Annotated in this window: 208 protein-coding genes, 2 tRNA genes and 1 pseudogene (1 of these 211 cut by a window edge); 93 read left to right on the top strand and 118 right to left on the bottom strand. The window is 42.9% G+C overall.

Going from position 1 to position 230,686, the window contains the following annotated elements:
• Positions 1-282: 282 nt before the first annotated feature.
• Together HWN40_RS06490 and HWN40_RS06485 are read left to right on the top strand one after the other, a co-directional pair.
• A complete protein-coding gene (locus tag HWN40_RS06490; RefSeq protein WP_176964976.1) occupies positions 283-663 on the top strand; it encodes a pyrimidine dimer DNA glycosylase/endonuclease V in 381 nt (126 codons plus the stop codon).
• Between the two features lie 112 nt (positions 664-775).
• A complete protein-coding gene (locus HWN40_RS06485; RefSeq protein WP_176964975.1) occupies positions 776-1,492 on the top strand; it encodes a hypothetical protein in 717 nt (238 codons plus the stop codon).
• Between the two features lie 8 nt (positions 1,493-1,500).
• Here HWN40_RS06485 and HWN40_RS06480 read toward each other — a convergent pair whose 3' ends face one another.
• Complete coding sequence (locus HWN40_RS06480; protein ID WP_176964974.1) at positions 1,501-2,286, bottom strand: helix-turn-helix transcriptional regulator; 786 nt, start codon at positions 2,284-2,286, stop codon at positions 1,501-1,503.
• Positions 2,287-2,569: 283 nt separating this feature from the next.
• On the opposite strand from HWN40_RS06480, the gene HWN40_RS06475 reads away from it, so the two are divergent.
• Both HWN40_RS06475 and HWN40_RS06470 read left to right on the top strand, forming a co-directional pair.
• Entirely contained in the window at positions 2,570-3,001 is a 432-nt protein-coding gene (locus tag HWN40_RS06475; protein WP_176964973.1) for a VOC family protein, read from the top strand.
• Positions 3,002-3,140: 139 nt separating this feature from the next.
• Positions 3,141-3,746 (top strand): hypothetical protein, encoded by a 606-nt coding sequence (locus HWN40_RS06470; RefSeq protein ID WP_176964972.1) that lies wholly within the window; start codon positions 3,141-3,143, stop codon positions 3,744-3,746.
• 47 nt (positions 3,747-3,793) lie between these two features.
• Here HWN40_RS06470 and HWN40_RS06465 read toward each other — a convergent pair whose 3' ends face one another.
• A complete protein-coding gene (locus HWN40_RS06465) occupies positions 3,794-4,582 on the bottom strand; it encodes a helix-turn-helix transcriptional regulator (protein WP_176964971.1) in 789 nt (262 codons plus the stop codon).
• Between the two features lie 397 nt (positions 4,583-4,979).
• Here HWN40_RS06465 and HWN40_RS13645 point away from each other — a divergent pair, with 397 nt between their 5' ends.
• From HWN40_RS13645 to HWN40_RS06455, 3 genes are all read left to right on the top strand, one after another.
• A complete protein-coding gene (locus HWN40_RS13645) occupies positions 4,980-5,102 on the top strand; it encodes a hypothetical protein (protein WP_281361424.1) in 123 nt (40 codons plus the stop codon).
• 185 nt (positions 5,103-5,287) lie between these two features.
• Positions 5,288-6,433 (top strand): double-cubane-cluster-containing anaerobic reductase, encoded by a 1,146-nt coding sequence (locus HWN40_RS06460; RefSeq protein WP_176964970.1) that lies wholly within the window; start codon positions 5,288-5,290, stop codon positions 6,431-6,433.
• Positions 6,430-7,200, top strand: coding sequence for an acyl-CoA dehydratase activase (locus HWN40_RS06455; RefSeq protein WP_176964969.1), 771 nt, complete (start codon positions 6,430-6,432; stop codon positions 7,198-7,200). Before HWN40_RS06460 ends, HWN40_RS06455 begins: the two co-directional genes overlap by 4 nt.
• 149 nt (positions 7,201-7,349) lie before the next feature.
• Here HWN40_RS06455 and HWN40_RS06450 read toward each other — a convergent pair whose 3' ends face one another.
• On the bottom strand, positions 7,350-8,123 hold the full coding sequence (locus HWN40_RS06450) for a glycine betaine ABC transporter substrate-binding protein (protein ID WP_246276004.1): 774 nt from the start codon (positions 8,121-8,123) through the stop codon (positions 7,350-7,352).
• A gap of 705 nt (positions 8,124-8,828) precedes the next feature.
• Here HWN40_RS06450 and HWN40_RS06445 point away from each other — a divergent pair.
• Positions 8,829-9,614, top strand: a complete 786-nt coding sequence (locus tag HWN40_RS06445) for a helix-turn-helix transcriptional regulator (protein ID WP_176964968.1) — start codon at positions 8,829-8,831, stop codon at positions 9,612-9,614.
• Positions 9,615-9,631: 17 nt separating this feature from the next.
• Here HWN40_RS06445 and HWN40_RS06440 read toward each other — a convergent pair whose 3' ends face one another.
• Positions 9,632-10,102: a phosphatidylglycerophosphatase A gene (locus HWN40_RS06440; RefSeq protein WP_176964967.1), complete on the bottom strand. Its 471-nt coding sequence runs from the start codon at positions 10,100-10,102 to the stop codon at positions 9,632-9,634.
• Between the two features lie 137 nt (positions 10,103-10,239).
• On the opposite strand from HWN40_RS06440, the gene HWN40_RS06435 reads away from it, so the two are divergent.
• Positions 10,240-10,836: a methyltransferase family protein gene (locus HWN40_RS06435; RefSeq protein ID WP_176964966.1), complete on the top strand. Its 597-nt coding sequence runs from the start codon at positions 10,240-10,242 to the stop codon at positions 10,834-10,836.
• A 58-nt stretch (positions 10,837-10,894) separates the two neighbouring features.
• Here HWN40_RS06435 and HWN40_RS06430 read toward each other — a convergent pair whose 3' ends face one another.
• Both HWN40_RS06430 and HWN40_RS06425 read right to left on the bottom strand, forming a co-directional pair.
• The gene (locus HWN40_RS06430; RefSeq protein WP_176964965.1) at positions 10,895-11,497 is read right to left on the bottom strand and encodes a GTP-binding protein; all 603 of its coding nucleotides are present in this window, start codon (positions 11,495-11,497) and stop codon (positions 10,895-10,897) included.
• Positions 11,498-11,707: 210 nt separating this feature from the next.
• Positions 11,708-11,899: a TRAM domain-containing RNA chaperone gene (locus HWN40_RS06425; RefSeq protein ID WP_176964964.1), complete on the bottom strand. Its 192-nt coding sequence runs from the start codon at positions 11,897-11,899 to the stop codon at positions 11,708-11,710.
• A 365-nt stretch (positions 11,900-12,264) separates the two neighbouring features.
• Between HWN40_RS06425 and HWN40_RS06420 the strand changes: the two genes are divergently transcribed.
• Positions 12,265-12,699: a HEPN domain-containing protein gene (locus tag HWN40_RS06420; RefSeq protein WP_218165492.1), complete on the top strand. Its 435-nt coding sequence runs from the start codon at positions 12,265-12,267 to the stop codon at positions 12,697-12,699.
• A gap of 11 nt (positions 12,700-12,710) precedes the next feature.
• On the opposite strand, the gene HWN40_RS06415 is transcribed toward HWN40_RS06420, so the two are convergent.
• The gene (locus HWN40_RS06415; protein ID WP_218165491.1) at positions 12,711-13,079 is read right to left on the bottom strand and encodes a nuclear transport factor 2 family protein; all 369 of its coding nucleotides are present in this window, start codon (positions 13,077-13,079) and stop codon (positions 12,711-12,713) included.
• Between the two features lie 218 nt (positions 13,080-13,297).
• Between HWN40_RS06415 and HWN40_RS06410 the strand changes: the two genes are divergently transcribed.
• The 5 genes from HWN40_RS06410 (at position 13,298) to HWN40_RS06390 (ending at position 19,744) form a co-directional block, all read left to right on the top strand.
• Positions 13,298-14,215, top strand: coding sequence for a hypothetical protein (locus HWN40_RS06410; RefSeq protein ID WP_176964963.1), 918 nt, complete (start codon positions 13,298-13,300; stop codon positions 14,213-14,215).
• Between the two features lie 184 nt (positions 14,216-14,399).
• Entirely contained in the window at positions 14,400-16,406 is a 2,007-nt protein-coding gene (locus HWN40_RS06405) for a CocE/NonD family hydrolase (RefSeq protein WP_176964962.1), read from the top strand.
• Positions 16,407-16,414: 8 nt separating this feature from the next.
• Positions 16,415-17,689 (top strand): ATP-grasp domain-containing protein, encoded by a 1,275-nt coding sequence (locus HWN40_RS06400; RefSeq protein WP_176964961.1) that lies wholly within the window; start codon positions 16,415-16,417, stop codon positions 17,687-17,689.
• A 145-nt stretch (positions 17,690-17,834) separates the two neighbouring features.
• Positions 17,835-18,911, top strand: a complete 1,077-nt coding sequence (locus tag HWN40_RS06395) for a KamA family radical SAM protein (protein ID WP_176964960.1) — start codon at positions 17,835-17,837, stop codon at positions 18,909-18,911.
• A gap of 179 nt (positions 18,912-19,090) precedes the next feature.
• Positions 19,091-19,744: a YggS family pyridoxal phosphate-dependent enzyme gene (locus HWN40_RS06390; RefSeq protein WP_176964959.1), complete on the top strand. Its 654-nt coding sequence runs from the start codon at positions 19,091-19,093 to the stop codon at positions 19,742-19,744.
• Between the two features lie 34 nt (positions 19,745-19,778).
• Here HWN40_RS06390 and HWN40_RS06385 read toward each other — a convergent pair.
• Both HWN40_RS06385 and HWN40_RS06380 read right to left on the bottom strand, forming a co-directional pair.
• Positions 19,779-20,432: pseudogene (locus HWN40_RS06385) on the bottom strand (MBL fold metallo-hydrolase); the annotation flags it as partial.
• Positions 20,433-20,557: 125 nt separating this feature from the next.
• Positions 20,558-23,299: a UPF0182 family membrane protein gene (locus HWN40_RS06380; RefSeq protein ID WP_176964957.1), complete on the bottom strand. Its 2,742-nt coding sequence runs from the start codon at positions 23,297-23,299 to the stop codon at positions 20,558-20,560.
• A gap of 192 nt (positions 23,300-23,491) precedes the next feature.
• Here HWN40_RS06380 and HWN40_RS06375 point away from each other — a divergent pair, with 192 nt between their 5' ends.
• On the top strand, positions 23,492-23,776 hold the full coding sequence (locus HWN40_RS06375) for a ferritin family protein (RefSeq protein WP_176964956.1): 285 nt from the start codon (positions 23,492-23,494) through the stop codon (positions 23,774-23,776).
• A gap of 178 nt (positions 23,777-23,954) precedes the next feature.
• Positions 23,955-24,740, top strand: coding sequence for a TrkA C-terminal domain-containing protein (locus HWN40_RS06370; protein ID WP_176964955.1), 786 nt, complete (start codon positions 23,955-23,957; stop codon positions 24,738-24,740).
• 63 nt (positions 24,741-24,803) lie between these two features.
• Here the strand turns inward: HWN40_RS06370 and HWN40_RS06365 are convergent, their stop codons facing one another.
• A complete protein-coding gene (locus tag HWN40_RS06365) occupies positions 24,804-25,601 on the bottom strand; it encodes a dienelactone hydrolase family protein (RefSeq protein WP_176964954.1) in 798 nt (265 codons plus the stop codon).
• Between the two features lie 141 nt (positions 25,602-25,742).
• On the opposite strand from HWN40_RS06365, the gene HWN40_RS06360 reads away from it, so the two are divergent.
• Complete coding sequence (locus tag HWN40_RS06360; RefSeq protein WP_176964953.1) at positions 25,743-26,312, top strand: GNAT family N-acetyltransferase; 570 nt, start codon at positions 25,743-25,745, stop codon at positions 26,310-26,312.
• Between the two features lie 413 nt (positions 26,313-26,725).
• On the opposite strand, the gene HWN40_RS06355 is transcribed toward HWN40_RS06360, so the two are convergent.
• The gene (locus HWN40_RS06355) at positions 26,726-27,523 is read right to left on the bottom strand and encodes a helix-turn-helix transcriptional regulator (protein WP_176964952.1); all 798 of its coding nucleotides are present in this window, start codon (positions 27,521-27,523) and stop codon (positions 26,726-26,728) included.
• Positions 27,524-27,807: 284 nt separating this feature from the next.
• On the opposite strand from HWN40_RS06355, the gene HWN40_RS06350 reads away from it, so the two are divergent.
• Positions 27,808-29,076, top strand: a complete 1,269-nt coding sequence (locus HWN40_RS06350) for a chloride channel protein (RefSeq protein WP_218165490.1) — start codon at positions 27,808-27,810, stop codon at positions 29,074-29,076.
• 72 nt (positions 29,077-29,148) lie between these two features.
• Here HWN40_RS06350 and lon read toward each other — a convergent pair whose 3' ends face one another.
• Both lon and HWN40_RS06340 read right to left on the bottom strand, forming a co-directional pair.
• On the bottom strand, positions 29,149-31,545 hold the full coding sequence (gene lon, locus HWN40_RS06345; RefSeq protein WP_176964951.1) for an endopeptidase La: 2,397 nt from the start codon (positions 31,543-31,545) through the stop codon (positions 29,149-29,151).
• A 65-nt stretch (positions 31,546-31,610) separates the two neighbouring features.
• Positions 31,611-32,030, bottom strand: coding sequence for a MarR family winged helix-turn-helix transcriptional regulator (locus HWN40_RS06340; protein WP_176964950.1), 420 nt, complete (start codon positions 32,028-32,030; stop codon positions 31,611-31,613).
• A gap of 213 nt (positions 32,031-32,243) precedes the next feature.
• Here HWN40_RS06340 and HWN40_RS06335 point away from each other — a divergent pair, with 213 nt between their 5' ends.
• Entirely contained in the window at positions 32,244-34,628 is a 2,385-nt protein-coding gene (locus tag HWN40_RS06335) for a PDC sensor domain-containing protein (protein WP_176964949.1), read from the top strand.
• Between the two features lie 100 nt (positions 34,629-34,728).
• On the opposite strand, the gene HWN40_RS06330 is transcribed toward HWN40_RS06335, so the two are convergent.
• Positions 34,729-35,247 carry a pentapeptide repeat-containing protein gene (locus tag HWN40_RS06330; RefSeq protein WP_176964948.1) on the bottom strand — a complete coding sequence of 173 codons (519 nt, stop codon included), beginning with the start codon at positions 35,245-35,247 and terminating at the stop codon, positions 34,729-34,731.
• Between the two features lie 433 nt (positions 35,248-35,680).
• Complete coding sequence (locus tag HWN40_RS06325) at positions 35,681-36,277, bottom strand: hypothetical protein (protein WP_218165489.1); 597 nt, start codon at positions 36,275-36,277, stop codon at positions 35,681-35,683.
• 296 nt (positions 36,278-36,573) lie between these two features.
• On the opposite strand from HWN40_RS06325, the gene HWN40_RS06320 reads away from it, so the two are divergent.
• Complete coding sequence (locus HWN40_RS06320) at positions 36,574-37,113, top strand: hypothetical protein (RefSeq protein ID WP_176964946.1); 540 nt, start codon at positions 36,574-36,576, stop codon at positions 37,111-37,113.
• 32 nt (positions 37,114-37,145) lie between these two features.
• Here the strand turns inward: HWN40_RS06320 and polX are convergent, their stop codons facing one another.
• Complete coding sequence (gene polX / locus HWN40_RS06315; protein WP_176964945.1) at positions 37,146-38,879, bottom strand: DNA polymerase/3'-5' exonuclease PolX; 1,734 nt, start codon at positions 38,877-38,879, stop codon at positions 37,146-37,148.
• The gene (locus HWN40_RS06310; RefSeq protein WP_176964944.1) at positions 38,876-40,597 is read right to left on the bottom strand and encodes an ATP-dependent DNA ligase; all 1,722 of its coding nucleotides are present in this window, start codon (positions 40,595-40,597) and stop codon (positions 38,876-38,878) included. Before HWN40_RS06310 ends, polX begins: the two co-directional genes overlap by 4 nt.
• Before the next feature lie 136 nt (positions 40,598-40,733).
• Between HWN40_RS06310 and HWN40_RS06305 the strand changes: the two genes are divergently transcribed.
• The 3 genes from HWN40_RS06305 to HWN40_RS06295 are packed head-to-tail and all read left to right on the top strand — an operon-like array spanning position 40,734 to position 43,340.
• Positions 40,734-41,174 carry a pyridoxamine 5'-phosphate oxidase family protein gene (locus HWN40_RS06305; RefSeq protein WP_176964943.1) on the top strand — a complete coding sequence of 147 codons (441 nt, stop codon included), beginning with the start codon at positions 40,734-40,736 and terminating at the stop codon, positions 41,172-41,174.
• A gap of 17 nt (positions 41,175-41,191) precedes the next feature.
• Entirely contained in the window at positions 41,192-42,061 is an 870-nt protein-coding gene (locus tag HWN40_RS06300; RefSeq protein WP_176964942.1) for a PEP/pyruvate-binding domain-containing protein, read from the top strand.
• Complete coding sequence (locus HWN40_RS06295) at positions 42,021-43,340, top strand: PEP-utilizing enzyme (RefSeq protein ID WP_176964941.1); 1,320 nt, start codon at positions 42,021-42,023, stop codon at positions 43,338-43,340. Before HWN40_RS06300 ends, HWN40_RS06295 begins: the two co-directional genes overlap by 41 nt.
• Positions 43,341-43,357: 17 nt before the next feature.
• On the opposite strand, the gene HWN40_RS06290 is transcribed toward HWN40_RS06295, so the two are convergent.
• Positions 43,358-44,086 carry a DUF3307 domain-containing protein gene (locus tag HWN40_RS06290; protein ID WP_176964940.1) on the bottom strand — a complete coding sequence of 243 codons (729 nt, stop codon included), beginning with the start codon at positions 44,084-44,086 and terminating at the stop codon, positions 43,358-43,360.
• A complete protein-coding gene (locus tag HWN40_RS06285) occupies positions 44,067-44,774 on the bottom strand; it encodes a SatD family protein (protein WP_176964939.1) in 708 nt (235 codons plus the stop codon). Before HWN40_RS06285 ends, HWN40_RS06290 begins: the two co-directional genes overlap by 20 nt.
• Before the next feature lie 253 nt (positions 44,775-45,027).
• On the opposite strand from HWN40_RS06285, the gene HWN40_RS06280 reads away from it, so the two are divergent.
• On the top strand, positions 45,028-45,666 hold the full coding sequence (locus tag HWN40_RS06280) for a CDGSH iron-sulfur domain-containing protein (protein ID WP_176964938.1): 639 nt from the start codon (positions 45,028-45,030) through the stop codon (positions 45,664-45,666).
• Positions 45,667-45,677: 11 nt separating this feature from the next.
• Here the strand turns inward: HWN40_RS06280 and HWN40_RS06275 are convergent, their stop codons facing one another.
• The 6 genes from HWN40_RS06275 to HWN40_RS06250 all read right to left on the bottom strand — a co-directional run bounded on the left by HWN40_RS06275 (position 45,678) and on the right by HWN40_RS06250 (position 50,312).
• Complete coding sequence (locus HWN40_RS06275) at positions 45,678-46,148, bottom strand: metal-binding protein (protein WP_176964937.1); 471 nt, start codon at positions 46,146-46,148, stop codon at positions 45,678-45,680.
• Between the two features lie 117 nt (positions 46,149-46,265).
• Positions 46,266-46,907, bottom strand: a complete 642-nt coding sequence (locus HWN40_RS06270; RefSeq protein WP_176964936.1) for a DUF998 domain-containing protein — start codon at positions 46,905-46,907, stop codon at positions 46,266-46,268.
• Positions 46,908-47,194: 287 nt separating this feature from the next.
• A complete protein-coding gene (locus tag HWN40_RS06265; RefSeq protein ID WP_176964935.1) occupies positions 47,195-47,407 on the bottom strand; it encodes a hypothetical protein in 213 nt (70 codons plus the stop codon).
• A 1-nt stretch (position 47,408) separates the two neighbouring features.
• Positions 47,409-48,281, bottom strand: a complete 873-nt coding sequence (hisG, locus tag HWN40_RS06260; protein WP_176964934.1) for an ATP phosphoribosyltransferase — start codon at positions 48,279-48,281, stop codon at positions 47,409-47,411.
• Positions 48,282-48,390: 109 nt separating this feature from the next.
• A complete protein-coding gene (locus HWN40_RS06255) occupies positions 48,391-49,836 on the bottom strand; it encodes a dicarboxylate/amino acid:cation symporter (RefSeq protein WP_176964933.1) in 1,446 nt (481 codons plus the stop codon).
• A gap of 65 nt (positions 49,837-49,901) precedes the next feature.
• Entirely contained in the window at positions 49,902-50,312 is a 411-nt protein-coding gene (locus HWN40_RS06250) for a DUF5658 family protein (protein ID WP_218165487.1), read from the bottom strand.
• Between the two features lie 348 nt (positions 50,313-50,660).
• Here HWN40_RS06250 and HWN40_RS06245 point away from each other — a divergent pair, with 348 nt between their 5' ends.
• Positions 50,661-50,909: a potassium channel family protein gene (locus tag HWN40_RS06245; RefSeq protein WP_246276003.1), complete on the top strand. Its 249-nt coding sequence runs from the start codon at positions 50,661-50,663 to the stop codon at positions 50,907-50,909.
• Between the two features lie 104 nt (positions 50,910-51,013).
• Positions 51,014-51,307 (top strand): carboxymuconolactone decarboxylase family protein, encoded by a 294-nt coding sequence (locus HWN40_RS06240; protein ID WP_176964931.1) that lies wholly within the window; start codon positions 51,014-51,016, stop codon positions 51,305-51,307.
• A gap of 21 nt (positions 51,308-51,328) precedes the next feature.
• On the opposite strand, the gene HWN40_RS06235 is transcribed toward HWN40_RS06240, so the two are convergent.
• Positions 51,329-51,850, bottom strand: coding sequence for a dihydrofolate reductase family protein (locus tag HWN40_RS06235; RefSeq protein WP_176964930.1), 522 nt, complete (start codon positions 51,848-51,850; stop codon positions 51,329-51,331).
• Positions 51,851-51,874: 24 nt separating this feature from the next.
• On the bottom strand, positions 51,875-52,912 hold the full coding sequence (gene mtaA / locus HWN40_RS06230; protein ID WP_176964929.1) for a methylcobamide:CoM methyltransferase MtaA: 1,038 nt from the start codon (positions 52,910-52,912) through the stop codon (positions 51,875-51,877).
• Positions 52,913-53,157: 245 nt separating this feature from the next.
• On the opposite strand from mtaA, the gene HWN40_RS06225 reads away from it, so the two are divergent.
• Together HWN40_RS06225 and HWN40_RS06220 are read left to right on the top strand one after the other, a co-directional pair.
• A complete protein-coding gene (locus tag HWN40_RS06225) occupies positions 53,158-53,964 on the top strand; it encodes a COG1361 family protein (RefSeq protein WP_176964928.1) in 807 nt (268 codons plus the stop codon).
• Positions 53,965-53,972: 8 nt separating this feature from the next.
• Positions 53,973-54,899, top strand: a complete 927-nt coding sequence (locus HWN40_RS06220) for a DUF7490 domain-containing protein (protein ID WP_176964927.1) — start codon at positions 53,973-53,975, stop codon at positions 54,897-54,899.
• A gap of 48 nt (positions 54,900-54,947) precedes the next feature.
• Here HWN40_RS06220 and HWN40_RS06215 read toward each other — a convergent pair whose 3' ends face one another.
• From HWN40_RS06215 to HWN40_RS06195, 5 genes are all read right to left on the bottom strand, one after another.
• Positions 54,948-55,883, bottom strand: coding sequence for a phosphate/phosphite/phosphonate ABC transporter substrate-binding protein (locus tag HWN40_RS06215; protein WP_176964926.1), 936 nt, complete (start codon positions 55,881-55,883; stop codon positions 54,948-54,950).
• A gap of 147 nt (positions 55,884-56,030) precedes the next feature.
• Positions 56,031-56,606 carry a Maf family nucleotide pyrophosphatase gene (locus HWN40_RS06210; protein WP_176964925.1) on the bottom strand — a complete coding sequence of 192 codons (576 nt, stop codon included), beginning with the start codon at positions 56,604-56,606 and terminating at the stop codon, positions 56,031-56,033.
• 167 nt (positions 56,607-56,773) lie between these two features.
• Positions 56,774-57,844: a DUF7544 domain-containing protein gene (locus tag HWN40_RS06205; RefSeq protein WP_176964924.1), complete on the bottom strand. Its 1,071-nt coding sequence runs from the start codon at positions 57,842-57,844 to the stop codon at positions 56,774-56,776.
• 96 nt (positions 57,845-57,940) lie between these two features.
• A complete protein-coding gene (locus tag HWN40_RS06200; protein ID WP_176964923.1) occupies positions 57,941-58,402 on the bottom strand; it encodes a tetratricopeptide repeat protein in 462 nt (153 codons plus the stop codon).
• A 181-nt stretch (positions 58,403-58,583) separates the two neighbouring features.
• A complete protein-coding gene (locus HWN40_RS06195) occupies positions 58,584-58,901 on the bottom strand; it encodes a cobalamin B12-binding domain-containing protein (protein ID WP_176964922.1) in 318 nt (105 codons plus the stop codon).
• 610 nt (positions 58,902-59,511) lie between these two features.
• On the opposite strand from HWN40_RS06195, the gene HWN40_RS06190 reads away from it, so the two are divergent.
• The 3 genes from HWN40_RS06190 (at position 59,512) to HWN40_RS06180 (ending at position 63,517) form a co-directional block, all read left to right on the top strand.
• On the top strand, positions 59,512-61,992 hold the full coding sequence (locus tag HWN40_RS06190) for a U32 family peptidase (RefSeq protein WP_176964921.1): 2,481 nt from the start codon (positions 59,512-59,514) through the stop codon (positions 61,990-61,992).
• A gap of 191 nt (positions 61,993-62,183) precedes the next feature.
• Positions 62,184-63,047 carry a coiled-coil domain-containing protein gene (locus tag HWN40_RS06185; RefSeq protein WP_176964920.1) on the top strand — a complete coding sequence of 288 codons (864 nt, stop codon included), beginning with the start codon at positions 62,184-62,186 and terminating at the stop codon, positions 63,045-63,047.
• 101 nt (positions 63,048-63,148) lie between these two features.
• Positions 63,149-63,517: a hypothetical protein gene (locus HWN40_RS06180; RefSeq protein WP_176964919.1), complete on the top strand. Its 369-nt coding sequence runs from the start codon at positions 63,149-63,151 to the stop codon at positions 63,515-63,517.
• On the opposite strand, the gene HWN40_RS06175 is transcribed toward HWN40_RS06180, so the two are convergent.
• Complete coding sequence (locus HWN40_RS06175) at positions 63,488-64,333, bottom strand: winged helix-turn-helix domain-containing protein (protein WP_176964918.1); 846 nt, start codon at positions 64,331-64,333, stop codon at positions 63,488-63,490. The genes HWN40_RS06180 and HWN40_RS06175 overlap by 30 nt on opposite strands.
• A gap of 132 nt (positions 64,334-64,465) precedes the next feature.
• Here HWN40_RS06175 and HWN40_RS06170 point away from each other — a divergent pair, with 132 nt between their 5' ends.
• Positions 64,466-65,299 (top strand): DUF1638 domain-containing protein, encoded by an 834-nt coding sequence (locus HWN40_RS06170; protein WP_176964917.1) that lies wholly within the window; start codon positions 64,466-64,468, stop codon positions 65,297-65,299.
• A 158-nt stretch (positions 65,300-65,457) separates the two neighbouring features.
• A complete protein-coding gene (gene pncB, locus HWN40_RS06165; protein WP_176964916.1) occupies positions 65,458-66,663 on the top strand; it encodes a nicotinate phosphoribosyltransferase in 1,206 nt (401 codons plus the stop codon).
• A 296-nt stretch (positions 66,664-66,959) separates the two neighbouring features.
• On the opposite strand, the gene HWN40_RS06160 is transcribed toward pncB, so the two are convergent.
• The 8 genes from HWN40_RS06160 to HWN40_RS06125 form a co-directional block, all read right to left on the bottom strand.
• Complete coding sequence (locus HWN40_RS06160) at positions 66,960-67,553, bottom strand: GNAT family N-acetyltransferase (protein ID WP_176964915.1); 594 nt, start codon at positions 67,551-67,553, stop codon at positions 66,960-66,962.
• Positions 67,554-67,760: 207 nt separating this feature from the next.
• A complete protein-coding gene (locus HWN40_RS13690; RefSeq protein ID WP_343044099.1) occupies positions 67,761-67,949 on the bottom strand; it encodes a hypothetical protein in 189 nt (62 codons plus the stop codon).
• 207 nt (positions 67,950-68,156) lie between these two features.
• Positions 68,157-68,804 carry an NTP transferase domain-containing protein gene (locus tag HWN40_RS06150; RefSeq protein WP_176964914.1) on the bottom strand — a complete coding sequence of 216 codons (648 nt, stop codon included), beginning with the start codon at positions 68,802-68,804 and terminating at the stop codon, positions 68,157-68,159.
• Complete coding sequence (gene cobS / locus HWN40_RS06145; protein WP_176964913.1) at positions 68,792-69,619, bottom strand: adenosylcobinamide-GDP ribazoletransferase; 828 nt, start codon at positions 69,617-69,619, stop codon at positions 68,792-68,794. The genes HWN40_RS06150 and cobS overlap by 13 nt, the downstream gene beginning before the upstream one ends.
• Positions 69,616-70,230: an alpha-ribazole phosphatase CobZ gene (cobZ, locus tag HWN40_RS06140; protein ID WP_176966310.1), complete on the bottom strand. Its 615-nt coding sequence runs from the start codon at positions 70,228-70,230 to the stop codon at positions 69,616-69,618. Before cobZ ends, cobS begins: the two co-directional genes overlap by 4 nt.
• A 34-nt stretch (positions 70,231-70,264) precedes the next feature.
• Positions 70,265-71,260, bottom strand: coding sequence for a cobalamin biosynthesis protein (locus tag HWN40_RS06135; RefSeq protein WP_176964912.1), 996 nt, complete (start codon positions 71,258-71,260; stop codon positions 70,265-70,267).
• Complete coding sequence (gene cobD / locus HWN40_RS06130; RefSeq protein WP_176964911.1) at positions 71,257-72,750, bottom strand: threonine-phosphate decarboxylase CobD; 1,494 nt, start codon at positions 72,748-72,750, stop codon at positions 71,257-71,259. Before cobD ends, HWN40_RS06135 begins: the two co-directional genes overlap by 4 nt.
• Before the next feature lie 75 nt (positions 72,751-72,825).
• A complete protein-coding gene (locus HWN40_RS06125; protein WP_176964910.1) occupies positions 72,826-74,316 on the bottom strand; it encodes an aminotransferase class I/II-fold pyridoxal phosphate-dependent enzyme in 1,491 nt (496 codons plus the stop codon).
• Between the two features lie 185 nt (positions 74,317-74,501).
• On the opposite strand from HWN40_RS06125, the gene HWN40_RS06120 reads away from it, so the two are divergent.
• From HWN40_RS06120 to HWN40_RS06095, 6 genes are all read left to right on the top strand, one after another.
• Positions 74,502-75,275: a TIGR00266 family protein gene (locus tag HWN40_RS06120; RefSeq protein ID WP_176964909.1), complete on the top strand. Its 774-nt coding sequence runs from the start codon at positions 74,502-74,504 to the stop codon at positions 75,273-75,275.
• 38 nt (positions 75,276-75,313) lie between these two features.
• Positions 75,314-75,967 carry a metallophosphoesterase family protein gene (locus HWN40_RS06115; RefSeq protein WP_176964908.1) on the top strand — a complete coding sequence of 218 codons (654 nt, stop codon included), beginning with the start codon at positions 75,314-75,316 and terminating at the stop codon, positions 75,965-75,967.
• Positions 75,968-76,014: 47 nt separating this feature from the next.
• Positions 76,015-76,554, top strand: coding sequence for a cupredoxin domain-containing protein (locus tag HWN40_RS06110; RefSeq protein WP_176964907.1), 540 nt, complete (start codon positions 76,015-76,017; stop codon positions 76,552-76,554).
• 21 nt (positions 76,555-76,575) lie between these two features.
• Positions 76,576-77,739 (top strand): tRNA (guanine(10)-N(2))-dimethyltransferase, encoded by a 1,164-nt coding sequence (locus HWN40_RS06105; RefSeq protein ID WP_176964906.1) that lies wholly within the window; start codon positions 76,576-76,578, stop codon positions 77,737-77,739.
• A gap of 112 nt (positions 77,740-77,851) precedes the next feature.
• Positions 77,852-78,433, top strand: a complete 582-nt coding sequence (locus HWN40_RS06100; RefSeq protein WP_176964905.1) for a PadR family transcriptional regulator — start codon at positions 77,852-77,854, stop codon at positions 78,431-78,433.
• A gap of 2 nt (positions 78,434-78,435) precedes the next feature.
• Positions 78,436-79,119, top strand: coding sequence for a DUF2110 family protein (locus tag HWN40_RS06095; RefSeq protein WP_176964904.1), 684 nt, complete (start codon positions 78,436-78,438; stop codon positions 79,117-79,119).
• A 1-nt stretch (position 79,120) separates the two neighbouring features.
• Here the strand turns inward: HWN40_RS06095 and msvR are convergent, their stop codons facing one another.
• The gene (gene msvR, locus HWN40_RS06090; protein WP_176964903.1) at positions 79,121-79,855 is read right to left on the bottom strand and encodes a transcriptional factor MsvR; all 735 of its coding nucleotides are present in this window, start codon (positions 79,853-79,855) and stop codon (positions 79,121-79,123) included.
• 106 nt (positions 79,856-79,961) lie between these two features.
• Between msvR and HWN40_RS06085 the strand changes: the two genes are divergently transcribed.
• The gene (locus HWN40_RS06085) at positions 79,962-80,984 is read left to right on the top strand and encodes a class I SAM-dependent methyltransferase (protein ID WP_176964902.1); all 1,023 of its coding nucleotides are present in this window, start codon (positions 79,962-79,964) and stop codon (positions 80,982-80,984) included.
• A 33-nt stretch (positions 80,985-81,017) separates the two neighbouring features.
• Here HWN40_RS06085 and HWN40_RS06080 read toward each other — a convergent pair whose 3' ends face one another.
• From HWN40_RS06080 to HWN40_RS06060, 5 genes are all read right to left on the bottom strand, one after another.
• A complete protein-coding gene (locus HWN40_RS06080) occupies positions 81,018-81,491 on the bottom strand; it encodes a DUF2124 domain-containing protein (protein WP_176964901.1) in 474 nt (157 codons plus the stop codon).
• Between the two features lie 72 nt (positions 81,492-81,563).
• Positions 81,564-82,526, bottom strand: coding sequence for a methenyltetrahydromethanopterin cyclohydrolase (mch, locus tag HWN40_RS06075; RefSeq protein ID WP_176964900.1), 963 nt, complete (start codon positions 82,524-82,526; stop codon positions 81,564-81,566).
• A 127-nt stretch (positions 82,527-82,653) separates the two neighbouring features.
• Positions 82,654-84,132, bottom strand: coding sequence for a hybrid sensor histidine kinase/response regulator (locus HWN40_RS06070; RefSeq protein ID WP_176964899.1), 1,479 nt, complete (start codon positions 84,130-84,132; stop codon positions 82,654-82,656).
• Between the two features lie 192 nt (positions 84,133-84,324).
• The gene (locus HWN40_RS06065; protein ID WP_176964898.1) at positions 84,325-85,065 is read right to left on the bottom strand and encodes an SIMPL domain-containing protein; all 741 of its coding nucleotides are present in this window, start codon (positions 85,063-85,065) and stop codon (positions 84,325-84,327) included.
• 74 nt (positions 85,066-85,139) lie between these two features.
• The gene (locus tag HWN40_RS06060; RefSeq protein WP_176964897.1) at positions 85,140-87,785 is read right to left on the bottom strand and encodes a cation-translocating P-type ATPase; all 2,646 of its coding nucleotides are present in this window, start codon (positions 87,783-87,785) and stop codon (positions 85,140-85,142) included.
• Positions 87,786-87,866: 81 nt separating this feature from the next.
• Between HWN40_RS06060 and HWN40_RS06055 the strand changes: the two genes are divergently transcribed.
• Positions 87,867-89,306 (top strand): ribulose-bisphosphate carboxylase, encoded by a 1,440-nt coding sequence (locus HWN40_RS06055; protein WP_176964896.1) that lies wholly within the window; start codon positions 87,867-87,869, stop codon positions 89,304-89,306.
• Between the two features lie 457 nt (positions 89,307-89,763).
• Here the strand turns inward: HWN40_RS06055 and thrC are convergent, their stop codons facing one another.
• The 7 genes from thrC to HWN40_RS06020 form a co-directional block, all read right to left on the bottom strand.
• On the bottom strand, positions 89,764-91,107 hold the full coding sequence (gene thrC, locus HWN40_RS06050; RefSeq protein WP_176964895.1) for a threonine synthase: 1,344 nt from the start codon (positions 91,105-91,107) through the stop codon (positions 89,764-89,766).
• A gap of 141 nt (positions 91,108-91,248) precedes the next feature.
• Complete coding sequence (locus HWN40_RS06045) at positions 91,249-91,446, bottom strand: helix-turn-helix transcriptional regulator (RefSeq protein ID WP_176964894.1); 198 nt, start codon at positions 91,444-91,446, stop codon at positions 91,249-91,251.
• Positions 91,447-91,467: 21 nt separating this feature from the next.
• Positions 91,468-91,872 (bottom strand): DUF2178 domain-containing protein, encoded by a 405-nt coding sequence (locus tag HWN40_RS06040; RefSeq protein ID WP_176964893.1) that lies wholly within the window; start codon positions 91,870-91,872, stop codon positions 91,468-91,470.
• A gap of 194 nt (positions 91,873-92,066) precedes the next feature.
• Positions 92,067-93,038, bottom strand: coding sequence for a hypothetical protein (locus tag HWN40_RS06035; RefSeq protein WP_176964892.1), 972 nt, complete (start codon positions 93,036-93,038; stop codon positions 92,067-92,069).
• Between the two features lie 209 nt (positions 93,039-93,247).
• The gene (locus tag HWN40_RS06030) at positions 93,248-94,618 is read right to left on the bottom strand and encodes an MBL fold metallo-hydrolase (protein ID WP_176964891.1); all 1,371 of its coding nucleotides are present in this window, start codon (positions 94,616-94,618) and stop codon (positions 93,248-93,250) included.
• A gap of 996 nt (positions 94,619-95,614) precedes the next feature.
• Positions 95,615-96,049: a PGF-CTERM sorting domain-containing protein gene (locus HWN40_RS06025; RefSeq protein WP_176964890.1), complete on the bottom strand. Its 435-nt coding sequence runs from the start codon at positions 96,047-96,049 to the stop codon at positions 95,615-95,617.
• A 411-nt stretch (positions 96,050-96,460) separates the two neighbouring features.
• Positions 96,461-97,240 (bottom strand): helix-turn-helix transcriptional regulator, encoded by a 780-nt coding sequence (locus HWN40_RS06020; RefSeq protein ID WP_176964889.1) that lies wholly within the window; start codon positions 97,238-97,240, stop codon positions 96,461-96,463.
• A 522-nt stretch (positions 97,241-97,762) separates the two neighbouring features.
• Here HWN40_RS06020 and HWN40_RS06015 point away from each other — a divergent pair.
• Positions 97,763-98,194 (top strand): EVE domain-containing protein, encoded by a 432-nt coding sequence (locus HWN40_RS06015; protein WP_176964888.1) that lies wholly within the window; start codon positions 97,763-97,765, stop codon positions 98,192-98,194.
• Positions 98,195-98,579: 385 nt separating this feature from the next.
• Here HWN40_RS06015 and HWN40_RS06010 read toward each other — a convergent pair whose 3' ends face one another.
• On the bottom strand, positions 98,580-99,134 hold the full coding sequence (locus HWN40_RS06010; RefSeq protein ID WP_176964887.1) for a flavodoxin family protein: 555 nt from the start codon (positions 99,132-99,134) through the stop codon (positions 98,580-98,582).
• A gap of 124 nt (positions 99,135-99,258) precedes the next feature.
• Here HWN40_RS06010 and HWN40_RS06005 point away from each other — a divergent pair, with 124 nt between their 5' ends.
• The gene (locus HWN40_RS06005; protein WP_281361419.1) at positions 99,259-99,624 is read left to right on the top strand and encodes a winged helix-turn-helix transcriptional regulator; all 366 of its coding nucleotides are present in this window, start codon (positions 99,259-99,261) and stop codon (positions 99,622-99,624) included.
• Between the two features lie 33 nt (positions 99,625-99,657).
• Here the strand turns inward: HWN40_RS06005 and HWN40_RS06000 are convergent, their stop codons facing one another.
• From HWN40_RS06000 to HWN40_RS05985, 4 genes are all read right to left on the bottom strand, one after another.
• Positions 99,658-100,968 carry an NCS2 family permease gene (locus HWN40_RS06000; protein ID WP_176964886.1) on the bottom strand — a complete coding sequence of 437 codons (1,311 nt, stop codon included), beginning with the start codon at positions 100,966-100,968 and terminating at the stop codon, positions 99,658-99,660.
• 141 nt (positions 100,969-101,109) lie between these two features.
• A complete protein-coding gene (locus HWN40_RS05995) occupies positions 101,110-104,874 on the bottom strand; it encodes a lectin like domain-containing protein (RefSeq protein ID WP_176964885.1) in 3,765 nt (1,254 codons plus the stop codon).
• Between the two features lie 306 nt (positions 104,875-105,180).
• Positions 105,181-108,930 carry a lectin like domain-containing protein gene (locus HWN40_RS05990; protein WP_176964884.1) on the bottom strand — a complete coding sequence of 1,250 codons (3,750 nt, stop codon included), beginning with the start codon at positions 108,928-108,930 and terminating at the stop codon, positions 105,181-105,183.
• A 196-nt stretch (positions 108,931-109,126) separates the two neighbouring features.
• On the bottom strand, positions 109,127-112,912 hold the full coding sequence (locus HWN40_RS05985; protein WP_176964883.1) for a lectin like domain-containing protein: 3,786 nt from the start codon (positions 112,910-112,912) through the stop codon (positions 109,127-109,129).
• Positions 112,913-113,136: 224 nt separating this feature from the next.
• On the opposite strand from HWN40_RS05985, the gene HWN40_RS05980 reads away from it, so the two are divergent.
• From HWN40_RS05980 to HWN40_RS05970, 3 genes are all read left to right on the top strand, one after another.
• On the top strand, positions 113,137-116,544 hold the full coding sequence (locus HWN40_RS05980; RefSeq protein ID WP_176964882.1) for a PAS domain S-box protein: 3,408 nt from the start codon (positions 113,137-113,139) through the stop codon (positions 116,542-116,544).
• Positions 116,541-116,900, top strand: coding sequence for a response regulator (locus tag HWN40_RS05975; protein ID WP_176964881.1), 360 nt, complete (start codon positions 116,541-116,543; stop codon positions 116,898-116,900). Before HWN40_RS05980 ends, HWN40_RS05975 begins: the two co-directional genes overlap by 4 nt.
• A 415-nt stretch (positions 116,901-117,315) precedes the next feature.
• Complete coding sequence (locus HWN40_RS05970; protein WP_176964880.1) at positions 117,316-118,101, top strand: helix-turn-helix transcriptional regulator; 786 nt, start codon at positions 117,316-117,318, stop codon at positions 118,099-118,101.
• Positions 118,102-118,143: 42 nt separating this feature from the next.
• Here the strand turns inward: HWN40_RS05970 and HWN40_RS05965 are convergent, their stop codons facing one another.
• The 3 genes from HWN40_RS05965 to HWN40_RS05955 all read right to left on the bottom strand — a co-directional run bounded on the left by HWN40_RS05965 (position 118,144) and on the right by HWN40_RS05955 (position 119,784).
• Positions 118,144-118,374: a cytochrome b5 domain-containing protein gene (locus HWN40_RS05965; protein WP_176964879.1), complete on the bottom strand. Its 231-nt coding sequence runs from the start codon at positions 118,372-118,374 to the stop codon at positions 118,144-118,146.
• Between the two features lie 235 nt (positions 118,375-118,609).
• Positions 118,610-118,801, bottom strand: coding sequence for a hypothetical protein (locus HWN40_RS05960; protein ID WP_176964878.1), 192 nt, complete (start codon positions 118,799-118,801; stop codon positions 118,610-118,612).
• A gap of 164 nt (positions 118,802-118,965) precedes the next feature.
• Positions 118,966-119,784 carry a HEAT repeat domain-containing protein gene (locus HWN40_RS05955; protein WP_176964877.1) on the bottom strand — a complete coding sequence of 273 codons (819 nt, stop codon included), beginning with the start codon at positions 119,782-119,784 and terminating at the stop codon, positions 118,966-118,968.
• Positions 119,785-120,036: 252 nt separating this feature from the next.
• Between HWN40_RS05955 and HWN40_RS05950 the strand changes: the two genes are divergently transcribed.
• Positions 120,037-120,417 (top strand): hypothetical protein, encoded by a 381-nt coding sequence (locus tag HWN40_RS05950; protein ID WP_176964876.1) that lies wholly within the window; start codon positions 120,037-120,039, stop codon positions 120,415-120,417.
• A gap of 47 nt (positions 120,418-120,464) precedes the next feature.
• Here HWN40_RS05950 and HWN40_RS05945 read toward each other — a convergent pair.
• The 3 genes from HWN40_RS05945 to HWN40_RS05935 all read right to left on the bottom strand — a co-directional run bounded on the left by HWN40_RS05945 (position 120,465) and on the right by HWN40_RS05935 (position 122,253).
• A tRNA-Ser gene (locus HWN40_RS05945) sits at positions 120,465-120,550 on the bottom strand.
• A gap of 96 nt (positions 120,551-120,646) precedes the next feature.
• The gene (locus HWN40_RS05940) at positions 120,647-121,408 is read right to left on the bottom strand and encodes a peptidylprolyl isomerase (protein WP_176964875.1); all 762 of its coding nucleotides are present in this window, start codon (positions 121,406-121,408) and stop codon (positions 120,647-120,649) included.
• Positions 121,409-121,506: 98 nt separating this feature from the next.
• Positions 121,507-122,253 (bottom strand): hypothetical protein, encoded by a 747-nt coding sequence (locus HWN40_RS05935; RefSeq protein WP_176964874.1) that lies wholly within the window; start codon positions 122,251-122,253, stop codon positions 121,507-121,509.
• Between the two features lie 180 nt (positions 122,254-122,433).
• Between HWN40_RS05935 and HWN40_RS05930 the strand changes: the two genes are divergently transcribed.
• Genes HWN40_RS05930 through HWN40_RS05920 form a run of 3 tightly spaced genes read left to right on the top strand, consistent with a single transcriptional unit; the run spans position 122,434 to position 124,615 of the window.
• Entirely contained in the window at positions 122,434-123,624 is a 1,191-nt protein-coding gene (locus HWN40_RS05930) for a geranylgeranyl reductase family protein (protein WP_176964873.1), read from the top strand.
• Complete coding sequence (locus HWN40_RS05925) at positions 123,625-123,975, top strand: gamma-glutamylcyclotransferase family protein (protein WP_176964872.1); 351 nt, start codon at positions 123,625-123,627, stop codon at positions 123,973-123,975.
• A gap of 16 nt (positions 123,976-123,991) precedes the next feature.
• Positions 123,992-124,615, top strand: coding sequence for a TatD family nuclease-associated radical SAM protein (locus tag HWN40_RS05920; RefSeq protein WP_176964871.1), 624 nt, complete (start codon positions 123,992-123,994; stop codon positions 124,613-124,615).
• A gap of 1 nt (position 124,616) precedes the next feature.
• Here the strand turns inward: HWN40_RS05920 and engB are convergent, their stop codons facing one another.
• The 6 genes from engB to HWN40_RS05890 all read right to left on the bottom strand — a co-directional run bounded on the left by engB (position 124,617) and on the right by HWN40_RS05890 (position 130,526).
• Positions 124,617-125,243 (bottom strand): GTP-binding protein EngB, encoded by a 627-nt coding sequence (engB, locus tag HWN40_RS05915; protein WP_176964870.1) that lies wholly within the window; start codon positions 125,241-125,243, stop codon positions 124,617-124,619.
• Positions 125,243-126,241: a DHHA1 domain-containing protein gene (locus HWN40_RS05910; protein ID WP_176964869.1), complete on the bottom strand. Its 999-nt coding sequence runs from the start codon at positions 126,239-126,241 to the stop codon at positions 125,243-125,245. Before HWN40_RS05910 ends, engB begins: the two co-directional genes overlap by 1 nt.
• A 97-nt stretch (positions 126,242-126,338) precedes the next feature.
• A complete protein-coding gene (locus HWN40_RS05905; protein ID WP_218165486.1) occupies positions 126,339-127,580 on the bottom strand; it encodes a DUF11 domain-containing protein in 1,242 nt (413 codons plus the stop codon).
• A 35-nt stretch (positions 127,581-127,615) separates the two neighbouring features.
• Positions 127,616-129,226, bottom strand: a complete 1,611-nt coding sequence (locus tag HWN40_RS05900) for a BatD family protein (RefSeq protein WP_176964867.1) — start codon at positions 129,224-129,226, stop codon at positions 127,616-127,618.
• A 40-nt stretch (positions 129,227-129,266) separates the two neighbouring features.
• A complete protein-coding gene (locus HWN40_RS05895; RefSeq protein WP_176964866.1) occupies positions 129,267-129,770 on the bottom strand; it encodes a hypothetical protein in 504 nt (167 codons plus the stop codon).
• A 12-nt stretch (positions 129,771-129,782) separates the two neighbouring features.
• Entirely contained in the window at positions 129,783-130,526 is a 744-nt protein-coding gene (locus HWN40_RS05890) for an RAD55 family ATPase (RefSeq protein ID WP_176964865.1), read from the bottom strand.
• A gap of 154 nt (positions 130,527-130,680) precedes the next feature.
• Here HWN40_RS05890 and HWN40_RS05885 point away from each other — a divergent pair, with 154 nt between their 5' ends.
• A complete protein-coding gene (locus HWN40_RS05885; protein WP_176964864.1) occupies positions 130,681-131,421 on the top strand; it encodes a Nif3-like dinuclear metal center hexameric protein in 741 nt (246 codons plus the stop codon).
• A 10-nt stretch (positions 131,422-131,431) separates the two neighbouring features.
• Positions 131,432-131,602, top strand: a complete 171-nt coding sequence (locus HWN40_RS05880) for a hypothetical protein (RefSeq protein WP_176964863.1) — start codon at positions 131,432-131,434, stop codon at positions 131,600-131,602.
• Positions 131,603-131,647: 45 nt separating this feature from the next.
• Here HWN40_RS05880 and HWN40_RS05875 read toward each other — a convergent pair whose 3' ends face one another.
• The 3 genes from HWN40_RS05875 to HWN40_RS05865 form a co-directional block, all read right to left on the bottom strand.
• On the bottom strand, positions 131,648-132,199 hold the full coding sequence (locus HWN40_RS05875; RefSeq protein ID WP_176964862.1) for a tRNA (cytidine(56)-2'-O)-methyltransferase: 552 nt from the start codon (positions 132,197-132,199) through the stop codon (positions 131,648-131,650).
• A gap of 25 nt (positions 132,200-132,224) precedes the next feature.
• Complete coding sequence (locus tag HWN40_RS05870; RefSeq protein WP_176964861.1) at positions 132,225-133,745, bottom strand: AMP phosphorylase; 1,521 nt, start codon at positions 133,743-133,745, stop codon at positions 132,225-132,227.
• A gap of 255 nt (positions 133,746-134,000) precedes the next feature.
• Entirely contained in the window at positions 134,001-134,177 is a 177-nt protein-coding gene (locus HWN40_RS05865; RefSeq protein WP_176964860.1) for a hypothetical protein, read from the bottom strand.
• Positions 134,178-134,299: 122 nt separating this feature from the next.
• Here HWN40_RS05865 and HWN40_RS05860 point away from each other — a divergent pair, with 122 nt between their 5' ends.
• Together HWN40_RS05860 and HWN40_RS05855 are read left to right on the top strand one after the other, a co-directional pair.
• Positions 134,300-134,950, top strand: coding sequence for a LysE family transporter (locus tag HWN40_RS05860; protein ID WP_176964859.1), 651 nt, complete (start codon positions 134,300-134,302; stop codon positions 134,948-134,950).
• Positions 134,951-135,121: 171 nt separating this feature from the next.
• Complete coding sequence (locus tag HWN40_RS05855) at positions 135,122-135,259, top strand: hypothetical protein (RefSeq protein WP_176964858.1); 138 nt, start codon at positions 135,122-135,124, stop codon at positions 135,257-135,259.
• A gap of 1,187 nt (positions 135,260-136,446) precedes the next feature.
• Here HWN40_RS05855 and HWN40_RS05850 read toward each other — a convergent pair.
• Together HWN40_RS05850 and HWN40_RS05845 are read right to left on the bottom strand one after the other, a co-directional pair.
• The gene (locus HWN40_RS05850; RefSeq protein WP_176964857.1) at positions 136,447-136,809 is read right to left on the bottom strand and encodes a SpoIIAA family protein; all 363 of its coding nucleotides are present in this window, start codon (positions 136,807-136,809) and stop codon (positions 136,447-136,449) included.
• A gap of 443 nt (positions 136,810-137,252) precedes the next feature.
• Positions 137,253-137,537, bottom strand: coding sequence for a DUF4405 domain-containing protein (locus HWN40_RS05845; RefSeq protein WP_176964856.1), 285 nt, complete (start codon positions 137,535-137,537; stop codon positions 137,253-137,255).
• A 372-nt stretch (positions 137,538-137,909) separates the two neighbouring features.
• Between HWN40_RS05845 and HWN40_RS05840 the strand changes: the two genes are divergently transcribed.
• From HWN40_RS05840 to HWN40_RS05805, 8 genes are all read left to right on the top strand, one after another.
• Positions 137,910-138,362 carry a nucleoside deaminase gene (locus HWN40_RS05840; protein ID WP_246276002.1) on the top strand — a complete coding sequence of 151 codons (453 nt, stop codon included), beginning with the start codon at positions 137,910-137,912 and terminating at the stop codon, positions 138,360-138,362.
• A gap of 106 nt (positions 138,363-138,468) precedes the next feature.
• On the top strand, positions 138,469-139,656 hold the full coding sequence (locus HWN40_RS05835; protein WP_246276001.1) for a mechanosensitive ion channel family protein: 1,188 nt from the start codon (positions 138,469-138,471) through the stop codon (positions 139,654-139,656).
• A 98-nt stretch (positions 139,657-139,754) separates the two neighbouring features.
• On the top strand, positions 139,755-140,636 hold the full coding sequence (pheA, locus tag HWN40_RS05830) for a prephenate dehydratase (protein WP_176964854.1): 882 nt from the start codon (positions 139,755-139,757) through the stop codon (positions 140,634-140,636).
• A 32-nt stretch (positions 140,637-140,668) separates the two neighbouring features.
• Positions 140,669-141,553, top strand: a complete 885-nt coding sequence (locus tag HWN40_RS05825) for a DUF7502 family protein (RefSeq protein ID WP_176964853.1) — start codon at positions 140,669-140,671, stop codon at positions 141,551-141,553.
• Between the two features lie 50 nt (positions 141,554-141,603).
• Entirely contained in the window at positions 141,604-142,575 is a 972-nt protein-coding gene (locus tag HWN40_RS05820; RefSeq protein WP_176964852.1) for an AAA family ATPase, read from the top strand.
• A gap of 39 nt (positions 142,576-142,614) precedes the next feature.
• Entirely contained in the window at positions 142,615-143,493 is an 879-nt protein-coding gene (locus HWN40_RS05815) for a DUF58 domain-containing protein (protein ID WP_176964851.1), read from the top strand.
• Between the two features lie 3 nt (positions 143,494-143,496).
• Positions 143,497-145,362 (top strand): vWA domain-containing protein, encoded by a 1,866-nt coding sequence (locus HWN40_RS05810; protein ID WP_176964850.1) that lies wholly within the window; start codon positions 143,497-143,499, stop codon positions 145,360-145,362.
• The gene (locus tag HWN40_RS05805) at positions 145,362-147,824 is read left to right on the top strand and encodes a VWA domain-containing protein (RefSeq protein ID WP_176964849.1); all 2,463 of its coding nucleotides are present in this window, start codon (positions 145,362-145,364) and stop codon (positions 147,822-147,824) included. The genes HWN40_RS05810 and HWN40_RS05805 overlap by 1 nt, the downstream gene beginning before the upstream one ends.
• A gap of 29 nt (positions 147,825-147,853) precedes the next feature.
• On the opposite strand, the gene HWN40_RS05800 is transcribed toward HWN40_RS05805, so the two are convergent.
• On the bottom strand, positions 147,854-149,128 hold the full coding sequence (locus tag HWN40_RS05800) for a hypothetical protein (protein ID WP_176964848.1): 1,275 nt from the start codon (positions 149,126-149,128) through the stop codon (positions 147,854-147,856).
• 115 nt (positions 149,129-149,243) lie between these two features.
• Between HWN40_RS05800 and HWN40_RS05795 the strand changes: the two genes are divergently transcribed.
• The 7 genes from HWN40_RS05795 to HWN40_RS05765 all read left to right on the top strand — a co-directional run bounded on the left by HWN40_RS05795 (position 149,244) and on the right by HWN40_RS05765 (position 155,915).
• Positions 149,244-149,828 carry a GTP-binding protein gene (locus HWN40_RS05795; RefSeq protein WP_176964847.1) on the top strand — a complete coding sequence of 195 codons (585 nt, stop codon included), beginning with the start codon at positions 149,244-149,246 and terminating at the stop codon, positions 149,826-149,828.
• A gap of 259 nt (positions 149,829-150,087) precedes the next feature.
• Entirely contained in the window at positions 150,088-151,386 is a 1,299-nt protein-coding gene (locus tag HWN40_RS05790) for an O-acetylhomoserine aminocarboxypropyltransferase/cysteine synthase family protein (protein ID WP_176964846.1), read from the top strand.
• Positions 151,383-152,855, top strand: coding sequence for a homoserine O-acetyltransferase MetX (gene metX, locus HWN40_RS05785; RefSeq protein ID WP_176964845.1), 1,473 nt, complete (start codon positions 151,383-151,385; stop codon positions 152,853-152,855). The genes HWN40_RS05790 and metX overlap by 4 nt, the downstream gene beginning before the upstream one ends.
• Positions 152,856-153,075: 220 nt before the next feature.
• Positions 153,076-153,483 carry a MarR family transcriptional regulator gene (locus tag HWN40_RS05780; protein ID WP_176964844.1) on the top strand — a complete coding sequence of 136 codons (408 nt, stop codon included), beginning with the start codon at positions 153,076-153,078 and terminating at the stop codon, positions 153,481-153,483.
• A gap of 4 nt (positions 153,484-153,487) precedes the next feature.
• Positions 153,488-154,102, top strand: coding sequence for a 4Fe-4S binding protein (locus tag HWN40_RS05775; protein WP_176964843.1), 615 nt, complete (start codon positions 153,488-153,490; stop codon positions 154,100-154,102).
• 157 nt (positions 154,103-154,259) lie between these two features.
• Positions 154,260-155,381: a DUF8173 domain-containing protein gene (locus HWN40_RS05770; protein WP_176964842.1), complete on the top strand. Its 1,122-nt coding sequence runs from the start codon at positions 154,260-154,262 to the stop codon at positions 155,379-155,381.
• Positions 155,382-155,465: 84 nt separating this feature from the next.
• Positions 155,466-155,915, top strand: coding sequence for an SRPBCC domain-containing protein (locus HWN40_RS05765; RefSeq protein ID WP_176964841.1), 450 nt, complete (start codon positions 155,466-155,468; stop codon positions 155,913-155,915).
• On the opposite strand, the gene HWN40_RS05760 is transcribed toward HWN40_RS05765, so the two are convergent.
• The 5 genes from HWN40_RS05760 to HWN40_RS05740 form a co-directional block, all read right to left on the bottom strand.
• Positions 155,906-157,003 (bottom strand): citrate/2-methylcitrate synthase, encoded by a 1,098-nt coding sequence (locus tag HWN40_RS05760; protein ID WP_176964840.1) that lies wholly within the window; start codon positions 157,001-157,003, stop codon positions 155,906-155,908. The two genes, HWN40_RS05765 and HWN40_RS05760, sit on opposite strands and share 10 nt — an antisense overlap.
• Positions 157,004-157,168: 165 nt before the next feature.
• Positions 157,169-159,949 (bottom strand): aconitate hydratase AcnA, encoded by a 2,781-nt coding sequence (gene acnA / locus HWN40_RS05755; RefSeq protein WP_176964839.1) that lies wholly within the window; start codon positions 159,947-159,949, stop codon positions 157,169-157,171.
• Positions 159,950-160,262: 313 nt separating this feature from the next.
• On the bottom strand, positions 160,263-160,571 hold the full coding sequence (locus HWN40_RS05750; RefSeq protein ID WP_176964838.1) for a B12-binding domain-containing protein: 309 nt from the start codon (positions 160,569-160,571) through the stop codon (positions 160,263-160,265).
• Positions 160,572-160,639: 68 nt separating this feature from the next.
• Positions 160,640-161,008 carry a hypothetical protein gene (locus HWN40_RS05745; protein ID WP_246276000.1) on the bottom strand — a complete coding sequence of 123 codons (369 nt, stop codon included), beginning with the start codon at positions 161,006-161,008 and terminating at the stop codon, positions 160,640-160,642.
• Between the two features lie 374 nt (positions 161,009-161,382).
• Entirely contained in the window at positions 161,383-161,778 is a 396-nt protein-coding gene (locus HWN40_RS05740) for a hypothetical protein (protein ID WP_176964836.1), read from the bottom strand.
• 571 nt (positions 161,779-162,349) lie between these two features.
• Here HWN40_RS05740 and HWN40_RS05735 point away from each other — a divergent pair.
• A complete protein-coding gene (locus HWN40_RS05735) occupies positions 162,350-162,739 on the top strand; it encodes a DUF5658 family protein (protein WP_176964835.1) in 390 nt (129 codons plus the stop codon).
• Here the strand turns inward: HWN40_RS05735 and HWN40_RS05730 are convergent.
• Both HWN40_RS05730 and HWN40_RS05725 read right to left on the bottom strand, forming a co-directional pair.
• On the bottom strand, positions 162,734-163,738 hold the full coding sequence (locus HWN40_RS05730) for a PhoU domain-containing protein (protein WP_281361433.1): 1,005 nt from the start codon (positions 163,736-163,738) through the stop codon (positions 162,734-162,736). The two genes, HWN40_RS05735 and HWN40_RS05730, sit on opposite strands and share 6 nt — an antisense overlap.
• A gap of 46 nt (positions 163,739-163,784) precedes the next feature.
• On the bottom strand, positions 163,785-164,918 hold the full coding sequence (locus tag HWN40_RS05725) for a hypothetical protein (RefSeq protein ID WP_176964834.1): 1,134 nt from the start codon (positions 164,916-164,918) through the stop codon (positions 163,785-163,787).
• Positions 164,919-165,042: 124 nt separating this feature from the next.
• On the opposite strand from HWN40_RS05725, the gene HWN40_RS05720 reads away from it, so the two are divergent.
• The gene (locus HWN40_RS05720) at positions 165,043-165,717 is read left to right on the top strand and encodes an RAD55 family ATPase (protein WP_176964833.1); all 675 of its coding nucleotides are present in this window, start codon (positions 165,043-165,045) and stop codon (positions 165,715-165,717) included.
• A 166-nt stretch (positions 165,718-165,883) separates the two neighbouring features.
• Here the strand turns inward: HWN40_RS05720 and HWN40_RS05715 are convergent, their stop codons facing one another.
• The 11 genes from HWN40_RS05715 to HWN40_RS05665 form a co-directional block, all read right to left on the bottom strand.
• The gene (locus HWN40_RS05715; RefSeq protein WP_246275999.1) at positions 165,884-167,251 is read right to left on the bottom strand and encodes a type II secretion system F family protein; all 1,368 of its coding nucleotides are present in this window, start codon (positions 167,249-167,251) and stop codon (positions 165,884-165,886) included.
• A complete protein-coding gene (locus HWN40_RS05710) occupies positions 167,248-168,165 on the bottom strand; it encodes a type II secretion system F family protein (RefSeq protein ID WP_176964832.1) in 918 nt (305 codons plus the stop codon). The genes HWN40_RS05715 and HWN40_RS05710 overlap by 4 nt, the downstream gene beginning before the upstream one ends.
• Position 168,166: 1 nt before the next feature.
• A complete protein-coding gene (locus HWN40_RS05705) occupies positions 168,167-170,305 on the bottom strand; it encodes a type II/IV secretion system ATPase subunit (RefSeq protein ID WP_246275998.1) in 2,139 nt (712 codons plus the stop codon).
• Positions 170,298-171,176: a phosphate ABC transporter permease PstA gene (gene pstA, locus HWN40_RS05700; RefSeq protein WP_246275997.1), complete on the bottom strand. Its 879-nt coding sequence runs from the start codon at positions 171,174-171,176 to the stop codon at positions 170,298-170,300. Before pstA ends, HWN40_RS05705 begins: the two co-directional genes overlap by 8 nt.
• A gap of 11 nt (positions 171,177-171,187) precedes the next feature.
• Positions 171,188-172,096 carry a phosphate ABC transporter permease subunit PstC gene (gene pstC, locus HWN40_RS05695; protein ID WP_176964830.1) on the bottom strand — a complete coding sequence of 303 codons (909 nt, stop codon included), beginning with the start codon at positions 172,094-172,096 and terminating at the stop codon, positions 171,188-171,190.
• Positions 172,097-172,183: 87 nt separating this feature from the next.
• Positions 172,184-173,137: a PstS family phosphate ABC transporter substrate-binding protein gene (locus HWN40_RS05690; protein WP_176964829.1), complete on the bottom strand. Its 954-nt coding sequence runs from the start codon at positions 173,135-173,137 to the stop codon at positions 172,184-172,186.
• A gap of 310 nt (positions 173,138-173,447) precedes the next feature.
• Positions 173,448-175,472 carry a COG1361 family protein gene (locus HWN40_RS05685; protein ID WP_176964828.1) on the bottom strand — a complete coding sequence of 675 codons (2,025 nt, stop codon included), beginning with the start codon at positions 175,470-175,472 and terminating at the stop codon, positions 173,448-173,450.
• A gap of 305 nt (positions 175,473-175,777) precedes the next feature.
• Positions 175,778-176,212 (bottom strand): hypothetical protein, encoded by a 435-nt coding sequence (locus HWN40_RS05680; protein ID WP_176964827.1) that lies wholly within the window; start codon positions 176,210-176,212, stop codon positions 175,778-175,780.
• Positions 176,166-177,128: a phosphate signaling complex PhoU family protein gene (locus HWN40_RS05675; RefSeq protein ID WP_176964826.1), complete on the bottom strand. Its 963-nt coding sequence runs from the start codon at positions 177,126-177,128 to the stop codon at positions 176,166-176,168. The genes HWN40_RS05680 and HWN40_RS05675 overlap by 47 nt, the downstream gene beginning before the upstream one ends.
• A gap of 159 nt (positions 177,129-177,287) precedes the next feature.
• The gene (aroC, locus tag HWN40_RS05670) at positions 177,288-178,388 is read right to left on the bottom strand and encodes a chorismate synthase (protein ID WP_176964825.1); all 1,101 of its coding nucleotides are present in this window, start codon (positions 178,386-178,388) and stop codon (positions 177,288-177,290) included.
• A gap of 21 nt (positions 178,389-178,409) precedes the next feature.
• On the bottom strand, positions 178,410-179,303 hold the full coding sequence (locus HWN40_RS05665) for a cation diffusion facilitator family transporter (RefSeq protein WP_176964824.1): 894 nt from the start codon (positions 179,301-179,303) through the stop codon (positions 178,410-178,412).
• A 130-nt stretch (positions 179,304-179,433) separates the two neighbouring features.
• Between HWN40_RS05665 and HWN40_RS05660 the strand changes: the two genes are divergently transcribed.
• The 4 genes from HWN40_RS05660 to HWN40_RS05645 all read left to right on the top strand — a co-directional run bounded on the left by HWN40_RS05660 (position 179,434) and on the right by HWN40_RS05645 (position 182,334).
• Positions 179,434-180,141, top strand: coding sequence for a DUF6517 family protein (locus tag HWN40_RS05660; protein ID WP_176964823.1), 708 nt, complete (start codon positions 179,434-179,436; stop codon positions 180,139-180,141).
• Between the two features lie 127 nt (positions 180,142-180,268).
• The gene (locus tag HWN40_RS05655) at positions 180,269-181,090 is read left to right on the top strand and encodes a formylglycine-generating enzyme family protein (protein ID WP_176964822.1); all 822 of its coding nucleotides are present in this window, start codon (positions 180,269-180,271) and stop codon (positions 181,088-181,090) included.
• 87 nt (positions 181,091-181,177) lie between these two features.
• Positions 181,178-181,948 carry an ATP-binding protein gene (locus HWN40_RS05650; protein WP_176964821.1) on the top strand — a complete coding sequence of 257 codons (771 nt, stop codon included), beginning with the start codon at positions 181,178-181,180 and terminating at the stop codon, positions 181,946-181,948.
• A 14-nt stretch (positions 181,949-181,962) separates the two neighbouring features.
• Positions 181,963-182,334 (top strand): cupin domain-containing protein, encoded by a 372-nt coding sequence (locus tag HWN40_RS05645; RefSeq protein ID WP_176964820.1) that lies wholly within the window; start codon positions 181,963-181,965, stop codon positions 182,332-182,334.
• 409 nt (positions 182,335-182,743) lie between these two features.
• Here HWN40_RS05645 and HWN40_RS05640 read toward each other — a convergent pair whose 3' ends face one another.
• Entirely contained in the window at positions 182,744-184,096 is a 1,353-nt protein-coding gene (locus HWN40_RS05640; RefSeq protein ID WP_176964819.1) for a tripartite tricarboxylate transporter permease, read from the bottom strand.
• Positions 184,097-184,227: 131 nt separating this feature from the next.
• Here HWN40_RS05640 and HWN40_RS05635 point away from each other — a divergent pair, with 131 nt between their 5' ends.
• Positions 184,228-185,139, top strand: a complete 912-nt coding sequence (locus HWN40_RS05635) for a TIGR00269 family protein (protein WP_176964818.1) — start codon at positions 184,228-184,230, stop codon at positions 185,137-185,139.
• A gap of 5 nt (positions 185,140-185,144) precedes the next feature.
• Here the strand turns inward: HWN40_RS05635 and HWN40_RS05630 are convergent, their stop codons facing one another.
• The 5 genes from HWN40_RS05630 to ftsZ all read right to left on the bottom strand — a co-directional run bounded on the left by HWN40_RS05630 (position 185,145) and on the right by ftsZ (position 192,031).
• On the bottom strand, positions 185,145-186,053 hold the full coding sequence (locus tag HWN40_RS05630) for a DUF7847 domain-containing protein (RefSeq protein ID WP_176964817.1): 909 nt from the start codon (positions 186,051-186,053) through the stop codon (positions 185,145-185,147).
• A gap of 430 nt (positions 186,054-186,483) precedes the next feature.
• Complete coding sequence (locus HWN40_RS05625) at positions 186,484-188,499, bottom strand: sodium-translocating pyrophosphatase (RefSeq protein WP_176964816.1); 2,016 nt, start codon at positions 188,497-188,499, stop codon at positions 186,484-186,486.
• Positions 188,500-188,701: 202 nt separating this feature from the next.
• The gene (locus HWN40_RS05620; protein WP_176964815.1) at positions 188,702-189,157 is read right to left on the bottom strand and encodes a hypothetical protein; all 456 of its coding nucleotides are present in this window, start codon (positions 189,155-189,157) and stop codon (positions 188,702-188,704) included.
• A gap of 91 nt (positions 189,158-189,248) precedes the next feature.
• Positions 189,249-190,751, bottom strand: a complete 1,503-nt coding sequence (locus tag HWN40_RS05615) for a dihydropteroate synthase-like protein (RefSeq protein ID WP_176964814.1) — start codon at positions 190,749-190,751, stop codon at positions 189,249-189,251.
• Between the two features lie 95 nt (positions 190,752-190,846).
• Complete coding sequence (gene ftsZ / locus HWN40_RS05610; RefSeq protein WP_176964813.1) at positions 190,847-192,031, bottom strand: cell division protein FtsZ; 1,185 nt, start codon at positions 192,029-192,031, stop codon at positions 190,847-190,849.
• Between the two features lie 401 nt (positions 192,032-192,432).
• On the opposite strand from ftsZ, the gene HWN40_RS05605 reads away from it, so the two are divergent.
• The 5 genes from HWN40_RS05605 to HWN40_RS05585 all read left to right on the top strand — a co-directional run bounded on the left by HWN40_RS05605 (position 192,433) and on the right by HWN40_RS05585 (position 196,886).
• The gene (locus HWN40_RS05605; protein WP_246275996.1) at positions 192,433-194,199 is read left to right on the top strand and encodes a site-2 protease family protein; all 1,767 of its coding nucleotides are present in this window, start codon (positions 192,433-192,435) and stop codon (positions 194,197-194,199) included.
• A 56-nt stretch (positions 194,200-194,255) separates the two neighbouring features.
• A complete protein-coding gene (locus tag HWN40_RS05600) occupies positions 194,256-195,269 on the top strand; it encodes a potassium channel family protein (protein ID WP_176964812.1) in 1,014 nt (337 codons plus the stop codon).
• 4 nt (positions 195,270-195,273) lie between these two features.
• Positions 195,274-195,969 carry a potassium channel family protein gene (locus HWN40_RS05595; RefSeq protein WP_176964811.1) on the top strand — a complete coding sequence of 232 codons (696 nt, stop codon included), beginning with the start codon at positions 195,274-195,276 and terminating at the stop codon, positions 195,967-195,969.
• Positions 195,970-195,996: 27 nt separating this feature from the next.
• Positions 195,997-196,740, top strand: coding sequence for a sulfite exporter TauE/SafE family protein (locus tag HWN40_RS05590; protein ID WP_176964810.1), 744 nt, complete (start codon positions 195,997-195,999; stop codon positions 196,738-196,740).
• A gap of 48 nt (positions 196,741-196,788) precedes the next feature.
• Positions 196,789-196,886 (top strand) — tRNA-Arg (locus HWN40_RS05585).
• Positions 196,887-196,907: 21 nt separating this feature from the next.
• On the opposite strand, the gene pheT is transcribed toward HWN40_RS05585, so the two are convergent.
• The gene (pheT, locus tag HWN40_RS05580) at positions 196,908-198,530 is read right to left on the bottom strand and encodes a phenylalanine--tRNA ligase subunit beta (protein ID WP_176964809.1); all 1,623 of its coding nucleotides are present in this window, start codon (positions 198,528-198,530) and stop codon (positions 196,908-196,910) included.
• A gap of 423 nt (positions 198,531-198,953) precedes the next feature.
• Between pheT and HWN40_RS05575 the strand changes: the two genes are divergently transcribed.
• The 3 genes from HWN40_RS05575 to rnhB are packed head-to-tail and all read left to right on the top strand — an operon-like array spanning position 198,954 to position 204,084.
• Positions 198,954-201,191 (top strand): type II/IV secretion system ATPase subunit, encoded by a 2,238-nt coding sequence (locus tag HWN40_RS05575; protein ID WP_176964808.1) that lies wholly within the window; start codon positions 198,954-198,956, stop codon positions 201,189-201,191.
• A gap of 16 nt (positions 201,192-201,207) precedes the next feature.
• Complete coding sequence (locus HWN40_RS05570; RefSeq protein ID WP_246275995.1) at positions 201,208-203,388, top strand: type II secretion system F family protein; 2,181 nt, start codon at positions 201,208-201,210, stop codon at positions 203,386-203,388.
• A 39-nt stretch (positions 203,389-203,427) separates the two neighbouring features.
• On the top strand, positions 203,428-204,084 hold the full coding sequence (gene rnhB, locus HWN40_RS05565) for a ribonuclease HII (RefSeq protein ID WP_176966302.1): 657 nt from the start codon (positions 203,428-203,430) through the stop codon (positions 204,082-204,084).
• A 57-nt stretch (positions 204,085-204,141) separates the two neighbouring features.
• On the opposite strand, the gene HWN40_RS05560 is transcribed toward rnhB, so the two are convergent.
• Positions 204,142-205,452, bottom strand: a complete 1,311-nt coding sequence (locus HWN40_RS05560) for a PGF-pre-PGF domain-containing protein (protein ID WP_176964807.1) — start codon at positions 205,450-205,452, stop codon at positions 204,142-204,144.
• A gap of 28 nt (positions 205,453-205,480) precedes the next feature.
• Here HWN40_RS05560 and HWN40_RS05555 point away from each other — a divergent pair, with 28 nt between their 5' ends.
• A complete protein-coding gene (locus HWN40_RS05555; protein WP_176964806.1) occupies positions 205,481-206,305 on the top strand; it encodes a hypothetical protein in 825 nt (274 codons plus the stop codon).
• A 37-nt stretch (positions 206,306-206,342) separates the two neighbouring features.
• On the opposite strand, the gene HWN40_RS05550 is transcribed toward HWN40_RS05555, so the two are convergent.
• From HWN40_RS05550 to HWN40_RS05535, 4 genes are read right to left on the bottom strand one after another with little or no spacing between them, the layout of a single operon-like run.
• Entirely contained in the window at positions 206,343-209,027 is a 2,685-nt protein-coding gene (locus tag HWN40_RS05550; RefSeq protein WP_176964805.1) for a DNA polymerase domain-containing protein, read from the bottom strand.
• 3 nt (positions 209,028-209,030) lie between these two features.
• The gene (locus tag HWN40_RS05545) at positions 209,031-209,375 is read right to left on the bottom strand and encodes a hypothetical protein (RefSeq protein ID WP_176964804.1); all 345 of its coding nucleotides are present in this window, start codon (positions 209,373-209,375) and stop codon (positions 209,031-209,033) included.
• A 27-nt stretch (positions 209,376-209,402) separates the two neighbouring features.
• Complete coding sequence (locus HWN40_RS05540) at positions 209,403-210,047, bottom strand: hypothetical protein (protein WP_176964803.1); 645 nt, start codon at positions 210,045-210,047, stop codon at positions 209,403-209,405.
• On the bottom strand, positions 210,044-210,184 hold the full coding sequence (locus HWN40_RS05535) for a hypothetical protein (RefSeq protein ID WP_176964802.1): 141 nt from the start codon (positions 210,182-210,184) through the stop codon (positions 210,044-210,046). Before HWN40_RS05535 ends, HWN40_RS05540 begins: the two co-directional genes overlap by 4 nt.
• 94 nt (positions 210,185-210,278) lie before the next feature.
• Between HWN40_RS05535 and HWN40_RS05530 the strand changes: the two genes are divergently transcribed.
• Entirely contained in the window at positions 210,279-211,208 is a 930-nt protein-coding gene (locus HWN40_RS05530; RefSeq protein WP_176964801.1) for a hypothetical protein, read from the top strand.
• A complete protein-coding gene (cas1, locus tag HWN40_RS05525; protein WP_176964800.1) occupies positions 211,205-212,419 on the top strand; it encodes a CRISPR-associated endonuclease Cas1 in 1,215 nt (404 codons plus the stop codon). Before HWN40_RS05530 ends, cas1 begins: the two co-directional genes overlap by 4 nt.
• 368 nt (positions 212,420-212,787) lie before the next feature.
• Here the strand turns inward: cas1 and HWN40_RS05520 are convergent, their stop codons facing one another.
• The 4 genes from HWN40_RS05520 to HWN40_RS05505 all read right to left on the bottom strand — a co-directional run bounded on the left by HWN40_RS05520 (position 212,788) and on the right by HWN40_RS05505 (position 219,063).
• Positions 212,788-215,310, bottom strand: a complete 2,523-nt coding sequence (locus HWN40_RS05520; RefSeq protein WP_176964799.1) for a PAS domain S-box protein — start codon at positions 215,308-215,310, stop codon at positions 212,788-212,790.
• Between the two features lie 237 nt (positions 215,311-215,547).
• Positions 215,548-216,588, bottom strand: a complete 1,041-nt coding sequence (locus HWN40_RS05515; RefSeq protein ID WP_246275994.1) for a Coenzyme F420 hydrogenase/dehydrogenase, beta subunit C-terminal domain — start codon at positions 216,586-216,588, stop codon at positions 215,548-215,550.
• A gap of 203 nt (positions 216,589-216,791) precedes the next feature.
• Positions 216,792-217,520, bottom strand: a complete 729-nt coding sequence (locus tag HWN40_RS05510; RefSeq protein ID WP_176964797.1) for an MIP/aquaporin family protein — start codon at positions 217,518-217,520, stop codon at positions 216,792-216,794.
• A 64-nt stretch (positions 217,521-217,584) separates the two neighbouring features.
• The gene (locus HWN40_RS05505) at positions 217,585-219,063 is read right to left on the bottom strand and encodes a DUF2193 domain-containing protein (protein WP_176964796.1); all 1,479 of its coding nucleotides are present in this window, start codon (positions 219,061-219,063) and stop codon (positions 217,585-217,587) included.
• A gap of 234 nt (positions 219,064-219,297) precedes the next feature.
• Between HWN40_RS05505 and HWN40_RS05500 the strand changes: the two genes are divergently transcribed.
• Positions 219,298-219,960, top strand: coding sequence for a helix-turn-helix domain-containing protein (locus tag HWN40_RS05500; protein WP_176964795.1), 663 nt, complete (start codon positions 219,298-219,300; stop codon positions 219,958-219,960).
• 316 nt (positions 219,961-220,276) lie between these two features.
• On the opposite strand, the gene HWN40_RS05495 is transcribed toward HWN40_RS05500, so the two are convergent.
• On the bottom strand, positions 220,277-220,792 hold the full coding sequence (locus HWN40_RS05495) for a hypothetical protein (RefSeq protein ID WP_176964794.1): 516 nt from the start codon (positions 220,790-220,792) through the stop codon (positions 220,277-220,279).
• Positions 220,793-220,883: 91 nt separating this feature from the next.
• Positions 220,884-221,387 (bottom strand): formaldehyde-activating enzyme, encoded by a 504-nt coding sequence (fae, locus tag HWN40_RS05490; RefSeq protein ID WP_176964793.1) that lies wholly within the window; start codon positions 221,385-221,387, stop codon positions 220,884-220,886.
• Positions 221,388-221,571: 184 nt separating this feature from the next.
• On the opposite strand from fae, the gene HWN40_RS05485 reads away from it, so the two are divergent.
• Positions 221,572-221,949 carry a winged helix-turn-helix transcriptional regulator gene (locus HWN40_RS05485; protein WP_176964792.1) on the top strand — a complete coding sequence of 126 codons (378 nt, stop codon included), beginning with the start codon at positions 221,572-221,574 and terminating at the stop codon, positions 221,947-221,949.
• Positions 221,950-222,361: 412 nt separating this feature from the next.
• Here the strand turns inward: HWN40_RS05485 and HWN40_RS05480 are convergent, their stop codons facing one another.
• From HWN40_RS05480 to HWN40_RS05465, 4 genes are all read right to left on the bottom strand, one after another.
• Positions 222,362-223,639 (bottom strand): PKD domain-containing protein, encoded by a 1,278-nt coding sequence (locus HWN40_RS05480; RefSeq protein WP_176964791.1) that lies wholly within the window; start codon positions 223,637-223,639, stop codon positions 222,362-222,364.
• A 266-nt stretch (positions 223,640-223,905) separates the two neighbouring features.
• Positions 223,906-224,601 (bottom strand): phosphoribosylformylglycinamidine synthase subunit PurQ, encoded by a 696-nt coding sequence (gene purQ / locus HWN40_RS05475; RefSeq protein WP_176964790.1) that lies wholly within the window; start codon positions 224,599-224,601, stop codon positions 223,906-223,908.
• Entirely contained in the window at positions 224,598-224,849 is a 252-nt protein-coding gene (gene purS / locus HWN40_RS05470; RefSeq protein WP_176964789.1) for a phosphoribosylformylglycinamidine synthase subunit PurS, read from the bottom strand. Before purS ends, purQ begins: the two co-directional genes overlap by 4 nt.
• A gap of 93 nt (positions 224,850-224,942) precedes the next feature.
• Positions 224,943-225,530, bottom strand: coding sequence for a CDP-alcohol phosphatidyltransferase family protein (locus HWN40_RS05465; protein ID WP_176964788.1), 588 nt, complete (start codon positions 225,528-225,530; stop codon positions 224,943-224,945).
• A 254-nt stretch (positions 225,531-225,784) separates the two neighbouring features.
• Between HWN40_RS05465 and HWN40_RS05460 the strand changes: the two genes are divergently transcribed.
• The 3 genes from HWN40_RS05460 (at position 225,785) to HWN40_RS05450 (ending at position 229,841) form a co-directional block, all read left to right on the top strand.
• Entirely contained in the window at positions 225,785-226,168 is a 384-nt protein-coding gene (locus HWN40_RS05460; RefSeq protein WP_176964787.1) for a hypothetical protein, read from the top strand.
• Positions 226,169-226,362: 194 nt separating this feature from the next.
• The gene (locus tag HWN40_RS05455) at positions 226,363-228,546 is read left to right on the top strand and encodes a diphthine--ammonia ligase (protein WP_176964786.1); all 2,184 of its coding nucleotides are present in this window, start codon (positions 226,363-226,365) and stop codon (positions 228,544-228,546) included.
• Positions 228,547-228,617: 71 nt separating this feature from the next.
• On the top strand, positions 228,618-229,841 hold the full coding sequence (locus HWN40_RS05450; RefSeq protein WP_176964785.1) for a hypothetical protein: 1,224 nt from the start codon (positions 228,618-228,620) through the stop codon (positions 229,839-229,841).
• A 48-nt stretch (positions 229,842-229,889) separates the two neighbouring features.
• Here the strand turns inward: HWN40_RS05450 and HWN40_RS05445 are convergent, their stop codons facing one another.
• Positions 229,890-230,686 carry the 3' portion of an NRAMP family divalent metal transporter gene (locus HWN40_RS05445; protein ID WP_246275992.1) on the bottom strand. The gene runs 562 nt beyond the window's last position, so only the last 797 of its 1,359 coding nucleotides appear in the window; the start codon falls outside the window, past its right edge; the stop codon is at positions 229,890-229,892.

Here is a 230,686-nt window from a genome sequence, read left to right as displayed (position 1 = left end):
AACCTTCCTATGTAACTTTGCTTACACATATATCATATACCTCTGAGATAGAAGTGTGAATTGATTTTAGATCTTCAAGAGGCGCTTATGCGTGGGAAGAATGTTTACAAATCTGATAGGTCAGACTGATACGCTGGTAAAGCAGTTATTTAGCCGGTTTAGAGATCGATTACTTGTTGTAATAAGGAAGTATGTGGAAAAAGAACTGGCAAAGCAAACTTGATTAAGTCAGAACAACGTCAGTAGCAGTATTTTTATAGTAATATCTGCCAGGTGTAAATAATGAGAATGTGGGACGTCGATCCAGAGTTATTGTGCCGTAATCACCTGCTTGGAGAGCATCTTGAGATGCATATGTTCGTTGGTGCAATACGCAATAATAAACCGATAGCCGGTTATCTGGACGGTGGTCTGGTAGATCTTGACAGGATAGTCGAGCGCCACAATGAACTTGCACAGGAAATGCAAAAGCGCGGATACAAGCATAAATCCGAAATCTCTGAGGAAGATTCGGAAATGCTAAAGCAATATTCAGATAAAACTGAATATTCCGGTGAGGTAGATGTTGATCGCAGTGTTCGGGATCTTCTGGAGAGATGCGATGAGTGTGCCCTAAGGATTAGAGCCACAATTAATGAATCAAAAACCTCAAAAGGCAGATAGTTCAGATGGAGAGTCAACACTTCGTTAGAGAACTGTACTAGTTAGATAAAAACTCCTCTCTTTTCCACAGAATCCTTTAAGTAGAATTCAATATATTTACTTTTGTAATATTATGAAAACAAGTATCATAATCGCATTAATCACACTGCTTTTACTGGCAGTACCTATTTCTGCTGCTGATCAGGACAACAATACCATTGACTATGATTCATACAGAAACAACTGGGATTCATTGCCTGAAAACCAGGACGACTGGATATGTGTCGACCATGCCTTAAACTATTCTCGAAATTACCCGGAATGGGGAATGGTCATTGTTTCACCTTCACCTCGTTTTAGTGTGCAGCCTCACATGACCAACTATAAAATTGAAGGTAATACGCTTCTGATTCATGAAGCACAGATTAATAAAACATATGAGCTGAAAATTACCAATAACACTATGACAATACCCTATCATGAGGATTTCCCGGATGTATTTTTAGAAGAATGGGAAAAAGGTACTTATTTCCATTTCATTCCAGACAAAACAAACGTGATCAGAGTATATACCATATTAAAAGACAATCGTGATGACTTTTTTGATTATGAGAATATGACCGGTAACGATACCACAGATGTTTCTATAGAACTTGATGATAGTGATGAAGTTGAAACTATCAGGAATGATTTCAGCAATTCAAGCGATAATACACCTGTGTTGAATACCACAAATAAATTAAACGACTCAAATATCACAGATCATAGTGAAAAAACATTAGAGGAAAAAGAGAGCTTTACCGCAAGATTCGTCGAATTTATAAGATCACTTACAGGCTTATTTGCATGATGGATCTTCTAGATTTCAGTAACCGGAGTGGACTGCTCTTGGTAGTATTCAAACAATTCCTGTCCCCAATGAATTGCGGACTTACTTTTACACGCGATAAATTTGTGGTCGAATTCTCCGGTATTTTTGAGCATGGCCATTAAGAGGTGAACTTCATCGAATACCAGAAAAAGTAAGTCCATTTTCTCGTTGTATACGTACATATTGAAGTTATCATTCTCAATAAGCTCAGAAAACTCTTCCCAGTGCTCTTTTCTTATTTTAGCAAGCAATTCCCTTGTGACAATAAAGTCCAAAGTCATATTATGCTCGAACATATCTGTAAAGAGCTCATATGCTTTAGGATAAAGGAATGCTGTTATTGTACAGGCCCTGGAAGACACTTCAAAATTCGGATTGAAGGATTTATGGAAAGAATATAATTCTGTGATCGGAGGACTTATTATTTCACAAATGTTAAGTTGATCAAGTTTATCCAGAAGATGGGACGGAATAAAATCAAGTTTACGCGTACCCCAATAATCAATATTGGAATCGAAAACATCAATCGTCTCCAGCAAAGGAACCATTTCATCAACAAGCATGCTGCCGATCATGCTTAGTTCGTAACTATCATCATAATGCCTGACAAGATAGTTCTCTTCAAGAATCTTGACCTGGGGTAGCAGATTTTGCCTGGTGGTGTCGAGAGACTCGAGAATATCTTCCATCTCCTGAGGACCGTCTTTTAGCAGCAGGAGAAAGTTCTTTCTCTTCTCAGACGCAAATACCACATCAAGCAATTCTCTTTTCATTTAACTGCCATCCTGTCTTATAATTAATGATATGTTCTTTTAAATAAATTAACTTACGCAACTAAGTTACCTTACTATATAAACTAAACTACTGAGTAGCAAATGAAATTGATTACATATCAAGTGTTCTTGTCATCGTTTTCCGAAATTGTCCGTCAATAATATCTATTCGGATTTTTTACAGGTAAGTGATACCGAGCTTTAATTTGTATCCCAGTTTCGCAAAGGATATCCTTACCCTGGCAGCATAGTAAAAAGTACACAGAAATCTGGAGAAAATAATATGAATGAAAGTGATTTCCCGGCACCAGTTGAAGGTTTTGTGCTTGCTCACACACTGATAGTAAGTGATGTAAAAGCCTCATGTGAATGGTACACGAAAATGCTTGATGGTAAAATGGTTCTTGAAACAGACGCCAGAGGAACGCCCTGTATTATCAAAGTTGCGAACAGCTGGATAATTCTCAACATCGGTGGCGGTGAACCGACAGATGATAAGCCTGAGACTACAGTTTCTGTTAAACATGACCAGGATGTTCTGAGTATCTTTCTGAACATTCGGGTGGCTGATATTCAGGACTTTTACAGAACGCGGAAGGAACGTGGTGCTAAGTTTATAACAGAGCCAAAAGAACACAAGTCAGAATTTCGCTGCTATATGACGGACCCTGATGGTTATCTAATTGAAGTAGGTGAATCCAAAGCTCGTGATTAATGATTTGGTATCGACAGGCATAACTATTTTTTAGTCTAAGACGTAAGCATCACAAAAATACCAATTACAAAAATTATAAATACAATAAGATAAGTAATGGCTTTCCGTTCATTCAATAACAATTGAGGAAGCCTCTGTTATGAAATTACCAGCACCCATAAAGCATGCTCTGATCGAAGCCATGATCTCCCAGTACAGTGAGAACCATCCTGCATCCAGGGTACGTGAAGAACCTCTTACTTTCTCAGTACCGGTGACAGATATACTGGAAGATACCAGTGACTTCAACATCATTGAATCCGATATCCAGGATGCAGTTGACAAAAATCCGGCTTCTCTGTCATTTAACGATGGATCTGATACCCTGCAGTTCATCCCACCTTTTACCCGCAGCTGTGAGCTTTATGATGATGCACTCAATTACTTTAAGGAAAACACAGCTTCCAATCCCAAATTCACCCTTGAGTATGACCCTGCTATTAAAGAGTCCCTGATCTACAATTTCTTCACAGGCTCCATAGTCATGATAGTACCTGACAGGATGACAAGCCTTTCCCAGCTTCATTTTGCCCTGATGGCCGGGGGCAGCAAACTCCGTGCTATTATGGATAGTAAAGACGGCGGCTGGGTCTATGTTTTTCCTAAATTCATCATGGAATACATGGAATGTGGCAAAACACAGGCAAAGGATACTAATGTCCAGCAGGTTCTGGCAAGTTATCTTGAGGATATCTTTCCTGAATAGATGCCTGATTAAGTTTTAGATTTTTACGTTTTTTCACTCTTCAAAGGTCATATTTCAGTTACAGGTTCGGATTGTTCTAAATAATAATTGAACAGTTCTTTCGCCCACCCAAGTGCCTCTGGACTTGCACTGAAATAAACAAGTTTACCATCAACATCTCCATCCAATTTGAGCAGGCGCATCAGAATATAATAATCATCAAATGTAACAAAAAGAAAGTTCATTTTTTTATTGTAAACATGACTGTTAAGCAGTCCTGTTTCCGCATAGTCTTCAAAATTTTCCTGATATTGAGTGCGGATTTTGCAGAGAAGATCATTTGAAAGAACCAGATTTATTTTTACTTTATTTTCAATCAGATCGGAGAATACATCATAGTAATTAGGGTAAAGAAGAGTAGTTATTGCATAAAGAGAAGAGGAATCTTTACTTTTTGCCTGGTAGATAGTTTTTATATCATACTGATCCGCAGCAGGAATATCTACTATAGTTGATTTCCCAAGTTCATTTATTCTTTCAAAAAGATGAGGTGGAATGAAACTCAGATCACGAGTTCCCCAATAATCTATATCCGTATCAAAAACACAAAAAGTGTCCACTGAAGGAGCCATCTTTTCAACAATAACTTTTCCGATACCTGTTAATTCGTAAGCATCCTTTTGATGTTCAACCAGATAATTTTCTTCAAGTATCTTTAACTGTGGAAGTAAAGCCTGTCTTCTGGTATCAAGTGATGCGAGAAGTTCCTCAATCATTTTAGGTCCTTCACGCAACTGTAAGAGTGTATTCTTTCTTTTCTCAGATGCAAAAATAACATCAAGCAGATTTCTGTTCATATTAGTATCACTTACCAATATACACCATATAAACTTTCTAAAATATACATAAATATTGAGAATAGGAAATAAATAGTTTATCCAAAAACTGTTAATTCAAAAACAAATTACAATAATTTATTTTTAGGGAAAGAATAATAAGAAAATAATCAAACTTTATCTGGAGTGGTGTGTTGAAATTGTGGTCATAACTGTTGACCATGATGAAAACGTCTGAAGAGACAACGCTTTTTTGCACATGCTATGTAATCTGATTATGAGGAACTAAAATGGGAAACTCAATTTCACAGAGCTTTTAGTCACATACCCCCAAATCATAACATCACGTATGCTTCCCGAAAACTGAAATTAGTTCGGCAGGCATACTCTGACAGATCTGAAACGGGGGTGAGATCTAATGGTTAAATGCGGAATATGCGGAGGAGACGTGCCACGCCAGCCACAAGTTACAGATGATGGAAAATGTGACCAGTGTGGTAAAAAACTAGAGATGGCTGAGTCTGAAAAAAGCAAGAAATAAAAATAAGTACGATTTCAACTTCTATATCAAGAAGTGTCTTGATAGTGGAACTGTCTGTAGAAGGACAAGTTCCACTTTTTTACTTCCTATTTCTGTTTTGTTAAAGCAAAATTCCACAACCGATATTTAGAAAAGCAAAATCAGTAAACGATTTAATATATCGGATAAGATTACCTGTAGAGAAAATGCATTCCTTTAAAACTCCTGACAAAATAAAGAATTCTTACAGTTCCCGTATCTGCCAGATAGCAGATGAAAGAAAAAAAGGAAAAAAAGTAGTAGGTACTTTTTGTCTTTTTGTTCCTGATGAAATAATATTCGCGGCAGGAGCCGATCGTGTGATACTCTGTGGCGGGAAGAATGAGACAATACCCATAGCCGAGCAGTATTTACCCAGGAACATCTGCCCGCTGGTGAAGTCTTCCTTCGGTTCACTGGTAAATGACGGTTCTTCAGATGTCAAATCCTGTTCACACTTCAGTATGGTGGATATGGTAATTGCCGAGAATACCTGTGACAGCAAGAAGAAGATGTATGAACTGCTGGGCAATTATATTCCGACCTATGTTATCGATCTTCCGCAAAGGCCGGACAGTCCTGAAGCTCTGAAATACTTCCTGTCGGAACTTGAAAAATTTAAAAGTGCCATGGAAGAGCTGACCGGAAACAGGGTCACGAAAGATAGGTTAAGAGAAGAGATCAAATCCTCAAACGAGACAAGAAAATTACTCCACAGTCTTTATGACATGAGAAAAAAAGATCCAGCACCAATAAATGGGACTGAAATACTAAAACTTCTTCAAAGACAATATTTCCTGTCTCCTGGGGAGTTCAAAGAGCATATCCGAAACCTGATAAAAGAAGTCGAAGAATCCGAGCCTGAAGAAAATCACAGACCCAGAATTTTAATCTCCGGCTGCCCCATGTCAGGTGGAAACTCAAAAGTACCTGAAATAATTGAGGACAGAGGCGGAATGATCGTAGCCGAGGAAAGCTGCACCGGTACAAGATCGTTCTGGGATCCGGTGGACGAAGATAAAGAACCCATGCTTGCACTGGCCGAACGTTATATCAAAATACCCTGTTCATGCATGAGCCCCAATGACAGGCGTGTAGACAATAATCTGGAACTTGCAGAGGAGTTTGACGTTGACGGTGTTGTATACTATACCCTGCAGTTCTGTCACGGATACAACATTGAAAAGCATAAAGTCCAGCAGGCATTGAAGAAAGCCGGAATTCCCATGCTTTTTATAGAAACTGATTACAGCGGGTCGGATGTGGAGCAGATCAAACTTCGCGTTGATGCATTCATGGAGATGCTGTCGTGATCACGATTGGCATAGATGCGGGTTCAGCCACAACCAAGGCAGTACTGGTGAATGGAGAATCAAATATAATTAAATCCATACGGCCAACAGCTTTCGATTTTGTTTCGGCGGCAGATGATGCCTGTGAGGATGTGCTCGAAATGTCAGGGATTGACAGAAAGGATGTCAAACACATCTATTCAACCGGATATGGCAGGAACAGCATCAAATTTGCAGACAAATCCATAAGCGAGATCACAGCCCATACAAAAGGAGTTCACCATCTGTATCCTGAAGTAAGAGGAATAATAGATATCGGTGGTCAGGACTGCAAGGTCATATCGGTGACTGATGGCAGGGTTATGGATTTTATAATGAACGATAAATGTGCAGCAGGAACAGGTAAATTTCTGGAGTACACTGCAAGGGCACTTGAAGTACCCATCGACAGGCTTGGAGATGTGGCACTGTCATCAGAAAATCCCGCAGAGATAACAAGCATGTGTACGGTTTTTGCTGAATCTGAAGTAATATCGCTTCGCGCAAAGGGATTCTCAAAGGAAGATATAGCAGCCGGACTCGTAAGAAGCATAGCCAGAAGAGTTGCTGTTATGGCACGCCAGATGGGATTGCAGGAAAATGTGGCTTTTGTGGGAGGTGTGGCAAAGAACACAGGGATAAAAGCGGCACTGGAAAAGGAGCTGGGTATATCTCTGTATGTTTTGCCGGAACCTCAGATCACTGGAGCTCTTGGGGCGGCTTTGTATGCTCAGGAAAAGCATCAGTGAAATTGAACTCAGGGATTAAAGAAGTTATAAAGCATAATCAAAAAAAAACAATGGGCAGGATTATCCCTCAGTCCACTCTGCAACTTTTTCCGGATTATTCTCGATCCAATTAGCTGCTGCTTCCTCAGGAGGCATGCCCTGTTCAAGGTCTACCATGATTGATTCGATATCGGATATTTCCATCTCATAGTTGGAAAGTATCTCGTAAACCCCTGGCCTTCCTCTTCAAGACCTGTCCTTGCAACCACAACCAGATTATCACCGGAACCGTATACGTTCTGTGGATCTTCAAGGAACTTCAGGTCCATACGCGCAAAGGTCCAGTGAGGTTCCCAGAGAGTCACAACCATCCATTCCTCGTTGCTAATGGCATCCTGCAACTGTGCGGCCATTGCGGTAGTACTGCTTCCCACTAAATTATAGTTAAGATCATACGCATCGACAGCTTCTTCGGTCGTTTCCATTATTCCGGCACCAGGTTCGATACCGATAATATCCCCACCAAACTGCTCCCGGTTCTCGTTTAGCTCATCAATGGAATCAATAGGCACATAGGAAGGCACGACCAGACCGATTCTGGCGCCACTACTGACATTGGTAACATAATCCAAGTCTTCACTGTATCTTTCCCAGTAGTTTCCCTGGGTAGTAGGTAACCAGGCACTGGCATAGACATCAAGTTCTCCCTGGGCAATTCCCTGAAAGACTGCTCCAAGATCGGCATTCACGACTTCAACTTCGTATCCCTCGGATTCCAATACCTGCTTAAGCACATAAGTACTGGCCCTAGAATCGTCCCATGGAGGATTACCAAATCTTATTGCTTCTGCTCTTAGTGGCTCACTATCTACTGGTGCTTCCTCTGCCGGTGTTTCTTCATCTTCCTGAACACATCCTGCTCCTACCAGGCTCAAAACGATCAATAAAGCTACCAGTAAATTCTTAATTTTAGGTTTTAACTAATCCATCACTCCATTAAAGTTAATGAGACTATATTATTAAAAGTATAAGCTTTAGAAGGAAAAAGAGGTAAGGTACCGGGGAATTAAATAAATTCCATATATCTGGCAAGAACGAACAATGCTATCAAAAACAACACAATTACAATAACATCCCTGAACATTTCTCTTGAAAGCGCGTACTCACTCTTCCTTTTGACCATGATGTTACCCCTAAATTGAAGAATACTGCTTATCTTATTCCACTGACATAGCAGATTCCGGCTCTTTGTCAGTTATCTCGACATTTATAGCACCCTCAGGCATCTCAATTATTTTGGTCACTGTTTTTGTCGTTGGTTCAACGTGATATTCTGTGCCATCTCCTTTCTGATCTCTTCGTTGATCTTTGTGATATCCTTTAAGTTTTCAACTTCCCGATATATCGGATCTGACATAAAACACCCCAATCCAATTTTGGAGTATACTTCTATTTATGATTTTTTCTTTTCAATATTTATCAATCACAGTTCTGTACACTTTGGATATTTACAAAGCCGGTGTCATATTGAATATTGAAACGGTTGCAAAATAAATCATTACAGTTGCAATAAATCGGGATCACCTTAAAGTAGTACAATTTGTATAAATCCTACTGTAAATACAGTTTGTTTAAAGGGGAGTGGAATAATGCTCAAGCCGCTACAGGATGTCATATTCGCATCTGAAAAAAGGAAGAATGTACTTCTATTATTAAATGACGGACCCCAGAAAATGGAAGTGATTTTGAACCATCTCGATACCACACGACAGGGAATGCTTCCCCAGATAAGGACTCTGGAAAAACATAAACTTGTTACGGGATCGAACGACACTTACAGGCTAACCACTATTGGAAAACTAGTAGTCGATGAGATGCTTCATTTATTAAATACACTTGAGGTTCTTGATAGTGATCTGAATTACTGGGGAAACCATAATCTCGATTTTGTTCCTGCTTATCTCCTAAAGAGATTACATGAACTGGGAACCTGCAGCAGAATAGAGGTCCCGTTTCCCGAAATGTTCGATGAGGACGAGCATTTCATTGAAGAAGCAAAAAGAACCAAATACATTAAAAATATCACCACTTTCCTGTTTCCTAATTTCAAGAAAACATTTTCAGAGCTGTTAGAAAATTGTGTTGAAATTTCGGTAATAATCACCGAAGAACTCTATGAAAAACTTATGCAGGAAAACGCCGATGACTTTGATTACTTACTGCACAAACCCAACATAAGTTTTTATATTTACCCCGAAAAATACAATTTCCTGTCTATTTCACTCACTGACCATGCTGTCATGTTAAGGTTGCTGACAGATGAAGGTAAATATGACAATAAGAGATTCATTTGTTCCAGTGAGGATGCCCGTAAGTGGGGATGGGATCTTTTTGAATACTACCGGGAAAATTCCAGACGCATAGAGAGAACTTAAATATATCTTTTTTAAATTTAGTCCATTCGACTATCTTTAATCCTCTTCCAGTATCTGAAAGTCCTGTTGATCAGAATAACAAACAGGATACTTAGCAAAACTGCGGCCATATCGTCCAGGACAATTCCAAATCCCCCGTGAAGGTTTTCAACCCGGTGGATACCAAAGATCTCATAGTAGTCAAGTAAGCTGAAAAGTATGAAGCCTGTGACTACATCCACCAGGCTGACCGCGGGTATTATCAGAAAAGCCGCCGCCACGAATTCATCAATGACGATGTACGGAGGATCTCCTCCACTTATTGCAACTGCGTTTTCAGATATTGCTATTGCCAGAAAGACCTGCAGGATGAGAACATAATGCCAGTATTTGCTATGTGATCTCAACCACCAGCCCCAGCCAGCACCAAGAACCGAAGCTATTCCGGCTGCAAAAGGCAGCCATCCAATACCTGCCAGTGATGCTATGAAGATTGACATATCGCTCATGATATACCGATTTATATTTTAGGAACCATCACTTTACTTTTATCAATTTATTCTATGTTCTGTTATTATATTGTACTTTGTGGCTCACAACCGCTAAATACAAGCATCTCAATATAAAATATTGGAGAGTATCGAAATTGTTTTCATCCACAGTAATCCTGGTATTCAGTCTGGTGATATTCGCAGCCATCCACAGTTTCCTGGCAAGCCTGCCATTTAAGCGCTTCCTGATGCGAATTTTAGGGTCAAGGGCAGACCAGTTGTATATGCCGGCATTCAGTCTCATTGCAGTGATAACAATAATACCTGTGATTTATGTCCTTTACAAAAACCCGGGACCAATACTCTACATCGTACCTGCTCCCTGGCGCTGGCTCATGGTAGGAGGACAACTTATTGCGGCACTGGTTGCTCCCAGGGCTTTGCTGGATGCACCACACCGATTCAGGATACGCGGACAACTGGCAGGGCCACATACCCGGGAAGCAGGTAAGCTGGATATCAAAGGTATATATCGCTGGGTTAGGGATCCCTTCCTGCTTTCAGGTCTGGTTATCATCTGGCTCACACCATTTATGACCGTCAATCTGCTTATAATCTACATTCTGACAACCATATACCTCTACCTTGGATCCCTGCACTGGGAGAGCAGACTTGTGGCGCAGTTCGGTGATGAGTACCGTGAGTACCAGGAACATGTACATCGATTCATCCCGCGTTTGAATCCCATTTAAGATCATACGGATGGAACAATATTATAGAGGATAATACCTGAAAACAGGATATCCGCATTCAGGCAGATGGTGTTGTGATCATATCGACAAAGTCAATTAATCCATGATATTTCGAATCATAGGAAGATTCAAAGATCTCCACATCGGGATTTATCTGGCCAAGCACCTCTCTGAGAGACGTTACCTTATCAGGGGTTGCATGGTCAGTATTTACAAAAACTATATCTGATTCTTTAATCTGGTTGCTGACCACTCTCGGAATTAGCGTAGCATCGATTTCCAGACTGTTCATATCGAAAATATGGATTACAGGCGATAAGGATACATCCGGAAACCTGTAATTTTCAAGACCTTCTTTTACTTCAAAAGGCATTGAATTAAATGGAAGCTCAATGACCATATAATCAAAAGGCCCCTGTTCATTCATATTCTCAATTTCAGCGATAAGATCAAAAAGGAAACTGCAGGAGACACAGCTGCTTATCTTTTCCCTTATAATAAGCCCGGGTTTACCAACATCAGTTTTCCCATCCTTGTTTTCAAGATGTTCAGTGATCAGTAAAGCAACCTTATTTCCCCGTGAAACAAATTCTTTAGCAATTGAGATCACAGTATTTTCCTTTTCCAGACCCTTAAAGCCACCTGCCAGGATTATATTCACAAAAAACCTCTGAGTTTATGTTGAATCGTTCGCATATAAACTTATTGAAACTCTCACAACCAGTTTAAATTAGAATAAAAACACAGTTAGACAGGATTTAAAATGATTTGGGAATAATAAGAATAATTAAACGTGAAAAGTAAAAAAGAAGGAAGATCAAAAAGATCTTCCTGACATATAATTTAATTTAATTTAAACCCGTTAAAAGAATTAAGCAAGTTCGCCAAATGCGAATTTGCGCATAACCTTGTTAACTTTGATTGTGACTTCATCGCCGACCTGTGTGTTTGGTACGAAGATGACAAAGCCGCTTACTCTTGCGATTCCGTCGCCTTCTCTTGCGATATCTTCAATTGTCACGTCATAGGTTTCTCCAGCTTCTACTGGTGCATCTGATTGCATGTTATCAAACAAATATTTCATCTCCATTTAATATACGCTTAAAAGCAATTAACACGATCCAAAACATAAGAAAAAACAGTAATAACAAATTCAGTAATACTATCTACCCTATAATTTATCAAACGTAATTTTGCTTCTTAAAGCAGTTCTATATTTGAAGTGATAACGTATAAATCTAACCCCTGCAATCACTCTTTTTTTAAGTCTGGGAATACAGATAGCCATATCAGAGATAAAACATCACTTTTTAACCAACTTATTTAAATAAGATAATACCGGTAATTGACATCCGTATAACAGCGAGAACCATGCCAGGTAATATACTGATACAAAATATCTTACATCTTAGCGGAGGGAGCCATCATATGAAACTTGAGATCATGGACAGAAGATCAAGATTTGAGGATTTTGAAAACGAATACCGGGATTCAAAAGCATATCTTCGCAGGGCAAGGCAGTTCCTCAAAGACGGGCAGGACCACAGTATCGTATTCAACGTGGCTTCACTTGCACTGGAAAGGTATCTTGTAGCTTTGTGCTATCTCCACGACATGGAACCATACAACCACAACTATAGCTGTCTCATGGATACAGTGGAAATGTTTATGAAGGTACCAGCAGAGCTGAATAAGGAGATACGATCCCTTGATCAGATATTCGATATCTGCTCACTCGACCATTATTACCATGCTGAGCCAGATATAACGGACATGGAACGGGTCCTGTCCATGTGTGATGCAGTGGAAGAATTATTCGACCAGACAAAGATCGAATCAATTAGAAGCTCCCTTGCACCATAAAAGGAATCTAATCAGATCTTTTCGGACTTATTCTTTACAGTATAATGTATGGTCTGGGCAACAACCCTGCCATGTTCTATCACAAAGGAATCCGTCCCGTCATCCACATAACGGTTTCCACCTTCTCCCTTCCACTCTAAAAAAGCAACATTCCCTTCAACCAGCTTATTAGTATATTCGAACTTTGCGTCCGGCAATTCCTCGTTCAGAAGTTCAGCTAGATATGTTATCCCGTCATAGCCTGAGAATTTGCCTTTGGTCGTCAGGATTATGCAATCCTCTGAATAATTCTTTTTCATATCATCTTTATAGTTCAGTTCTTTTGCAAGACGCAGGTGGTCTTCAAAAACCTCTTCTGTTGAACGATTTGATCGGTTCAAGTTAATCCCCCATATAGTATCGGAAGCAGTGTATAAAAGGGGTTGTGAACCTGAGAGAAATATAATTGAATCTTCCTATTTAAAAAAAGATCATGTATATTAATTCATGTTTTTTTTCAGTACTAATTGAAAGTAAAGCCTCTTGCTATCCTGTTATCATTTTTTTCGACAACAGGCTTATTGCATATCATTTCTTAAACTTATATGGGGGTTTGATAATGAAAAGACAATGGACAGTCTTTTTAGTGCTTGCAAGTGCCCTTTTGGGAATGGGACTTGCTGCAGCCCAGGTATCTGATTTACAATTGGACATAATCAATGAAACTAATGAAACAGACAATGTAACTATAGAGAACATCACAGAACAGGAGATACTGATCAGTCAGGAGGACGGCGGAGACGTACGCTGGCTATTACCAGGTCCCAGAGAACTTGATCCTGAACTATTCGGAACTCCGGATTCACCGCTTGGCTTTGAAGAGGGCATAGGTGTTCCTGTTGAAGCCAGAAACGTGAATGAGAACGGAACTGCCTTTACCAACACATCGGTCAACACTCCTTTCTCGGACGAGTACGAACAGGTTAACGGTACTTACGAAGCCCGTATGGTAGATATAACCAAAGTAGATAATCCCGACTCAAATGATACAGCTGAGGCGGAATTCATATTCACCGATCCTACCGGAGAGAATGAATATAGAGTAGTTCTGATCGATATAATTCCTGTAGGAGTGGACCATTCATTTGGTGGCGGAGTCATTATTGACGGTTACCTACATGGTAAATCATCGATTGGATCCCGCATGATACCAACGGCTTATACATATGGTGCATTGTGGGGTGTCGGAGAACTGTACATAAACGGTGAGCTGGTAAGTGATAATCGCGTTGTCCATATCATGGCAACCGAGCAGCTAAGAACAACAGATGAAGAATTCAGACTGCTCTTTGACAACGAACTGCCTCATGAAGGAATACACACACATATCGTATTACCTGACCTTGTAGTCACTGAAGAAGGACCTGTGCAGGAACCTGTACCAACAGGTTACATGCTGCCTGACGGAACTGAGCAGCCATTCATGCATGTACTGTTCGAGGACACGGAGATCCAGGGACTGGATGTTCTGGAATAATCAGATATCTGCTAATTTAACTCAATGCTGAGGTGTTTCACACCTCATTTGGTTTTTTATTAATTCTTCTTTTGAGAAATTATCCTAGAAAAAAGCTACAGGCTATCTCCAAATATTTGAATTGTATTGTAGACAAGTTATTTATGCTCTCTAGCTGACCATATAATGGGAGATGGGAGCATAAGTGTCCAAGCCAGATAGTTCTTCATTCAGGGAACTTGAAAACGTCTGGATTACAATGCCTGATGGCTGTAACCTTACGGCAAAGATATGGTTACCGGAAAATGCTGAAAAGGATCCGGTTCCGGCTATCCTGGAGTATATCCCTTATAGAAAAAGGGATTTCAAGGCAATTCGTGATTCCCGGATGCACAGATATTTTGCACAGCAGGGTTACGCATGCCTCCGTGTGGATCTCAGAGGTAGCGGGGATTCTGAAGGTATTCTGAAGGACGAGTATCTTCCTACTGAATTAAAAGATGGTGTGGATGTCCTGAAATGGATAGCTGCACAGCCCTGGTGTGATGGAAACATTGGAATGATGGGGATCTCATGGGGTGGTTTTAACGCACTCCAGATAGCAGCAATGGATCCACCTGAATTAAAAGCTGTGATTACTGTAAGCTCCTCGGACGAGAGATATACCGATGACGTTCATTACATGGGCGGGTGTATGCTCACAGACAACCTTTCCTGGGCTTCGAATATGTTTTCTTATAATTCTATCCCGCCGGACCCTGCCATAGTTGGGGAACGCTGGAAGGATATGTGGCTGGAAAGACTTGAAGGAAGCGATCTGTGGTTGAAAAAATGGCTTGAACACCAGCACCGGGATGATTACTGGAAACATGCTTCAATAGCCGAGGATTACGGAGCGATCAAATGCCCTGTTTTTGCTGTCAGTGGCTGGGCAGACGGTTATTCAAATACGGTATTTCGCCTTCTGGAACATCTGGACGTACCAGTAAAGGGTCTGATAGGAGGCTGGGGACATAAGTATCCACATTTAGGAGATCCATGTCATTCAATAGATTTTCTGAACGAGTCTGTAAAATGGTGGGATCACTGGCTCAAAGGTGTGGATACCGGACAGGACAATGAGCCGGCAATCCGTGTGTGGATGCAGGATAGTGTCTCACCCCTGATAGCAAAACGCCCCGGGCGCTGGGTGGCAGAAGAGAAATGGCCGTCCCGGCGTATTGAAATGAAAGAATTCATCCTTTCACCAGGCAGGATCAACTTCGAACCCGTAAATACCGTGAAAGAGGAAATGCGTATAATAAGCCCTTTGAGTGTCGGTCTTTTTGCCGGGAAATGGTATTCCTATTCGGAATCAACGGACAGGCCACACGATCAGACAGAAGAGGACGGAGGTGCGCTTGTTTTTGATAGTCCGGAGCTTGAGGAGGATATCGAGATATTTGGTGCTCCGGAGATTGAACTTGAACTCAGTTCAGACAAAGCTATTGCTATGATAGCTGTTCGTCTCAATGACATGTGCAAAGAAGGCACATCCACCAGAGTTAGCTACGGGCTTCTGAACCTTACACACAGGAATGGTCACGAGAATCCTCAAAAACTGGATGAGGGATATTTTTACAGAATAAGATTACAGATGAATTACGTGGCCCAGTGTTTTCCTGCCGGTAACAGGATACGTGTTTCGATTTCTACCTCTTACTGGCCTTTTGCCTGGCCAAGTCCCGAACCATTTACTCTGAGCATAAAGTCGGGAGGAAAACTGTTCCTCCCCATCAGGCCTCGTGACGACAGGGACGAAAAGCTTCCGGAGATGGGATCACCAATGATGGCTGAACCGGTTCCAACCACACTTCTTGCACCTGCAAAAAGGGAATGGACTGTGACACACAATCTTTCAAGCAATGAAGTGAAACAGAAGATCATCAATAACGATTCCAGGATACATCTTGATGACATAGATCTGGAACTAAAGAAGGATACGACTGAAGTATACTCCTATTTCAATAACAATTACGACACTGTAAGGGGGGAGGTCAATACTATCCGCAGTCTGAAGCGTGGAGATTGGCATGCAATAAGTATCACCAGAACCGTCCTGACGTCCACCCGGACACACTTTCGCATCCGGGCCATACTGGATGCATATGAAGGGGACACACGTTTTTTCAGCAAGAGCTGGGATGAGACCATTCCCCGTGATATGATATAGGTGAAACTATGAAACAGAATGTGTTTGTTGTGGGAATGGACCGGTTCAACCTCGAAAAACTACGGAGACTTCCTGAAGCAGAAGAATGTGATTTTCATGCTGCTCTTTATATCGATGAGATCAGGAACGTGTCACGATACGATATGGATGCATTGATCGCTACTGCAGAACAACGGATAAAGGAAACTCCCGGAGGTATCCATGCTGTTGTCAGCTACTTTGATTTTCCTGCCACCGATCTTGTACCCATAATTGCCAAAACCTTCGGGATTCCGGGGCCGGATCTGGAAAGTATGCTCAAATGCCAGCATAAGTACTGGAGCCGGCTTGCACAGCAACAGGTTATTCCCGATCACATCCCGGCATTTCATGCATTTGACCCTGCAGACGATGATCCCTTTGCCTCCATCGGGATGAAGTTCCCTTTCTGGATCAAGCCCTTCAGGTCATTCCGGTCTTTCCTGGCATTCAGAATAACCAACAAGGAACAGTTTAGCAAGCATATCCGCAAAATACGTGAAAATATCCGTTTCATCCACGAACCCTTTATTTACCTGTTGAAAAAATATGACATGCCGCCTGAGATCGCATATATGAAAGAAAGCTGCCTTGCCGAGAAACCACTCTATGGCCATCAGTGTACGCTTGAAGGTTATGTATTCGACGGTGATGTGGTCATCTATGGTATTGTCGATTCGATCCGCGACCGTCACTTCTCCTCGTTTTCACGTTACGAATATCCCTCTTCCCTCCCGGATGATGTACAGAACCGGATGGCCGGGGTTTGCCGGCGGGTTATCAGGCATATAGAACTTGATTATTCGGTGTTCAATGTGGAATTCTTCTACGATCAATCCCGTGACGAGGTAAATCTGCTGGAGATCAATCCCAGGATATCCCAGTCCCATGCGGATCTTTTCGAGAAAGTACACGGAGTTTCCCACCACCGTGTCATGCTACAGATAGCCATGGGCCGAAAACCTGATCCGCTCGGAAAGCACGGTGAGTTCGATTATGCCGCAAAGTTCATGCACCGAACTTTCGAGCCCGGTAAAGTAACAAAGGTTCCCTCCGGTGAGGAAATCGCATCAATCGCAGATGAAATGCCGGGAACCATAATCAAGCCACGTGTCAGTGAAGGACAGCAACTCTCGGAGCTACAGATACAGGACAGCTACAGCTACGAACTTGAGGATATCTTCATCGGTGCAGACAGCCGCAACGAGCTTGTTGATAAATATCATCGTGTACTTGAAAAGATCTCCTTTTCCATTGAAAGGTGAACACTGATTTGACTCAAACCAAAACATTTATGCATAAACTCTTTTAAATTATATACCCTGCACTGCAAACTTATTATTTTGTTCGTTCTGAACCGAACAGAATATATTTAATGACTCCAAGTAACTATAAGGAGTATTCACTATAATGAGTGAAGAATGGAAGAATCAGATCAAAAATCAAATTAATACTTTAGAACAGCTCGAAGAAATAATCAACGTAACAGACAGTGAAAGAGAAGCTATTGAAACCCTCAATACACGCTGGGGTACCACACCTTATTTTGCTTCTCTTATGGATAAGGATGATCCGAACTGTCCTGTCAGAAAACAGGTCGTTCCTTCCCTCAATGAAAAACATAATGAGTACGGAATGAAGGACTATCTGGTCTGGAAAGAGAACCGTGCCACCGAAGAGGTGCGCCCTGACAGTATCGCCAGACAGTATAAGGACAGGGTTGCTTTTACCGTACTGCAACAGTGTGGGATCTATTGTAGGCATTGTTTCAGGAAGGAACTTGTAGTGGACGACGACCTGAAACTCGATTTCAATGTTGATGCAGGAATCGAATGGATACGTGAGCATCCTGAGGTAAGGGATGTGCTCGTTACAGGAGGAGATCCGCTTCTGCTATCTGACGAGCAGCTTGAGTATCTCATTGACAGTCTCAGATCCATCCCGCATGTGGAAATGATCCGTATCGGTTCACGTCTGCCTATTGTGCTTCCACACAGGATCACCGACAAACTGAAAGAAATACTCGGTGGTTATCATGAAGTACCCATATGGCTGAACACACAGTGTAATCATCCGAAGGAGATCACGGACAAAACCAGACGTGCTGTTTACGACCTTGTTACTTCAGGAGTGAACGTAGGGAATCAGGCAGTGCTTCTGAAAGGTATCAATGACGATGCACTTGTCATGCGTGAGCTGCACCAGAAACTGTTAAGTGCAAGGATAAGACCCTACTACATCTTCTACTGTGAACCCGCGCCTGGCATCGATCACTTCCGGACTCCCGTTGAAAAGGGAGCAGAACTGATCCGTGACGGGCTGAGAGGTCACACGACAGGACTTGCACAGCCCATGTACGTGATAGCAACAAATGTGGGCAAGATACCTCTGATGCCCGATTACTATATTATGGGTAAGGACGAGGAAAAATACACCCTGAGAAACCATCGGGGAGAGCTGACAGAAATACCCAACATCCCGGAATGATTTCCGGGATTTCATCATAATACCTGTTATTCAGGAATCAATTTTCATTTCTTGCACACAGAAAAAAACGAATCCCATGACCGGAATGAAATGAATTTTTTATATGATGCACATTTAATAAATTAGCATAGCAGTTAGAATATTCAGAACAAAGAAATTACAATAAATAGTGGGATATAATGTCAGTAAAAGAAAATGTAACTCAGATCCTTAAGGAAATCGGAGATGTAACACTTGTCTGCGTTAGTAAGACAGTTGAACCCGAAAGGATAAACGAATCCATAAAAGCCGGAGCTACGATCATAGGCGAGAACAGGATTCAGGAGTTCGAGGAAAAGGCTGAGGACATACTCCCATGTGAAAAACACTTCATAGGACATCTCCAGACCAATAAGGTGAAAAATGCAGTCCAGTATTTTGATCTCATCCAGTCGGCGGACTCCCTGAAAGTGATACGGGAAATTGACAAGAGGGCTGAAGAGACAGGAAAGATACAGGATATACTGCTGCAGGTCAATATCGGCGATGAACCGCAGAAGTACGGCCTTGGGCTTGATGAGATCGAATCTGTTATGCAGGAGATACCTTCGTTTGATAAAGTGCGAGTCAGGGGACTTATGTGTATCCCTCCTTTTGTGCCGCCGGAGCAGGCACGACATTATTTCAGAAAAATGAAAGTCCTTTTTGATGAAATTAAGGAAGAATATACAAACGGCGATAACATTGACATGAAGGAACTGTCCATGGGAATGTCAAATGACTACATGGTAGCCATTGAAGAAGGAGCTACGATGGTACGTGTGGGTTCTGCTATATTCGGCGAAAGAGATTAACAGACGTGAATTCCGTGTATATTTGACAGGGATTTCATTCCAGTCTCTTTTTTTCAAATGATCTCTCCAGTTTTCCGCGTGAAAATGCTGTTCCATGGCCCGGATAAAATATCCGGCAACCGGTTTTTAGAAGTCTTTCCCAGCTTTCCATCAATGTCTTTCTGTCATTGGCAAAGGGCGGATATACACTGCTTCCCGGAATTGCATTGAAAAGCGTATCCCCGACAAATGCAGATTCATTATTGATAATCACGCAAACAGAACCTGCAGTATGACCCGGTGTGGGGATTATCTTTACGGAATATCCGGGTGCTACAAGTTCACACTCTCCGTCAATCAGTATATCGGCATTTACGGGAGTATATTGTGCCTTCTCAGAAAGAAACAGACCTCCGATGCGGTTGATCACCTTTGAACATATCATTGTGCCTTCAGGAAAAGGTGTACAACCCCTGGCCAAGAAATCTCCTTCATACCTGTGAGCAAGGACAGTTGCCCTGCTCTTTTCCCTGATTTCGGCAAGTGCTCCCACATGCTTATAATGGGAGTGGGTGATAATGATCATATCAATATCGGGAAAATCAAGTTCCGCTTTTTTCAAGACTTCTTCCAGGTGAGGGATCTTTCCTTTATTTCCGGCATCGATCAGCAATGTATACTCTCTGCCTGACACCAGATACGCATTAGATGACCCATTCTTACAGGTATCACACGATACAGTTCAATCTCACCCATACATTTATTCCTGCCAGAAAATAAAATAAAATAAAATAAAATAAAATAAAAAAAGAGAAATGAGAAGTTAACCAGAAATCAGGTCGCACTGGTGTTCGTTTCCTGTACGCCCTCTGCTAACTGGTTAAGTACTTCTTCCATCTGATCTATCTCTTCTCCGTAAGCTGCCCAGTCACCTTCTCTGAGATTCTCCTGAGCCCTGTTATAGTGGTCAAGTGCCTCCTGAGCAAGATTGCGTGTGGCAGTGGATACCTCGATCACTTCACCATCTTCCTGGACGATAGTGCCGCCTGCAAGCATCTGGAGGGACTCTTCAAGGGTCTCGCCCATGATGACCCTCTGGCCTGAGGATGCCACGACCCGCCTGAGTTCCGGGATCTCGGACTCTTCAGCACTTATGAAGATAGGTTCTGTGTACAATATGGAATTGCCTATGGGTACCACCAGCAGGTTACCCCTGATCACCCTTGAGCCGGTCTGACCCCAGAGGGTAAGCTGCTCGGAAATGTCAGGATCCTGGTCTATTCTGGATTCTATCTGGGTAGGACCATAGATCAGTTCACCCTTTGGCAGCTCATAATGCTTGATCTCACCATAATATGGTTCATCACATCTTGCAGCGATCCAGGCGATCATATTTTCCCTGTTGCGGGGTGTGAAAGGTTGCAGCAGGACATATTCAAGTTCTCCTCCGTTGGGGAGTTCCGTTATCATATAATACGGTTCCATATCAATGCTGCCTCCCCTGTAGACCTCTCTCGGAATCTCCCATGCATCTTCCTTGTTGTAGAATGTCTCGGGACTTGTCATATGATAGTTCTGGTACAGATCCATCTGAACCCTGAAGAAATCCTTCGGATAACGTATATGCTCCTGAAGTCCCGGAGGCATTTCACTGAAGGGTTTGAACAGTTCAGGGAAGATATTCGAATAGGTATCAACCACAGGTTCGTCTTCCATGACATAGAAATCCACGCTACCTTCATAGGAATCAATAACAACCTTCACGGAATTCCTGATATAGTTAATGTCATTGAAATTTGTTCCAGAGTAGGTTTCTGAGTAAGGATAATTCTCAGCGGTCGTATAGGCATCAATTATCCAGTAGACCTTACCTTCATAGACCACAGGATACGGGTCACTGTCGTATTCAAGGAATGGAGCTATGGTCTGCGTCCTTTCCATGATCTGCTGGCGATACATCAGACGTGCGTTATCGTTCATGTACTCACTCAGGACGAACTTGGGTTCGCTGAAAGTATATGCAAATAGCAGTCTCTTTATGAACGAATCCAGAACTATTCCACTTGTACCTTCATACTGAGTAAAGACATTCTGTCCTCCGCTCGGGTAATCGAATTCAGCTTTTCCTGAATCCGCTATCTTGTAATCGTTTGTGATCTCTCCGTAGTAGATACGCGGATTGGAGACATTGAATTCTCCCACAGGAGGAATGTCACGCAGAACAAATACCGGCCGGCCGTCGTCTGTCTTGGTACTTACAGGATTCATCACAACACCGAATCCATGGGTATACACAAGACGTTCGTTTACCCAGGTCCTGGCCTCAGGTGCGAGCTGAGTGGTATCCAGTTCCCTTGCCGATATCATATACTGCCTGTATCCATCCTCGGTGTGATAGCGGTCGGTGTCCACATTATCAAACGTGTAATAGGTCCTGATCTGCTGAAGCTGCCGATAGGTCTGCTCAAGGGCGCGCCGGTCCCATATTCTAATGTTTTCCGTCACCTCGCTGTTATTCTCCAGTTCAGATAGTGTCAGGTCCGAATTCACATCAAAGGAGCGTTCCTCTATGTCTGATAAGCCAAAGGCCATCCTAGTGTAGTTGATATTGTACTCAAGGTAAGGTTCCTCAAGCTGGAACTCCGTGGGTTCCACCCTGAATTGCTGGTATACATTCGGTACGAATGAACTTGCCAGGAAGAACACCACGATCAGCACAACACCGATAACCGGGATCTTGATATTCTTGAGTTTCACATTTGCCAGCAGGGCTACTGCTGTGAGTAGTGAGAGTATCGTCAGTATGTTTAATATCGGTAGCCTTATATGCACATCTGTATAACCCGCTCCGGCTACCACTCCCTGCTGGGAGAACAATATATCATACCTGTCAAGGAAAAATCCAAAGGCAATCAATGCAAGCAGCAAAGCAAGCAGTGCGGATAGGTGAATGAGAACCTTTGCAGGCAGCTTTTCAAGGACTTCGCCTGCACTCGGACCACTTTTCAGGCTATAAAAGTCTTCATCGTCTGCTGCACTAGAGCTCTCGTCCTGAAATACAGGTTCAAGCCTGTATATGTAAAGAACAAGGACCAGTACAAGAGATATAATGGTCAGTCCGAACAGCACACCCCTGATCATATGAAGGAACGGAAGCTCGAATACGTAGAACCCTATATCATTCATAAGGATGGGGTCCTCTATTCCGAAAGAAGTGCCGTTCAGGTATAGCAGAATGGTTCTCCAGTTGCCACTGAAGATCAGACCAAAGAAGGCCGAAAAAGCTGCGATACCGATTAAAACGGAGAGATTATCTATTTTTTCATAAGGAATGTTTTTCTCAGCAAGTATCTTGCTTATAGAATCCCTTGCGATCTTTGCATTCAGATAAAGAAATACGAACGCAATTATAAAACCGGGTATTATTGTGAGCAGTCTCCACTGTAATATTGTGGTGAAAACGGATGTATATCCGATCATCTCAAACCACAGATAGTCCGTGTATATTCCAATGAGACTTCCCATACCTAAAAATAATACCAGTATTAAGAGGAAAAGTATTTTTGTAGCTTTCATAATAACAACTAACCCTGAAGAACCTGGAAATATTTCTAAATCCAATATAGGATATAAGTTACGGTTCAATAAATCCTTTTGCCATAAGCGGGGTTTCCGTATAAGGATCTCCTTTAGATTGGATCTATGTACATATTAGTATTTTCCAAAAGACTTATACTATCAAAAGTCCATATGAGGGTGGTGGTAAAAATGATACATGAAGAAAGAAGTAAATTATCAGAAAAGACACTGGACCTCAAGAGAGCAATCGACTCACTCAAAGAGGAACTTGAAGCAGTAGACTGGTATAACCAGAGAGCTGATGCATGTACCGATGAGAATCTGAAAAAGATACTGATCCACAACGCGAATGAAGAAAAAGAACATGCTGCCATGCTTATCGAGTGGATAAGACAGCATGATGAGAATTTTGCAGACGAACTTAAAGACTATCTTTTCAGCGAAGAAGAAGACATAGCAAGTCTTGAAGACTGAAACTGACACTTCTTCTTTTTTTTAATAAACGATAGTTTCAGCTCAGCAACACTTTTTTTAATACAAGCAGACAATAATTGGCCGGATATACCAACCGGAAGAGTTTAACGTATGTATTGTGAATTTCACACATAAATGTTTTAATACTGGAACGAAAATGTCCAGGGAGTAAAACTGGATGGCAGCAGCTTTAGTAACACTTTTTGCGATTGTGATCCTGTCACTAATCGTAACCCGAATAGCTACAATAGCACTGACACTTACAGGAATGTCCAGCGAAGTGGCACGTTTTCAGGCACGATCGGCATTGACTGGTGCCGGTTTTACCACCAGTGAATCCGAAACCATGATGAGCCATCCTATCCGTCGCAGGATAATCATGACACTCATGCTGGTAGGTAATGCAGGGATAGTCACAGTGATAGCTTCTATTATCCTTGTTTCCGTTAATATCGGAAGTACAAGCTGGCTTGGTCAGATAACTATTATCGCTGCCGGGTTGATGATACTTCTTGCACTGACACAAAGCAGGTGGGTGGACAAAAACCTGACCCGGCTCATTAACTTTGCACTTATGAAATGGACCAGTATCGAAACAACGGATACTGCAAGTCTTATCTATCTTGGAGGGGAATACCAGGTTTCCGAACTTGAAATCGAACCCGAGGACTGGCTGGCAGATAAAACACTTGCAGAAATGAACCTGCCCGATGAAGGAGTACTTATACTCGGTATCCAGAAACCCAACGGAGAATACAACGGCACTCCGCATGCCTCTACAAAGATCAGGATCGGTGACATCCTGCTTCTTTATGGAAGCGGAAAATCCATACACTCACTCGATGTAAGGCGCAAAGGAATTATCGGTGAAGTTGAGCATGAAAGGGCTATAATAAAACAAAAGAAGATGATGGAAGAACAGATCGAAGACAAGGACGAATCAAATGAAGAGGATGAAGGATAGTCCTCTGTATCAAAATCTCATCTCTGCCTGTTCTTACCATTCTTTATTGCTGCTTAAATTTTCTCATTGTTTCAGTGTACGGTCAAAGAATGTGACCATCTGCCAGTATGCATCCTGTGCTTCAAAACTATCAGACAGTTCTCCGTCCTCGATCATGAAACCATGTGGTTGTCCCTGATATATTTTCATTTCAAAGTACTTATCCTCGGCATCCAGCTCAGTTGCATATGCATATATGTCAGATATGCTGCTTGCCTCATCACTTGTCCCGTGAATTATCAGTATCGGTGCTTCAAGCTGGTCAATGAGTTCAGCGGGTTGCTCGGGCTGAGCCTCAGTACCTCCTGAGTACGGGAAACCATACCAGGCAACCCCGGATGCAAACTCCTGCATCTGAGGTAGGAAGAGCATTGTATAGCGTCCTCCTGCACAAAAACCTGTGAGACCGAGTCGCTCAGTGTCCACATCAGACCTTGTTCCAAGATAGTCAACCGAGTCAAGTATCAACTGCTGGACAGTTGCATCAGCCGGTGACTGTTCAAAGGTCTGCCATTCGGGAGATATCACCACATACCCTTCCGAAGCAAGATCTTCAGTGAGATCTACGTAACCGGGTTCCATCCCGTTGAATGAGTGTATCAGGACCACTGCAGGTTTCTCACCTTCCGTTGTGGGTGCGGCCACATAAGCCGGATAGGTCTGACCGTCACTAACTATTTCCACCTGGCTCAGGTTTACCTCAGATTCCGCTGTACTTGTGTTGACATCCGTTTCTTCGCCGGTGGTCTCATCTGTGTCACTTACACAGCCGGATAAGCCGACGATTAATATCATCAAAAGACAAAGAAATAATGCTTTCATTTAAACCCCCAATTTTCCTTTTATTTGTGTGGATATATAGTTTTTCTTACTTTTTCCGGACCATAGCATTATACTGCTTCTATACATACATGGTTGCAATAATAATCCATATTCCACACTAGCGATTAAAACAGGAAGAAGATGAATAATTTCTTTGAATCAGAACGGCTTGTGTTCAGATCCTGGACACAGGAAGATAAGGATGAATTCAGAAAACTGAATGCAGATCAGGAAGTTATGAAGTACTTTCCCGATGTCCTGTCCCATGAAGAAAGTGATCTGCTGTTTGACAGGATCAGAAAGAATATGGCAGAAAAAGGCTATGGGTTGTGGGCTGTAGAAATAAAGAAAAGTGGCGATTTCATTGGTTTTATCGGCTTTAATAATGCAGATTTCAGGGCTTTTTTCACACCATGTATAGAGATTGTCTGGAGACTGAAAAGTGAAGCATGGGGCAAAGGATTTGCTACTGAGGGTGCAAAGCGGTGTTTGAGGTTTGGCTTTGAAGATCTCGGTTTCAGTGATATCTACTCCTTTACAGCAGTTGAGAACACAAGATCTGAAATGGTGATGAAAAGGATCGGAATGATCAGAATCGCAGAATTCGATCATCCTGAAGTGCCAATGGATAGTAGTTTAAGTAGGCACGTTTTATACATGATAAACAAAAAGAATTTTTTTTCAGACCTGACCCGGAGTCCTACAGATTAAAAATAATAATTCCTCTAAATGTGCTTTTACTGATTATGGACCGGACTGAAATTATAATGTCATGATAATTCATGTTGCAAGCAAAAGATAGTATAGTTCGTGTTGTTAAGAACGGTTTGGGTTATATACAAAAATAGCCTATTATACATTGCGAGCATGGGTCGCTCGCACGTTTTAGACCGAAATTTACGGGATATGGGGATATCTCGGATTCGTAAGGAAAGAGGCGCCAAAGCGTGGTGGTTTTATCGGCGCCTCCCTGACACTCATTATTTTGTTTCTGTGAAACTTATTACTGGCAAAACGTGACTTATAATATAAAAGTCGTTCTAAATTGTGATTCTTCTATCCTGATAAGGACATTTTAAGTTTGTTTTTCTTTCCCTGTTGCCTCTCTGGCATTTAAAGAAAGATTAGATTTCAGTTACAGGAGTGGAGTTCTCCCGACAGTATTCAAAGAATTCACTTCCCCATTCCAGAGAATCCATACTATCGCACAGAACATGTTTATTATCGAAAGTGCCGTCTTTTTTGAGCAGGTTGATCAGGATATGGAAATCATCATAGGTGAAAAACAGAAAATCCATGTCTTTGTTGTATACATACATTCTAAAGGACTCGTTTTCAAGAAGCCTTTGAAAATTTTCCCTGTGATTGGCCCGGATTTTCTCAAACAGCTCCTTTGAGACAATAAAATTCACCTCTACACCGCTGGCAAGTAATTCTGTGAATATCTGGTTGTAATTAGGATACAGGAATGCAGTTACCGCATATGTGGCTCCGGGGTTCTTGCTTTCATTGTGGAAGTCCTTATGTACCTCATACAGGTCCGTAAGAGGAGGTGTTATAACCCTGCATACACTGATCCCGTTCAATCCTTCAAGCAAGGCAGGTGGAAGAAACTCAAGATTGCGTGTTCCCCAGTAATCAATATCCACGTCAAGAAGGTCAACAGTTTTGAGTAGCGGACTAGCTTTATCAACTACAAGTTCACCGAGGACTGTGAGGCTATATGTATCATCCGAATCAGTAATCAGGTGATGGTCTTCAAGTATACGCATCTGTGGGAGTAGGGCCTGTCTGGTGGTTTCCAGATGACGGAGTATTTCCTCCATTCCCCGTGAACCATCTTTTAGAAAAAGAAGTACGTTCTTTCTTTTCTCCGAAGAGAACATCACATCAAGTAACTTTTTTCTTAATATATTGACCACTCCTCTACATCAATTCGAATTCAGATGACATAAAAAACTGACTATTATAGTATATATAACTATACTGGTTTTCGATTTCGTATAAATTATCTATTGACAGTATACTTCTAAACAGAATTATCGAGCCTTTGTTCACAATTTTGAAATGCATGCAATGTATATCAAATAAATAAGACTGGGAGACGGTATGATTGCTGCTTCGGCAGAACATATGCTAATTGATATGCTACGGGTCATACTGGCAAAATAGCAATTGATATCAATAGTCAGGGTGGGAATTTCATATGTCAGAGGATTTTGATCTTAGATCCAGGGAATACTGGCTGCGCATGTTCTGGGGTCTGTTCTTAGGATTGATCAGTGCCATGGGAGCATTTATTTTCATCGGCCTAATGAACGCTGGACAGAGCCTGATCCTGCCTGATCTTACGGACTGGACCCCGTTTTCAGGATCCTGGCTAATGGTAGTCATCATGACATCTATAGGGTTTCTGGTAGGTCTGGTCCATCATTACAGTTCGGCGACAGAACTCGACGTATTTGAGGCCGTGGATGAAGGTCGTATGGATCCAAAACCTGTACCCTCTTCACTACTGGCATCACTGTTATCACTTATAAGCGGTTTCAGTCTCGGACCTGAAGTCCCCACAGGTATGCTCTCAGCTGGTCTTGGAACCTGGATATCTGACCGACGCAAGATGGACACCGGAACAACACGGACCAATGTCCTCAGTTCAGTCTCATCTGCCTACAGCGGCCTGTTTTCGTCACCATTCGCGGTACTATTGATGCTTTTTGAATCCAGACATCAGCAGAATCTGGTCTACTATGGAACCCTGCTGATCGCTGCAATCTCCGGAGTTGTTGGTTTCAGTCTCTTTTACTGGCTGGGCGGGGATTCATTTTCACTACTACTGGATCTTCTGGCACCACCCTCATATGATCTGAGGATCTGGCATCTGGCAGCAGCGGTTCTGTTAGGCATCCTGGCAGTTCCCTTTGGCCTGCTCTTCCCGATAATGAACAAGATCCTGAGTCGGCTTGTGATGCCACTTAACGGGCAGCCCATATTACGCAGTACAGTAGGCGGACTGCTGCTTGGACTGCTGTCCGTGGCATTGCCTACAACTGTCGGCCTGGGTACAAATGAAATGGTCACCGTCACTCAACAGGCAGCAGAGATCGGAGTATTTCTTCTAATTATATTCGCCCTGGCAAAATTGCTGGCCCTGAGCGGGGCACTATCATTCGGTTTTATAGGAGGGCCAATTTTCCCACTCCTGTTTGTCGGATCATCTGTTGGATCGGCCATACATTTGATATTTCCACAGCTTCCGCTGGGCCTGGCCCTGGGTTGTATGATAGTCGCAGTGCCTGCATCCATTGTACCAATACCGGTGTCACTGGCAGTTATAGGAATTGTGATAATAGGAATATCTCTGACAAATGCACTTCCGGTCCTGGTCGCAGCACTTGTGGCCTTCAGTGTCACACACGGACTGCTGATCAAAAAAGAAGAAAAAACAGAATCATCATTTCCCACACAAGAATGATATCAAAGAAAAAACGAAAAATACACGATTAAAGAAATGTGGCCCGATCATGGGCCAGAATATATTATTTTTTCAGAGATGGTGTGCAGAAGCACAGTTACTTCCGGCAAATGATACCATCGGCCTTGGCAGATCAATATCAAGAGCCTCTTTCAGAACCTCTTCAATGGTTTCCACAGGTATGAATTCAAGCTCATTCCTGACTTCCTCCGGTACATCTTCCAGATCCTTCTTGTTCTCCTCTGGCAGAAGCACCTTTCTGATACCCGCTCTGTGTGCTGCAAGCACTTTTTCCTTGATACCTCCAACAGGCAGTACGGCACCACTCAGCGTTACCTCGCCTGTCATGGCAAGTTTTGGATCAACAGGCCTGTCTATGATCAGGGACGCCAGCGCCGTAAAGAGAGTTATGCCCGCAGAAGGACCGTCCTTCGGAGTAGCACCTGACGGTACGTGTATATGGATATCGTTGGCAGCGAAATCAAAGCTGCTTGCGATAGTTGCAAGCCTTGACCTGACCAGACTCCGGGAGATCTGCGCCGACTCCTTCATCACATCACCAAGCTGGCCCGTCAGTGTCAGGTTACCCTTTCCGGGCATGAAGGTACCTTCTATAAAGAGGATATCTCCGCCCACAGGTGTCCAGGCAAGTCCTGTGACAACACCCGGTACGTTATCCTTTCTGGCCTCATCCTGTCTGATCAGCTCCTTACCGAGTACCTCCTTGAGCATATCCGTCTTTACCACGAAAGGTGTTTGAGCTTTTCCTGATACGATCTTTTCGGACACGAACCTTGCAGTTCTTGCAAGTTGCTTCTTGAGTCCCCTGACACCTGCTTCACGGGTGTACTTTTCAATGATCATGTTAAGAGCGTCGTCTTCTACCCTGAGCTTATCCTCATCAAGCCCGTGATCCTCCAGTATCGCCGGGAGTATGTGGTCCTTTGCGATATCAAGCTTCTCATTTCTGGTGTAGCCTGATATCTCGATAATTTCCATTCTGTCAAGAAGTGGTCCCGGTATGGTTGACAGGGAGTTTGCTGTTGCTATGAACAATACCTCTGACAGGTCGTAGGGAACTTCCAGATAGTGGTCCGAGAATGAACTGTTCTGTTCAGGATCAAGGACTTCCAGAAGGGCACTTGCAGGGTCACCTGAATAGGAAGCTGAAAGCTTGTCTATCTCATCGAGAATGAAGACCGGATTCTTGGTACCTGCCTTCCTTATACCCTGTATGATCCTTCCGGGCATGGATCCTACATAGGTTCTCCTGTGACCCCTGATCTCAGCTTCATCCCTGACACCTCCAAGGCTTGCACGGACATACTCTCTTCCAAGGGAATCGGCAATGCTTTTTCCAAGGCTTGTTTTTCCGGTGCCCGGTGGTCCCGTGAACAGGATGATCGAGCCCTGTTTCTCACTCTTGAGTTTCATTACGGCAAGATGCTGGATTATCCTTTCCTTGACCTTTTCAAGTCCGTTATGGTTGCTTTCAAGTACATCACGGGCTTCTTCAATGTCAATGCTCTTTTTCTCCTCTACAACCCACGGAAGGTCGATCAGAAGATCCAGATAGTTCCGGATGACATGGCTTTCCGGGTTATGATCTCCCCCGGTCTCGAGTTTCTTTAGCTCTCCAAGTGCCTTTTTCTTAACATCCTCAGGCATTGCCGAGTTCTCGATCCTTTCCCTGTAACCTCCCTCACCTGAAATCGGGTCATCGTTCTCGTTAAGTTCTTCCTGGATCAGCTTTAGCTGTTCACGCAGCATTGCCTCACGGTGTGATTTGTTCACCTTTTCAGCAACCTTTTTTGCAAGCTCGATCTGGATATTGATATTCTCCTTCTGCTTTGTAAGCACAAAGAGGAATGTAAGGTAACGTTCACGGACGGAGACAGTTTCCATAAGGTCCTGTTTGTCTTTGAGCTCGATTGGGATAAAAGGCATCACGTAGCCTATGATCTGGTCAACGGAGTCCATCTTTTCAATCGGTCTGACAAACTGCTCAGAGCTCTGGAAGCGATCACTTATCTCATGAATGGTCTTTTTAATATCCTTCCTGATACTTTCCTGCAGCTCTTCATCAATATCGCGGATATCAGGAACCGTTTCATATTCTGCGTAGAACACTCCTTCTTTATTCTGCACAGAGACAGCTTTCACCCTCTGTATTGACTTTGCAGATACCATGTATCCTTTATCGGCAGGCTGTACCATCATGACCTTCAAAAGACTGCCTGTTGTGTACATCGTTTCCTCTGAAAGTTCAGCAGGCTTTGTACCGCTTTTTACAGTCAGTCCGACCGCATATGCAGGTCCGCTGTCCTTTACTTCTTCCAGAAGGAGTTCTCCGGTGGCCTTATCAGTGATAAATTTTGTCTGGCTTCCGGGATATGCCACTGTTTCAAAGAGAGGGGTTATAATATTCTCTTTGTTCTCTCTGGTATCGGTGGTTCTTTGTGTATACATTATTTGTCACTCGTGATTATCGTAAATATTTAGTTCAGTTTTGCCTAACTATAGACAGAAAAAAATTATCTCACTTTTCTCAGGATGCTTATCAGAACATCCATTTCTCTTTCGTCAAGTGAATCTGTCATTTTCTCAATTAACTGCATCAGGGCTTTCTCTTCGGCGCGGGCTATCGTCTGTCCTTTCTCTGTCAGACGTATATAGAACATCCTGCCATCATCGGGAGACCTTTCCCGATACACGCAATCCATTTTTACGAACTTGTTGACCATCTCCGTAATCGTGGGTTTGGAATTGCTGGTTATTCTGGCAAGACCGCTGAATGTCACTTTTCCGTGTTCATCTATAATCTTCAGGTATTCTATCTGCTTCACACTAATGTCCGACAACTGACATCCGGAGAAGACCTCAGTAGAGCATTCACTTTTAATCCGCAACAGATTATCAAAAATTACGTACAAATGCTCTCTTTTTTCTTTCATGCTCCCTGTCCGGATAGTTAGTTAGGCTTTTCCTAATTATAAAGCTTTTGCAACTACCTCCTGAAGAAAATTAATTCAAAAATAATATATACAAATACTTATATACAATATATAGGAAGGCTACTTCTGGTATTTTACATATGAAAAATACTTGTCTTTGATTTAAAAAACAGGCTAAAATCTGGAACCAAAGAATAAAAGGGGTGAATGTCCATGGTAATTGAGATTGGTGAGAAAAAAAGTTTTAGTGTCTTTGATCCTTCAATACGTTTTGAACATCGAGAGTTCTATGAAGAAATCGTCAGTGAATTGAATGTTATTATTCCGGTATGTTTTTATGGAGAGGCCATAGCTGTTGCGGTTAGTGAGAATTCAACTGAAAGGGATCAGATCACAGAACTAATGAAAAGTGTGGAAAATTTTTCAAGACAATTATTGCAGATCACAAAGAAGCTATTTGATCAATACTATATCGCTAAAGAAGAACAACATGAATCGATTCTTCATACTACTGCCTATAATAAGATCAACACCATTGACAGGAATCTTCTGGAGCGGACTTGCGATGTGAGATGGTGGGCACTGGAAACAGCTTTTAGCGAATGTATTTCATTTTACGAAAATACCAAACAAAACGCGGTATCTATTTTGCAAATTCTGGAGGAATACCCAAGTCGGTCTGAACCTCATGAACCGACAACTACTGAGGGAAAGAATGCCTCTCTTTCAATCGCCGATAATCTCAGAAATTTTTCAGGCTTATTAAGAGATGGAGCATTAAAAGACTTTATCGAAAGATTCAAACACCATTGCCTTGAATTTCAGGGTGGTGAAAAAGATCGAAAGGATCTGGAGGATTTTTTGCAGAATCTGGTGGACCTGGATTCCAGGATCTCTTTTGCATGTTATCGGCTGGAAGATATCAAGAATTCCTATACACTTTATCGGGACCTGGTCATTGCCGATTCCGAAGGATATATCATCGCCAACTCGAACAGCCTTAGAAGATCAGAATTTTTAGGTATAAGAGTAAACGATGAAGATTGGTTTACCAGAGCTTTGAAAACCCATAACGGAACAGAATATATTGCCCAGGATATTTGTCCATCCAGCGTGGAGGAGCAGCTTTCCCTGGTATATTCGACTGCTGTTCGTGAAGACAGCGATGAGAATGGTAACGTGCTTGGAGCCATGGGCATCTTTTTTGATTTTCAGGGAGAAGCAAAGATCATCCTGGATGAGTATATGCCTTTGACTCAGGCGGGAATCATACAGGATGGCTGTTATTCGATGTTTACCAGCAGTGACGGAAAAATTATCGCCTCAACAGATGAAGACATACTCGAGGTTGGGAAAAGAGCGCATATCCCCAGAAATAACCGTGCCTTAGCTGATGGCGAACAGGTTAATACCTATATGGCTTTTGAAGGAGTCGACTCCGCTATCTTTTCATCCAGAACAGATGGATATCTGGAATATCGCGGGCTTGGCTGGAGTTCGCATGTCATTCTTCCCAAATCTCATATTTTTGCGGACACGGTTCAGGCTGATGAATATTATATCGAATCAAAGGAGTTAATGAATTCCAATATCAATCCGGAAATAAACAAGCAGACCTATGCAAAAATACAGAATGATAAAAATGAAATTCAATTGATATCGCTTAACGGGACCATATATGCCTCAAAAATGGGAAAACGTGGTGAACAGCTGGGACCAATCTTCAAACAGATAACTCAATCCAGCAATTTCATTACGTCGAAAATGGAAGAACTGCTGCAGGAAATGGCAGCCGTCGAACTGCAATTGAATTTAAGGACACTGGAAAACTTTGCCAAGCAGGCAATCGATCTGATTGACAGAAACCTCTTTGAAAGGTCGGCTGATATTCGCTGGTGGTCAACTGATGAATATTTCTGGAAAGCGCTTCTAAATCCATCTGAAAAGGAATTTATGAAAGCAAGTAATCGGCTAAAAGTTATCAATGGCAGTTATACCATGTACAGGAATCTGGTTCTGGCAGATTCGAATGGTATTATCAAAGCCTGTTCTGATACAGAATTAATGAGTGAACTTGGTGGACTTGATGTGTCTGATCATATCTGGTTCCAGGAAGGAGCCCTTACTTCACAGTCAAATCAATATGTTGTTCAGGACGTCATGAACTCCCCTCTGGAAAAGGATAAGCACCGGTCTCTGACCTATGCCGGCGGCATTCGCGAAAATGGAAACCGGGAAGGTGAAGCTATTGGAGTATTGGGCATCCTGTTCGATTGGGACACTGAAGCAAAAACGATATTGTCAACATGTCTTCCCAAGGACAGGAACGGAAATGTAATCTCCGGCAGTGTTGCTGTTTACGTTAACAGGGATTTTGAAGTAATCGAGACAACAGACGAGGTGGATTTTTCTGTTGGTTCTGTCCTTACTCTTCCGACTGAAGTTTTAGCTCTGCAGTCAGGAGAGAAGGTTTCCGGCATTTTTGAATTCAATGACCAGAAATACATCTATGGCGCATGCCGGACCAAGGGATATAGGGAATATCCGGGACTGAACTGGATTGCCTGCGTCCTCCGGCCTATTTCTACAAACTCCTGAAAAAATAAAAGATTATCAAATGCCAAAACTATTGGCCTTCGCATCACAGTTAAGTAAATGAGATTAAAATCCATCCCAAGGCAACCTTTTGTTAAATAATTCAAACAATCTCAATATCAAAAGAATTCAGAAGAGAGATGACCTCAGGAACCGAGAATTTGGTCTTTTTAAGGAAATTCTCGTTGGGGTCAATATCATAATTCCTTGCATTTCTGAAAGATGCAAAACTTAGGTTGCTGTTCCTGAAAATGCTGTCCTCAAGATCCGAATTTTCAAAACTGGCACCTTTAAGACCTGTGTTCACAAAATCACAGCCATTTATCCGGCAGTTGATAAAATCAGTGTTTTCAAATTTCATGTCGGAGAACACGGAATAGGAGATGAAGGAATCTTCTAATCCGATCGTGAGTATGAAATCGTTACATGTTGAAAAATCCAGTCCCATGACCTTGCAGTTTATGAATTTCACATTCTGGAATTTGGTATTGTTCAGATTCACATTAGATAGATTGCAGTTCTTAAAAATACAGTCCACAAACTTTGAATTTTTAAAGGATACGCCTGTAAGATCGAGACCTTCAAAAGTTTCCTCTTCAAATCCTTCGTCCTCAAATTCCATAAACAAAAAAGTGTCTGAATTTCATTAATAACTTTGCCATTTAAGATATCTGATTAGCTTATTCTTCAATAAATAAGATTCAACATCAAACCTGTCAGAAATGATGCAAGGTTACATACAAATGATAAAAAAAGAGCTTTTCTGGAACCAATTCTCAATACAAAATAATAGAATACGCATTCAATCAGAACAACCAGGAATTCTCCGACTGCAGCATACAGATAGTAAGGTTTGATGAACACAGGCAATATGAACCATAGATAAGGTAGGGTCGAAAAAGATGCAAAAATGCCTGCAAATAAGAGAAGGCCATTACTTAGATGGGACGTATCTCTAATGAGAAAACATCTGGCAACAATGAACAAAACCGAGGTTTCGACAATAACTGTAAGAAACAAAGACAGCAAGAAACTATATTCATAATTCATCACCGTCATCCCCGAACTGCACCAAACAAGTCCTTGAAATAGCATACCACTTCATCAAGGATCGAACTTTGAGCAGTCTCCGTTTCACGTGGAGAGGAGAGGTCTAAATCTTCAGTGAAGTTCTCCGATTTTCGCAGATCCGGTGAATTCTCTTGTGAATCCGGCAAAGATGAATTAATAGTCAATCTCAGATCATTCACTTCGGGTTCTTCGAAGATTTCAGTTCTGTCAGGTAACCCAACATATCTTGATATCTTTTTTGATTCATAAAGTATTAACTCAGTATCATTGAAACCTGCTATTGAATAATATATCTCTTCTTTGACCAGTGGATTTGCTATTATCGTATACTCCCAATCAGGATTTATCTCCAGTGTATAACCCAAAATATTGGGATCTGTTTCAAAATCGATATTCTCCAGTCCTGTTTTATCAAGATAATCCCTATCAACAGCATAAATTGTCAGGTCATTGGCTTTGTAGAACTGTGTCAAACATTCATCGGACGAAATGATATATGGATTCTCACACCGGATCACAGGGCCTGTAATGTAACCTATGAAAACCACATCGGGAAACTCTTCAATATTCGATATTTTCACACACCTGTCGAAAGATTTCATTCCAGGTGGCATTATGTCAGCATGCGCAGGTATTATAACGATAATCACTAGCATGATACACATCAAGATACGATTTATCAGTCTCATGACCAAGTTTCCTTCAAATAATACACTTTTAATAAATCACACATAATACAAATATTTTATTAACTCAAAATAATTATGACATAGTTAATATCGTCCCGTTACGGAACACGCCAGGCAATTTTCCTGCACGGACAAAAACACTTAAATACATAACGAATAAGTATCCTTACTGGAAGTGTGGTGGATCTATGAGAAACAAAATAATTGTCGTTTCCTTATTAGTGACAATACTATTACTGGGCTCATTGATCGTATCAGCAAGACCTGCATATCTTGCGAATTTCAACGATCAATACGGTACCGAAGACACAAAACTTGATACATGCAATACCTGTCATGTCAATCCTAATGGAGGAGGTACCAGGAATCCTTACGGAATAGCCTATCAGGAAAGTGGCATGGATTTCGCTTCCATTGAAAGCCTGGATTCCGATGAGGACGGCTTTACAAACCTTGAGGAAATCAATTCTCTGACATTCCCGGGAGATCCGGAAGATAATCCCGGAACACAGGATATTGATCCATCCGATGTGACTGTGGTGAATGAAAGCGATCCTGCAGGTGAGCAGGTTGCTGAAAACACAAGCGAATCCGCAAATAACAGTCCGGAACAGGAAACCACTGACGAACCTGTAGAAAGCCCGATATCCGAGGAACAGGCTCCGGGATTCGGTGCCATTCTGACAGGACTCGGAGTACTATCAGCCATTTACTGGTACAGGAAGTAAAAACAAAAATTTAATTTTCATTTCCTGCATCTTCATTTTCTTTTTCTTATATCTTCAAGCAATTGCCTGAGCCTGTCATAGGAATATGTATTAATATCATCATCCTTTGTGAGCCAGCCCCTGCGTGCCTGTCCCACTCCGAACTTCATGAAAGAAAGATTGGATGTCGAGTGGCTGTCTGTATTGATGCTGAACTTTACGCCATACTCCTTTGCTTTTAGTATTAACCTGTCGTTTAAATCAAGTCTTTCAGGATGGGCGTTTATCTCCAGAATTTTACCGTTATTGACTGCGGTCTCAAATACAGTATCAAAATCAGCCTCATATGATTCCCTTTTACCTATCAGCCTGCCGGATGGGTGACCCAGGATATCCATATACCTGTGTTCAAGTGCTGCCACTATCCTTTCAGTCATCTCCTCCTTCGGGGACTTGAATCCAGAATGGACAGAACCCACAACAATATCCAGCTCAGCCAGGATATCATCCGGATAGTCCAGGCTTCCGTCTTTTAGAATGTCAACCTCGGCACCTTTGAGAATCCGGATATCATATTCTCCTGCGACCCTGTCTATTTCCTCCCATTGCTGCCTCAGTTCATCGATCTGCATACCACTGGCAATTCTCTGGGATCTTGAATGATCTGTTATCGCAATATACTCATACCCCATATTTTCCGCAGCTTTTACCATCTCCTCAAGACTGTCGCTTCCTTCACTGAAAGTCGTGTGGATATGCAGATCACCCCTGATATCACCGAGCTCTAACAGTTCCGGCAGCTCATTCTTCCCGGCAGCAGCGATCTCTCCCCTGTTCTCCCTGAGTTCCGGCGGGATATACTGCAGACCAAGTCTAGAGTAGATACTTTTTTCATCCGCACCCTCTACCATTTTACCGGAATCCTTCCTGAACAGACCGTATTCTGACAGCTTATAGCCCTTTGATATGGCAAGATCCCTCATTGCAATGTTATGATCCTTCGAACCTGTAAAATACTGCATTGCTGCCCCGTAACTTTCTGCCGGGACCACCCTCAGGTCAACATGTATCCCTCCCCTGAGAATCACAGTACTTCTTGTAAGACCTCTGGATTCCACCCTGTCGGCATCTTCCATGTTGACAAAAGTCTTCATGACATTTTCAGGATCACTGGAAATTACCAGCATATCGATATCACCAATGGTTTCCTTCATCCTGCGCAGGGAACCCGCGTAATCGATCTTCTCAAGTTCACTGTTCTCCTGCATATAGAACAGGACATCCTCTGCCAGGCCCATGGCCTTTCCAAGAAGCATGCGTTCATGACTTTTCTCAAACAGGATTATGGATTTGAGGATATTCTCTTCTGTCTTTTCCCCGAAACCCTCCAGTTCCCTGATCTCATGTTCCTCCACCGCTTCCCGAAGATCTGAGACTGTTTTGATATTCAGCTCCTCAACCAGCTTTTTCACCTTCTTCGGACCAAGCCCTCTGATCTCCACCAGCTCGCCGGTACCACCTGGTGATTCTTCTTTGAGTCTTTCAAATTTTTCAACTCTACCGGTTTCGAGATATTCGATAATGTGATTCGCAATACCGCTTCCTACACCTGGTATATCCTCGAGTCCCTTTTTTCCACTTTTCCGGTAGATATTCCTTATATCCTCACTCAGGTCCTCGATCTTTCTTGCAGCTCTTCTGTAGGCACGGGGCTTCCATTCAACCCCGTTGAACTCGAGAATATCCGCTGCTTCGTTCAGAATATCTGCGATCTCACGATTGATCATGTAAACTCCTCTTCCATATCCTTTATTTCCTCAACTGTCGTGGCTTCTGAAGGTCCCTTATCATACCTGATCCTCAAAAACCTCGGGAACCTGAGCGCAAAACCTTTTTCAGTGTTATCATTTCCGGCTGTATGCGCCGGACTTTTTGTTATCTGCGAACCCAGTACCTCTATGACTACAGACGGGTCCACATACAGATCAGGTTCCATATCCTTACTGATAACTACATTTGCAGGAGCTTTGTCGATAAGATGGTTTTCGAGCAAGGAGTTCATCTCATCAAAATCCTCGTCGGTAAATCCTGTCCCAACCTTTGTGAAGGTCTCAAAGCGGTTCTCTTCTTCATTTAATACCGCACACAGGAGTGCACCGAATGATCCATGCCTTCGTCCTCTTCCGTAATAACTTCCCACAACCACCAGATCAAAGGTTTCCCTGATACCTTTTGCATATTCTTTTTTCCACTTTACCCAGAGCCAGCCCCTTTTGCCGGGCTGGTATATGGATTTTTCAGAAACTGATTTGATGATTATACCTTCAAGTCCTTTATCAACGGTTCTGTCAAAAAACTCCTGTATCTCACCCAGATTGGAACTTATTATCCTGCGTGAGAGTTTTATCCTCTCTGTTTCCTGCAGGTTCTTCTCAAGTAATCTTCTTCTTTCAGAGTACGGAACATTTAACATGGATCTGCCGTCAAGATAGATCAGGTCAAAGCAAAAAACAGCTACCGGTATTTTTTCCATGTATTTTTCTACATTGTGTTTCCTTCTTCTTTGCATAAGTTCCTGAAAGGGCTGTATATTCGAATCCCGGTATGCAACGATCTCCCCGTCGATGACCATCTTCCGGGATTGGACACTTTCATGAAAGGCTTCTATCACATCGGGAAACTGTTCTGAGATATTTTCCAGTCTTCTGGAAAATGCCATGATCTCTTTCCCGTCAACATGTATCTGCACCCGCTCGCCGTCATACTTCTCCTCGGCTGCCATCTCACCCCGGAACTTCCTGTTCAGCTCTTCAATGCTATCCACTCTTTTTGCAAGCATCATTTTCACAGGCCTACCGGGTTTTATTGAGAAACTTCCAAGGGAATTGATCCCATGTTCTGCAAGTGATCCGGCAAGTTCACCGATATCCGTGCATATGTTGTAGCTATCATCTATCTTTTTTGCATTCTTCCTGTCGCCTGTAAAGGCCAGTGCCAGAGCTTCAATGAGGAACTGCTCCCCGAATCCGAGTCTTAGCTGCCCAAGGGCTATCCGTACAACATATTTAGCCTCAAGGGATGTGGACTTCTCAAGAAGCTGTGACAGGACAGATACCTTTTCACCCTGACTGCCAGGACCGGAGCTATCCCTTATCCTGACCATCTGCTCAAAAACATCCTGCATGCTCACCGAGCTTCTCTTTCTTTCATCCAGTTTGAAAGCCACATCTCCAAGATCACCAAGCCGGGAAAAAATACCGGATACATCCTCTTCTGGAATATCATATGCAAGGGAGATTGCCCTGATACAGAGCTTTTCCCCGAGTCCGAGATCGATATCCTCGAACTTAGGACCAATATCTCCAAGGGCAAGATAAGCGGCAACCCTGACATCCTCAGGCTCGAGCCCGGTCAAAAAGGATGCCAGAGTTTCAACTATTTGCTTGTGAGAACTTATCTTTTCAATCTTAGAATACAGGTCTGCAAGTTTCCCAAAAGACCCCATGATTCCCCAATCCTGATAGTAATATGAAAGTTCAGACTGAAATAATTTTAGATTGGAATTCAAGAAAAGATAAATACACTAAAATGAATCTGAAAATAGGGGAAATTGGGGGATAAGAAATTACAGGTGGTATGGAATGTCAGCCGGTGATCTGAAAAAAAGTCTTGAAACTTTGTTTACAGAACAGAATCTTGCAGTTCTTGCAAGTTGTCATAAAAATGAACCATATACCAATCTGGTGGCATTCGTAGCCAGTGCTGACCTCAGATATATCTTCTTTGTGACCCCTGTTTCCACAAGAAAATATTCCTATCTCAGTTCCTCCGGGACAGCATCCATGATGATAGATAACAGATCCAATAAGGAAGATGATTTCAAGGATGCAATAGCTGCAAATGCAAACGGTAACGTCATTGAGATTGAGAAAACACATGATGTCGTGTCACTTTACCTTGAAAAACACCCACATCTCAGAGATTTCATAAAATCTCCCTCTTCAGCCCTTATGAGAATGGAAGTCAGAAGCTATATTATTGCAAGCAGCTTCCAGAATGTAGTGGAGTTGAAAATGAGATGAGAGGTTTTGTCATTTCCATGGAAGAAATACGGGAAAATGACGGGAAACTAATCGGCTCAAAGGCATTTTCATTACACACGATCACCGGAGAAGAATTGAAGGTTCCTCCTTTTATCTGCATCACCACGGAAGCCTATGAAAGATATCTTGAATCCACCTCCATCAAAGGCAGGATAATACTGGAACTCTCAAGAAAGGATATCAAGGACATGCGCTGGGAGGAGATGTGGGACACATCTCTGAGAATAAGGAATATGTTCCTGAACACACCAATCCCTGAAGAACTTGACCGGGGTATCCGTGAGCAGTTGATCAAATACTTTTCAGATACAGCTGTTGTTGTCAGGTCCTCTGCACCCGGAGAGGATTCAGAAAAAACATCCTTTGCAGGACTTCACGAATCCTATGTCAATGTTCGGGGAATTGATTCCATTATGGAACACATAAGGCTCGTGTGGGCGTCTCTCTGGTCGGATGCTGCTCTGCTGTACAGGGAAGAGCTGGGACTGGATATCAATCACAGCAGTATGGCCGTACTTGTCCAGGAACTTGTGGCAGGGGAAGTATCGGGTATTGTTTTTAGCAAGGGTCCTGAGAACAACAACCAGATGGTGATAGAAGCTGTTCATGGTTTGAACAAGGGACTGGTGGATGGTGATGTGGAACCAGACAGATGGCTGGTTGACAGAGAAAAAAAATCCATAATCAGACATTCTGGCCCGTCCGTCCGGGGTAAGATCGTACGATTAAAGGAGACCGGTACGGCGCTGGAAAAACTACCTGAGAACTTATCAGATACCATTCCACTGAAAGAAAAGGATGTTCTGGAAATACATTATATTGCCCTTGAACTGGAAAAAAAAATTCGGGCTGGCTCAGGATATTGAGTGGACTAAAAGGGATGATGATATTTATGTGCTGCAGTCAAGACCCGTGACAATCTCTCAGAACAGTGAAAAGCTCTGGTATCTCTCACTCAGGAGAAATATTGATAATTTACACACCCTTCGCAAAAAAATAGAGGATAAATTAATCCCGGAGATGATAAGTGATGCAAAATTACTGCAATCCATCAATCCTGCATTAATGGACGACAATAAGCTCGCCGAAGAGATAATCCGAAGGAAAAAACTTTATGAAGAATGGAATAAGCGTTACACCGACGAGTTCATCCCATTTGCACATGGCATGAGACTCTTCGGTCAGGTCTACAATGATAGGGTTAAACCGTCAAACCCCTACGAATTCATGGATCTGCTTTCGGGTTCTGAGATGCTGAGTATAAAAAGGAATGAAGGTATCAACAGACTTGCAGGTATACTCAGAAATGATGCATCTCTCATGGACAAAGCAAAAAATGGGGTTGTTGAGGGAGATTTTGCAGAAGGCCTTGAAAAGCTGTTCAGGGATTTCGGTCATTCGGGAATCTTCAAAACCAGGAAAGACCTGCTTGGTCACATAATAAAGCTGGCCTCAAATCCTGAAAAGGAAAAGCAAGATCAAGAAGACAGCAGTGAACTGGAAAGGTCTTTTATTTCCGCTTTTGAGGAAGAGGAAAAAGGCTTTGCCGAGGAATTACTTGATATCGCACGTATCAGCTATCGCCTGAGGGATGACGACAACATCCATCTGGGAAGGATAGAGCATCAGTATCTCCTAAGCCTGAACGAGGCAAAGATGAGAATAGCAGCAAGATCCGACAAACTTGACCCAGAAGATAATTTTGAACTGGAAGAACTTGTAAAGGCGCTCAGGGACAGTGCATACATTCCTGAAAAGAAAATGAGGATAAGCAGAGAGGATGTGACCCTGCATGAAAAGAAAAATGTCAGGCAGATTCAGGGACAGCCGGCAGGTGAGGGGATAGTTACCGGAAGAGCACGGGTTATTGACGAAAAACAGGATCTCTTCGACATTAAGTCCGGAGAGATCATGGTCTGCGATTCCATAGATCCGAATATGACCTTTGTTGTGCCATTGGTCAGCGGTATAGTCGAGCGCAGGGGCGGAATGCTGATACACGGTGCTATTATTGCACGTGAATACGGGATTCCCTGTGTAACCGGAATACCTGATGCAACAAAAATAATTGCAAACAAAGACGAAGTTACGGTTGATGGCTATCTGGGAATTGTAACCATCAGAAAAGGTGAAGGAAAATATTAGGCTTAATTTTAGTAAATCTAGAAATCAGAGCCAATTATCCATTTTGTAACAATGCCCACAAGAACCGCGATAGTAAAACTTAGAAAGGTGCCTATGAGAATATATTCACTTACCTTTCTGTCAGTTGTGAATCTGAATATGGATTTTGCAGTGACAAGCAAACCTATTGCCTGATACTGGCTGAGCAGGACAAATGTCAGGAGAAGGAATCTCTCCAGACGACCGATCCAGAGTCCGGCGTTGGGCAGGCCTTCACCTTCTGTGCCGTCCTTTTCCTGATGCCAGGGCTCTGTAAACTTGCCTATTAGAATACCACTTGGCCAGATGGCTATTGTGTAGGCAACGACTAGTATCCATACATTCTCGATGTTAAGTGTTGCAGACCGGAGACCTGTCAGGAGTATTTCAGGACCTGTTATTGCTGACCAGAGTGCGATAATCGTGATCATATGGACCGTTTGATCCAGAACAAACCATTTCAGATCGTCATTGCGGGTTGATTTAAAGCCGTCTATCAGTATATGGACGATAGTGTAAGCAATAAACAGCCCTGTGTAAGCATAATGACCTGAGAGCAAATATGCAAGCAGGCCTGCAAGCAGGCCGTGAATGTAAAGCCAGTGTGAAAGCCACCTGTTTTCAAAACGGTCGTCCACCATGGACCTGGTCTGGAACACGAAGTCAGCGAGCAAATGAGCCAGGATTAGTCGTGCCAGCAGGGATATATCAAAAATGCTCGGGTCCATTTTTATCACTCTGCATGAATATACCGGGATACGCAAATAAGCTTTCGTAGTTGTCAAGGAAAGTCTTTATTGCATCAAATCCAGCGGCCTTGAGACTCTGTGATACGGAAGACTGGGTCTTTCCCTTCATGGCTGCTATCTCTTCCTGTGTAAGACCTGAGAGTTTTCCAAGCAATATCTCTTTCTGTATATCCGTCCACCTGCTTGCTGTTAAATCAAAGAACGCACACTGGGATTCGAACAGCAGATCCAGTGCAGGTTCAGGACTGGTTATCATCAGATACTGATTGTTTTTTTTCATGCTGTCCAGGGCTTTTCCGGATAAACGGAAAGCCATGCCGTCTGCTTCTCCGATATTCCCGGATTCAGGAAGATAGTCGATCGAGCCAATACCGATCGATATCCTTACTGACAGGTCCGCTCCTTTCCTATCAAAGATACCCAGCTTCAGATAAAGGATCACAGAAGCCAGCAACGCATGCTGTGGGTTAAGCACGGCCTGAAAACTGTCACCTCTGAATATCTCAAAAGACAGAAGAATATCATCCTTTAAATTCATCTCTTTTTCCAGGAACCTGAAGGAGTCATGCATGTATGAAAGGACCGCCTTCCTGCAAGCATAATCTATCTCGGATGAGCCGACAAGGTCTCCTGTTATAACAGCATACAAAGTATTTCTATTGACCAAAAGCTCCACCTGACCGGATGAATATATATTATATTTAAAGTATTAGTTTTAAAGATTATTATTATATGAAATAAGTTTTAAAGCTAATAATAATGTATTAGAATCTATTGAACTTATATATTTTGGTTAAAGTGATATGGGTTAAAAAACGGATTATAGTAATTATAGTAATACTAAATCGAATCTATAGACCAATAATTTTGAGCAAAACTAGAAATCCGATGCCTACAGAGTATCTCAAAGGGGAGATATTGTGGATAAGCAGGATAAACCGATTATAGAAGTCTCAAAGAACGGGCCGTATATTGTGAGAGATCTTAAGACACTTCGCAATTCAAAGGGAATCTTTATCGAGACAGGTCCGGTCATGGCACTGTGTAGATGTGGAAAATCAAAAAAAATGCCTTTTTGCGACGGTTCACACCTGAAGAACGATTTCTCAGGGGAAAAGAAAGATGATCGTGTCCCGGACAGAATTGAAACCTTCCATGGGAAGAATATTACCATTCACAGTAACAGGGGAGTATGCAGCCATGCGGCCCACTGTGTCGAGATTCTGCCTTCGGTATTCAGGAAGGGAAAAGAACCGAGAATCGATCCAAATGATGCCGAAGCTGAAGAGATAGCAAAGTTGATCAGAATGTGTCCTTCAGGGGCTCTGAGCTATACCATCGACGATGTACACTACAGGGATTATCCACATGAACCGGAGATATTTGTTTCAAAGGACAGTGCCTATCATGTTGTCGGCGGGATAAAATTAAATGATCCCGATGGTTCAAAACCCGAAACAGAGGATCATTACACTCTTTGCAGATGCGGAGCTTCAAAAAATAAGCCATTCTGTGATGGCAGCCACTTTGAAGTCGGTTTCAAAGATCCAAAAAATTGAAAGCCTAAATCTCAGAAGGCTCCTTTTATACCTGATATGAAGTTATCTGAAATTATATGGACTTCCATGGATAGCACCATTCCTGCAACAGCGGCTATGATAAAGTCAGGTGGAAGACTCTGCGGTTGTACACCTGCAAGCAACAGCACAGGTATGGCTATCAATGCAAGGTTCATCACTATGGAAAGCGGGCCAAGTATCAGGTTGTGAGAGAAGCCCCTGTGCTTGAATATAACCTTATAGGGCCACCATAGTATCCTGAATATCCCCCATCTTTTGTAAGAACTGCTCTCGATATCCAGGTCCGGGCTGAGGAAGAACGTTGCAAAAAGGTATGCAACGGCAAAAGTCATTATTGTATATGTATTCAGGTAACCGGCGATAAGAAGTGCTTCTTTCAGTGTTGCAAGATACAGAAGTCCTGAAACTGCAACTATCAATACTGCCATATTGATCATCTCATGTGTTTTTCCGTCTGGCATTTCATCTATCCCCTCAAGATAAATTCAGTTTATATATGCTTTAAATGCTTTTATACTCTTCGAATTTTGGGAGCATACGGATCGTAAGTTAAAACTGAAAAAAAGATATTGAGTTTCTTACTCCCCGGAAAAATGTGACTGTGACAGTCCCATCAGATATCCTCCAAAACCGATCATCCACAGAACTATAGGATATGCTATCCAGCGTTCAAGTCCTCCGGGACCAAGAACGGCAAAGGGGCTTTCCATACCAAGGATATAGTACAGAAGCAGATCAAGAAGCGCTATAAGTCCAAGTATAACCGAGAAATAATTGAGCGGAGATGAACTCTGTCTGTAACTCACAATTGCGGCAATACCTCCAGAGAGAAATGCCAGCAAAGCGAATATTGCATGAATCGCGCCAAAGTTTCCGGGGAATATACCCACACCAAACACGCCAATTCCGAAAAGAGCCAATGTGGTGGTGAATATATCCATCCCGGATGAGCGATACAAAAAATATGCGGAAAAGATTATGCATAGACCGGATAGTATCATGGTGGAATTGAATATGCTTGCCGCAGGCTGGACTATGATGCTGTTGGGTGGTACAGTGGCTCCAAGATCACTTATCATGTTCTGCGATGTACTGTAACTGGGATATACTGCCTCTGCCGTGGTTATCCCTAAAAATACTATCACACCTGCAATAAACAGCAGTGCGCCTGCAATGTTTTGATAACTGATGTCAGGCCGGTTTGTACTTTCTGCGGTCATAATATCCTTTTTCCAAATGTTAATACTTAATTTAAGAATATTGATTATGAATTTGATCCGAGAGCAGGTAGATGAATATATCTCTATTTTTAATTCAGACATTGAACTGAATGCTAAACCTCATCATCATCATTCTTAACATATATAGAAAGATAGATATATTTATATAGTGCAAATTAATACTAGAATTTGCGTTCAAAGGTCAAAAACCTGATCGAATGAAAAACGGTCAAAAAACGATCCGGTATGATATAAACCAGCCGGAAATGCTGAAAAATAAATCAGAATTATGGGAGCGTTAATTTGTCCCATATTTGCCTCATTCCCTCAAGAAAAACTGGCAGATTAACGTTCCACTTTTCAGCATTCATCTTTAATGGAGTATGAGCGAGTGGGGTTATGTCCTTTTCAGGACGGGTGATTGTCAAAACAGGGTTATTGTCAAAATATAAGGAAAGCACTTCTTTTTGCTTTCCCTTTCTTTTACAGATTTCAATCATTCTAGTAAACTATCTTTGAGATATCCATCTCAAGTATATCCTCGGCTCCCAGGGATTTGAGTTTGGGTATCAATAGGTTTACTTCATTTTTGTTTACAACAGTTTCCACAGCATAGAAATCTGATTTGTAGAGTTGTGATACTGTCGGCCTTTTCATGGAAGGCAGAGCCTCAATAACCGCATCCAGCTTATCTGCAGGAACGTTCATGTCAATGAGCACCTTCCCCCTTGCCTTGATCACAGAGAGCAGAAGTGTCTTTATCTCTTCTATTTCCTGTCTTTTCACAGGGTCTTCCCAGCTCTTTTTGTTTGCTATAAGCTTGGAGGATGATTCCATGATAATATCCACTATCTTAAGGCCGTTCTTGCGCAGGGTAGATCCTGTCTCTGTGAGATCCACAACAACATCCATGAGATCGGGTACTTTTGCCTCTGTTGCACCGTAGGAGAAATGTATATCCACCGGAATGCCACGTTCTTCGAAGAATTTCTTTGTCATCTTCGGGTATTCTGTGGTCACCCTGCTGTTGGGTTTTACATCCCTCGCACTTTCAATTGGTGCATCCTTGGGCACTGCTATGACGATCTTCACGTTACCCGCACCCTGCTTGCTGTATGGCAGATCAGCCACTTCCACGACATCGGAATCGGATTCGGTAACCCAGTCCAGTCCCGAGATTCCAAGATCGAAGTAACCCTCTGCAATATAGCCGGGAATTTCCTGTGGCCTGAGTATCTTGATCTTATCGATCCTGGGATCATTTATCTTAGGATTGTAATCCCTGTCCGTCTTTTTAATCTCGAGGTCCGCCTGCTTGAACAAAAGGAAGGTCTGTTCCTCTAAACTGCCTTTGGGGAGAGCTATATCTATCATTTTCACATCTCGGTCTGTTATTTTGATGAAAGTACCATAAGAAGAATATAGTTGTGTTTTATAAGTGTTTCCTGATTAATCAATCAACAGAAGTGATAAAAAAGTAAGATCATGCCTGCTGATCTGCATGACTTACAGCAATGTCTTCCCCGATGGAAGGTCTTGGCATTTCATGTCTTGTAAACTCAGCAGGCTCTTCGAATGCAGTCTCTTTTCCGTCCACCCATTTGTCCATTACAACACAGGTAACGATATCCCCTATCACGTTCACAGCCGTACGGCTCATGTCAAGAATCCTGTCCACACCGATTATCAGAGCTATTCCGGCGGTAGGCACACCCACGGTACTCAAGATCATTGCCAGGATGACAATACCGACTCCCGGAGTAGACGGTGTTCCTATGGAAGCTCCCACAACAGTCACCATCAGGAGTAGCAGTGCACCAAAACCAAGGTCCACTCCGAAAACCTGTGCAAGGAAGACTGCTGCAATACTCTGGTATAGAGCCGTACCATTCATGTTTATCGTTGCTCCCAGAGGTACCACGAACTGGGATATGGATGATCTGACACCAAGCTTCTCCTCAGCTGTCTTGATTGACAAGGGCATCACAGCGGCAGAACTTGATGTGGAGAAGGCAAGCAGTAATACGTCCCTGGATGACTGGAGAAAGCTGATAGGATTCTTTCTTGCCACGGTAGCCACTATCAGCATATAGAACAGCAGTAACATCAAAAGTCCAAGCAGTACTGTCCCTACATATACCAGCATTCCAAGCAATGCTTCAACTCCAAGGTTGATCGTGAACTTGCATATTAGCCCGAATACGGCTATTGGTGCAAGCAACATGCTCCAGCGCACAACCGTCATGCTCACTTCCTGTAACGAGCCAAGTAGTTCCAGCAAGGGCTTTGATTGCTTTGGCGCCATGGAGATCAGGGCCACACCTATTATTATTGAAAATATCACAACCTGAAGCATCTGTCCCGTGGCAAGTGCTCCGAGAGGGTTTGTAGGCAATATGGTTGATATCATCCCCGGAACGTCAGCAACTTCAGGAGTGCTGAAGGTTTCTTCGGCTACCTGTACGGTCTCGGAACCCATGGTCTGCTGAACCGTGTCTGTACTGATGTAGGTACCCGGATCGATCGTCATGGCCAGTCCCAGACCGATCATTATGGCGATGGCCGTGGTCACAAGGAAGTATGCTACAGTACGCAGACCCACTTTTTTTAGCTGCTCCATATCCTCACCGGCGGCAATACCCAGTATGATCGAGGCAACCACCAGAGGCACGACTATCATCTGTAGCAGGGCAAGGAAGATATATCCCGGAAGTGCCAGCCATTCTCCTATGACGTATGAGGTCTGTGGATCTATCAGGCCTGCGGAAGGACCGAGTACAAGACCTGTGACAATTCCAAGGAACATACCGAGAAGGATCTTAAGCCATAGTCTGCCTTCAACAAGTGCGTTCAGTTGATAATGCAGATGTTTTAATGATCGGGGATGTACAATAGATAGGGGGTCGCGTAAGTTGTATCTTCCTGACATGTTATTGAGTGTTCAACTCATTATTAAAGGCGTTTTTGGTGTAAAAAACCGTAGATTCAGGATTTTTATATACTATAAATAAAACTATATATCGGAACCCACAGACCGCTGATTACCAGCAGATTATTAATGACCACCAGTATGCCCAGCAGGGTTATCATATGTCTTGTAATATCCCACATGGAACGATAACCACGTCTTTTAAGATACAGGTAGTCTAGAAAACAAAAGGAAATGAAGATCAATTTCAGTATTACAATGCTATAGTATCCGAAATAATCAAGGAGTACTGCAATCAGAAAATTCGCTTCATAGCCCATTCCGTTTTCAATAGCAAATACGGTTGTAAGCAGATCGCCCAGAACATAAAAGATAAGAACATACCTCAGATCGTGGAAGAATTCGCCGAAATCCACATTCTTCAGCAATGAAAATAACTTAAAGTAAGCACTATCAGATCCTGAGAACAACTCCAAGATTTCCCACCATTTCCTTGTGTAAATATTATGACCCGGAACATTTAAAAATTTGAGAAACTTTGTTCAGAATAAATACTCATATGTTTACATACAATCCCTCAGGAAAGTGAAATTGAGAATCTAACGACAAATATGACAATTTTAGCGATTGCTATTTGCATGTGAAGACAGAAAGTATGTAATGTGGAAGAATTATGATTCCGTTAATCGTACCACTTCTGATATTTCTGGGCTCGCTTTACAAAATGCTCAAGCAACCTGAGTTCAGGAGTTTTTTTGCACTCGTACTCATGACTCTTATTTTTGGCAGTGTAGCCTACCACTTTATAGAGGGATGGAGCTGGCTTGATTCCTTTTATTTTTTCTGTGATAGCTCTTACGACCATAGGTTTTGGGGATTTTGCGCCCAGCACCGACCTGGGTAAGGTCTTCACCATCATCTATGTATTCATTGGTCTTGGGATACTTCTGGGCTTTGTTAACGCCAGTGCCGAGTATTTCAGGAGAAGACAGAAGGAAAGAGTAAGCAGAAGAAGGAAGATACACCGAAAAAATCCGGAAAATACCATGGAAGTGCAAGAAGATATTGAATAGATTTGAGAGTTCAGTCAATATATCGGAATCCGAAGTTATGTATTTCACCTCTTTATCTATAAGCTTTTATTTTTGAAATCGTATGATAAAACGGAGAAATTATTATGCCAATAATATCTGACAAATTACCGGAAACGATTGACGCCTTTTCCCAGTTGAGATCAAGCATATTCAAAGACAGTGCCCTTGATGTGAAGACAAAGGAATTAATTGCCATTGCATCCGCCGTACTGATGAGATGTGAGAAGTGTGTGGAGATACATTCTCAGAGGGCTCTGGACAACGGAGCCACAAAAGATGAGATTGCTGAGGCTATTTCAGTTGCAATGTTCATTGCCGGAGGTTCCCAGCTTCACTGGACGGATGTGTATGACAGTATACTGAAAGATGCCGAATAGGAAGTTGAGCTCCTGATCGGACTATTTTTTCAATATCCTGTAGTGCAATTGTGCAAGCCCGCTTTCAAAACTGGCATTGTTAATAAGTTCCATATGAACTTCTTTTTTTATACGGTCAAAAAGAGGGATTCCATTTCCCAGAATGATCGGATGGATCGAAAGGATGATTTCATCGATAAGATCCTGCTCAAGAAAAAGTCTGATTATTTGCGAGCCACCTACAAGCCAGATTCCATCGCTTTCAGACAGGCGCAGAGAATCTGTGAATTTTCCAATATCTCCTGATACAAACTCCAGCTTATCGATATCCTGGAAAGGATGATCTTGTCTTGTGAAAACGATCGATCTCTTGTCTTTATAGGGATAGTCTCCGAATTCCAGCACCTTATCGTATGTCTTTCTTCCCATGAGTACTGTCCCTATGGAATCATAGAACTCCTGATATCCATAATCCCCATCCGTAAAAAGCCAGTCCACACTGCCATCGGGGCGGGAGATATAGCCATCGAGACTTGCTGCAATGAATAGATTTACTTTTCCCACGTTACCGCCCCATTCCTGTTCACTTCACAACAACCCTTTCTCAATATAGTATTCATCCCTCGCATCCACAAGTGCCTGGATATTGGATGTTGGTGTACGTGGTGCTATACCACAACCCGGGGCAAGGATATCCACTCCGTCTTCAATGCACTGTTTTGCTTCCTTTTTTATATTCTCATGGGACTTTGCAAGCAGTGTTGCCGCAGGTGAGATGTTACCAATAAGGCAGGCTCTTTTGCCTATGATCTCCTTTGCATATCTTGCATCCACCTTCTCCTCCAGACTGAGTGCCTGGAACCCGGACACAGCCAGCCCTTCAAGTATATCCGTGGCATCTCCGCATATGTGAAGCAATTTCAGTCCTTTCATCTTCGATGTTAATGAACGGTACATGGGAAGTACAATAGATTCGAATAGAGGAGGTGGGAGAAGATCAGGACCGGCTTCAGAGTCAATGATTATGACCGCATCTGCTCCATTCTCATAAAGTGCGTTGGCATATTCTCCGCAAACAGCCTCACCGATTGCGAGCAACTCCTGGAATACTTCAGGTTCGGTGATGCACCAGCGCAGGTAATTGTTTGCACCCGCCACATAAAAGGCAGTGGCAGCAGGTCCGATCATTCCGGCTATTATCGGGACATCATCACCCACCTTTTCCTTTATGATTCCAGTAGCTTCGATGACAGTTCTTATCCCTTCACTTTCCAGAAGATTCCCGGGAATTTCCAGTTTCTTTGCATCATCTGTAGTCTTGCATGGAAAGTCAAGCTCATATGGCTGGACATCGACAGAACCCTCAGCTATTGTGCATCCCAGGGTCTCTGCAATAACAGTTGTGGAAAAGGGCAAACGCACTGCTTCAAGGCCGGCAACTTCATGACCTGCGATGGCTAGTGTTGCCATCTTTTCAGCATCGTAATTTGCCTCCGGCCAGAAAGCTCCGCAGGCTTCCATGAGCTCAACAGTTCCTGTTTGTGTAACCGAACATACTGGTACTTTATCAACCTCTTTTCCTTTCACAGAGCGTACAAAACGCTCTTTTAGGGTTAAATCTTCCATGACGCATCCTCCACTTGATGTACTATAATCTAAAAGAAAACTATGATTTCCGGTCAGTTATCAATGAATATCTGCCTTCATGACTTACTTTAAAGTTGCGATTTAAAAAGCAAAATAATGGTCTGAGTTTTTTCATATTCGTGATTATAGCTTGCTTGTTCTAAAAATAAAATCAGCTTTTAAAAATATAGGTATAATACATAAATTTTTAAACTCCAAAGCAATTTAGCTTATGAGGTAAAATTATGCATATTGTGGTTAAAAAATTAATGACATTCTCTTTGCTGGCGGCATTGGTCCTGATATCAGGCTGTACTGATACCACTACCGAACCTGTTGATTCTGAAAACGTATTTCTTGAAGCTTCACCAGTGATCCTGAAGGAATTCCAGGAACAGGACATCTCGATCATTGTAACCAATAATGCCACACAGGCACTTGAAGCTGTGAAGGTCACAGGTTTTACGCCTTTATCTGTGGTCGGAGCAGAGTCAGTGAACATTGAAGGCAGGACAGGCACCGAACCCATGCAGTCAAGTCTGAATGCCAAAGTAAGTGCTCCTTCCTTTGAAACCGATCAGAACGATTCCGCTCTGACAATTAGCTATCTGTCAGGAAGCGACAGTAACGGGAAACAGTCCACTGGAACAAAATCAATCACCGTTCCGGTGACCATACTTCCTGATGCCAAACTGCAGTTCGTTGGCTTTGTTGAGGACATGGATTCCCTGAGCACACCTGCTGCAGAAAGCTGGGAGTTGCGCAAGGGAGAGAATGCAACCATTAAGTTCTCTGTAAGAAACGATGGTGAAACCACCATACCCGGAGGCGTCCTGACTGTTGTAGCTGATGTTGATAACAAGCTTATAGCAGACCAGGCATCAGTCCCGATCAACCAGTCAATGGCAAGAAAGGGTACCTCCTACACAAAGGGCTTGCAGATCCCAATTAACGGGGACGCACCAAACGGCGAGACTGATGTTATTGTTAAACTGATGTACGGGGACATGATTGTAGATGAGCAGACCCTCGTACTGAAAGTCAAGCTGTAGGTCGGAAAATGAAACCCCTAACCTTTCTTTTTTTCTTTTCTATTCTTTTGTTTTCCATAGGTAGTGGCTGTATAAACGATGATCTGCAGGAGGAGAGCCCAGAGCCTCTTATCAGCAGTGTGGATGTGATGACATTATCCTCTGATGAGGATTTTGAACTCAAGGTTACTGTCTATGTTCAGAACCCACAGGACACTGATACAGAATCATTGTCCCTGAAGGTCAAAACAAGGAATCCTGAAACAAATCTGATAGGCGCAGAGAATGTGGCGGAAATCGGTTATCTCAAAGCAAGAACTCACACGTATAAGAGTATGACATTCACGGTTCCAAAGGGCGGAAAGCAGATGATCGAAGCAGAGTTGTTTGAAAACGACATACTGACAGACAGTTATTCAACACCAGTGCAGCTTGTTGCTGAAAAGAAAGATGAGGAACCCAGCATTATGCTCACAGACCTGGTAATTGAAACGAAACAGGTCACCAACTATGGAAAAGACATAATAGTGGATGTATCCCCCGGAATTTTGAACCAGGGTGAAGAGCTCAGCAAACTTACACTTGTCATTACAGCAATTTCTGACCCCTACACGAGATACACAGGCAGTACAATCATCTCGAATGTCGAGGCTAACCGGAGAACAAGGGGAAGCTTGCGGATGACAGTGCCTGCAGATGATGAATATCAGTTCGAGATCGCTGTTCAGTCAGAAGGAGATGTACTGACAAGTGCCAGATCAAGTGATTTCATAAAACTCCATGACCTGAAAACGGATAACCCTGTCACATACCTGCTCATAGAAGAAGGAGCACCTGTCGAGGAACCAGTTGACGAAACTGCAGAAGAAGAACCTGCACCTGGATTCACTTTGATTATAGCCGGTCTTGCTGCAATTCTGGCATTTGGAATTTTCAAAAGGAAGAAAACTAGCTGATCATTCTTCCTTTCTTATTTTTGTGTTAAGACCGAAATTCAATCTGTTCTAAATGTAATCCATTGCCTGAGCCATCTCACGGATGAACGCATAATCACTGTTGTTGGCTTCGATATAAGATGCATGATTATCGCGTACCTCCATGAAGCTCTCGAATGTTTCAGGTGATTTTGTTTTCATATCGAGGAAGGCATTTTTGATATTTTCTCTGAGCACAGGGTCCATGTCACCTCTTACGGCAATGGGATTGGGTGGTATAGGGCCAGATTCCCAGATTATCAGAATATCGTTCTCCGAAGAATTGTCATCTTCAAAATAACGACCGTAGGCCGTTGAAGCTACGGCACCCGCATCAACAATGTTACCGGATATTACGGACTTTATAGTAATGTCATGTCCACCGGAAAATATGACTGACCCAAAATCTGTTTCCGGGTCAATATCCTGTGACAGCAGATATCCGCGGGGAACCAGATTACCGGAGGTGGATGCCGGATCTACGAAAGAGAAGGTCACGTTGTGCGAGTTCTCTGCCAGTTCATCAGTGCTGTTGATTCTCGTGTTCCTGTTGACAATGATATAACTGTTATAGGTATCAAGTTTCCCTTCGTCATTTGCTCCTGCTATTATGATCTCAGATCCTGCCCTCTCAGCTGCGATCACAGAAGAAAAGGGTCCAAAGAAAGCCATATCCAGTTCTCCTGCTTCCATGGCATCGATTATAACATAATAATCACTGCTTTTTATTGTCCTTATCTCCATTCCAAGCTCTGAACCCAGGTAATTTTCAACACCACTGAACTGTTGTGACACCTTTACAGGTTCGTCCCATAATATCAGCCCGATCCTGAGCTCTTTTTGTACCTCATCAGTCTGAATTACATTTTCATCTTTTGCTGCACACCCGGAAGCAAGGATTAAAATGGTCAAAATCGTGAGAACTGAAAAGCAGCCTTTTTTATTGGAACCAAGGATATAATTCATTTTTCAACAACCTGATCTGCTATGACCATATATTCAAAGTGTAATGTATATGAATAGTGTGAGATATATATATAAATATTGGTAATCTATTAAACTGATATATAAATATCATTATCTGATCGAAAAATATATAAGATTGACGTCAAATTAATTTTCCTTATCCAATTCCACAAGCATCTCTTTGAGAACTGGTAATGGAAGGCCGACTACATTGGAGAGATCACCTTCAATTCTTTCCACGAAATCTGCACCTTTTCCCTGAATAGCAAAGGATCCTGCTTTACCAAATGGCTCACCTGTGCCCACATAGGAGTCAATTTCCTTTTCAGTAAGATCGCTGATCCATATCCTGGTAGTCTCATACTGAGTGAGCTCTCGATCTCTGCCTATATCAAATACAGTTATTCCTGTGATAGCCTGTATCTGCTGTCCGCTTATCCTGCGTAGCATTTCCCTGGCAGCATTCTCATTTTCCGGTTTTCCGAGCACTTCATCTCCGCAGACAACAACAGTATCCGCAGCGATGATAACACCGTCCCTGAAATTGCCTGCAACATCCCTGGCTTTTTCCAGTGAATGATGTGTGACAAGTTCTTCCGGAGTGACCCTTTCAACTCTTTCTTCACCATAAGAGCTCGTAAAGACCTGAAAATTATCTCCTATGAGTTGTTTCAGTAATTCTTTTCTTCTCGGGGAAGCCGAAGCAAGGATGATTTTGGTCATATCTGATCTTTTGTTGGGTTTTGTAGAAATCCGATGTAGAAAAGCCTTTCTTATGGATCGAGGGAAAATAAAAAAAATAGTTGTCAACAGGGAAGAAGCTCACCTGAAAGACCTCTTGATGCTCATATATAATCACAAAGCTACATTACGATAGATTGGAAGCTACCTTAAAGTGATGTTGCCGTGTCCTCCATCGGAGAGCCCTTATACCTGTCAAATATGGGGACTTCGATTTCCGGATACCACATCTGCAGGAAGGTAAGCATATGATATTTTACAAACACCCTGGCAGGCATACTGACAAAAGCAATTGCAAGCACGAATATAATCAACTGGATGAAGACCACAGGTGCAAGTATTATCCAGACAAGCGTATCTGATGCTGTAAGTGCCGAGAGAACGAAGTACACTGCCCCATCAAAGACAAGGAAGAGCAATAGAGCAATGGCGGACATTATCAGAACGGCAATACCGACAACAATGGCCACCGCAATGTTAAGCACGATACGTCCTATCCAGTAAATAATAATCTGCTTCCAGTCCTGCCTGAACTTTTTCACTACCATGGAGAAAGCACCGAATATACCTGATCCGGCATACAGGCTTACAGGTATGGCGAGATTTACAAATGAGCCTATGATCCCGCCTATCACCCCGAGTACAAAGAATATGAAGATCAGCAGGAATATCAGATAGACTATGTTTGCAAGCATTGAACTTTCAAGACTTGCATCTGTCTGGCCGGTCAGGTAGTAGATAAAAGGCAGGGCAACTATAGCAATAATCAACAGGTACAGTATACCAAGCAATAGACGGAACAGGAATAGACCGAAACCCTTTCCCAGAAAACTTCTCGAATATTCCCAGAACCTGACATCATTACTTACCAGGGATTCCACGAGAACGAATTCCATAACACTTGAAATATATGCAAATATAAGCGCAAGCAGAATAATAAGCAGTATGGCTCCTACCATGTATGCTAAAGCATTCATCGAAACGGTATCATAGATATTTTCAAAAACGTTCTCCGCGCCTGTCGGGAAGTCCTGAGATACCGGCATATCCGTTTCGTCAAAGGAGTAGTTGCCCCCTCCGGTATTGAAATTCATTCCACCGCCCACAAGAAGGACGATAATCGTGAGTTTCATCCATTTCCAGAAATCAAAAGGCTCGATCAGGCACTTTTTGGTCCGCTCAAATGCCCTATCAACTGCGTCTACTACATACCAGCTCATGTATAAAACTGGTAAGTGTTAGGATAAATAATTAGTGATTTGATACGAAAGCGTTTTTCAGACAAACTCGATTAGCCGCTATCAGAAGCATGCAGATCAATTAAGTGAAAAATATTCTTTTTTCCTGAACTTGGTCATAAGGATGATTTCCTTGAGCATGACAAGTCCGTCGTCATCAGGATACATATCAATTGCCTGATCCAGTACCTGTACGGAGATATCAGGTCTCTTGTAACGCAGATACGCATCAGCGGTCATGATGAGTACGCTTTTAGAAGCAGGATTTATTCTGGAAGCTTCTTCCAGGTAAAAAAAGCCTTCATCAAAATCACCAAGAAGACAAAATGTAAAACCTTTACTTGCCATTATTTCCTCATTATCGGGATTTATGGCCAGTATCCTGTTAAGACATCCGATGGCTTCCTCGTATCTTTCTTCAAAGACAAGATTGTCAGCTTCTCTTTTCAACAGCTCGATATCTTCCATGCTTTGCTTATCGATCTGTGTGTCCCCGTCGATCAGCTCATCATCTTCTTCCCATCCGGTATCTTTTTCCATGATGTCACATCCAGAATGATATCAGCATCGCCACTATAAAGATTATTATTGGCTCATATAAAAGTCATTCCCGGATCCAGTTCAGCGGGAAAAATCTGGATAAGTTGGCTAAAGATTTTTAATTAGCGGAAATGGAGAGTTTCAACTAAGTTGTATAATGCTCTGCTTTATGAAAGTTGATTCAGGCATTCATTGCAATATTGCCAAAAAAGCAAAAACCCTTGTCTTTTTTACTCAATCGTGGTTTGAGGACATTCATGCCTGCATCCATTATTCTAGAAGCCGCAAATATCTGCACAAGAGACGCTTTTCCTTCTTCGAAACGGTCCCCTATTTCTCTCATCCCTTCAACAAAACCCTTCTCGATAAAGTCAACCGGGTCCAGACCTGCATCAAGTGCCTCCTGCGCAGCAAATTCTGCCTCTTTGTCATCAAGGGTTATGATGGAATGTCTGGCCATTTCGATGATATCCTGACAGCTAAGTTTTGGATCAGTCATTTAATAACACCTTTTATTATAATTCAAATTTGATATTAATAAAGTATTATATATAGCTTGTGCATGCAATTAATTAATCATGCTTGTAAATAATATTCGTTTTTAACCATCTTATGAGCGTGCTTCTGGAGTAAAATCAAGTATAATTGTTTAATTTGCATGAACAAGAATACATATAGTAACTTGAAGTATATAAGTCATACGCAAATAATAACACAACTTATTATATTAGATAACATACCTAATGATTAGCACTCAGAACCACACATCCCACTTATTTCAGGATTCAAAATAATGAGTATAGAGATAACCGCCCAACCAGTAACCAACAAGTCCGAACAACAATGTCCCGGGTACAAAAACCACTCTATCGGAGCCTGAGTACATATAATACAGGTTTATAAGAGGAAGATATGATAATGAGAACAACAGAAAGCCCAATAATTGTAAACTGACCTTTGTAATTTTCACATGACCACCACTATAAATAACGGATTCCGCACATTACCCAATAATAGTGTTAAATGCCTATCTATTTATTATTACCGAAAATTATAGAGAACCATTAACATAAAAAATTCATATAACAGCCACCTTTGAGAGTTGGAAAATGCATAATCAAAATAACCATAATATCTGCCATCCTCCTGAGATACTTGCACCTGCCGGCGACATGCAGGCTTTGCTTGGTGCCTTAAAAGGAGAAGCTGATGCTGTCTACCTTGGAGTCTCGGATTTTAATGCAAGACAGGGAGCCGAGAACTTCAGTCTTGAAGAGCTTGAAAAAGCCATAGACCTTGCACACTCACTGGATGTCAGGGTATTCCTTGCCTTGAATATCCCTGTTAAACAGAAGGAACTGCAGGATGTACTGAACATAATCGACAGAGCCTATGCATATGGTGTCGATGCCCTCATCCTGGAAGACATCGGGCTTATGAAGCTGCTGAGTGAAATATATCCTGACCTCCCGCTTCACGCAAGTACACAGATGACCATCCATAACAAAGAAGGTGTCGACCTGATCGAAAAGGCCGGCGCTTCAAGGGTTATACTTTCCAGGGAACTTAACTCCGGTCAGGTAAAGAACATCGTAAAAAACAGTAACATTGATATCGAACTCTTTGTTCATGGTGCTTTGTGTTATTCGTATTCCGGCAGATGTCTGTTCAGCAGTTTCCTGGGCAACCGCAGTGCAAACAGGGGTGCCTGCACCCAGCCATGTCGCAGGCCCTATAAACTGACAATTGACGGTAAAGAGGTTAGCGGGAAACTTATCGGAGAATATCCAATCAGTTGCGCCGAACTCTGTACACTTCCTGAGCTTGACAGCATAGTCAAGGCCGGTGTTAAGAGCCTGAAAATAGAAGGAAGGATGAAAAAACCCGAATATGTGACAGCCAGCTCAACGATCTACAAAAAAGCTGTCGAGAAAATATGTGCAGGCAATAAACTCAACAAAGAAGAGATCCAACAATATGAAGCAGAGCTTGCCAAACTTTTCTACAGAGGCTTTACAAAAGGTTTTGTTTCAGGTGAAAGTGATGTCACACACCAGAAATACAGTTCAAGCTATGGACTTTTCCTCGGGAAGGTCAGGAAAATATCGCGTTCTAAGCATCATGCTGACCTGCAACTCAAACTGAATCAGGATATAAGTTCAAAAGACGGAATCTCGATCCTTACCAGAATGCGGATGCTTGGAAGCCGGGTTGATGCCATCCTCAAGGACGGGAAAAAAGTTGAAAGGGCTTCAAAAGGAGACGAAGTTGTTCTCTGGATAAGCCCCAAAACAGGAAAAGCAGTCAGACCCAATGATGAAGTATTCCTCTCAACTGACAGGCAATTGATAGACTCCCTGCAAAAAAAGGATCTCCGTAGAGTTCCTGTGAACATCGTGGTCACAGTCAGGAAAGGAGAAGCTCTCAGGATAGAAGTAAACGAAAGCAGGGCGGATGCAGAGTTTACTGACGAATATATAATTCAGGATGCAAAGAGTTCACCCACGACCCCGGAAAAGATATCTGAAGTGGTCGAAAAGCTGGGGGATACATCCTACTATGCCGACAATATCAATATTGAGGCTGACGAGAATATATTCATCCCAATTGGTGTTATAACCGCTGCCAGGCGTGAAGCAATCTCACTGCTGGAGAATAGAATAAGGGAACTCTACAAACGAGATCAGAAGAATCCTCTGCTTGAAGAAATCATAAAAACCCATTCTGACAGGAAAGCCGCCCCTGAGGACAATATGCTTCTGAGTGTAGAGGTCAGCGATATTGACGGCCTTTTTATCGCCGCAAAAGCAGGAGCGGATATCATATACCTGCCTGCGGATGAGGCTGACCGCCTGATGGAGCCTGAAAACAAAAATGTGATACAGCATCTGCAGAAAAAAGGCACACAGATCATAGTTATGACTCCTCAGGTGACATTCGATCATGAGCTTGCAAATGTTAAACAGACCATGGAAGATGTTCACAGTGCAGGTTTTGGTCTGGCATGTTCAAACCCGGGTACGGTGAAAATTGCTTCTGAGATGGGTATTGATTTTGGGGCCCAGAAAGAACTGAATATCTTCAATTCCCTGTCCGCAGGATTCTACCACACAGAAGGTGCATCGGTTGTGACACTCTCGAGCGAGCTGAACCTGGATGAAATAAAGGATGTGTCCGATGCGCTGGCCGGAGAAGGAGTCAAATGCCATATCGAGCTGCTTGTACATGGCCGTGAACTATTGCTCATAACAGAGAACGACCTGCTCAAACCTCTGGCTGACAGGTCCATGCTGAAAAAGGACAGTGATGTGAAACTTGTCGACCGCAGAGAAGAAAGTTTCCCTGTTAAAAGACAGGGTACGCGTACACTCATCTATCATTCCAGGGTCCTCAGTATGCTTGAAGATTTGGAAGCTCTGCGTGAGAGCGGTGTAGACATTCTGCGTCTTGACCTTTCCCTGAACAATCAAAATTATATAAGGGATACCATACTGGCCTACAGGAATGTAATCCATGGCAAGAGGCCTAAAACCATTAAGAGGAAAAATGAGGTTCTCACAAAAGGTCACTACTTTGAAGGGGTCCTGTAAGCTTCCTGACACAAACTGCGTCCATAGATTGTTGATTCTATGTACATGAATCTCTTATACATATACATGAAAATGTAATTCATATACAAGAATAATCCGCCGTATCGACAAACGTTCAGTCACAACGGAAGATATGTATAAAGTTCAGAGTCAAACCATGGAAGTATCAGTTAAAGTGTGGCGATGTCAGTATGAGTGAACAACTCTATTATCAAAATCAACTCCAGGCCCTGGAGGATATAAAGAATACCTATTTCCGTCAGCTTGATGAGGTAGAAAAGAAAAGGGCAGAGATCGCTATCGGAAAAGAGGAGATCAAGAAAGAGGAATCATTGCTTATCGAAGAATACGAGAGGATTCGGGAAGCAAAGAAGCTCATCTCCATGGAATACGAAGAACTTGTCATCAAGAATGACGAACTCAAGCTGGCAAAAAAGGAGTATGAGAAAAAGAGGGAGGATTTCTCTAAAAAAGAGAAAGATCTTGGTTCCCGGATGGACAGGTATAAGCTTAACCTGGAATCTCTGGAAGAACGTAAATGTGAAAACTACAGGATTCAGAGAGCCCAGTTAGAAGAGGAACTAAGTACACGCAGAAAAGAGAAGCGCTTAAGCCGGATCAAGGAAAGGCTCGACAAGAAATCCGCTTTGATAGCTTCCCAGAAAGCAGACATCGTATCCCAGGAAATGGATATCGATGTGGAAAGCGAAAAGGTTGAGCGCAAGCGCAAATATCTGGAACACCAGAATGAGATAATCAGGTCCAGGGAGAATGAGCTCGAGTCACGCAAAGACGAACTTAATGGGCTCGAGCAAAAGACTGAGAATGAGATCGGAAAACATGTCACTATTCACAGGCAGAACCTTGAGATCAAAAAACTTGATGCCAGGATAGAGCAGCAAGCTGATTATATCAAGGGACTTGAAGACGAGCTCCTGGAAACCACATTAAAACTCGAAACCGCAATATCAGAGCTAAAAGAGATGTCCATATGCTCAGAGATACTGGAGTCCAATATCGATCTCCAGCATGTCCGGACAAGGCCCGTCATGTGAACCCGGGACTACACTTTTTTATTTTACTTTTTCACGGATAAGTACATGTGGTTTGAAGTATATCTGTCCTGAAACCATTCATATCTGCAAACGGTGATAATTTGGCACGTGAACTATCCTCAAAAGATATAGAAATTCTGAAAAAGCTTGCACCTGAATGTGCAGGCCTTGAATGTGCAGGATCCAGGGCACCATACAAATCCATACTTCCTCCTCTGTCAAACCATTTCGCAACTGATGCGGAAGACTTTACAAAGCGCATAGCTGTTCTTGACGATGAAGAACTCCTTTACCTGCTCTCACTGATCAAAAGCGGAGAGGAAAGTCTGGGATGTGTGCAGCCTCATTCTATGGAGATTTTCCTCAACTTCATAGAAGAAAGACTTGATACGAAAACCGCCGAGGAGATCATGGGAATCTACATGGCAGGCCAGGAATGCTCAACCGATGACCTGATCACTTTCAAGTAAGATTTGTTCCCCGCTTACTTTTTCTGTTGCCTCATACAGGTCTGCGATCCCCTGCAATATCCTGTAGCCTTTATTTGTTAACAGGTAGTCACCACGCTCTGTCCTTTGAAGGATCATATCCGTGTCCAGCAGTTTCTGCAGATGGAAGAGAAGATTTCCTCCCCGAAGGCCTGTGATCTTTGAAAGCTCGGAAAAACTCCGGGTCTCCGTACTCAGTGATTTTAGTATAAGGAGTCTCTGTTTGTTTGCAAGGGGCTCGCATATGCTGCTCACCACATCATCAGGAAGATCTACTATACTTGTGGCATCTCCGGTTTCAGATCTCTGGCCTACAGAACCGCTCATGGTACGAAGCAATCCCAGTTGCTTGTTGAACATGGTAGATGCATGGGTTGTACAGGAATCACAATTCTCGGTAGACGCAAACTCTTTGAGTTCATCGAAACGCTCCTGGAATTGAAGAAGTTTTTCTTCGTCCATATTCCTGTCCAGCAGGAGCAGTGACATTTCCTGGAAAAGTTTCTCAAAAGCGGATTTACATACCTGCTTCTGCTCGCAGTCCTCGGGCATACTGTTGTTCAAAGTATTCCTGGCATCATGCATCATGTAGTTTATTAACGGACCTGATAGGTCATTTTTAATATCCGAGAACATCATGTTCATTTGCTGATTACCGGAGTGTTCAAGAACCCTTGAAACCGCCCTGTTCAATGATGAGATCTCGGCCTTGATCTCAGCCAGCTCATCAAGATAGTTATTCCTATCCTGATAAGCTTCCGTGTTCATTTTATGTGAATCTGCAGGTCTTTCTTTCATTTCCAGGCCTTCTGTTAGAGCTTATAATACAGAAAAATAACATTAAACTATATTAATATAACTTTACACTTCACTAAATTCATATCCAAACCTGACTTAAATAGAATCGCAGTAAGAAACCGGAGTAAGCAAATGCCCGTACTCAGCCTAATAGGATGCAAGATACTTGAAGACGAGATCACACATGTTCTGTCCAGATATAATGAAAATACCAGGGTAATTCTTATAGACGACAGGGAGTCCATAGACCTTGCAAGAAAACTCAAATCACAGGATACGCCTTTCTCACTGGCTCCCATAGACAGGATACGGGATTTCATAACATCATCTGAGCCGGGTCCTGTTAAGAAAAAGTTCATGTCACTTTTAGGTAAAAAGTATAAGGATGAGATGATAGTCATCATAAAGATAATGCCCCTGGGTCTCCATGTGGACAGTAACAAACTCAGAGAGATCGTAGCCGGGCAGATAAATCTTATGTCAGAGTTCTCGGACGGGGTCTTGCTTTTTTACGGACTTTGCGGAAACGCCCTGAAGGATATAGGTAACTCAGAGGACATTTCTGTTCCTCTCTATGTCCTGAAGGACAAGAACGGGGAACATGTTGATGATTGCATCAGTATAGCGCTTGGTGGTAACAGGAGATATGAAGAGGAACTTGAAAGGTATAATGACACTGCAACCCTTTATTTTACTCCCCTCTGGGCATCCAGCTGGAAAGATATGAAAGATATCCCTGCTGATGCCGAAAAAATATCCGAGTACAGGTACTCTTTCAGAATAGGACGTGTTGCCAGGCTTGACACAGGCCTGGAATTTGAAAAGGATTTCGATTCCAGAATCAAGGAACTGGCCCGAAAGTTCAATGCTGAGGTAGTTGAACTCAAAGGAAATACGGATATTGTGGAAAACTGTTATCTGAAGGTCCGAAAGAACTTAACAGAACAGACGGGAACTAGCGAATAATATCAATCTGAATCTGCTTTTGTCGTTATTTTCAAGGGGACATTTCACCCTGACATGGCTCCGTAGAATGAACTTAAGCAAAATTGTAAATAGTGGAAGGCCGTACGCATATAGACGCAATTTAATCCTGTGTACCGGGATAAAAAAGGAAGGACCAGATGATTCGTTCAATTCTTGACAACGACCTTTATAAGTTCACCATGCAGATGGCTGTTCTGGAGCTTTTTCCCGACGTTGTGGCAGAGTATCGTTTTACCAATCGCGGAGCACAGCGTTTCAATGAGGACTTTGTCAGGGAACTGAGAAGGATAATCAATGAGGAAACTCCGAAGATCATTCTTACGGATGATGAATATACCTGGCTGAAAGGATCCTGTCCTTTCTTTAAGCCCATGTATCTTGAATATCTCAAAAATTATCGCTTTGACCCGTCTGAGGTAAGTGTGAACCTGAGCGAAGATAAGGATCTTGACCTGAGAATAAAAGGTCCGTGGCATAGCAGCATTCTCTGGGAGATCGTGCTCATGGCCATCATCTCAGAGCTTTACTTTGATACCGTTGAATCGGACTGGAAGAATAAAAGAGAAAGCGGTTCAGGCCGTGACTCCCTGCTCAAAGGATATGCTTCATTCATGGATGATATAGGCCGTGAACTGGAATCCGAAAAGTGTGCTTTTTCCGAATTCGGGACCCGAAGGCGCAGGAGCTTTGAACTGCATGACACAGTAATTGCCTCACTGTCCGGACTGGAAACTTTTTCAGGAACAAGTAACGTCTTTTTTGCAAAAGAATACGGCCTGCGTGCCATTGGTACTATCGGACATGAGTGGATAATGGGAATTTCCGCGCTGATTGGTTTGCGCAATGCAAATCTTTTCGCACTTGAGAACTGGGCTGAGATCTATAAAGGTGACCTGGGGATAGCACTCTCGGACACATTCGGCTCCGGACCTTTCTTCGATAATTTCAACCTCAAGTTATCCAAACTCTATGATGGTGTCCGGCATGACAGCGGAGACCCTTTTACTTTTGCTGACAGGGTCATAGAACATTATACAAAAGCAGGTATCGACCCCATGAAGAAACTAATTGTTTTCAGTGATTCACTCCACGCCAGGGATGCTATAAAAATAAAAGAATACTGTGAGGGAAAGATTAACTGTAGTTTCGGGATTGGTACAAGTCTTACGAACAACCCTGATTTTTTCAGCACAAGTCCTCCACTGAACATGGTAATTAAACTGCATTCAGTAAACGGGATTCCTGTTGTAAAATTAAGTGATGACGAGGGTAAGGAAACCGGTGATCCTGATGCGATCAGGGTTGCGAACTATACATTCGGAAGAAAAGGACTTGATGAATAAAAAACAGATTCCTGCTTTCAGCTTATTCTGAAAAAAGTTGTAATGGGAACGTGAAGGGCACCGTTGTGAGGTGCCCGATGATGTCCACCACCCAATACATGAAACCAACCTGCATTGTAACCATATTAATTTTTACAGATATAAACTATATGTCGTTTAATTTTACCTTGCTTTAAAAATTTCAATACAAGCAAAAATGAGCCTGTCATTATTATTTCATAGCTCACCAGATTTCAATACACCGAAAATTAACTTGAAGAAGTTTTGCTGCTTCAGGGCTGCAGGCTGCCTGCTCGTTATTGAAGACGCATAGTTCTTTTCAGGTCCAGTGCCATCTCGTAACACCTGTCTCCCGGAGAGCATATATCCCTTACTTCACCTATTGTCCTGAAACCCAGTTTCATATAGAGTCGTATTGCCGATTGATTATTGATCTCAACATAGAGCATGATCCTGTCAATACCGTTCATTTTCATCTCACGGATACCTTTACGCAACAAACTCTCAGCAACACCCTGTCTCCTGTATCTGTCATCAACGGCAATGGAGTAAACCGTACATAACTTTTTCATCCCCCCGGAAGAGAATACGGGTTCTGCAAAAAAGAAACAATATCCTTTAACGGCTTCATCATCCCTGTAGACATAACAGATGTTGTTGAAATACTGAGCATACTTCAGGAATCTGTCCTCATGGATCTCCGTGAAATTTTCCTTATATATCTGCAACACATCATCAGCAAGCTCATCACTAAGGTTTGCTATTTTATGATCTTCAAGCTTTATCCAGTTCCTGACAAAAAGAATTCCTATAAATAACTCAAATACCCTCACAGGTTTTTTCCGGAAAAGGGTTACTTTCTCAGCAAGGTCTTCGGGAACTATCTTCATGGCAATACATCAAAAACGATATTGGATTTGAAAGATCGTTTTTTTGTATTATTTAAAACAATTATAACCTGAGGATGTAAAACCTTTGTGGCAATATCATCCTTAAGAAAAATACTTACCAAAATAATCAGTTTCAATAGTGACTTAGATTTTTTTCTTCAATTCATATTGAGACTGTCAGGTTCACGTATCAAAACCAAAAGGTCTTCATTCACTCTCCAGAATCAGTTCATGTATGTCCTCAAGCAAGAGGTCAGAGTAAAGAAGTTTCTCAATGGTCCTGACAACATATTTCCTTTGCTGGTGCTTCTGTATGTCCTCATTTACCCGAAGGTCCGAATCGATCTGAACTCTGATAAGCGAAAAACGGAATGCCTCCTCATCAGTTATTTTCATTCTGTAAAAAGTTTCAATATAAAATGGCAGCAAATGAGGATTATCGATTACCTCACATAACAGAAGTAGCTCCTCCGGCAGACCTTTAACAGACTCTTTAAGTATAGTCCTGCCGGTAAGCAGTTTAAGGGTCTCAACCGAGTAGTTTCTTTTATTTATGGTAATATAATGATCTATTCAATCACCCTCGCTTACTTTAAACCGAAACTAGTCTGAGGACACTTTACTTTGTGCAGTTGACTCATTGCTGATTTCCGAAAGCATCTCCTTGCACTTTTGAAGTTCTGCTACGGTATTTATGTTCAGGGCAAGTTCGAGGTCTTCCCGTATCAGGCTGACATACGGTTGTTCATTCTCTACATCCTTGCCATCGAGTATGTTGATGCCCGCAGGGACAATGAGCTTACCCTTCCAGTTGAAGACGGTATCAGGCCTAATCCCGAGTCCTTTACATACATATATAGGAGAGAAAACAGACATTGCAGGTGTCCCGCAGTTATTATATTCCTCAATTATTTGCTCAATAAGCTCAGGATTCAGCAGTGGTATATCGGACATCAGTATCATCACAGGCTCGGTTATCTTTGCTGCTTTTACTGCATAGACCATATCGGCCACATAGTTGCCTCCCATTGTGTCAATTACCTCGACCCTGCCATCGTAGCGGTTCTGTACGATACTGCCGGTTGTTGGTGTTGCAGGCGAGACCGCGACATATATCTTTCCTATGCTTTCCGTGTTCTCAAGTGCGTCGATCACGTATGAGATAAGTGGTTTACCAAGAAGTTCGACTACGGGTTTCTCACCCATGCCAAGCCTGCTTCCAAACCCCCCTGCCATGATTATAGCGTCCAAACAATTCCTCCGATATCATATTTTAAAACAAGATAGATAGCTATCAATGCAATGACCCTGCCGACCTCGTTGGATGAACCGATGACATCCCCGTTCACACCACCGAAATGCCGATTACTTATATTGAGCAGAACAAATGTTGCAAGGATGGCTGCAAGGAAGGCTATAACTCCCGCAAGCGGAATTCCGATAATCCAGAATGCAATCGTGCAGGCAATTATTCCCATCACAAATCCAAGCAGATATTTTAGCATGGTTGTATTGTCCACAAGGATCGAACCAAGTCCTTCGTGTATGGACTTACCGAATGCGGCAGTTGTCAGCATTGACTGCATGGCACTGACCTCGGCAACAAACATCGATATAAAGATAATAACAGCCATATTGGTTACAGAAGTGCTTGAAAGTGCAGCCTCCGCCTGTAATGATACCAGAGCTGCATAGAATGCCAGTAATGTGAGCACGGTAAAGGCAACGCCTCCTATACCCAGTGACATATCCTTTAATGCCTTCAGTTTCTTCTCCCGGGAGCCATGGGCTGTCATACCGTCACCAAGATCCGCTATGCCGTCAAGATGGTTCAGTCCTGTCAGATAATATACGAATATAACAATGAAAACGGCACTCAGTTGTGCTGAAAGGAACAGTTCCAGGACAAAGGCCACGGCACCTATTATCAGGCCAAGCACGATCCCTACAAGTATATGCAGGTAGGTTCTTTTGAAGAACTCATCGAGTCCTTCCATGGTAATACCCACCGGGATTGTAGAGAGGAATCCAAAGCTTGAACGTACTGCCAGTAAAAAGTTATTCATCCTGCGATCACACCGCCCAGATCACTGTCTGATCCCTTCTTTTTCTCTTTAGACTCCTTCTTCTTTTTTCTGGAGGAATTACTGGCTTCTGCCATGCCTCTTGTATACATATTGGCAGATACTCCTCCGATAAGGCCACCTATTACATCGTCCATGAACGGACCGAGCTTTGACAGGATACCGGGCTTTTGCTTATCGAACCTTACAAACTCGAACATCCCCTTATCACCACTGATGTACTTCGAAATGCTCATCCCCAGTACTTCGTCAGCTATTATGAAGGTCAGGTCCTTCTCGTAGGAACTCTTACTTATATCAGGCAGAGTACCGGTTTTTCCTTCTCTCTCAAGGAGTACTCCTGCGTAGATGAGCAGACACAGATTCGGATCGGAAAGGGCGATGTCGAGTTCTTCAAGAAAGCGTTTTTCGGCAATTTCCCTTGTCTCAAGTCCCGGATGCGGTGCATATAACGCCATCGCCGAATCAATGAGCATGTCTACAGTAATGCCTTCGTCCTCGAGTATTTCAAGGATGCTGTGGGTGATCTCTCCTTCCAGCTCTTTTGACTGGTCCTTTTTAAGGTCTTCAGATTCTATGTCCGATAATTTCATTGCCATCACTCTGGATTCAAATAATTCGTATAACTTAGCCTAATGTAAGAAAGTCTATACCATAAATAATCAATGCGGATGCAGCGACCGCTACAAAGGAAGATGCCATAACTATCCAGGCTGTAAGCCTTACATCCTCATATACGGGATAAACATAATTCTCTCCAAGCACGTATGTGTTCGGCTTCTCAAGCCTTATCCTCAATGCCCCTGCAACCGAAGACATAGGATAACCGGAATTCGGGGAAGGTGTTTTCAGACCATCACTCAGTGCAAGCTGTATTGCACCTGCGGGATTCACCCTTTTGTAGGACTTCAAAGAAAAACCTACTATAACAGATCCCAGGAAGATAAAGAACATGGAAAGACGTGCAGGTATCCAGTTGAACACATCATCCAGTCTTGCAGAGAACCAGCCCATCTGAAGATGGCGTTCATCCTTATATCCGACCATGGAATCAAGCGTGCTGGTGGCTTTGAAAATATAAGCTGCAATCAGTCCATAGGGACCGAAAACCGCATAGAACAATAATGGTGTAAGGATGCCGTCCACAAAATTCTCGGAGACGGTTTCTATTATTGCAGAGGATATATGGTTCTCATCAAGTTTTGAGGTGTTCCGGCTTACATACATTGACAGGCCCTGACGGGCTTCGTCCATTTTACCAGTCTCCAGCTTGCCTCTGATCTCCTGGGCAGCCTCAAAAAGACATCTTACAGAAAAAGTTGCCTTTAGGAAATAGGCTGCTATAAAGATGCTTATTATCCTGGGTATTGCTTCAATGCTGAACAGCAGCAGGACTGCATATGCTATGGCTGCGGCAAAGGTGATAGTTACCAGTGCCATCAAAACCCCATAGGCTTTCCGGTATTCAGAAGGTGCAGCCTTTTTTAGTTTTCCTATCAGGTTTCCCATCCACACGACCGGATGGACCGCAAAAGGTGGTTCGTTCAGAGCCAGGTCCAGGAAAAAGGCAAGAAAAAGGATTACCGCAAGTTCTTCTGGTACAAGCTGCACTGGCAGGATCATAACCTGGTCTCCAGGGCGTTTTTCCAGGCTTTCTTTATGCTCTTTTCATTCCGTCCTTCTTTAACAAGAACAGAGAGCACATCATCAACCACTTCCGGCTTATGTACTATATCACAATAGAGGCAGCTCCATACCTTACCTCCCGAGGAACTCTCGATCCACTGGCCTCCGGTACGTTCATCTTCGCACGGATAGAAAGGACAGAAACATAAAGTGCAGTCCTGACCCTCAAAGTGACAGGGATAATAATCACAATCTGTATTGCTGCCAAGCCTTCCGCAATCAGCGGCCTTTTCAAGGTTGGCATCGAGCATGGCTTCGGCCTGTTCCCTTCCCCATTCGCTTATTACCTGCTTTATAGTCTGCAGTATACGATCATTCTCTTCCCGTGTCCTGACAGCAACCCTGATATAATCATCACCGATCTCCTGGAAGGAACTGCAGTCACGTATAAGCACTCCATGTGATGCCATGCGTTGTGCCAGTTCGGTGGAGTTCATGGAGAATTCCGAAATATCTACGAAAATATAATTGACACTGCTCTTAAAGGGCTTGAATCCGCGACGGTTAAGCTTCTGAGTAAGATAATCCCTTTCTGTCTCGATAAGTTCCCTTGACTCAACTAAATATCTGCTGTTAACACCACCTTCCATTTTCAAGAGTGCGGTTGCAACATTATCCGCAATTGAGCCAAGATTCCATGAAAGTCTTGCGTTGTTCAAAACCTTTGCAAAGGAGGTGGAAGCTATACCGAAACCCATTCTGATACCTGGAATTGCAAATGCCTTTGTAAGGGATCGCTGTATGAAAAGATAATTGTTGGCTTCGACCATGTCCGCAACACTCTGGTCCGGGTCTGCAAGTTCTATGAAAGCCTCGTCCACAAACAGCAGCGTATCATTTCGGGCACATTTTTCTGCTATATCTGCTATCTGCTCCCTGGTAAAAAGCTGCCCTGTGGGATTATTGGGATTACAGACGAACAAGATCTTTGCATCCCCAAGGATATCTCCGTTAAGAGAAAGAAGATCCTGTTGACGGATATATTTTATATTAGCACCAAGCACCCTGCACTGTACCTCATACTCACTGAAGGTGGGCTGGGGAATAAGGACAGAGTCCCCTTCCTCGATCACACATTCCGTAACAAGCCGGATTATCTCGGTGGATCCGTTTCCGGGAATGATATTTTCGGGAACTACACCCATACCAGTAAATTCCGCAGCAGCTTTTCTGTACTCAAGATAACGATTGTCAGGGTACTGCTCCATTTTTTCAAGTCCCCTGTCAAGTAACAGGTTAAGATCAAGTCCGGTATAAGGATATTCGAAAGGCGTGCCAAAAGGATTCAGGCTTGCGCTTGCGTCAAGTATCTCATCCTCAGGAATGCAATATTCCTGGGAGCTTTTTCGGATCAGTCCTCCGTGAGCGCCTGGCTCAAGTGCAAGGAGATATTCTTTTACCGGGATAGGTGCTGTATTTTCGGACACGATAATCACAAACTGTAGTTTATTGGACCTATATTAACTTAATCAATTAAATGATATGTAAAGGGAGTCTGGCGACTAGAGGAGTGGTTTGATCACTTCTCTCCAGGCCTTCAGGATATTCTCGTCGGTGTCCCCCTCATCCATGAGGACATCAAGTATCTTCTTTGCTGTCTTTGGCTGGTGCAGGAGAGTACAGTTCTCACAGCTCCAGACCTTACCGCCTGTGGCGCTGTCTATCCAGAAACCGCCTGTTTTCTCGTCCTCGCAGGCATAGAAGGGACAGAAGCAGAAGGTGCAGTCCTGACCCTGGAAATGACATGGATAGTAGCTGCATGTTCCCCGGCTTGATACCGTTTTTTCAGGATGCTCTATGGTTTCCTCAAGCTGTTCCCTTGCAGCTTCCCTGCTGGATTCGGCGTATACGTCATCAAGGTTTCCGATTAGTTTTTCAAAATCCTCCCTTGAACGTACTGACAGACGGAAATAGCGCTTTTCTCCTCCAAAGAAATCACTGCATTCACGTATCAGTACCCCATGCTTTGAAAAGCGATCCACGAAACGCTCAGAGTCCATGAAATGCCCGTCCATGTCCACAAGTATATAATTGGCACTGCTTTCAAGGACTTTAAAACCATAAAGGGCAGAAATACGCCCTGCAATGTATTCTCTTTCTTTACTTATGAATTCCCGTGATCTCTGAAGATAGCTGCTTTCAGGGCCGCCCTCCATACTCAGAACACCTGTTGCAACAGACTCGGTCAGTGCACCGATATTCCATGAGAGCCTGGCGGAGTTCAGCCTATCAGCCATGGCCTTTGAAGCTATCCCATAGGAGAACCTGATTCCGGGCATGGAAAAAGCATTCGTTACCGAGCGAAGTACGATCAGATAGTCATTATCAAGGGCAAGATCCGCAACACTTTGCGCGGGATCCGAGAGTTCGATAAAGGATTCGTCAACTATCAGGAGGGTCTGATGTTCTGCGCATTTTGAGGCAAATTCCCGCATCTCTTCCCGGGATGCAAGCTTCCCGGCAGGATTGTTAGGATTCGAGAAGAAGATCAGCTTTGATCTCTCAATCGTCCTTTTAGGAATCCGTAGCATCTCATCCAGTGCCATCTTCTGGGGAACTGTTCCGAATGTCCTGCATGAGTGATGATATTCAAGCGGGCATGGCAGAGGGACTATTACCTTTTCCCCTTCCTCCAGCGTACACTCAAGTATAAGCCGGAGCAGTTCGCATGTACCATTACCCGGAACTATGTTGGCATAAGCTATGCCTTTTCCGAGGAAAGCTGCGGCAGCTGACCTGAGTTCAATATAACGGTTATCAGGGTACTGTTCCAGCTTCGCTGCAGCTATATTACGAAGATTTTCGATATCAAGGCCGCTTCCTTCATAGTTGAAAGGGTTTCCAATCGGATTGAGGCATGAGCTGAAATCAAGAATATCTGATTCCGCAATATCCAGTTCTTCTGAGGCTTTATCAAGCTGCCCTCCGTGCTCACAGGTGGACATATCCAGCAGATAACGTTTAACTGGAAGCTTTTTATCATCTTCAGACACAATAATCAACAACTGTGTATGCAAAGGACCTATATTAATTTATTCAAGTTCAGTTGCGCTTTGATAAAAGAAAAGAGTTTTGCACGAAATTATTGTTTGTATCGCAGATAAATTAATTACAGTGAATGACCAACAGAATAATTGTTTTAGTCTCAGTTCTAAAAACAGATCCGGAGAAAAAAGGAATGGCAGATGAGATTGACTATGAGATAATAGGTAATGATATGCAGATCGTGGAGATCGAACTTGATCCAAGCGAGTCTGTCAGGGCTGAAGCAGGTGCCATGTTATACATGGGACCCGGAGTAAAGATGCAGACCTCGACAGGAGGAGGGCTGCTTAAAGGTCTGAAACGTGCTTTCAGCGGTGAGAGTTTCTTTATTACCAGCTTCACGCACGAAGGACAGGGTAAGGGATACGTGGCCTTCAGTGCTCCGTATCCCGGCAAGGTCATCCCGATAGATCTGGCAAAACATGGCGGACGTTTCCTGTGCCAGAAAGACTCTTTCCTTTGCGCAGCCAAGGGAATAGAGATTGAGGTTGCCCTGACAAGAAAAATAGGTGCAGGTCTGTTCGGTGGAGAAGGCTTTATCCTGCAAAGACTCACGGGTGACGGACTGGCATTTGTTCATGCCGGTGGTACAATCATTGAGAAAGAGCTTCAGGCAGGAGAGACACTCAGGGTGGATACCGGCTGTCTTGCAGCATTCTCGGACAGTATCGATTACGACATACAGATGACAGGCGGTTTTAAGAATGCGCTGTTCGGAGGAGAGGGCCTTGTGCTTGCAGTCCTGAGGGGACCCGGAACCGTCTATCTGCAAAGCCTGCCGTTCTCACGCCTTGCAGACAGGGTGGTTGCCGCAGCAAACTTCCAGAACAGGGGTGAATCAAAAGGTGCAGCCGGAATAGGTGAGAATGCGCTGGGCTCACTACTTGGCGGGGATAATTCCTTCTGAGGACAAAATTCATATTGACGGAAAATGCAGGTTAGCATATGAGAATATTTGCAATTTCAGACCCACATGGTAACTATTCAGCGATCAGAACCCTACTGGAGAAAGCCGGGAAAGTTGACGCTGTGATGATAGCAGGGGACCTGACAAACTTCGGACCTGTTGAAAAGGCACATGATCTGATCGACATCTTTGACAGCGAGGTCATGGCAGTTCCTGGAAACTGTGATCCTGCGGAGATACTAGAAGTACTGGAGAACTCACCTGCCATCAACCTGCATAACCGTTCAATGACATTTGATGGGGTAACTTTTGTGGGGATTGGCGGATCCAACCCGACACCTTTCTGCACTCCGTTCGAGATAGAGGAATGTGATATCGGGAAGGGACTGGAAGAAACAATGGCTAAAGCCCAAAAAGGCGAGAATCCTGTCGTGCTGCTGACCCATGCACCCCCATACGGAACACTGGATATGGTTGGGGATGCGCATGTGGGATGCAAGTCCATTGCAGACTACCTGGGCAAAGTGGACCTGATAGTCTGTGGACATATACATGAGGCCAGGGGTACTGAAACAGTCGACGGAACCGTCGTAGTGAACCCCGGAATGGCGGCAAACGGCTTTGCTGCTCTGGTCGAATTACGGATGCAGGAAGAAGGACTTAATATCGATGTCAGTTTTCTTGATGTCTGATTGGAAATTGTTATAACTTTACAAATCTATTTTAAAATGGTGATATCATGAATCTCAGGATATTTGTTATATTTCTTTTACTGGCTTCTCTGATCGTTGCAGGTTGTGTTACAGACGAAGAGAATGGCGGAGTTGATGATGAGAACATCTCAGGCGATAACCAGACCGATGCAAACGGAGAAGATAATGCGACCAATGACATGGATGATGAGACCGATGTCATGGACAATGAGACAACCGACATGGATAATGAAACGCCGGTTGTTGATGAAACAGACACAGAAACCGAGGAAGGCAGCGGAGTCACTGTTATCGAATCCACAGGCCCGAAGACATATACTGTGACGCTCAAGAATTTCCTGGCACAGCCCGGCAATCTGACCATAAACCAGGAAGATAGTGTTTTCTGGATCAATATGAACCAGCCCACACGGACTTTCACTCTGGTAAGTGAAGAAGGTCTGTGGGAAAACAAGCCTCTGACCTACAGAAGCAGCTTCACGTACAAATTCAATGAAACCGGCACCTACAATTACCATATACTGGGCTGGGAAGAGAGGATGAAGGGGACCATTACAGTTAAATAAAAAAGCACCTTCTGAGACCGCATGAATATACGGGCTGTGAAAGAAGGAAAAACCGAGGTGCTGGTCCCGGTACATGAGGAAGGAGTCTCATTCCCTCCCTCGGCAGCCCCAGTTTTCTATAATCCGGCCATGGAACTCAACCGTGATATTTCCGTGGCTGCAATTTCTGTTTTTGCAAAAATACTTAGTGAAAGGCGCAATATTCCTGTTGAGAATATCAGGTATCTTGATGCACTTGCAGCTTCCGGTATAAGAGGTTTGAGGATTGCGAATGAGGTGGGAGTCCATACGACCTTGAATGACTGGAGTGAGGATGCCTTTGAGCTTATTGAGCGTAACATCGAATATCTCGGTTTACATGACAGGATTAATGCAAGCCGTAAGAATGCAAATGTTCTGATGCATGAAGAGCGGTTCAATATTGTGGATATAGACCCGTTTGGAACACCTGCTCCTTTCCTGGCAGCTGCTGCACGCTCTGCAGTTCATCTTCTTGCTGTGACAGCAACGGATACGGCTCCTCTCTGTGGTGCCCATCTGAATTCCGGCATTCGCAAGTACTCCGCAGTACCTCTGAATAACGAATACCATGCAGAGATGGCAGTGCGTATACTGCTTGGTAAGATCGCACGGGAGCTTGCAGCCAGGGACAGATTCATGAGACCACTGCTTTCACATGCTACCAGACATTACGTACGTACTTACCTGGAAATCGGCAACGGTGCGAAAAAAGCTGACAGGATGCTGGAGCAGGTGGGATACATCTCACATTGTCCATCCTGTGACTTCAGGGAAACTCATGCAGGTATTGCTGTACACATTGCCAGTGAATGTCCACGGTGCTCATCCGAAACACAGCTCGCAGGTCCCCTATGGCTTGGTAAGTTGCATGAGACGGATTTTTGTGGTGATATTCTGAAGGAGCTTGAAAAAACGGAATCAGGAACAAAAGAACAGGCAAAGAAGATCATTGAACTGTGCAGGGATGAACTGGATATACCTGTTTTCTATGAGCAACATCTTCTGTGCAAGAGGCTGGGTGTTTCCGCATCGGGCATCAATGAGCTCATAGATACTCTCAGAAGCTGCGGATTTGCTGCTTCAAGGACACATTTCAGTGGTACTTCTTTTAAGACCGATGCAGAGCTCGATGAAATTGAAAGTATAATTTCCATGCTCCGATAGACATATATACTATTTTTAGGTATAGATATATACATTAATATATAATAGAGGATCTAATTATCATTATAAACTAATTACATTATTTCCTATTTTAGGATTGAAGGGGAAAACGATGACAAAAGAATATGCAGAACAACTTTTTTTGCAAGAGAAACCGGTTCTTGCACTCCTTGCGATATGGTCTTTCCAGAAGACATATGCATCTGTTATAACCAAGGAAATAAATTCGACTTTTGCCCATACAACAAAGATCCTGTCAAAAATGGAAGATCATGGTCTTGTTCAGTTCTCAGTCGAAGGTCGCGTAAAATACGTGGAGCTGACCGAACATGGCTACAAAGTTGTAGACGCATTAAAGGATCTGATCATTGCACTCGAAGGCGAGATGTCAGAGAGCCTGGAAGAAGCTGAAGCAGAGAACGATCCGTCAGCAGATATTGATTCAGACACCATACACGACAGGATAGAAAGGCTGTACACCAGCATAAGCTCGATCTATAATGAAGTGCAGAACAACGGTTCTGACTTTGCTTCCGTACAAAGGAAGATAGGGCCTTTCAGTCGTGACATCCAGCTTCTCATCAGTGCCATCGAACAGTCCGAAGATGACATAGACGATGATTCACTGGACAAATTGTCCGAGATGCAGGATATGTTCGACAGTGTTATGAAGCAGAAAGTCAAAACCGGTTGATCATGATAGGCTTACAATTACTTATCAAGATCTACGGCAATACGGAACGTGCAATACATTCGGCACAGGTTCTTATAGATAATGAACTAAAGGACCTCGATGCATCAGCCACTTATTCTGTTTCTGAAGACGGCTGGCTGGCTCTGGAGATCTCCGGTGAGGATGAGGAGTTCGCAGCAAATTTTCTTGCAGACAAGTATGGCAGACCTGTAAAAGAAGTAAAATCAGGAGATGTCTGCAAAGGCTTTATACGCCGGATAGAGGATGATCGCATAGTGATTGATATCGGCGAACTTATAACCATACCTGAAAACAGGCTAGGGGTATTAGGAACAGGCAATACCCGTCAGATAGCAGCACGTTTTGGCCTGATCGGTCATCTGCCTGTTGAGATCGAGATCGAGAATGTTGACGAACTTCTTGGAACATTCACAAAAAAACAGGTGGACACCCTGTGGGACTGGAAGAAATCCGGCTATGACCATGTTATTGCAAATGCCGTTACCCGTTCGGAACTCAAGGCTGCAATAAAAAGAACAGGCCATGCCAGGGATATCTTCGGGATCGAACGTCTTGGTCTCATGGAGCATATCATCACCTGCCGTGAAGATACAGAGGGACCGGGCATAGTTTCAGCTATCGGAAGTTTTGTCAGTGGAGAGCTGGGAGTAATAAAGGCTTCCTGAACTATTTCATTATAAGTATACAGGGATCGCAGTTGTGATTGCAGGAAGATAAGTTTTCCATGGTGCAATCTATTGCGAACTTGTCACTGAAAACTCCTTCAAAGACACCTTTTACGAAGGTGCACAGGACTTTGGTTTTGATCGGAAGTGACCTGCATCCAAAGAAATCGTGAACCTCAAGCTTCAGGGGTTCTTTACTCAAAACAGAAAATTTACCGATGTCATTTTTTTCCCAGAACTCTTCCATTTCCTCAAAAAGCTCATCAGGTTCCGTTGATTTTAAATTATGCGCAAAACTCTTGCCAATGTCCCGGCCGATATTGCGCATGATTGGATCGCAGTTTATCCCGTTGGCGAGAAAACCGTACTGTACTGCATGGAAAACGCATAAGAGACTGCCGAATTTCGGGAAATCGGTGGAAGATATTAGATCCAGCATGTCAAGATAGTGTTTGAGCCCTGGTTCCTGTGAGCACGCAACATAGTGACATTTCAGAGAATATATCTTCTTGCGCCTGTCATCAGGATCCACCTGCTCATTCAGCAGGCTGCAGGATCTGAGGTCTTTGAGATGAACAGAGATAGTAGCTTTAGCCTTCCCGGTGTGGTTAACTATTTCATCAAAGGACTTTGATCCGTTTTTCAAAAATTCCAGAATCTGTATCTTGACAGAACCGTTCAACGCAATGAAACCCGCTTCTGTGGAAAAGATTGCAGTACTGTCTCCATTATTCATGCAGTACTTAATTAATAGACAATGTATATAAATGTTCGCTGCCTAACGAATAAATACTTGAAAAGCATTTAAACCTACCTTAAAAAACACAATTCGGATCTAATTGATGAGCATGACAAAAGTTGTCAGTGTGCGCGCAGATGCGGCGGAGGACCTCAGGCAGGATCTTCTGGAAAACGGCCTGATTGACCTTGATCGCAAGATAAAGAAAAAGACGATCAACGGACAACTCTTCCTCGAAATCCCGGTGAAAGATCAGGTAAGAGGAATAGAAACCTTCGAGCAGGAAGACCCCGAATACTACAGGAAAACAAAATCCTTCAAAGAAACACTATGCGGACTGATGCCTCCTGAGTATATCAAGCTGGCACCGTCAGGATGGCAGATACTCGGGGATATCATCGTTGTCAGTATTGATGCCCGTATTGAGAATCATAAACATCTGATCGCTGAGAAGTTACTCGAGTTCTATCCTTCATCCAACACCGTTGTAAGAGACCTCGGTATAGAGGGGCAGCTCAGACAACCGAAAAGAGAGATACTTGCAGGCTCGTCCACTGAAACCGTACATAAAGAAAATGGATGTTTGTTCAAGCTTGATGTCACGAAGGTAATGTTCTCAAAGGGAAACCTTTACGAGAAAAAGCTTATGAGCAGCGTGGGTTCCGACGAAACGATAGTTGATATGTTCGCTGGCATAGGATACTTTTCAATTCCCATCGCAGTGCATGCAAAGCCGCGTAAGATAATCTCCATTGAACTGAATCCGGAATCTTTCGCATATCTAAAGGAAAATGTTTCACTGAATCATGCAGACGACATTATTGAAGCCAGAAACGGGGACTGTGCCGAGCTTACGCCGGAAAATGTCGCAGACAGGGTAATCATGGGCTATGTGGGCACAACACACCATTATCTTGAATACGGCCTTCGTGCTATCAAACAGAAAGGAGGGATGCTGCATTATCATGAGACAACACCTGAATCCCTTGTATTTGACAGGCCGGTGTCCCGTATAAAAGAGGCGGCTTTAAGTGAGGGGAGACGGGTTGAGATAAAGGATTGTCGCAGGGTCAAGAAGTATTCGCCTGGGGTCTGGCATGTTGTTGTGGATGCGTGGATAAATTAGATTAAAATAAAAAAATATGATCTGTACAAAGAATTAAACTTCCAGCAACTCATTTGTCAGATCAGCATCGATAATGTAATCAAAATCGATGGTTTCAGTCCAGTTCATCTTCTGGAAAACAGACTGGAAGCAGACACCGATTATGAGCTTTTCATCTGAACCATCAAGTATCCGATCTGTCATCTCCTTCATCTGTTCGGCTTCTATTCCGGTTTTTGGCATTGCCAACCCTCCCAGGAGTACAACAGTATCTGCATGAGGATTAGTGGAATCACCAACCTGCATTCCATGTGATGTTGAAACAATTGATCTTGCTTCCTCGAATTTCAGGTCAGGGATGAATGCCATTTTTTTATCGGTTTTTCTCAGAACAAATGCCATCAGCTCTGCAAAGGGAGTACAGAAACCGGCAGTTCCTACAAAAGTTATCTTCCCGGATTTATCGACAAGTTTTCTGAACTCGGTCAGCTGACCGCCAATGCCTTGTGAGGTATTAATCGTTTTCATTATTCCACCCAAAAAAACTAGAAAAAAGAGTACAACCTATTGGTTGTACGTTGAGAATATACTTTTTTAAAATCAGACTTCCTTGACACCAAAGGATTCGAGCAGAATGCCAGGGTTGATCCTTCCGCTTGTGAATGACTTCTTGGTCTTCCTGTCGTTGATGGTGATCTTTGCGGGTGCGAACATTCCTGCATCCACCTTGAAGAAGTCGAATCCTGCTTCCTTGAATGTGGTATAGAATGGTTTTCCGAAATCCCTTGAGGTTGTGGATGGTGCTTTCTTAACGTAGTCTTCAAGCTTGTCTGCATCTCCGTACTCAACGGTGTAGTAGGTCTCACCGCAGTAGATGATACAGTCGTTGGTTGAACCCATGCACTTTGTGTCATCTCCTACAATAGGTGCGATCGGTGCAACTCCGAAACCACTCTGGATTGTGTTGATATCGTAGCCGATGGATTCGAGCTTGTGGATACCGGTCTCAACGATACGGGCGGAGATCTGTACACTGCCTGCAATGGAAGCTGTAGGTGCAACAGCAATGTAAACATTCTCAGTGTCTACACTGCAGTGCTTTGCGATGTACTCGACTACTTCCTCGTTCGGAAGCTCACTGGATTCCATTATAAGTACAGCGAACTCGGAATCATCCTTGTAACCTATCTCTTCATAGAGCTCCTTTGGCTTGAGACCAAGAGCCCTTGCAGGACCTGAACCCATTCCGAAGTACTTGCCTACTGCAATTCTCCATCCGGCATACTGTGATGCCATACATGCAATTGTGGGGTGGTCTGTTGCTACCTGTATTGCAGGAACAGGAAGTCCGTCGAGATCGAACTTGGTGTAGCTGAGGTCTGCAAGGTCTGCAAGACAAAGACGTGACAGATACATTCCTGCATCATAGCCACCTTCCATGTTTACACCACAGTCAATGATGGTTGCACCATTTTCAAGTTCTGTGGATTTTACCTTAAGGTCCTCTTCCCAGTCGAGCATCTCATCAATAATAGCAAGTCCCTTTTCGTTGACACTTATCACGTTTATCACTCTTATGCAGTTAATCGAGTGTCATTAGGCAGGGGAGAATATATAAGTTTCGAAAATAGAGTCGATAGTAAGCAATATTTTACTTATATCGCAAAAATAGCTTCCGCAGGGTTCCGGATTACTGGGCTTTTTTGAGCGTGAGCCAGAAAACACTCCCCTGACCATCAGGGTTGTCGATAACACCGACCTGCTCATTATGCAGATCCACTATTCTCTTGACAATGGCAAGACCAATACCGCTGCCCCTAATGTTTTCCTTGTGCAGGCGCTTGAAACGCTCGAAAACCGCCAGTTTGTCCTTGTCAGGTATGCCATCGCCCTGGTCTATGAAACTGACCTTCCACTTGTCACCTGTATCATCGATACATATCCTTACCTGACTATCATCAGCAGTGTACTTGACTGCATTTGAAAGCAAGTTACTGAATACCCGCTCTATCAAAGGATTTGCCATGGCAGGATATTCCTCCGCAAAGGAAGTATCCATCTCAAGACTCTTATGATCTATATCAAGAGCAAAGTTCTCAATGGACTCCTCCAGCAGAGACGCAAGATTCACTCTCACGAATCCGATCTCTTCCATAGATTCCAGTTTTGCAAGCTGGGCAGCACCCTCGATCAGATCAATTAGCTTGGTGGTTGACTCGTTGATATTGTTTATTATATGCTTCTTCCTTTCATCCATCTCAAGCTCTATCAGGATCTCAGTGAACGACCTGATAAGACCTGCAGGATTCAGGAGATCATGGCGCATGATATCGGTGAAAAGATCCTTGAGCTCATTGGAACGTTCCAGCTGGCTGGCATAGTCCTGTAGCTTGATCTCAGCTTCCCGCCGTTCGGTTATATCCTCACCTGAAATAAGGATGTGCGTGATATTTCCGTCTTCATCCCTGAGTACGGAATCATACCACATGAAATACCTTTCTTCACCACTACCGATGATAAGAGGGTACTCATGATATTCGTCAACCCTGATCATGCCCCTCATGAGTTCATCATAAGTCTTTCTTACATGATCAGCGAAATTTTCCGGTACAAAAGAACTTATCCAGTTAGTGTTGAGCACCCTGTCCTTTCTGTATTCAAGAAAATCCGAACCTTTTTTGTTAATATGAATAAGATTGTAGTTTTTATCAAGGACAGCTATAAGCACACCCACATAATCCAGATAATCATAGGCCTTGTTACGGTCTGTGAGCAGATCATCATGCTGCTGCTTGATCCTCAAAAGTGAAGATATCTTCTTATCGAGCTCGAACTTTCCCACGGGTTTTTTCAGAAAATCGTCTGCTCCAGCTTCAATACCCTTATTATGATCATCCTTGGAAGTCAGTGCAGTGACCATGATAATGGGGATGAAATTCATTTTATAGTCGTTTCTGATGACACGGCAGACCTCGTAACCGTCCATCTCGGGCATCATCACATCCAGCAGGATCAGATCGGGATTCTCATTCTTCACCTTTTCCAGCGCATCTTTACCATTATATGCGGAAATGACATCATACTCATTACTAAGGTACGCGCGCATAAGCTCAACGTTTAATACCTCATCGTCAACTACGAGTATTTTGTTCCTGGTCGCAGGCGTCATATGATTTTATAGTATAATTTCAATTTTATATAAAACTACCTGTATTTTGTGCACTTGAATTTATTCAGACCAGTAAAGACTTTAATTTACAGAAGGAAGAGTCTGTTTTTATCCGAAGAAAATGTGAAAGCATGCACAACCAACAACCGGCTGTCATGCCTGCCTGTGCAGAGTCAAAATCTATCGTTGATTTTATTCAATAAGATATGTAACCTCGACGGAGATGGAAACAGTTGACTCACCCGGCTGAATGGGAGTGGATGCTGCTTCCTCGGTCGGAACTTCCGCTGCATCATAATAGACTATCGGTCCGTTGTTGTCATTTAGTGACGAGGACTGTACACCAATTACTTCAACATTCAGGTTTTCGGCAAGTATAGTGGCTTTTGAAGATGCATCTTCGACCGCTGATGCGATCAGTTCTTCCCTGAAATCCTCTTGCAGCTCATCTGATGCCGAAAAGGAGATACTTCCTATATTGTTTGCTCCCGCATCTGCAGACCTGTCAATAATCTCGCTCAGGTTATCGAGGTTCGTGGTTCTTACCTGTACACTGTTGGAAGCCGAATATCCCTCTATGCTTCGTGTACCATCATAATTATAGACCGGATTCACAGACACGAAAGATGTCTGGATCTCATTATCCTCCAGACCGATGGCCTTGAGTTCTGCAATAACATCACTCATAATAGCAGCATTGTCGTTTGATGCTTCATCTGCAGTTTCAGCCTGCACTACCACACCTATGTTCATTGTTGCAGTATCGGGCACAACCCTTTTTTCCGCATATCCGCTGGTATGAATGGTGTGTTCAATATCTTCCTGTATCGCTTCCTGCGAACTGGCATACTGCGATGCTGCCATGAATATAAGAGCAACTGAGAGCGCAATTACCAGATAGTATAGTTTATTGTTCGAATTTTCTTGTGACAACTACAACCCCACCAAATTTATTTCAATATTCGATTTGGTCTGTAACTTTATATGTTTATCCTGAGGTTCGATTATTAAAATTTTTTATGGAACAGTTTCTCTGCTTCCACCAGGAAGAATACGGAGCTTGATATCAGTATAATTACCATCCAGTCAGTGATCTCCAGAGGAGCCGTGCTCATAACTCCATTCATGAAACCATTGTAGGTTATAAAGAGCTGCAATAGAATTACCAGAAATACTCCGCCCAGCATTATGCGGTTAGAGAATATTCTCGTGATGACGTTCTCATAAATGGATTTCGAGTTGAAAAGATAGAATATCTCAAAGAAGACTATCGTGTTCAGAACAATCGTCTGTGCCTTTGATACGTTTCCCTGCGTGCTCTCTATTTCAAAGAAATAAAGCAGGAAGCTTGCTATTACTATCAGCAGGGCTACAGTCACTATCCTGCGTTTTATTATGGGGAGAAGCAAAGGTTCATCAGGAGGACGAGGTTGCCTCATCAGAAGTTGTTTTTCCTTCGGTTCAAATACGATAGGAACACCCAGTCCTATGGCGGTCACAGTATTGATCCATAAAATATGAATAGGTAGCAGTGGAGGATCTGTGAACCCGAGGAAAACGGCAGTGATAATTATAAGCGCTTCAGAAGTGTTGGTGGGAAGTGTCCATAGGATTACCTTCTGTATCTTATCGTAGACATCCCTGCCTTCCTCTATGGCATTGACGATGGAAGCAAAGTTATCGTCCGTAAGTACCATATCCGAAGCTTCCTTGGCAACCTCAGTGCCCGATCTTCCCATGGCTATTCCTATGTCAGCTTTTTTAAGGGCCGGTGCATCATTGATGCCATCACCTGTTACAGCTACAACATTCTCTTTATCCTGTAGCAGACGCACTATCCTTGATTTATCCTCGGGTGATGTACGTGCAAAGACAGATACCTTTTCAAGCTTTTCCAGGAGGTGTTCGTCAGACATACCATCAAGCTCGGACCCTGTAAGAGCACCTTCTGTGGTTATTCCGAGCTGCCCGGCAATGCTTCTGGCAGTCAGTACGTGGTCTCCGGTAATCATTATTACTCTTATGCCCGCACTGTTACACTTCTTTATGGCCCCTTTCACCTCCTCCCGGGGAGGGTCCATCATACCCTGCAAGCCAAGGAAGGTAAGATCATGAATATCTTCCGGAAGCAGTTCTTTTTTATCAGCTCCTGTGGGTTTACATGCCATCGCAATAACACGGAGGCCGTCAGATGCCATGGAAGATGCTTTCTGAAGTATCTGTTCAGAATCGAGCCTGACCTGCTTACGTCCGTCAAACTGTGAGTGGCACATACCGACGATCTTTTCAGGGGAACCTTTCACATATATGATATTTGAGTCCTCATTCATCTCATGAAGTGTCGCCATAAACCGATTTTCAGATTCAAAAGGTATTGAATCCAGTCTGGGAAGATGGAAGGAAGATACCTTAAGAGCTGATACCAGCAAGGCACCCTCGGTGGGGTCCCCATTGATGCCTCCTTTTTCCCGGATATAAGCATCATTGCACAGGGCTCCGGCCTTAAGGGTCTTTGCCAGAGAGGAAAAATCACTGGCATTTACCTGCCTGCCATCTAAAAAGAAATTCCCCTCCCTTGAATATCCTTCACCTGCCACATCAAATCTGCCTTCAGCAGTATAGACCGAAGTCACAGTCATCTGGTTCATTGTGAGCGTTCCTGTCTTATCGGAGCAGATGACCGTTGCCGAACCAAGCGTCTCTACCGATGGAAGGTTTCTTATGATGGCATTCCTGGAAGCCATCTGATTGACACCGATCGCCAGGGATATGGTGATAAGTGCCGGCAGGCCTTCAGGTATCGCCGCGACAGCCATGCTTACTGTTGCCAGAAAGATGTCCAGATTAGTAAAACCCTGCAACCTGCCTACAATATATGTGAGGATCGAAACAAAGGCGATCACAAAAAAAAGTTTTTTACTTAGACCATTTACGGTACGTGTAAGTGGAGTTGATATCTCACCGGATTCCTTGATTAGCTCGGATATTTTACCGATCTCGGTATCTTTACCTGTAGAAACAACCACGCCCATACCAGTACCTTGCGTAATGAGCGTCGCAGAGAAAGCCATATTCTTCTGGTCTGCTATGGGTACGTCCTCATTGGGTATTACAGCATCATTCTTTTCAACTGCAGTGGATTCACCGGTGAGAGTGGATTCATCTATACGAAGGTTCTTGATCCGGAACAGGCGAAGATCCGCGGGTACCCTGGAACCGGCTTCAAGAAGAACAATATCCCCCATAACCAATTCCCTGCTGGGGATAAGCTCACGCATACCGTTCCTTAACACAGTGGCTTCAGGTTGCATCATCTTTACAAGCGATTCAAGCGCATTCTCAGCCTTGCGTTCCTGAACAAAACCGATGATCGCATTTGCAACAATAACACCAGTGATCACTGCTGAGTCTGCGTATTCCCCCAGGAAGAAGGTCACTATGGCTGCCACTATCAATATGTATATGAGCGGATTGGCGAACTGTTTAAGAAACATATAAGCAGGGCCATGTTTCTTTTCGGTTTCAACCTCATTGTATCCGTACTTTGACAGACGCAGTGAAATCTCATCCTCTGTGAGTCCCTCCTTTCCGGTTTCAAGAATATTGAAGGTCTCTTCTATGTCTGCACGATACCAGCTCAGCTCACTGTGCATAAAGAAAAATAGTCTTTCCCTGAATAAATTGTTTTGTGGGCTGCCAAAAACTAAAATAGATTGCAAACTGTATTTTATTTTATGAGTTCGACACACGATGATCTTGTAAAATCGCTTAACTCCAAACAGGAAGCATATGTAAATCTTGAATTGCCGGAACCGACAAATGGTCAATATCTCCTTGGTGTTTTCCACCTTGTTCCGGGAGGCAAATTCAACATACTGCAGGCAGCCGCAGAGGTTGCTGCCGAATCGTCCACGGGTACGAACTTCAAAGTAAACACTGAGACACCGTTCTCAAAAACGATGAATGCTCTTGTCTACCAGCTTGATCTTGAGCGCGAACTAGTGTGGATAGCCTACCCCTGGAGACTTTTTGACAGGGGAGGAAATGTGCAGAACATTCTTACCTACATTGTAGGGAATATTCTGGGAATGAAAGAAGTTGCAGCCCTGAAATTACTTGATGTCTGGTTCCCACCATCCATGCTCGAACAGTATGACGGTCCGAGTTATACAGTAGATGCCATGAGAGAATACCTGAACGTACACGACAGACCTATCCTCGGCACCATAGTTAAACCCAAGATGGGACTCACATCTGCCGAATATGCTGAAGTATGTTATGATTTCTGGGTAGGAGGCGGAGATTTTGTCAAGAATGATGAGCCGCAGGCAAACCAGGATTTCTGTCCTTATGACAAAATGGTCAGCCATGTCAAAGAAGCCATGGATAAGGCAGTAAAAGAGACAGGTAAGAAAAAGGTCCACTCATTCAATGTCTCAGCCCCTGATTTTGATACCATGATCCAGAGATGTGAGATGATCATCAACGCCGGCTTCGAGCCAGGCAGCTTTGCATTCCTGATAGACGGTATCACTGCCGGCTGGATGGCCGTACAGACCCTCAGGAGAAGATATCCCGATGTGTTCATTCACTTCCACAGGGCAGGCCACGGAGGTTTCACCAGACCTGAGAACCCCATCGGATTCTCGGTACTTGTCCTGTCCAAGTTTGCAAGACTTGCAGGTGCTTCCGGAATTCATACCGGTACTGCAGGTGTCGGAAAGATGAAGGGAACACCAAAGGAAGACATCGTCGCGGCACACGAGATCCAATATATGAGCTCGGAGGGTCATTTCTTCAAACAGAGCTGGTCCAAGATCCCTGTAAGCGATAAGGATGCCATAAACCTTGTGAACGAAGACATGGCACATCACGTAATCCTTGAGGACGACAGCTGGAGAGGTATGAAAAAGTGCTGTCCCATCGTTTCAGGAGGGCTTAATCCTGTGAGACTCAAACCTTTCATTGATGTGATGGGTAATGTGGATTTCATAACAACAATGGGATCCGGTGTGCATGCCCACCCCGGCGGAACCCAGGCAGGTGCCAGAGCCCTTGTACAGTCATGTGATGCCTACCTTAAGGGCATGGATATTGAAGAATATGCAAAAGAACACAAGGAACTTGCCGAGGCGATCGAATACTTTACAAAGGCATCAAAGGATGCCATGTAATCCATTTTAGTTAAAGATTGTATTCTGAAATTAAGAAGAGAGAGGAAAGCAAAAACGAGTGCTTTCCCTTTATTTCGACAATAACCCTGTTTTGACAATAACCCCGTCCCGAAGGGACATAACCCCACTCGCTCATACTCCACTAAAGATGAATGCTGAAAAGAGGAACATTAACAGGTTGTTTTTCATGAGGGAATGAGGCATTATAAGTCTGTTAATGCTCCTTTTGTTTATCGTTTTTATCAGCATTTCCGATCAGTCCATATCGTACCACCGAATGGCCTGCAACCACCCTGATATACAGGTTATGTGACTGCAAGTCAAAGTATTAATTTGAACTATATAAATATATCTATACTATGATATATGTTGAGTATCATTATGATGAGGTATGAACACAAAAAAGGAGCTATCGCTCACCAGTATTCTGAAAAAAAGAAAATAAAACCAGAAATGTTTATTCCAGTTTTCTTATAAGATATTCCTTGAACAGAGAATAATCAGTGCTAAGAGAATCCATAAATTCTTCCCCTGCCTCGGTTCTCTTCAGGCTCTCGGGAAGTTGGGGCTCGACTCCTATGACCGCCTTTACTTCTTCAGGGAATTTTGCAGGATGAGCGGTCTCCAGAGTTACTGCAGGAGTGTTATCACCTGTCTTTTCCCTGTAATCCCTTAAGCCCTTGATTCCCACAGCACCATGTGGTTCTATCATTATGCCGTATTCATCATAGAACTCCTTCATAACTGCCCGGGTTTCCGCGTCTGTGACCGATATCGAGAATATGTCCTGCCTGAGTCTTTCCATATCCGGCATCTTATTGATCCTGCCCTGCTCATCCATTTCACCACCGTAGATCGCTATAAGTCTTGCAAGATTACTTGGGTGGCCTACGTTCATGGCATTGGAAAGACAGTTCTTCGAGGGAACGATTTTTGCATACTTGCCTGTACCAAGGAAAGAGGGAACCTCGTCATTCTCGTTCACAGATGCCAGTATCCTCTTAACAGGTACACCCATTCTTTTTGCCAGTACACAACCCATCATATTACCGAAATTGCCTGAAGGTATGGAAACTATCAGTTCTTCAGGGTAATCCCTCAGTTTGAGGTAGGCATAGAAATAATAGATCGACTGGGGTACAAGGCGCCCGATATTGATAGAGTTTGCAGATGAGAGGTTCAGGTGTTTGAGATCCCCGTCGGCAAATGCCTGTTTAACCATTGCCTGACAGTCATCGAACTTCCCGTCAATCGACAATGCGCTGATGTTCTTATTCAGAGTGGTCATCTGCTTGCGCTGGCGGTCGGATACCTCGCCGGTCGGGAACAACACAATGACCCGGATATTGTCAAGTCCATAGAATGCATGAGCCACCGCGCTTCCGGTATCTCCCGAGGTCGCTGTGAGAATGGTCAGCTCTCTGTTTTCTTTCTTGAGGTAGTACTGCATGAGCCTTGCCATCATACGGGCTGCAAAGTCCTTGAATGAGGCAGTGGGACCCCTGTCAAGTCTCATGATGTAAGTGATATCATCCACTTTTTCCAGCGGGACTTCATAGTCATAGGCATCATAGGTGATCTCCTTCAGTGACTCTTCATCGATCTCACCCTCGAGGACCTTTCTCAATACCTGATAAGCAATTTCAGGATATGGTTTATCCTTCAGTGAAGTAAGCTCTTCCTCTGTAAATACTGGCAGTGTCCCTGGCATGTAAAGACCCCTGTCCGGGGCAAGTCCTGCAATGAGTGCGGTTTCAAAACTTACTTCTTCCGCCTGGAGATTGGTGCTGTAGAGTTTCATGTTTATCAAATACCGGCTTTATTTCTCTGGTCAGAAAAAAAGACCAGCTGCAACCTGTTCTATGAAGGTTCCTTGAATGCCTTTTTTGTAGTACATGGCAGAATTCATTTATGAGCTTTTCTATAAAGACGCGGTTTTTCTTTATTTTCCTTTATACAGAAAGATATCTTCTATTGTGCATTCGAAAAATCCTGCAAGCCTGAATGCAAGTTCCAGACTCGGGTCATATTTTCCCCTTTCTATAGCATTGATGGTTTGTCTTGTCACACCGACAGAGGATGCAAGTTCCTCCTGTGTAATGTCCCTTTTAGCACGCCAGACCTTGAGGCTGTTTTCCATAATGGCATCTCCATAAGTATATCACATCTTATTTCTGTACCAGTAGAAAAATGCTACATAGGAGACACCCGTAATGGCAAAAAGTAACCCGATCGCAGGTTGTGCCGGCAGTTGAATAGTGAAAATGCCGAGTACAGCAAACATAAAACCCTGAAGTATAAATGTTACCTGAAAAGTTCTGAAACTTGCCTTTTCGGCAATCCTGTAATCTCTTTCATCTTCCCGCAATTCACCACTTACTCTGCTCCTGTATTGCCATAATGTTATCAGAATAAGAGCGACACCGGCACCAATGAGCCCACCCATGGCCCCGGCTACACTCGTAACCCAATCCGGTTCATAGACGAGTACGTAAACTCCGCTTATAACTAAAACTATTCCGAATAGAATTGATATAATCTCTTGAGTTCTAATATGTATCACCATGTAAAGCATACTTTACATAATGTATATAAAACTTACCTTTATGTACACCTCAGCAGACATTGATTAAAGTGTGTATTAATGGTTCAAGATAAAAACAGCAAAAATTGCAGAAAGTACCGGTAAAAAAATAAAACGGAGGAAAATGAATTGTTTTCAGGCAAATTGCCTGAAATGAAGGTCAGATCAACGGAATCTTATTCCGTTGAATTCTGTCCTGTAATATCAAAGGCAAAGACGTCCGCATTCAGATTGCGCCTGTCTTCCCAGACCACAGTATCACCATATATCGCAGGATAAACCTGTCGTTCTTCATTTGTACTTACCTGGAACTCTTCGCCTGTTGTCAGGTCGAACATATAGATATCAGAGTTACCTACGATATCCCAGTTGGCATTACGCTCATCGGTCCAGACTATCCTGTTTTCATGAATTCTCGGAACAACCTGCCAGGAATCGTTAGTAGTTATCTGCATCTCTTCATGGGTCGTAGTATTATACATGTAGATGTTCTGATCAAAGGTGCGATCATCCATGTATACAACTCTGTCCTCATAGATATCAGGATACAGGGAAACGGATTCACTCGCTGTTATCTGCATCTCCTCTCCTGAACTGATATTGTAGATGAATATATCCCAGCCGCCGTTGCGGTCATCCATCCAGGCGATCTGGTCACCATAAATAGCAGGATACAACTGGTCAGATGCATTATCCGTTATCTGCTGCTCCTCACCGGTGGTCATGTTATACATGTAGATATCCCAGTTATCATTGCGCAGGTCTTCCCACACGATCCTGTCTTCATATATATCGGGCACTCTCTGATCGGAATCGTTTGTAATCACTGCTGATTCCTCCCCTGAAGACAGATTATGCATATAGATATCCCAGTTACCGTTACGCCAGTCCTCCCAGACAATTATATCCCCGTAAATGTGAGGAACTCGTTCCTCGGATGTATTTGTTGTTACCTGCATTTCCTCTCCGGATGTCAGGTTGTAAAGAAAAATATCTGAACTCTGGTTTCGAACGTCTGTCCATACTATGATGTCTTCATGAATATCCGGGAAATACTGATCCGACATATTGGAAGTGATCTGGTTTTCCGTTCCTTCAGCTGTCTGTGCCAGTGAGCTACCCATAGATGTTACTGACAGGATAGTCACAAAACAAAATATTATAATAATTTTTTTAGATATCATGTACTAGTTTCCCACATTCTCTAAGCCCCGGTATGGACCCGATATCTACTTTATTCTGGCAATTTTAATAATTATGGAAACATTCTTACTTAACAAAAATAGATGAGAAATAATGGAAAAGCTGAGCTGATATGAAAAGGGCCAGACGCCAAAATAAAAAAGAATGCAAAGGCTTATTCCACTACCTCATAACCTGCACTTTTCCATGCCGTCATGCTGCCAAGAACATTGTATATCCTGTTAAATCCATGTTTCTTAAGGATTGATGCGGCTATGTTGGAACGCCTTCCTGTTCCACAATAGACGATTATCCTGCAGTCCCCGGGAATCTTATCCAGGTTCTCTTCAAGGTGCCCCACATATATGTGAGTGGCGTCCTGTATATGACCCTCTTCCCACTCTTCATCACTCCTTACGTCCAGGATGAACATCGTCTCTCCTTTTTCCAGCCTATCCTTCAGGTCATGGACGGATATCAGATTGAAACCATCAACAGGCTGTGCATCAATATACCAGGCTCCGATGCCTCCGTTTAAAAAGCCGGCTATGTTGTCATAACCCAGTCGCACAAGATACCTTACCGCAGTTTCCAGTTGTTCCTGTTCTTCGGTAACAAGGAGTATCTTTTTGTCATAGGGAAGCACCCAGCCAGCAAAGGATGGAATACCTTCCAGCCATATACTGAAACTGTCTTTGATGTGTGCACCACCGAAAGAGTGGGGCATACGTGTATCCAGCACCACTGCCGAGTCTTTCATTATTTCGCTGAACTCCCCCGGAGAGAGAAGTTCCGGCACCGGAAGGTCATGTAAGAGCGGAGGACCCTCAAGATTATATTTTTCCATCATTTTGAAATAAGGCGGGAATTCCATTTTTTCCTGAGTCTTATACCTGATGAAATCATTTTTATCTGTCTTCTGCAAAGCCGGATTCTGATGACGCTCAAGTCCGAGTGTACTGTGTTCACGCTCACTTATGGCTCCACCGCATACAGAACCTGCGCCATGTGCCGGATGAAGTATAACCTCATCTCCAAGGGATAGTATTTTTTTGAAAATGCTGTCATACAGATTCCCGGCAAGTCGTGAAGCTTCTTCCGGACCATAAAGATCTGTCCTTCCCACATCACCAATAAAGAGAGCATCTCCTGTAAATACCATTATGACCTCATCACCTGCGTCAAGGTCTATCAGGGCATAGGACATACTCTCGTCCGTATGTCCCGGCGTGTGCAGGGCTGTTATCTTCAGCGAACCAAAGACTATTTCCTGGCCATCCTCCAAAGTATTACCATATTTAAAATCAAGACCAGGACCGTGATAGATGTCAGCACCCGTGAGATTTTGAAGCTCCTTCGAGCCGATCACATAATCTTCATTACGGTGTGTCTCAAGGATATGTTTTATTCTCATGCCTTCTCTTCTGGCTATATCCGTATATACCTCACAGTCCCTGCGCGGGTCAATAACCACGGCTTCGTTCCCCGAACCGATAAAATAAGAAAGATGGGCCAGTCCTTCGGATTTAATACGCTCGAATATCATCTAAACTCTCCATTTATTATTCCCACTACCTAAATGTAGAAACACATACTTGATATGTTTTACTTAAGCCTTAATTCCAGCATTATTTTTAATACAGTAATATCAAATAATTACGTTTTCTACTAAATAATATATATATATATACAACTATATATTACAAAAATGTTCATTTTTTGAAAATATTAATTACTTACAATAGTTTTTGTTTATAATATTGTCTCATTACATTCATAAAATTGAGAATTGTGTCAAATTCTCACAGATAAACAAAATATTGTCGATTAATATCCCTATATAGAAAATAATTTGCTTTTAAAAGAATATATAGGAACGTTTTTTTATTATATTGACATCTAGGGGGATAGATCATTATCATCAGGAAAAATATATTTCCTGACTGATAGTGATTGAAAAACGGCAAACTGAAAAACGGTAGATTGAAAAACGGCAAACTGAAAAACGGTAGTAAGGAAGGCACCTGAAAAACGGCCCACACAAGGTGCCTCTTTCCTTACGAGCCAGAATCTACACTATTTTTGTTTATTCTATTATTCTTGCGGGATCTGCTAAACTTTTCCCCTCCCGTTTGCAGTACTTTCTCTTTATTCTATTTAACATAAACTCAGCTTAAACAAAAAGCATGCAGTATATTTCAATGATCTTGAATCTTCACTCGCTCTTATAAATGTAGTAATATTTTTGGACAGGAAACAAATTGTATTAAGTTTCAATTCATACCGGAAATTATACACCAAAAATTATTAAAACCAGTAGATATATTAGATATCTGGTGTAGTTTGTATTCTGAGGTGTGCTCACCTATTACGTTCCCCTCACACTCCACCCGTCATCACCAGGCACGCCTCAGAACTTAGATGCAAAATTAGTTTTATTAGTTTTGAGCGCTAAAGCCAGAATGTTGCCACATATATTAGATATGAACTAAAAAATAAGTCAAAATCATCGGTCCTTACCGATGATAGTAGTTACACGTTACTATTTTTTCTTAAGCAGGAATATTGCCATGAGCAAACCGGCAACTCCAAGGATAGCTTCAAATCCCGGTGTCTGCTGATCGGTACCTGTATCATTCACAGGTTCCTCCTCATCCGGTGTTTCCTCGACTACACTTTCCTCCTCTTCAGCTACACTCTCCGGCATATCTTCCGGATCTCCAGGGAATGTCAGAGCATCTATCTCTTCCTGGTTGCTGAATCCATCCTCATCAGAATCCAGAGGTTCCACAGCCATCAGATCAGCATCGTTCTCCTGATAATCCATACCATATGGATTCAGTGATTCAATACTCTCTCCATGGCAGACGGTGCAGTTGTCCAGCCTGGTTGCATTGGTGTCATATTCCTGATTGAACTCATCCATCATATCGCCAGTTGCTGATACTGTCTGTATTCCAGCTACTGCTATTATCATTACCAAAAGAAATAGCAAAATACGCTTATATATCATATATTAACCTACCCCCTATTTCACTATAAGAAGGTTTGTCAACACCAGATATTTAAGTGTTTTCGGAAATCAGGCTTTACAGCCTTAAAAAAGATGCAAGCAAGACCCATAAATTAGAAAAGAGCCGCAAAGACTCATAAAAATGTTATTTATCAGATCTAGATTCTTTTCCTTCTCCGGATTGCTGTTCCTTTCTATCCAATTCCAGTACGATATGGTTACATCTTCCACTCTTGTTACCGCATATTTTACAATATCTGACCATGAATTCACCTTTTAGATACTATATCACTGCTTTCACAGTGTTCTAGCTTATTTAATTGTATACAGATACCTGAATAAGACCTTTACCGGCAAAAAAAGAAAATAACTGAATCAAATAGTTATCACTGGCAAAGAGCATTCTCTATAGTGTTCAAAAAGCTCGTTTCCCCATTTTAAGGCTTCAGTATTACAGCTTATCAGCTGTTCACCGGAGATAGAACCTTTTTTGTTTAAAAGGTTACACGAAAAACAATAGTCATTCAGTACAAATGTCTGGAAGCACATGTTTCCCGGGAATACCATAAGTTCGATCTGCCTTTTTGTCAGCAAATCCTGAAAAATAAATACATGCTCGTTTCTTATCTTTTCAAGCAGCTCTTCGGAAACTATCACCGATATATCTATTCCTTCATCGATCCATTTTGCAAAAAAAGAGGGGAGAGTCGGAAGTAAAAGGGATGTGGCAATCCTGAAGGTCTTAGAAGCATCTGTGGTTTCTTCAAGTTTCTTGTTGAATTCAAAAGCTTCTGAGAAGTGGGGACGTACTATAGTGTAGGGACACAGCTCCCGGAGTCTCTTCAGTAGATGGAAAGGAATGAAATCAAGCCTGTGTTCAGCAAGATAGTCCAGATTGTTCTCTAGAAATTCCAGTGTATCCAGGAAGGGAATTATTTCATCAACCGCTATTTTCCCGATGGATGAAAGTTCATATGTGCCATCATAGTGTACAACTATATTGTTGCTTTCAAGTACCTTTATTGAGGGAACAAGTGCCTGGCTGCTTATATTCAGCGTTTCAAGTATAGTTTTCTTTTTCTTCGGGCCATCATACAATAGCAGAAGTAAATTGATCTTGTCTTCCGATATACCAAATGTTTCAAGCAACGGCATTTAAGGTCGTACCCCCTTTTGTAATTTGTATTACTGCCTGCATTATCATAATAGGCAAACGGCCGATGCATATGATTAACAAATTATCGACTTCTTTACAGATGCAATCTATTTATACATACCTTTTTTTAAATTAATAAAGCATACTTGCTCACCAAGCAACAATGTAATGTTAGGTATAATTGTTAAGAAGTAGATATATCAGAATAAAATTTTAGAACATCTAATGAGTGAAAACTTATTTTGTGAATCTTATTTTGCAGGTATCAAATTTAAGCGTTTTCAGTGAATCCAAATTTGAATTATTAACCTGAAACAGTATATATTCAGTTTTCCAAGACGGTTATACTTTATAGTACCGCATCCTCTATCCTTTGCCGAGACGTGTGACCTTTTTTAACCCCACTCCCCCCACAATCCGCACGTCTCGTGCAAATCATCAGTTCCCGGCTGTCAATGGAAAGTAAGTTCATTTTAGAATATGAAAAACAACTTATACAATAATGCAGGCATTTATTGCGTATGCATGAAAAGCCCGGTTACTGGCTGATAGTTGCATCCAGGGACCATGTACTGGCAGGCAAAGAGAAAAGCTTTGTTCAGGTATCCCACGGGAAACCTACACCTCTGGAAAAGATGGAAGATGGAGACTGGATAGTCTATTATTCTCCAAAACTAAAGCACAATGGATCAAAAGCCTGCCAGAGATTAACAGCTATTGCCAGGATAATCGGCGAAGATATATTTCAGGTTTCCATGTCCGAAAACTTCAAACCCTTCAGGAAAAAAGCAGAATTCCTGGAAAATATCCATGAGATCGAAGTCAGACCCCTGATACCGGAACTTGATTTCATCAAAGACAAAGAACATTGGGGATTGGCATTCAGAAATGGTTTTCGTCATATAAGTAAAAAGGATTTTATGCTTATCTGTCAGAAAATGAACAATGACTAGTCATGCCGGGTCATTCTTTCGAAAGCCGTAAATAAGCTCAGATACAGATTAAGTATTGTCTTAAAATACAATTTGAAATTTAACAGGAGTTGAGAATATATTTTGGGGACTATCTCATCTAAGCGAAGAACAGATTAAAGCAATCACAGATCTGGAAAAGAAATTCAACGCAACTATACTTGCCTTCTCAAGCAAGGACATAAAATACGCCGATCTTACAGAAGAACAACTTAAGGAACTAAAAGAGCTGGAAGAAAAACTCGGTCTGTCCCTTGTAACCCTTAAAATGGATTACAAGTGATATTATTTTACAAATAAAAGATCAGTAACATCTTTCTGGATGCTATTAGGGAGCATGCACAAAATGCATGTCCCTGTATACATATCAGTCAAAAAGCTGGCTTCCGGCAGTTTTAGCCTGCCCCATTAGCTCGGCGTTTTCTTTTACCTCACCGGGTGCATGGTGTCCTACGTCTACAAATGTACCTTTTACGTCCATACCAAACATCTGCAGTATCTGAGAGAATTCATCGAACACAGACTGGAAAGCTCCCTGCTCGGGGTTGCCCTGTGCACCTACGACGACAGCTTTTTTACCTCCGTCGATACGTGGAGTAAAATCAGGATTTACCAGTGCCCAGCAGCGGTCAATGAACTGGCGCATCTGGCCGGTGAACTGGAAGAAGTAAATCGGTGATCCAAATACAAAACCGTCTGCCTTTTTAAGAGCATCATATGCTTTCTGCATATCGTCATCGAGTTTACAGGCATCTACTGCTCTGCAGTAGTTGCAGCCCTGACAGCCTTTGAAATCCATCTCATTGATATAGAATTTCTCCACATCCGCACCTGCTTCAACTGCCCCGTCCAGTACTTGCTGGACCAGTACATCTGTATTTCCGCCTTTTCTTGGACTTCCTACAAAACCTACTACCTTCATTGTTATCATTTCCTAATTTGTAAATGTATTCACTTTCATTGAAAGTATTCAAATGTAAATGAACCAATACTATATTTATATACCATACAATCATTTTTGTTATCGACTAACAAAAAGTATAGTAATGGATAGCATGATTACTCAAAATAAAACAACGGACACAGACAATTGCAACTATATCTGTCCTGTGGAAGCCACACTTGACGTTATCGGAGGCAAGTGGAAACCCCTGATCCTGTGGCAACTCAAAGACGATATTCTCCGCTTTAATTCACTCCAGCAGACATTACCCGGCATTTCCCCTAAAATGCTCACAAAACAACTACGCGAGCTTGAGGAAGATGGCATTGTTAAACGCGAGATGTATCCTGAGATACCACCAAGGGTTGAGTATTCACTTACTGACTTTGGCAGAACGATCATTCCTGTGCTGGAAGCTTTGGCTCAGTGGGGCATAGAGTACATGGATCAGAAGGATACCATGAAATAAAAAAATAAAAGGAATGTTCATCTTAAAAGGGATTCAGTAAGGATAGAATATAAAGAATAATGAGCACAGGACGAACAATCCCCAGGCTATTGGTTTTACTTCGCTGCTTTTACCATCTATGACCTTAAGTATCGGAAACAGGACAAAACCGGCAGAAAGGCCTACTCCAAGATTATACGTAAAGCTCATGAGAATTATTACCGCCATTGCAGGGATCATTTCCGTGAAATCATTCATGTCGATCTTCGTTATCGAACCCATCATAAGAAGACCCACGATTATCAGGGCTGGAGATGTGGCAGCCGTGGGTATCGACGAGAAGAGAGGATAGAAGAAGAGGCCAAGAGTGAAAAGCAGTGCAACAACAAGAGCTGTGAGTCCTGTCCTTCCTCCTTCTTCAATACCTGTGGCAGACTCAATGTAAGTACCGGTAGTGGTCGTACCCGCCAGTGAAGCAAATACCGTTGCAAGAGCATCTGCAAGGAAGGGCTTGTCCATGTTTTCGATATTTCCCTGTTCATCAGTAAAACCGGCTTTAAAGGAAACACCTACAAGGGTTCCCATGGTGTCCATCAGATCCATAGTGAACATGGTCAGGATCACAGCAAAGAATCCCCATGTAAGAGCACCGGTGATGTCAAGCTGAAGGAAGATGGGATCAATACTTGGGGGCATACTGACAATACTTTCGGGAGCAGGGGCAACACCGGAAACAAATCCAAGAACCGCCGTAATTATTATCCCGATCAGTATAGAACCTTTTACCCTCTTTACCATAAGAAGGCTTATAAGAAGAAAACCGAACAACGCCAGAGCCACGGGAGCTGTATTCAGACTTCCCACATGCAAAGGAGCAACTTCTACTCCAAGTGAAACTATACCTGCATTCACAAGACCGATAAAAGTGATGAACAGACCGATACCGGCCGCAAAGCTGTATTTGAGGTTATCCGGGACAGCATCAATCATCCTATTTCTGAGTCCTGAAATTGTGAGCAGTGTGAAGATCACACCGCTGATGAACACCGCACCCAGGGCAGTCTGCCACGAATAGCCAAGAACACCCACAACAGTGTATGCAACAAAGGCATTCTCACCCATATACGGAGCTATGGCAAGTGGTTTCTTTGCATATACCCCCATTATAAGAGTTCCAAAGGCAGCAGACAGTATAGTTGCCACCATGGATGCACCAAAGGGTATTCCCGCAGCTTCAAGAATGGCCGGATTGACAACGATTATGTAAGCCACTGTCATGAAAGTGACAACGCCAGCCGTTATTTCGGTCTTTATGTCAGTTCCGCGCTCTTTTAGGTTAAAATAATTTTCCAGTATATTTGCCATCTCATCCCTTCATCATTAAATTGAATAAAAGTAACATTTCAAACACAAAGTGAATATATAAATTTAATTATTTAATAAAAAGTCAGATTAATATTCTGCGCAGTTACTCGCCATGGCAATTAAATTTTCATTAAATTGAAATTAACTATTTTTTTTATGCCGATAATAGACAAGTAACGATAACGCAAGTACAATGAATACAAAGACTGGAAGCAGTCGGTAGTTATCCTTTGTGTGAGTTCCGAAGGGATATTTATCTCCTTTATCCGGTATTGTCTTCGAATCGGCACCTTCGGTAAATGACAGTTCCATAGATGTTTCATCTGGCATAGCAGTTGTATCAGCACAGATTGCAAAAGGTGAGAAAGATGTCGTCTTTGATTCGAAATACATTCTGCCAGTATCTTCACCGACCTTAGTTGTGGGTAATTTTTCCCACATATCACCAGAATAGTGTTCCAGGCGAATCGTATCAACATCAATATCATGCGACTCGATCCACTCTATCGATACACTAAAACCTATTACAGCCTCTTCCATGAAATCCGATGATCCGAGTTTCTCATCACCGACTGTAATCTCAAGATTCTGGTAGACCTCACCTGAGGGTTTTCCGGAGAGACCTTCATGAGGACTATCCAGTTTGCTCACATCAGCCACTACATAGCCTTCTGTGGTCTTTGCCTCAAAGCGTATCTGGTTTACCGGATTGGCCTCATCGGTGAATTCATATCTTACTTCAGTGTCCCTACTTACAAACCGTATATCAGAATCTTTCAAAACAATATTTGCTTCGGCTAGTTTGTAGTTGTTTCTTCTTAAATGTACACCATCATCCTCATCAATATCTACTGTACCCGAATTTTCACTACTCGACGGTAATTCAGCATTAGATGTTAACGGAAGATAATCGATGTTAGAGCCGTCAGCACTCAAATTATAAGGCAGACAGAATCCATCGCCAATAGAAGTATTGACCTGACTCCACCCGGTTCCGTTGGGTTTTGCCCAGTAATTACCACCAATATAATCTCCACCAATGATATTGGTTCCTGACGTCACTGAGATATTCCATTGATTGTGCAGAATACCTGAGATTTTGAAATTATGGCTGCTGTTCAAAAGGTTGTTATAAATAAGGTTATCATTACTTTCTCTTAATGAAATTCCGTAGTGGATACTATTGGCTAGTGTGGAATTGTATATTGTATTGTTGTGTGAAGCAAAAAGATAGATGGCATCTGCATTGGTACTTAGCGTACAGTTTGCGATAGTACTTTTAGTAGTATTGTAAAAATGGATGCCGTAGAAGTTATTTTGAATTTCGGTATCTTTTACCGTGATATTAGAGCAATCGATGAGATGCACCAATCCGGCATTCGAATCCCTATCTATAACGATGTCTGATACTCCAGAGAGATAATAAATCGGCTTACCTTCCACAGTATTGCTGGTATCGATAACATTGTTATGTGAATAGAGCAGGCAATTATAGATGCTTCCTGAAATTGAATTGTTCGCAAAACTGTTGTTCTCCGAATACCACAACTGCAAACCATAATCTGTATTGTCCTCGATTGTACAATTCAGAATACTGTTGTTAAACGATTCATAAATGTACAGGCCGGTGTAAAGGTTATTATCCGTAATGCAGTCAATAATGCTACAATCTTCAGAATCAGAGAGATGTATCCCTACATAGCAACCGGAAAAACTGCTGTTACTTATATTGCACAGATTCGAATTGGATAATCTCATTCCCTGGTAACAGCCTGAAACCATGCTGTCACTTATATTACACTCGTTTGAATCAGAAAGATAGATACCTCGATAAGCACCTGAAACCGTAAAACCCTGGAAAGTTACATTATCTGCCGTTAAATAGACTGCATAATTCTCTTTCTCAGTGTGGTTAGAGTTTGAAGATATAATCCTTACATCTGCAGGATTATTTGTGGATGACCTGAGAGTGATATTGTCCTTGGCGATCCTTAGCTGCTCATAGTAGGTCCCGGGTTCGACTATTATAGAATCTCCTTCCGAAGCTGCAGTCAGAGCATCCCGAATAGTAGTAAAATCAGCATTTCCGCTACTGTTGACTGTGATCGTGGTATTCAACACCTGGATGAATGATTTTCTTGTTGTAATATTGTTACCAAAGCCATTTGATGCATTCAGGGAAACATTGTATAACCCCGGTTCTGCATAGGAGTGGGAAGGATGCTGTACTGTTGATGTGGAATTATCCCCGAAATCCCATTGCCAGAAGTCAGGTGAGAAACGACTCGCATCATAAAAATAAATCGGATCGTCCACATGAACATACCTTTTGCCTGCAACAAAGCTTGCTTCAGGCTCTTTATCTTCTTTTGTGAAAGCCTTAATGCATATATTCATACCTTGTTCAGAAACATCTGTCCATGTGATTCCATCAAAGCTGAGATAGCTTTCTCCTGCCTCTGCATATGCATTGCTGCTATAAGTGGGAATATTAGTTTCAACTGCTACAGGATAGTCATATTCCGGTGTTGTGAAAGTGATGACAACCGAAAAATTCTGACCTGTTGAGAGTGAAAAATTGGTATCAAGATCCACAGTGTGATAACCCGCTATTGGCATACTTCCGTTCTTCACTGACACCGGACCGGAAAAATTGATCGGACCATTTTCAGGATCAAGGTAGATTGAGATATTGTAAAATGAATTTGAATCAACTGTATAGAAACTTACAGCTTCAAGGGTTTCATTCGATGCTGCTTTGAAAATATTGGCTGCTGTTGCTGTAGTATAGCCATAACCATAACCGTAGTTGAGACACCATCCAAAAGGGTCGTACTGGTAGATATTGTCATAGTTGCTGACATTTTCTGCAGTGATCACAGTATTCATCAAATATGGACCATTGCTGTAAAGAGCACCGTTATTTCCCAGAATTGAATCATAATAGGAGATATAGAAGTATCCATCTTCACCCCAGTTATCACTCCAGGAATTCTTGATTATGTATGCACCGTCTCCCGGTGCATCAGGAGTAAAACTGTTCCTGTCAAAATCATCATCCCAGCCAACAAGACTTACAGCATGGTTTCGTTCTACATCCTCTTCGTAGCAATAATATGTATTATTATCTTTGTTTAAAAAATCACTATCTTCGTGCATGGCTACTGTAATTGCACCATAGTTGCTTATCGCCCATTTGAAAAGGTCATCAGAGTGATTTAGATCCGGCAGGATTAAGACTTCCTGAACGTGTTTCGCTACAACAGCCTCAGAGGATGAAATGGGTGATATATCGTTGTAGGGATCATCTGACTCGGTAACCGGACCATCCCATCTGGCAAGATATGCAACAGCCGGAAGACTGGCTCCCCATGCATCATGAGAGATACGGTCAAAACCATCCGGTTCATAGATCACTAACCTGTTTTTAAGATTGTTCTCGGAAAAGTCCCGGTACTCAGAATTCTTTCTTAGCAGGAATGATTCAAGTGAAGCAAGCGATGCATGAGCCCAGCAACTACCGGCGGTTCCCTGAAACTTTACTTCCGTGACAGTTCCCTCGTCCCTCAGATCATACCGGGAAGGATAGATTTCCTCTGAAAGAGTACTTATTGCCATTGAAGAAGGCATATCGCCATATTTCCCATCTGCCAGTAATTCTTCCATATTGACGGGAGAGAGATAGGAAAGGTCTACAGGAGAGGGATGAAGTCCCGAAGGATATACATTATCGTCTGATATCTGAACTTCATAAAGGCTATTATTATTGGTCAGTAGTGCCCACTCTTCATGATCGACAGATTCAGGAGTAAGGTTATGTGAAAATGAGTACAATTGTTCAGGCTGATCTTCTTTAAGTTCGTTCTGATATTCAATAAAAGCAGAATTGAGGGGTGCAGCATGCAATTGTAGTTCCGAAGGGTCTGTACTGAGGTTGATATCTGAACCAGCACCTGTAATCTCTTCATCTGCTGGAACTGATTGTGCTATAACTGATGGAGTAGCAATCAGAATTAAACAGATGACTATTAGTAAAAAACAATTAAATTTCAATACCGTTTTCACATAATCCCTCATTAACAGAACATAGATAATATAATATCAAATTATATATTTTTAATTCCGAATGACATCTTCTTTTTCATGAACCAACTGCGAATAAAAATTGTAAGAATTTAGCTTTTATCAAAAAACCGAAATAAAATCCTTAACTCATTCATCCTGTTTTCTGTATCGGCGATAGATTAGAACCGAAGAGATGAACACAATAAATAGCAGGAACGACAAAGCATAAATATTACCATATCTGCTGCCGTTTTTGATTTCTTTATCTTCACTTTGGGGTTTCAGGCCATTGTCACCGGACAGGGATACGTCTATTTCATCACTCATTTCAACTGTATCTGCACAAATAGCAAATGGCGAAAAACCTTTTGTTACAGCTTCGAAATAAAGTAGCCCATCACTTTCACGGACCTTTTCGGTTGAAAGCTTTTCCCATCTATCGTTTGTATAATGTTCCAGACGAATAGTGCTCTCATCGATGTTATTTGACTCCATCCAGTCTCCGGGAACATTGAAACCAATTACAGCCTCATCCATGAAACCGGATGATCCAAGACCCGTATCTCCCAAAGTAATCTCCAGATTCTGATATACATGACCTGAAGGCTGGCTGTAAGTACCTTCATGAGGACCATCCAGTCTGCTTACATCCGCTACTACATATCCTTCAGTTGTCTTCGCCTGAAAACGTATATGTGTGACTGGATTTTCTTTTTCATTGAACTCATAGTTCACTTCAGTACCCTGACCAATAAATCTCATATCAGATTCTACTGAGATGATATTGCTATCGTAAAAAGCGAGAGTGGTCCTGCGGATGTTTACTCCTTCACCATCACCCTGGCTGACAGAGTCAACATTAGCATTGTTCTCGCTACCTGAAAGCGGATCAGTATTAAGTGTAAGTGGAAGGTGATCAGTGTTAGAGCCGTCAGCACTTAAATTATAAGGATGACAGAACCCATCGCCAATAGAAGAATTTACCTGGCTCCAGCCGGTTCCGTCTGGTTTTGCCCAGTAATTACCTCCAATGTAATCTCCACCAATTATATTGCGACCCGGAGTCACTGGAATGTTCCACCGATTGGAGAGAGTGCCTGAGATCAGAACGTTATCATCACTATTGAAATAATTGTTATAGATTAGGTTATCATTACTTTCAGTAAGTGAGATTCCGTAGCTAGAACTGTTTTCTAAAGAACAATTGAAGACTGTATTGTTTGTGGAATACTCCAGATGAACACCACGGATGTTTTTAGAAGACGTACTGTTTATGATCTTACTATTGCTAGTATTGTGGAGATATATACCATAGAAGTTTTTTTCCACGTCGATATCTTTTACTGTAATATTTGAACAATCAGCAAGGTGCACCAGTCCGGCGTTCGAATCCCGATCTATTACCACATCCGATACTCCCGAAAGGTAGTAAATAGGTTTGCCTTCAACTGTGTTACTGGTATCAATAATATCTTTATGTGAAATCAGTGCGCAGTTACGTATATTCCCAAACATTGAATTGTTTACGAAATAATTATTAGCTGAATCTGATATGTATAATCCGGCTGTGTTGTTATCCATAGTGCAATTTAGAATAGTGTTATTGTATGAATCATAAATGAACAAACCGGATAAAGAATTATTGACCATCCTGCAATCGATGATACTACAATTATTCGATAGCTGGGGAAATACCCCATAGTAACCGCCTGAAACCGTAACACCCTGGAGAGTAATATTATCTGCCATCATAAAGACAGCAAAGTTGGAAGGATCATTTTTGTCAGGGTTTGAGGAAATTATATTTACATCTGCAGGATTGCCTGTGGATGACCTGAGAGTGAGATTATCTTTCCTGAAACTGAGCCTTTCGGTATATGTTCCAGGTTCAACAATTATAGTATCACCTTCAGATGCTGCAACAATGGCATCCTGAATGTGCGTGAAGTCAGCATTTCCGCTGCTGTTTACAGTGATCGTTGTATTCAGTACCTGGATAAAGGAACTTCTTGTTGTGACATTACTGCCAAATTCATTTGATGTATTCAGAGAAACATTGTATATTCCCGTACTGGAATAGGTGTGTGAAGGATTCTGTTCAGTTGACGTGGAATTGTTTCCGAAATCCCATTCCCATGATTCGGGCGAGAAAAGACTTGCATCATGGAAATTAACGGGTTCATTCACATGGACATACCTCTTGTCAGCAACAAAACCTGCTTCGGGTCCTCTATCCTCTGTGGTAAAGGCTTTGATACATACATTTGAATTATATAGTGACAGGTCTGTCCATTCCACACCATCAGCACTGGCATAACTCTGACCAGGTTCAGAACGTATATTGATACTACTATAGCCTGATAGTGGAGATTCAATTGCAACAGGATAAGTGTACTCAGGTGTTGTGAAAAAGATAACAACGGAAAAATTCTGGCCGGCAGAAAGTGAAATATCAGTATCAAGGTTTACGGTGTGATATCCTGCAAAAGCTTCGCTTCCATTTTTCACACTTACAGGACCGGAAGTATTGATCGGACCATCTTCTGGATCCAGGTAGATAGAAATGTTGTAGAAAGAGTTGGAGTCAGTTGTATAGAAACTCACAGCTTCAAGCGTTTCGTCTGATTCTGCTGTGAAGATATTGGCTCCTATTACTGTGTTGGTGCCTATTCCAATGTTTGAACTCCATCCAAGCGGATCATACTGATAGATATGATCATAGTTGCTGATGTTTTCTGCCGTGAACAGGAAATTACTCATCGGTGCATATGACTTTTTATTTTTAAATTCAGTGATACCTACCGATGTATCATAATATGAAATATAGAAATAACCTTCTTCTCCCCAGTTATCCCCCCAGGAATTCTTGATTATGTATGCTCCATCTCCCGGAGCTGCCGGAGTGAACCTGTTCCTGTCAAAATCATCATCCCAGCCAACCAGCGTTATACCATGTGTCAATGGTAGACTTTCTTCATAAAAATAGTAAGTGCTGTTTTCTTCGTTATAAAAGTGATCGTCGTCCTCATACATGGCTATTGAAACAGCTCCATAGTTCATTATTATCCACTTATAGAGATCAAACGATTGATTCAAAGAAGGAAGTATTAAGGTTTCCTGAACATGTTTTGCAACGACCACGTCAGAGGATGAAGCGGGTGACAGATCGTTGTAAGGATCATCGGACTCGGTGACCGGGCCGTCCCACCTTGCAAAATATGCGAGCGCTTTCAGAGAGGTGCCACCTTCATCAGGAGAGGACTGATCAAAACCATCCTGATAGGAAGATACCAATGTATTCTTCATGTGATTTTCAGAAAAATCCCAGTTCTCTGAATTACTATATAGGAGGTATGATTCCAATGAACCAAGGGAGCCATGTGCCCAACAAGTTCCTGCAAATGCCTGATCACGTACTCCTGTCACACCACCCTGTTCGCGAAGGTCAAAGCGTGAAGGGAAAGTTTCAGCGGCTGGTTCAATACCTGCTGTGGAAAATGCCATGGGATAATTTTCGTCAGCCAGTAACTGATCAATGTCAACAGGAGACAAATAGGAAAAATCTATTGGAGAAGGCTGGAGACCCGATTTATAAGTCGGATCATCCGCAATCTGTGGATCAAGCAGAACGCTGGCATTATTCGATAGTACCTGATCTTCATGATTGATAGATTTATTAAGAACGTCGTAGGACAAAGTATTCAATTGCCTATTTTCGGAAGATTGTTCACCCTGACTCTCTTCAAGTTCTTTCTGGTACTCAACGAATGCAGGATTAACGGGTGCAATAAAAAATTGAGGAGATGATTGATCTTTGCTGGAGTTGACATCTGAGTTAGTTACTGCAAGCAACTCATCTCCTGAATCAGGCTGTGCCATACAAGTTGCAGTATTCATTAAAATGAAAAAAAATGCCACGAACATAAAAACTGTCAACTTCAACAACGTTTTCACTGTATCCCTCATTGATGCAACATACATTATATAAAACTAGATTATATAATTAGATTTTGCATAAAACTCGCTACTGATTAAGTTTTTTAACTAGAGTTACCAGTGATTTTCTATCCAAAACTGAAAAAGGGATAGTTGTTCATCTATCCCGCTTCTGATACTTAACATATGCAAAAACTGCAATGATGAACAGCATAAAAAGCATGAACATGAAAGAATTCATTCCGATTTTCTTGCTTTCACTGTTAGATCCACTACCTTCATTTTTGCTATTTATATCATCGTCACCTGACAGGGATACTTCTATTTTTTCATTACTGTTTGAAACCGTATCGGCACAGATGGAAAATGGCGAGAAGCCGGTTGTTACAGCCTCAAAGTAAAATATTCCATCAGCTTCATCTACCTTTGTGGTCGGAAGTGTTTCCCATCTTCCTTCAGAATAGTGCTCCAGGCGAATTGTATCCGCATCAATACCATTATACTCGATCCACTTTATCGGTACGTTGAAACCTATTACAGCTTCATCTATGAAATCTGAGAATGAAAGTGATTCATCTCCAAGAGTGATTTCCAGATTCTGGTAGACCTTACCGGAGGGTTGTTCGGAAAGACCTTTGTGAGGACCATCCAGCCTGCTTACATCTGCAACTACATATCCTTCAGTTGTCTTTGCCTGAAGACGTATATGAGTAACGGGATTTTCCTTATCAGTGAATTCATAATTCACTTCAGATTCCTTGCCGATAAACTGCATATCCGAAACTACTGAAACGACATTAGCACCGTAGAGTACCGGATTACTTTTTCGAATGTTTACTCCGTCATTCTCACTCTGACTGCCAGAATTATCATTTGCATTGTTTCCGTCAGCCAAAGATATTTCATCATTAGTTGTTAGTGGGAGATTGTCAATATTACAAGCAGTCAAAGTGTAAGGCTCGCAGAACCCATCCCCTGTTGAAGGGTTAACCTGGCTCCAGCCAGTGCCGTCAGGTTTTGCCCAGTAATTACCTCCAATATAGTCTCCACCAATGATATTAGTACCTGAAGTCATCGAAATGTTCCATTGATTGGAGAGAATGCCTGAGATCAGGACATTATCAGTATTATTGAAATAATTGTTATAGATGAGATTATAGCTGGATTCGATCAGTGCAATACCGTAATTTCTATTACTGTCTGAAGTACAGTTTGAAACCGTGTTGTTTGTGGAATAATCCAGATAAATACCACGGAAGTTTTTACTATATGTGCTGTTTTTGATAGTGCTATTGCTAGTATTGTAAAGATATGTACCATAGTAGTTCTTTTCCACTTCGATATCTTTTACCGTGATATTCGAGCAATCGATAAGATGAACCAATCCGGCATTGGAATCCTTATCTATCACCATGTCCGATAAGCCCGAAAGATAGTAAATAGGCTTACCTTCAACCGTATTACTGATATCTATGATGTCTTTTTGTGAAATCAGCACGCAGTTAACACTATTCCCGAACATTGAATTGTTTGCGAAATAATTATTAGCTGAATCCGTGAGGTATAATCCACCTGCTGTATTGTTATAGGTAGTGCAATTTAGAATACTGTTGTTATATGAACCACCAATGAACAGCCCGCTCAAATAATTGTTAGTTAGCATGCAATCGTTAATACTGCAATTATTCGATAGCTGAAGAAGTATACCATAGTAACCTCCTGAAACCGTAACACCCTGAAATGTGACATTATCCCCCATTATAAAGACTGCAAAGTTAAGCTTATCAGTATCATCAGGATTTGAAGAAATTATCTTTACATCCGCAGGATTGCCTGTAGATGATCTGAGAGTTAGATTATCCTTCCTGAAACTAAGCCTCTCGGTATATGTCCCCGGTTCAACGATGATGGTATCACCTTCAGATGCTGCAACAATGGCATCCTGGATGTTTGTAAAGTCTGCATTCCCGCTGCTGTTGACATTGATCGTGGTATTCAGCACCTGAATGAAGGAAGTCCGTTTTTTACTATTGCTACCAAATTCATTTGATGCATTCAGAGAAACGTTGTAGATTCCTGTACTGGTATAGAAATGAGAAGGATCCTGTTCTGTTGATGTGGAATTATCCCCGAAATCCCATTCCCATGACTCCGGTGAGAAAAGACTTGCATCATGGAAATTAACAGGTTCGTTCACATGGACGTACCTTTTATCAGCTACGAATCTTGATTCAGGCTCTTTATCTTCTTTTGTGAAAGCTTTGATACATACATTCGTACCGTTTTGCGAAATATCTTCCCATGTGGTTTCATTGACTCTTAGATAACTTTGTCCTTTTTCGGCATGGGCATTGCTGCTATGTCCGGATATAGCTTTTTCGATAGCTAGTGGATAATTATAAGCGGGAGTTGTGAAAGCTATTACTACCGAGAAATTCTGGCCTTCCGAGAGCGACACATTGGTATCAAGATCCACAGTATGGTAGCCTGCCAGTGGCATGCTTCCGTTCTTTACTGATACAGGACCGGAAACGGTGATCGGACCATTTTCGGGGTCAAGATAGATTGAGATATTGTAGAATGAATTAGAATCAACTGTATAGAAACTTACAGCTTCCAGGGTTTCATTTGATTCTGCCGTGAAGATATTTGCTCCTGTGACAGTGCTGTTGTTATAGCCCAGGTTTGAACACCAGCCCAGTGGATCGTACTGGTAGATGCGATCATAGTTGCTGACATTCTCAGCAGTGATCACGAAATTTGTGGTATATACATTCTGACCACCATCGCCTTCCATATTATTGGAAGTACCCAGTGCCGTATCGTAGTATGAAATATAGAAGTATCCGGCATCACCCCAGTTGTCACCCCAAGAATTCTTGATTATGTATGCTCCATCACCCGGCGCTGCCGGAGTGAACCTGTTCCTGTCAAAATTGTCGTCCCAGCCAGCCAGACATACTGCGTGAGTCAAAGGTTTGCCTTCTTCATAGCAATAATATGTATTGTTCTCTTTGTTGAAATATCTGGAACTATCATCATGCATGGCAACCGTAATGGCACCATAGTTTGTTATTGCCCATTTGAACAGATCATCTGAATGATTTACCATCGGAAGCATCAGTGCTTCCTGAACATGTTTTGCAACAACCGTGTCAGAGGATGAAACAGGTGACAGGTCATCATAGGGATCATCGGACTCGGTAACAGGACCATCCCATCTTGCAAGATATGCGAGTGTCATAAGGTCATTTCCACCGTCATCGTGAGTCGGGCGATCAAAACCATCCTGGTAGGATGATACCAGTGCATTCTTAACGTGATTTTCAGAAAAATCCCATTCTTCGGACCTGTTATGCATCAGATATGATTCCAGTGAAGCCAATGATGCATGTGCCCAGCAAGTTCCTGCAAATGCCTGATCACGTACTCCTGTCACACCACCTTTCTCCCGCAGATCATATTGGGTAGAATAGGACTCCTCAAGAAGAGTACTCATTGACATCGAGGATGGCATATCGCCATACTCATCGCTGGTAAGTAATTCTTTCATATCCACCGGAGAAATGTAGGAAAAATCTATAGGCGATGGCTTAAGGCCGGATGGATGAATTATTCCTTCCGGGGACTGAATGTCCTGCATATCGTTTGAAATTTCAGGAGGAAAATGATTATCGAAATCTGTCTCAAAGGTGTTAATACTGAATCGATTATCCACATTTGACTGCTTTTCGCTGTTTTCTTCAAGTTCTTTCTGATATTCGATAAATGCAGGGTTTATGGGGACCGTAGAGAACTGGTTATCAGGTGAAACATTGCTGAAGTTGTCATTGCTCAAATAACTGTCATTTTCATAATCCTCTGCCAATGCAAAGGATGGGGTGCTTATTAATATGCAAATTGATGCAAGCACAAAGAGACTTAACTTCAGTATCGTTTTCACACTTATTCCTCATTCGATGGTTCTGGATAATAATATAATATTTAGTTATATATTAATTGTGTGAGAATCAGCAATTTAAGTTTTACAATGTGTAAAACCAAAATTAGGTGTTTTAGATAAGATATTTTATAAAAGATAAGATACATCAGATAAAATGAACAATTGATTCTAAAAAAGGATGAAAGATTGTTTTTAGAAAACGGGTGACCGGAGAGGATTAAACGATGGATTCAACTTCTGTTTTTGACAGAGGTACTAAAATTGTATTGAAATTTATAGTCATATACATAGTTCTGGCCAGCATCTGGGTTCTCTTCTCCGACAGTATCTTAATTCAATTCGTTTCCGATATGGAAACATACAGCCGACTGCAAACATACAAAGGTTGGGCTTTTATTCTTTTCACAGGAGCCCTTTTTTTAGTATATTTCAAGCCCCGTGTAAAAGCACTGGATGAATCTCAAGAAGCTCTTGTTGAAACTGAAAGGGAACTAAAAAGAAGACTGGACTATGAACTTGCAACTGTTGATTGCATGCGCATTTTGCTTGAGACAAATGATGTTGATGATGTAATCCCGAATATCCTGGAAACAATCCACCGGACTGTCGGTAGCAGCAGGTCCTATATCTTCCGGAATGAAGATGACCCCGATCTGGGAATCTGTATGTCACAGACCCATGAAGTTGTAGCAGACGGAATTTCCAGGGAAATAGATAATCCTCTTCTCAAACACCTCCCCTACAGCGAGGGATCACCGACACTTCTTGCAACTCTGCAGGTAAAACAGGCTTATGTACATATCGTGGCCGAACTTGATGGGCCGGAAAGGACAATCCTTTCGGAACAGGGAATTCTTTCGGTACTTATCATTCCAATTTACACAGGACAGGAACTCTGGGGCTTCATAGGTTTTGATGACTGTGAACAAGCACGTCAGTGGCATGAAGATGATATAAATCTCCTCAGGATTGTCGCTGACGGCATAGGCGAGAGTATTTTGCGCCAGAAAGCCAAAAACGAACTAAAGGAGAGTGAAGAGCGCTTCAGAAGATTGCACAATGCGTCATTTGGCGGAATTGCGATTCATGACAAAGGAATCATTCTGGATTGTAATCAGGGACTTTCAGACATATCCGGTTATACAATGAACGAGCTTATCGGAATGGATGGTTTGCTGCTAATAGCCGAAAGTTCACGCGACACAGTTATGCACAATATACTTTCGGGTTTCGAAAAAGCTTATACGGTCACAGGTCTTCGCAAAGACGGTACGGAGTATCCTTTACAACTTGAAGCAAAGAATATCCCGTATAAAGGAAAAGAGGTCAGAGTTGTAGAATTCAGGGATATTACAGAAAGAAAAAAAACAGAAGAAGCCCTGAAACAAGCCAGTGACAGGCTTGCATTAGCAACAAGAGCAGGAGGTGTGGGGATCTGGGATTATGATATTGTAAATAACACTCTTGTCTGGGATGAACAGATGTTCCGCCTTTATGGCATAAATCAGGATCAATTCAGTGGTGCTTATGAAGCCTGGAGATCAGGGCTACATCCGGGTGACCTTGAAAGATGTGATTCCGAGATACAGATGGCACTAAGCGGCGAGAAAGAATTCGATACTGAATTCCGTGTTCTCTGGCCTGACGGAAACGTTCGCAATATTCGCGCCCTTGCTGTTGTCCAACGTGACGAATCCGGGAAGTCTTTGAGAATGATCGGCACAAACTGGGACATCACCTCTCAGAAACAGGCAGAGGAAGAACTTCGGGAAAGTGAAAGGAAATACCGATCATTATTCAATCAGTCAGCAGAGGGAATCTATCTGCATGATCTGGAAGGAAATATACTTGATGTAAATGATGAAGCGGTTGTGCAGTCCGGATATTCCAGAGAAGAACTATTGGGCATGAATGTACTTAGTTTCCTACCAGAGGAATTTGATAAAGATGATATATTGCAACAATGGTCCCGGTGGTCTCCCGGAGAACCTGTAACACTGGAAGCAAAGCACTTCCATAAAAACGGCACCATCTATCCCATTGAACTTACTACAAGTTGTGTTTATTTCGGAAACGAGAAACTGATACTGGCAATGGTCCGTGACATAAGCAAGCGCAAAGAGGCTGAAAAGGCACTTCGTGAAAGTGAAGCAAAGCTCAGCGCCATGATAGCGAATATTTCAGATGTTATTGCCATAATAGATGAAAATGGAATTAACAGATATAAAAGTCCCAATATTGAGAAATGGTTCGGATGGAAACCTGAAGAAGTCGTGGGCATATCCACCTGGCAGAACATTCACCCGGAAGATCTGAAAAAAGCACAAGAAGTAGTGCGGAATTTAACAGAGGAAACAGATATTGAAATAACTGCTGAGACAAGGTATCTGTGTAAAGATGGTACGTATAAGTGGATAGAATTTACTGCCAGAAACCTCCTTCATGAACCTTCCATAAAAGGAATCTTGTTGAACTATCATGATATAAGTGATCGTAAAAAGGCAGATAACGCATTAAGAGAGGGTGAAAGAAAATTCAGAAGCTATATTGAAAATGCCCCACATGGCATTTTTATTGTTGATGAAACAGGAAACTGTATGGAGGTTAACAGAACAGCTTCTATCCTTACGGGTTACTCGGAAAAAGAGTTAGTTGGAGCTAAGCTTACTGAAATGGTTGAGCCGGAATTCCTTCACCGCTCAAAGAAGATATTCAGGGAACTCAAAGAAAACGGCTTCAGTTCAAGTGAAGTGATATTCAGAAAAAAGAATGGAACAAAGCGCTGGCTGAAATGTGATGCTACCCGGCTTCCAGAAAATACCAATCTTGTTTTTGCAAGCGATATAACTGAGAAGAAAAAAGCAGAGCATTCACTCATTGAAGCAAAGATGATGGCTGAGGAGAACAGCAGGATAAAATCAGAATTCCTGGCAAACATGAGCCATGAACTTCGCACACCCCTTACAGCTATTATAGGGTTTTCGGATATGCTGAATACTAAAATGGCAGGAGATCTGAATGAAAAACAATATCGGTTCATAGATCATATTAACAAAAGCGGCGAGCATCTTCTTGAGTTGATCAATGACATTCTCGATCTCTCGAAGGTCGAAGCCGGAAAGATGAAGCTTGAATGCGAATATTTCTCAGTATCAGCAATGTTTGAAGAGATCAGGACACTGATGACTCCAATGGCAATGAGGAAGAATGTAGATCTTAAGATAGAGAACAATATTACCACTGATGATATATTTGCAGACCGGGTTAAGTTCAAGCAGATCATGTACAATCTTCTAAGCAATGCCATCAAGTTTACACCCGAGAACGGTGAAGTTTTTGTTGCTGCAGAAAGAATCGATAAAAAAGTCTCTGTATCGATCACAGATTCCGGAATAGGTATACCTGAGCACAGGCTTAGTGATATATTCGATCCGTTCACCCAAGTTGATTCATCGAATAAAAGAAAGCATGGAGGCACAGGCCTGGGACTTACTCTGGTTAAACAGTTTGTTGAAATGCATGAGGGTGAGATAAATGTTGAAAGTGAAGAGGGGACAGGAAGCACTTTCACATTTACAATAGCAGATACTACATGTGAGGAAAAAGTAAGCATGGATAGTGAGATCTTATGAAGAGTATACTTGTTGTAGAGGATAGTCCGATTAACATGGAGCTTACGGTATGTCTCCTTGAATATGACGGATATGAGGTTTCAAAGGCAATGAATGCAGAGCAGGCACTCCAGCAGCTGGGGAACAAAGAGTTTGACCTTATATTACTGGATATTCAGTTACCGGGCATGGACGGGCTGGAATTGCTCGGACTGATCAAAAACAAGGAAAAGATAAAAGATATCCCGGTGGTTGCCCTGACTGCCAATGCAATGACAGGAGATAAGGAAAAGTTCCTTGAAGCTGGTTGTTCCGGATATATAGCAAAACCTTTCAGTACTCATGAATTCAGTGAAACTGTGGCAAGCTTTCTGTAATCCTGAAGAGAATTGGCAACATTAAAATTGTATTTTAATTAAAGATGTAACATCTTTGCTTTAAAGCAAAACTACATTATCATTTATTTAAAACATAAAGCTAAATAAATTATTCTGTAGACAAATTTATATAGTTAGCTTCCGTATAGGAATATATGTTCAAAGTGGGTATCAAAAGCAAGCAAAAAAACCTTCTGTATCTGGTTTTAAGTTATCTTTTGCTGATGCTCTTTTTTTATGGTTTTAATATTGTAAACCGCATGATTTTCGCCTGAATGACTTTCCTCTGACTGACTTGCAATGGCTGCTGATTTTTCATAGCTTGGAAATTATTATAATAAGTCAGAGTTCTATATAAGTATTATTAAGTCCAACTTATATGTAACTGCTATAGTAAACATAAGAGCGTGCGTTCATGGATACCCGGTTGCTGGATGTTTTGTTCAGGTCTGAAAAGAGAAAGAATATGCTCTTACTGCTTCAAAACGGCCCCCTTGAAACAGCTGAGTTGCTCAAAAATCTGAATACAAACAGACAGGCACTGCTTCCCCAAATAAAAATACTTGAAAACAGTTATCTTGTTATTCATTATGAAGACAGTTATGAATTAACCAGCATCGGGAAGCTTATAGTAAGTAAAATGAAACCACTTCTGGGTACTGTTGACATCCTGGATACTGATATTGACTATTGGGGAAAAAGGAATATGGATTTTTGTCCTCCTTTCCTCTTGGAAAGGATACATGAACTAAGCTCATGCAGCATAGTGAAACCCAGTCTTGTTAATCTTTACGAGATAAACAAGGACTTCATTGAGATGTGCAGCACATCAAAGGATCTGTACTTTATTTTCACTTTCACCCATCCTGATATCCCACCTCTTATATCTCAGTTTATTGAAAGCGATATGAATATACATATAATCATCACCAATGAGCTGTATCAAAAGCTCAGGGAAGAACACAGTGAAAGAGTAAAGAGGTTCATCGATAGTGGCAGGGTCAGATATTACCTATATCAAAGTGATATCAAACTGTTCTCGTTTGCACTCAATGACGATTGTATAATTCTGAGATTATTGACAGAAGACGGATCATACGATTACAAACAGGCTGTTTGTTGCAATCCCCATGCGATTAAATGGGGAAAGGAACTCTTTGATCATTACCTCAAAGATTCAACTCTGATAAGCGAAATTTAATCAGTCTCAGCAGTTGTTCTTAATAGAAAGTCCGGTTGTGGATCAATCTTTCAATGTTCCGACGACCTCAAAATCCTCAAAGACATCATCTGTATGCGGAGCCTCATCCATCTGCTCGGTAAGGTCAAGACCACCTTCATGTCCATAATGCTCTCCAATGTCCCATGAGATGCTATCGGTCACATCATACACCTTTCCATCGTGAACGACATAGATTTTATCCATCTGCTTTCCATCATATTGCGAAAGCTCTTCTATTGTAAATTCCTTCATGTGTTACACTCCCTTTAACAAATTTATATACGGGTCTTGGTTGATTAGCATTGTGTTCGCCACTTACAAAAATAATATAAATAAAGACACAATCTATCATTTTCAGCCTTTCCCTGTTAGCTAAAGAGCAGAAATTCTTAAAAAATGAATCATACGCCTGGATTTGGATAGAGAATAAGAACAGATTAAAAGGGCAATTAATGGGAAGTGATTTTATTCATCTTCCCGGCGGATTTTACAGTAACCACCCGAACTTCTCAGCGTATTCGAGCATACCATGTGATCTGAGTGTTGCTCGTGGGTCAATACCTTTGCGCTGTGCCATGACTATATACATCTTTGCCATGTCAGAATGGGCTACCGGATCGTCCTTATTATTCCCCTGGACAATGTTTCTCATTTCGACCATAATATCAGCACTGTCCATTTTTCTGATTTCGTCTAATTCGTAGTTCAGTTTCTTAACCCCCTTTTTAACACACTACAGTGTTTGTATAGGTAATATGTCTGCATACTATATAGTCCCATTTGGGAAAAAAGCTTAATTTTTTTATTGATTCATTTTAGGGTGGGAAAGATTCTATGATGAATCTATAAAGTGCCTGTGACATTAAAATCATCAAGATCTGACATATTATACCACTCACCTTCCAGTGGAGATACATACCCGTAAACAAATCTCACAGGGACCTGATCAACTCCTCTTTTCTGTGCTTCTGAGTCATATAACTGATAGATCTCATCCATTTCCGACTTTTCGGGCTTTACATCACTAGATACCTCTATGTAGCCGCTCTGGTAGTTATACCCAACAAGGACACAGGTCGCATTATCAACCACCGGAAATGTGCCATCTGCTCGGCAGGCATCTTTTATTTCGTTAACATTGTTCCTGTAAAGCCTCTGTTCTTCGCTCAATGGATACGGGAGCTCTCCGTAAGTTGCATAAACTTCATTATTCGTCCCTAATTGATCGAGAACATAGACAGCATGATATCGGAGCAGCCCGTCACCATCATAATCCAGACCTCTGAGAGGCTTAATCATGCTTTCATTCCCAATCTCCCCGAGAGCAAGGATTGAAGCCATCCTAAGTTCTTTTTCTTCACCTTCGTCCATTGAAATGTTTAACAATACTTCTGCCGGGCTTTCTTCACCTATTTTACCGAGAACAGTAACTGCATTCTTGCGTTCTTCAACTGTCCTGTCCTCATCCCCGGCTAGCTGAATCAGTGCCTCCACTGTTCCTTCATCACCAGTTTCCACAAGTCTGTCCATTGCAGCATTTCTGACACTTTCATTTTCGCTGTCCAGATTGTTTATTGTGGGATCTGCGGAATTATCTTCGATGCAGCCGGATAGCGTGATCAGGACAAAACTTAGAATTAGTAGCGCGGAGTAGATTTTCATGTGGTGAATTAAACAGAGAACTATTTAATCTTTTTTAATAAACAAACTATATTCTTTATTTAAAACGAATTTCTTCAATTTTTATAAAAAGTAATTTGTATTCTACCTATGACATATGGAGAACTGAGCAAACAAATTGAGAAACAATATATATTATAAATATAATTGTTACTTATCAAAGATACTTATTTGTGAGCCGGTTCCAACTTAATAAATCTGAAAGATTCTCATGAATAAGATGAGGTGAATTTTATGGCACAAGACGGGGTTGACCTCAGTTCTTTTATGGCAAAAGTAGTTATAGTTCTAGTACTTGTTTTTGTAGCTATCTGGATACTTGCAAAGATTGCAGTTACCTTGGGAATAATATTGATAGTTGGTGCGTTTTTGGGTTTTGTCTTCAGCCTGATGCTTCAAAATGAAGATGCAATGATGTACTCAATAGGAGCAGGCTTTCTGGGTCTCGTTCTTTTGATTGGTGGCACGACTTGCTTATCATTTTTTGATAATAATCCAGTTGGACAGAACTACTCATGTGCTGTTAATAGTGTATTCACATGGGCTGACCGTACATTCAGTGAAAAAATAGACATTTGTTTAATGTCAAACTTGCCTTGTACTTTTTTAAAGTGAGTATAGCTACTACAAGATATCATTTCTCAAAAAAATCAGTAGAAAAGCGCTGAGGGGGAGATTCGAACTCCCGTAGCGCGTCAGCACTACCGGTTTTCAAGACCGGCGCCGTAGTCCGCTTGGCTACCTCAGCATATTGGATGGATTTACCTAAACAGCACGCTTGGATATAAGGTTTTTGACTCAAAAACGGTGTTGAGTAGTCGTAAAGGATGTGGGAACGAGGGGATTATTCCTCGCTCTGTTCTGCTTCTTCGGCTTCTGCTTCGGATTCTTCCTCAACAGGTGCTGCTGCGGCTGCTTCTTCCTCTGGTGGTACGTATGGGTGTCTTTCGATGTACTCCAGGTTCGGAATGCCGAGCCTCTCGATAAGTTCGTTTGCGATATTGACCTTGCTTACAAGCCATCTCTGGTTGAAGCTGAGCTCTATCGGGGTGTAGATCTGGATAAGATCTTCAGTGACTTCTGTCTCGATGTCCTCAATGCCTGTGTAGAGTGCGATAAGACCTTTTACCTTTTCCACATTGTCCTCGAGCTTCTTCTCGATGGTGTACTCGTACTCGACTTCCTTGCCTGCAAGGGCATGGTTGAAATCTACACGTACTCTGCGGCCGATCACCTGAATAATGACACCACGCTTGCCGTTAAGCTCTATACCCATCCCCGGGTATGGTTTCTGGTCCTTGAGCTGGTCCTTGAGCTTTGTAACTGAAAGGGTTTCAACAAGTGCAGGGTTGTGTGGTCCGAATGCCTTCTCAGCAGGGACTGTGATACTGCCGGAGTATCCTTCTTCCTTACCCTCGAAATCCTCATCAAGACCCTTGATGGTCTGGCCGGAGCCTACAACCACCACATCTCCGCCGTAAACGCCACGGGGAGTGTAGATGCCGTTTTCCTTCGCAACCTCTTCATCGGTTGTATCGAAGACCATGCCTTCATTGAACTTTCCAGTGTATTGTATCTTTATGAAATCGCCTTTCTCAATTGCCAAATCGATCAACTCTATTTGAATCTGTCACTATTTATGAGTAGAATTACCTGCACGCTATACTCATATGTCTTTAAGAACCTTTTGCCAGTAAAAGACGATCAGAAGTATACATTCGAAGCAATATCGAGAATGGAATCCCTGCATTCACCCTTGACAAGGATGAGCTGTGAGTCGGATTCCAGCATCTCCGTAAACTCAGGACAGAAATCCGAAAAGGGAACCTTATCGTCGGACCATATAATTCTCATATAGTGACTCAGATCCCCGAAGCCTTCCCTGTACTTGTAGTTCTCCCGGACCCTGCCAACATAGGCGATCCCTTCGCTTTCCACGGGAAGCACCACAGTATCATGAGGCCGCATGCCGCTCACAAAATGGTATATCTCCTGTGCCCAGCGGTCAAGTACGGTATGATCCAGAGTTGCAAGTTTTGCTGCCACCATTTCCTTAATGAACTCCATTTTCTCGAATTCATCGAACTTCTGCATGGTTGCAGAGAACTGTCTTATTTCCTCATCGAAATTTTTCAGTTTGCGGTTGAGGCTTCGCATCTTCCTCACAACCTCCGGACGCTGGTCCTCCTCGGAGTGATCAAGATTCTTGACAGCATCATCAAATTCTTTCCTGAACCTGCGGTCAAAATCCATGTATTTCTCCCCCAGGAAATGATACTGCTTGTGATTATGAGGCAGGTTCCTGAACTCCTCCAGATCCTCGGCAAAATAGTCCAGAAGCTGCAGATTCAGATCAAGGGAGATCACACCTTTCTCAAAGAAGAGCTTTTCACGACCCACGTTGCGCCCGGCACGTACTATCCATACGTTATTCCGATGTTCGTATACCATATAGAATCTCACCTGATGATGGGTGAATAATAGTTAGATATATCTAATAGAATGTGGTTTGTGATAAGCGTAATGCATGAGAGCCTGCCACAGGAAATTGAACATGTTCTAAAATGCGTGGCACCGTGCACAGAATAATTAACGATCACCATTGCACTTAAAAGTGCACATTTACTCAATATGATACCTGATAATTCCTATGATATAATAGTTGTCGGAGCAGGACCCGCCGGCTCCACGGCAGCAATGTACGCAGCCCAGAGAGGCATGTCCGTCCTGCTTATCGACAAGAAAAAAGACATTGGAACACCGCTCCAGTGCGGTGGTTTCCTACCCCATTATGAGACCCTCAGGGAGCTTGTGCCAAATGCCGAGCTGCCATACACTCTGGAAGAAATACCAGGATCCTGTATCCACACAAGCACATCTTATCAGCGTTTCATAGCACCCGACGGGATGTCAAAAGGTTTCCATGTCAACGCCGATGCCATCGACAGGAGACGTTTTGATAAACACCTTGCCAGACTTGCGGGAAAGGCCGGTGCACAGCTTCTTGTGGGAACAAACGTCCTCGAAGTGGATGGAACCGAGCTTTTAATGGACGGAGCATTCGGGGAGTTTGACGTAAAGGCAAAGATCATAATCGGAGCCGACGGACCCAATTCCATAGTCGCAAAAGCCAATAATATGCTAAGGGATGCCGATCCCATGGGCACAGGCACGGCCTTTGAGTACGAATTAAGCGGTGTGGATGTGGACAGGGAAGCCGTTGAGATGTATTTCGGAAAGGACTATGTTCCCGGAGGATACGCCTGGATCATTTCACAGGGCGGAGATACAGCAAACATAGGCGTAGGTATCCGTGAAGCCATGTTTGAGCAACACATGTGCGCCAGGGACTACCTCGAGAAATTCATGTACGAACACCCAATAGCCTCTGGAAAACTGGAAGGTGCATCCGTAGTTTCAGTTGTTGCAGGCCTTGTCCCGGTGGGAGGAGCACCAAAGGTTACAGCCACAAAGGATACTGTTATCGCAGGGGATGCGGCAGGACACATAATAGCCACCAACGGAGGAGGCATATCCACAGCAATGGTGGGCGGCAGGATAGCAGGAGAGACCGCTGCGGACCATCTTGAGGGGAAATGCAAGCTCACGGAATATGACAGGCGCTGGAGAGAGCAGATGGGACTTGAGATCAAGACTGCGGTCTATACCAGAAAGCTCATGGATAAGCTCATGCTCTCGGACAGGCTCATGAGTGCGGCTATCAGGATGATCTCACCCGAGCAAATGAAAGCAATACAATGCGGACAGTTACCTGATGCCGTGAAGAAAAGCCTGCTAAAACTTAACGTAGGTCTGAGCTGAATGTACGTATTTGTCTATGGCACACTCAAAAAAGGGTTTCCAAGCCATGAACTGCTTGAGAACTCAGAATTTATCTGCGAGACCAGAACTCAGGATGAATTTGCAATGGTAGACCTGAACCTGTTCCCGGGAGTAATAAAGGACAAAAAGATTTCCCCGATACAGGGAGAGATCTATGACGTGGATACAAATACTTTAAGACAGATAGATATGTACGAAGGTAAGTGGTATTCCAGAGAGGAAGTGGAGCTTGAGTCAGGTTTTACTGCACAGATGTATTTTCTCATAGAATATCCCTTCGATCTTAAGGATATAAGAATCATAGATAACGGAGTCTGGACTGAAAATTAAATACAGGAGCCGGAAAATGTCTGACAGCAACGAAAATACAGAGATCGGATTTTCAGGAGGGACCATCGGCTACGAAGCACATGGTAACCTGTATCTTAATATCACCAATAAGTGTTCAGCTAACTGTTATTTCTGTGTAAGGGAATCCTCGGATGGTGTTTACGGTTATAACCTCCGATTATCCAGAGAACCGGACTATGATGAGATTATCAGGGAACTGGAAGAGACCGACCTGTCAAAGTATAACGAAGTCGTATTCACAGGTCTGGGTGAGCCGACCTGCAGGCTTGAGGTCGTACTTGCAATCACCAGATGGCTCCACGAAAGAGGTGTTCGTGTCCGACTTGATACAAACGGCCATGCACAGCTCATGTATCCGGAGACAGACGTTGTTTCCGAACTTAAAAAAGCAGGTCTTGATGCGGTCTCTGTGAGCCTTAACGCCGAGTCCGAAGAAAAATATGAAGAAATATGCAAGCCGTCCCTCAAAGGTGCCTACGGATCAATGCTTCAATTCACAAAGGAAGCAATCGAAGCCGGCCTAGATACCCGGATGAGTGTTGTGGGAATGCCTGAAATTGACATTGATAAATGCGAAAAGATTGCCAGAGATCTTGGTGCAGGCTTTAGAGTGCGATAACTCAGAAATATTTGAAGAGATCGTCCCTTTTTTCATCATGCAGCCGCTGCCTGATAATTGATACTAATGGTTTTACCTGTCCCTTCTTGGCACTTATCGGGGCGATCATGTCCATCCATTGTCTCCACGGAGGCAGGATACCGAGCTTTTCAACAATATCATCAAGGGTCCGGTCCAGCTCTTTTTCCTTTACCTTATCAGTCTTATTAACGGCAAGTACGGTATCGATACCAAGCTCACTGAGAAAACCGAACATCTCAACATCGATCGGGATCTCATCACGTGATTCCCATCGTTCCACAACTTCAACAAAAACAGGACCATCTACAACCATAACAGCCATCAGTATACGATCGGCATTTGTTTCAATATAGCTTACAACCTTATCCTTCACAATATCCTGCTTGCGTTCTTTAATGCCACTCATAAAACCAAAGCCGGGCATATCAGTGACCAGCAGATCGGATAAGCGTACATGGGTCGGTATGAGTGTCACACCAGGACGCTTTCCAACCTTTACTTTGTGACCGGTAAGTTTCCTTATTAGTGAGGATTTGCCGACATTGGACCTGCCGACAAATATTATTTCCAGATTCGCACCTTCAGTCAGGTCTTTATTTTTTGCCATTATTTTTCACTTGTTTCCTTACTCTCTTCCTTTCCTATGGCAGCGTCCAGTTCGTGCAAAAATGCCATGAAGGATTCTTTGGGAACCCTTGCACCTGCTGCGGATGCATGTCCTCCGCCCGTACCCCCGTGCCTTGGTGCTATGCTACGCAACAGCCGGTTAAGATCAGCCTTGCCGTTCCTTGACCGCAGGCTCATATCGTAGACCTGTTTCTTATAACGATACTCGGCTGCAATGCCGACACCTCTCCTGCCATAGGATGCAGCATAGATAGCCGATTTAGACATATATCCTTTCGGGTCGATCACATATGCAAGGTTATCAAGTGATTTTACCTGTTTCTTGACCCTGATGCGCAGCATCTCCTCCAGACGAGAGCCTTCCTTTGCAAGCTCCGGCAGATCGGGTATCTCCGAAGGGATAACATCATGGGAGAGAGGAGCAAGCAGCTTACGTTTAAAATCATAATTGCGCCCCATATATATCAGGGCCTGGATAAGGGAACCTGCCTGATAGAAAAGATTTCGCTTGTCCCAGTCATGTAACCATTCCTTAACAGAAGGTGTATTGTCATAATAATCACCAATTGCACCATAAATGGCCACCCTGCGCATATCCCTGTTAAGCCGGTTCTCGAGTACCTTATAGGTCAACTCAGAAGAACAGACGTTCACATCATGGTGCAGCCAGTCGACATCCCAGCACTTTTTTGGTAATGGGTGATGGTCGATATAGGTTATATTCGAGATCTCAGAGAGTTCAACTAGCCTGCTGTACAGTTTTTTACATGCACGCTCATCCACTGCAATATCACAGATGATTATATTGCTGTAGCCATTAGCCAGCTCCAGCTCATCAAGTATACCCACGGGAGATGTAAAATAAACATCCGAATCCGGATAAGCTCTTTTTGCAATAGCACCGGAACATACACCGTCAGAATCACCATGTGTCAGAATCAGAGAATCACTTTTGCTGGAACCGTGCAGGCCTTTCATACAGATCTTACCTTTTTTAATTAAGAATGATTGATGTTTTTAAAGAATAGATTTCATTCAGGGAAACAATATAAGCAATCTTATTTTTACTTTATGTTTACAGAAGACCTTTTATCCTGTCCAGCAGATCATACAGTGGCTGGAGCATACCATGATCGTCCTCAACTACAGGAGCTGTATTTTCAGAAGCATCGTTTTCTGCGGAATCATCAGTATCAACTGTATTCTCAGCTGACAATTCGACAGGCTCTTCTTCTGCTTTTTCATAATCCGGAATCACCGGTTGATCTGAAACCCGGACAAAAAAACGTTTGGAATAAACAGTTTGCTCACATTCTTTTGAATCAACAGATTCTGCCTTAACCGAAGGGATAACGATTTCTCCACCCTTATCCATTCTAATAGAATACGTCAGATTCAGTGTATCCGCAGGGTGCAAAACCTTGCTGCCTGATGTTTCCCCTGACAGAAGAACAGCACCAAGGGGTAGCTCGTCGGAAACAGATACATATGTTGCCCTGTCACCTGAGTTATTTACGATTATATCCACATCCAGAGTACCACCGACACCAACGATATCTGAAGACACGGACTTTGTCAGATCTATATCCGGTCCGTGTATGACTACCTGTGACTCGTTGAGAGTTTTTGTGTAAGTGCGCCCTCCTATGTCAACAAGAATCCGGGTCCCCTCAAATGTATAGTTTCCAGGTTTCAGAGCCTTTAGTGAATGGCTTATTGTTTTCTGCCCGTAGGCCCCCAGAGAGAAATTCCATGAGGGACTTATATCGGGATCAAATATGAACTCTTCCGGAACCGGAGAGACCACTTCTACATGTTCAAGGGGAGCTTCCTTCAGGTTCTTTATCTTTAGCTCAATATATGCACGCTCATCCATATAGATCTCATCGGACCTCTTTTCGTCCACCGATATGGTTGCATTGACCTTCGTAACAACGCGGGAAGAAGTTGCTGACTGATTTGCAATTGCGACACTGATATTGGTATAAGGCACGGGGATGTCGTTGCCCGTAACTATATCCACTGCGCTGACATTCAGGCGGTCCTCAAAAACATAATGGTCCGGAATATCCGAGTTATTCAGGGCAAGTATGGTTCCCCATGATTCAGAATCATCGGAAAGGACCGATATCATCACATAATCCGTATCAACATCAAAAGCCCTGGAGGGAGAGAAATCCTGTGCTTTGATAAAATAACCACTGGCATTTACCTCCTCGCCCCAGTACAGCGTATACTCCTCAGCTTCAAGCCATTCTATCTCTTCGGTTGATTGTGCACCTGCATTACCACACAGGTACACCAACAGAACCGTCAATAGTGTCAGTTTAAATGCCAGCTGCTTCATGGTGATTACTGTTTTCTCTTACGTCCGTATACAGCATACACACCAAGCAGTGCAAACAACATGGTAATTCCTTCAAACCCGGGCTGTACCCTTGTTTCATCCTCAACGTATTCACTGTTATCGGATGAAGATGAAGATGATGAAGATGAGGAGCTGCTGGAGGATGATGTAGAATCCGATGATTCATCTGACGCAAGCTCGGCACTCGTTTCAGGGTCTACCACGGTTATCACAGGCATATTCGAGATCTTTTCTCCCTTGAACTCTCCCATATCTATGAAAGTAGAAGTTGTCGCAGGCAACCTGATCTCACCTGCCTCTTCTGTTTTGATAGTATAGGAGTAGCTGAGTGTCTTACCATTGTTAACAACTTCTTTGAAACTGAGGTCTCCGCTGACATAAGAAACTGTTTCCGGCAGGGTTTCTGTTGCTGTCACACTTGCCTTGACTGTACCCTTGTTTGCAACCTTTACGGTAACCTTGACCTCATCACCAATATTGACAGAAGAAGGACTTACCGATTTGGTAATAACGATATTAGGCCCTGTTATTTTGACCGATGGTCTTTCTGATTTGAAAGTATGCTCCTTTCCTTCGGGATCGGTGAATGTTGCAGTCACTGCCGGCACTTTATAAGTACCTGTTTTTACAGGTTTGAGTGTATACTCAAAGATCTTTGCCTTTGTTTCACCAGGTGCAAAGGACAGCGTCGTTTCCTCATTCACACTATCCTGCAGCTCAAGGTCTGCAATAACAGGATTTGTAATATCGGCAGAATTCACACTATATTTTCCGTCATTCCAGATGCTTACAGAAACATGAGCCGTCTCGTCCATGTATACTTCTGTGGTAATCGTCTTCGTTACAATAAGTTCGACAACCGGTTCGATTGTAAGGGTTTTTGTCTTGGTGTCCTCATTTATTTCATCATTCAGATCAAGAGATTTCGTAGTAACATCGATATTTACATCGGTCTCTTCCCAGTATTCTGGAATCTCGAATTTAACGACAATAGGCTCCAGAACCTCATCCTCTTCTATAGCTATGAAATTATAGTTGAGTTTTCCGGAATAAAGTTCCATTCCGTTTGGATCGATCTCAAGATCCATTTCAAATGCCTTTGCATCACCTTCATTTTCAATTTCAATGGTTGTGGTGATGTACTTATAGGCCATATCCCTTGGGTCATAAGTGTCTTCCTCGGTAGTGATCTTGATCTTCATCTCGGGAATGGCTCTTCTATATATTTTAATGGACGCAGAAGGATTTTCCATATCCCCAGTCCACTCATCGATATTTGTTTTCACCTTATTGACGACTACCATTATGTCATCGCCATTCTCAGTATCACGATATTTCAGACTATCTCCCACCTTCAGCGGAGATACGTCTTCCACCTGACCACCTCTGGAAATGCTTATACTCACAAAACCTTCTTCGTTGAAGTCTTCGGCTTTTATTGTGTAGTCATCCAGTTTCACCGTACTGCCCCAGTAAAGGGTAGCACTCTTGGCAGCACTATCCTCCCACTCGATGTCATCGGTCGTATAGGCAAAGGCATGCGAGCAGAAAAGTGCAATAAGGAATACAGAAATTATAATGAGTTTTTTGAACATAATATAACCTCATGACCTGTCAAAATTGATATCAGATGCATTATCTCTTGGGAATCAGCTGCTTAAAACCTTTTATCTGTGAGGGCCTGTCAATGGCCTTTGGACGGGAGGTAGAGCTTGGCAGATCCGTCACTCCGGGTTGCTGAATGGCAACTATTGTATTATCATCGATCTCACGCTGGCTCTGATAGCCTGCCTCGATCTTTGGATTTTTTATTTGCTCACCTATTTGCTCATGAGATGAATCTGATCTGCTCTTTTGTTTTTCAGCATCTTTTCTGGAGAGACCGGCGTTCACGTCTCTTTCCTTCGTTTTAATGCCTTCTTCCTTTCCCTTACCGTAGTTTTCACTGACAAGTTTTCCAAGGCCCGATTCCTTAGCAAGGTCCTCGAGCATGGAGTACTGCTCACTTACCCATCCCAGTTCAGAGTGTTTATGGTAACCTACTTCAAAACCAAGACTATAGGCATTTTTTACAAGCTCGTCGATCTCCGATTTGGTGAGCTGTGTCTGCTCCTCTTTCTTTTTGAAGAATCTTACCATATCAAACACCCCTCACTCAAGAAGTCCCTGGACCTCCATCCCTTTTTCAGTGAAATGGACACCACGCAGATTACAGTCATGTTTGGTTCCCCGCATCTTGATGACCTGTATCGCACGTGTCATTGTTTTATCGTACAGGAAATTATGCAGGAAAATAACACCATGTGATGCGAACTGCTCTGTGGAATAGGCAGTCGGATCCGTCATCTCGGAAATAAGTATCGTGGTACAACCCAGTTTCTTAAGGTTGCGTATGAAGCGACTCATTTCCTTTTCCTGCAGGGAGGGATCCTTTGTGGTGAACCGGATCGCTGAAACAGAATCGATAACAAGCCTCTTGACCTCATATTCAGCAACATAGGCTGCTATCTCCTTGAAGACCGTTGCAGGAGACGGTGCCTCATGTTCACCTGGAGAATTACCGACCTCATATTCCGGAGTCACATAGTCATTGAGATCGTCAATAAAACCATATTCCATCCTGGGTCCAAGATCTGCAAAGAGCAGCTTGTTCATTTTGACCAGTGGTATGACATTCATGGCATAGTTTGACATGTCATCGATTATATTCTGAGGGCTCTCCACCAGACTCACATAAAGCCCTACATCCCCGTGTGTTGCTCCGTGGGCAAGATACTGGACACAAAAGGTAGTCTTACCGCTTCCCGGAGGTCCACTTACAAGATAAACGCGCTCGGACAGAAGGCCGCCCTGCACGATTTCGTCAAATCCATCAATTCCGGTTCCAATTCTCATGAAGTAACCTCATAGTAATATAATATTTGTTTCTATATTTATAATAACCATATATGTATTAATTTTATCCTTTTAATTCTATATATAAATTACTTATATTTATCACGAGTCTATTTGCGACAAATTGAAATCTCTTGAAAATTATCCGTTATTTATGAAGCTTTCAGACGTAGTTCTCACTCTTGAAGAAATAGCCCCTCCCGAGCTTGCGGAAGATTTCGATATTGGCAGGATAGGATTGACGCTTGATCTTGAGAACGATATAGAAAAAATAGCCGTTGCCCTTGATCCCACGGAATATGTGCTAAAAAGAGCAGCCGACATCGAGGCTGATCTTCTGATCACACATCATACACTTATCTTCAATGCAGTGAACCGTATCGACAAAGCACTTGCGGATGTACTTAAAATTGCTCTGGACAACAATATCTCCATGTACTCCATGCATACCAACTATGACAGGGCAAAAGACGGTATCAATGACGTACTTGCAAAAAGAATAGGCCTGGAGAACATCGAAGAGACGGATATGGGCAGGATAGGTACGATAAGTCCCTGCTCGGCTGAGAACTTTGCCAACCATGTCGCAAAGAGTCTTGACACACATGTATGGTACACCGGCAAAAGAGAAGAGGTAAGTAAAGTCATGGTATTCGGGGGCAGTGGTTTTAAGAGCGAGTTTCTTGAAACCGCAAGAGAACATGGTGTTGATGCCTACGTTTCATCTGAACTCAAACATGACATAATACGTTCCTGGGACGATATGCTGCTGGTGGATGCCACCCATTATGCAACCGAGAATCCCGGCATGGAGGAACTGTGTCCGAGGCTTGAGGAAAAGCTCGGAATAGATGTGGAATTCATCGACCATAATCCCTTCATAAGAACACTTTAAGTGAAAAAATATGTCTGATAATGAAGAACTGACCGATGAAGAGCTGGAAGAGTTGCTTGAAGAGCATTCAAAACTAAAGGAAAAACCAAAGCACAGAGGTTACGGGGATTATGAGAGAAGAAGAATCTACAGGGGACCTTCTGTAAAAAGAGACGAGAAGAAAGAATCCGATCCTTCCTGACAATTCAGTCCCCCTTTATCAAACTTTTTTCCTGGCTATTTTACTCTACTCAATGGAACCTTGCTCTTGTTGCCGGTTATCCACTACTCTTTTCCCGCATTCCGTAGGCAGAATTGTCAGTTCCCCGCCACTGAATTCATTTTTCAGGGGATCAGCCACGGCTATCCTGTCCAGGGTCACGGCAACTGCGGCAACCTCGGAGTGAGGTTGATTTCCCACAGCAACATTCCAGTCGGCAAGCTCATATATCTCGAACGGGACTTTTTCAGCACCTACTACTATCATCAGTTTCTCAGCTTTGCTGATCTCCGAAACTGCGTCAGGCAGGTTTACCCCGTACATGGAAAGATGGCACACCTTACCGCCTTGCTCTTTCCATTTCCTGATCTCGGCCTTCCAGTTTACATTGTTCCTGACATAGAAGTCTCCGCCCCACCTTTTGGAAACATCGGAGATATTGTCTGCAAGCTTTGGGTCATCGGATGCCAGCAGCATACCCTCAGCACCAAAGGCCCTGGCTGTTAGCCCCACATGAGTGGTAATCCTCTTATCGCGCACAGGACGATGACCGAGTCTTAGGATAACTATACTTTTCATATATGCACCTGGATTGAGAGTATGATCAGAGTTCCCTAAGGTCTGCCACCTTCTCAATGAGCATGCCTTCTACGAGTATCGGAGGATTTTCCCTGCAGAACTTAACCGCATCTTCGAGCTTGTCCTTCTTCTCAGCATATACGGTCAGTACGGGCTGGCCTTTTTCAACGACCTCACCACGTTTTTTGTGTATGAGCACACCAGCACCTTTGTCGTTGGGTGCTCCGGCATATCTTGCTGTCTGGACTATCCGCTTGTTGTAGAACTCGATAATATAGCCATTTGCAGGAGCCGTGATATCAGCCTTGAACTCGCCTACTTTGATATCCTCATGAGTGACATCCGGGTTTCCGCCCTGTATCTCGATGATCTCCTTCAGCTTTGCAAGTGCCTTTCCGTTCTTCAGGGTTTCATAGGCCAGGTCCCTTCCCTGTCCTCTTGCTGCCACACCACCCATCTCAAGCAGCATACCGGCCAGAGCAACACTCTTTTCGATAAGGCTGTTCGGACCTTCCATTGTCTCAAGCACCTTCAATGCCTCGATAACCTCAAGCGCCGGACCAACTGTCCTGCCAACCGGAGATGCACCATATGTAAGTGCACAGTCCACGTCCATGCCCAGACGCTCTCCCAGACTGATGAGATCCCTGGCAAGTTTTCTGCCTGTTTTCGCATCGAGTATCTTGGTACCCGCGCCCATTGGTATGTCCATAACTACTTTCTGGGCACCTACAGCACCTTTTTTAGCCATTATGGAAGCAAGGAGCTGGCAGTGGGGATCGATAGATAGCGGATATTCGATCTTGATCAGCTTGTCATCCGCAGGTGCTATATTGGTAGCACCTCCCCATACAATGACACCGCCCACCTTTTCGGTCATTTCCTTGATCTGGGATGCTGAAAACTCCACTGGTGCCAGTATTTCCATAAGGTCTGCAGTTCCTCCCGCACCTGTAATGGCACGAGAACTGGTCTTGGGTATAAGAAGACCATTCGCTGCCACTATAGGTACGATGAGCAGGGAGATCTTATTGCCGGGTACTCCGCCTATGGAATGCTTGTCCATGATCGGAGAGGTACTGAACTCTATCTTCTCACCTGTCTCTATCATAGCCCTTGTGAGCCATTCGGTCTCGTCCTCGGACATATCCTTGATATATGTAGCAGTAAGGAAAGCGGCAATTTCGATGTCATTGAGATTCTCCTCAACTATATCCTTTACAAGTTCGTTTATCTCGTCCCTTTCAAGCTTAAACCCATCCATGACCTTACGGATGATACGGGAGGATTTTGGCCTCTCGGCAGGTTCAACCTCCACGGTCTCTGTCCACTCCCGCTGAAGCTGCTCCTGGACCTCATGGTACAGCCCCACCATTCCGGGAGATATCATGTCCTCTGTGAAATCAACGATAGCAGTAAGGGTTACATGATCCTTTATTCTGACCCTGTCACCTTCATAGACCCCAAGTTCCTTTGCATCGATGGTATTCAATACCACCTTATACTTGCCGACTTTGATATCAATTGGCTGTACTTTTAATTGCATTTTTACACCTTTATTTTATAGAGGAAATGCATCAAGGGATAAATAAGTTAACCTCTGTTAATCGGGGAATATAAATAAGGCTCTCAACCCAAACCCTTTAATAGGCATGAGACTAGAGTTCTGAGTTTAGAAATGCGCATTTCTATTCCCCAACATAAAGCACCAGAGGTGAGTAAGTGAGCAATAAGACAAATGAAAACTTCTATAGAGCTAAAAAAAACAGAGATAGAGTGTCTTTGAGGGAATACTATTATTTTATTTTATTTTATTCAGGGTTGGAGTTAATACAGTTCCGTACAGTGTTCCGTCGTAGTAGATTGCTCCATTTCGAACAACTGTTGCCCCATTGCCAGGGTCAGCTGAAGCAGTACTGGATATAGCAACAAGCATTCCGATTGTGATTAATAACAATAGTAATCCATTTCGTGTCATTAGCATAAATGCGAAAGAGTCTTTCTTAAATATGCTTGCATAATCATAATGATAATCAAAATTGAAAATCTTTATGCTGATTTTATTATTATAGCAAGTCGCCTATATAGCATTCAGATTTTATGGCAGTAGATACAATAAACCTTATACAGGCTTTTATTTTAGGTTTCACAATAGGTATTTCTGCTGCATTGGTGCCAGGTCCCATGATGCTTGCAACCATAAGTATATCCTTAAAGAAAGGATGGAAAACCGGACTCTATGTTTTTGGTGGTCATTCCATTGTTGAAACATCTTTGTTTTTGCTGATTATAATGGGTTTGTCCACTGTGCTTATAAAAGACATGTTGCCCTACATTGCCATAATAGGTGGTCTGGTGATGGTACTTTTTGGAGCATTCATAATCTCAAGGGCTAAAGAAGCATCAACAATAGATATCAATGCTTCAGCTTCCAAATTTGATGTGACCAATGGTCCTGTATATGCAGGTATTGTTACTTCCGCACTGAATCCCACTTTACTGTTATGGTGGTTAACAGCGGGCAGTGCTATAATACTCCAGCAGTATATGTTAGGTATATATGCAGTTATTGCCTTCGTTATCGGCCACTGGATAGCAGACCTTGGATTTCTTGTTTTTGTATCCTCATCATTTTCCAAAGGTAAGGATTTTTTATCAACACGTACACATAAATGGTTGATTTACATATGCGGTGTGTTCTTGATTTTTATAGGAGTATTTTTCCTTGTAGAACATAATAGCTTTCTTTGATATACGCTATCTGAAAATTTCAAGCCATAATATTTGAGCAAAACTAACGAATTAAATATCGGTTTAGGTTAAATAAAAACAAGTATTGGTAGGTTTACTGTCGGGATGGGGTTCCTGGCACTCGAACATGGATGGAGTAAATTTAACTCCAGATACAGGTGGGGTAAATAAATGAATCAGCTAACAGAATGTCCAGAATGTAATGCACATATGCAGGAAGTGAATGAAATTGTACAGCAATGTGAAATCTGTGGATACTGGACTGAAACCGGAACTGCCAGACTTGATTCACTGATGGTATTTGCATAAATGTGAAATTTTAGGGGTATACAAAATGTGTTATTGGGCTAAATTTTGGGATAAAGAAAAAGTGCTAAGAGAAGTACCACTGCATGCAAATACGCAAACTGAAGCAATGGACCTTTTCCAAGAAGACTTCCCAAACATAAGTCGCTTTGAGTTGATAAGACCTTAAAATCCACAAAAACTAAATTTATTTTTTCTATTGCATTTTTTATAGTTTGTTATTACAAAGAGGATAACAAGGGTACTTTCTTGCATGAGATTAAAGTCCATTATAGTAAATAGAATAATTATGAGTAGTAAAAGTGAGAATTTAGGTTCCAAAATGGTATATAATATCTACAACGAAGAGCTCTGTGATGTCCACAAAGGGACATTTTTAGACAACAACCAATGTTAAAGATGGGATGCCATCAGGTAGTTTCATATAAACTGCCTATTTTCTGAATTTTGTTCTAGTGCAACTTTCGAATATTACATTATGACAGAATATGAGTAATTATGTGTGAGAACTGAAGTCCAAAAACGATATATGCTTCATGCAAAAATAGTATATGTGGTGCCCTATCAATAGAACTCTTTAAACCCAACCAAGATTAAAGAAGTGATAAATACACTAGCAACCCAACGCTAATTTATTTCTTACAAGTGAGGAATAGGGCACCTTGATAAAGGTATAAACGTAACTTCTTTGTTTTAATTAGTGTAGAAGATAAAAAGTTGAATATTGTTCTAAAACTGAGATTAATTTCAAAACAATATATATGACTCTCCTGTAAAGGAACTTTGCTGCACCCTACAATCAAGTAAATCTTTTTTGTAAACTTTTAAGCCACGAATTCCCACTCCCCAATAACCCACTCTTTAAAAGTTTATTCTGCTTGAATTTTGGTGCATATCTTTATTATTGAAAGTAATTTAGATAAAAATAAATAGTTCTATTTTAGAAATACAATTACACCACGCACACAAGAGGATTGTGCGGGTGGAGTGGTGGAATAATTCAGGGCATCGTTAGGACCAAGAGCGATGCCCACTTTTTTAAAATGAAGCTAAATGATAAAGCTAAGGTTCCAAAACAAAAATTAGTGAAAGGTAAGAGTTTACGACATAGGACATTTTATAAAAGGATTGTCAGAAGTCACAACTTTACTCAAGCAATGAATGAAATTGATTGGCCAGAATTTTAGACTTCAATCGTTGATCCACACTTTTGCTTTGGGAAGTTCTTCAATACTGTAGGTTCTTACCGGACCTGGAATTACATACTTAAAAATTTCAACAGCACTATTGATCCAGTCCACATCTGAAACTACTGCGATCTTTTCAAAGGATGTGAAGTACTGTGTGACAGCCTTAGCGTCCTCCAGGATAGCTTTACCGCTAAAACTCTCAAAGTCCTCGTCCAGATAATAGAGGAAACGAACTTTTCCATACTTTTCCTTTTTGTCCTCAATGGCAGGAATCAAAACCTTATCATAGTCCTCTTGCTTTACTACTCCACTTGCACGGATTGCCAAAACTTTATCCGGCATATCTTCCATGATCTCTATCATTCCACTCCTCCTTTTGTGGTCTGCTTAATTCGATATACTGCGATTTAGAAGATTTCTTTCAGGTGTTACATCCCCCGCAAACACCTGAAAGTCACATTATAGTTGTTAAGGCATCAGCAATAAATATTTTCAGTGTAAGAGATGATAATAAACGAAAAACTGATGTCGTGATTGAAGAAAAAATCCTAGAGCTTAGCTTTTTAAGATAGCATCGCTCCATCTATCCAGCAGTTCCCTAAGTGCCTTTAATAGGATAGGTTTGGAAAAGACGGTGAAAATATAGCTCTGTATAAATCCCTGTTTGAAGTACAAGACAATCTTGGCATATCTGCCAAGGTTGCTTACTATTTGTTTAATTTTGATTTATTTTATCTAATTCCTGAATTTTCTTGCTTTGATTTCTTCTCCACACTTCCCTTTGAGTATTGAGAACATAGTTTCAATCAGATTTCTGTTATCTCGCAGTTCGCGGATGATCCGCTCTTGCTGCTGAAGAAATTCCGTGTTGTGCAGACCATCCACTTCCAGTGTAACACTACATGCAGAAGTGAGAATGCAACCATCAATATCCCTATCTGCTCATGCATGTGAAACAATTCCCTTCCGCTGAATCCAAGAAAGCTTGCTCCATGGCTTCCATACATCAGGACAATTCCTGTTAAACTTACAATGACTGATTGTGCTAATAGTGGAATATCCACAAGATAATTTAGTGTTGTCTTCTTCATTTCTGAACTCCTGTATGCTTTTTTTATGATCTGAATATTGGATCTGTTCTATGAATGTAAGAAAGATCACATGCGGTGTGCGATATGGGTATTATGCTGGTGTGTGGTGATGGTTGGTGGTACTCTGCATGTGATCTTTGCAATTTCCCGATTTGCAGATGCAAATATAAAGATACTTATAATTGAAAAGTAACCGTAAAGCTTCAACAGAAATTTAAGCTTGAATAGGAGGCTTTTAACTTTTTAAATGCTGTATAATAGCCCCATTAGTCCAGAAGCTCGAAATAAAGTTTTATTTTCTAAAATTGTCGTTATTCACTTACCAATTAACTTAAGGGATATCAGCAATGATACAGGTTCATGAATTTTTTTATGCAAACAGCCATTGATGAAGCCAGACATGGAATCGTGCACAACCATGGTGGACCATTCGGTGCTGTTATAGTCAAGGATGGAGAAATAGTTTCAAAGGCACATAACCAGGTATTAAGAAGCAACGATCCCACAGCCCATGCCGAAATACTTGCCATCAGAGAAGCTTCCGCATTACTCAACAATTTCGACCTGTCGGAATGTGAGATATATACCACATCCCAGCCCTGTCCCATGTGCCTTGCAGCCATATACTGGGCGAGGATCAAGACCATTTACTTTGGTTCCGATAAGGAAGATGTGGCAGAGATCGGATTTGATGACAGTCACTTCTATGACCTTATATGTGGCAATGCTGAAGACCCTGATTTTAAAACTGTGAGGATGGACAGGGAGAAATGCCTTGAGTTAATTGATATCTGGGAAGAAAAACCTGATAAACAGATGTACTGAGTTTCAATGTAATATACGAACAGAATATATAAGATACTACACAATAGATTATAATCAAGAGTTCACAGGTATCTGCTGAACCACTATTTTGAAAAAGGGACAGACGGTGACTTCAAACATGGCACTCGAGGATTTTACGGCAAGTATTATTACGTTGATCGTAACCATCCTGCTAATTCTGGTGCTGACATATCTTTTCAGGAAGAAATCACTTTTCTACAGAGAAAAGATAGTACAGGAGATAACTATTTTTTTGGTCATGCTTCTGGGTATTATTTTCACTATCTTCACCCTGCCGATCAGTGCCGAGGACAAGAACATCATCCTGACCTTCCTGGGAATCATAATCGGTGCAGCAATTACATTTGCTTCCACCACTTTTGTTGCAAATGCGATGTCAGGTGTTATGCTCAGACTGATAAACCCTTTCGAGCTCGGTGATTTCATCAAGATCAACGATACCTTCGGGAGGGTTACTGAGATCAATTTCCTGCACACCCAGATACAGTCCATCGACAGGGACCTGATAACCATACCGAACCGGACCCTCATATCCTTCCCCCTCAAGACAATCCGCTCCTCGGGTACTATAATCACAACAAGCGTATCCCTTGGTTACAATATCTCACGCAGCAATATTGAAAAGAATCTCTTGCTTGCAGCCGAAAAGACAGGACTTGAGAACCCATTTGTGCATGTCACAAAGCTCGGTGATTTTTCTGTTACATATAAGGTAGGAGGCTTGCTCAGGGATGTTGAAGGTATAATTACCGCAAGATCGGACTTCAAGAAAAACGTAATGGATACCCTGCACGAGGCAGACATCGAGATCGTTTCCCCCACATTTATGAACCAGAAAGTCTTCAGCCAGGATTACGTATGCCTGCCGCCGGAAGAAAAAGAGATCATCGGCCAGAAGCAGGAAATACCTGAAGTGAAGACCGAGGAGATAATTTTCGACAAGGCCATCGAAGCCAGAAACCTCAATCAGATATACAAATCCGTTGAGCAGTTCCCGGCCAGACGAAAAGCTATTGAAGAGAAACTCAGGGACCTCCAGGAGGAAAGAGCCCAAAACAGGATAAAGGATGAATTGACTTTACTGGAACAGGAAGAAGCGGAGCTCAAACCCGAGATACAGGAGCTCAAGACCGGCCCGGACATCACTGCCGATATGGAAGAAGAGGACAGGGGCTCCATCATCAACACCATAAAGGATATTGAGAACAGAGCTTCGGAGATAGACAGCGGTCTGAAAAGACTGGAAAAAAGGCTGGAAAGGCTACTGCCATAAAAGTTCCTGAACATCGAAACCTTTTCCTGTGACCGGACGGTAGAAAGTTCCATTGATAACCAGAAAATACTTTAAATTTGACAATCCTATTGCCCAGGATGATAATCGCTGTGCTCGGCCCCAGGGGCTCTTACTCGGAAAAAGCTGCCAGACAATGGCTTGCTGAAAATTGCAGTGAAGACGATCAAGTTCTCGAATACTGTGATGATATACAGGATGTTTTCGTGTCCCTCAAATCGGGTTCTGCTAAAATTGGCATAACACCTGTAGAGAACTCCATCGAAGGATCTGTGGGCGTCACACTCGACATGCTGCTGGAATATGACATAGATATAATCGGAGAGACCGTGGTGACAATCGAGCACTGCCTGCTCTCCAGGGGCAAAAAAGAAGACATCAGAATCATTCTTTCACATCCTCAGGGGCTTGCCCAGTGCCGTCAGTTCCTGAAGGACCATTTCAAGGATGCGGAACTCAGGACCACTGGTAGCACATCTCATGCTGCCAAGCTTGCCACCGAGTTTGAGGAGATGGCAGCTATTGCCTCACGTGAATCCGCAGAGATGTATGACCTGAACATAATTCTTCCGAATATACAGGACAGGGAACAGAACCACACACGTTTTCTCATTATGGCCGGTCCGGATTATTCGACTAACAGTTGCCAGGATACTATACGGAATTCCGCAGTTCCGGAAGCAAAAAGATTCTTTAAAACTTCAATTATTGTGTACCTTGATCGTGATCGTCCCGGAGCTCTGTATGAGATACTCGGGGAATTTGCAAGTCATGGGGTAAATCTCACAAGGATCGAATCCCGACCTTCCAAACGCAGTCTGGGAGATTACGTATTCTATATAGACTTCGAAGGACATATAAACGATGAAATTATAAAAGAAGCAATATATAATATAGAGTCCAAGGTCGGAATGTTGAAAAACTTAGGTTCATATCCGATATATAAAAAGGATCACTTATAAATAGATGAAATTACATCGAACCCGGTGCCGCAATGGATGTCAGAGACTTTATTAAAAAGCAGGAATCAGCCCTGAAAAGATACCGCAGGGTCTACAAGCTGCTGGATTTCATCACAATCCTGATCATACTATATACTATCATGGTCGTGCTGAATTTCGACCAGGTATTTACTTTTATAGCCAGCCTCGAAGTGCGCGTCGGAACCAGCTACGAAGTAGCGGGCAGAACTATTCCTTTCGAGACTGTTGCCATGCTGCTCATTGCAGCTTTCATGTCCCTAATACTGACATTGCTGCTACACATAAGGGATAGAAAAACAGCCGCAATATTGCAGATTGAGCAAAAATATCCGAACCTTCGGGAAAGGCTACGCACTGCATATGATAATAGCAATGTTGACAATATAATAGTAAGTGATCTGCTTGAGGCTGTATCTTCTAATCTCACAAAGGTAAGGTCGTCAGAGTTCCTGAGAAAAAAACGGATTATCGTAAGTATCGTACTCATACTGCTTTCAGTTTCGGCCCTCACCTACATTACTACAAACAATATTGGAACAAATCCTGACTGGGAAGAAGTGATCAACAGTATTCCGGGAATGCAGGAAGAGGATAATCCCGGTGATGTGGCTGTGATAGATGAAGGTGAAGACGGCCAGGGAGGCAATGGTAACGAGGACCTGACCGGTGAGCCCACAGTAGTTGTTGTGGACGGAGAGGAAGTGGACCTGTCATTACCACCTGGTACCGGAACCGGTTTTAATCCGAACGATGAAGCCGAAGAGATCATAGAGGATTTTGAAAATTCCCCAGGAGGACCCCCCACGGTGACACCTTCCGGGACTTATTCCGAAGAACTGCCCGAAGGATACGAAACCGTCATCAGAGACTACTTCGAACAGCTTGCTGAAGAATGATAGTAACTTTAATAGAATTATTTCTAGGACTAAGATAAAGGAGAAAATAAATGGCTAGTGACCTGAATTCAAGGGATATTACGCAGACATACAAAGTTGCTGGAGATATGTTTGCCACTCTTTCCAATGAGATCGGCAAGGTAGTTGTCGGCCAGAAGGAAACGGTGGAACAGATAATTATCGCAATTCTCTGTAATGGCCATGCGCTGGTCGAAAGTAACCCCGGACTTGGTAAGACCCTTACCATATCAACAATATCCAAGTCAATGGACCTGAACTTCAGCAGGATACAGTGTACGCCTGACCTTATGCCTGCGGATATCACCGGAACTAACATTATCGAAGAGAGTGACGGGCACAAGCAGTTCAAGTTCGAGCCGGGACCGATCTTCGCAAATATAGTACTTGCGGACGAGATCAACCGTGCGTCACCGAAAACGCAATCCGCACTTCTCGAAGCCATGCAGGAAAAACAGATTACCATAGGTAATGACACATATCTCCTCGAGCAGCCGTTCTTCATACTTGCCACACAGAATCCCATTGAGATGGAAGGTACCTTCCCGCTCCCAGAGGCGCAGCTCGACAGGTTCCTTCTGAAGATTCTTCTGGAATATCCCAAGTACGAGGAAGAGATTGAGATCGTGGACAGGTATACACGTTCGGTGATGCCGAGTGTCGGCAAGGTGCTTAACAAGAACACACTCATCGACCTTCAGAAACTTACAAGGGATATGCCTGTTGCTGATGATATCAGAAACCGTGCCATCAAGATAGTTATGAGCACCCGTGTTAAGAACGAGTTTATCGAGTACGGTGCATCCCCAAGGGCATCTATCGGCCTGATACTTGCCGCAAAGGCAAGGGCACTACTCCAGGGAAGGAACTTCGTAAGCAACGAGGATATTGATGCAATGGCCTATCCAATCCTCAGACACAGGATGATACTCACCTTCGAATCCGAAAGGAAGGGTGTCACTACGGACCAGGTTATCCGGAATATCCTTGAGAAGATAAAATAAGTCATCGGCCAGACCGGAAAATAATCCGAGAAGCAGGCAATGAGCGAAAAAAAGCATACTATAGATGTTGATTTCTTCAGGCAGCTCGACCGCTTTACCTTCATGGTAAGAAAGAAGGTGTCCACTGCCTATGCCGGTAGCAGGCGATCCACCCATAGCGGAAAGGGACTGGACACTGTCGGTTACAGGGAATACAACCGGGGAGACGAACTCAAGTCCATAGACTGGAAGGCATATGCCAGGATCGAAAAACTCTATGTACGCCAGTTCGAGGAAGATAAATCCCTTACAACCCATATCTTACTGGATGCCAGCAATAGTATGGACTATGCAAGCGAAGATACCACCAAATACGAATATGCAACAATGCTTGCTGCTGGTTTTGCCTATCTTGTCACAAAGGACAATGACAAGTTCGCGATCTCGACCTTTGCAGATGATGTGAATATAGCAAGAGCCAGGAGAGGCAGGAAATACCTCCTGCAGACCATCGAGCGTCTTGAAGATGTGAAACTGGGAGGTAAGACCGGTATCGATGAGATTACCACACAGTACGGGAAAGCCATAAAGTCAAGGTCACTCATAATCATTATATCTGATTTTCTTGATGACTTCAAGTCGATAGAATCTGCAATCTATCGTTTTTCATATCACGACCTCATACTTGTCCAGGTACTTGACCCAACTGAGCGAAACCTGAAGGTACACGGCCACAGCAAGCTGGTAGATCTTGAAACGGATGTCAATCTTGACACATATGTAAGTGATTCGTTCAAGGATGAGTACCAGGAAAAACTTGAAGAGCACATAAACAGGATACAGGACACATGCAGCAGGGTAGGAGCCGAATTCTACACCTTCACCACGGATATACCGATATTTGATGCGTTCCTGCACACCATCAGCAGGAGGAGATAATCAATGCCCTTTGAAAACCCCCTTGCTCTTGCCGCTCTTGCTAGTGTCATTCCGTTGATAATCCTCTACCTGCTCAGGCCAAAACCACTGCAGGTGATGGTGCCTTCGCTGATGTTCCTGATGAAGATACAGGAAGAGAAAAAACGTTTCTATACATCCATCACTAAACTCATAAAGGACCCGCTTTTCCTTATCCAGCTATTTGTTCTGATATTACTTGCACTGGCAGCAGCAGCACCTTTTATCGAGACCCAGGAACCACTGAGTGGAGAGCATACTGTCATAATTATAGATTCATCCGCAAGTATGCAGACCGATAACCGCTTCGAGGATGCTGTCTCGGATGCAAGGGATTATGTGAGCAGGACAAACAGCATAATACTTGCAGGCAACACTCCGGTTACAGTGCTTGAGAGAGAAGGATCGGACGCAGCCTACCAGACCCTTGACTCGGTTGAGCCGGGAGCAACGGTTGCAGATATCTCCGGTGCAATCTCCGCAGGTATGCAACTGCTTGACGAAGGAGGAAGGGTTGTTGTTATCTCCGATTTCACCAACTGGGAGGGAGATGACCCCGTAAATGCAAAGACTCTGGCACAATCTTTCGGACTCGATGTCGAGTACGTCCTTGTTGGCAGAAGTACTGATAACGTAGGAATTATTCAGGGAGAGGTACAAGCGGTCGAAGGGTCCTACACCTACACAGGTGTCGTGAAGAACTATAAGAACAGCAGGGAACTGGTCGAGCTTGAGATCAGCACCGGAGGTTCGACAACAACCCAGAGGTTTGATGTTGCAGCGCGATCCACACAGCAGTTCAAGGTAGATAATCTGAAAAGAGGCATCACAGAAGTGACGATTACAACTCCTGACAGTCTTATGGTGGACAATACAGCCTACGTATCCATACCCCGGGTTTCCACAAAGGAAGTACTCGTGGTATCTGATGTTGAAAAACTACCATCATATACAGCCCTGTCACTCATGCCGAACATCCGGACCACCCTTATGAACGGAGTACCTGCAGACCTTTCAGATTACAGTTTTGTGGTCATTGCAAACAAAGAGAGAGCACTGGCATCAGGTGAGATCGAAACACTTGGCAGCTTCATCAGATCTGGCGGAGAGAGTGTATTTGTGGCAAGTAATGCACTGTCCGGGGATAATGCCGGTGCCAGCCTGCAGGAGCTGATGCCTGTGATTACCGACGGAGTTGTGGAAGCTGAAAGAGGTACCACGCTGGAAGTCCAGCAGGATACCAGGCTCAGCGAGGATATCAAATTCGATGAGGTTGCCGTTTACACTTACCTCAATGCCACCGAAAGGAGAGGTGCCACCACACTGGTCAGCACTACCGAAGGTGTACCCATGCTAAGTTACGGGACCATAGGAGACGGAACAGTGGTCTATCTGGGACTCAACGATGCACTTGCAGAGGATGCATGGAACAACTTCCATAACCTGCCCGAATACCCGGTATTCTGGTTCAAGCTTGCGGGATGGCTCGGAGGCACCGGAACCATAACCGATTATAACTTACAGACGGGTTCTGTCTCCGCACTTGCACAGGTACAGGACATCGAGACACCCAGTGGTGTGGAGAATGTCAACAGGGTACTCTATGATGAGGCCGGTGTGTACACCGTGGCAGGCAAACAGATAGCTGTAAACCTTTACGATGACAGGGAGTCCGATACGACCCTTGAAGGAGTGGACCTGATCGAGCGTGCGGAAGCTGAGGAAGATCCAGGCATTGTGCGTGCTGACAGCTACACGGCAAAGAACTACCTTGATACGTATATGATAATCATAGTCTTCCTGCTGGTCCTGCTTGAACTCTACATAATCAAAAAACGGGGTGAACTGTAATGGCAATAATTAATTTTGAAAGCCCTGAGATGCTCTGGCTCATCGTTCCGGTCATTATCGGCGGAATCTATCTGTTCAGAAAATCCACAAAAAAGAGCCTCATAATTTCCAGAATGATTGTTGCCATATTGCTTGTGATCGCATTTGCATCACCCTATACTCTGGATGCGAGAGTCAGCTCCAGCGAGAATCCCGATATTGTCCTGATATCAGACGAGACGGCCAGTATGGAACTTTTCAATGGAGAGACATCGACAAATCTCTACGAAGCTCTGACCGCCATGACGCCCACAACACTTGTCCGGCTCACCGGAGAGGAAACTGCCCTTGGTGATGCCATCATGCAGTATGCAAGAGGCGATAACCAGATAGTCCTGGTAACCGACGGTAACAATAACCGGGGAGCAGAAATTGAAGAGGCGCTTGAATTTGCCGATGATGTGGGAACCACCGTCTACTATGTGGAACCTGATCTGGAAACAAATGACCTGAGTGCACAGATAGTCGGAGACAAGACCGTAATCGTGGGCAATGACAACCAGTTCAACATCCTTGTAACACAGGCAGACGAAGAAACTATAAGTTTTAGTTATGAGCTGTACAGGGACGATGAGCTCATAAGAAGCGGCGACTCTGAAATAAATGAAGATGAGCGCACAAAGACCATACCTGTACCCCAGATCAGTTTCTCAGAACTCGGAGAACATACTTTGAGACTGGTCATTACACCTTCATCAGACTCGGACCCCATCAATAACGAATTCTACAAGAGCATATATGCAATACCCAAACCACCCATACAGGCTGTAGGACTGGAAACGGATTCGCCTCTTGCTTACAATCTATTCAAGCTCTATGATGTGGACACATCAGATGATTTCTCAGATCTTGATGGTACAAAGGCCATAGTTCTGGATAATGTACACGCGAACTCACTTTCAGCAGGCGATGTGGAGGATCTTAAAGAATATCTGCGGGACGGACGCGGTATTGTTGTCGTGGGAGGAGAGAGGTCATATAATTTCGGAAATTATCTTGATTCGGATATAGAACAGATACTACCTGTGATATCCGAGCCCACTGACTATAGTGGAGGAAGGAATGTTGTGCTTGTGCTTGACGTATCCCAGAGTACGGCTGCACATGGTACACTTGGAGATATTCTGGGAAATGCTGTTCATATAATTGAAAACGAGAATCTCAGAGATGCGTATCTCGGAGTCATCGCTTTTGGAAGTGAAGGGCTGGATGTCTCAAATGGTCTGGTCTATCTTGGAAGTGCATCCAATGTCGAATCATTAAGAAACAGTGTTGAAACACTTTCACCCACAACAACCAGTGAGACCTCACTTAATGAGGGACTTCTCATCGCTGAGGAATGGCTGCAGAACGAGGTTGGAGAACTTGATATAATAATCATATCCGACGGTGGTATAGAGCAGTCATATGACGAAAGCCTTGAGATTGCCAATAATATACAGGGCAATGGTGTGAATATGTACTATGTACATATCCAGTCCAGTGCCCCTTCCCAATATGATAATACCGGAACTCCCTATGCTGAAAAGTTGATGAGTGAGATAGGAGGCATTTACTTCCATGTTGCACAGGGCGAGAGAGCAAATATCGTCTTTGATGATCTGCAGGAACCCACTGACACTGGTAACGAGACTCAGATAAGCTCCTACCCGCTCATAGAACTCAACACAAAGCACTTTATAACACGTGATGTGGACCTTGAAGGCAATATCACAGGTTTCAATGACGTTACTCCCAAGGCAGGGGCAGACAGGCTTGTGATCACCAGCACCGGAAAACCAGTGCTAACCACATGGAGATATAGCCTCGGAAGAGTAGCTGCCCTGACAACAGATAACGGAGAAGGCGGGGAGACAAGATGGGCTACCCAGCTTTATTCAGGAAATAATTCAAAGCTCATATCATCCACCCTGAGCTGGGCTGTGGGCAATCCAAGGGAAGAGACAGGTGCTGTGGTTGAAGCTCCTGACGGCTGGTTCGGAACACCCGTGGAGATCGAGCTCACTATGTATGACGATGGAATACCGATCCTGAAACTTGACGGGGAAGACGTATCCATTTCACTTACAGGTGATAATGTCTATGAAGCATCCGTGGAGCCCGATACCATAGGAATGCATGATCTGTCAGGCTATCCAATCGCGATTAACTACGGCCTTGAATACAGGGATGTGGGACTCAATGAGGACCTACCCGCAATGATAAAACAATATGGCGGCCAGACCTATGAGGACGGACAGGATGCCCGTGCAAACCTGCTTGTGGATGCAAGGGAGAACTCACAGACACTGGTGCGTGAGAGCATCAGCCAGAAGATCTGGTTCCTGCTGGCAGCCCTTGTGATCTTCCTGGGGGAGGTCATACTCAGAAGGATCAGAGAGATACAGGAAATGAAGAGAATGCAAAGGGAAGTACAGGGCTGAAACTTTTCTTTTGCATCCCTTCCCAATTTTCAAAAGTTTCCCATTTGCATGTGTTTGTGTTGGAGAGCCTGCATGACTCTTTTTTTCGCACTTGATCTTTTCATCCGGTCAAGCCTGCTGAATTCTCCAAGCTGTCTGTCAACCCTGTCATGTTCCAGCAGAACTGAAACATCCCCCATCAATTTTCTATATAGCAGGTCAAGACCTTTTTTAGTTATGGATTTACGCTTTTCATCCAGAATGCCTTTTTGAATCATCTGATAACAATGATCCTCAAATCCGGAATCATTCAAACCAATATATCCCAGCAGATTCCTCTCATTTTCAAAACCAAGGAAAAACATGAACAATATCCTCATTTGTATGTCCTCTGTTTTATTCAGGATACCATAGAGTGCAAGTACAACGGAACTGTCATGTGACAAAAGAAAAACTGTTGATCCGTCCAGTGTGTGCATTAGCAGACCCAGACCTGAGATATGGAGTTTTTTCAGTTCTGCCATCCCTATATTATCAACATTAAGATATTTCCAGATATCCTCTGTCTGAACGAAACCGCTAAGAGAAGAGTTTTCGTGTTTCCAGAGTATTTTGTTAGCTATCGTATTTGCCGGTATGTCTTCCCTGAAGGTCCAGTTGCTCGATAGTTCGTTGAACTTATTATCAATATCGGTACCAAGTTTTACTTTCCCACTATCTCTGATCTTTTCCACTACATCCATACCCGATGATGTTAAAGATGCATAGTCATCCACCATATCTTTTCTTTTCAGACTGTTAAAGGTCCTCTGTAGAAGAGCAGTGTCATTATTAAAAAGAGGAAGAATTACGGTTGAGCTGTCCATTCCTGTCGCAAAGAGGCATAGAAGACGTATTTCTTCCGGCTGAAGATTTCCAATTACCGGATCCGCTTTTAAACCTAAAAGCCGCATGAGAAGGTGTTTCAAAGTAGAGACATCTTCCTTTTTGCCTGCGAGAACCAGGGAGAAAAGAGCATTTCCATGGCCAATGGTCGCTTTTTGTTTATAGTCAACCACCAGAAAAGAACCATGTTTCGTGTAATTCTGGATTTTATTGGCAACTGCATGTGAAAGTGGCCGGTCTATAAATTCAATTTGTTCAAGAAGGATCCGAATTACTTCAGTACCGGCAATTATCTCGATGTTTCTATCCGTTAAGCGAACTCTCCATGCATTCCATTTTGAAGAATCGATATAGTACATCGTTGATATCTGCGGGATCCCGGCTATACCATAGAAATCCATTTCGCCATAGAACATTGGTTTTTCGGACCTGGGGATCATATCAATTTATAGTTTACAAGAACACATAATATATAATTATGTATATATAGATATTATCAAGTCGTTGACGGCAAAATAAATAAGGCATCCTGAAAAACTTAGATATGGGTTTATTATGCAAGTATCTGTAATTGGAGGAGCAACTGACAGTGGAAAGACTACAATTATACTCAGACTATGCAAGTACCTTCGTGACAGGGGAAAACATCCCGGCGTCATAATCCAGGAGAACGGTCAGGTTGACTATGATGAAAAGACACTGAACAGTCTCGGGATTGAAACAAAGGAAATCGACAGCGTCTGCATACCATGTTCGCTGGATACGGATATCAGGTCAAACCTCCTGAGCCTTAAAGAAGAATCAAAGCCAGATCTGGTCTTTATCGAGGCCGAAGAGACTGTGATCCCCCATAAGATAAGAGTCGATATCGAGCGGATGGAGCTTCCGGATGTAGACTTCCTCCCGGTTGTGGTTATCGTGAACGCAAGCGACTTTGAAACAGAAGAGGATCAGCTTACGGAATATGCCCGAAAGCAGCTTGACGGAGCGGAGATCATCTGTATCAATAAAATAGACATCGCAGACCGGAGTAAGATCAATAAGATCGAAGAGATGATCTCTAAAATGAATCCAAGGGCACGTATCATTCGTGTATCAGCACCCAGTGAAAAAGGAGAGCTGAAGAACCTCATTACCTGAAGATTCTATCAGATTGTGCAGTACTGATAATCCTTCTTTTTTCAGAAAAGCTTTTTTAATTTTTTCAATTGCTATTACTGCTGTATTTGTTCTTTTTCCAGAGTACTCAATCACCAATATTACTATTAGTTATTTATTCACAATTGTAATATGCAAAGATTTATATGTTTGTTGTTACTAGTATAGAGTGTAGCACTTAAGCAAGATCATTTCGTGATCCATAAATAATCACAGATCATTAACAAATAGAGGAAACATCATGGACGAAGAAAAATACGGATTTAACACCCTTGCCCTTCATGCAGGACAGATACCGGATCCTACAACGGGTTCGCGTGCAGTACCGATCTACCAGACAGCATCATACGCCTTTAAGGATTCAGACCATGCAGCCAACCTTTTCGGGCTGAAGGAATTCGGCAATATCTATACAAGGCTCATGAATCCCACCACAGATGTCCTTGAGAAAAGGGTTGCCGCCATTGAAGGTGGTACAGGAGCGTTAGCGGTTGCATCAGGAATGTCCGCAATAACCCTTGCCACACTTGGAGTCACAAATCTTGGTGATGAGATCGTTTCCGCAGACAACCTATATGGCGGGACCTACCAGTTGTTCAACAATACTTTCCCCGATCTTGGCAGGAAAGTCAGGTTCGTGGACTCAACAAAACCCGAGGAGTTCAGGGCTGCCATTAATGAAAAGACAAAGGCCATTTATACCGAGATCATCGGTAATCCAAAACTTGACGTTGCAAATCTGGAAGAGCTTGCAAAAATAGCCCATGAAGCAGGTATTCCGCTTATAGTGGACAATACCGTGGGTATTGGTATCACACGCCCAATTGATTTCGGTGCGGATATTGTTGTACTCTCAGCGACCAAATTCCTTGGAGGACATGGTACTTCAATCGGCGGCGTTATAGTTGATTCCGGGAACTTCAAATGGGATAACGGTAAGTTCCCACAGTTCACAGAACCGGACCCAGGTTATCATGGTCTCAAATACTGGAAGACCTTCGGGGATTTCCCTGAGCTTGGCAACATTGCCTTTATAATCAAGATGAGGGTTCACCTGCTCCGTGATCTCGGACCTGCACTGAGCCCCTTTAATGCCTTCCAGTTGATCCAGGGTCTTGAGACTCTGCCATTGAGAGTTGAGAGACATAGTAAGAATGCCCTTGAGGTCGCAAAGTTCCTCAATGAACATCCTCTTGTGGAATGGGTCAATTACCCCGGACTTGAGGATCATCCGAGTCATGAACTGGCCGGGAAATACTTGAACGGCAAATATGGCGCCATCCTGGGATTCGGAATCAAAGGAGGCATCGAGGCTGGCAAGAAATTCATCAATAATGTCAAGCTCCTCTCACACCTTGCAAATATCGGTGATGCAAAGACACTTGTTATCCATCCGGCATCCACCACCCATCAACAACTGACCGTTGAGGAAAGAAAGTCCACAGGAGTAACTGAGGACTTTATCAGAATGTCTGTAGGGCTCGAGGATGTCGAGGACATAATCGCAGATATCGACCAGGCATTGAAGGGGTCCCAATGAAACATGAGTCCGTTGGTACAGTAGAAACCCAATATTATAGCTTCCCTGACGACTTCCCGCTTGATAGCGGGAAGGTACTCAGGGATGTTACACTTGCATACGAGACCTACGGAAACCTGAATGCGGATAAAAGCAATGCCATTCTGGTCTGCCATGCACTTACAGGTGATGCCCATGCTGCCGGATGGCATCCGGGTGACAGGAAGCCCGGTTGGTGGGACACTCTTATCGGACCCGGCAAAGCACTTGATACACAAAAACACTTTATTATCTGCTCCAACATCCTTGGAGGATGCAAAGGCTCAACCGGTCCCTCTTCCATAAATCCTGAAACCGGAAAGCCCTATGGTCTTGATTTTCCAGTTATTACAATAGGAGATATTGTAAGGGCGCAAAAACAGCTCACCGAACACTTCGGCATCAAAAAGCTCTTTGCGGTGATCGGAGGCTCCATGGGAGGAGCGCAGGTACTCCAATGGACCACATCTTATCCTAAATCTGTAGCTAATGCCATCGCTATCGCAACTACAGCCCGATCTTCCCCGCAACAGATTGCCTTTAATGAGGTTGCCAGGATAGCCATCGTATCCGATCCCGAATGGAAGAGAGGAGATTACTATACCGATGATACTCCTGTACGAGGGCTTGCCCTTGCAAGAATGATCGGACATATCACCTACCTCAGTGATGACTCCATGCAGGAGAAATTCGGCAGAAAGCTCCAGAACAAGGAGAAGTATGACTTTAATATGGACTTTGATTTCGAAGTTGAGAGCTATCTCCATTATCAGGGACAATCATTCACCCAGAGGTTCGATGCCAACTCCTATCTTTACATCACCAAGGCACTGGACTATTTCGACCTGTCAAAGAATGGCTCTCTTAAGGAAGGGCTGAAGGATGTCGAAGCCAAATTCCTGGTAATTGCTGTCAGTTCCGACTGGCTGTATCCACCCTACCAGTCAAGGGAGATAGTGGCCGCATTAAGTTCAAGCAATAAGGAGGCCACCTACAGGGAAATCGAGTCGAACTACGGTCATGATGCTTTCCTGCTCGAATCCGGACATCTCAATTACCTGATAAGCAATTTCCTGTCTCATGTTGTTGTATCGGATATCATGAAGACCGAGATTATCTCCATCAGGGAAGGCCTGAGTATTGAGGAGACTGCAATTGTCATGTGCAAAGAAGGAATCACGCATCTTCCAGTAGTTTCCGATGGCGGCGTCCTCGCAGGCATCGTTACCTCATGGGACATTTCAAAGGCAGTGGCAATGAAATATAATTCCCTTGACAGGATAATGACAACTGATGTCATAACCGCAAGCCATCAGGAAAGTATTGAGAGTGCCGCAAAGAAAATGGAGGAACATAACATTTCCGCACTTCCTGTTGTAGATGATGACAGACGGATACTTGGTATTATAGGCAGCGATGAGATCAACAGGCTCATTGGCGGATACGCATGAAACGATAATTTTTGAAAAACAAGTGCACAGAGGCACTTCACCTTAGATAAATGATTTCGTTTCTGCCTTTGTACACTCAAGGCCTGTATTTATCCTGTTTTAATTTGTTTCATATATCTTTTTACGGTACTTCTGTTTTTTATCGATTCCAAGCAGTACTTGAAACCCTTTATATATACTGCTGATTTAATACAGTACTGTTGAAAAACAGAGGTGTCATATGATCGACTTTGCCTGCAAGGAATTTGAAATCGAAGCCGTAATTAAATGCGGCCTGAACCTTACAAAAGCCGATCTGCAGGTACTCAAGCATTTCCTGCAGTTCGGGCAGAACTGGCTCAATACAGAGCATATTGCCGAGGATCTGGGTCTTAATCTTTCCACGGTTCAGAGAAGTGTGAAGAAACTGTATGAGCGCAATATCCTCATTCGCTCCCAGAACAATATGGACGGTGGCGGATATTTCTTTGTCTACAAGATACGCAGCAAGAAGGAAATCCGCGAACTGATCATGGATATAGTCAACAGCTGGGTCAAGCGTGTGGACAGTGAATTGCAGGCATGGGCCGAAGAGACAAAAACAACAGATGAGCATCATAAAATAGCTGACACTTCTGATCAAAGGTGAAACAATGCTAAAAATCACTCCTTATCTTGGTATACTCGTTATAATAGTATCAGTCGCAGGACTGTGGTTCCCGCTGCTTGGATATTTCCTGCTTGTGGTATTTGCCGCACTCCTGATAAGCAGTATCTTCAGGGGAAGATGGTTCTGTGGAAATCTCTGCCCGAGAGGCAGTTTCAATGACTTCTGGGTAAGCAAGATCACAAGGAACAAAAAGATACCTGATTTCCTCAGAAGTCTGTGGATCAGGATCCCTCTCTTTGCACTGATGATGGGATTTATGGGATACAGACTTCTTCAGACCGAGGGTCTTGTTAACCAGATAGGCATGGTTTTCGTGATCATGTGTCTTATGACAACTTCCATCGCACTGCTTGCCGGTGTTAGTATCAGCCCCCGTACCTGGTGTACATTCTGTCCCATGGGAACGGTACAGAACCTTATCGGCGGCAGCAAATACCAGCTTCAGATGGATGAGTCAAAATGTGTAAGCTGTAAGAAGTGTGACAAATCATGTCCCATGCAGCTTGAGGTTCATACCAACGAGAAGAAACCTGACTGCATAAAGTGCGGAAGATGTGTGACAGCCTGTCCCACAAAGGCACTTGCTTTCGAGTCCTGAGTCCTTAAAGACTCAGGATCTTACATTTACTGCGTTATTTACACTATTTTCTATTTTGAGATGAGAATCAAGCTGATAATATCGGCGGATTGACTCGTATTTTTTCCTTTTCATAAAGATTTTAAATGATCAGAACAATCTATTAAAGGGGTAGGTAGTGGAAAATAACATGAGAAGAGCATTTGCTATCTTTTTATCATCCATATTCATACTGGCAGCTTTCAGCAGCCCTGCCACCGCCCTGACCACAAGAGTCGGAAATATCATAATAATAGATGATACCGTTGAGGATGACCTCTACCTTGCCGGCGACAATATAATCATTTCAGGTAATATTATGGGTAATGTGGTAGCCGCAGGCGGAAGAGTTGAGGTAAGAGGCAATATCACACGGGACCTTACTGTGATGGGTAGTGAGGTGATCATCACCGGGAGTGTTGGTGATGATATCCGGATTGCTACCGGTTCACTGGATATGGAAGGGGAAGTAAGAGATGACCTTATCCTAGCTTCCGGAGAGACTTTTTTGTCCAGCGGGTCAACAATCGGTGGAGATCTCTCCTTTACTTCAGGACAGATGCAAATGCTTGGCAGTGTTGACGGCGATATGATGGGGTCCGGAGGTGAGATCACCATTGGCGGACATATTGGAGGAAATGCAGACCTTGAAGCCAGTGAGCTTGGAATACTGCCCGCTGCAGCCATCGGAGGAAATCTCAGGTATATGGTCCCTGAAAGGATCACCATACCCGAGGGCACTGTCAACGGAGAAGTGGATTTTGTAGAAACCGGAAACAGAGATGAAGACAGTGGCAGCATAGGACTGTTTTCAGTGATCTGGTGGATTTTAAAATATATCGTGCTGACAATCCTGGCTCTTGTCGTGCTGGCAATCTGGCCCGGGAAAATGGAAAAGCTGGCCCGGGAAACAACAGTTTCCCCCGGAAAGAAATTCCTGATAGGTCTGGGACTGATCCTCGGTGCCTGGATAACCTCTGTGCTGCTCCTGATAACACTGGTCGGCATACCTATCGGAGTGCTGTTGCTTCTGTTTATAGTGGCAGTTATGTACTTTGCGAGAGTTATAACGGGACTCTGGATAGGTAAATATGTGTTCGCAAAGGTCGGATGGGATCAGAAACCATGGGCGGAACTCGTACTTGGAGTATTTATCCTGCTGTTGATCAGCGAGCTGCCGATAATCGGATGGCTGGTGTACCTTGTAGCCACTCTCATACCTCTGGGAAATTACTACTACGAACTGAAAAATACACTTTAAGTTTAAATACTAAATCGTCTATCTGAATGTCTAGTAAAAGTATGCAATTCCATTATCCCTTCTTTAAGGGAGGTCTATTTCTTAATGCAAAAGATATGCACTGATATTGAAATCAATGCCCCGGCCGATAAAGTGTGGCATATACTGACTGATTTTGAAAACCTGTCCAGCTGGAATCCTTTCATGATCGTCAAAAAAGGAAAGCTCGAAGAAGGAAAACGCCTGGAGGTAACATTAAGCATTCCCGGTTCCAGGCCTATGACCTTCAAGCCGATTGTCCTGAAAGTTGATCCTGTTAAAGAATTTCGCTGGTCCGGAAACATGTGGATAAGGGGCATCTTTGACGGGGAACATGTATTCAGAATTGAAAAACTGGATGAGCACAGGACACGTCTGATACAGTGTGAAAGATTTCGCGGGATACTTGCCCCACTGATACTTCACCTGATGAAAGAGAATATAGAAACAGGGTTTGAAAAAATGAACCGGTCCCTGAAAAATGTCAGTGAGAAAGTATCAAAGGCTCATACGTAATGTGCCCGCGGCCTGATAACACGGTTATCCATGTATTGCTCGAAGCAGTGAGCAGTCCAGCCTGATACCCTACCTATGGCAAACACCGAGGTCGCAAGTTCCAGTGGTATGTCCAGATACTTGTAGATCACACCTGAATAGAAATCCACATTCGGATACATTGGCCTGCCGCGCATTTCCAGGAACTCACGATACATGGCATGCTCCAGGCTCTCTGCGATCTCGTACCAGGTAGGATCACCTTTTTCATCTGCCAGCCTTCTTGCCATTTCTTTGAATATCCTGGACCGCGGATCACCTGTTCTGTATACCCTGTGTCCAAAACCCATTATCTTCTGTTTGCTGGCAAGTTTATGGAGTACATAGGCATTCGCATTTTCAGGATTACCTACTTCATCCAGCATTTCCATTACACCTTTTCTGGCGCCTCCGTGGAGAGGACCTTTCAGGGTGCACAGACCTGTGATTATGGCTGAATATACGTCCGCCAGAGTGGAAGCCGTAATCCTCAGTGCAAAAGTGGAAGGATTCAGTTCATGCTCGGCACTGATTATAAAGTCCTTTTCCATAGCCTCGGCTTCTATAGCCGAAGGAGCTTCACCCCTTAGCATATACAGGAAATTGGCCCCATGCGATAGATTATCGTCAGGAAGGTACGGAGTCTCACCTTTTTTGCACCTGTACAGAGCAGCTAACATGGTAGGTAGTTTTGCTATAAGCCGAATAGCCTTATTCTTGTTTGCCTCCAGCGAGTTATTATCATTCTCATGGTCCATCTGAGCTGTGCAGGATATAGCCGTTCTGAGAGAATCAAGCGCCTCCGTACCGTAGTTACAGACCCTCATGATATCGATCATCTCTCCGTTAATACGGCGTTCTGTCTTCAGTCTGAAAGAATAGGCAGCAAGCTCCTGGTCATTGGGAAGCATCCCGTTGACCAATAAATATGAAACAGAATCATAGGACATCTCTGCCAGCTGTTCTATGGCGAGTCCCCTGTATTTTAAAATGCCCTGCATACCGTCGATAAAGGATATACTTGTATCCAAAGCTACAATGCCTTCTAGTCCTTTTTTTGTCTCTTGCAAGTAAACGCCCCCCAGCGAAGGAAATCCATTTTGGTAAAATATCCCTTATATATCATTCGTCTTGCTGTATATATAGCTTGCTTAAGGATTATATAATAAAAAAGAAAAATAAAGTAATTTAAAACAAAAAAAATTAAAAAAAGTAATATGTAATTAAAAAGGGGTTTATTCCCCTCTTACCTTATCCCTGAGGAACTTGTGAAGGATACCACCGTTCCTATAGTACTCTATCTCAATTTCCGAGTTCAGGCAAACAATTGCCCTGAACTGAGTGGTCTTTCCTTCAGAATCTTTAGCAACTACGGTAAGTTCTCCATTGGGCTGAAGGTCTCCGATTCCCTTAATATCGAATGATTCCCTGCCTGTAAGACCAAGGCTCTGTATGTTCTCGCCATCTGCAAACTTCAGAGGCAATACACCCATTCCTACCAGGTTACTGCGATGGATCCTCTCAAATGACTCGGCAATGACAGCCTTTACACCCAGAAGCTGAGTACCCTTTGCGGCCCAGTCACGGGAGCTGCCCGTACCATATTCTTTTCCTGCAAGGATGATCAGAGGAATGTCATTCTCCATGTATTTCATTGCTGCAGGGTAGATATGCATCTCCTCACCGGTGGGAACGTATAATGTCCATGAACCCTCTTTTCCGGGGGCAAGCTGGTTCTGCAGGCGTACGTTTCCAAACGTACCCCTCATCATAACCTCGTGGTTACCACGTCTGGAGCCATATGAGTTGAAGTTCTTCTCGTCAACACCCTTTGAGAGCAGGTACTGGCCTGCCGGGTAATCGGTACGTATGGAACCTGCTGGTGATATATGATCGGTGGTGATACTATCGCCCACCATGACAAGGGTACGTGCGTTCTCTATGTCCTGAAGGTTCTCTGTTTCCATCGGGAAATCCTTGAAGAATGGCGGCTCCTGAATGTAGCTGGAATCTGCATCCCAGTCGTAGAGCAGGCCGGACGGTGCATCAAGTTCTCTCCAGAGTTCGGTTCCCTCGAAAACATTGGAATACTCATCTTCGAACATCTCAGGCCTTACAAAATCCTGTGTATACTTTTTGATATCCTCTCTTCCAGGCCATATGTCGGACAGATATACAGGCTGTCCGTTAGGATCGCATGCTATCGGCTCTGAGGTCAGGTCAATATCAACGGTTCCCGCCAGGGCGTATGCCACCACAAGCATGGGTGATGCAAGATAGTTCGCCTTTACATGCGGACTTATCCTGCCTTCAAAGTTCCTGTTACCGCTGAGCACGGCGGCAACTGTAAGGTCCTTATCCTCGATCTCCCTGGCGACGGCCTCTCTGAGAGGACCACTGTTACCGATACATGTCATACAGCCATAACCCACCAGATGGAAACCGAGGGCTTCCAGATATGGCATAAGGTCCGCTTCCTCGAGATAGTCTGTAATTACACGGGAGCCAGGTGCAAGGCTTGTCTTGACAAATGGTTTTACCTTCAGGCCTTTTTCAACGGCATTCTTTGCAAGCAGACCGGCACCCATCATAAGTGCTGGGTTTGAAGTATTGGTACAGGATGTGATAGATGCTATGACCACCGATCCATGAGTTACTTTTACGATATCGTCAGCGCATTTGACCTTTGCGATTCCTGTGTGATGAGGTTGTGTAGCTTCAGCGACACTGTAACCACCTTCTTCTAGCCATCTGCTGTAAGCTTCATCACCATTCATCGGCTTATTATTCTTTAACTCATAGACATCCTTCATTGTCTGATGGAAGACCCTGGACATATCCTGGATAGGAATACGGTCCTGTGGTCTCTTGGGTCCTGCAAGACAGGCGTCAACAGTTCCCATATCCAGTTCCAGCATTGAGCTGAAATTAGGTTCAGGGGCATCCTTTTCCAGGAACAGACCCTGCTGCTTGCAATACTCTCTGACAAGATCTACATGCTCTTTACTGCGGCCTGTCATGGTCATGTATTCCAGTGTGACCTCATCCACAGGACAGAATCCCATTGTAGCACCGTATTCAGGTGCCATGTTCGCAAGAACAGCCCTGTCTGCAAGGTCCAGGGTCCTGTAACCCGGACCGAAGAACTCTACAAACTTTCCGACAACTCCATGTTCCCTGAGCATCTGGACAACCCTCAGTACAAGGTCGGTGGAACTGACGCCTTCCTTGAGCTCTCCGGTGAGCTTGAATCCCACGACCTCAGGAACAGGCATGTAGTAGGGCTGGCCGAGCATGACAGCTTCTGCTTCAATGCCACCTACTCCCCATCCAAGTACACCGAGACCGTTTATCATCGTAGTGTGTGAGTCGGTCCCCACAAGCGTATCAGGATATGCGAGCAGTTCCGAGTCCTTTTCCACAAGGTGAACCAGAGGTGCGAGATACTCAAGGTTGACCTGGTGAATTATACCGCTTGCTGGCGGAACAACTCTCATGTTAGCAAAGGAGTTCTGTGCCCAGTGAAGGATCTCATAGCGTTCCTGGTTCCTGTGGAACTCATATTTCTCGTTACAGTTGCGTGCATAGGATGTTCCATAATAGTCAACCTGAACCGAGTGATCGATAACAAGGTCTGCAGGAATTACGGGGTTGATCTTCGAGGGGTCTCCGCCCAGTCTCTGCATTGCGGATCTGATCGCAGCTATATCGACTACGGCAGGGACACCTGTAAAGTCCTGAAGTATAACCCTTGAAGGTATGAATGGTATATCATCTGAAGGGACGGAATCCGGACTCCATCCTGCCAGGTTCTTCACATCATCCTCGGTGACAAGCTTTCCATCGATATTTCTCAGGAGGTCTTCCAGCAGTACCCTGATAGAAAAGGGGAGAGTTGATAATTTGACAAGACCAAGTTCTTCAAGCTTTTTTAACCGGTAAAGTGTGATCTTTTTACCGTCCATTTCAAAAATCTGTTTGGCCCCGAAGGGGTCATGACCGTGAGTGTCGTTCATTACTGTCACCTATAATAATTACATATCGTTAAAGTGGATTAAGGTTTAAACGCGTTGTGCTTACCTGAATGTGATTTGTTCAGACATATCAGCCGATAAAGCCAGCCGGTAATCTTTCCGGCGGCGGAGCTTCATTATAGACTTACTGTATATTATATATTTGCAAATGGGGCTGAGTAAATTCTAAAAACATATATACTTTGCTATGTTCGAATTGAGGTGAGAACAGTAAAAATAGACGAAATTAAGACCAAACAAAACTTTGAAGGAGGAGGGTTCTGCTTTCTGGCAGAACCCATAGATAGACATAATCTCAAATTCCAACGATCAGATTGCCGAACTGGCAAAAATCGCTGTCTGAGCTCACTATTGCAGGTTTGAGTGCGTTTATACCGGAATTGACTATATGTGATGCCTCGAGTACTCTTGATATCTGGGATTTGCCTTCCTCGAACAGGTCTCCCACGGACTTAAGTCCTTCAATGAATCCCTGTTCTATAAGGTCAACCGGATCCATACCTGCTTCAAGAGCTTCGTTTGCAATCCTTTCGACAGCACTTTCATCAAGATCGATCACAGCATGCCTCGCACTGTCAATGATCTCATCCTTGGTAAGAGTCATATTTTCACCTGTTACTCTGGTTTTCGTAATTTTTATCATGATTTCATAGATTTGTGATCATTACATTTTCAGACGATCCCGAGATCAAGCACAAGGGATCCTGCAATTGCAAGGATCGAGAATGCGAAGATCACGAGGTAATTCATGCGCTCCTTGGAAACTGAGAGACTCCACATGATGTATTCGAGCCCTTCGTAGTCCTTATCGCTCAGGGTTCTCCTTTCTTCAACTTTTTTAAGCAGCTCAAGGTTTCTCAGAACACCTACCCGGCGTGTTGCAATATGGTACCTGTGAGCAAAGAAGATAAGGTAACCCATGACACCCAGGTAGAAAAGAGCCTTTGCCATGATCCCGTTATAGTAGTCAGCAATGATTATCAATCTCAACAGGACTGCCGAGACCAGACCCAGCCAGAAATAGAACTGGATCTTCCTCATGCTGCATCCTCTGGGAACATTATTTATTAGATTCGATACGGATTCTGTCATAATATCTTTCTACCTGAAACTTATTCTGTCAATCGTTTGTTAGCTGTATATCCTGTACTTGTTCTGCATTGCGATAAACACAGAAGACAGAATCCCTTTACCGATATTATACTATAAAAAACTTTCTATATAGAGGGGCTTGCCTATAAAGTGCCTTAGTTTGTGGTCAAATAGCCTACTTTATAGTCAAGTAGCTTAGTTTATGGTTAAATTGGATATCGGAAACCCCTTTCCGACTATCGAGTGAATTAAAAATAATTTTGGTTGCAAAAATTGAAGTTACGACCTCATTGATGTTGCTGCAACTATGAATGAAGAAACTATTAATCAAGACCGCTATACAAAACATATTCTGCTAAAATTAAAAGCCCGAATGCTATTATTAAACTCGTCGATGTATTGTATGATGATGCGTAACCAACTGTTCCCATAATAGCTGTCAAACTGATCCAATATATTATTGTTCCAAGTAATTGCTTGTCAGCAAGAAAAGGATATCCGCTTAGGACAAAAACTATGTATAAAAGACTAAAAATGCACGGGAAACTGCCGATTATACAAGCGGCGATTTGGTTTTTCGAAAACCTACCATAGCCCAATGCAATTATAGGCAATAAAAAGATAATGAAATCAAATTTTAAAATGATTAAAAATAACAACAATGATAAAATCAATGACCTATATGTGTTTTTAAAATCAATTTCGGTAATGGATTTCATGATGTTCCTTTCTCCATCTTTAGCGTATTAAATTATACTTATTAGTATATTTAGATTATGATTTCAACTATTATCCAAGGTTTATAGAAAATACTAAAAAACATACAAGCAATCGCAACCAAAAAATCATAATTTCAAAACTCCTTTCAAAATCATCAAAGTTCCGTAGTATAATGGAAAACTATAATTTATCGTTAGAATTATATATAAATATAGATGCCGTGTTCCTTGTTAAACAATGCTTAAAATTCGGCCATTTTCAAAAAATCAAAGCCATTGGACGTTGCCGATTTCTCGAGTTTATAGTCAACTGTAGCACTTTGTGGTCAAATTGCGTAGTTTGTGGTCAAGAAGACTTTATGGGCAAGCCCTATATAGAAAATTATATTGGTTTAAAGACAAACAGTAACTATAGAGTTCCCATACATTTAGAGATACATTTTCAGGATTGTTTTCTCACTTGAACATGTAGCTGGATTTCGATTATATGAACATAAATAATATAACAAGTACATTATTTTAATAAAAATATACATGTTTTAGATATATTTGAGCATACAGTCTTCAGATTATGCTTTCAAATCACTCTGATATCAATGTATTAAACGCATCGGAAATAGGAAAATTCCTTTACGACATACGATATGTGATCCTGCTATACGTAATAGGGGATTTCCTCACGACCTTCCATGCAATTGAGAGCGGACTCGGCTTTGAAGAAAACGGTTTCCTGTCAACAATGATAGCAAGTTACGGTATATGGTCACTTCTGCTTGTAAAAATAGCGATCCTTGGAGTGATCTTCTGGGCTTACCATTCGATCAAGCTGTCAGCCGGATCCGGAACACTGTGGACACTCTCAAAAACAGCCATCAGCCTGCTCGGGCTTGTACTGGTGGTAAACAACCTGCTGGTCATAGGCCTGAGATTCAGTCTTTTCGAGTACATGGGATTCCTATAACTGGCAGGCATCCTTCATCTCTTTTGCATGCATATTGATGACGATCTCAGCGATATCGGCGCTGTATTCGGAGATGCGCTGCAGGCTTTCCAGTATATTCCTTTTGCTCTCACCGATCCTGCTTTCCGTACCGCAGTCCTTTTTACAGATATGGTCTGCCATTGCGGAGATCTTTGTGGATGTCTTTATGATATTGTTGGCAAACACAGCATCCGATGTGGATATAGCCTCGATGGAATCCATGAACACGTTTCTGGAAAGCTTACCCAGACGCAGTATCTCATCGTCGCTTTCAAGTTGTGAGTCCATGTCTATTACATTCTTTGCGATCCTCTGGACATGGTCCCCGACCCTCTCAACGCTCTTTGCCACAAGCCTGAAGCCAAGACAATCCTTTGAGTTAGCCAACCCTATCTTCTGTGCCAGGGACGAGTCGTCTATGGAGGCTTTCAATTGCCTTACAGTCAGCAGATAGAACCTGTCCACGTCATCATCCCTCTGAATAACATCCCGTGCCAGTTCAAGATCATGATTCTCTATCGCACGCAGCACATCCTCAAGCATGGAGGAAATTATCCTGTACATGCTATGGATCGATTTTTCCAGGGATATATCCTGATAGTTCAGCAGGCTCTGCAGCACCAGCTCGGTCCTTGACTCTTCGACTATCTCAATACCTATAAGACGCCTGCGAGCAGCTTCCTTGATGAATTTCCTCTGATCTGCGGTGAAGTCACTGAGAGATGTTACCTTTATTATGTCATAACCAACAAGATAGTTGGAGACCAGCATCCTGAAATCATCTTCCGAATCCCCGGTCAGGGATATCTCAACCCTGGAATGCTGTTTCCTGTCCTCTGTTCCGGGTTCTGCCATAATGGTGAGAGAGTGGTTGGGCCTTGCTGAAAGAGTAACAACATCCCCTGCCGAAAGACCGTTCTCCCGAACCCATTTGATCGGCAGTGATACTATGTATGTTGATCCGCCTGTAAGCTGGATCTTTCTTTTTTCTGAAATGAGTTACACCTCTTTTTAGTTAGCGTTATTAAAGAACTGTAAGATTGCCGGAAACCTGACTGAGTCGTGATGTCATGCCCGTGTCATCCGTGATCTCAAGATCGATCACAACATCCTGGTCATTATAGGAATCGATGCCGATCGGTCGTACAACCATACCTGTGAGATTGTAGTCATATAAGGTCTCGTTACCTGAATCCTTCCATACTGCCCATCTGTAGCTGGTGATAAAGCCATCAGAATCCATTGAATCGGAAGCATCCAGTATGAAGTAACTATTAGGAGATTGTGTTCCATTAGGAGCCTGTAGGTTTTCTACCTTGAACTGTACCTCTGCCACGGGCATTGGCGGGGTAAAGAGTTCCTTGAAGATATTGATATAAGAAGTGATCAATTCTATTCTGAGGGGTTCTCTCTCAAGGGGTGCAGAACCTGCATATGATTCGAAATCTATTGTATAGAAGATCTGATAGTCTGTGGTGTTTGTGAGGTTGCCACCGGAATCGTTCCCGAAGAATGTGATTTGCTGCTCATCGTTATCCAGCGTGAAGTTACCATCAGGCAAACATTCTGTCATGCTTGCTGTGTCGTTTAGAACAAAGTCAAAATCCACACCATTGTAGGCTTTCCAGGGATGCATTTGCAAACTGTAAGTAAAATCCGTACTGTTATTGGTCCAGCCGGATGTGAAGATCGTTTCCGAGCCTTCAATAACTATGTCCGAAAAATTCAGGTGGATCTTCTTGCTCTTTGTAGCGGGGATAACGAGCCTGTGACCAGCACTGTAAACAGCAGGATAATCTCTGTACACATCGAATGAATCCGGATCATAATATGCCCTGAAGTTTAAGAAATAACCGTCATTTACACGTATTGAGGAAATTCTTGAGTCAGCTGTATTGAGATTTAAAATTGTGAGATCTATTGCCTGCCAGGAACCACCATTTCCGTGTACAGGATCAATGGACACGATCTTGAGCTCTTCGCTCTCCACTGCAGCCTGGTGGCTTTCCCGGTCCATGGCTTCCTTCTGCATGGTAGAGACCATGTAAGCCACACCCGAGGCTGCAATTATAGTTATCAGGATCAATAACAATGTTGCGAATATTACAGAAACGCCACACGTATCGTTCATTAACGAGCTTTTTTGACTACCAACCATCGTGGATTAAAGCATATTGGCAATTATATACTTTACTACTGTAATATATATAGTACTCCATAATGTCTATAGATGGCGATTTTATTCCAAAACGATTTAAGCAATGATGGCTTTAAGGAATCTGATGGTGCTAACTAGCTTCGGTCTTAAAAACGTACCTCAAAATGTGGTACTGTTAATCGAGGAAGATATAGGAGACGTAAAAAGCGTATTCTTCCAGAAAATATGTTCCGATGCACTGGCTATCGGAAAAAAAGTGTATTATATCTCTACACGAAGCTCGGAAAAGATACTGGCCGAAGAAATGAATAACTTCGGAATCCAGGATTTTGACGAAAAACTGACCATCATAGGAAATTTTTCCGAACCTGTAGCATTGTTTGATATGTGCTACAAAAGGCATAAACTCTGTAACAGGCTCTACGGAGATGATGCAGGGCCGCTTCATAACATAACCGATGCCGATGTATGCATTATAGACATGTTCTCCTCATTGTTCATTCATGAGGAAGTCGAAATCATTTCCGAGGCCATCGAATCACTCATCAATATCAGCAGGGATTCAAACATAACATTTCTTCTTTCGGCGGATATGGGGATACTTCCGGAAAGAGCCGAAAAGATAATCCGCTCCATGGTTGACGGCGTAATCCAGTTCAGGACCGAGTACACCGGTGGCAAAATAAACAGGTACATCAATATCCCAAAAATGAAAGGAAGCCTCCCCTTAAACAAAATGATAGCCTACAATGTGACCAGCCAGGGAATCACAATGGATACAAGGGAAAGGGTTGGCTGAATTTACAGACTTTGAACTCTCTGTTTTTACATATTGCTATCCTTAAATTCATAAGAGCAATAAATCACAATGTACACGGCGCAAAAAATATTGCCACATATTTCTGTTCAGGCGCTCTTATATAAATAATTTCTAAAGGAAATGGACTTAAGTAAAAATTAAAATTTCAGTCATCAAATCCTTTAACTACAATGGTTGCCGTTCCTTTAGATTCTCCGGCCTCGGCAGTCACTATATACGTACCGGCTTCAGAGCCGGGTACAGGCGAGACTGATACCGTACCGTCATCTTCGGTCATGGAACTTGTTATCACACCTTCCGGCGATATTGACAGCTTGACAAAAGTATCTGGAACCGGATTTCCATCCATATCAGTCACATTAAAAACTATTGGCTCTTGCAATGGAATACCACCCATCACTTCCTGACCATCACCGGATACGATATCAATAATATATGCACCCCCGGCACCTGCAGGAAGCAGAAGAGTTACACAGGCAATATAGCTCAGGGTTATGAGCACTGCCGAGTGTTTGAACCCGTGTTTTATCTCCCCTTCGGTGATCTGACCTATAATCAGTCCTCCAAAGAGGGCGTTAAGTATGATCATATGGAAAAAGCCGCGTTCGAAATCAATATCCGAAAGTCCCGCGCCACCGAGCATTTCCATACCCACACCCTGGATCAGGGGAAGCAGTGATGTGGAAAGAATGTATGTGAGCATCACTATGATACCCTGGGCGAGATAGAAGATGACTATGTACTGTTTAAGATTGGTCTCCTTTTCTTTCTGGATAGATATAACTGACCTCATGTCCTCCGAGGTACGAAACAGCAGATCAGCAACATTACCACCCGTATATGCAGCCTGAACAACCACATCAATATACCTTGCAACAAGGCGGCTTTTCATGGAATCCGACATGCGGTGCATGGATTCCTCGAAGGATTTACCCAGAACCATAGAAGATGCAGCATCCTGTGCATTGCTTGTGATAACACCAAGGTTGGTCTTTGACAGATTGATGAAACCCTTTACGGGATCGATACCACCCCGCATAAGTTCGGAGAGCTTGTACAGCAGTTCGCTGAAGGCCACTTCCCTCTTTTGCAGAAGTTTCTTCTGGAAATAGGAATCAATGGAGTACGGAATAATAGCAACCAGTATTGCAAAAACCATTATATGGTCCAGATCCTCTTTGGATTTTTCTTCTTCAGGTTGTGGTTCTGGTTCTTCTTCCTCAGCGGGTAAAACCTCACCTCTTTCCACAGCCTCAGCAGCTTCCATTTCTTTTACAAGCTGCTCATATGCAGCCTGTCTTGCAGATTCTTCATCACTTACAACCTCACCTGCAGCTTCGTCGGTTACAAAAGTATGACCTGTGAGAACGGCCATAGCCAGAATCATCAATGCAACAAATATCGGCACACACAGAGTCAGATACTCTCGTTTGATATCATAGCGTATTGTCAGAATCTGCACATGACGCTGGATCATCAGACGGTATCTTTCAATATCCATGGCAAAGTTCATAGAATGCTCCTTGAATATTTCATCCAAAGCAGAATTAGAAATACGATGTTTATGAAAGGCAGCATGAAGTAGACAAAGAACTGGAACATCTGTTTCGCGGTAAATGGTCCAAGGTCGATTCCAAGAGCACTTGTAACCACGATCATCAGCACCACAAGTACGACGCTCATTACGACCCCGCTGAGATAACCTTCACCGTACACACCCAGGGAATCAACGAATTCCTGCTGCATCTTCCTTCTCATGTCCATGAGTTCCCTGGATTTCATATCCAGGTATGTACGCAGGCCACCTCCGGATTGCATGGCATTGGCAAGATCGATACAGATTGCCCTGAGGGATTCGGAAGAGGTGTTGCGGATGAGATGATTCATGGCGCTGACACCGTCTTCACCCAGAACGTCCACACGGTACATCACCTTGCCAAATTCGGTGGAAACATCACCGTAATCCTCTATGGCCACCTTTCTGATGACATCCATGGGAGAGGAACCCGAGCTTGCAAGGATGGTCATGTATCCAAGCGTAAACGGAAGCTCGTGCTCGATGTTCATATTCTTGTTGGATATCTTGTTATAGAGCACGAAAGGAAAACCACTGACTGTCAGTCCGAATGTCAGAAAGGTCAGGGTGCTTATATAAACCAGAGGTGATGATGAATTCATGAAAAATATCAGAGAGAATATGAATACTATTGCAGTTGCCAGTGCTGCTGTTACAAGTGCCAGGGACATGAACATGCCAGGGGTCATGATCATATCCGCCTGGTAGAGTGATTTCGCAATATCGTTCTGCGGCTTTTTGTCTATATGTTTGCCGAAGACATAGCAGAACATCTTGTACTTCTCAACGTACTTGTTAGTAGCACCGTCATTGAAAGCCTGATGAATATCAGTATCTTCTGTTCTGACCATTTTAATGCATCATCTCCATCAGTTCATCCTTGTGTCTCGAATATTTCCTGATGGCTTTGGCAACTGCCTCGTATTCGGTAATACCTTCACTTGCAAGGCTTTCAAGATATTTTGCCCTGATATTCATCTCCTGTACAAGTTCCGACTGGTCGATACCGAATTCCTCATATATAGCATCGAAAAGAGCACTGCTGCCGCTATACTCATATTCGTCCGTAACAGGGTTCCATTTGAATACCGGGTTTGTGATAAGATCACCACGTTCAGAATCCAGTTCCACTATCTCCACGATCCTCAGTGCACGCCTGAGGAAATGTTCACCGACCTTTATCATGGCATTGAAAATTACCATATCCACACTGGCAAAGAGGTTCCTTGGCACGTTCATGGGTTCGGATTCCACTCTCGAAAGCAACTCATGTATGGAACCTGCGTGTATTGTACCCATACAGGGGTGACCGACTGAGATGGCCTGGAAAAGGGTACCAGCTTCAGCACCACGAACCTCACCGACAACGATGTATTCAGGCCTCTGCCTCAGTGCGGCTTTCAGGAGGTCGTAGAGTTCGATATCTCCGGCAGACTTCCCGCCTTCATTTCCACCAAATCCGGCCCTTGTGATGGACTGGGTCCAGTTGGGATGCATGAGGTTCATCTCAGCGGTATCCTCGATTGACACGATCTTGTACTCCGGCGGGATGAAGGCTCCGAGGGCGTTGAGGGTTGTGGTCTTACCGGATGCTGTTCCACCTGCTGCCAGTACGGACCGTTTGTATTCCACCATGAGCCAGAAATAGGCGAGTACTGTTGAATCGTATGTTTTGTAGTTCATCAGATCGATACAGGAAACCGGATTTGATTTGAAACGCCTGATGGTAAAGGTCGAGCCTCTTTTCGTTACTTCTTTCCCGAGTGTCAGATTGGCACGGCTTCCGTCCACAAGGGTTGCGTCCCTGATGGGCTCAAGCACGGAGATATGCCTGCCTGCTGCCTGTGCCATTCTCATGACAAAGTTGTTGAGCTCTATCTCCTCGTAGACCACATCCGTGGCCACCGAGCCGTAGACCCTGTGATTGACATAAAGCGGAGTGTAGGGACCATTACAGGTGATATCCTCGATATAGGGATCTTTCATGAGCAGGTCCATCCTGTCAAAGCCCATGTACTTCTTATGCAAATAATAGAAGAATTTGTCCTTCTGGGTATCACTGAGCTTCAGACGGTAGATGTCCACGATAAGCTCGAACCTGTCCCTGAGTGCTTCCACACGATCCTCTTCTTCCACGAGCAGGATCTCAGAGTGTGCCATCTTGTCAAAGGCATTCTTTATGATGTAAAACGCCTCCTCCTCACTTTCACTCATGGGTGGCTCCATACAGTTATAGACCAGTGACTCACCTTCAAAACCGATATGCACATACTGACACCCAGGTGTCACTTCATAGGTGATATCAACGTCCTTTTGAGGAACTCCGGGAGCAGGAACGGATAATTCACCGACAACGAATTCCATCTCTTCGATTGATTCGGGTTTGGGGGTTATTATCTGTTCAATCTTATTAAGAAGGGAAGAAGAGGACTTCTTTGCGGATTCCTGTCCCTGCCCGTTTGCGGAGTTTGATTCATCTTGATCTGTGTTTTCACCGGAAGATTTCTTTTTTCTTCCAAAGTTGAGACTGAACTTTTTTTTCTTCTTTGCAGGCTTGACGTCTGCTTTTTCCTTTTCCTTTGGAGGTTCTGCCTTTTTAGTATCCTGTTTAGCTACAGAAGATTTTTTGCGCTTTCTACCCAGGCTCAGACCAAATCTTTTCTTTTTGGAAGGTGTTTCTTCCTTTTCTTCCGTAGGTTCTATGAGCTCCTCTTCAGCTATTTGTGATTTTTCGGATACAGAAGTACTATCATTTTCCATATAATCCATAATAGCATGGTCAAAACCATCTTCGGGATTGGATTCTTTCGGAAGAGAGATAACTTCCTCTTTAACCGTATGTTCTTTTGTGGAAATTACCCCGTCATCTGCACTTTCTTCAATAGTTTCCTCTTCAATCTCTTCAATATAAGCTGAGCTATCTTCAATATCATCTGGTTCCGAGCGTGGTTTTCTTCCACTCAATCTGGATTTTAAGCGCAGTTTACCCAATTCTGCGCCTCCAGACAATCAGACGGGCTATTGCATTAATGATCATTACAATGGCAATCAGAACAAATGCAGCAGCAAATCCTTCTGAACGATCAATCATATGTGGGAACTCAAATGAATGATATACGGTGATAGGTAAAGCTGCAATTAAATCCTGGAAAGGATAGATTTTAATTCCAAAAAGGAATTTTTCATTTGGAAGAGTCTTAAATTCAGGTATGAACTGACTATAGCCTGCTGAAAGTATAACAACTGCCGATTCTTCTGCTGCACGTCCCACACTAAGAACAAATCCTGTAAGAATTCCACTCAAAGCGTATGGAATTGTTATTAATTTAATTGTTTCCCATTTATTTGCACCAAGAGCATAACTTGCATGCTCTATTTCAGTTGGTACGGATTCAATTGCAGCTTCTGATGCTCTTTCCAATACAGGTAAAATCAATATAGCGAGTGCAATGATACCGGATATCATTGAAAAACCTCCGGTAATGGTGCGCATCGAATAGACAAGAAGAAGCAGAGCAAAGATACCTAGAACTATCGAAGGTGTTCCTGACATCACATCAAGCATGAAACTGAAAAAGCGGACAAATTTTCCGTCACCTGCATATCTTTTAAGGTAAATTGCAGTACCTACTGCAAACGGAGTTGCGAGCAAAGTTGAACCTAATGAAAGTATGATAGTGCCAATTATTGCATTTGCAAGGCCACCACCAAATCCTGCTGCTTCCGATTCAGGAGTAAATATCATCTCAAGTGAAAGACTTGGAATTGCCTCCAGAGTGATTCTGCCAAGAATCAATACAAGTGCAAGTATTGTTAATGAAGCTGCAGTATATGAAATTCCCTTAAAGATTGTTCCTTCCATTCTACGAATGTTCATCTTGAACCACCTATCCTCCGAGCTGCTGCAACAAAAAATATCTCAATAGCAAAAAGAACGGCAGCTATTGCAAAAAGAGCACTTCTGGGTCCATCCATTGCAGAATAATATCCAATGTCATTGAGTATTTTTGATGTCATGGCATAACCTGTATCAAGAATAGAGCCAGGAACATGTCCGACATTTCCAAGCAGCATGACTATTGCCATGGTTTCGCCCATTGCTCTCATCATACCAAGAATAATGGCTGTAAGTATTCCAGGAGATGCAGTGGGTAGAACTATTTTTTTTATTGTTTCCCAGTGCGTAGCCCCGATTGCAAAAGATGCTTCCCTGTAATCAAACGGTACTGAACGCATCGCATTTTCGGAAAGAGAGGTAATAGTCGGGAGTATCATTATAGCAAGCACAGTAGACGCTAGAAGTACACCATTGCCTCTGTTGGGAGTTAGATCTTCAAATATCGGAATAAAACTCAATGCACTGATCAGTGGATCAATATTATTCTGGAAAAAATTCTCAAGTACAAACAATCCGAATATACCATATACCACTGAAGGAATACCTACTAGCAGTTCAATAAAGGGTCTGATTGTCGAAGCTACGTTTGAAGATGCGTATTCTGAAAGGAATATTGCAGTAAAAACGCTTATTGGAACTGCAATTATCAGACTAACGATGGTTATGACAATAGTACCTGCGATAAAAGTACGTATACCATAAATGTTATCGTCATAGCTCCAGACCGTGCCTGTTAAGAAATTAATGATACCCTGACTTTGAAAGGTAGGCATTGCGGTATTAAATATAAATAGAATAAAGTAAACTGCGACACTTACTGTAATAAATGCGCACATGAAGAAAAAGTACTGAGGATACCTGTCATCCAATCTTTTATTGTTCATTTGCCCCTCGTTTTTAAGATTACAAAAAAAAAGACCTGTGTTGCAGGCAACACAGATCTGATGTGCTTTAATTTCTCAACTATTTATTTAAGCGATCTCGTTAAGAGCGAAGTAGCCTACTTCTGTGAAGTATTCTGTTGCTCCTGGGGACCTTGCAAAGGTAATGAAGGACTGCTGCATTGCAGTTGGTTCACCGTTTGTAAGGTAGTTGAGTGGCCTTGTAAGATCGTGGAGGTAGTACTCGTTGTCAGCACCGAACTCATCCATGATTGCGTCTGCTGTGATTTCGTCAGAGCCAAATTCGTATGAACCGTCTTTGACACCCATGATGAATACATCGTCAGCGCCGTCAGCAAATCCGAAGTCAACAAATCCTACACCGGTTGTGTCTTCCTGTACTGCTGCAAGGACACCTGCATTACCTACTGCACCTTCTATGGAGTCGTTGATGTCGTCTCCGATGAAGTCCACGAATGTGTCTTCTGTACCGGAAGATTCAGCTCTCTGGTATGCCTTTACAGTAACACCGTCGATTGCTTTTGAATCGTTGATGTAAAGGTCAGCAAGGTCTGCCTTTGTAACATTGTAGGTTGCAAGACCAGTAAGATCGTCGTTTGCGATGATTACTACTGCACTGCCACCAATCTGGTGTGTCTTGATGTCTGGGTATTTGTCGAGTTCACTGTCTTTGACTGCTCTGGATGCTGCACCAATGTCGCTGATTCCCATTGCAACGGATGATACACCAGCACCGGATCCACCGCCCTGTACTGATACCTTTACACCCTGGTGTGCGTCCATGTATGCTTCTGCGAGGAGTTCAGAAACAGGCTGGACGGTTGTTGAACCAGCAATAAGGATTTCTGTTGAGGCTGCACCAGTTGCATCGCCAACATTTGCACTGTCAGATACGTCGCTTGAGAATGAACCCATTATGGTTCCTACTGCTGCTGCACCGGCGATTGCAACTACCACTAAAACGAGGGTTGCAACAATAGGTGAAACACCAGCTTCATTGTTAAAAAGTTTCTTTATGTTCATATCGTACACCAATTTTTAGTTGTTCTATCGGAGCGGGTTTTACGCGCTCTGAGTCCTACATCGTATCGTCGATATATAATACTTCCACAAATAATGTATATACTCCAACAATCCATATAGATTTACAATATATCTATATACGACTGCATATACAATCAGAGAATATTTTATGGAAGAAAAAGAAGCATTCTGTAATCAAAATATTGTGAAAAGGATACAGATCAGTCAAGAGATATGGATACTTCTGCCTGCTGATTGAAAGCCTTTAGATACAGAAAAAAAGAAGTGTATAAGGAAATTAAGAAGAAAATTATCTGGAAACGAGGGTGTAAACTATCCCGAATACTGCCAGTGCAATGATTATCACAATAGCATAGAGATAATTCTCAACAGCATTGATGGCTGCACCTTCCATAGTACCAAAGGCTGATCCGAAACCTCCGAGAGTGCTCTGGAAAAGGTTGTGCACGAACTGCTGTGCCCTGTTGAAATAATCTCCGAGAGGTCCCAGAAGCTTTGAAAGGAATGAAGGATTGACCGACTCATCACTGACTTCCACAGACGCATCGGGAACGATCAATTCTTCATCGTTTTCTTCCATAGAATACAATATTTCCTCATCTTCATCAACAGAATCCGGAGCAGCTACTTCGACACTGGCTGCCTGCGGGTCTTCTGTATCATCCACCCATTCACCTGTGGACAGGTCGAAGTTTCGCTCCACCTCGTTCCCGGAAACAAAATGCGACGACTGCAATTCTCCCTCATAGTCAGGAAGACCCCTGAACTCACATGTGGCATAGGGCAGGTCCGGTGCACTATCAGGATTGATATTGTATCCGAAGGAGAAACTCTCACCGGGTGCAAGGAGCACACCGTCAACTGACATTGTCTGTGTTCCGTTGATCCTGGAAGAAGACCAGTCCCATTCCGAAAGGGGTACCTCACCTTTCAGGTTTTCCTCAAAGCTGCCGCCAATATAGTTTACATCAGATGGTACCCTGTCAGTAACATTGACCCAGGAAGGCCGGTCACCGTCATTGGATACCTTGAGGGTAACAGTGTACCCTTCATCCGATTTGGCGAGGGATTTGCTGAAGAGGATATGAGGACCGTGTACCTTCAAATTTTCGGATTTTGACTTCCATGTAAACTCCTTACCATAAAAATCGGCAGTCACAACCACAGCAGGGAATTTGTAGGTGCCGGACTCGATCGGGATCAGTTTCTGACCGAGATAATACTGTCCTTCAGGACTGACACGTTTGTAATCACCTGATTCGTGAGTCTCTGAGACCATAAGCTCATCCGGGATTTCGGCAAACTGGACCTCAAGATCATCAACCGTATAGAGACCCGTATTATAGATATTCGTCCTCAAAAAGGAATGTTCCCAGGCATTCCATATCTCAAAATCCACGGACTGGTGCGTATCTGTCTGGGTGTAGAGAGGTCTCACGAACCATGAACTCATGTTTATTTCCTCGTTCACAACCTCAAGCTTAACCTTTATTTCAGGCTCAGTGCAGCTAAATGTTGTGGAATCACCAAAACTGTGATAGCCACCCTTGATATCATAACCACCGGCCTTTGCAGTTATGTTGTAATTAATAGAATACGGAGAGGTTGTTCCATCCCATTCAGGTGCTATAACCGTAAAGTTTACTTTTTTGGATTCCTCCTGCTCAAAACAGCCCAGATTCTTTTTGATTACTTGATCCCTGAACTCAAAATCGCCTTTTGATTTGAGTCTGAAATTATCTATATCCATCTCAAGTACAACATTCTCTATCCATGCATCACCGGTGTTCTTGACTGTAACTTCAACGAATTTTTCTTCACCCGGTGCGTACTGATCAGATTCTACCTTGACGTCATCTATTTTCTCAGAACTCGCCTTAAACTCAAAATCAAGTTCAGGTAAACCTCTTGAATATATTTCCAGCTTAACGTCCGGGGTCTCCTGACTGCCGGTGCTGATATCCTTGAGTGCGACCATTATGTCATGGTCCCAGTGGAAGGTACTGTCACCATTGAGGAAAAGGAATTCACTTAGGACATCTTCATTGCCCCTCTGTGCAGAGATCAATACTCCTGTATTATCCTCATTGAAATCATCCGGCCTGAACTTGTACTCAGTGCCACCAACAATTGCTTTCCCAATCTGACCCCACTTTATAGTGACAGTATCTTCTTTGACCCACTCTACACAATAATCAAGATCATCGCAGGGACAAAGACTACTTTCTGCCATTGCAGGAGCAGGTATTAAGAAAAACAAAACCAGACCCACAATACAGAGTAAACTAAACCAATCATAAAACCTTTTTTTCATAAATTCCACTCCCCACTCATGTTTTCTTCGAAAACCGTTTGAATACCATATACATAAGAAGAATGTACCCAAAGAGGGTCACAAAAACAAAAGGTACGGCCGTATCAAAAAAAGCTGAAGGGGTGTACCAGCAGGTAGAATAGAAAGTACATAGTGACAGTATCGTCGCTGCGAGTAGACTGACCAACCTCTTCATACGGGCTAGTAGTATTGTTCAGTAATATTCCTTGCACAAATGAAATAAATAGATATTTCCGGAGCTATTTCAGGTATGGAAAGTATATAGAACTATAGACTGCTTCTTTTTACCCTTTTCTGAATATCTCATACCCAAAAACAGAGAGAGCTATAATAACCGATGTCATTGACAGCATGAAAATCATGTTCGAGTAGGACTCGCTCAGCACGTACCAGGACATACCACCCAGCACATGAGTCAGGCTCATCAGCATGATTATGAAGACTCCGATGGGGTAGATCTCCTCGCCGTCAAGGAACTTCAGAATCGTATAACCCATGAAATAGTAGAACACTACTATAACTGCCAGGTATGGCAGTACTATATCATTCTTCACCGCAAATACAAGGGTGGGACTGAACTCATGGGCAAGGATATTTTCGATACTTCCGGCAAAATAGAAGGTTAGGGAATAATCGATTATTACGGATACACTGAGAAACAGAGGAATCAACCTATAGTTGTGATAGATCGATAGCATGTTCTGCAATATTCGATGCATAGTCCTTTATCCTGCTGAAACTGTCAATTATGATATCGATGGAGTCGTAGACCGGCATATTCCCGGCAATCACAAGCTTGCTGTCAAATTCCTCTCCGCTCTCAAGCACCCTGTTGCCAAGTTCATTGTCGGCCTGCCTGAGGGATTCAAAGGAATCCATGAACAGGGTTTGCAATTCCCCGCAGAGTTCTGCAAGCAGTAGTAAAACATCCGGATGTATTTCAGTGTATTCATAATGCAAAGCAATTTTAGTAATGTGATCTCCGATCCTTTCGATTTCTCTTCCTGCCATCCTGTAATAAAAGGCCTCTATCAGGCTCAGAGCATCCTTGCTTGAAGCCTTTTTGAGGTTAAGTCTGTTAACATACTGCCTAGACACAAGAGTGAACATCCGGTCAATATCATCATCACGCTTGATGATCTCTTTGCACATTAACCGGTCATTCTCACCAAAAGCCTGTTCGAGCTCGTCAAGCATCAGGTAGATGATCGACGACATACGCTTTATTCCTTTTTCGATGGTGAACTCGTCAGAATCAAGGTAATTCTGTATCACAAGGGCGGTTTCACTACTCTCCACCAGCTCGAAGCCCACAAGACGTGTGCAAAGAGCTTTGATCTCTTCCCTGAAGTCCCGGGACAGGTTCTCTCCCTGTATCTCTACCATATGGTGATCGCCCACGATGTAGAGACCTATTATATCTCTTTTAAGGTGCTCAAGTTTCTTATCGGTTTTGATCTTCTTTGTCTTTTTAGATTCTTTAAAACCCGGGGGTTTGATGATAAGAGAGCCGTCCTCGGCATACAGGATAGAGAGTGGAGAGCCGGATTTCAGTCTTGATTTAACAGCCCATTTCTTCGGGATCGTTACAATATATGTGGACTTACCGGTTACCTGTACTTTTCTCGTATCCATCTCTACACATCAATTATTTTTACGCAATGACTCTGCAGAATGAATTAAATAGATAACCTTTATAGATATATAGCAGTTGTATAGAATATATATTTACAATTCTAATCCTGTTGAAGATTCAATAGCTGATTTAAAAAGCAAAATGAAAACAAGAAAAGATTACCTTAGCAGGTATTCGGAATTCATCCTTCCGCTTCGTATCATATGATCTGCCAGCACCAGAGCCAGCATGGACTCGGCCACAGGCACCATCCTCGGAGGTATTGTCGGATCATGACGGCCGCGAACCTCGATGTCCATCTCTTCCATAGAAGACATATCCACGGTCTTCTGCTTTTTTGATATTGAAGGTGTGGGCTTCACCGCAATACGGCATATTAGTGGCATTCCCGTGGAAAGACCTCCTATGATCCCGCCTGCGTTGTTGGTTTCAGTGATAACTGAGCCATCATCCTCCATCACGAATGCATCGTTCATCTGGCTGCCCTTCATACGGGCACAGTCAAAACCAGCACCAATCTCAACACCCTTAACAGCACCGATGCTCATCAGCGCCCCGGCGATATCCGCATCCAGTTTGTCAAAGACCGGCTCACCCAGCCCTTCCGGCACACCTGTTGCAATCAGCTCGACTATGCCACCTATGCTGTCGCCTTCTTCACGTGCAAGTCTTACCTGCTCAAGCATTTTTTCAGCAGCTTCCATATCAGCGCATCTGACAACAGTTCGGTCTACATTATCACGGATCTCCTCGACAGTAACCTGCCTGGCTTTTACGCCTCCAAGTTCGATCACGTGTGCAAGAACCTCAATACCAAAGCTTGAAAGCAGTTTCTTTGCAATGGCACCGCCTGCAACCCTTCCGACGGTTTCCCTGCCGGATGACCTGCCTCCTCCCCTGTGATCGCGAAAACCGTATTTTTCCATGTAGAAAAGGTCCGCATGACCGGGTCGTGGAATATTCCTTATATAATCATAAGCACCGGGATTTGCATTCTTGTTCCTTACAAGCATGGATATTGGAGTACCGGTGGTCATGCCTTCGAAAACACCTGAAAGTATCTCCACAGTATCCGACTCCGAACGCGGGGTCGATACCTCGCTCTGTCCCGGACGCCTTCTGCTCAGTTCCTTCTGAACATCCGCCTCGGTCAGCTCAAGTCCTGCAGGTACGCCGTCAACGACTACACCTACGGCTGCACCGTGCGATTCTCCCCATGTTGTGATCCTGAATGAATGACCAAAGGTGTTTCCTGGCATAGTCCTAAAAAAGCACTGATGTTATTTATAGTTATAATTATTGTTCCCGTCTGCAGGTTCGACATGAACAAGCACTTCCTCTATCCCCTCGAAAGCCTCTTTCAGACGATACTGAACTATATGGGCCACAGTGTGCGATTTATAAGTCGGCATTGTGGGATCGACTTCCACATGAAGATCCACATAGACATTACCCTCGGGACCCCGGGTGCGGATATTGTGACAGCTGTAAACCCCTTCCACACTACAAACAATATTGAAGATCTTTTCAGGATCGATGCGTGACTCATCACAGAGTATGGAAGCACTGCTGAATATGATCTCCAGTCCTGCATGAAGTATAACAATAGCCACAAGAATAGAGATAATAGGATCAACGATGGGATATCCAGCCCTTATGGCAACCAGACCGAGCAGAACAGAGATCGAGACATAAATGTCACTTCTGGTGTGTGCCGAGTCTGCCAGCAGTACCTCACTCTGGAGTTCGGTTCCTTTCTTCTTTTCATAGGTCGAGACTGTATAATTAACGGCCATGGTACCCAGCATTACAAGAAAACTGATGGTCGTTACTTCGGGACTATTACCGTTGCCAAAACGCTCGAGGGCCGAGCGTACGATCTCAAAGGCCACAATTCCAAGGATAAATGCAATGAAAAACGCTGCAAGGGTCTCGAATTTTCTGTGTCCGTAAGGGTGTTCCCTGTCAGGTGGTTTTGAGGCTATCTGTATGCCGATAAGCCCGATGACATTTGACACACCGTCAAAAAGAGAATGGTAACCATCTGACTGCATACTCAATACGTTGGTCCACATACCATACGCTATTTTGGCAATGGCAACTGCAAGGTTCAGAAAGAGCACATACCACATGACCCTTTGTATTTTCCGAAACCTCGAGCCCTTAGTTTGCATGGTAAGACTATTAATCATGTACAATATAAAATCTATGATTCTCTTGTCTAAAAAAAGAAGGGGAGCCAACAATATATCATGTCATAACATATTAATATAAAATTATCTCTTATTAATTAAAGGTGAAATCTTGCAGCTAACATATAAGCTACTGTCAATAACGTGTGTTGTGTTTTTAATTGCATTCTCGGGATGTATGGAAACCCCTGAAGCAAGTCCGGCGCTGATCGATGAGAACGCACTTGCAGCTTACGGCTGGTCGCAGGACGAAGAGATAGAATACAACTCATTCCAGCAGAACATTTCCGATTCAAGTGCTATCAGTTTCAAAAGCACCGTCGTGAGATACAAAAATGACCGACTTGCTTCTGAGATAGAAGAGCAGAGGGAAGAATTCAAGCAGGCTTACAATGTCCCCTTCGCCCCGGAAGTTCCGATGACAGAGGCCTGGATCAGGACCAATCGCATAACCCTCCCCGGAGGAGCAAAGATCCCCACTGACCTGATATCAAAACTGAGAGACAGCAACGTGAATGATATGTCAGAACAGAACGACGTCCGGAGCTTCAGTAAAATAGATACAAGAGAGCTGGCAATGCAAGACGGTTCTGTTGTTTCGGTATCCATTTACTCAGGAGCCACCGGTCAGAATTCCAGCCTTAACGTACTCGGACTTGTAACGGTATTTGAGGATGGGGATTCAAGCGTGATTGTCATGGGCATGACCCCAAACGGAAGCCTGCCTGTAAACATCGGGTCCGTGGAGGCAGATCTGTTATCCATAGACGGCAACGATGAGATAGAGGAGATGCTTGAACTGATATCCACTATCGAATGATGCGTAATAATATGCATCATTTGTTACCTTCTCTTTTTTAATAGAAATATATACCTAATTATGCATATATAGATAAAATAGAGCACTTATTTATACAGGAATCAGCATCGGATCACTGGTGTTGAACATGATCATTTATTCAAATAAGATACCTGTTAGAGAATGCTCTATCATCCTCATTATAATTTCGGCACTCCTTTTACCGGGATGCATAGAGAGTAGCAGTGGAGAATTAGAAACGACCTATAACAATTCCCTTGGAATGGAGTTCGTACTTATACCTGAAGGTGAATTTTCCATGGGATCCGATTCAACACCCATTGTAGCCTTTGACGACCCATATCATGCAGTCAGCATCTCCGAATCATTCTACATGGGCATATATGAGGTCACACAGGAGGAATGGACCACAGTCATGGGAGAGAACCCGTCCTTTTTTAAAGATGACAACCGGCCGGTCGAGCAGGTGTCCTGGAATGATGCACAGCAATTCATCGACAAACTCAATGAGATGGAAGGCACAACAAAATACAGGCTACCCACAGAAGCCGAATGGGAGTACGCTGCAAGAGCCGGTAGCACCGGCAAGTTCTCTTTCACCGAGGATGCAGACGATCTTGATAATTACGGATGGTCTGACACATGTGGATGGTGTGCCCTCAATTCAAATGCTACGACCCACCCTGTGGGAGAAAAGCAGGCCAACCAGTGGGGACTGTATGATATGCATGGCAATGTCTGGGAATGGACCCAGGATAGCTGGCATGACAATTACGAAGGTGCACCTGCAGACGGAAGCGCATGGGAAGATACGAATACTAACATAAAAGTCGGAAGAGGCGGTAGCTGGATGGATGGGCCGAACATCTGTCAGTGTTCGTTCCGCGGACAGCTCGATGCTGACAGCAGCCTGAATGTTCTTGGTTTCAGGCTAGTGAAAGATATTTAGGAATTTGTTCAAACTTACTCGGCTGCCTTATACCCAGCTTCCTGTAAACCGGAAAATATAATTTGTATAAGTCCCGACTTGAAAAGCATGGTTAAGATCGCAATTACCGGAAAAGGTGGAGTTGGCAAGACAACACTTTCAGGCACACTTGCACGCATGCTTGCAAGGGAAGGCTATGATGTGCTTGCAATTGATGCCGACGCCGACATGAACCTGGCATCATCCCTTGGTGTGAAGAACCCACCCCAGCCCCTTACAGATTTTAAAGACCTTATTGAAGAGAGAGCTGGAGAGACCGGAGGCATGTTCAAGTTCAATCCAAAGGTCGATGATATTGTAGACAAGTTCGGGGTCGTGGGTCCGGATGATGTCAAAATGCTGGTCATGGGCACGGTTGAGAAAGGTGGAAGCGGTTGCATGTGTCCTGCATCGGCTTTCCTGCGTGCGTTCCTGCGTCATGTGGTCCTGAAAGACACAAGTGCGGTCATACTCGATATGGAGGCAGGTATCGAACATCTGGGAAGGGGTACCACCAGAGGTATCGATCTTATGATAATCGTAGTGGAACCCGGCATGAGGTCCATTGAAACAGCCCAGCGCATCAAGGAACTCTCTGAAGGTATAGATATCAGGAACCTTGCTGCCGTCATCAATAAGGGAACCTCTGCCAACATCAAGCCCCACCTGGAAAAGCTCGGCATCCCGGTGCTCGGAGAAATACCCTATGACACCGAGCTTGTTGAAGCCGATTTCAAAGGCCTTGCACCCATAGATGTCGGAGGACCGTGGGTTGACTCAGTCACAAACATAAAAGACAATATGCTTGCTATGATCCAGGACTTTGAAAAAGAAACCTGAGCCGGATTGTCAGGATGCCAATTGAGAGTATACAAGAGGATATAGAGCCATATATAACAAAAGATGGCTCTTCCATTAGGGAACTAATGCATCCCGAAGTTCATGGAAATCGTGCCCAGAGCCTTGCCGAAGCCACTGTTCCTGTGGGTAGCTCAACCATACCCCACAGGCATAACAGATCTGAGGAAATATATCATATTACAGAAGGCAGCGGGCGCATAACCATCGAAGGACAGAACTTCGAGATAAAGACTGGCGATACAATATGCATTCTTCCCGGAGAGGTCCATAGTATCAGGAACATCGGGGACGTAGCTCTGAAGATACTTTGCTGTTGCTCTCCGCCGTACTCGCATTATCATACGGAATTGTCAGACAGGTCATAAATTATATTACAGGGAATTTATGAAGAGCAGTTTTTTTGATAGATATAAGGTTCCTCTGTTTTTGTCCCTGATAATAGTAATAGGCACTACCTTTTTTCAAACAGCATTCATTTTTTTGCCATTATTTATACTCATATATGGATATTTTTCAGATGACAAGATTGAAGCACCCGCAACTGCAGTGTTATCCCACATGACTATCTATTTGTATATACTTTTAATCTCAGGAGATACGCCTACATCCGATACAAGCAGATTTATTCGATCAAGTGTTTACTGGATCATCTTATCATTCATAGGAGCGACAATAGGTTACTTTGCATCACTAAAGACACGGATTGGTCTGGCGGCATCGACTATTTCACTCGCAGTGTGGCAAATTATTTTCTATATGGGGCTGGATTAGGAATTATACAAAGTAAAGTATCACCGGCAATAATATTACACCCATGGCATGACTCTTGCGTACTTTCAGAAATGGCGCAAGCATGCCCACTGAAGTTGAAATCGCAAATATAACAATCCCATAGGTACCTGTGAAAAGAACTACAATAATCGAAAGGACTGCCAGGACAGTGTAACACAAAACAGGATAGTTCAGGTCGGAGAGCCTGCTGTGAACCCTGTCACCGATATATATCGTGGAAAAATAAGAGAAGAGTGCAGTCAGTGATACTGCACACAGAAAGAGTATCATAACCGATGTACCCGGTTCGATACCTCCAAGCAGACCATCCACTACAACCATTGCACCATTCCTTGATTTACCGATAACTGCAAGGGCGACCAGTGCAAATATCGCGTTGCATGTGTTTACACCGGATACCGAGACGATGAACTCCTTTGCCGGATCAAGCATGGAAACCGGGTCCTCGTATTTGCTATAGCCTTCCCATTCTTCTCCGGGTTCCTGTCGTATGAAAAGCCTTGCAAAGACCGTTGCCACAGAAGATGATATACCGGGTAGCCATGCCACAAAGGAGCCGGAAAGGCCGCCAATGAATATACCCCTGAATATACGTTTTCTTTCAAGATCAATGCGATAACCTAGCTGGGCGGGAATTACAGGAGCTGACATAAGGCTTATGATCAGTTGTGATGAACCGAAAAGACCACTGAGCAATGGCAGCAATATCGATGGCTCGCCGAGGTTAACAACAGGATTCATCAGGTATTCCGTGTTAAAGGCGATCACACCCAGGGAACCGCTCAGCAAGAACACCAGCAATGCATAAAATCTGAACTTCCAGCGGGACAGCGAGCCCTGGCCGGCTACAGATTCCCCTTTTTCTGTCAGTATCATTACAATTACTACAGTTATCAGGATCCACGCAAGGTACGATTGTATCATCACGTAAGCGCTTTTGAACAATATCGAGAGTGGCAGTGCAAGAACTGCTGCAAAGGCAACAGAACCTGCGCTGCCAAGTGCGGATAACCTGATGGCTTCTGCTCCCCTTCCCTCGAGCAGGAGAGTGTGTCCGGGAAGTACCGCAAGTGCCATATCATCACTTGGAGCCCCAAGAAAGATTGCAGGTATAATGTCATGGAAGCTATGGGCCACAGAGTTTGCAAGTATCATTACCGCAACATAGAACACAGGTATTCCATAATCAGACATTACCGGCGAGAGTGCAAGCAGTACCAGTGCAAAGTTATTGGTATGTATTCCCGGGACAAGACCTGAGAACACTCCAAGGAAATAGCCTGCGATTACTGAAAGAATGAAGATTTGAAAAGATATCTCACCGAACGGGCTCATTTTAATATTCCTTGGTTTTGTAGGAAGAATATTCAGCAGTTATTTAATTTTTTCTTTTTGTTCCCGCAGAAATAAGAACTGGAATACAGGACAGCTTTTTATACCAATATCCCGTTGCTTGGACAGAACCTATGACGCTCAAATGTGACAAATGCAATAAGGACGCCATCATCTATCAGAAATATTCGGGTATGCACCTGTGCAGGAAACATTTCACAGATGATGTCGAACGGAAGATAAAACTCACCATCAGAAAACATTACAGTATCAAAAGGAACGAAACCATCGCCGTGGGCCTGAGCGGTGGCAAGGACAGCAGTACAACGCTGTACATCCTGCATAAGATATTCGGAATGAGGCCGGATATCAGGCTTGTGGGCATTTCCATAGATGAGGGTATTGAAGGTTACAGGCCACAGACCATAGAGTCGGCAAAGCAGTTGACCGATGAGCTGGGCATTGAATTGATAGTTCGCTCTTTTATGGAAGAATACGACAGGACAATGGATGAGATAGCACCCATGAAGCGCGAAAAGGGAGCGTGCAGCTACTGCGGTGTACTCAGAAAGTCATTGCTTAACAAAACCGCACTTGAGATCGGTGCCACCAGACTTGCCATTGGTCACAATCTTGATGACGAGGCCCAGACCATACTTTTGAACCACCTTAAAGGTGATGTGTCACGCATGGTCAGACTGGCACCTCCCAAGGAGCTTGAGGGACTTGTCCTGCGCATGAAACCCCTGAGACAAATTCCTGAAAAAGAGGTTGCCCTGTATGCATACCTGCATGACCTGCCTCTTGGTTTCGGTGGATGTCCGTATTCACATGAGGCCATGCGTAAGGAAATAAGAGTCCTACTTAACGATTTTGAAGTAAAGCACCCAGGCACAAAGTATGCACTGCTCAGTGGCTTTGATAAGATATCAGGTATACTCGGCAGGGAATTCCCGCAGGAAGGTCTGTCTGAGTGCAGCATATGTGGCCAGGCATGCACTGCAGATGTTTGCCAGGCATGCAAATTGCTGGGCAGGTCAAAGTGAACGAGTCAGTTATCCAGCGTGTATTCATCAAATGAATAGAGTTTTCTGTCGTTCCTGTTGAGATAGAAGCGTGTCCACCATATAGTGATAAGTGGCCTCACTACAAGGACCGTGAGCACGAAATCAACATAAGTCCATATCTGCGCCAGTATATCGCTGTAACTGAAGACCTCACCGATAATCACAAAGAGTACAGATATGCCAATAAGCAGTACCCATAGCACCAGTGCTGGAAACTTGTTGGCCATAAAGAAAGAAACACCCTTCTCAATAGCACTGACAGGATCAAGATGATCGGTCACAAGAGCATATTCGACAAATATCAGTATAATGCTCAGGACAATGAAATAGAGTAACCACAGGATAAGACCGAAAGCCAGCAGGGATGTACTTGCAAGTGCTGTTTGAGGATTGTTTATTATATTTCCGATATCCCCCATTGAAAGAAATCCCGGGATCAGGAAGACTACTCCGGCAATAACCAGCAGCGATATCAGGACTTTTAACAGAAAGAGATTGAAGAAGTTCTCCAAACCATATGAAAAGAGATCACCTATACCCGTATCACCTTTTTCCAGTGCCTCTTTGGACATGCCGATGGCCCCTGCTGCGAAAAAAGACTGGATAAGAGTGTAAAATAAAAGGAATACAATACCAAAGGCAAGCAGTATAAGCAGATTGGCCGAGAAAAGTGATTCAAGAATGGCCATCATCGCCTCGGGAGATAGCTGTTCCGGATCCATATTGCTTCCTGAGACAATAGGCATGACAAGTACCATTACAAACAATACGGCAGCCAGCATTGAAAGAAGCACGGTTACGAGTATTTCAAGAATAAAAGGTACACAGATCACAAGATTTCTGGTCCAGGTGCTGAATCCTCTGCTGATAATTGTGCCGATATCTTCTTTCATCGATAATCTTCTCCGGAGATAAGTGCACTATGGGCGGTCACTTTATATTTTTTACGTTGCAAAAATGTGCAGTAACATAGTTACTAATTAAACGTAAGTATTTTAAATAAGTAAAATAAAACTAATTATGTTTGTCCTGACGGCAATAATTAAATAGAATCATGTTATAACTCGTATTGCGCGGGTACTTTTTTCATACACTAAACCCCACTCCCCAAATACATTAAACCCCCACTCCCCAACCCGCGCATACTTTTCATCAAACTCAGATATAACCCATAAGAAGACTTTTTCGCATTTTCAGCTAGTTACTTTTGGTGAGTTATCAGAAAACCAGTTTCTAAAGTGCTATTTAGAATCTATAATTAGAAACTGAAATAAGAAAGAAAAAAAGAAAATATTTCCGGCAATGCCGGAAACAAATATGTTTTTAGAAAAGACCTGCGCCAATGAACAGGGAGGAGAACAGGATAGCTACCATGTTAACCACCTTGATCAGGGCGTTAAGTGCAGGTCCGGATGTGTCCTTGAACGGGTCACCAACGGTGTCACCGACAACAGCTGCCTTGTGAGCTTCAGAGCCTTTTCCACCGTGTTTACCATCTTCGATGAGCTTCTTTGCATTATCCCATGCACCGCCACCGTTGTCCATTGTAAGTGCAAGCAAAAGACCACTGACAATGATACCTATAAGCAGTCCGCCAAGGGCTGCAGGTCCTAGCAGAAGTCCGACAATAAGTGGCGTGAAGATTGCGAGTGCACCCGGTATGGCCATCTCACGGATCGCTGCTGCTGTTACGATGTCCACACATTTACCGTATTCAGGCTTTGCAGTTCCTTCCATGATACCAGGGATCTCGCGGAACTGGCGGCGAACCTCGTTAACGATCTTGAAAGCTGCCTTTCCTACAGCCTGCATTGTTACCGCACTGAAGATAAAAGGAAGCAGTCCTCCAACGAAAAGACCTACAAGCACCACAGGCCTGCTGAGACTGAGCGCGTCACCTGTCAGGTCTACTTTACCTGTGTAGTCTGCAAACAGGGCCAGTGCACCAAGTGCCGCTGAACCGATCGCATATCCCTTTGTGACCGCCTTTGTGGTGTTACCTACTGCATCGAGGGCATCGGTGATCTTACGTACGTTGGATGGCATACCTGCCATTTCTGCGATACCACCTGCATTGTCGGTGATGGGTCCGTATGAGTCAAGTGCTACGATCATTCCAGTGGTGGAAAGCATTGCTGCTGCTGCTATGGCAATACCGTAAAGACCGATAGCAGGGCTTGCTCCTCCTCCCACGATGAAGAATGAGGTGAGGATTCCAAGAATGATAACTACCACAGGAATCGCAGTACTCTCAAAACCTATTGCAAGACCGGAAATGACGTTTGTACCTGCACCTGTTTCGGATGCTGCGGCAATCGTCTTTACCGGACGGAATTTAGTTGAAGTGTAGTATTCAGTGATTACTACCATGAGAACCATAATGACAATACCCACCAGGGCTGCATAGTAGAATCTCAGATCTCCCATAAGATATGTCGTAACGAAGTAGAAAGCAACAAGAGAGAGAACTGCGGATACTGCTACTCCTTTATACAGAGCCTTCATGATCTTGCCATCACTGCCGACCTTCACGAAGAATACGGAAATGATGGATGCGAAGATTGCCACTGCACCAAGGATGAGCGGATAAAGAATTGCGTTTGTGTATGAGTCAAGGATAAGTGATCCAAGGAGCATTGATGCAAGGACCGTAACCACGTATGTTTCGAAGAGGTCAGCACCCATTCCGGCACAGTCCCCTACGTTGTCACCTACGTTGTCAGCGATAACACCGGCGTTACGCGGGTCATCTTCAGGAATTCCGGCCTCGACCTTACCTACGAGATCAGCACCAACATCGGCTGCCTTGGTGAATATTCCACCGCCAACCCTTGCGAAAAGACTGATAAGACTTGCACCGAAACCGAATCCGACTACAAGGTCAACATTACCGTAAAGGATGTAGAAGCCGCTTGTACCCATAAGTGCAAGACCGACTACTGCAAGACCGGTAACAGCTCCGCCACGGAAAGCAACGGACATTGCCTTCTGCAGACCCTTTGATGCTGCGTGTGCAGTCCTGACATTTGCCCTGACAGACACGTTCATACCTACATATCCTGCTGCTGCTGAACTGATAGCACCAACAAGGAAACCGATTGCGATCTTACTGCCATCTTCAAGCAGGGCAAAGATGAGCACTGCAAGGATCACAGCTACTACTGCGATTGTTTTATACTGACGATTCAAGTATGCCATCGCACCTTCCTGGATAGCACCTGCTATTTCCTGCATTTTCTCTGAACCAGGTTCCTCTTTGAGGACACTGCGTGCAAAGAAGCCGGCAAATAACAAACTAATAAGACCAGCAAGAGGGGCGAGATAAATTAAAGCTTCCATATTTTAACTCCTCTTTATTAATACTACTACGAATACTGTAATTTCTAATCATTTTTGTACACAAGTGTTACCAGATGCATCAAATCGCTGCTGGATGACCTGTTGCACAATTTTTTACAACTCGGCTATAATGAATAATATAATATATAAATGTAGGCCGAAATAAGACATCCCGGATATTAAGCTAACGATCGACAGACCCTCAGAGCCCTCCGCCAACCTGAAGCAGCTCAAAACCTATACTTTCCGGTACATCTACCCTGAAGACAAAGACATTGTACCTCAATCTTCTGGCAACTGCTATGGCGTTCTTCTGTTCCGGACCGAGCTCACCGTCGGTGCTTGTTATACAGAAGGATTTCCTTGCATCCCTCACCAGAAAGTCGAAGTACTCCCCATAATCCTCCAGAAAACCGATCAGATCTGTCAGTTCTTCCCACCTTTCGCACATGTGTATGTTCTTGGTGGCGGAATTGCTGACATACCAGTCAAGGCTCATGTAGGGATAGGCATCGTACTGCTCTTTCAGATCATCATATGCCTTGCGGATAACAGAAACATCATTTCTGAGGTCTACCCATTTCCATTCCTGCTGTGCAAAATATCGTGCTGCCACGACGGCAACAATCTTGTCCATGTCCTGTTTTTCAAGCTCCATTTTAACACCTGCTGCGTATAATGATGCTATTACATTTAATTATATACCATTTGTAAAATGATTTTAAAGATTATTTTGATTGGTTACCTTTCTAGAACTCATCATCCTGCGAATAACTTCTTCCAAACTTCAGGGCAATTTCCGCCTTTTTAAGTTCCTGTCCCAGATAAGCCGCATGTTCCATCCTGGAAACAAGGTCCATTTCCAGAATGGTATCCATGATCTCGCCTGCGGTCCTGCCAGCAATGGAAGCAGTTTCATGTTCTGCCAGGATACATCCACCCTTTCCGTAACGGTCAGGAATTATGCTTATTCTGATGCTTCCCCTGGGATCCAGTTTCCACATCTTGCTCTTCTTTGCCCGGACGAAGTTTTCGGGAAGATCGGAGTCTGTGCGCCTTCTCTTCTCTTTGATCTGTATCAGGTCGATACCAAGGTCCTTGGGAGAGCTTTTGCGCTCCTTTGCAAGCAGCATCATCTGTGAGGCCTTTTTCAGCTCATCGATGGAACCCTGGGTCTTGTTACTGTATTCCGGTGTGAATAATATGCTTGCACCCACATCTGCTGCTATGCCGCACAGTGTTGCGTTCACTCCAGTGGAATCGACATCAATTAGCTCTGTTACGTTGCCGACACCGAAGAAGACAGGCAGATCCGGGAACATATCATGGAAGCTGCTGTAGCGGATAATAGAAGAGGTGATATCATGGCCTATGGGATCAAGTACAGGATCGGCGATAATGTTTTTAACACCCAGCCTGCGGGCAGTATCTATATTCCTTACAAGACTGTCCAGACCTTCCCCGGAATCCGGTATTACTACAGCGGCCACATCTGAGCCTGCAATTTTCGGGGCAATAGTGTCCATATTGGAGCTGTCAAGGCTGAGGATTATGTCGACACCCACCTCCAGCGCCCTTGTGAGCAGCTCGGGATCAAGTGTGTCGGTACTTACGGGAAATGATGTAACTGACCTTGCAACTCTGATAGCACGCTCCACATCATCGGGCTCCGCATGCAGGGATGCACCAAGGTCGATTATATCCGCACCCTTTCTAACAAAGGATTCTATCCTTTCTGAAAGCAAATCCGGGTCCAGACCTGTTGCATCCACCACTTCCGCCATTACCTTCATGCGCGAGTTGCCGCCAAGTTTCAGCCCGCCAACAACCGTCGAGGGAGATGACAGGTCCTCGAGTTCAGTGATCTTCTCCAGGGCCATCTCACGCCTGACATCCGCAAGCAGTTCACATGCGGGAATCTCGGTGGAGAACTCAATGTCATCAGCAAAAGGCAGGACAAAGGACAGGTCATAGGCATGCTTGGGGCCAAGACGGATACTGCAGCCAAGTTCAGTTGAAAGCCGTGAGAAATCGCCGGATACCAGGCCGGGGATGAATATCAGATCATATTCAAAATTCTTATTTTCAGATTCATCGAAGTCAGGAAAATCCCTTTTAATAGCCGCCAGCAGCTTGCGGGGTGTGATAAAGGCCGCGATTTTGGTATCAACCACCAGTACATCAGCACTGACTCCCACCGCATCCCTTACTGTCTGTTCGGCAAGGTGACCTGTAGCAACTAGTACTTTCATGGCTAAAAATAGTAATTTATACAGATAAGAATATCCTTTGAAAATAATTGCAGAACCGGATAGCAGATATCCGGCTGCATAGTCTTAGAAAATATTTAGTGTATTATGTCTATAATTGAGCCGCCACCGTTTCTGGTGCTTACAGGCTCAACGACAGAGCGTCTGGTCTTGTTCAGTTGTGTGCTGGCGTGCCTGTATCCCCTTGGAGTTTCCGGTTCCGGGTTTGAGGCTGCTGAAGCTTCACTGTACTGAGGACCGAGTACCTGTGCTGACTGGACACCGGTCATGATAGCCATGACACGCACCTTGCCTTCATACTCGTTACTGATACGTGCTCCCCATATGACGTTTGCACGGGGGGACAGTTCGTATGTGAGTGAAGCGGCAATATCCTCGGCTTCCTTGAGGCTAAGGTCGGGACCTCCTGTGATGTGCACAAGACTGCCGGTCGCACCCCTGTAATCCACATCAAGCAGTGGGTGGTTCAGTGCATTCCTTACCACATCATCGCTCTTGTCCTGGTTCTTGCTCTCACCTACAAGCATCACTGCAACTCCGCCGCAGCTCATGATAGCCCTGATGTCGGCGTAGTCGAGATTGATAAGTGAAGGCCTTGTGATTGTTTCTGTGATACCTTTCACGGTTTCAGAGATAAGCTGGTCCATTACAGAGAAAGCCTGGTCAATCGGCAGGTTTGGAACGTATTCCAGAAGTCTGTTGTTGTCGAGTACGATTACTGTGTCTGCGGCACGGCGGAACTCCTCGAGTCCTTCCTCTGCCTTGACTGCCCTTGCCCTTTCAACCCTGAAAGGACTGGAGACCATACCTACAACGATCGCTCCCTGCTCCTTTGCGACCTCAGCTACCACAGGGGCGACACCGGTACCGGTACCTCCTCCCATACCTGCTGTTACGAAAACAAGATCTGCGTCCTTGAAGACCTCTTCAAGTGTGCCGCGGGCAAGTTCTGCCGCTTTTGCACCTACTTCGGGATATCCTCCTGCACCCAGTCCGCGGGTCAGTGTCTTTCCCACAAGGATCTTCTTGTCCGCACGAATGAGATCAAGATGTTGCTTGTCAGTGTTTATTGCAACAGTCTCGGCGCCATCAATGCCGAGATTGTAGAGTCTGTTAATAGTATTGTTACCGGCACCACCACAACCGACGATCATGATCCTGGGCTGGCCAAGTATGTCGAGTTGGTCGTCTACTGCTATCGTTTGGCGGTACTCTTTTTCTTTTTCGGTGTGTTTTAATGCTTCCTGGACTATCGATTGCACATTCATCCCCTCACGGATATGTTACATCGCGGTATAGTATTCGCTTTTTAAGATTTGCTCTTGGACGTTGAACCATTCATCAACGTTTATCAACGTTTCATAATTCTGTGATTGCTATATTTCTTTTATGGTTTTTATACTTATGCTTTTATGCAACTTGAATATGGGACCTTACTGCCTCACCTGATTCCCAGTTCAGACAAATCCTGATTCAGTACACGGGCATAAAGCGAAACAAACGATGTCATATTTCATATTTAAATATAGTAATATATAAGCATATCTAAGTTGCTTTTTTATATGATAGGGCATATAGAGACCTAAACTACAGTAGCTTAGATGCTACTGGTTTTGGAAAAATTAACAAAACCCATATTCAAGATCTGGATCGGAGAGTTTTTTTGAACGAAACTTACCTTGCATTGGCACTCTTTTTAGTGTATTGGATGATCGTCATTGTCCTGAAACGAAAAGGTATACTTGAAAAATACAACATAACCACTTACGGCCCCGTATTAATGATACGGACCACAAAGGGACTCAAGTTGCTTGACAAACTTGCCAGACCAGGGAAGGCCTGGAAAGTCTATGCAAATATCGGCATAGTCCTGATGTTCATAGGCATGGTGGCCATGTTCCTGATAGTCATCCTATCAGACATAGCGCTGCTCAGTTCCATAGGCGATAACACATTGCCCGAGCCCGGCAGGTTCAACGAAGCAAGGAACATATTCCTGATACCGGGCGTCAATGAGTTCATACCCCTTACCTGGGGCGTCATCGCCCTGATAGTGACCCTGGTGGTGCACGAATTCTCACATGCGATTCTCTGCCGGGTTGAGGACATCAGGGTAAAGTCCATGGGAATACTGCTTGCACTTGTACCCATAGGTGGTTTTGCAGAACCTGATGAGGAAGAGCTCTTCGGTAAAAAGGAAGAAGATGAGGAAGACAAACCTGATCCTTACGGGGACCGCAGACTTGGAATAGTCATAGAAGAAGAAGAAGAAGAAGAAGAAGAAGAAGAAAAACAGGAAACACAAGAGCCGAAAACTGAAGAAGTACCCGAGAAAAAGGCAACAAGAAATCAGAGGGCAAGGATACTTGCCGCAGGTGTGATGGCAAACTTCGTGGTAACCCTGATCGCCTTCTCCCTGCTCTTCGGACCCGTGCTCGGTGCCATGGCCCCGCTTGGAAACACCATGGTGGTGGATGTAGGGGAGGATTCACCTGCATATGCAGCCGGCATCAGGGAAGATATGGTGATAACACAACTTGACGATACCAGTATAGCCAATGTACAGGAAATGCTGGACTACCTCGATTCCGTGGAAATGGGATCCACGGTACAGGTTCATGCCGCAACGGATAGAGTGGTTTCCGTATATGATGTAGAGGTGACAGAAGAAAACCCCGAGATAACGGGAATCATGATCCAGGATACGGTGGAAGGATCACCTGCCGATGAAGCTGGTTTTGAACAGGGCACGTATATCCTGAGCATAGACGGGCAGACCATCAGAACAGTCTCTGACTTCACAGATTTCATGGGTACAACAAGCCCCGGCCAGGAAGTCAGCGTGGAAGTCGCAGGCAGCGATGATGTCAGCAGCGAATATACGATCGAGCTTGCTCAGCATCCTGATGAGGATAAAGGCTACCTGGGAGTTTACACCCAGGGCAACGGTTTTGTGGAAACATCCCTTGGATTCTCTGTGGGGGAATTCCCTGCACGTGAGTACCTGCAGCTTCTGCAACAGCTACCTTCCATGCTTACCGGAGCAGCTGGCTGGATAATAATCCTTGGACTTCCAATCATCGGATTCGCAGGCGAAGGCTTCCCGGGATTCAGCGGGACACTGGCACAGTTCTACGAACCTGTCGGCTGGGCCGAACCACTTGGTGTCGGGCTGTTCTGGATAGCGAACTCCCTGCTGTGGATCGGATGGCTGAACTTCTACGTAGGCCTGTTCAACTGTCTTCCGGCGGTACCACTCGACGGAGGGCACGTTTTCAGAGATTACCTGTACTCTGCCATCTATCGTCTCACCAACAATGAGTTGAAGGCGGAAAGGCTGTCGGCCACAGTTTCCGGAACCTTTGCACTACTGATACTGATGTCGTTCCTGCTGATGATATTCGGACCATACTTTGTGCATGGTTTCTAAATAAAGGCCAGAAGGATTTAAGGATCGATTGGAAAAGAGATATTTGAGCTGGTACGATGAGAGATAGCCATCTTTTGCATAAAACGATCATTAAATCCATTTTATTCGCCTTTGCTGTAATTTTTACCTACATTTTCATATTCATACAGATAGTACAGTATGAACAAAGCTATGAGTATGCCAACTTCTTTGACGGCCTCTACTGGGTAGTATCCACTGTCACCACTGTTGGCTACGGTGATATTGTCCTTGAGTCCACCCTGGGAAAAATGTTCTCGGTCTTTGTGCAGCTATCAGGCATTCCCCTCGTATTCGGTCTTCTTTTCACCGCCGTAATAATACCATGGTTTGAAAAGAACATGCGTTCAGGACTGCCCACAAAGGCTTCCAGGAACCTTAAAGAACACATTATCATCTGCGGATACAATAAACTCGTCGAAACTCTCATGGAAGAGTTGAATGAAGACGATATACCCTACGTGCTCATCGAAGAGGATGAAGAGCTTATCGAAGATCTACTGAAGAGAAATATCCACACCATATTAGGTATACCTTCCGAAGAAGAGACCCTGAAAAATGCGAACATAGGCACTGCAAGCTTTGTAATTGCAAACCGCTCGGACGAGATGAACGCAAATATCGTCCTTACGGCCCGCAAACTGAGTGACCTGAATATCATTGCAATAGTCGAAGACAGCTCCAATAAGAAATACCTGAAATATGCTGGCGCCACAAGCGTTGTTTCCCCAAAGGAACTCTATGGAAGATATATTGGAAGAAAGGCAGCAGACCCCTTCGTAAAAAGGCTAACTGGTGCCACCGAATTCTTTGAAGGTATTAGCATAGTGGAATTTCCCATATATCCTAAAAGCCCGCTTATAGGAAAAACGATGAGAAACGCCGCCATAAGAGAAAAGACAGGTGTTAACGTTGTTGGTATGTGGAAAGGAGGAAGCCTTTCCTTTCACCTAAGACCCGAGGATATTATACGGGATAATTCCGTATTACTTGCCATAGGGACTACCGACCAGCTATCCGAACTTAGAAAGCTGACCCAGCGTCTGGAGTGATAAGATGAATGAAAGAGGCGACGGACACCTTATAGTTCTGGGTTGCGGAGATGTCGGGAAGCGAGTGATAGAAACTCTGCAACATGCCGGAATAAACTTTATCGTTGTGGACTCAGATCCGGATAAACTTGAAAATGCAGATTTTGAGCATATAATCGGTAATGCAACCGAGGAGGATATCCTTATGGATGCAGGTATCGAAACCGCTTCCGAGGTTATCATAACATTGAACGATGATACCGACGTGATCTTTGCAACACTCATAGCCCGTGGTTTAAACCCTAAATCCACCATAATATCAAGGGCGAATTCGTACAGGTCCATCGATAAGATATACAAGGCAGGTGCCGACTATGTTGCCTCCCTTTCCATTGTTGCAGGACAGATGCTTGCCAGGATGACATCGCACTGTCTGGAAGCCGCCTGTAAGAAGATGGACGAGGACATTATGCTCTACGAGGGTATAGATATCGAAAAACATCATGTTACCGGTGGATCAAACCTTAACGGCAAAACCGTTGAAGAGCTTAACCTGAGAAAATCCGTAGGATGCACAATAATAGGTATCGAACGGGGTGAAGAAATAATTACTGATATTCTCCCTTCAACTACTATTGAAGAAAATGACGTAATCGCGGTTGTCGGCGGCAAAGAAGAGATCAATCTCTTCAAGGAAAAATACGTAAAGAAAAATAAATGAAAGCACAGGCAAGTGCAGGTGTGAAAAATGGAAGATATGCTGATAGTACTTGCTGTTTTTATAATCTCCATAGTGTTCTCCATGCTCGGCCTGGGTGGAGCTATCTTCTATGTCCCCTTCTTTTACTGGACCGGGATGGAACTCGTCGGGGCCATCACCACAGCCCTCCTGCTTAATATAGTTACATCAGGTTCCGCAACCGTAATATACCTGCGTAGAAAGCTTGTCGATCTGAAAATAGCAGTACCTTTTATTGCGGCATCTGCCATAGGTGCCCAGATAGGCGCTTATTTTACAGAACTTGTCCCTGTCAATGTGTTGCTGTTCCTTTTTGCAATCCTTATGATAATTGTCGGTCTGGAAATGATCTTTTCCAGGGCGGAGAAGTTCTATCGCAAAAGGAAGATCGAGGGAAGTAAAAAACTTATTCTGGTGACAGCCGGTGGTATGATAGTGGGTATTCTCTCGGGTATGCTGGGTATAGGAGGCGGTTCTTTTATCGTACCGATGCTGCTCCTGCTTGGATACGGGATCAAACGTGCCGCTGCCACATCAGGGTTTATAGTGATCTTCACCTCCCTTTCGGGTTTTATTGCCCATGCAGATACATGGGAACCCGATCTCAGCCTGGTGATCTATATTGTAATAGCCTCTTTTGCAGGTGCACAGCTGGGATCACACCTGATGTCCGGGAAGATGAAATCAGATACACTGAAGAAATTATTCGGAGTTGTCTTGCTGCTCATGGCCATAAGGATCATAAGCGGATAGACTTAATAGAAACCTTTAATACCGTCGGTAGCTATGAATACATCCCGTGGGCCCGTAGGGTAGCCAGGATATCCTAATGGGCTTCGATGTGACTCAGGTCACGAAGTTACCCATTGACTCGCGTTCGAATCGCGGCGGGCCCGCCATACTCTGTTTTCAAAAAAAAGTTATTTACCGGTCAGATTCATCTCAAATCCGACAACCGGCTGGCCAAGACCGAAATTAACAATCACCTGGGGGTTAAACTCGCCCATCACACCAATCTTTTTGCCTTCTACAATAATATCCGCTCTTCTGCCTTCAAGGAATGCCGGATCTGATGATTCCGAGACTTCGTATTCCAGCATTCTCTCCCTCATGACCGCATCCAAAAGTTCCCTGGCTTCGGTGAAATTGGCCTGGGCATTTATGGAGACTGCTGCAAGGTGCAGACCAGTCTTTCCGTCGACCACTACATCACCTACCTCGAATATCCTCTGAGGGAGTTCCCTGTGCTGGTTCATGGAAAGTATCTCCATGAGGTTTGGCAGGACAGTGGTCCTTACCATTGTCTGGTCTTCGCTTATTGGGTGCATGACATGCGTTACGTTATCAGTGGCCTCCCGGCACATCCACTCGAAGTGGACCCTCTCACTTGTGAGTGTGAAAGGCATCACCTGCTGATAACCAAGAGCCGTCATGATCTCTCTCATTGCAGAACTTATATCCGCTACTTCATGAGAACTTCCGACTGTTGCGTTCATCGGGAACACGGCAGGTATGTTGTCAAAGCCAAATCCTATGGCAATGTCCTCAATAATATCGGAACTGTCAAGAATATCCGCACGGTAGCGCGGAATCATTACCTCAATGACATCCTCACCAAGCTCCCTGGCACCAAAACCCATGCGATTGAGTTGATTTATTATCTCGTCTGTGGAAAGGTCCATACCAATGAGTGAGTCGATCTCGGACCTTTTCAGGATCTTGACGCGAGGAGTCAGATCAAGTGGGATATGTTCCGTACCATCTGCTTTGACGACCTTCACATATTCGATCTGCCCGCCGCGTTCCGCAAGTGCCGCAGCCACGATATTCAGTGCGGTATATACCTCATCTCCGAGACCTGTTACGTCAAGTAGCAGATCAGTGGTGTTCTCATTGACCATTGTGAGGGTTCCGTTGATGATCGGCGGGAAGGAGAGAACATTATCATTTGCATCCAGGATAAGTGGATATTTGTCAAAATCCTCGACGATATGTGCAAATCGCACGCCCTTGGGATGCTTTTCAAGTATATCTTTCATGGACATGGGTTCTGTGAAATCCAGTGGTACGAACTCAAAGTCCGGGTCGGCTGCAATATAACGGAAAGGTGGCTGGACCTTTGAGAGGTCATGTACTCCGATAGATACCTTTTTCCTGTCACGCCCAAGACCCCAGTGAAGTGATTCCTGCAGGTCCATCAGGCTCTTAATTGAAGTGGAGTTGAATTTTAACCCTCTTACCACAGCACACCCGAAAACAGGGCGGATATCCTCGATATCAGCATCCTTTGATATCTCTATCTGATAAGGCCTGACCTCGTACTCACGAAAACCGGTTTCGATATCAAGGAAGCCGCGCATGGCACGTGCCACACCCTCAACACTATAGAGGTCGGGACGATCTGGGAAGAACTCGATATCTATGGAGTCAACTTCTATACGTTCAATGTCAGCTCCGATCATCGGCACACGTTCGATGATGGTATCCTTATCTGTCCCGGTAAGCTCTTCAAGGTCTTCATATGGTAGGGTTATTATAGGCATGCAGGATATCCTCTCAATTCCAGATTGCTTCTCTTATTTCTACCAGAACATATCAACCCTTGGATTTAACTTTTTTGAGTGAAACTGCATTTGAATTCTACACAGATTCCGGGATTTGCGTTCTATGTACACAAATACATGACTTTCCATTAGATTTGTACAGATATTTCAGAAACCAGCTTAAATTACAGCAATTATCCTGCACATCATGTACATGCCTGTTTTAAACATGTACATCTCAAATCCATAATAGACTGAATCAGACTGTTTTGCAAGTTTAATGGCAAAACCGGACCTTTACAGGAATTTCCCTGCAGTACCTATTCGATACAATAACTTTAATAATATGTGTAATTATAATATATATCTAATATAATCAAATGATTATCTTACCTTCAAAATATTCATCAAATGGTGACATTAATGGCTGATGCTCAGATAGAAGATCCTGGAAAAAAAGAGCTTGAAGATGCCAAAGAAACAGATGAGGCTGATGAACTAGCATCGACCTATGATGATCTGTCCGAGGCTGATGAAGGGTCATCCGATTCGAGTGATGATCTAGAGACAGATGAGGATGAAACTGATGATTCTCTGGAAACATCGAATCTTCTTGAAAAGTTAGCGGAGATAAAGGAGTCAGATCAGAAACTTGAAGAAGAATTCACCTCGATCATCAAGAAGAGTCCTCTGAAAAAAGAGCTTGAAGATGACAGGGATGAAGAAGACCTGCTTTTTTCAGATAACGAAACAGAAGATAAACCTGCTGTTGAAGAAGAAAAGGCAAGTTCTGCTTCCACAACGGATGAACTTGATTCTGATTTATCTGATGACGACGATGAGCTGAACATATTGCTTCCTAGATCTTCAGGCTTCGGACCCAAAAAAACAGAAGCTCCAGTTAAAAAGAAAGCAGACACGCTTTCATCTCAAAAGGATGAGGAAGCAAAGGCCAGGGTAAAGAGTATCCTCGAAGAAAAAGCCAAGGAAGAGAACATAGTCACCAACGATGAAGAGGAAGAAACTCTTGAAGATAGCGAAGTTTCCCTGAACGAGATCAGTGAAGAAAAGCAAAAAGACGAAGAAGAAAAGGGCTTTTTTGGAAAGATCAAAAAACTGTTCAAGCAGGTCGAGTTCGAGATGGAACCCTACGACCCCGAATTACACGGTCCTATTACCGAATTCAAAGGGGTCGAAGGATATGAGGAAATCGACCGTTACTGGGTAAACGAACCCTATACACTTATTGTTATTCTTTATAATGAAGATGTGAATAATCATCTGTACTATGTGGTGGAACCCGAACTTAGTGATTTTGAAGAAGTTCTCCTGAACGAGATCATGGACAGACTTCGTGATGTACTTCTGGTAGAAGAGATATCAGAGGATGAAGAGGACAAAGAGAAGGTACTCGATAATAAGATCTGGTCGATTATCCAGGATTATACCCTTGAACTTACACCTGCTATACTTGCCAAGATATCCTACTACATAAAACGGGATTTCGTGCGCTTCGGAAAGATAGATGCTCTGATGTACGATGATTCCATTGAGGATGTTTCCGGTAACGGCCATGATGTTCCAATATTCCTTTACCACCGCGTACACCAGAACATTGCCACTAATATAGTATATGGAGAAGATGAACTGAACTCCTTCATAATCCAGATGGCACAGAGAAGTGGCAAACACATTTCAGTCGCCGAACCTATGATAGATGCCACCATGCCTGACGGCTCAAGGATACAGATGACACTGGGTACATGTGTCACTGCACATGGAAGTACCTTTACCATCCGTAAGTTCAGCGATACGCCGATCACACCTGTTGATCTGATCAAATGGGGCACATTCTCGGCAGAGGCCATGGCCTATCTCTGGCTCTGTATAGAGAACAACAAGAGTCTGATATACGCCGGAGGTACGGCTTCGGGTAAGACATCATCTCTTAACGCAGTATCTCTTTTCATTCCTGAAAAGGCCAAAATCATTACTCTTGAAGATACACGTGAACTTAAACTCCCGCACCCTAACTGGATTCCGAGTATTACCAGGGACTCCTTCACAGCGGATGAAAGAGGAGCCGTGGATATGTATGACCTGCTAAAGGCTGCACTGCGTCAACGTCCTGAGTACCTGCTTGTGGGTGAGGTCCGAGGTAAGGAAGCACTTACGCTCTTCCAGGCGATGTCAACAGGTCACACCACTTTCTCGACAATGCACGCCGACTCAGTTGCATCTGCTATCCACAGGCTTGAGAACCCACCGATCAGTGTCCCGCGTACGATGATCCAGGCACTGGACATCATGAGTATACAGGCACAGACCTACACCAAAGGTAAGCGTGTAAGAAGGAACCTCAAGCTTGTAGAGATCATTGACATCGATCCCAATACCAGGAACATCAGAACCAATGATATCTTTGTCTGGGATTCCGAGTCTGACGTATTTGTAAGAACCGGTGAGTCCAAGGCAATATTTGATATCAAGATGCGCCGTGGATGGGGACAGTCAAGGATAGATCAGGAATTGTATTACAGGCAGAAGATACTTGAGTACATGGTAAGCAACGAAATAAATGATTTCAATGTGATATCAGGAATAATCAATGCGTACCAGTCAACACCTGAGAAGGTACTGAAGAAACTTCAGCTGGATTGACAGCGGGGGTTAGACAGTGACAGAAAAAAATGATTCCTCTGAGATCGAAACATCCGAAATGGAAGAATCCGGGACTCAAGAACCTGAACTCAATTTCGAAAATGCAGAAGCATCAGAGCTTCCTGCAGACAAAGTTACAAAGAAGAAAAAAAAGCCAAAGATTGATCTTGACCCTTACGTCAAAAAAGCCACCCTGTATTTCAATATTCTCAAAAGGATACCTTTCGTTCTTCTCGGAACCCAGATAAAGGCAAAGAAACAGAATTACGTCAATCTGCAGAAACAACTGAACCAGGCACGTATACCGATTTCCCATGAGATGTATATTTCAAACGCAGTATTCTACTCGGTACTTGCGGGAGTTTTGGGTGCGTTGCTCGGATTGGTCATTACCTATTTCATAATTGCGATCATCGGCCTTCCTGAGAATCTCACCAAACTTACATTCAGCCCCGGTATGGCATTCCTGCTGGACTATAAAGAAATATTTGTCGCATTCTTCATAACTATTGTTTTCATTGTAGGACTCGGCGGCCTGGTCTATACGATCTTCATGCTCTATCCCGGATTCCAGGCGGGAGAGAGGAAAACGAAGATCGATATGCAGTTGCCTTATGCCGTAACATTCATGTACGCCCTCAGTAAGGGTGGCATGAACATTATAGATGTTTTCAAGGCACTCGCACGTTCTGAAGATACGTATGGAGAGGTCTCAAAGGAGATAGATTCCATTGTAAGGGACATGGAGTACTTCGGACATGACCTGAGGACCGCACTCACAAATGCATCTGAGATCACACCTTCCGAGAGGTTCCAGGATCTCATCTACAACCTCCTGACAGTTATCGACAGTGGAGGTAATATCCCCAATTATTTCCGCGACAAATCGGAACAATACCTTGTAAAGGCAGAGGTAGACCAGAAAGGTTTCCTTGAAACACTGGCTTTACTTGCCGAATCATATGTGACTGCTTTTGTAGCAGGTCCATTGTTCATTATCATCATGGGTGTCATGATGGCAGTAATGGGTTCAGGTTCTGCGACCATGGTGTATGCGATCATATATGCAGTTCTGCCAGTGGGATCACTGATGTTTGTAGTTATGATCAGCATCATAACACCCACTGAAATGGGAGAGCCTAAGATCCTTAGCACAAATACAGTACTTGACCATGGGATACCTGATATGCCGGCTCACCTGAAACCCGTCTATGACGAGCACGGGGAACCGGTGGATGAAAGCGAAGAGAAAGTAAGGGAAAGGACAAACTTCGAACTGTTTGAGAAATCAAAGAAATCACTGTCCATGAAGCAGATAATGAAGAATCCGCTTACACCCATGTTCAGAAATCCCCTATTCACACTCGCAATCACAATCCCTCTTGCACTTCTCATAGTAATGAGTTCCCTGTTCCTGAATGCCAACAGAGTAGGCAACCTTGCGATGATGGTGGAGTTCATAGACGACAAGATAGTATTTGCAATCCTGCTTGTCATAATACCACTTTCAGCCTTCTATGAGATCAAGCAGAGAAGGAAGAAGAAGCTTGAAAGCAGTTTCCCTGATTTCCTGAAGAAACTGGCAAGTACCAATGAAACCGGTATGACTCTCAGAGATTCCATAAGACTTATGTCAAGGTCCGATACCGACTCTCTCAGCTCGGAGATCAGGAAGATCTGGCACGATGTTTTCTGGGGACTTGAGATCAATGATGCCCTCATAAGATTTGCAAACAGGCTGAGAACTCAGGTAGTTACACGCTCTCTGTCCCTTATCACGAAAGCTAATGAGTCCAGTGGTGATATCGGTGAAGTTCTTATGGTCGCCGCAAGGGATGCGGCTTCCGAGCAGGGAATGAAAAGAGAACGTACAATGAGCATGATGATCTATATTGTTATCATCTATATCTCATTCCTAGTCTTTGTAGGTGTCATCTATGTCATCTCAACTACTTTCTTAAGTGAGATGGCAGAAGCAGGGAAACAGATGGCGGATTCCGGATCCAGTGCAGGCGGTTTCCTCGGAAACTTCGATCTTGATGCATACACCCAGCTTTTCAAACATGCAGCCATCATCCAGGGACTCAGTTCCGGCCTGATGGCAGGCGCAATGGGGGAGGGCAGTGTGATGGCAGGCCTCAAGCACTCAACTATTATGATAATAATCGGCTACTCCATATTCACCCTGTTCATCTGATGGTCAGTTTAAAGTAGACCCATTAACCCATAGAATATGATGAAAGTAGCTGGAATAGATGAGGCAGGTAAAGGGCCGGTAATCGGCCCCATGTGTGTCGGAGGCGTACTTGCCACAGATACACAGATCAATTCTCTGAAGAATCTGGGAGTTGCCGATTCAAAAAAAATCGCTCCAAAAAAAAGAGAACTGCTTGCCCATCAGATCGAAAAGTATTCTGAAAAGATCTTTGTCCTTGAGATAGCACCACAGCAGATCGATGAGTTCCGCAAGCTCATGAGCATGAACGATATCATGGTACTTGCATTCTCAAAGGTCCTGGAAGAGCTGCATCCGGATGAAGCATATGTTGATGCTGCTGATGTTAATGAAGAGAGATTCGGGAAAAGGCTCCTACAGGAATATACTAAAAAATACCCTGACAAAGCCGCAGATATTTCAATCGTATCCAGGCACCAGGCCGATGATATTTATCCCATCGTATCCGCCGCATCTATCGTTGCAAAAGTCCGCAGAGATGCACTGATAGAAGAGCTCAAGGAGGAGATTGGTGTTGATTTTGGAAGTGGGTATCCATCAGACCCAAAAACAAGGCAGTTCCTCAGAGAATGGTTCAATGAATTCGGAGAACTTCCTGATATTGTAAGACATTCCTGGAAAACCGCCGAGAACATTCTTACGGAAAAAAACGAATAACAATAGTACTGATTTTATGTGAAAAATAAATAAAAAAAGATGCAGGAAAGTTAAGAATTACTTTCCTTTCCTGTAGATAAGGTATGCACCTATAAGCACTACCGAAAGCCCACCAAGTATTACAAATACAAAAGTGGAACTTTCACTGCTTGTTGTCTTAACCTCGATAGGCTCCCCGTCTGAAATAACACTTTCATCATCTACAGATTGCAGTATTGCTTCATCGGTAAGTTCCTCACTTTCGGCTTCCGAGCTTATGGCAAATGGTGAGAATGCCGGAGTCTGACTTTCAAAGTACACATACTCATCGTCTTCTTCAGTAACTTCAGTATCAAGTGCTGTCCAGGATTCGTTTGAATACCTGTATAGTTTTACTGTGTCACTTTCAATGTTATTCTCTTCCAGCCATGTCTTTTCCACCATGAAACCTATTCCAAGATTCTCAACATTCTCAGGATCGACAAAACCGGATTTACCCACCCAGATATTCATCTGTTGGTAGACATTTCCGGGGACATCTGTCTTTGCGAAAGTAGACCTGTCCTTCAATACTTCAATAATTGTTGATATTGTGCCTGCATTCCTCAGAGCATCGAAATGTACAGAAGTAATGGCATTTCCATCTTTATTGAACTCGTAGTTGATGCGTGAGTCCTTGGTGACATAGATGCTTTCCACTTCCTTTACACGGATGTTCTCATACTTTTCACCGGTAGAACCGCCGCCACCGCCACCACTGCTGCTTCCACTGCTACTGGAGGTAGTTGCTGACGGTTTCGGACCGATCCAGAAATTAGTGGTGAATTTCTTATTATTACCCGTGTTATCTGCTATGAATATTGAAGCAGCATGACTGCCCACAGCCAAACCCGTGCCATTGTACGAAGCCGAAGATGCATTTATCGTTGCATTATTTGTTACATCAATATTGTCAACTATCATTCCTACAGAACTTTCATTTATGCCAGTCCTTGCGTCACTGTAATCGAAACTGATGTCCACAGCAGTTGTACCTTCAGCAAATACCTTGCCGTCTGCGGGTGAATAATTTTCAATCACAGGTGCGGTCTTGTCGACATTGACTGTTATAGCCGAACTTGCATCCTTGACGTTCTTTGCAGTGTCCGTTGCAACAGCTGTAACATTATAGTTTCCATCCGGGACAGAGGACAGATCGAATTCACCAACCCAGGTGCCATCACCCTCGTTGTCAGCGTTGATTGTTTTTACCTGACTTCCGGAATCCGACAATAGATTGATGCTGACATCTTTTACATCTTCGTCAGATCCGGATATGGTGGGATATATATAACGCGAAAAAAGTGTACGCTTTGAAATCTCTTGTTTTGAGATTTTTTCCGATAACATTTTAAAGTTTTGAGACATTATAATTTATATGGATTTTTCTTTAATTTTCGATAATATTGAGATTATTGTCACATCTTTGGGTGGATGGGTTATAATAACTTATATTGGTTCAAAATACCTAGCTGAGAGATTGGCAGACAAAATGAAAATTAAATGGACAAGTGAAGAGAATCAAAAATTAGAGCAGTTACGTGCTGAAATTAAAGAAGAAAATGCCATTTTTTCATCGTTTATAGACTCATTTTCTTTTGTTCAACAAAATAATTATCCTGAAAGAGTCTTAGCAATCAAAAATATTTGGGAGAATGTTCTATCTGTGAGAAAAATGGCTTCAAAATCCCAATTCTTCTATGATGTATTTGCTGAAGAGGAGTACAATAAAATCATTAAAGAACCAAAGATTAGTGATTTTATTAAGAATGAATTAGATATAAATATATTTTCTCCAAAAATTGATACAATCAAAAGTGAAACCGAAATTAATAGACCTTTTTTGGGAGAAGGACTATGGGTATCGTTTGAATTGTACCTGACTTTTGTTGGGAGATCATCGTTTTTATTATGGGATGGATATCGAAAGAATGATGTTGTCTGCTGGCACAAAGATGATAGTGTTAAGTCTCTCTTAAAGCAAGTTTTTAATGACGAAGAAATGAAAAATATTTCCTCTGAAAAATTTGGTTCATTTAGCAAAGGAATGCAAATTTTTGAAAATCGTATTTTACTTGAAATTTCTAAGATGACCTCAGGTGAATCAGAGGCAATAAAACGTTTTGAAGAGCTAGAAAGCACAAGAGAACTAACTCAAAAAATGTATGTTGATAGAGAACTACAAGAAAAAAGTGACCTATAATTAAGTCATATTTAACTTCCAGTTTTAATCCCATGAATTACAATGATTTTATAATCTTCCTCATCTCCTTCGTATTTAACTTAAATTCGCCTTCCTTCACCCTATCCTTCAATTTCTTCAACGTGCTTCTGTACTTAATTCCAATCTCTCTAGCTTCAGCAGGAGTTAAATTCAGAATGAATCGCCTCAACTTTTCAATATCATGATATGTCTCAACAGTATTACTCTCAAGCTCCTGCATTTCAACCTTATTCGCTTCCTTTCCAATATACACGCATCCAGTAGGCTTTATGTGCCTTCTTTGCAGCACACCAACATCTCCTTCAAACTTGGCTTCAGGATGATCTATGTAATCAAGGAACACATCGCTTAATGGCTTCCAGTACTGCCTTCCCTGAAGCGTATCTCCTGTATTGTAGTCTATGAACTCTTTCTCAATTGCAATCTGTGGATTCTTATTGAAAGGAGCAACTGGTTTAACCTTCTCCCCATCCTCATCAACTGTTGTACCATTACCTACAAGCATGAAATTGAACGGTTTGATCTGCTTGTCAAATCCCTTCCCTTCATTCAGCTTCTTGAATCGTTTCAGGATAGTTCCTGTTGATACTGCGAGATTGGAGATTACTGCATAGTTCTCATACATCTCTAGCACATCAGGCAGGCTTTCAGGATGAAAATGAACTTTGAGAATGTCTTCCCACAGTCTCTTGTGCCATTGGTCTCCTTCCTTCAGCTTCCTGCTAAATGGGTTTGTGATATGTCCTAATCCATGTAGTTTATAGAACAGTTTCTTACCTTCGGGAATGATAACTTTGTTTCCTTCCTTATGAAACAGGCAATACCTCTTGGAACTGATTCCATAGAACCAGATATCTTCCATTCCATCCTCTATTTCCAGAATAGGCTTATCAAAGTCATAAGGGTTCAATGAATCAAACAGATGGCTCAATTCATTTGCAAGATGTGGAGGAACGAATATTGAATCCGTATCCATGTAAGCATGTACTTCTCCTTTATCCAGTACAAACCTTTCAGCAATCGCAATTAATAACCTTGCTCCTGCTGTAATATTTGCTCCGATTATAGGATTAAAGAACTTTCCTGGTTGTTCATATTTGCCTTCAGTCCCAAAATTGACATTACTGAATACATCCAGTTTTTCCTCATCCTTTGGATGCATCTCAATATAAATTCCGTAAGTAGTGGAATTATTGAGGATTTTCAAAGCCCTCTGTTGTGCATCCAGAACATCATATTCATGGGAGTCTTTAGATACTTTCTTCATTTCCCCTTTGATCTCCTGCCTGCGTTCAACAAGGACTTTGATAAGATTATCTTCCTTTGGGTTCACGTGAACGCCATAGACCTCCGATTCTTTGAGATCTTCCTGTATGCCTTTAGGAATGAAACTGATAGCTCTCTTAATTTTAGGAGACTTGCCTGTAAGCAGCTTTGATGCTAAAATATCAGGGAGGAAATAGTACATCGAATCATTCGAAGTTAGGTGATTAATGCCGATATTGAACGTTCCATCCTCCCCTACATACTTTGCTCTAGTGGGGAGGATATCGCCATCAGGTTCGATTTCAACGACGGCGTTCAGTTGCTTCCACATATCGCCGTCGAGTGCATCCTCAAAGGTGAATGCCTCGATGAATCGCCGAACGTTCTCCGTATCGTCGATGTAATGAACCTTATCTGCTATGACATATTTCCAAAGATCAAGAAGTAGTGTTACTGTTGGATACATGCTGAAAAAATCTAGTACTGTGACTTTAACAGGAATCTTTCTTTCCCTGCATTCGCATCTCCCTCCATAGTAGGCGCTCATCAGATTTCCAAGAATTTCAGGAGGAAATTCTGGATTTTGTTGCATAAAGGGAGTTAAGTTGAATTGATTAAGTGCCTGTTTACCAAGAGAAGCAGCAGAATAAATATCAGTCATTGGAATGCCCAACTGATACTTTTCATACTCCAGTCTTACTTTTTTGAATAGCTGATAAGTGGACTTTACATCTTTTATGTTGTAATCAATGTACTTTGGAGTAATCTTTCCATGTTCATCTGTTGCTTTTTTCTTAATTGGAGTATCAAATATCTCACAGGCTTTTTCAAGTGTAAGAGATTTGTTGTCAGTTAAAGTACAAGCTAAGTTACTTACATCCAGAAAATGTCCTTTGAAGGTTTTCTTCTTTCTGTACTTGCCCTTTGCTCTGGTAAACTCAACATTATATGATCTCCCAGTCAGATGCTTTATGCGTAGTCTTGGGTAAGTCGTATCTTCACTAAGTACGAGGGAAAAACCATCCTTGCCCGAATATCTGCCATGACCATAATCAAGAATAATCCTTGATAGATCGAAGTTGATATTATAGCCAATGCAGAGCACTTTCTTTTCATAGACTTCCAGATAAAAGAGTTTGATGAACTCTTTAAGGGAGAATAAGCGTATGTTGTGTTTTTCTGCATACTCCTTCAGGACTTTATGCTCTTTCTCTGAAACATGCCTTTCATCCCAGAATAGCCCACCGTAATGATATACATCATTTTCATGTACATTAAAAGACCCAAATTTCAAGTTAAGATACTCATCTGCTGTTGTTTCTGTATCAAAAGTAAAAACTCTGGAAAATTCTGGAGTATCCTGCTTATATCTGAAAGTTGATTGTTTCTTCTCTTCTTTTTTTGTTGAGAATGTCCTTAAGGCAACGTTATTCATATTTCAACCCCCATACTTTTGGTTTATTAAATCAATTTCAACTTCATCCATCCGTTTTCTTAATGCTGCATGTGAAAGGAGAATGTATTCTATTCTCTCTTCTAGTGGTAATTTGCTTGATCGGAATTTAGGCGGTAAATTATTCTGAAAATGCGTGACAGCAGCATGACAGTTCAGACAGAGAACTCTAGTTTCATCCGAAAAGCCTCTTGTGGAAATGTGATGATTTTCAAAAATCTTCAAAGCATAAGGATTGGTTTCTCCACAAATTTCACAGATGCCATTTTTAACAAGCTGTTCAGTCTTAGCCTGTTGTTTTATCTGTGAAATAAAATCCTCGTTGGACAAACCGCTCCCTCATTGAACTAGAGTTGTTTAGCTTCTGTCGTCGTATATTGGTAAAAGCTCAGGATTTTCGATCTGCAGTTTTAACTCATACAACTTCTCAAGATCGGTTTCAAATGGGTAATCTTTTCCATCTACTCCCTTTATTGTGACACCTTTGAACGCTTCAAGTTTTGTTGCAGGTCCTGTTATTACAGCAATCCTGACAGCATTGAGGTACTTGCTGATAAGAGATGCATCTCTTGAGCTTTTGATTACAACACTAATCCTTTTGCCATTAGAGTAGAGCCATCTACTTCTCTCTATGCTGTCTGTTTTTGTTGCAACCCAACGACCATTCTTTTTAGAGACGGCATTTCCAAGATGCTTTAGAGCATCCTGCACATTGATTCCTTGCTCTTTTGCTGCTGAAGTAAGGGATTTGCCTTTCCTCATATCATTCAATGTGTAGAGTGCTCTAGTTCTCATTTCTCGCTGTTCAGGAGAAAGCTTGTTAAAAGGACTAAAAGCAGGTGCAATATCAGATACTCTCATTTTACGGAGGGTACTGAGTGTAGCTGATGGGTTCAGGTTGTGTTTCCTGATGATCTCTTTTGCATACCTAGTATCTCTTGGTTGAGCCTTTAGCCATTCGCCATAGGTCCGATACTTTTCAGAAAATTGCATTCGGCTCATTTTTCAGCCTCCAAGAGCCTAATAAACGATGTCCTGAGGACCTCGGCCTGAGAGCACCCATATTCTTTTGCTTTCTGCTCTAACTTCTCCTTGAGATAAGGAGGCAAAGTTACTAAGATTCTAGCAGTTGATTTCATACAAAATTCGAATTAGCAATAAAATTTATATACATATTTGAGGCATATTTTGATAGTAGTTATGATATATGTTAGTTGAAGTTATGAGGTAATAATGTCTAATAATAAGGTAAGTTTTGAGGTAGAGGTTGTCAATTATCTATCTGAAAATGGGTATTCTAGAAGGCGGCAACTCATAGCATATATAAGGAGTCTTCATCCAAATCCAGATACAAATCCAGAGGATCGAGGATATAGTCCGAAGACTATTGACAAAAAACTGGCAAATATGCATAAAGTAGGTTTAATAATAACTTTAAAAGAACCTGAAGAACTCGAAAAGTATGGTGTAGAAAAAGAAGATGGGAACGCCTCATATATATTTGTCAAAGATGCCGCGGATAGAAAAAAACACCTTGATGATGTGTTTGAACTCCTCAAAACAGGGGATGATATTGATAAGAAGATGGTAATTGCTGAGATCAAGCGTTATAAAAACAAATATATCCTCAATCCAAGTCAACTGGATGTTTTGGTAAATAATCTAACAAGTGGAGATGCCGAAATTATAGATGGTGTTCTAAGTATTCTTTACGAGAGTATTGTGAATAAAGAGATAAAACCTAGAAATAAAACTAATTTGTTGGAAGCATTAAAGGCACTATTGGAAAAGTATCCAGAAGGCCATGATAAATACTTGAAGCTGAGAAATCATATCATAAAACTCTTGGGTTATTACAAGGATAAAACTGTTCTCGAACAACTGAAAAAAGACATTCGATCAAGAAAGTTATCAGCTTTCCAAAATGATTATATGACTGTTTTTACTGCTAAAGTTATTGAAGAGGGAAGGGCCGAACTGTTTAATCTGGAAAATAAGCTGAGGAAAAACGATGATAAGAATACTGCTGAGATCATATCAAAAATAAGAGATGAAGCTGAGATAAATGCAGACAAGCCCTTGAAGCTTTGCAGCCCATTGGAAGCTATTGAAGGGACAAAAACCACTGTTCCAACTACTGGATTCAGGAGGCTAAAGAAATGAAGCTTCTACTTTTAAATGGTAATGGAATCAACATGCGTGTTGATGGTGCTAAACTTCACATCAAGGATGGGAGATTTTCAGCTACTGAAGAGCCAGAAGAATACGTATTCTCTCCAAAGAGAATTGATGTCGATAGTATAGTAGTCTATGGACAAACTGGTAATATGACGTTGGATGCTATCAGATGGTTGATTAAGCACAATGTCCAAATTTCAATTCTCAATTGGGACGGAAAACTGTTGACAACAATGCTTCCTCCTGAAAGTACCAATATAAAAACCAAGTTTGCTCAATATCATGCATTTGAGAATCAAGAAAGTAGAATTAAGATAGCAAGAGGCTTTGTTGAGGCGAAAGTTGATAAATCAACAGTTGTCCTTGATTTCCTAAATCAACGATATCCTACGGTTGATTTTGATTTTTCAGAGGATATTGATAAACTAAACAACATCAACTCAATCAGAGATATTATGGGTGTTGAGGGTGGTGTCGCCTCTAAGTACTGGAATGAATTCTCTAAAGCTGTACCTGAAAAATACAATTTTGAATCTCGACTTAACCAGAGCGGGAGGGCCATAGGCGCAGGGGATATGGTAAATGCCATGCTTAACTACGGCAACGCATTGTTAGAGGCAGAGTGCCTGAGAGCCATTAATTCTGTGGGCCTAGATCCTCACGTGGGCTTCTTGCATGAAATGAATCCTAGTAAGAATAGTTTAGCTTATGATCTTCAGGAACCTTTTAGATTCCTTATTGATCTTGCTGTCCTTAACCTGATAGAAACAAATGGCATAGACAAGAAGGACTTCATTAGGACAGAGAATTTTTCCTTGAGGCTCAGGCCCAGTGGAGCTAAGAAACTGACTGAAGAGATCAATTGGTGGTTCAACAAACGGGTCAAGTATCAAAGTAAAAGTCCAATGTGGAATTATGTTATTCTCCTGAAAGCTAGGGAATTAGCATATTATCTAACTGGTAAGCGAAAAGAGATTGACTTTTTGGAACCACAATATGCGACAAAGCGACATGACTCAAGCGACATACGACAGAAGATACTTAGTATATCATATTCTGATTGGAAAAAGCTAGGATTTTCAAAAGGTACATTGCATTATATGAAGAAAAATGCTGAAGCTGATAAGCCTTTTACTTTGAATGCTCATGTAAGAGAACGCTTGAATCAATGGGAAAAACTTGTCACAAACGGTTAAATTTATGGATTTTAGTTGTCGTTTTCCTGTCGCTTTTTGGTAGAAATTAAGCGACAATTTCAGGCGACAAGACGACAAGTGAAAAGCGACATGAAAAGAGATAAATGAAGATGATCAGATTTCCAAGAGTGTTCTCTATTGAATGAAGCAGAATGCTAAGAGTGATAAGCCGTTTACTCTCATTACTCAGGTAAGGGGGAGGTTGGAGATGTGGATCTAACGGTTAAAATGGCACACTTAACAATTTTTACATAGCTAAAGGTAATATCGATAGCAATAGCAGATTTAGTGATATTACTAATGTTAATATGAGGGTGTTTTATAACCGGTGATAATCAGTACTATCACTAATACTCCTAAATAATATTTTATTGCACTTTGCCCTCAATAGGAATTGTAAATGTGAAGATACTTCCTTTTCCAAGTTCACTTTCGACCCAAACCTCACCACCATGCAATTCTACAAACTTTTTGACTAAAGTAAGTCCTAGTCCGGTTCCCTGTTGTTTTCTTGTTTCAAGATTATTAACTTGTTTAAATGGTTGGAATAATTCATTCATGTTCTCTTCAGATATTCCAATACCAGTATCAATAACATCAATTTGTAACATGTTGTTCACGGGACGAGTTTCGATAGTAATCGTGCCTTTTTCTGGTGTAAACTTTAGAGCATTGCTTACAAAATTGTAGAGTATTTGTTTAAATTTCATCTTATCCGCTTTTATTGTGACAATATCGGTGCTGACATTTGCCAGTAAACCAATGTTTTTGCTTGATGTCAGGGGCATCAATGTAGTTCTTACGCCATCAATAGCATCAGGTATAGAGAACTCTTCAATATAAAGTTCCATCTTATGGGCTTCAGCTTTAGAAAGATCCAGTGTATCGTTTATGAGCGACAAAAGGTGTTTTCCACTTTCTAAAATATGCTCTACATAACTTGCCTGTTTCTGATTGAGTGCTCCAATGTCCTGCATGTCAAGCAAATCTGAGTATCCAATAATAACAGTTAGAGGTGTACGCATTTCATGACTCATAGTGGCTAATAATTCACTTTTGGCACGGTTGGAAGCTTCAGCCTTTGTTTTTTCTATAAGTATTTTTTCATTGATTTTACGCTCGGTTATGTCTCTACCAATCGACATCACCGCAGGCCTGCCTTCGTATTCAATTAATGAATAGCTTGCTTCAATTGGAACCTTTCTGCCATCCTTGGAGATTGCATAAAATTCAAATTTACCTGGATTTTTTCCCTCAATTATTAATTTTGTAGCGAATTCCAGTGCCCGTTTCTTGTCTTCCTTAGCGACGTATTCAATAGGTGATTTTCCAATAAGTTCCTCTTTCGTATAGCCGATGTTTTCCGCTGATTTTGAATTCACATATCGTATCAGACCATCCTGGACAATAGTAATTCCATCGTTTCCTTTTTCCACAATAGTAGAGTATTTTTTCTCCGATGCTTTTAAAGCCACTTCTGCATTCTTACGCTCAGTAATGTCCTGCACCAAGGCCATTACACAAAAATTATTCCTAGAACTATGTAGCAAAACAGCAGATGCATGTCCCCAGACAATCGAACCATCCTTGCGGACAAAACGCTTTTCAAAATGGAAAAACTGTCGTTTCCCTAAAACAAGTTCTTCAAAGAAAAGCCGTACATCTTCCCGATCATCAGGATGAATTGGATCAAATGCACTTAGTTGTAAAAGTTCATCTTTAGAGTAACCAAGGAATTGCCATAAGGATGAGTTTACTTGAAGGATATCTCCATCAGATGAGAATACGGCCATTCCAGCAGCAGAATGCTGGAACATGGAACGAAACTTTTCTTCGCTATCCTGTAAAGTTTTTTCTGTCTTCTTACGCTCGGTGATATCGCGAATACTGCTGAGAATTGCTGGAATGCCTCCATAATCAATCAGACAGCTGCTTATTTCAGCTGGGAAAGTAGAACCATCCTTGCGAGAAATAATCGTCTCAGATATCTTATGTCCATTCTGTGATACTTCTTTAATTAACGCTGGTATCTTTACTGCATATTCTGGAACGTCCACTTCCATGGGAGCCATTCGTAACATTTCAGCTCGATCGTAACCAAGGACTTTGCAAACTGTCTGATTTACTTCCATAAATTGACCCTCAAGGTCATATATGCCAATTGCATCACTGGAATGGTTAAATAAGGTTCTGAACTTGTTTTCAGATTCTTTAAGTTCTTCATAAGCTATTTTTAAGTCTTCATTTGCCTGTTGTAATTCAGCGGTCTGCTCTGTAACCATCTGCTGGAGATGTTTGCTTTGATCTTGTAATCTTTCGATGAGCTGTTCACGTTCGGCTAATTGGAGAACAACATGCAGATCGGTTTCAACTGCTTCCTTGAATTCAAATATTAATTCTGCATAAGATGTAGCTTTTGGATTATCCTTAACATCTAGCACACAGATCGTACCGAATATTTCACCGTCGGGCCACTCGAGTGGAAAACCAAGATAGTAGATCATCCCCAATTCAATATCCGGATTGTGATCCCATTCGGGATCCTTTAAGGCGTCAGTAATCAAAAGTTGTCTACGCTGCTTCATAACAGTTTCACAGTAAAGTCCAGTATTGAGGTCTGCTCTTTCCCCTTTATCATATGGATTTTCCTCCGTTGCACTCGATAGAAATACCTCTATCTGCGGAGGGTCAACCTTCATGATCAATCCAGCAGGTACACCGATAACCTTAGCCATCTGGTCTACGATTCGTTGCCACTTAGCAACGATTTCATCTGGAATTTCCACATCCTTTGTAACAACTTTTGTTGGAGATTTATCTCCATCTATAGAAAAACCACTCATGAACATCTCTCGAATTACATCGGATTGTATTAAATTTATATTTTCCAAACCATTTAAGGTACGTTCTATTACTTATGGGTTGTTAACGGCGTGAACATAAGATCTATATTATAACCAAAAAGTGATAAGGCATTTACTTTTATTATTCATACTGGGTACGTTTGGAACAATGAATAAAACCCCTCATCTCGTTTTTCAGAAAGGTGATGAAATAGGAAGTTGTAAAACAATCTGTGAAATGAGGGGGATGGGGAGTTGTCAAAATGCTCTCTTTATTTATTTGTGTTATTTCCTCTTAGTGATTGGGTACATCTGAACCTTTTTCATTTTTGCAAGGTTGAGTACTTTTTCCATCTCATTTTTCTCTAAGACTCTGGATTTAATATACCCACTGTCCACAGCTTCGTTGAAAATCTCATATCCGATTCCTGAACGGGCTAAGACGGTTGTCCAACCATTTGGAGTTCCTATACCACCAAAAGAAATATCTGATTTTTCAGCTGCCATATCTGTACAGAATTTACAGGAACTACTACGATAACTATCAAATTCGTTTAAACTGAAGTCTCGAATTTCATTATTCATATAAAATTCGAATTTACCTTTGCGTATTTTCATTGCGTCAATATCTTCAAGTTTTATGTTTTTAGATTCAACAAATTCTTTGATACCTTCATAGTAAAAGGTATCCATGCAGAACAATCCCATCTTCACTATATTTGCCCTCATGAAAAGGCGAAGAAATCCGTATGGGCTTTTTTGCATCTTGGTGACAGCATCAATATTACAGCTAGGACCAACAAAAGCAATGCTCCGCATATCTTGTTTAATTGCACTCATAAGAGCTTCCATCGTCATACTATGACTATATATACTACCGGATGAACTTAACAAATCTTCATATGTTTTAGCAACAATGGGCACTGGTTTCCATGGTTCTTCTTCAGACCTAGTAGTCACTATGGCACAATCGATAAGTCCCTCTTCGAGGGCATAGGCAAGTACAGATGTGATAATACCCCCATCCTGGCCCTTTAGTTCGGGTATTGTTGTTTTTGCACAGTAAGCATGCCGTATTTTCCCGATAAGATCCTCTTCTGTGGTAATCGTTCTGGGACACTGATTATAACAGACCCCGCAGCCATCACACTTATCAATTAATTTTGGTAACTTGTCTACAATTGATATGGATTCACATGTGGAGGCACATGCCCCGCAGAGAGTACAAATACCCGGCTTGATAACATCTTTCCTTAATTTTCCAAAAGCAATACGCTCATTATTGCTAATTGATTTCTTTAGACGAATGATACTTTTCATTGGCATTATTGCTTCACCTACTATATACTGGTGAAAGTTTTTTATTTTTATCAAAACTACCTGAATGGTAGCCACCCAAATCCAGAGTGACATCGTACCTATGTCTGCATATTTTGTACAGATTAGAGACCTTTGTATATTTAGGAGTAAAGTTGTGGTTGGGTGAAAAAAGGAGGATAAGGCTATTTAAAGCCTCGATAGGAACCAGTTTACCTTTCAGCAAAAATGCCTTCATAGGTAAGTCCTGCAACAACTCCTCCAACGATAGGTCCGATCCAGTAGACCAAGTGATTGGCCCAGTAACCTGATGCAAGGGCAGGTCCAAAGGTCCTTGCAGGGTTCATTGATGCACCAGTTAAGGGTCCGCCTACGAGAATATCCAACAATACGACCATTCCTATGGCAAATCCTGCTAATTCCGGTGAAGCTCTGCTGTCTACTGCTGCACCGTATATGGTAAACACCAGCAGGAAGGTAAGTATAGCTTCAATAAGGATTCCTGTTCCAAATGTTACGTCTGCTCCAAGACCTGTTGTTCCCAGGTTCACAGCTGCAACGGCCGTCGGGAAAATTGCCTTTAGCACAAATCCTGCTGTGGTTGCACCTGCAAGTTGAGCGACAATATATCCTGCTGCATCCTTTGCCCCTATTTTTTTACTGATAAGCAGGGGAATTGTAACAGCTGGATTAATGTGTGTACCTGAAATATGTCCGGTAGCATATATCATGGCCATGACGATCAAGCCGAATGCAGCGGCAATTCCTACAAGACCTAGTGCTCCATCAGAAACATAATTAGTCGCCACCGATCCGGCACCGATAAATACCAGGGCAAAGGTACCTACAAACTCAGCTATATATTTTTTAGTTGATTCCGTAAAGCACAATCTATAGGGCTCACAGTACGGTGCTGTACTTTCTTTGTTTGAGTCAGTCATAGTTTAACCTCTTAAAAAAACAAAGGGAAGGAATATCTTCCTTCCATTCGTGGTTCCTTAGACCTTATACTGCCTGACTCCATTGGCAGTAGTGGTGTGTCTTGATGAGGTCTGATGTTGCACAGGACTTGCAACCTCTTGCTGGTGAACCTGGGTTTTCCGGATTCATAGCAATGATATTGGTCATCAGGGTTGCAGTCACAGGCTCACTGGTCAGCAGACATGGGAAATCAGCCAGTCTCATCAGTGAGGAGAACCTGACAGTGATTGCACAGGCAGGATATGTGTATCTTTGTGGGTTGCTAAGAACTTCATTGTTGTCAATAGGACTGAGGTCGATCTTCACACCACCGATATAGCCACCTTTTCCGATAGGCTTAACCTCAAGTAAGTTGAAGCCACGCTGGATCATGTCCATAAAGTCCACGTTATGGAGTTCAGCAGCCGGTCCCCTTGTAGGGTTGAGTGGAACGTAGTTGCTGTAGCGTTTTGTCAGCAGATCGGTGACCATGGATGCGGTGAAACCATCTTTCTGGAGAATGTGTGTTGCACCTGCTGCTGTTGCTCCGGTTGCAAGGTTAAGCACTGAGGCTGGACTCTTGAATCCCTTGGCAAGTCCTGCTTTCAGAGTGTTTTCGAGTACCTGTGTTTCGGCCTCGATGATCGCCATTGTCACATCGTCCTTACACATGTTGAACATGGATTGGGATATGTGGTGTGCTACGTCACCAACACAATATGCCGGTACTGTAACTATATTTCCATAATGGACACCTTCATCCATTGCGGCTTTGATGGTACCTTTCATCCTGTCCTTGTACTTGTTCATATATTCTCTTGTGTTAAAGGAGGTATGACCTGCATCTTCCATGAGTTTTACCTGTGTATCTACAGGTTTGTCATAGACCATCTGCAGCATGGCAATCTCATCTTCTACGGCTTGTGCCACTGTATTTCCTGCTTCGAGGGATGTCTGGAATGCAGCACCTATTCCGTAGGATGTGTCCATACCCCATGATTTGGAAGATAGGATTGCCTGCTTGTGATCATCGCTGATCTTCAGATCTGTTAGTATCCTGTTCACTACATTGCTTGTGGAGCCGGGGGAGAATGCAAAGTCAACTACACAGGTAGGACCGTAGAATCCACCGTATCTTCTGACAGATTCTTTTCCAATAAGATGCTCATTCTCTGCAATGGCATTCACGAAGACATCTACGGATTCTCTGAATGAAGGATCCTCTTCGTACAATATTTCCATTATAGGAGGTGTTTGGTAATGTTCTACGAAAGGATCGTCTTCAGATCTTACAGTGGTTGCCAGATCGCTTAAAATGTCATAGTGTGCATTGACTGAATTGACATGCAGGTCGATAACAGTCTGGGACTGTCCTTCGATAGCAGTCATTTGGTTCACTGCATCCACGTATGGCTTAGCATCACTGATCTTGAATTCGGTTCCGCGTTTTGCCTTAATTGTTTCTACATCTGCCCATTGAGCTGCGAGAGCTTCTTTTATCATTTTATCGTAGACGTTCGTCATGTTAATCGATTAAAGATGAGCTTGAGTTCGCATATAATTTGTTTAAGACCTGTTTGTTGTTCTATCTAAGACATGAGTAAACGAAACATACGAACATGGTATAGTTATATAATAGGACATGTCCTATGAATTCTATAAATTGAATTAATGCATAATAAAGACTAATCTTTTAACGGCCTGCGGTGCAAAATCAATCTTATCACAATGAATGTTTTCTAAAAAATGGGGATTAAAATGCTTGAAGCGAAAATTTCTGTAGAACAGCATCACTGTTCTCTTGCCACTATTACTAAAGAAAAAGGTCTTGAGCTGGAGATACTGTCACATATTCCCGTATCTGAGGATCGGATTCTATTCCTTGTGCAGGAAAAAAAGCGGGAAAGTGCAACGCCCAGACATTTGATGGAGATTGAGGGGCATGAATCCACGGTGTCCTTTGAGGTTCTCCAGATTTCTCCTGAAAAGACCCTTTTCATGGCCGCAATTGATGATGCGAGTGCAATTCACGCTTTTGAAGAATCTCACTGTTTCATAAAACATCCTATTCTCATAAAGAACGGCAATAAATATTACACAATTCTTGCAACTGACCTGAAACATTTGAACCAGGCTTATAGCAAACTAAAAAAGCTGGGCAAATGGTCAATAGATGAGGTATATAATCTCGATAAGGACACTTCTAGTGACAACCTTACTGAGATGCAGAGGAAGATATTGTTTACTGCAAAAGGAATGGGCTATTTTGATGATGGCCATAGGGTCTCAATTGAAGATGTAGGTAAAGCTCTAGGAATCTCTAAATCCACTGCTCACCATCATCTAAAGTGGGCTAAGAGGAAGCTTGTATCCAAATATATTTCCGAGTATCAGGAAAACCATACGAAAGATGGCCTATGATCCGAAGGGATTTCTTAATTTTTTCTATTTTTGGCTTTGTAGAAATTTTCAATAATACAAAATATACAATCTTAACATACTGTCAAGATTGTGTATTAATACCTTGAATTTCACTTTTTTACCAGTGTACATCAAGCAAGTGTTCCACGTGTACCAACTGCTCCATCATTAATGGTTCCAAATGGAAGAAGATGGGGTTCTCTAAGGGTACGTTGCATTATATGAAGCGGAGGCAAGAAGTGGCAGTCGTTTGCTCTCATGCTCATGTAAGGGAGAGGTTAGAAGAGTTGGGGAGGGGCTGAATGAATCAAAACTCTTACTCATCAGATATAATTTCATCAGAAAAATTCTCATTTGTTTCTGTAAGGCATTCTGTTTCTTGAGAAGTTGTACAAAGACTGTGAATAAATTTTAATGTATAGATTAAATCAAAAAAACATAGACCTAAAAATCCATGGATTATAATCAATTTTATTGTTATGTTGTAAGTATTGCCAAATGGAATCGATGCAAAAGGAATTAACATAAGCGAGAAAAAGATTATGAAAAATCCAACCAACATTGAAAATGAAAAAACTGTTTCAAGATAATTTTTTTGATGTGAATACTTGATATTATCTTTATTGAAAGTATAAACAACCACCAGAACACTAACTATTGCTACAAAACTCTGCGCTACTGAACTAAAAAACCAATACCAAACATCATTGGTTATTAAAGAACCATTAAGCAATCCGCTATAGGATATAACGTACCCTGAAAGCGCAAATATCACTACATAAAAAACCAATCTGGCATAAATTCCATAAGAAATTTGATTGTTAATTTTCATGATAGCTCCTTAATTACTAATTAGAAAATTGATTTGTTGATTGAATTTAAAAATATAAGCATCCTGCGATTTTGCTCGCAGGAAGTCTTTTTTAAGCAAATGGGTGCTCTGCAGAGTCCTTCTTTGCAAGTGCCTCATCAACTGTTGGTGTTCCGTCGATAGCGCGCTTTATTGCAAGCTTTGTTGCTTCGTAGTTGAACTCGTAGATCTTTTCCTTGTCTGTTGCATCCCATTCGAGGAATACTGAAACAATGACAAGAAGGTTCTCTGCTTCTTCTTTTGGAATAACGCCGTCAGCTACACTGTCCATTACAGCTTTTGCAATAGCTGCCTGTGCAGGGCCGAACATCAGGGAAGCCTGGGTTACGTTCTTGATGGTAACCTTGTTCACCAGAAGTGTTGCTGGTTTTGGCATAACGTTTGGTTCAAGGACTGCAAGCAGTGGGGAATGACCCTGCTGTGGGTTTGCAAGTGCATTCATGAATGCATTCTCAACTGCACTTCCCTTTGTACCGATAACAAGATCGATGTGTGCAACTTCAGGTCCTTCTCCTACCAATGCTTCGCCAATCATACTTTGTGTTATTTTTGCCATATTTATTTCTCCATTTGAACTTTGTAGAAATGCCCATGTTGAATATTCAAATTTAGATGATTTGAAACATTCTTGTTTTTTGTAGTAAATTTTGAAGGCTTTCTACAATGCCATGTTACAATCCCTAATTACCAAAAGTAATATAAATACTTAAGCTAACCAATTAGTAATCAGGTGAGATATCATGGGTCAACTGAAACGCAGCCCTATAGACAAAGCGATCAAAATAATAAGCAAAAAATGGACCCTTAATATTATCAGGGATATGTTCTGTGGAAGCACACACTTCAATGATTTCTTGAAGAACAATCCAAAACTCAGCAGCAAGGTCCTATCTGAGAAATTGCGCCAGTTAGAACAAGATGAGCTGATAGAAAAAGTAATTGTTTCCAAGACGCCTTTAACTATAGAATATCACCTAACAAGTAAAGGTAGGAATTTAAATAAACTGCTTTATGAGATCTCAGGATTCGCTTATAAAGAATGTATTGATGAATCTACTTCTGAATGTACAGAACATAGCTATGAGCTGACCAAAGAAATATTGGGCATAAAGGATTGAAAAAGTTCTGTAGAAAATCTATTTAAATCAACATATATGGGTTGAATTAAGATTATATCCAATAGCATGTAATACATCCTCTGTTTTATATTTCCTTTTTCCAACTAACTTGAATCTAAAATTTAGGCAGCTTATTCTTTGACATAATTTGAACTTAAACCTCATCAGCTTAGAAAAATTCAATTTATTCTAATGAGTTTGTTCAGAACACTTACAAAAGCGTAATGTTTTTTCTTGTTAACTATATCCCCCACGTGATGTTCAAGGAAGTAAATTCGAACTACAAATCCAAAACTTCCTAAAATTCTGAGTATCCATTGTTCTAGATACCTATTACCCCGAATGATCTTGAGGGGAATAATATTCGAACTCATAAAAAAGTCAAAATTTCAAAGCGTACACTTTTTTCGCGTTATATATATCCCGATCCGGATATGGTAACAGTCAAATCCGAACTGGCATAAACTATATCTTCATGTGTAATTACACCAGTGATATCATCTATAACAATAACAGGAGGTGTATGGTCAACATTCAGAATCATTCCCTCTGAGATTGAATCACCGAATGAGTCAGTACCTAGCAAGCTAAGTTTATACGCTCCACTCTGGAGTGGTTCGCCCTGTGAGTCAGTTGCATCCCATTCAAATGAATAAATACCGGAGTCCAGCTCATCAGTTATATCCTTTGTCAGAATAACAGCATCATTGCTATCTGTTATTGAAAATTCCAGTGATGTAAGATTGGTGTCATTAACATCGAACACTATATTTACCGGGTTGTTAGCACTTATGGCCTTCTCGGAACTTACCTGTATGTATTCAGTGTCACCTTTAACTATTAAAGTCGCGCTCACTGGCAGAGAACTTGACATATGATCCTTTACTTTTAAGGTTATTGTATGAGTTCCAACAGACATGTTTGAACTGGAAAAACTTGACTGATTGCTAGTGCTGAGCATACCATCTATACTTGACTCCCACTTATACTCATGAATTATCGAGCCGTTGACTACCCCATCATCATCGGTGCCTGACCCAATGAACGTAACTTCCTCACCCTTAAGTGCATGGTTCGGTGTTATAGAATCAATGCTAGCTTCTGGAGGATTATTTTCGAGAATGAGCACTGAGCCATAAACCGGATCTGACCACTGATCTTCACTATCCTTAGCCCTGAAGCTTATAGTGTGATTCCCCACTTCCAGATTTCCTGTATATAATGTTCTTCCAGGACATATTACACGCTCTTCCAAATAGGAGTACCATTCATGATTACCACGTGTGATTGCAGTATAATTGTAAACGTATATACCAACTAAGCTAACAGTATCGCCCTCAATGGCAGGATTCGGACGGATATAATCAATATCAACTACAGGAATAGTATTTGTTGAGATATAACCGACCTCTGTCACAGAATTTGATTCATTAGCATTACTTACCGTCAGACTCACATCAAAAGCACCGGCCTCGGTATAAACATGCGATGCATTCTGCGAATCTGAGGTCTCACCGTCACCAAAGTCCCACTCCCATGAAGTAGGATCTCCGCTTGAAGTATCAGTGAACTGGACTTCCAAAGGCACTTTGCCTTCTGTTACATCTGCAGAGAATGAAGCAACTGGAGTTTCGGTCGTGTCATCTGCAGCATTTACGATACCTATGCATAAAAACGATAAAATTAACATTGTAGTAACTAGTTTAATTTTTATTATATTACCACCACTCAATTAATATAAGGACGTTAGCTAGATAAAAATGTTTCTAAATAATCCTACAAAAATGAAAAATATATTCTTGTAAAGAAAAGGATTTTCAATACAATTAGTTTTACTGAACTAATATGATCATTAAGAATATAAATTGTAAGTGACTTAAAACAAAGGAAAGTAAATAGAGTACAGGAATTACCAAATAGTAATTCTTGCTACCCGTGAATTAGAAATAAAATTATTCAACGGCCAGAGATATACTCCGCCATTGACTTAAAAATCTTCAATCCATCGGAAGATCCCAGCACATCCTCGGATGCCCTCTCGGGATGTGGCATCATACCAAGCACATTCTTCTGAGTGCTGACGATTCCGGCAATGTTCTCCTGTGAACCATTGGGATTTACTTCATCAGTCACTTTACCGTTCTTATCCACATACCTGAAGGCCACCTGGCTGTTATCTTCCATTCTTGCAAGAGTTGGCTCATCCGCATAGAAATTTCCTTCCATGTGAGCTATTGGGATACTCAGGATATCACCTTTTCTGAAGGCTGAAGTAAATGGCGTATCAGTAGTCTCGACTCTGAGGAATGTGGATTCGCACCTGAACTTCGGATAGTTATTTGTGGTCAGTGCACCATCGAGCAGACCGGATTCCGTGAGTACCTGGAAACCATTGCATATGCCGATCACGGGTTTGCCGGCTTCGGCCTGTTTTTTCACCGAGTTCATAATAGGGGTACGTGCGGCTATTGCACCGGCCCTGAGATAGTCACCATAGGAGAAACCACCGGGTATTACGATTCCGTCAAACCGGTCCAGATTCTCTTCCTTATACCATACAAGCTCGGCATCAACACCCACGACATCCTTGAGAACATGAAGGACATCAAGGTCGCAGTTGCTGCCACCAAACTGGACAATGGCAATGCTCATTCTGTTTCCCTCAGGGATATCGCATAGTTATGGATGATCGGGTTTGCTATCAGTTTCTGGCACATCTCTTCTACGTTTTCCCTTGCATCGTGTATACTTTCCGCTTCAAGGGTGATAGTGTATTTCTTTGCTGTCCTGACACTATCGGTCTCATAACCGAGGTGTTCAAGAGCTCTTTTTATCGTTGTGCCTTCCGGGTCAAGCATACCTGCCTTAAGTTCAATGGTTACATCAGCTTGATACTGCATCTTTGCATCCTCAGCTCTCTTTGAATAAGAATTATTAGTAGATATCAGGCTTAAATAGACGCTCTATATTATAATCTTTGCCTATGCCCGGGGTTATGCAAGTGATTTCCTGGCATGTATCAGGCGTTGTACAACAGTCACATGGGTGATGATGACTATAATAAAAAGTGCTATTCCAAGCATCCCTGTCACCGCACCGCCCATCAGCACAAGCATCCTTTCAGGCCTCTCGGCAATCCCGACATCCATTTCACTGGCACCCATGGCTTCAGCTCTTGAACGGGTATAGCTGACAAGATACGAACCTATTATCGCCATAACGGTCCAGAACCAGAGAGGCATTGACAATATATTAACCTGAGGAATGCTGCCTGTTATAAGACCATAGATGATGCCTGCAAACACCACTGCATCGGCATACCTGTCACATACCGAATCAAAGACTGCGCCAAAGGCTGAAGTACATCCGTTCGCCCTGGCCACTGCACCATCAAAGACATCAAAGAGCCCACTTATCAGTATTAGCAGAGCGCCGATTATAAGAAAACCCCTTGCAAACTGGACTGCGGCATAAACGCTTACAAGAAGACCTATCAAAGTCAATGAGTTAGGAGACAGGGGTATTTTTTTTGCCATCGGCAGGATCGATGCCCTGATATTAGATTTTAGTTCGCCAAACATTTATTTCCATCCGCAGGTATTCTCAGGATTTTATTATATTTTATAGTGTTTTTAGTATTTTAGTTATCTGCTAATCGGGTTTTCATGTCTGAGAGACTATATGATGATGATGGTGATTATATTCTAAAGTATAGACAATTTTATATATGAATTTGAGAAAGCTGAAATTGTACTAAGTTAAACCAAAAAGATCCTGTGATCAGATAGTTGCAAGGAGTACTGTCATTTAATCAGATTTAAACAGAGGCAAGGAAATGAAGCCCGAACGTAAGGTCATTGTATCAGAAAACGGCAAGCTGGTTCTGAAGAAGGTATTACTCTCAGGTAAGGATGAAAATGGGAAGCATTTCTACCTGTTTGATCAGGACAAGAAGAAGGAAAAAAAAGAGAGCTACTACGAGCGTGTAGAAAAAAATTTCCTGCTGATCGGCCTGCTCAAAAGGATCGACATGTCCAGGCTGACTGAAGAAGAAGTGAACCGCCTGATGCACAAAAAGCATGAGAAGGAAGAGAAGTTCTTAAAAGCGGGCCAGAGACGGGGTTTTAATCTCGGGGTTGAAATGAACCCGGAAGAGATTCTCAGGTTCTATATATCGCTAACACCCGAAGAAAGGGTAGCCCTCAGCTGCAAGCCGTAGTCCTGCAATACACAAACCTGAGCTTAATAGATTCAAAAATCAGATTCCCGGCAAACTCAAAAAGCCGGTAATCCATTCTTTTCCAATCGCTTTTTTTTGCAGTTCCCGTTATTCTATTCAAAACTTTTATCTGGCAGTATACTTTTAGTAATCCGGAAATCTAATCGAAACAACAACATCTTAAAACCGGGAAAATGTGCGGAATTACAGGTTTTTTTAACAATGAGAATGCATTCGAACTGACCCAGCAGTCCCTCAAGATCATGAAGGACCGTGGACTTGACTGTATGGGAATATGCGGACATGACTGGTTCGGTTTCTCAAAGGATGCGGATGAGCTGGATCTGCCTGAAAGTGAAGACATAGATAATATACTTGGGCATTGCCTGCATTCAATGGTTGATTTTGTCAGACAGCCCATTACCCTTAAAGGAAAGATCAGCACCAACTGCGAGATATACAACTGGAAAGAGCTCGCAGAAAAGTACGGCATCACAGCAAGAAATGATTCCGAGCTGCTTATAGAACTGATAGAGTTGAAATTGCAGAACTTAAACGATACCTCTGATGAAACTATACTTCAGGCAATGGACGATCTGCTTGCCGAGATCATAGGAGTGTATGCATTTGCTTACTGGAAAGATAATAAGGTCTACGTAGCAAGGGACATAATCGGTATCAAGCCATTCTGGTATACAATATCTGATGGCTTTGCATTTGCATCGGAAAAGAAAGCTCTAGCAAGAACAGGGTTTTCAGACATTAAGGAACTAAACCCTAGAGAGATCCTGGTCTATGACCTCAGTGACAGATCCTTGCAGCGTTTTAACAGGAAGTTCTTTTCTATAGTCCCGGAGGACAGCAGACCCTTTGAGACCATAAAGGAAGATTTTCTGAAATTGCTGGAAAATGCGGTATCCGTACGTATTCCTGATGAAAAGTTCGGTATCCTCTTTTCCGGCGGGCTTGACTCAACGGTTATCGCATACCTGTGCAAAATGCTCGGTAAAGAGCCGGGAATTGATTTTACCTGCTATACTGCTGGCCTTGAGGATGTTAATCTGCCGCCGGATATAGAGCATTCCCTAAGACTTGCTGAAGATCTTGGTCTTGATCTTAATGTCAGGAAGATAAGCCTTGAGGGTGTTGAGGAATATCTGAAAGCGGTTGTTCCACTGGTTGAAGATACGAACGTTCCCAAGGTGGGAGTTGCCATGACCATGTATGCTGCATGTGTTGCTGCCAGGGAAGACGGTATCAGGGTCATGTTCTCAGGATCGGGAGCTGATGAGCTGCTAGCAGGATATGACCGCCATAAGCGCTCCACTGATATCAGCAGGGATTGCTATGCTGATATACTGAAGATATACGAGAAGAACACCTACAGGGACGATGTCGTCGCCATGAACAATAACATAGAGCTGCGTGTGCCCTATCTTGACAGACGCTTTGTTGACTATTGTCTCAAAATACCCCCTCAGTACAAGATCAATACCGAGCTGGACCAGAACAAACTGATCCTGAGGGAGGTCGCCAGGGACATCGGGCTCCCGGATGAAGTTTCCATGCGTAGAAAGCAGGCTGCTCAGTATGGAAGCAGGTTTGACAAGGCCATCGGCAAACTCACCAAAAAAACAGGCTACAGGACAAAGACCGAATACCTGAAACAGTTCTACGGGCAGCCCATTATGAAACTCGGAGTTCTTTTCAGTTCTGGCAAGGACAGCAATTATGCCATGCATATCATGCAGCAGCAGAACTATGCAGTTGAATGCCTAATCACAATCAAGAGCCAGAACCCGGACTCTTACATGTTCCATACCCCGAATATCGAGCTTGCACAGCTTCAGGCAGAAGCCATGGGTATTCCTCTGATAGAGGAGATCACTCCCGGCGAAAAAGAGATCGAACTCGAGGACATGAAGAATGCCATCCAGAGAGCAAAAGATGAGTTCGGTATCGAAGGTGTCGTCACCGGAGCGCTGTATTCCAATTACCAGCGGGAAAGGATAGAAAGGGTTTGTGACGAACTTGGTCTCAAAGCTTTTTCACCACTCTGGCACATCGACCAGGAAAAAGAGATGAAACAATTATTGTCGATCGGTTTTGAGTTCATTTTCAGCAGCATTGCAGCTTACGGCCTTGATAAGAGCTGGGTCGGACGCACAATAGATGAAAAGGATATTGAAAGGCTTGTCAGGCTCAACGAAAAGATCGGTCTCAATGTTGCAGGTGAAGGTGGTGAGTTTGAGAGCTTCGTGCTTGACGGACCGATGTATAATAAAAAGATAGAAATCCGGGAACTGGATGTTGTCGAGCTTGACGAGTACACGGCAAAAGTAATGATAAAGGATGCTGTGCTGGTCGATAAGGACTGAGTACACCGGCTATTCCAAGAATATAAATATTGTCTCCTCATTAGTGTTACTAGAGTTACAGGAGTGGTATATTGGAACTTACAATGGTAATACCCAGTTACTGGGGCCGGGAAAGGGCTACCGGATGGCAGGAAGGAGATGCAATTTATGACCATCCTATTCCCTTGGATGAAGAAGGCACGCTTGGCAGAGCAATCAAGAGCATGGGCGCCCTTGAAGACAAGGATTTCAGACTTGTGATACTTGCGGTACCGACTTCCCGGGATATTGAAATGGAGGTTGAGGAGAAGGTTTCCGGAATAGTTTCCGAAACCGCACCTGGTGCCGGAGTTGAAACTACTGTGTTCGGACCTTCTGATCTGAAAGGTATTCATAAAATACTGGATATGGAAGGAAAGGGTGAGTACAAAGACCTCCTGCAGCTCAGGGGATACTCAAATATCCGAAACCTTTGCCTTTTCATACCGCATATCTTCGGATCCGATGCTGCGGTTCTCATTGACGATGATGAGGTCTTTGAAGACTCTCAGTTTATCGGTAAAATAAGGGAAAATATCGGAAAGGATATTGATGGTGAAACCATATACGGTCTGGCCGGTTACTACCTTCAACCGGACGGGGATTTCTATGTAAAGGAGCCTGAAGATACATGGGCCAGTCACTGGGGCAAGCAGATCCGGATGAACAAAGCCTTCAGATCAGTGATTGCTTCACCACCCCGTATCAAGAAGACCCCTTTTGTATTCGGCGGGAATATGACAATCCACAGAGAGCTTTTCACAAAGATTCCCTTTGATCCCAATGTCAGAAGAGGAGAAGATATCGATTACATAATGAATTCCAAAATGTTTGGTTACAGTTTTTTCCTTGATAATGAATTACATATCAAGCACCTTCCACCTGCAAAAAGCCATCCTCAATGGATGCGCCTGAGAGAGGACATATACCGTTTTGTCTTTGAAAGGGAAAAATTACGCAGTCAGAAAAAAAAGGAAGCAATGGAGCTTATATCTGCTGATGATTTCGGAGACTATCCCGGAGCTTTCCTTATGGACGACCTTGATGAAAAGATCGTAGACACCTGTACACTGCTCTCGGCAGATTACCGCAGAGATGGAGATCTTGACGGTGCTTCCGAGACAGTAAAAAATATAAGTATCTCCAAAAAAGATGCAGTACCTGCTTTTGATCCTTTTGATAATCTCATCCGCCTTCAGGAAAGATGGGAGCAGTTAATGGCCTTTACCGGCGAAGAGAGGATCAGAGAGGACCTGCAAAAAATTGTGAAAAATTAAATTTAGACCGGTTTCCCGGTCTATTTTTAAGGTCTATTTTTAAGTATTTTATACCCTTATAAATTCCACATAGACAAAACCAATGGTCATCACCAGGAAGAAGAGCAGACCTGCCAGACTCAGCAGCTTAAGGGAAGATCCCGGTCTTTCTTCTTTTGGAACATTGTCACCGTTCATCACCTTATAGTTAATATATGCCAGGATCGGAGAGGTTACAAAGCTGATTATGGCTGCAAAACTTAAGAGTTGCAAAAGATTGTTGACAAAGAACACCACGATCAGGCATGCTGCTATCACCGATAGTATAATCCATATCTGGAAGATCTGCTTGAAGCGACTTGCACATTTTTCACTTACCAATGTACAGCTTGCTGCCAATGAACGGGGATAACCGTCGATGCATGTCATTGTAGTACTGAACATTGTTACGAACGCTGCTGTCAGGATAACAGGTTTTGACCAGCCGCCTATGTTGGCAGAGTAAAGATTTACAAGCTGCTGACTGAATCCTATTCCTCCGCTGGCAAACTCATGACCTGAACCGAACATGATAAATTTCCCAAGGGCCAGGAAAGCAACGGCCATAACCACAGCCATTACATAACCAAGGTAGAAGTCGATTGAAGTTTCCTTTGTTGTGGCAAAATGACCTGTTTCTTCTTCACGGCTGAACATCCACAGGCTCGACCAGGCGGAAAGGTCAACAGGTGCCGGCATCCATCCAAGAAGCATTATCAAGAACGGGAAAGCTGCCCATGTCCACGGACTCGGACCCACAAAGTCCGGTGCTGCAACAGGTCCGTGTGAAAATGCAAGTCCCAATGCAACCACAGTACTCAGAGTAA

The sequence above is a fragment of the Methanolobus zinderi genome (assembly GCF_013388255.1).
Classification (GTDB): domain Archaea; phylum Halobacteriota; class Methanosarcinia; order Methanosarcinales; family Methanosarcinaceae; genus Methanolobus; species Methanolobus zinderi.
This window is presented reverse-complemented; position numbering and strand designations above follow the sequence as displayed.

Coding starts and splice junctions, on each gene's coding strand:
- HWN40_RS06160 (WP_176964915.1), bottom strand. CDS start 67,553: ATGAAGATAGTTCCCGAAGACCTTGCTGAGAAAGTAACCCTTTTCCGG.
- HWN40_RS06060 (WP_176964897.1), bottom strand. CDS start 87,785: ATGCACAGTGAGCTGAGCTGGTATCGTGCAGACATAGAAGAGACCTTC.
- HWN40_RS06320 (WP_176964946.1), top strand. CDS start 36,574: ATGAGAAACAAAATAATTGTCGTTTCCTTATTAGTGACAATACTATTA.
- HWN40_RS06070 (WP_176964899.1), bottom strand. CDS start 84,132: ATGACGCCTGCGACCAGGAACAAAATACTCGTAGTTGACGATGAGGTA.
- HWN40_RS06490 (WP_176964976.1), top strand. CDS start 283: ATGAGAATGTGGGACGTCGATCCAGAGTTATTGTGCCGTAATCACCTG.
- HWN40_RS05680 (WP_176964827.1), bottom strand. CDS start 176,212: ATGCATCGAATATTGCAGAACATGCTATCGATCTATCACAACTATAGG.
- HWN40_RS06335 (WP_176964949.1), top strand. CDS start 32,244: ATGGTAATTGAGATTGGTGAGAAAAAAAGTTTTAGTGTCTTTGATCCT.
- HWN40_RS05975 (WP_176964881.1), top strand. CDS start 116,541: ATGAAGAGTATACTTGTTGTAGAGGATAGTCCGATTAACATGGAGCTT.
- HWN40_RS05675 (WP_176964826.1), bottom strand. CDS start 177,128: ATGGATACGAGAAAAGTACAGGTAACCGGTAAGTCCACATATATTGTA.
- HWN40_RS05510 (WP_176964797.1), bottom strand. CDS start 217,520: ATGACTGACTCAAACAAAGAAAGTACAGCACCGTACTGTGAGCCCTAT.
- mtaA (WP_176964929.1), bottom strand. CDS start 52,912: ATGGAAGATTTAACCCTAAAAGAGCGTTTTGTACGCTCTGTGAAAGGA.
- HWN40_RS05960 (WP_176964878.1), bottom strand. CDS start 118,801: ATGGACAGTGCTGATATTATGGTCGAAATGAGAAACATTGTCCAGGGG.
- HWN40_RS05530 (WP_176964801.1), top strand. CDS start 210,279: ATGTCTAATAATAAGGTAAGTTTTGAGGTAGAGGTTGTCAATTATCTA.
- HWN40_RS06475 (WP_176964973.1), top strand. CDS start 2,570: ATGAATGAAAGTGATTTCCCGGCACCAGTTGAAGGTTTTGTGCTTGCT.
- HWN40_RS05615 (WP_176964814.1), bottom strand. CDS start 190,751: ATGAAAGTACTAGTTGCTACAGGTCACCTTGCCGAACAGACAGTAAGG.
- HWN40_RS06255 (WP_176964933.1), bottom strand. CDS start 49,836: ATGTCAGGAAGATACAACTTACGCGACCCCCTATCTATTGTACATCCC.
- msvR (WP_176964903.1), bottom strand. CDS start 79,855: ATGAATAATGGAGACAGTACTGCAATCTTTTCCACAGAAGCGGGTTTC.
- HWN40_RS06215 (WP_176964926.1), bottom strand. CDS start 55,883: ATGAATTATATCCTTGGTTCCAATAAAAAAGGCTGCTTTTCAGTTCTC.
- HWN40_RS06480 (WP_176964974.1), bottom strand. CDS start 2,286: ATGAAAAGAGAATTGCTTGATGTGGTATTTGCGTCTGAGAAGAGAAAG.
- HWN40_RS06340 (WP_176964950.1), bottom strand. CDS start 32,030: ATGAAAGAAAAAAGAGAGCATTTGTACGTAATTTTTGATAATCTGTTG.
- purS (WP_176964789.1), bottom strand. CDS start 224,849: ATGCAGTATCAAGCTGATGTAACCATTGAACTTAAGGCAGGTATGCTT.
- HWN40_RS05980 (WP_176964882.1), top strand. CDS start 113,137: ATGGATTCAACTTCTGTTTTTGACAGAGGTACTAAAATTGTATTGAAA.
- HWN40_RS05710 (WP_176964832.1), bottom strand. CDS start 168,165: ATGGTCAGAACAGAAGATACTGATATTCATCAGGCTTTCAATGACGGT.
- HWN40_RS06005 (WP_281361419.1), top strand. CDS start 99,259: ATGGATAGCATGATTACTCAAAATAAAACAACGGACACAGACAATTGC.
- HWN40_RS06055 (WP_176964896.1), top strand. CDS start 87,867: ATGAGTTCGACACACGATGATCTTGTAAAATCGCTTAACTCCAAACAG.
- HWN40_RS06390 (WP_176964959.1), top strand. CDS start 19,091: ATGTCAGTAAAAGAAAATGTAACTCAGATCCTTAAGGAAATCGGAGAT.
- HWN40_RS05795 (WP_176964847.1), top strand. CDS start 149,244: ATGCAAGTATCTGTAATTGGAGGAGCAACTGACAGTGGAAAGACTACA.
- HWN40_RS13645 (WP_281361424.1), top strand. CDS start 4,980: ATGGTTAAATGCGGAATATGCGGAGGAGACGTGCCACGCCAGCCACAA.
- HWN40_RS05540 (WP_176964803.1), bottom strand. CDS start 210,047: ATGAGCCGAATGCAATTTTCTGAAAAGTATCGGACCTATGGCGAATGG.
- HWN40_RS06330 (WP_176964948.1), bottom strand. CDS start 35,247: ATGGAATTTGAGGACGAAGGATTTGAAGAGGAAACTTTTGAAGGTCTC.
- HWN40_RS06200 (WP_176964923.1), bottom strand. CDS start 58,402: ATGGAAAAAGATACCGGATGGGAAGAAGATGATGAGCTGATCGACGGG.
- HWN40_RS06265 (WP_176964935.1), bottom strand. CDS start 47,407: ATGATTGAAATCTGTAAAAGAAAGGGAAAGCAAAAAGAAGTGCTTTCC.
- HWN40_RS05495 (WP_176964794.1), bottom strand. CDS start 220,792: ATGAAAATTAACAATCAAATTTCTTATGGAATTTATGCCAGATTGGTT.
- HWN40_RS05965 (WP_176964879.1), bottom strand. CDS start 118,374: ATGAAGGAATTTACAATAGAAGAGCTTTCGCAATATGATGGAAAGCAG.
- HWN40_RS05550 (WP_176964805.1), bottom strand. CDS start 209,027: ATGAATAACGTTGCCTTAAGGACATTCTCAACAAAAAAAGAAGAGAAG.
- HWN40_RS05645 (WP_176964820.1), top strand. CDS start 181,963: ATGCCAATTGAGAGTATACAAGAGGATATAGAGCCATATATAACAAAA.
- pheT (WP_176964809.1), bottom strand. CDS start 198,530: ATGCCTATAATAACCCTACCATATGAAGACCTTGAAGAGCTTACCGGG.
- HWN40_RS05935 (WP_176964874.1), bottom strand. CDS start 122,253: ATGGTATACGAACATCGGAATAACGTATGGATAGTACGTGCCGGGCGC.
- aroC (WP_176964825.1), bottom strand. CDS start 178,388: ATGCCAGGAAACACCTTTGGTCATTCATTCAGGATCACAACATGGGGA.
- lon (WP_176964951.1), bottom strand. CDS start 31,545: ATGTATACACAAAGAACCACCGATACCAGAGAGAACAAAGAGAATATT.
- HWN40_RS06370 (WP_176964955.1), top strand. CDS start 23,955: ATGGCAGCAGCTTTAGTAACACTTTTTGCGATTGTGATCCTGTCACTA.
- HWN40_RS05805 (WP_176964849.1), top strand. CDS start 145,362: ATGGCAATAATTAATTTTGAAAGCCCTGAGATGCTCTGGCTCATCGTT.
- HWN40_RS05885 (WP_176964864.1), top strand. CDS start 130,681: ATGAAGCTTTCAGACGTAGTTCTCACTCTTGAAGAAATAGCCCCTCCC.
- HWN40_RS06465 (WP_176964971.1), bottom strand. CDS start 4,582: ATGAACAGAAATCTGCTTGATGTTATTTTTGCATCTGAGAAAAGAAAG.
- HWN40_RS06205 (WP_176964924.1), bottom strand. CDS start 57,844: ATGAGCTGGTATGTAGTAGACGCAGTTGATAGGGCATTTGAGCGGACC.
- HWN40_RS06085 (WP_176964902.1), top strand. CDS start 79,962: ATGAGCATGACAAAAGTTGTCAGTGTGCGCGCAGATGCGGCGGAGGAC.
- HWN40_RS05750 (WP_176964838.1), bottom strand. CDS start 160,571: ATGACTCTTACCAAGGATGAGATCATTGACAGTGCGAGGCATGCTGTG.
- HWN40_RS05910 (WP_176964869.1), bottom strand. CDS start 126,241: ATGAAAGGCCTGCACGGTTCCAGCAAAAGTGATTCTCTGATTCTGACA.
- HWN40_RS05460 (WP_176964787.1), top strand. CDS start 225,785: ATGAAGCCCGAACGTAAGGTCATTGTATCAGAAAACGGCAAGCTGGTT.
- HWN40_RS06395 (WP_176964960.1), top strand. CDS start 17,835: ATGAGTGAAGAATGGAAGAATCAGATCAAAAATCAAATTAATACTTTA.
- HWN40_RS05745 (WP_246276000.1), bottom strand. CDS start 161,008: ATGAGGAAGATCCAGTTCTATTTCTGGCTGGGTCTGGTCTCGGCAGTC.
- HWN40_RS05500 (WP_176964795.1), top strand. CDS start 219,298: ATGCTTGAAGCGAAAATTTCTGTAGAACAGCATCACTGTTCTCTTGCC.
- HWN40_RS05650 (WP_176964821.1), top strand. CDS start 181,178: ATGGTTAAGATCGCAATTACCGGAAAAGGTGGAGTTGGCAAGACAACA.
- purQ (WP_176964790.1), bottom strand. CDS start 224,601: ATGAGCATTGCCATTGTCCAGTTTGGTGGCAGCAACTGCGACCTTGAT.
- HWN40_RS05920 (WP_176964871.1), top strand. CDS start 123,992: ATGTCTGACAGCAACGAAAATACAGAGATCGGATTTTCAGGAGGGACC.
- HWN40_RS05875 (WP_176964862.1), bottom strand. CDS start 132,199: ATGAAAAGTATAGTTATCCTAAGACTCGGTCATCGTCCTGTGCGCGAT.
- HWN40_RS05820 (WP_176964852.1), top strand. CDS start 141,604: ATGGCTAGTGACCTGAATTCAAGGGATATTACGCAGACATACAAAGTT.
- HWN40_RS06030 (WP_176964891.1), bottom strand. CDS start 94,618: ATGATATTCGAGCGTATTAAATCCGAAGGACTGGCCCATCTTTCTTAT.
- HWN40_RS05590 (WP_176964810.1), top strand. CDS start 195,997: ATGGAAGATATGCTGATAGTACTTGCTGTTTTTATAATCTCCATAGTG.
- cobZ (WP_176966310.1), bottom strand. CDS start 70,230: ATGAAATTATCGGACATAGAATCTGAAGACCTTAAAAAGGACCAGTCA.
- HWN40_RS05740 (WP_176964836.1), bottom strand. CDS start 161,778: ATGAAATCCATTACCGAAATTGATTTTAAAAACACATATAGGTCATTG.
- HWN40_RS05930 (WP_176964873.1), top strand. CDS start 122,434: ATGATACCTGATAATTCCTATGATATAATAGTTGTCGGAGCAGGACCC.
- HWN40_RS06175 (WP_176964918.1), bottom strand. CDS start 64,333: ATGAAAGAAAGACCTGCAGATTCACATAAAATGAACACGGAAGCTTAT.
- HWN40_RS06380 (WP_176964957.1), bottom strand. CDS start 23,299: ATGAAAGCTACAAAAATACTTTTCCTCTTAATACTGGTATTATTTTTA.
- HWN40_RS05480 (WP_176964791.1), bottom strand. CDS start 223,639: ATGTTAATTTTATCGTTTTTATGCATAGGTATCGTAAATGCTGCAGAT.
- HWN40_RS05790 (WP_176964846.1), top strand. CDS start 150,088: ATGGACGAAGAAAAATACGGATTTAACACCCTTGCCCTTCATGCAGGA.
- HWN40_RS05865 (WP_176964860.1), bottom strand. CDS start 134,177: ATGACACGAAATGGATTACTATTGTTATTAATCACAATCGGAATGCTT.
- HWN40_RS06025 (WP_176964890.1), bottom strand. CDS start 96,049: ATGATAATAGCAGTAGCTGGAATACAGACAGTATCAGCAACTGGCGAT.
- HWN40_RS05870 (WP_176964861.1), bottom strand. CDS start 133,745: ATGCAATTAAAAGTACAGCCAATTGATATCAAAGTCGGCAAGTATAAG.
- HWN40_RS05895 (WP_176964866.1), bottom strand. CDS start 129,770: ATGGTAAGATTCTTCAAAAAGAAAGAGGAGCAGACACAGCTCACCAAA.
- HWN40_RS06110 (WP_176964907.1), top strand. CDS start 76,015: ATGAATCTCAGGATATTTGTTATATTTCTTTTACTGGCTTCTCTGATC.
- HWN40_RS06420 (WP_218165492.1), top strand. CDS start 12,265: ATGAAACTTGAGATCATGGACAGAAGATCAAGATTTGAGGATTTTGAA.
- HWN40_RS05855 (WP_176964858.1), top strand. CDS start 135,122: ATGAATCAGCTAACAGAATGTCCAGAATGTAATGCACATATGCAGGAA.
- HWN40_RS05900 (WP_176964867.1), bottom strand. CDS start 129,226: ATGTTCAAAAAACTCATTATAATTTCTGTATTCCTTATTGCACTTTTC.
- HWN40_RS06275 (WP_176964937.1), bottom strand. CDS start 46,148: ATGCCAGACGGAAAAACACATGAGATGATCAATATGGCAGTATTGATA.
- HWN40_RS05860 (WP_176964859.1), top strand. CDS start 134,300: ATGGCAGTAGATACAATAAACCTTATACAGGCTTTTATTTTAGGTTTC.
- HWN40_RS06310 (WP_176964944.1), bottom strand. CDS start 40,597: ATGGGGTCTTTTGGGAAACTTGCAGACCTGTATTCTAAGATTGAAAAG.
- HWN40_RS05455 (WP_176964786.1), top strand. CDS start 226,363: ATGTGCGGAATTACAGGTTTTTTTAACAATGAGAATGCATTCGAACTG.
- HWN40_RS05485 (WP_176964792.1), top strand. CDS start 221,572: ATGGGTCAACTGAAACGCAGCCCTATAGACAAAGCGATCAAAATAATA.
- HWN40_RS06000 (WP_176964886.1), bottom strand. CDS start 100,968: ATGGCAAATATACTGGAAAATTATTTTAACCTAAAAGAGCGCGGAACT.
- HWN40_RS06375 (WP_176964956.1), top strand. CDS start 23,492: ATGATACATGAAGAAAGAAGTAAATTATCAGAAAAGACACTGGACCTC.
- HWN40_RS05845 (WP_176964856.1), bottom strand. CDS start 137,537: ATGAAGAAGACAACACTAAATTATCTTGTGGATATTCCACTATTAGCA.
- HWN40_RS06010 (WP_176964887.1), bottom strand. CDS start 99,134: ATGAAGGTAGTAGGTTTTGTAGGAAGTCCAAGAAAAGGCGGAAATACA.
- engB (WP_176964870.1), bottom strand. CDS start 125,243: ATGGCAAAAAATAAAGACCTGACTGAAGGTGCGAATCTGGAAATAATA.
- HWN40_RS05575 (WP_176964808.1), top strand. CDS start 198,954: ATGGCTGATGCTCAGATAGAAGATCCTGGAAAAAAAGAGCTTGAAGAT.
- HWN40_RS06120 (WP_176964909.1), top strand. CDS start 74,502: ATGGCAGATGAGATTGACTATGAGATAATAGGTAATGATATGCAGATC.
- HWN40_RS05720 (WP_176964833.1), top strand. CDS start 165,043: ATGGTGCTAACTAGCTTCGGTCTTAAAAACGTACCTCAAAATGTGGTA.
- HWN40_RS05735 (WP_176964835.1), top strand. CDS start 162,350: ATGCTTTCAAATCACTCTGATATCAATGTATTAAACGCATCGGAAATA.
- HWN40_RS06400 (WP_176964961.1), top strand. CDS start 16,415: ATGAAACAGAATGTGTTTGTTGTGGGAATGGACCGGTTCAACCTCGAA.
- HWN40_RS06100 (WP_176964905.1), top strand. CDS start 77,852: ATGACAAAAGAATATGCAGAACAACTTTTTTTGCAAGAGAAACCGGTT.
- HWN40_RS06290 (WP_176964940.1), bottom strand. CDS start 44,086: ATGGACCCGAGCATTTTTGATATATCCCTGCTGGCACGACTAATCCTG.
- HWN40_RS06225 (WP_176964928.1), top strand. CDS start 53,158: ATGCATATTGTGGTTAAAAAATTAATGACATTCTCTTTGCTGGCGGCA.
- HWN40_RS05625 (WP_176964816.1), bottom strand. CDS start 188,499: ATGGAAGCTTTAATTTATCTCGCCCCTCTTGCTGGTCTTATTAGTTTG.
- HWN40_RS06270 (WP_176964936.1), bottom strand. CDS start 46,907: ATGACCGCAGAAAGTACAAACCGGCCTGACATCAGTTATCAAAACATT.
- HWN40_RS06045 (WP_176964894.1), bottom strand. CDS start 91,446: ATGGAAAACAGCCTCAAGGTCTGGCGTGCTAAAAGGGACATTACACAG.
- HWN40_RS06195 (WP_176964922.1), bottom strand. CDS start 58,901: ATGACTGATCCAAAACTTAGCTGTCAGGATATCATCGAAATGGCCAGA.
- HWN40_RS06460 (WP_176964970.1), top strand. CDS start 5,288: ATGCATTCCTTTAAAACTCCTGACAAAATAAAGAATTCTTACAGTTCC.
- HWN40_RS05465 (WP_176964788.1), bottom strand. CDS start 225,530: ATGTTTGGCGAACTAAAATCTAATATCAGGGCATCGATCCTGCCGATG.
- HWN40_RS05970 (WP_176964880.1), top strand. CDS start 117,316: ATGGATACCCGGTTGCTGGATGTTTTGTTCAGGTCTGAAAAGAGAAAG.
- HWN40_RS05725 (WP_176964834.1), bottom strand. CDS start 164,918: ATGGTTGGTAGTCAAAAAAGCTCGTTAATGAACGATACGTGTGGCGTT.
- HWN40_RS06185 (WP_176964920.1), top strand. CDS start 62,184: ATGAGTGAACAACTCTATTATCAAAATCAACTCCAGGCCCTGGAGGAT.
- HWN40_RS05560 (WP_176964807.1), bottom strand. CDS start 205,452: ATGTTATCGGAAAAAATCTCAAAACAAGAGATTTCAAAGCGTACACTT.
- HWN40_RS05640 (WP_176964819.1), bottom strand. CDS start 184,096: ATGAGCCCGTTCGGTGAGATATCTTTTCAAATCTTCATTCTTTCAGTA.
- HWN40_RS05685 (WP_176964828.1), bottom strand. CDS start 175,472: ATGAAAAAAAGGTTTTATGATTGGTTTAGTTTACTCTGTATTGTGGGT.
- pstA (WP_246275997.1), bottom strand. CDS start 171,176: ATGGAAGGAACAATCTTTAAGGGAATTTCATATACTGCAGCTTCATTA.
- HWN40_RS06365 (WP_176964954.1), bottom strand. CDS start 25,601: ATGAAAGCATTATTTCTTTGTCTTTTGATGATATTAATCGTCGGCTTA.
- HWN40_RS05635 (WP_176964818.1), top strand. CDS start 184,228: ATGACGCTCAAATGTGACAAATGCAATAAGGACGCCATCATCTATCAG.
- pstC (WP_176964830.1), bottom strand. CDS start 172,096: ATGAACAATAAAAGATTGGATGACAGGTATCCTCAGTACTTTTTCTTC.
- pncB (WP_176964916.1), top strand. CDS start 65,458: ATGATTCGTTCAATTCTTGACAACGACCTTTATAAGTTCACCATGCAG.
- HWN40_RS06300 (WP_176964942.1), top strand. CDS start 41,192: ATGGAAGAAATACGGGAAAATGACGGGAAACTAATCGGCTCAAAGGCA.
- HWN40_RS05890 (WP_176964865.1), bottom strand. CDS start 130,526: ATGAGAATTGGAACCGGAATTGATGGATTTGACGAAATCGTGCAGGGC.
- HWN40_RS06470 (WP_176964972.1), top strand. CDS start 3,141: ATGAAATTACCAGCACCCATAAAGCATGCTCTGATCGAAGCCATGATC.
- HWN40_RS05800 (WP_176964848.1), bottom strand. CDS start 149,128: ATGATCCCCAGGTCCGAAAAACCAATGTTCTATGGCGAAATGGATTTC.
- HWN40_RS05840 (WP_246276002.1), top strand. CDS start 137,910: ATGCAAACAGCCATTGATGAAGCCAGACATGGAATCGTGCACAACCAT.
- HWN40_RS05555 (WP_176964806.1), top strand. CDS start 205,481: ATGGATTTTTCTTTAATTTTCGATAATATTGAGATTATTGTCACATCT.
- HWN40_RS05505 (WP_176964796.1), bottom strand. CDS start 219,063: ATGACGAACGTCTACGATAAAATGATAAAAGAAGCTCTCGCAGCTCAA.
- HWN40_RS06220 (WP_176964927.1), top strand. CDS start 53,973: ATGAAACCCCTAACCTTTCTTTTTTTCTTTTCTATTCTTTTGTTTTCC.
- pheA (WP_176964854.1), top strand. CDS start 139,755: ATGATAATCGCTGTGCTCGGCCCCAGGGGCTCTTACTCGGAAAAAGCT.
- thrC (WP_176964895.1), bottom strand. CDS start 91,107: ATGAAACTCTACAGCACCAATCTCCAGGCGGAAGAAGTAAGTTTTGAA.
- HWN40_RS06080 (WP_176964901.1), bottom strand. CDS start 81,491: ATGAAAACGATTAATACCTCACAAGGCATTGGCGGTCAGCTGACCGAG.
- HWN40_RS06350 (WP_218165490.1), top strand. CDS start 27,808: ATGTCAGAGGATTTTGATCTTAGATCCAGGGAATACTGGCTGCGCATG.
- HWN40_RS05950 (WP_176964876.1), top strand. CDS start 120,037: ATGGCACAAGACGGGGTTGACCTCAGTTCTTTTATGGCAAAAGTAGTT.
- HWN40_RS05535 (WP_176964802.1), bottom strand. CDS start 210,184: ATGAAATCAACTGCTAGAATCTTAGTAACTTTGCCTCCTTATCTCAAG.
- rnhB (WP_176966302.1), top strand. CDS start 203,428: ATGAAAGTAGCTGGAATAGATGAGGCAGGTAAAGGGCCGGTAATCGGC.
- HWN40_RS06210 (WP_176964925.1), bottom strand. CDS start 56,606: ATGACCAAAATCATCCTTGCTTCGGCTTCCCCGAGAAGAAAAGAATTA.
- HWN40_RS06095 (WP_176964904.1), top strand. CDS start 78,436: ATGATAGGCTTACAATTACTTATCAAGATCTACGGCAATACGGAACGT.
- HWN40_RS06190 (WP_176964921.1), top strand. CDS start 59,512: ATGCATAATCAAAATAACCATAATATCTGCCATCCTCCTGAGATACTT.
- HWN40_RS05825 (WP_176964853.1), top strand. CDS start 140,669: ATGGATGTCAGAGACTTTATTAAAAAGCAGGAATCAGCCCTGAAAAGA.
- HWN40_RS05655 (WP_176964822.1), top strand. CDS start 180,269: ATGATCATTTATTCAAATAAGATACCTGTTAGAGAATGCTCTATCATC.
- cas1 (WP_176964800.1), top strand. CDS start 211,205: ATGAAGCTTCTACTTTTAAATGGTAATGGAATCAACATGCGTGTTGAT.
- HWN40_RS05765 (WP_176964841.1), top strand. CDS start 155,466: ATGCAAAAGATATGCACTGATATTGAAATCAATGCCCCGGCCGATAAA.
- HWN40_RS06105 (WP_176964906.1), top strand. CDS start 76,576: ATGAATATACGGGCTGTGAAAGAAGGAAAAACCGAGGTGCTGGTCCCG.
- HWN40_RS05515 (WP_246275994.1), bottom strand. CDS start 216,588: ATGCCAATGAAAAGTATCATTCGTCTAAAGAAATCAATTAGCAATAAT.
- HWN40_RS05850 (WP_176964857.1), bottom strand. CDS start 136,809: ATGATAGAGATCATGGAAGATATGCCGGATAAAGTTTTGGCAATCCGT.
- HWN40_RS05955 (WP_176964877.1), bottom strand. CDS start 119,784: ATGAAAATCTACTCCGCGCTACTAATTCTAAGTTTTGTCCTGATCACG.
- HWN40_RS06445 (WP_176964968.1), top strand. CDS start 8,829: ATGCTCAAGCCGCTACAGGATGTCATATTCGCATCTGAAAAAAGGAAG.
- HWN40_RS05600 (WP_176964812.1), top strand. CDS start 194,256: ATGAGAGATAGCCATCTTTTGCATAAAACGATCATTAAATCCATTTTA.
- HWN40_RS06410 (WP_176964963.1), top strand. CDS start 13,298: ATGAAAAGACAATGGACAGTCTTTTTAGTGCTTGCAAGTGCCCTTTTG.
- HWN40_RS06040 (WP_176964893.1), bottom strand. CDS start 91,872: ATGGTGATACATATTAGAACTCAAGAGATTATATCAATTCTATTCGGA.
- HWN40_RS06170 (WP_176964917.1), top strand. CDS start 64,466: ATGCCCGTACTCAGCCTAATAGGATGCAAGATACTTGAAGACGAGATC.
- HWN40_RS06360 (WP_176964953.1), top strand. CDS start 25,743: ATGAATAATTTCTTTGAATCAGAACGGCTTGTGTTCAGATCCTGGACA.
- HWN40_RS05620 (WP_176964815.1), bottom strand. CDS start 189,157: ATGGAGCTTGAAAAACAGGACATGGACAAGATTGTTGCCGTCGTGGCA.
- HWN40_RS06240 (WP_176964931.1), top strand. CDS start 51,014: ATGCCAATAATATCTGACAAATTACCGGAAACGATTGACGCCTTTTCC.
- HWN40_RS05630 (WP_176964817.1), bottom strand. CDS start 186,053: ATGAAAGAAGATATCGGCACAATTATCAGCAGAGGATTCAGCACCTGG.
- cobS (WP_176964913.1), bottom strand. CDS start 69,619: ATGAATAACTTTTTACTGGCAGTACGTTCAAGCTTTGGATTCCTCTCT.
- HWN40_RS05990 (WP_176964884.1), bottom strand. CDS start 108,930: ATGAATACTGCAACTTGTATGGCACAGCCTGATTCAGGAGATGAGTTG.
- HWN40_RS06020 (WP_176964889.1), bottom strand. CDS start 97,240: ATGCCGTTGCTTGAAACATTTGGTATATCGGAAGACAAGATCAATTTA.
- acnA (WP_176964839.1), bottom strand. CDS start 159,949: ATGAACGACACTCACGGTCATGACCCCTTCGGGGCCAAACAGATTTTT.
- HWN40_RS05880 (WP_176964863.1), top strand. CDS start 131,432: ATGTCTGATAATGAAGAACTGACCGATGAAGAGCTGGAAGAGTTGCTT.
- hisG (WP_176964934.1), bottom strand. CDS start 48,281: ATGATAGATATAGCTCTCCCCAAAGGCAGTTTAGAGGAACAGACCTTC.
- HWN40_RS05780 (WP_176964844.1), top strand. CDS start 153,076: ATGATCGACTTTGCCTGCAAGGAATTTGAAATCGAAGCCGTAATTAAA.
- HWN40_RS06305 (WP_176964943.1), top strand. CDS start 40,734: ATGTCAGCCGGTGATCTGAAAAAAAGTCTTGAAACTTTGTTTACAGAA.
- HWN40_RS05665 (WP_176964824.1), bottom strand. CDS start 179,303: ATGCAAACTAAGGGCTCGAGGTTTCGGAAAATACAAAGGGTCATGTGG.
- HWN40_RS05815 (WP_176964851.1), top strand. CDS start 142,615: ATGAGCGAAAAAAAGCATACTATAGATGTTGATTTCTTCAGGCAGCTC.
- polX (WP_176964945.1), bottom strand. CDS start 38,879: ATGATCAATCGTGAGATCGCAGATATTCTGAACGAAGCAGCGGATATT.
- HWN40_RS05925 (WP_176964872.1), top strand. CDS start 123,625: ATGTACGTATTTGTCTATGGCACACTCAAAAAAGGGTTTCCAAGCCAT.
- HWN40_RS06440 (WP_176964967.1), bottom strand. CDS start 10,102: ATGAGCGATATGTCAATCTTCATAGCATCACTGGCAGGTATTGGATGG.
- HWN40_RS06135 (WP_176964912.1), bottom strand. CDS start 71,260: ATGATCCTGCCAGTGCAGCTTGTACCAGAAGAACTTGCGGTAATCCTT.
- HWN40_RS05715 (WP_246275999.1), bottom strand. CDS start 167,251: ATGAACTTTGCCATGGATATTGAAAGATACCGTCTGATGATCCAGCGT.
- HWN40_RS05690 (WP_176964829.1), bottom strand. CDS start 173,137: ATGAACATAAAGAAACTTTTTAACAATGAAGCTGGTGTTTCACCTATT.
- HWN40_RS13690 (WP_343044099.1), bottom strand. CDS start 67,949: ATGAAAATAACTGATGAGGAGGCATTCCGTTTTTCGCTTATCAGAGTT.
- fae (WP_176964793.1), bottom strand. CDS start 221,387: ATGGCAAAAATAACACAAAGTATGATTGGCGAAGCATTGGTAGGAGAA.
- HWN40_RS06425 (WP_176964964.1), bottom strand. CDS start 11,899: ATGCAATCAGATGCACCAGTAGAAGCTGGAGAAACCTATGACGTGACA.
- HWN40_RS06015 (WP_176964888.1), top strand. CDS start 97,763: ATGCATGAAAAGCCCGGTTACTGGCTGATAGTTGCATCCAGGGACCAT.
- HWN40_RS06485 (WP_176964975.1), top strand. CDS start 776: ATGAAAACAAGTATCATAATCGCATTAATCACACTGCTTTTACTGGCA.
- HWN40_RS05775 (WP_176964843.1), top strand. CDS start 153,488: ATGCTAAAAATCACTCCTTATCTTGGTATACTCGTTATAATAGTATCA.
- HWN40_RS05595 (WP_176964811.1), top strand. CDS start 195,274: ATGAATGAAAGAGGCGACGGACACCTTATAGTTCTGGGTTGCGGAGAT.
- metX (WP_176964845.1), top strand. CDS start 151,383: ATGAAACATGAGTCCGTTGGTACAGTAGAAACCCAATATTATAGCTTC.
- HWN40_RS05810 (WP_176964850.1), top strand. CDS start 143,497: ATGCCCTTTGAAAACCCCCTTGCTCTTGCCGCTCTTGCTAGTGTCATT.
- HWN40_RS06115 (WP_176964908.1), top strand. CDS start 75,314: ATGAGAATATTTGCAATTTCAGACCCACATGGTAACTATTCAGCGATC.